This window comes from Janthinobacterium sp. GW821-FHT03C10 (genome assembly GCF_059420865.1).
Window position 1 is genome coordinate 288,358 of the sequence record NZ_JBWKUN010000001.1, and the last position, 230,043, is coordinate 518,400.

Here is a 230,043-nt window from a genome sequence, read left to right on the forward strand (position 1 = left end):
GGGCACGGCCGGCCAGCGGGCCAGCAGCGTGTAGTCGCTGCGGTACAGGGAAAAGGCCGTGTGTTCGCCGATGCTGGTGCTCTGGAAGAATTTGCTGAAGAAGTCGCATGACAGGCCGACCAGCACCACGCCCAGGAAGCGGCCGTCCGGCCCGCTGATGCGCCGGCTGATATAGAAGGTCCAGGCGCCGTTGCCCTTGTTTTGCACGGGTGCGCTGACATGCATGCCGCCGTCCGGGTGGCGCCGGTGATACTCGAAGTAGTCGCGCTCGCCGAGGCGGATGGACGGCGCGGGAAAGGCGCGGCTGAAGGCCAGCACGCTGGCGTCGCTGCCGACGATGGACACCACGTCCACTTGCGGCACGCCGCCGATCTTGTGCCGCAGCGTCTGGTGCATGGCCGGGGTGCCGACGGCGGCGGCCAGCGCTGGCGCGTCCGCGGGGGCACCGATCTCGTTGCTGACGCCGTCGAGCACCAGACGGGCGGCCGTGATGCTCTGCGCCGTGTTTTCCGCCAGCAGCAGCGACAGGTTGGACAGGTCCTGTTTCCAGTCATCGACGGCTTCGCGGTACAGCAGCACGCCGGAGACGGCGATGCGCAGCGCCAGCAGGCCCACCAGCACCAGGCCGACGACGGCCGTCGTCGTGCGCGGCCGGTAGCGGTGCACCAGGCGCAGGGCGGCCTGGCGCGCGTTCATGCCTGCGCGCCCGTGTATTCAAGCATGCTGCGGCGAACCTCCTGCTCCACCGCGCCGAGCAGCGCCGCCGTCTCATCGAGCCAGTCCGCTGCCGCCACGCCCTGGTGGCGCACCAGCCGCTCGAGTTCCGCCAGGCGCGCCACCAGGGCGCCGGCGCCCAGCAGGGCCACGGTGCCGCGCAAGGTATGGCAGCTATGCACGATGGCTTGCGCCGCACCGCCGCGCACGGCCTGCTCGACGCGCGCAAACATGGCCGGCGACGTGTCGAGGTAGGTCTGGGACAGGGCGCGGAACATGTCCAGGTCCTGGCCGGTGGCCTGGAACAGCACGGCGGGATCGATGTGGCGATAGGCTGGCATGGCGGCTCCGTGGCGAGGGGAAAGCGGTGGCGCGAAGGTGACGCGCTAGGCGGCCAGGCTGTTGCGCCGCGCATGGCCGGCGCAGCAGGCGCGCAGATAGCCGCGCAGCTCGTCGTAATTGACGGGCTTGGCAAAGAATACGACGCCGGGCGGCACGCCGCCCCGTTCTTCCAGTTCCTCCGGCGTCAGGCTCGACAGCATGGCGATGTGCATGTCCGCCAGCAGCGGGTCGGCCAGGATGGTGCGGATCACTTCGTAGCCGTCGAGGCCTTCCATGACGATGTCGGCCAGCAGGATGTCGGGCTGGTCGCGGGCGATTTCCATCAGCGCCTGGTAGCCGTTCTCGCAAAAGCGCAAGTCCGCCTGCAAGCCCCATGAGCCGATCTGCTTTTCATACAGCGCGCGCTCGATCGGATTGTCTTCGATCACGAGGATGGAGGGCGGGCGCCCCGATGGGGCGGGGCGGCTGGCGCGTGCCGCGCGCTGGTCCTGGCCCGGCTGGCCGGGATTGCCCTTGTAGGCCTCGACGGCCGCGAGGGGAATGCGCCGGTGGCCGCCCTTGGTCTTCCAGGCTTCGATCACGCCCGCCTCGACCAGTTGCTGCACCGATGTCACCGAGATGCCGAGGATTTCGGCGGCCTTTTGGGTAGTGCAAACGTCTGCAGTGTGCATGATGGGCTTTATGGTCGCATATGAAGTTGAAGGGGATGATACGCAATCGCGCTCAAAAAATCAATTTCAACGAATTAGATGAATTCACTAAAATCCTGGCGTGCGCGCGCGGCAGGGGACAAGATGGGCCTGCGGTTCCAGGATCTCGCGCCACTCGCTCCACTCGGCGTTGCTGTGGCGCAGCAGGGTTTCCATGCGCTCCCCGTCCAGGCCCAGCACCCGCGCGGCGGCCAGGGCCGGCCCGCGCGGTCCCGCGCCGTTGCGCAGTATCAGGTCGGCGAAGCCGCTGGCCAGCTTCAGCAGCCAGGCCAGGTCCGTCATGCGCCCGGCCCGCCCGAAGCCGGGCGGCGCGGCATGGCAGCGCACGGCGTCGCACAGGATGTCCGGCATGCCCCAGCCCCGCATGAGGATGGCCGACAGCGCCAGCTGGTGGTGGCCGAAGCGCTGCGACTCCGTGCACAGCAGCCGGGCCGTGGCGCCATTGCCGTGCTGCTCCAGCAATTCTTCATATTCCCGCGGCTGCAAGGTGGCCAGGGCCAGCTGGCCGCAGTTGGCCAGCAAGCCGCAGCTGTACAGTTCATCGGCCGGCGCCAGCTGCAGCGCGTCGCCGGCCACGCGGGCCGCGCACGCCATGGCCAATGAGTGCGACCAGAAGCGCTGCGCGTCGAAGTGCGCGCACGTGGCCGCGGGCAGGGCGGGGGCAGCGAACGCCTGGCGCAGGGCGGGCAAGCCGATGGCCGCCAGCATCGTGGCGTTGACGGCCGCATGCATGCGCTCGCCCGGCGGCACGCCCGCATTCGCCAGGCCGATGACCTTGCCCGTCAGGGCGGGATCGCAGCCCAGTTGTTCCGCCAGCTCGTCGAGCGGCAGCTGCCGCTGGCACAAGGTAGCCAGCCACTGGCTGCGCCAGGCGGGCGAAGGCAGGATGGTGCCGCCGAGCAGGCGCGCCAGGTCGATGTGCGCGCTCATGGCCGGCTCCCGACGCTGCCGCGCGCATCTGCCTGCGCCGCGCCCGCCGTTTGCAGGGCCGTGACCGCCTGCGACAGCGCATCGAGCGCCATCAGCAGTTCCGCATGCAGGCGGCGCAGCGCGCCCGTATCGTTGGAAAAGCCCGCATGCACGGCCTGGCGCGCCAGCGCCTGCAAGGGGAGCAGGCCCATGGACTGGCTGCCGTCGAGGATTTCCTGCGCCAGCACGCGCGCCGGGGCGGCCCGCTCGCAGCGCAACGCATGGGCGATGCCTGCCAGGCGGTCGCGCGTCTCGGCCACGAACAGCGCCAGAATTTCGCCCTGCAGGCGCCGGTCGCAGCCGAACATGGCGTCCAGGCGGGCCGCGTCGAACGGCGGCGTTTCCTGCGCCTTGGCTGGCGGCGGTGCGCTGTCAGCCGCTTTGGCTGGCGGTGCCGTTTTGCGCATCTGCAGCAGCGCATGCAGATCGGCCGGCGCCGCGCGGCCGGCCCGGCGCCAGCGGGTGCGGCGCCAGAGCAGGGCGGCCAGCAGCAAGGCCAGGCCGGCAAGGGCCAGCGCCGGGCGCATCAGCGACAGGTCTTCGCAGCGAAGGAAGGGGTGGATGGCGAGGAAGGTGTTCATGACAGTGCTCCAATGCTATCTAGGCAAGTGATCCTGCGTAATGGCGGACCTAAAAGACGTCCCAGTCGCCCGCATCGGCGGCGGCCGGCGCCGTGGCTCTGGCCTGGCCTGCGGGCCGCGTGGCGACCAGCTTGAGCGCCGCCTTGTGCTGTGCGGGCCGCCGGGTGGCAGGCGCTTGCGGTGCCGCGCCGGCCTGGCCTGGCGCCAGCCTGAAGGCGCCTACCACCCCAGCCAGCCTGGCCGCCTGCTCCTGCAGCGACTGCGATGCCGCCGCCGCTTCTTCGACCAGGGCCGCATTCTGCTGCGTGACTTCATCCATCTGCGTGACGGCGCGGTTGATTTCCTCGATGCCCGTGCTTTGCTCCGCGCTGGCGGCCGAGATTTCGCTGACGATGTCGGTCACGCCGCGTACGGTGTCGACCACTTCCGTCATGGCGGCGCCGGCCTGCTGCACCAGCTTGCCGCCTTGTTCGACCTGTTCCACGGAGTCGCCGATGAGTACCTTGATTTCCCTGGCGGCGGCCGCCGAACGGTGGGCCAGGTTGCGCACTTCCGTGGCCACGACGGCGAAGCCGCGCCCCTGTTCCCCGGCGCGCGCCGCTTCCACGGCCGCATTCAGGGCCAGGATATTCGTCTGGAAGGCGATGCCGTCGATGACGCCGATGATGTCGGCGATCTTGTTGGACGAGCCGTCGATCGCTTCCATGGTGCGTATCACGTCGTCCATCACCTGGCCGCCACGCTGTGCCTTGTCCGAGGCGCTGACGGCCATTTGCTTGGCCTGGCGGGCATTGTCCGAGTTTTGCCGCACGGTGGCCGTCAGTTCTTCCATGGCCGAGGCGGTTTCTTCCAGCGAGCCGGCCTGCTGTTCCGTGCGCGCCGACAAGTCCAGGTTGCCGGCCGCGATTTCGGCCGAGGCCGTGCCGATGCTGTCCGTGCCCGCACGCACTTCGGCCACGATGCGCACCAGGCTTGCGCTCATGTCCGCCATGGCCAGCATCAGCTGGCCCACCTCGTCGTTCGACGTGGCGTTCACTTGCACGCTGAGGTCACCGCCCGCGATGCTGCGGGCCACGCCGATGGCGCCGGCCAGCGAGGCGGCGATGCGCCGCGCCAGCAGCAGACCCATGCCGGCCACCAGCGCCGTCACGGCCAGGGCCAGGCCGATGGAAATCCAGCGCGCGCTGGCCGCGGCGGCGGCGCCGTCGGCGGCACCCCTGGCGGCCAGGTTTTCGTTGTAGCGGTGGTGGGCGGCCAGGGCGTCGACCAGTTCCTTGATGATGGGCTGGTTTTCCATCAGCAAGTCGCGTGCCGCGTCCAGTTCGCCCGCCTTCGACAGCGCCAGCACCTTGTCGCGCACCGTGTCGTAGCGCGCCAGCACGGCACGCTCCGCGGCCAGCAGCGCGCGGTCCTGCTCATCGGTGATATCGTCTTTTTCATACTGGTCGAGCGCCTTGCCGACCGCCGCGCGCGCTTCCCTGATGCCCGCTTCGAGCTTGTCGCGCCCGGCCGCATCCTTGCTGGCCATGTGCTGCCAGACGGCCGTGCGCATCTGCGCGAACGGCACGAAAGCCTGGTTCAGGGTCAGCAGGCTGGGCACCGTGTTGACGGTGGCATAGCTGGCCGCCGCGTACACGCGGTCCATCTGGTAGATGCCAAAGCCCGCCAGGGCGGCCAGTCCCACGACGACGGAAAGGATCAAGGCGTACAGCCGTTTAGCGATGGTCATGATGGGCGCCGCTCCAATGAAGTGAAATTCAAGAAAATGATTATTTTCGGTGTTTTTTCATTCTACGATAAAAATCTGTTTTATTCGAGGAATTTGTTGTTGATTTATTTTATTCAATGATTTTCATCAAAATCGTACTGTTGTGCCTGTCTGGACCGCCAGCCCGTGTATAAAAAGCCACACGCCGCGCGGCGCGCGTTCTCGCGTGTGGCACGCTTTGCTGATTGGTGAAAAAATGGGATTTGCTTGATCGCCATCAAATACGGTGCGCAGGCGCGTGCCGCCGACTGACTCTTGTAAAGGAGCATCATGACTGCCTCTGCCCGGCCTGGACCCTTGTTAGTATTCACCGCAGTCATCTTCATCCTGCTTGGACTGGCGCTCGTTGGCGGCGGCGCCTGGCTCGTCAGCCTTGGCGGTTCCTGGTATTACGTGGTGGCCGGCATCGGCATGCTCGTCGCGGGCGCGCTCGTGTGGAAGGGGCGGCGCAGCGCCCAGCTTTTCCTGGCCCTGCTGCTGTTCGCCACCCTGATCTGGTCCGTCATCGAAGTGAAGTTCGACTGGTGGCAATTGCTGCCGCGCCTCGATATCTGGTTCGCCGCCGCCGTCTGGCTGCTGCTGCCGTTCGTCGACCGCCGCCTCGACCCGCCATTGACGGCCGGCGCAAAACCGCGCGACGCGGGCAAGAGCGCCCTGACGGCGGCCGTGGTGCTGACTGCCGCCGTGGGCGTGTTCTCGCTGTTCCAGGATTACTACACCCTGCACGGCGAAGTGCCGGCCGAGAACATGGCTGCCGTGCCGCAAGGCGATTTCGCGCCGGGCGTGGCGCCCAACGACTGGGCCGCGTATGGCCGCTCCGGCTATGGCGACCGCTATGCGCCGGCCGCGCAGATCACGCCGGCCAACGCCGCGCAGCTGAAACAGGCGTGGGTCTACCACACGGGCGACTTCAAGGGGCCGAACGATCCGGGCGAGATCGCCAACGAAGTCACGCCCCTGAAGGTGAACGGCATGCTGTATATCTGCACGCCGCACAATATCGTCATCGCGCTCGATCCGGACACGGGCAAGGAGCTCTGGCGCCACGATCCGAAGATCAACCGCGACGCGTCGAGCTACCAGCACATGATCTGCCGCGGCGTGGCGTATTGGGACGTCAATGCGGGCCGCGCCAAAGGCGACCCTGCGCCCGAGGCGGCCGGCATGGAGTGCCCGCGCCGCATCTTCGCGCCCACCATGGATGCGACCTTGATCGCCGTCAATGCCGATACGGGCGAAGCGTGCAAGAGCTTTGGCGAAAATGGCGTCATCGGCCTGTACCATGGAATGGGCATGAAGAAACGGGGCTTTCTGATGCCGACGTCGCCGCCGGCCGTGGCGCAAAACGTGGTGGTGATGGCCGCCAGCGTGACCGACAATTTTTCCACGGAAGAGCCGTCCGGCGTGATCCGCGGCTACGACCCCGTCACCGGCAAGCTGATGTGGAACTGGGATGCCTCGAATCCCGACGACACGGCGCCGATCGCCGATGGCAAGACCTATACAAACAACTCGCCCAACTCCTGGGGCGTGTCCAGCGTGGATGAAAAGCTGGGCATGGTGTACGTGCCGATGGGCAATGAGACGCCCGATACCTGGGGCGGCAACCGCAATCCGAACGGCGAGAAATACAATAGCGCCATCGTCGCGCTGGACCTGGCCACCGGCAAGGTGCGCTGGGTCTACCAGACCGTGCACCACGATATCTGGGACATGGATATCGGCGGCCAGCCCACCCTGGTCGACATCGACACGCCGAAAGGCAAGGTCCCGTCCGTGGTGGCGACCACCAAGCGGGGCGACATCTACGTGATCGACCGGCGCGACGGCAGCCTGGTCGTGCCGGCGCCGGAAAAACCCGTGCCGACGGCCAACGCCGCCCCCGGCGACCGTTTGTCGCCCACGCAGCCGTTCTCGGCCCTGACGTTCCTGCCCGAGAAGCACATCAGCGAGACGGATATGTGGGGCACGACGCCGTTCGACCAGCTCGCGTGCCGCATCATCTTCCGCCAGCACCGCTATGAAGGGCCGTTCACGCCGCAGACGGTGGCCGAAGGCAAGATCAAGGGCGCCATCATTTCGCCCGGCCCGCTGGGCATCTTCGAATGGGGCGGGGCGGCCGTCGATCCCGTGCGCCAGTTGCTGCTGGTGAATCCCGACTACATGGGCTTTTTGGAGCGCCTGGTGCCGCGCGCGCAAGCCAATGCGAAGGGCGGCACGGGTTCGGAGATGGGCTTGCAGCCGCAGACGGGTGTGCCGTTTGCCGTGGAAATCAAGCCCTTCCTGTCGCCGCTGGGCTTCCCGTGCCAGGCGCCGCCGTGGGGTTATATCGCCGCTGTCGACTTGCGCACCATGAAAAAAGTGTGGATGCACAAGAACGGCACCACGCGCGACAGCGCGCCCGTGCCCATCGCCTTGCCGCTGGGCGTGCCCAGCCTGGGCGGCATCAGCACGACGGGTGGCGGCGTGGCTTTCCTCAGCAGCACGCTCGACTACTACATCCGCGGCTACGACGTGCGCAACGGCAAGACCGTATGGAAAGCCCGCCTGCCGGCCGGCGGCCAGGCCACGCCGATGAGCTATGTCTCCGACAAGACGGGCAAGCAGTATGTCGTCGTCATGGCCGGCGGCCATGGCTCCTTGGGCACGAAGATGGGCGACAGCCTGGTGGCGTTTGCCTTGCCGGACGAGGCGGTGAAGGAGGCGGGGAAAGCGAAGTAAGAGGATAAGTAAGTGAAGCGCATCGGCGGCATGGACTGGTCATGCCGCCGATGCGCCGCCATTGAGTCGCCCGGCGTTACCGCAAGCGGCGATTCAAGACGATGAGTTCGGCATTATCCGCCGTACCGTCCGCCAGCGGGTAGAGCACGACCGCGTAGGCGTGATCCGTGGTCTTGTTGATGCTGGAAATGATCAATTTGTCACCGGGTATCGACAGAACCTCGTTGGTCAGCAAGTTCCGGTAGCCTTGCACGCCTTTGCTATAGAATATTTCCAGTAATTTATCATTTTGCGTGGTCAGCCAGCCGTTTCCAAACTCGGTATTGAAACGCGTGACAAAAGTGTCGTCAGCGATGTCGACCGGCTGCCATGTATTGAACAGAGGATCGGCAAAGTCCGCCAATTCGATGATGTCGCTTGCCCCAGCCGCATCTATTTTTTCGATAATGATTTTATCTTTATCTTGCGCCAGCAGATAGGAATCCCTGTCGAAGGAGGCGCTTAATGTCTGCAAAACAAGGATATCGTTCGCGTCGATCTCCCGCGAGCGCGTGACGTTGCCTTTTTCATCGATCTCCCGGTGCAGCAGGATGCTGCCGTCATTCGCCAGCAAGTGAATCGCCTGCTTGGAAATGGCAATGCGGTTATTCGCGGGCAAGGGGACCTTGCTATTGTGTTTTTTCTTCAGTTTCCCGTTGATAAACTCGATGGCCAGGATTTTGTCCGGTTTCTTATCGTCAAAATCCACATCGTGAAATATCGAATGTGAGTCCGTCGTTCCAATGAAGTCTCCTGTACATGGACGGTTACCCTTTGGTAATTCCACATCTTCACGATGAAAGATCGGAATGCTGATTTCCAGTTCTTTATCAGGATGATAGGGAATGACGGAGACATAGTTTTCCTGATCCGGACTCAGGAACAGTGTCGGCAAGATGCCGTCATCCTCGACGTAGTTTTCAATACTGCCATCCATCCCGACAGTCGTATATATCAGCTTGTACGTGCCATTTTTTTCGTAGACGTAATTAGCCAGCAGCGTCTTTTCAGCAAATGACATGCTGTCTTTTGCGGATATTGCCGTCTCGGCAAGCAACGTTGTCATTGTGCCCCAGTCGCCCTGCGTGACAGACGATGTATAGGGCGTTACCTTGTCGAGGTTTTTCATGCGTCAGATGATCTCCGTATGTTCCGTATCTTATTGTGCCGCCAAACCCAGCTTCAAGCCCACCAGCTTGCCCGGCGCCGCCTCCGTTTTTTCCGGCGCGCCCGCGCTGACCCTGGCCGCCGGCGTGCCGTCCTGCTGCAGGGCCGCCAGAATCGCCGCGCTGCGCTGGGCGCCCAGCTTGCTCAAGGCGTCGGCAGGCAGGGCCTGCTTGGCTTCCAGCTGCTCGCGCAAGCCGGTATAGAAGGCGCCCGTGTCGGCCACTTGCGGCTCGCCCTCGATCAGCTTGCCCAGGCGTTGGAAGACGGGAATCTTGGCCGTTGCCGGCGCGGAGGCGCTGGCGGATGCCGCCGCTGGGGCAGGTGCGGCCGACTCCGCCGCCTTCTTCTGCTTGTCCAGCTCGGCCTTGCCGAAACGTTCGCCGTACAGGTCGCGCAGGGCGCCCCGTACCTTGCGTTCGCCCAGGTTCAACGGCCCCGGTTCTTCGCCCGCTTCCAGCTTGATGCCGGCCTTGGCGGCGACGGCGCGGCGCACGGCCTGGGCGCGCAGGGCGTCCCCGTCCGTGTCGCTGTACTGGCCAGGCACGGCCAGCTTCAGCTGTTCGCGCTTGGCGAGGATGTGCGCCACCTGCTTGAGTTTTTCCCGCTCGGGCGGCAGCAGCACGGCGCTGCCCGCGTCGAAGTCGATGGATTCGAGCTTGTCGGCGCTGATGCCCAGCAAGTTGCCCAGCGCGCGGAACGGCGCCGTGACGATCTTGGTCAGCACATTGCCCACGGCTTTCCAGATCAGGGCGCCATAGCTGAATTGCGGGTCGTTCATGTCGCCCGACACGGGCAGGCCCAGGTCGATGCGCCCGTCGCTATCCTTGAGGATGGCCAGCGCCAGTTCCAGCGGCAGCTTCAGGGCGTCAGGACTGTCGATGCGCTCGCCCAGGGTCAGCTTGTCGAGCACGATCTGGTTGGTGCCGTCGAGCTGGCGGTTGCGCACCTTGTACTGCAAGTCCAGCGAAATCTTGCCTTCGGCCACCTTGTATCCGGCGAATTTCATCGTGTACGGCGAGGCGGAGACCATGTCGACGTTCTTGAACACGACGTTCAAGTCCGTGTTGTCGGTCGGGGCGAAGGGATTTAATTGTCCGCGCACGCGGGCCAGGCCGAATTCGTCGATGCGGCCATCGAGTTCGATCTGGCTGCGCGCATCGCGCTTGGTCGACAAGCCCGTGACGACGCCGTTGAGCTCATAGATCTTGGCGGCGAACTGGGGCCGCAGGCTGAGGTCGGCAAAGTCCAGCTTGGCGTTCTGCAGGCGCACGCGGCGCACGCGCACGGGGAAGCCGGCGTCGGCGGGCGCGCTGGCGGTTGCCGGCGCCGGCGCAGTGGCCGGCTCGGGCGCTTTCACCAGCAGGCGCTGGGCGTTCAGGCTGCGGTCGTTTTCGATGATCAGCTGGGCGTTTGGCTCGACCACGCGCAGCTCGGGGATGTCGACAAAATCGGGGCCCACGCTGGCCGTCAGCTTGTCGGCGCGCACGCTCTTCCACGAGGCGAAGCGCTTGCCATCCGTTTCATTGAGCACGAGGCCGGCGATATCCACGCCGCCCTCATAGCGCACTTTCGGCGCCTTCGGCGCGCCGCCGCCCGTCGTCAGGCGGCCGCTGCCGGAGAGGGTGCCGCCCGCCAGCTTCAGTTTCAGATGCTGCGCCAGCAGCGGTTGCACGGGCGCCAGGGTCAGCTGTTTCAGGTTCAGCTGCGCATCGACGGCGCCCGTGCCCGGCACGAACTTGCCGTTGGCCGTGAGCAAGCCGCCTTCGCGCAGGCCCACGCCCAGCTCAAACGGCAGCGCCTGCTTCATGTCGTTGCTGACATTCTGCAACGACAGCCGCGCATCCTGCAGCGTGCCCTTGATGCCCGTGCCCGCATCGTCGAAACGGGCGCCGAATTTGCTCAGTTCCACCTTGTCCACCGTGGTGGACCAGGGCGCGGATGGCGCGTCCTTGCCTGCGTCGGCTTTGCCGGAGGCAAACACGGGCAGTTTTTGCGCAATCGCAAACTCTCCCTGGCGGTTGCGCGCCAGGTCGATCTGCGCGCCGCTGGCCGTCACGGCGCCCAGGTGCACGCTATGCGCCGCCAGGTCGATCTTGCCATCCGTAAAGCCCAATTGTGCCAGCTTGAACGGCGTGTGCGCGCCGCGCTGCATGGCCAGATCGGCCAGGCTGAAATTGGCGCCGTCGATGACGGTGGCCATGCCCGCTGGCCCCTGCTGCATGCCCAGTTGCAGCTGGGCTTGCAACTGTCTGGCGCTCAATTGCAGGGCAGGCGAGACGGTTTCATCGATGGCGGAGACGTCCACATTGGCCAGCGCCAGCTGTTTTAAATCCACCTTCCACTTGCCAGGTTTGGCTGGCGCGGCGGTGGCCGATGCTGCGGGTGCGGGATTGCCCGGCAGCATCAGGTTCGCCACGTCGATCTCGCCCTTGCTGTCGCGCCGCACGGCCACCTTGCCGCCGTACAGATTGACTTTATCCACCGTGAGGTTCTGCCGCGCCAGGTCGGCGTTCACGCCGGCGATGCCCAGGGTGGACAGCGAGATAAACGGTTCTCCTTTGCCATCGCGGACCAGGGCCAGGTCGCGCAAGGCCAGGCCCGCGCCCTTGACGGTCGCTTCCAGCGTGCCGTCGGCATACGAAAAGGCGTAGGGCAGGCGCGCCGACAGCTTGCCGCTGGCCACCGTCGCGCGCGTGTACGCCTTCAAATACGCGGCCAGGCCGGGCAGGGAAGCGTCGTTCAAAACCAGTTCGCCGTCGCCGCGAATCGGGCTGAGGGAGGCCGTGCCGCGCCAGTGCAGCTTGCCGCCGCGCGCCGCATCGGCGCTCAGGCTGTAGCTGCCGTTGGCGTCGGGCAGGGTCGAGATATTGTCGAGCGTAAAGTTGATTGGCGTGAAGTTATCCGCATAGCCCGCCTTCTGGTCTTGCCAGTCCACTTTACCTTGTTCCAGCGCAAAGTGGCCGATGACGAGGCGCGGCATGCCGCCGTCGCTCTTTTCCGGGTGGTTCCGTTGCCAGGTGGCCAGCACTTCGGCCAGGTTGAACTTGCCGTCCGGCGTGATGGTCAGCTGCGCCTGCGGCGCCGTGATGCGGATTTCCGCCAGGCTCCAGGCGCGGCGCACGATGGATTTCCATTCCAGCTGCACGGCCAGGGTGCCGATGGACAGCAGCGGCGCACCGCTCTGGCCATCCGCGCTGGCCGCTTCCTTGAAAGCGATCTGGTCCGCTTCCAGGCGCAGGGTAAACGGATTGAAGCGTACGGAGCTTATGCTGGCCTGGCGCGCCAGTTCTTTCTCGGCAAATTTGGGCAGCTGGTTTTTGATAACGTAGGGCACCAGCCAGAAGCCGGCCGCGCTGTAGGCGGCCAGGGCGCAGCCGGTGCCGACGGCCCAGCGCTGCCAGCGTTTCCAGCGAAATGTTTTCGTCTGCACGCTTTTGTTGTCGATTGTATTCACGAACTTACCTTTTGATCTTGTTGGGCGGCACATCCTGCACGCCGTGACTGTCAGTATGCCTCTTTGCGAGCTCGTCTGCAAAATCCAAACGTGTTCAAGTGATAACAGACGCCGGGGTGGCCTTGTTTCTTCTGTAAAACTCACACAAATCCAGCCTTACTTGATAATGATTCTCATTATCGGTATCATGCCCGCTAACCGTAAGTTTCCATTTGTACATATTGAAAGCCTGAACTCATGCCTGTCGTCTCTCCCCGCACCCGCTTACTTCCAGTCGCCGCAGCCTTGTCGCTGGCCTTCGCTTCCCCTGCGGTCATTGCCACTGGGCAAGACGATTTGACGGCTGGCGATGAGAAAGTCATGCAGGCCGTGCAAGTGACGGGCGCCCGCGCGCAAGGCCTGGTGCCCGTAAGCACGGAGGCGGGCAGCTTTCGCGGCGCCAGCATCATGGACGTGCCGTCGACCGTCAATGTGATCACGCGCGAATTGCTGGAGCAGCAAGCCGTGTCCGGCCTGTACGATGCCGTGCGCAATACGGCCGGCGTGACGCGCCAGCAAAATGGCGGCGAGACCTGGGATCAATTGGTGATACGCGGCATCGCCGTGGAAAACCGCACGAATTACCGTCTCAACGGTTCCATGCCCATCATGAACTTCTCGCAAGTGCCCATGGAAAACAAGGAGCGCGTGGAAGTACTGAAGGGCGCTTCGGCCCTGTACTACGGTTTTACCTCGCCGGCCGGCGTCGTCAATTTCGTCACCAAGCGGGCAGGCGGCAAGCCCGTCACCAGCATGGGCCTGAGCCTCGATGACCGGGGCAGTGCCGTGGCGAATGTCGACGTGGGCCGCCGTTTCGGCGCGCAGCAGGAATTCGGCGTGCGCATCAACGCGGCCGGTGGCACCCTGGGTTCCTACCTCGATAACGTCGGCAATGGCAACCACCGCTTCCTGTCCGCCGCGCTGGACTGGCGGGTGACGAACAGGCTGCTGCTGAAGGCGGACCTGGAATACGACCGCCGCAAGGTGACGGAGCAGGCGGGCGTGGCCTTGCCCACCGCCGTGAAAGGCGTGATCAGCCTGCCGCGCGCCGTCGACCCGCGCCAGCTGATCGGCCCCGACTGGTCGAATTTCGAGGCGCAGACGAAGAACGCGCAATTGCGCGCCGACTACGCCATTGCCGATGGCTGGGCCTTGACGGTGGAAGCGGGGCGCTCGGAAACGGCGCGCGACCGCCGCCTGGCCATCTTCCGTCTGAACAACGCGGCGGCGCTGGCCACGGGCGCGGGCCGCATCACGGGCAATATCCAGCACAGCGTGACGGCGTCGGACTTGCTGCGCGCGGAACTGGCCGGCAATTTCAATACGGGTTTGATTGCCCACGAACTGACCCTGGGCGCCTCGCGCACGGAGAAATCCCAAGATGCTATTTACCAGAGCAACTACACGATCGCTTCGCAAAACCTGTACCAGCCCGTGCCCGTGACGAATGTCGTGTTCGGTCCCCAGCCGACGGCGCCAACGACGGCCGCGCTGGAGACGCGCGACACGGGCTTGTACGCGCTCGACCGCATGGTCTTCAGCCCGCAATGGCAAAGCGTCGTCGGCGTGCGCCGCAGCAGCTATCAGAGCGACCAGGGCGCCAGCCACTACGACGTCAGCAAGACGACGCCGATGGCCTCATTGATCTACAAGGCCACGCCCGAACTGTCGTTGTACGCGTCCACGGCGCGGGGCCTGGAAGAGGGCGAGACGGGCCCGACGGGCACCGTCAACCAGGGCGTCAAGATGGCGCCCGGCGTGAGCAAGCAGAAAGAGCTCGGTGCGCGCTGGCTGACGCCGGGCGGCACCTTGCTGTCGGCCGCGCTGTTCGACATCACGCGCCCCGGCTACTACACGAATACCGGCAATGTCTTTACGTCGGACGGTGAACAGCGCTACCGCGGCCTGGAAATCTCGACGCAAGGCAAGCTGACGCGCCAGCTGTCGTGGCAGACGTCGGCCCAGTTGCTCGACCCCAGGTTCGCCAACATCAACGCCGACTACAACGGCAAGGCGCCGGAAAACGCGTCGAAGCGCACGGCCAGCGCCTTCCTCGCTTACACGTTTGACGCCGTGCCTGGCTTGTCCGTCAACGGCGGCGCGTATTACTACAGCGCCCGTCCCGTCAACGACCTGAACCAGGCGTTCCTCGGCGGCGTGAGCCTGTTCAGCGCGGGTGCCCGCTATGCGAGCCGCGTGATGGACAAGGCCGTCGTGTGGCAGTTGAACGTGGAAAATGCGGCCGACAAGCGCTACTGGGCCGGCGCGGGCACGCGGTTGGCATCGGGCGCGCCGCGCGCCATCAAGCTGTCGATGAAGGTGGATTTATAGGAAGGTTTGACTTGCGCCCTGTGCGCAGGGGCCTTGCGCTGATACAATGTTGCCATGTTCATCAGCAAAGGCAAGGCCGGCATCGTCCTGTGGATCGCGTGTATCGCCATCTTCCTGGCCACGCTCGCCCCTACGGTATCGCGCGCGCTGACGGTCGCCAGCGGGATGGCCGTGCCCAGCCTGGAAATCTGCTCGGTGGCGGGCGGCATGCAAGCCATGCCCGTCCGCTACGATGCGCAGGAACCTTCTACGCCTGAAAAATCGGGCATGCGCATGGGCGACTGCCCCTGCTGCAGCATGCATGCGGACACCTTGTCGATTCCGCCCACCTCCCTCGTGCTCGCTTCTGGCGAGCTCCTCACGGGCTTGCTGCCCGAGCTGTTCTACCAGTCCGCCACGCCATTGTTCGCCTGGACGCCCGTCCAGCCCCGCGGGCCGCCCGCCGCTTTCTGATCTGTCCCTTTCCCTGAACTGCCTTGCGCCGCGCGGCTATGTGCTGCGCTTGCGGCCGTTCGTCTTACCATACAGCATCTGAAAGCAGCACCATGAAACATTTACCGTTATTGATTTCCCTCGCCATCGCCATGCCCGCCGTGGCGCAAACCCACAATGAAGTAGGCACCACCGTCTTGCCCGAGATGAAAGTCATCGTCACGGCCATAGGCGACGGCTACCGTCCCGCGTCCGACACGGCGCTGATGCTCTCCAGCACGCCTGGCTACAGCGTGGCGGCCGGGGGCGGCGTGTCCGGCTTGCCAGTGGTTAATGGCTTTGCCGATGACCGCCTCAAGATCCGCATCGACGGCATGGAACTGACGTCCGCCTGTGCCAATCATATGAATGCGCCGCTGTCCTACATTGATCCGCAACAAGTGCAGCGCATCCGCCTGATCGCGGGCGTGACCCCCGTCAGCGCGGGCGGCGACAGCATAGGCGGCACCATCGAGGTGCAGTCGATGGCGCCCGTGTTCGCCCAGCCCGGCGCGGCGTTGCTGACGCAAGGCAGTTTTGCCGTGTCGGGCCGCAGCGTCAACAACAGCGTGGCGACCAGCGTGAACGCCTCTGCCGCCAGCGACGTGCTCAGCATCGGCTACAGCGGCGCCTATACGCGCGGCCACAGCTATGAAGATGGCCACGGCAATAAAGTGCTGGCCAGCATGTTTGAAAGCATCAACCAGGCCATCGTGCTGGCGGCCAAGCGCGATGGCCAGCAGCTGACCCTGCGCGCCGGCGTGCAGCACATCCCGTACCAGGGTTTCCCCAGCCAGTATATGGACATGACGGACAACCACGGCCAGTTTGCCAACCTCGCCTACCAGGGCACGTTTGCCTGGGGCGTGTTCGATGCGCGCGCCTACTGGCAGCAGACGGACCACGAAATGGGCTTTTTCTCGCCCGAACGCAAGGGTTCGATGCCGATGATTACGCATGGACGCAACACCGGTTATGCCTTGATGGCCAGTCTGCCGACGGCTGCGGGCGAGTTGCGCCTGGGCCAGGAGTGGCACGGCTTCCGCCTCGACGACTACTGGCCGGCCGTGCCCGGTTCCATGATGATGGGGCCGCGTACCTATTTGAACATCAATGACGGCAAGCGCGACCGTACCGTGCTGTTTGGCGAACTGGAAACGCGCCACGCTGCGCGCTGGACGAGCGTGCTGGGCGTGCGCGGCGAATCCGTGCGCATGGACACGGGCGACGTGCAATCGTACGGCACCAACATGATGAACATGCCGGACCTGATGGCCGCCAAAGCCTTCAATGCGCGCAGCCGCAGCCGGCGCGACACGAATATCGATGCCTCTGCGCAAGCCACCTTTACGCCCGATGCGGCCAGCAGCTATGCATTCGCGCTGGCGCGCAAGGTGCGCTCGCCCAACCTGTACGAGCGCTACTCGTGGGGGCGCGGCTCGATGGCCATGACCATGACCAACTGGTTTGGCGACGGCAACGGCTATGTGGGCGATATCGACCTGAAACCCGAGACGGCTTACACGGCGGCGTTGACGGCCGACTGGCATGGCGGCGGCGAAGAGGGCTGGTTCCTGCGCGTCAATCCCTATTACAGCAAGGTCGACAACTACATCGACGTCGACGTGCTGGCGTCTTTCCACCCGTACATGAAAATGGGCGCGAACGGCAACCTGCTGCGCTTTGCCAACCATGACGCCAAATTGTACGGCGCGAATCTGGCCTGGCAGCTGCCGCTGGCCAGCAGCACCCGCTGGGGCCGCTTCATGGCGACGGGCAATGCGGCTTACACGCGAGGCAAGCGCAGCGATGGCGGCGACCTGTACCGCATGATGCCGTTCAACGCCTTGCTGGCCGTCGAGCACAAGCTGGGCGCCTGGAGCAGCCGCATCGAAACGAAGATCGTGGCCCGCAAGGACAAGGTCGATGCCCGGCGCTTCGAACCGGAAACGGGCGGCTACGCGCTCGTCAACCTGCGCAGCAGCGTGGCATTGAACAAGATGGCCAGCCTGAGCGCTGGCGTGAGCAATCTGTTCAACCGCGCGTATGCGGACCCGCTCGGTGGCGTGTACCTGTCGGGACTGAAGGCAAACGGCGGGGCGCTGCAAGCCTTGCCGGCCGAGGGTCGGTCGATTGATCTGGGGCTGCAGCTGAAGTTCTAAGCCTGGCAATCAGCGTGCGCCTTCCTGCTGCCGATGCGGGAAGAAGGCGCACGCTGGCATCGCCGCATCGGCGAGCGCCATGTGGGCGTGACAATGTGCGCATGTTTCTCGACGGTAATTTGTTATGCTCTCTGGCGCCTGCTTCTGGCGTTGGCGCACATCGGTGCGATAGCGGAGGCTGAAGGCTTTATCTGCTCAAATGAAGCTGACTGAATAAAAGGTGTCCATGATCGCATTTAAAGATTTTCGTTCGACCACTGCGGGCAGTCCTCTTTCCGATGGCATGGACCGGTCGCTGGTCTTGGCCAATGAATGGCTGCTGAAAACGGGCGTGCGTCCGGTCAACATCGAAACCATCACGGAAACGAGGGGCTGGACGGCGATCAGCCAGGTTGAGCGAGGGATACGGGTGTGGTATGAAGTAGCGGCTCTTCCCTTGAACCCCTGATCTGCTCAGCCACGCCATCCCCAGCTCATCCCGCACAGAACCATCAATTTCCGCCGCCGTTCTTTTTGCGCCGCGATCCCGTCAGCACGCGCAGCGCGGTAGCGATCGGCACCTTGTTCTTGGCCAGGTAGGCGGCGGCCGTGGCGGTATCGAGCATTTCCTGGAAAATAATGCCGACCTCGACCTTTTGGGCCGTCAAATCGTCCTGCCTGGCGCAGTCGAGGGTATCCATATTCGTAGCAGTGGCTTTGTCATTCTTGGAGCGCATTTTTGCCTCGGTAGAAAAGAGAAAAAATGTCTCCTTTTATTTGCCTTTAAGATAACTTATTTTTGTGCTTTTGTGGAAATTTTTCTTTAATCGATAGTGCATTCAGGAATTAAATTTAGCTATGGGCCAAGGTCAGTGCCTGGAGATGAATGCGGGATACATGACTTGCCGTCATCCATTGCCTGAGCATCCATCGTTTGCCAGCGGCGTCCGGATGCGGTCTAATCATGGCTTGTTCCTACACGAGCTTGCCATGCTGCCCACTCCCGCCATCGCCGCGCTGCGCGAAAAATTTCCCCTAATTGCAGATTTGATGGCCTTGCAGCCCTTGAGCTGGTTCAATCCCCGCATCGCGCCGGTGGCCGAGGCCTTGAACGACGTGGGCTTGACGGCCGATGACGTGGCCGATGCCAGCGCGCGCCTGGCGCGTTTTGCGCCATATCTGGCCAAGGCGTTCCCGGAAACGCAGGCCAGCGGCGGCGTCATCGAGTCGCCCGTCGTGCCGCTGCCCGCCATGCAGGCGGCGTTGGGTCTGGCCTCAGGCATGACGGGCGGTCAGCTGTGGCTCAAGCAGGACAGCCATTTGCCCATTTCCGGCTCGATCAAGGCGCGCGGCGGCATCTATGAGGTGCTGAAACATGCGGAAACGCTGGCGCTGGACGCCGGTTTGCTGAAGGAGGGCGACGATTACAGCCTGCTGGCCAGCGACGCCGTGCGCGCCTTCTTCGGCCAATATGCGATCGCCGTCGGCTCCACGGGCAATCTGGGATTGTCGATCGGCATCATGAGCGCGCGCCTGGGCTTTCGCGCCACCGTGCACATGTCGGCCGACGCGCGCCAATGGAAGAAGGATAAATTGCGCAGCCATGGCGTCATCGTCGTCGAGTACGCGACCGATTACAGCGTGGCCGTGGAAGCGGGGCGCAGGCAGGCGCAAAGCGACCCGACTTGCCATTTCGTCGACGATGAAAACTCGCACGACCTGTTCCTCGGCTACGCGGTGGCGGGCCAGCGCCTGCAAGCCCAGTTCGCCGCGGCCGGCGTCGCGGTGGACGAGGAGCACCCGCTGTTCGTCTACCTGCCGTGCGGCGTGGGCGGCGGTCCCGGCGGCGTGGCCTTCGGCTTGAAGCTGGCCTTTGGCGATTTTGTTCACTGCGTCTTCGTCGAGCCGACCCATTCGCCGTGCATGCTGCTGGGCGTGCACACGGGCTTGCACGAGGGAATCAGCGTGCAGGAAATCGGCATCGACAACCTCACGGCCGCCGATGGCCTGGCCGTGGGACGCCCGTCCGGCTTCGTCGGGCGCGCCATGCAGCGGCTGATCGACGGCTACGCCACCGTCACGGATGAAGAACTGTACCGCTTGCTGGCGACGCTGGAGCAAACGCAAGGCTTGCGCCTGGAACCGTCCGCCGTGGCCGGTTTCGCGGGCATCAATCCCGTGCTGGCCGCGCCGCAATACCAGGCGCAGCTGGAAACGGCCACGCACCTCGTGTGGGGCACGGGCGGCAGCATGGTGCCGCAGGAGGAAATGGCGGCCTACGTGGCGCGGGGCAGGGCGCTGCTGGCAGCCGGAGCCGCGTGATGCCGGCCGGCGCGCCGAGCAGGGCCACGCTGACGGCCAGCCAGTTCGCCAACCTGCACACCTTTCTCGTGGCGGCGCGCCATGCCAGCTTTGCGCTGGCCGCGCAGGAACTGGCGCTCACGCCCAGCGCCGTCAGTCACCGCATCGCGCGGCTGGAAAGCAGCCTGGGCTTGCGGTTGTTCCAGCGCCTGACGCGGCAAGTCAGGCTGACGGCCGACGGCGAGCGCATCTTCGCCGCCCTGCAAATCGGCTGGGATGGCTTGCAGGCGGCGCTGGCCGGCGGCGATGCGCTGGCGGGCAGCATCACCGTGCATGCGCGCCCGTCCATCGCCCAGTGCTGGCTGGTGCCGCGCCTGGCAGGTTTCGCTGCGCAATATCCGGACGTGTCGATCGACTTGCGCGTGGGCAATGAAAGCGTGGACTTTCGCGCCGGCCAGGTCGACCTGGCCTTGCATTATGGCGACGGCCACTTTCCCGGCCTGGCCTCGCGCAAGCTGATGGATGAATGGCTGGCGCCCGTGTGCAGCCCGCAATATGCGCGCGAACACGGCTTGTTTGAGGCGCCGCGACAGCTGGCCAGCGCGACGCTGCTGCACGATACCCTGGCCTGGCCCGCCTGCGCGCCCGATGCCGAGTGGCGGCTGTGGCTGGACGGGCAGGCGCCCGAGGTGAACTTGCCCGCGCGCAACCTGCGTTTCGACCGCGCCGACCTGTGCGCGCAGGCGGCCATCCACCACGCGGGCTTGGCCATGGGCCGGCGCCAGCTGGTGCAGCCGTGGCTGGCCAGCGGCCAGCTGGTCTTGCCGTTCGGCGCTTTCAACTTGCCCAGCCCGCAGGCGTATTACCTCGTGCATGCCGCTCGGCCGCTGCCGGCGAGGGTGCAGGCCTTGTTCGACTGGCTGCTGGGGCAGGCAATTTGATACACTGCGCCCCTCATTGAAACGCGCACGAAAGAATGCCCATGCAGCCATCCCCATCGACCCCCACCGCGCCGCCGCAATTGCGCGAGTTACGCAGCACTGCGCTGGCCTGCCTGCTGGAACCGGACCCGGCGACCAAGGTAGCGATGGTGGCGGCCATGGCCGCAGCGCAACTTTCTCTCGATGCGCAGGCGCCGCTGGCCCCATCCGGTGCCGTGCCGGGCCGTCCCGAGCGTCCGGAGCTGGTGCCGCCGCGCCTGGTGGGGCGACGCTCGATGATCACGCCGGAGGGGCGCGCCATGCTGGTGCACGCGCTGGCGCATATCGAGTTCAACGCGATGAATCTGGCGCTCGACGCCCTGTGGCGCTTCCCGGATTTGCCCTTTGACTACTATACGGACTGGCTGCGCGTGGCGAAGGAGGAAGCGACGCACTTTGCCATGCTGCAGGCGCACCTGCAGGTGCTGGGCCACACGTACGGCGACTTCCCCGGCCACGACAGCCTGTGGGAAATGGTCGACAAGACGCGCGGCGACGTGCTGGCGCGCATGGCGCTGGTGCCGCGCACCCTGGAAGCGCGGGGCCTGGACGCCATTCCGCCGCTGCGCGCCAAGCTGGCGCAGGCGGGCGACATGGCGGCGGCCGCCATCCTCGACATCATCCTGCGCGATGAAGTGGGGCACGTGGAAATCGGCAACCGCTGGTACGGTTATCTGTGCGAGCAGCGGGGCCTGGAATTGCGCGCCACCTACGCCGAGCTGGCGCTGCGCTACGAAGCGCCCACCCTGCGCGGCCCGTTCAACCTCGAAGCGCGGCGCCGGGCGGGGTTTTCGGAGCTGGAATTGTCCGATCTGCCCGCCTGAATCCGTCGCGGCGTCATGGATGGGCCGTGATGCTGATGTGCCAGTGGCTCAGGTGTCCCGTTTCGATGTGCACCTTTGCCGGCTTGGTCCAGGCGCCCGCGCCGGGGATATGGTCGGCCGGCGCGGCGGAAAAGCGCCCGTCGACGAGGGCCAGCTTGATGAAGCCGGGGCCGATGTAGATGATGCGCGTGCTGGCCGGCGCCGCTTCCTGGGCCAGCATGGCCCGGTTCGCCGCGATCCATGCCTGCAGGGCCGCCAGTTTCGGCTTTTGCGCGGGGTTGGCCGCCACTTCCGCTTTCGCGTCGTTGATCAGCTGGTGAATGGCGGCGCCATCGTTCTGGCCGCCCAGCGCGTCCGTGTAGCCGCCCGCGCCGTCCGCGTAGCGCAAGTCGATCTGCTGGCCGTCGCTGTGGCCGCTGTGACCGAGGATGGAACGGCCCGTTGCCGTTTGCGTCACGTGCTGGCCGCTGATGTCGTCGAAGCGGTAAGCCTTGCCCGCCAGCCAGGCGATGGCCAGGCGCGTGGCCCAGGAATCGCCGCCGGCATCGCGCGTGCCGTAGCGCCGCGCCGCCAGCGCCGCCTCGTTGTCGGCCAGGTACAGGGGGATGTAGGCCGTGTCGCCCTTGAACTCCACTTGGCCCCCTTCGGCCGGGTCGGAGCTGGCGTCGGCATTGTCGATGCGGCCCTTCAGGCGCAGCGTGACGACGGCCTTCTTGTCGAGCTTGGCGCCGGCAAAGGCGGGCAGCACCAGGCCGGGAAATTTTACGCTGCCGGCGGTCTTGGTATTGGTCTGGGACAATAAATTCTCCGTGCTGAAGGCGGGATCGCCGCCGCCGGACGCAATGCCGATGTTCACTTCCGTAATCGTCGCCGCCGCCGGCGTGTAATGCAATTCCAGCGGCAAGGTGTGGGTGGCCGTGGCGTTGCCTTGCGAGATGGACACATACGGTCCTGCCAGATTGCCCGTCAGCTTGATCGGCTGCAGCACGGGGTGGGCGTCCTTGTTGGGCGAAAGGAATTTTGCCAGCGTCACCTTCAAGCCCTTGCATGCGAGGCTCAGCTCCACCGTCGTCACGGTGGGCAGGGCGCTGTCGCCGATATTCGTGGCGCTGACGTTGCCGCCCAGGCTCAACGCCCCATCCTTGGTTTGCTTGCTGACGTCGATGCACTCGGTCCTGACGATGGTGCCTTGCGTGAAGTGGGTCTGGTTGACGGCGCCCGCGGCGGACAGGTTGACCCCGGGCAACCCCGTCACGGCGTAGGACCAGGTATCGTTGTACTGGCTTTGCGCCGTCGTGTAGACGGGATACTCGGCCGTGCTGACGGTGATTTTCACGCCCACGTTTTTCGTGCCCTTGGGCACCGTGAAGGCGACGGGCGAGGTGATGGTCTGGTTTTGCGCGGCCGCCGTGGCCGTGAACGTCTTGCTGCCCTCGTCATCCTGCGGCGTGACGTCGTCCGTGGCACGGGGGCTGGCGATCACCGCGCGCGCGGGCGGCGCGGCGCCATCCTGCGTGACCGTGCCCGCCACATAGCTCTGCGCCGCGCTGCGCCGGGCCAGGCCGGTTCCGTACGGATACACGATGTCGACATTGACGGTGCTGCTGTTGTCAAACACGACGGCGCTGACGCTGACCACGTTCGGGTGGGCGAGGTCGTTCAAGGTCAGCTGGCAGGTATCGGGCAGCACGCCATCGAAGCGGAAGGCGCCCGTGGCGTCGACCACGGCCACCTGGCGCTGATGGTTGTTATAGCCGGCCAATAGCATCTTCTTGCCGGCCAGTCCCGTGGCATTGCCGCCCGCGGGCGTGCGCAGCTGTCCCTGCAGCACGATGCCGGACTTGATGACGATCAAGGCATAGCTGGCCGTGAACTCGCCGTCCTGCGAGACGAAATTGAGGTTCAGGTCGTAGCTGCCGTTGGGCAATGCTGCCAGCAGCTGCTGCATGGCCGTGGCGCCGATGCTGAAGCTGCCGCTGGCCGCATCGAACGTCCAGTAGTTCTTGAGGCTGATGGCCACACCGTTCGGGGTGGACAGCAGGCCGTCGCTGTCGTCCTGCAGGGCCATGGGGGCCGCGCCCACGAGGCGGAACCCCATGGCGCCCGCCTGCAGGCGGTTGTTCGGCCCCAGTCCCGTGATGGCCAGCACGGGCGCCGTGGCGGGCAGGCTGCCATCGTCTTCCGGTTCCACGTAGGTTTCCACGGCCGTCGGCAGTTCCGTCCGGATCAGCACGTCCAGGGTGGTGACCTTGCCGCCCTTGCTGAGGAAAAGTTGCGCGTGCTGGTCCACGCCCGTGTCGCCCGGCGTGGAAAAGCGCAGAGTGCCGTCCTGCAGCAGCACGTCCGTGACGGCGCCGCTGGCCTTGACGCTGTCGGCGCCGTCGGGAAAGCCCAGCCCGGACAGAGACAGCACGACCACCTGCGCGGGCCGCACGGGATCGAGGGCGATGCCGGTGCTGGTGCTGAAAGTCCAGGCCAGGCCGGCGCTCTGGAAGGCGATGCTGCGCTCGATGCGCAGGGTGATGGTGTCAGCGGGCGTGACGGTGGCGCCCGCGCCGATGCTGCCGGCCAGCACCTCGCCATCGATGATGGTGCTGCCTTGGGGCGCGCTGGCCAGCACGGCTTGCACATTGCCGGCCGCCTCGCTGCCATTGTTGCGGATGTGCACGCGGTAAGTGTAGTCCCAGGCCGTGCGGCTGATGCGCTGCTCGGCCACTTTATCGAGCAAGATGACTTCCAGGTCGCCGGCGGCCTGGGCGGTGCTGCTGCTTGCCGCGGCGGCCAGCATGATTTTCGGCGCGGGCGGCTGCGTGGGATCGTTGGGGCCGCCGCAGGCGCACAGGCTCAGGGCCAGCAAGGGAGCCAGCGCGGCGGCGGCCAGCTGGCGCCGCCGCAGGCACGCCAGGGCCAGCACGCCGGCCAGCAGCAGCCATGGCGTGGACGGCAGGGCGATGGCGGCCGGCTGCGTGATGCCCGCGTCGAGTTCGATGAAGGAGACGGGGTCGAGGATGCTAAACGGCTGGGCGCCGGGGCTGCCCGCGCCCAGGTAATCGAAGGTGACGGAAAAACCCGTGGCCGTGGCGCCGGGGACGATGCCGCCCGCCAGCGCCAGCGCGTCGAAGTAGCCGCTGGCGGGAATGGCGGGATCGGGCTGCACCAGCAGCACGTCCCAGCCGGGCGCCGTGGAGACGTTCTGCAGGTTGGCGTAGGCGCCCACGCTGAAGAACAAGGTGAATTCCTCGATGGGCACGGCCAGGGTGGTATTGCTGACCGTATAGTCGTAGCGCCACTGCGTGCCGCCCAGCGACGTCGCCGTGTAGCCGATGCTGGTGGCGTGCGCGGCCGACATGGCGCACAGCAGCAGCGCCAGCAGCACTTGTTTGATAAAGCTCATGATCGTCCCCCGTTGACTGGCGCCAAGCGTGCCCAGGCAAGAGGTCAAGCAGGAAGCGTTCCCATGTAAAATATACCGTAAAAACAAGGGCTTGGCTGAGGCGGGCGGGAGCGGGTGTCAAATATTCCGACACCGGACTTTATGGATGAGTCTGTCAGCGCTGTCCTACCCATCTTGTCGAAACCGTCTGATTGTATGCCTTGCGGAAACACGCGATGATCGTGTCCATGCTGCAACAGCCAACCAGTCCGACGGAGTATGCGATGCAAAAGCCAGGCCAGTCCCTTCACGTGAACAAGCCATTCCTGCTGATCTGCCTGTTCACCTTTTCGACCCTGGCAGCCACCTGGATGACTACGGGCGAGGCGCCGGCCAGCGATGCCGCGCCCGCGTCCGTGGCGCGGGAAGCGGGACACGGTGCCTTGCCCGTGTGCGGCAGCGATGCCCTCACGCTGTCGGCCCAGTGCCAGCCCCAGCCCGCGCGCCAGGCTTGACCTCAGCTTGCAGGCGCTGCTGCAGCAAGGCCAGCACGGCCGCTTCCTCCGGCGCCAGTGCCGGAAGCTCTTCCCGTAACTGCTGCCGCGCCCGCGCGCGCATGCCTTCCAATAAACTGCCATCCAGATACGATTCCAGCACGGCAGGGTGCACATAGCACTTGCGGCAGATCGTCGGCGTATTGCCCAGCTTTTTTGCCACGGACTCGATCGCCTGCACGATGTTTTTCTTCGCTTGCGCATCGGAATCGACCTGCTCGAACGCCTGCAGGGCCAGCGCGGCCAGCAGGGTGCCGGACCAGGTGCGGAAATCCTTGGCCGTGTAGTCTTCGCCCGTCACCTCGCGCAGGTAATCGTTGACGTCGCCTGAATCGACGCCGTGGCGCGCGCCTTCGTCATCGATGTATTGAAACAGTTCCTGGCCCGGCAACTCGCGCATGCGCGCAAGCACCCTGGCCAGCTTGCGGTCGCTCAGGCGGATATCGTGGCGCACGCCGCTCTTGCCCTTGAAGTGGAAGGCCACGGCACTGCCGTCGACCTGCACGTGGCGCGTGCGCAGGGTGGTCAGGCCGAACGATTTGTTCGCGCGCGCATATTCCTCGTTGCCGATGCGCATCATCGTCAATTCCAGCAGGTGCACGATGGTGGCCAGCACTTTTTCACGCGGCAAGCCCGGCAGCTGCATGCCGCGCGCGACGGCGGCGCGGATGGCGGGCAGGGCGCGGCCAAAGCTGAGCATGCGCTCATATTTCACCTCGTCGCGCACCTGGCGCCAGCGCGCATGGTAGCGGTATTGCTTGCGGCCCCGCGCATCGCGGCCCGTCGCCTGCAAATGGCCATTCGCATGCGGGCAGATCCACACGTCCGTCCAGGCGGGCGGGATGGCCAGCGCCTTGATGCGCGTCAAGGCGGCGCTATCGCGCACGATCTGGCCGTCCGCATCGCGGTAGCGGAACTTGCCGGGCTTGCCCGATCGGGCGATGCCGTTCTGATGGTCGCCCGTGTAGCGCAGGCCGGCGGCGCGGGCCGTGGTGGTGGCGGATATTTCCATGACGATAGCTTACCTTGCACGCCGCCCACCCGGCGCGCCGTTATGCTAAGGTGCGCATTCGTAACGCCGTGCGCGGCAGACAGGAGCAGCAGATGTTTGGCAGAAAAAAGAATCTGGAAGAAGACCACACCCCCCAGGCCGACAAGCAGTATGAAAAGAAATACACGGATGACAGCTTCTGGGACAAGGTCGTCAAGTTCGCCAAGACGGCGGGACGCGAAGTCATCGAAAAAGCCCTGTGGCTGTATTACGCGGCGCAGCAGCCGAACACCCCGCTGTGGGCCAAGACGGCCATCTATGGCGCGCTCGGCTATTTCATTTCGCCCATCGATGCGATTCCCGACATCACGCCCGTGGTCGGCTATGCGGACGACCTGGCCGTGCTGGCCGCGGCCGTCGCCACCGTCGCCACCTACATCACGGCCGAGGTCAAGGAACGGGCCGCCGAGAAACTGCGCGGCTGGTTCGGCGCCTAGCTTTTCTTGACAGCTGGCGCGTCGCTGCCGCCATGGGCGAGCAGGCGCAGCACGATTTCTTTCTGGAATGAACGAAACTCCTTGTCGGCGCTGACGTTGGCGAAGGCCAGCACGGCCGTCTTGCGGGCCCGGTCGACGCAGACGACGGACGCGGCGCCGGGGTCGCCGCCGCTGTGCGTGGCCAGGGCCTTGCCGTCGACGTCGCGCAAGAGCCAGACCAGGGCCTGGCGCATGGACGAATCGGCGGGCACGACGGGAGCCGCTTGCGGGGCGAAAAACAGTTGCAGCGTCGCGTCCTGCAGGTAGCGGTGGCCATCGACCCGGCCGCCATTGCTGAAAATGGCCAGGAAACGGGCGAAGTCCTGCGCCGAGCTGCGCAGCAGGCCGGCCGGCCAGTCCGGATAGCCGACGGGCGGCAGCGCTTGCAGGCCCGGCTCCTTGTGCGCGTACGGCTGGGCGACGACGGCGCGCCGCGGCAAGCCGGCCAGGTTCCAGGCCGTGCTATCCATGCCCAGCGGTTCGAACAGGTGCTCGCGCGTGTAGGCGTCGAGGCCATCGGGGTTCAACCGGCCCACCAGATAGCCGAGCAGGGCGATGCCCACATTGCTGTAGCGCCATTCCGTGCCGGGCCGGGCGGCAAACGACACATCCGCGTCATACCAGGCGCCGCCGCGCGACAGATAGCCCTTGACGAAGTCGCGCAGGGGCAATCGGGGGTCGCCCTGTACGGCAAACGCCGCCGTCTTGTCGTACACGGCATCGGAAATACCCGAGGTGTGACTGAGCAAATGGCGGAAGGTGATGGGCACGTCGGGGAACTTCGGATGCATGAGCGGGAAGTCCAGGTAGGCCGCCACCTTGTCGTCGAGCTGGAAGGCGCCCTGTTCCAGCAGCATCATGACGGCCGTGGCCGTGACGAGCTTGCTGACGGAGGCGACATGGAACACCGTGCCGGCATCGGCCTTCTTGCCGGCCTGGATGTCGGCCCAGCCATAGCCGCGCGCGAAGATGGTGCGATCGCCGCGCACCACGGCCACGCTCATGCCCGGCGTTTCCGTGCGGGCCAGGCCATCGCGCATGAAGCCGTCAAACTCCGTTTCCCACGCCAGCCTGGCCGGATCGGTGGCGCAACCTGTCTGCAGCAGGGCCAGTGAGACGCCCAGTCCCAGCACGCTTCTTCGTTTCATCGATTCTCTCTTTTGCCATTTTTAATTATCTTAACAATATTTAAGCCCGCCATAGGGGCGATTGACAAAACATTGCTCTGTAGCAATGACAAAAGGGGATCGCCGGTGCTCATTTACACCAGTTATTTGCGCCAGTAGCGCTCCAGCAGAGGCTTGACCGTCAGGCCGTGCGCGACGATGGAGACGATGACGACGACGAGGGTGATGTCGGCCAGTTCGCGCGCCAGGCCTTGCGGCAAGCCATGCGCGATGGCATAGCTGAGGTAGTACAGCGAGCCGATGCCGCGCACGCCGAACCAGGCGGCCAGTCCGCGCAGGCGCATGCCGGTGCCCGAGGCCAGCAAACCGAGCATCACGCTGGCCGGGCGCGCCACCAGCAGCAGGAACAGCGCCACGCTCCACGCCCGCCAACTCCAGGCGGCAGCCGTGACGGCACCGCCCAGCAACAGCACCAGGGTCAGTTCGGACAGGCGTTCCAGGTGTTCCTTGAAGACGAGGGCTTCGCCGCTGACGGTCAGCGTCACCTCGCTGTCGTGCGGCTTGGCGGCGGACACGGCGTGGGTTTCCTCGGCCTGCAGCAAGCCTTGCCGGTCTTTCGGCGCGCCGGCCAGCCGCAGTTCCGTCTGGCGCAAGGCCACGCCGGCAAAGAAGACGGCCAGGAAGCCCCACGCGTGCAGCCAGGTGGAGACGCCGTAGACGAGGGCGATCAGGCCCAGGGCCGCCAGGTCGTCCAGCATCGCGTGTTTCGGCTCCTTGGCGCGCACTTGCCAGCCCAGCCAGGCCAGCAGCGCGCCGCCGGCCGCGCCCAGGGCGATGGCGCCCGCGCTGGCCCAGCATAAATCGCGCCACAGCCAGGTGGCGCCATGCGGTCCCAGCTCATGCAGGCCCAGCAAGCCCAGGCCCAGCATGACGAAAGGAAAGCCGCTGCCATCGTTCATGCCCGCCTCGCTGGTCAGCATGAAGCGCAATTGCTCGCTGTCGCCCGCATGGCGCAGCTGCACGTCGGTGGCCAGCACGGGGTCGGTGGGCGCGAGGATGGCGCCCAGCAGGATGCCCGCGCCCAATGGCAGGTCCAGCAGCAGGCAGGCAAAGGCCGCCACCAGCGCCACGGAAATGGCCATCGACAGCCACGCCAGGCGCAGCGAAGGCAGCCAGCGCGCCAGGCTGAAGGGCACGGGCATCTTGACGCCGGCGGAAAACAGGGAGATGAGGACGGCGATTTCCGTCAGGGTTTCCAGCAGGGGTGCCTGCTGCACCAGGTCGAACGCGAACAGGCCGAGGAACATGGGGCCCAGCAGCAGGCCCACGCCCAGGTAAGCGATGGCCGAGGTCAATGGCAGGCGCGCGATGCCGTCGGCGCCCAGGCCACGCGCCAGCATCAGGCAACCGATCAGGATGAACCAGGCGGTGGTGCTCATGCTCCTATTTTAGCGGCGCGCGGGCCGGGGCAGCGCGCCGCAGGTTTTGTTACGCCTTGTACAACTGTACCGTATCGTTCTGCGCCTGCATGGCGTGCAGCTCGATCGGGTCGAGCGTGGAGCGCAGGCGGGGCAGGCTGTGCGGATAATTGGTCGTGATAAAGGCGAGCATCTGCTCGCGCACGAGGCAGCGCAATTCAAACGCCGTGCCCGAATCCACCGCGCTGATCAGGAAACGCACGCGCACGGCCCGCTCGTTCGAATCCGTCGCCTGCACCGTGCAGACCCGGCCATCCCATTGCTTGGCGGATGCGCAGATGCGCGTCAGTTCCGCCCGCAGCGGCTCGATCGGGATGCTGAAATCGAGCCACAGGAACACCGTGCCCAGGATGTCCGAGGAGGTATGCGTCCAGTTCTCGAACGGATTTTCGATGAACCATTGCAACGGCACGATCAGCCGGCGCTCGTCCCACACGCGCACGACCACGTAGGTGCCCTTGATTTCCTCGACCGTGCCCCATTCGCCGTTGACGATCAGCACATCGTCGATGCGGATGGGTTGAGAGAACGCAATTTGCAGCCCTGCAATGAAATTGCCGAGCACGGGCCGGGCGGCGATACCGGCTACCAGGCCCGCCACGCCGGCCGAGGCCAGCAGGCTGGCGCCGATCTGCCGCGCGCCGGGCAAGGTCAGCAGCACGAAGGACACGCCCAGGAGGACGACGATGGCATGCGCGCTGCGCGTGAGCACGCGTGCTTGCGTGATCCGGCGGCGCGCGCGCAGGTTGTCGGCCGCGTCGACGGGATTGATCTGGGAAATCGTGATGCTGAGCGACTCGATGCATTGCATGGCCAGCCAGGTCAGCGCGATGATCAGCGCCACGCTGGCCAGGTGCGACATGGCGACGAGGCCCGGCGTGTCGTCGGGCGCGCTGGCCAGCACCATGCGCAGGCCGAAGACGATCAGGCACAGTTGGCTGGCGCGGAACGCTACGCGCGCGACGTTGCTGGCCAGCGCGTGGCCATGGGCCAGTCTTTTCAGCAAGCCGATGCCGGCCCGGTGCACGCCGATGGCGACGAGGGTGACGAGCAGGGCGGAAACGAGCACGGTCAGCGCCGAGCGCAGCGGGCCTCCCATCAGCGAGTGAAACGTGCTGAGATCCATAGGCGAAAACTCCTTATTGATAAGTGGAATGGATGTCGGAAGCGGGTATTTTACGGGCAGATGACGTCGCGGGGGCGTGCGTTGCCGTACGGATAAGACTTGCATCAAGATGGATACTGGAAGAAATTGCTGCGCTGCGCCATGCCACGTTGACGTTTCAATACGGAAAGCAAGCGGGCGTCGCCGCATTGGAAACATAGTCATACTTGCCATGCTTTTTGTTTTTGCAAAGGAAACCGATGATAGTACGATCACTCCGAATGTCCTTGCGCTTCATCCTGCCGCTTGCCCTCGTGCTGGGACTGTTTGCCTATATCGTGGTACCCCTGCTCGATAACATTACCCTGCGCTGGTATGTGCGCGACCTCGACAGCCGGGCCGAATTGCTCGCTGGAACTCTCCGCCCCTCGCTCACCGAATACCTGCCCGCGCAAGATGCCGACCGCGTCAAGGAACTGTTCCAGGGCGCCACGCGCGACGAACGCCTGATCGCCATCGGCTTTTGCGACAACGCGGGCCACTTGCTGTACCAGTCCGCGCAATACCCAACCTCCATCGGCTGCTGGAGCACGCCTTCGACGGGCGGCCTGTACAAATCCCTGGCGCAACTGCCGCAAGGGCAAGTCCACCTCAGCGAAACCCCCGTCATGCAGGACGCCTCCCAGCTGGGCCGTTTGGTGCTGGTGCAGGACATGAGCTTTGTCGAACGCCGCAATACCGATACCAAGCGTTTCATCTTTGCCTTCCTGGCCGTGCTGGCCGTGCTGATTTCCCTGATGACCGTGTTCGTCGCCCACCTGAGCTGGCGCGGCTGGCTGACGGCCGTGAAGGATATTTTACGGGGCGAGTTGCTGCCGAAAAGCAATGGCGCAGTGGCCGCCGCCACGGCGCCCGCCGCCGCGCCCGCGCCGCCGCCGGAAATGCAGCCGCTGATCGGCGACTTGCGCGAATTGCTGCAGGAATACCATCTGGAACGCCAGGGCGATAACGGCTGGTCGTCCGACTGGACGCCGGACAAGCTGCGCGCGCTGCTGGAAGCGGATTTGCAGGGCGACCAGGTGCTGGTCGTGTCGAACCGCGAACCGTATATCCACACGAAAGCCGATGACGGCAGCGGTGATATCCGCGTGCAGCGCCCGGCCAGCGGCCTGGTGACGGCCGTGGAAGCCGTGATGCGGGCGTGCTCCGGCACATGGATCGCGCATGGCGCCGGTTCCGCCGACCGCGAGACGGTCGATAAGCTCGACCATGTGCCCGTGCCGCCCGACAATCCCAGCTATACCTTGCGCCGCGTGTGGCTGACGGAAGAGGAAGAGCAGGGCTATTATTATGGTTTTGCCAATGAGGGCATGTGGCCGCTGTGCCATATCGCCCACGTGCGCCCCGTGTTCCGCTCGTCCGACTGGGAGCAGTACGTCAAAGTCAACCGCCGCTTCGCCGATGCCGTGATCGCCGAGGCGAAGACGGACAATCCCGTCGTGCTGGTGCAGGACTATCACTTCGCCTTGCTGCCGCGCATGGTGCGCGAAGCCTTGCCGAAGGCGACGATTATTACTTTCTGGCATATCCCCTGGCCCAACTCGGAATCGTTCGGCATTTGCCCATGGCGCGAGGAAATCCTCGACGGCTTGCTGGGCAGCACGATCCTGGGCTTCCACACGCCATTCCACCGCAAGAATTTCCTCGAAACGGTGGACCGCTACCTGGAAACCCGCATCGAGCCGGAAGCATCGACGATTTCCTACGGCGGCGAGATGACGCAGGTCGAGGATTACCCGATCTCGATCGCCTGGCCGGAAGACGACCCGGCGCAGCCCGACGTGGCCGCGTGCCGCGCGCAAATCCGCAGCGAGCTGGGCGTGGCACAAGACCACTTGCTGGGCATCGGCGTGGACCGTCTCGATTACACGAAAGGCATCGTCGAGCGCTTCCAGGCCGTCGAGCGCATGCTGGAGCAGCAGCCCGGCATGGTCGGCAATTTTACGTTCGTGCAGATCGCCGCCCCCAGCCGCGCTTCGCTCGATGAATATCAAAGCTTCGACGCCAGGGTGCGCAAGATGGTCGAGCGCATCAACCGCCGCTTCGGCAGCGGCGATTACGTGCCCATCCTGCTGAAAGCGGAGCACCATGGCCAGGACGATCTGCAGCGCTATTTCCGCGCCTCGGAAGTGTGCATGGTGACGAGCTTGCATGACGGCATGAATCTGGTGGCCAAGGAATTCATCGCCGCGCGCGATGACGAGCTGGGCGTATTGGTACTGTCGCAATTCACGGGCGCGGCGCGGGAACTGCATGAAGCGCTGATCATCAATCCTTATCACATCGAGCAGGGCGCCGACGCCCTGTACCGCGCCCTCGTGATGCCGCCCGTGGAGCAGCGCGAGCGCATGAAGAGCATGCGGGCACGAGTCAAACATTTCAACGTCTACCGCTGGGCCGGGCGCATGCTGCTGGACGCGGCCCGCCTGCGCCAGCGCGACAAGGTCATGACCAAGATCGACGCCCACAGCCGCATCAAGCGGCGCAAGGGGATGTGATGGCCGATATCCCTGACGATAGCGCAGCCCTGTTGCAGCTGCTGAGTGCGCCCGGAACAGCCGTCTTCCTTGACTTCGACGGCACCCTGGTCGACCTTGCGCCCACGCCCGACGGCGTGCGCGTAGCGCCCGGCGTCATCGAAGCGCTGGCGCTGCTGGCCGAGCGTCATGGCGGCGCGCTGGCCCTCATTTCCGGCCGTCCCGTGGCGCAGATCGACGCGATGCTGGCGCCCCTGGTCTTGCCTGTTGCCGGCGTGCATGGCGTGGAGCGGCGCGGCGCCGATGGCGCGTTGCACATGGCGGCCACGCCCGACGTGTCGCCCGTGCTGGCGCGCGCGCAGGCGCTGGCCTCCGTCCACCCCGGCTTGCTGGTGGAGCAGAAGCGGGGCGCCGTGGCCCTGCATTACCGGCTGGCGCCACACCTCGAGCAATTGTGCCTGCAGGAAATGACAGCCGCCGTGCAAGCGTGCCCGGGGGTATTGCTGTTGCATGGCAAAATGGTTCTGGAAGCGAAGCCGGCCGCCACCGACAAGGGCGGCGCCATCGCCGCCTTCATGCAGGAAAGCCCCTTCGCCGGCCGCCGGCCCGTGTTTGCGGGCGACGACACCACCGACGAGGCAGGCTTTGCCTTTGTACAACAAGCAGGCGGGCAGGGCGTCAAAGTGGGCAGCGGCCCCAGCGCCGCCACTTTGCGCCTGACCAGCCCCGGCGCCTTGCGCGCCGCCTTGCTGGCCGCTGCCGTATCCCCGACATCGAAGGAGTAGCCCATGACGACATCCCATGACACCCGCGCCAGCCAACCGCCCGCGCCAGCATCGCTGAACTGCGGCGTGGTGGGCAATTGCGCCTTCAACGCCCTGATCGACCAGGCAGGGCAGGTCGTCTGGTCCTGCCTGCCCCGTTTCGATGGCGATCCCGTCTTTAACCGCTTGCTGGACGACACGGAAAACGGCAGCGTGTGGGCCATCGACATCGAGAACTTCGCCCGCAGCGAGCAGTTCTATGAGCCGAACACGGCCGTACTGCGCACGCGTTTGTACGACACGCAGGGGCGCGGCGTGGAAATCACGGATTTCGCCCCCCGTTTCCTCAGCCGCGACCGCATGTTCCGCCCGCTGATGCTGATCCGCCGCGTCCGGCCGCTCGACCACGCCGTGCGCATCCGCGTGCGCCTGCGCCCCCGCTACGACTGGGGCAGGCTGGCGCCGCAGATCACGCAGGGCAGCCACCACATCCGCTACGTGGGGCCGGAACAGACCTTGCGCCTGAACACCGATGTGTCGCTCAACTATGTACTGAGCGAAACGTATTTCGTGCTGGGCGGCACGGCCAACTTCCTGCTGGGCCCCGATGAAACCCTGGCCGGCGGCATTGACGAGACGGCGCGCATCTTCGAAAAGGAAACGATCAACTATTGGCGCACCTACACGCGCCGCCTGGCCGTGCCGCTGGAATGGCAGGACGTGGTCATCCGCGCCGCCATCACCTTGAAACTGTCTTTATATGAAGACACGGGCGCCATCATCGCCGCCATGACCACCAGCATTCCGGAAGCGCCGGGCAGCAGCCGCAACTGGGATTACCGCTATTGCTGGCTGCGCGACGCCTTCTTCGTCGTGCGGGCATTGAACAGCCTGTCCGAGGTGGGCACGATGGAAGAGTATTTGCGCTGGCTGACGAATATCGTCGCCCGCTCGAAAGGCGGCCACATCCAGCCCCTGTACGGCATCGGCCTGGAAGAGCAGCTGCCCGAATCGATACTCGAGCACTTGCCCGGCTACCGGGGCAATGGCCCCGTGCGCGTGGGCAACCAGGCGCAGGAACACTTCCAGCACGACGTCTACGGCAATATCGTGCTGGGCGCGGCGCAGGCCTTCCTTGACCACCGCCTGTTCCACCGGGCGGGAAAAGCCGAGTTTGCCGCGCTGGAAGCCGTGGGCGACCAGGCATTCCGGCTGCATGCGGAGCCGGACGCGGGCATGTGGGAGCTGCGCACGCGCGCCAGGGTCCACACTTCGTCCATGCTGATGAGCTGGGCCGCCTGCGACCGCCTGGCGAAAGTCGCGCATAAACTGGGCTTGCCGGACCGCGCCGACCACTGGAACAGCCGCGCCGTGCTGATCCGAGAAAGATTACTGCGCGAAGCGTGGAGCGAGGAGCGCCAGGCGTTTGCGGAAAGCCTGGGCGGGCGCGACCTCGACGCTTCCGTCCTGCTGATGGCGGAAGTCAATTTCATCGATCCCATGGACCCCCGTTTCATCGCCACCGTCGACGCGCTGGAAGCATCGCTGTGCGACGGCCCCTACATGCGCCGCTACGAGGCGCCCGATGACTTCGGCAAACCCGAGACTGCCTTCAACATCTGCACCTTCTGGCGCATCGACGCCCTGGCGCGCATCGGCAGGAAGGACGAGGCGCGCAAGATCTTCGAAACCATGCTGCTGGCGCGCAACCACCTGGGCCTGTTGTCGGAAGACACGCACCCGGTGACGGGAGAGATGTGGGGGAACTTTCCGCAGACGTATTCGATGGTGGGCTTGATTAACTGTGCCGTGCGGTTGTCGGCGCCTTGGGATAGTGCTATTTAAGTGCGGGCCTGGATCGCGGGCCTGAGAGTTGTCCATGGCTGCGTTGCTTGGGCTTGCCGTACATACGTACTGTCTGCGCCCGCGCGCCTTGCCCTGGGCATTTTTCAGGCCCGCTGGGCCCGAGGTGCCCGGGTTGGAGACCCGGGCCTTGGTTTGTTTTGCCATTGTTTAGATGTTAAGTCAGAGTTTTGGGTAAAGCTGGCTCCCTGCGCCCATACAACCTGCACTCCGCCGCCAGCGCCAGCAAATTGGGATCGCGCTCGCGGCTGCTCTGCATCAGCAGGGTGATTTGCTGGTGCGAGCCGTAGCGGGCGTCGAGGGGCAGCAGTTCGATGCGCGAGCTGAAGGCGCGCACGCGGCCGGGCAGCAGGCTGTAGCCGATGCCGCCGCTGACCAGGTTGATCAGCGAGAAGATGTCGCCCACCCGCATGGCCGTGTCGGGCACGAATCCCGCCAGCTCAAACGCGTGGTTGAAGCTTTGCGAGGTGACGAAACCTTCGTTGAGGGTGACGAATTTGTCGTCGCGCAACTGTTGCAAGTCCACCGATGCCGCCCCCGCATAGGGCGAGGCGAGCGGCGCGGCCAGGTAGATGTCGTCCTGGAACAGGGGCACGGCCACCAGGCCCGCATGCTGTTCGTCTTCCTGCACGCCGATGATGATGGCGTCCAGGCGGCCGTCTGCCAGGCTTTGCAGCAGGTCGCGGTTCGAACCGAGGGTCAGGTCGATGTCCAGACCCGGCCGGCGCAGTTTCAAGGCGATCACCAGCTGTGGGATGCAGTGCAGGGTCAGTGAATACAGCGAACCGATTTTCAGGCGCACGGGGTTGATGCCCGACATTTCGCGCACCTTGCGCACGCCTTCCTCGCATTCGGTCAGCGCCCGGCGCGCCGATTCGGCAAAGGTGTAGGCCGTATGCAGCGGGATCAGGCTGCGCCCCTCGCGCTTGAACAGGGGGCAGCGCAAGCCGTCTTCCAGCGAGTGCAGGGCACGGTGCACGCTGACGGTGCTCTGGCCCAGCGCATCGGCCACCCGCGCCAGGTTGTTCAATTCCATGAAGCTGAGAAACACTTCCAGCTTTTTCAGGGTAATTTCTTCGTTGATGGCCATGATTAGCCTCTTTCAAGGGAGTTCATTAACTTCAGGGTAATGAACATGCTAGCAGATTGATTGTCGCGCTGGCGCTTTCGTTCTATCGTCTGGACTCGATAGCTCATTCCGGAGGCATGATGTCAACCGCCACAGCAGCGCCAGCGCAGCGGCAAAAACAATGGGACACGCGGCGCACCGAGAAACGCCGCCGCCTCGATGCCGTGCGCCAGTACGCGAGCGGCCCCGTGCTGCAACAGGGCGATATGGTCGCCGTGCTCGAAGCGCTGCTCGCGCCGGGCGACCGCGTCGTTCTTGAAGGCAATAACCAGAAGCAGGCCGATTTCCTCGCCCGCATGCTGGCCCAGGTCAACCCCGACAAGATCCACCATCTGCACCTGATCATGCCCAGCGTCAGCCTGCCCGAACATCTGGACTTGTTCGAGCGCGGTATCGCCCGCAAGCTGGATTTTTCGTTCGCCGGCACGCAAAGCCTGCGCATCGCCCAGTTCCTGCAGGATGGCTTGCTGGAAGTGGGCGCCATCCACACGTATATCGAACTGTATGCGCGCCTGTTCGTCGACCTCACGCCCAACGTCGTCATGGTGGCCGGCTACATGGCCGACCGCCAGGGCAATCTGTACACGGGCCCCAGCACCGAGGACACGCCGACGCTGGTCGAATCGGCCGCCTTCCGCGACGGCATCGTCATCGCCCAGGTCAACCAGATCGTCGACGACGTCAGCGACTTGCCCCGCGTCGACGTGCCCGGCTCGTGGATCGATTTCGTGGTGCAGTCCGACAAGCCCTTCTTCATCGAGCCTTTGTTTACCCGCGATCCGCGCGTGATCAAGCCCGTGCACGTGCTGATGGCCATGATGGCGATCCGCGGCGTGTATGAAAAACACCAGGTGCAGTCGCTGAACCACGGCATCGGCTTCAATACGGCCGCCATCGAGCTGATTCTGCCCACGTATGGCGAGCAGCTGGGCTTGAAGGGCAAGATTTGCCGCAACTGGGTGCTCAACCCGCATCCGACCCTGATACCCGCCATCGAGACGGGCTGGGTCGAGAGCGTGCACTGCTTCGGCGCGGAGCTGGGCATGGAAGGCTATGCGGCCGCGCGGCCCGACGTGTTCTTCACGGGCCGCGACGGCTCGATGCGCTCGAACCGCGCCCTGTGCCAGCTGGCGGGCCAGTACGCGGTCGACCTGTTCATCGGCGCGACTTTGCAGATGGATGGCCTGGGCAATTCCTCGACCGTCACCAACGGCCGCCTGGCCGGCTTCGGCGGCGCGCCCAATATGGGCCACGACCCGCATGGGCGGCGCCATCCGACGCCGGCCTGGCTGGACCTGATCGAGACGGACGACCCGCTGGCGCGGGGCAAGAAGCTGGTGGTGCAGATGGTCGAGACGTTCCAGGACGGCGGCCAGCCGACCATCGTCGAATCGCTCGACGCCGTGGCCGTGGGCCAGGCCAGCGGCATGCCGCTGGCGCCCGTGATGATCTATGGCGACGACGTCACCCACGTGCTGACGGAAGAGGGTATCGCCTACCTGTACAAGGCCCGTTCGCTTGAGGAGCGCAAGGCCATGCTGGCGGCCGTGGCCGGCGTGACGCCCATCGGCCTGCGCCACGACCCGAAGACGACGGCAAAGCTGCGCGCCGACGGCCTGATCGCGCTGCCCGAGGATATCGGCGTGCAGCGCGGCGCGGCGAACCGCTCGTTGCTGGCGGCGAAAAGCATCGCCGACCTGGTCGAGTGGTCGGACGGCCTGTATCAACCCCCCGCCAAATTCAGGAGCTGGTAATGAGCGCAATGATGACGACAATGATGATGACGCCGGTGCCGGTGCGGGAACACTCGGCCGCGTTGGCGCGGCAGGTGCTGCAGGCGCTGCTCGACGAAGTGACCCTGACGCCGAAACCGGGCCTGGTCGATTTGCGCAGCCGCGGCGCCCACTCGGACTTGAACTGGGCCCTGATGTGCCACTCGGCCTGCGTGCTGGAGCCCGTGTTTGCCGCCATGGCCCAAGCGGTTTGGGAAAGCGACGATGACGATGACCTGCGCCAGCGCATCGGCGCCCTCGGCCGCGATGGCGAGGCGCTGATGCTGGCGGCCACGGGCGGCGTGAACACGCACCGGGGCGCCATCTGGGCCCTGGGCCTCCTGGTGACGGCGGCGGCGCAGCTGGGCGCGCGCGGAGCGTCGCTGGCCTCGCTGGCGCCGCACGCCGTGGCGGCGCGGGCCGGCGCGCTGGCCCGTTTGCCTGACCGTGGCGCGCCTGGCTCCACCGGCAACAAGGGCGAGCTGGCGTGCCGCCAGTATCACGTCGATGGCGCGCGCGGCCAGGCCCGCGCCGGCTTCCCCCTCGTGACGGGCGCGGGACTGGCGCAGCTGCACGCGTCGCGGGCGCGCGGCGACAACGAAACGACGGCGCGCCTGAATGCCTTGCTGGCGATTGTCAGCCAGCTGGACGACACCTGCGTGCTGTCGCGCGGCGGCGAGGCGGCCTTGCTGGACCTGCAGGCGGGGGCGGCGCGGGTGCTGGCGGCCGGCGGCGCGGCCACGGCAGATGGCGCCAAGGCGCTGCTGGCGCTGGAAGCGGTGGCGCTGGCGCGCGGCGTGTCGCCGGGCGGCGCGGCGGACCTGCTGGCGGCGACCCTGTTCCTGGACAGATTACAAGAAGGAGAAGCGCATGGAAACGCGTGACTACACATTCCCCGCCGGGCAGCCGGCATCGGGGCGCGCCCTGGCCGGCGTCGTCGGTTCGGGCGACCTGGAAGTGCTGCTGCAGCCGGGCGGCGATGGCGTGACCCGCATCGTCGTCAACACCTCCGTCGACGGCAAGGGCGCCGTGTGGGATGCGCTCTTGCTGCGCGTGTTCGGCGGCGAGCCGCTGCCGGCGGCTAGCATCGTCATCAACGATTGCGGCGCCACGCCGGGCGTGGTGCGCATGCGCATCGAGCAAGCCTACGAAGAATTGCAAGCGGGGAGGGCGGCATGAGCACATTGACGGAACTGCTGGAGCGCGACAGCTTCATCGAACGGGGGGCGCGCAGCCGCGCGCGCGCCTTGCTGGATGCGGGCAGCATGCGCGAACTGCTCGACCCGTTCTGCGGCATCGCGTCGCCCTGGCTGCCGCAGCAGGGCGTGACGGCCCAGGCGGATGACGGCGTGGTGGTGGCCAAGGGCTTGTTCGACGGCCAGCCGGCCGTGGTGCTGGCCATCGAAGGCGCCTATCAGGGCGGCAGCATGGGCGAGGTGGGCGGCGCGAAGATCGCCGGCGCGCTGGAACTGGCGGCGCGCGACAACCGCCAGGGCGTGCCGACGCGCGCCGTGATCGTGTTCGAGACGGGCGGCGTGCGCCTGCAGGAAGCCAACCTGGGCCTGGCGGCGATTGCCGACATCCACGCCGCCATCGTCGACCTGCGCCGCTACCAGCCCGTCATCGGCATCACGGCCGGCACGGTGGGCTGCTACGGCGGCATGTCGATCGCTGCGGGCTTGTGCAGCTATTTAGTAGTGACGCGTGAAGCGCGACTGGGTCTCAATGGCCCCGCCGTGATCGAGCAGGAGGCGGGCGTGGACGAATTCGACTCGCGCAACAAGCCATTTATATGGAGCCTGACGGGCGGCGAACAGCGTTTTAAGAGCGGCCTGGCCGACGCCTATGTGGAAGACGATACGGCGCAGATGCGCGCCACGGTGGCCGAATTGTTCGCACGCGGCGTGCCGGCCCGGCACCGCAGCGACCAGGCGGAAAGCTACCTGGCGCGCCTGGCCGATGTCGACGCGGCCGTGCAAGCCACGCCGGAAGCCGTACGTTTGATCTACAGCAAAGGAGCCGCAGCATGAACGCCATCACCGATACGAGCCGCGGCGCCGTCTGGCTGGCGGCCCTGACGCACAACGCCGCGCCGCTGGACGGCTATCCGCCTTCCGTGCGCGTGGTCGACGCGCCGCTGGCCGGCGCACCGGCGCGCTATCTGGCCGTGCTGCCCGACCCGGACAACCGTTTTACGCGCGCCCGCACGGGTGAAATCGGCCTGGTCGAGGCGTGGCAGCTGGCGCGCGCCGTGCAGCAGGTGGTTGTTGAAGACCGCGACCTGGCCGTCAAGCGGCCGTTTGTTGCCGTCATCGACGTGGCCAGCCAGGCGTATGGCCGGCGCGAAGAAGCGTACGGCATCCACCAGGCGCTGGCCGGAGCGGCGGGGGCTTACGCCGAGGCGCGCCTGGCCGGCCATCCCGTCATCGGCCTGATCGTCGGCAAGGCCATGTCGGGCGCGTTCCTGGCGCACGGCTATCAGGCCAACCGCCTGATCGCGCTCGACGATCCGCAAGTGATGGTGCATGCGATGGGCAAGGCCTCGGCCGCGCGCATCACCTTGCGCACGGTGGCAGCGCTCGAAGCGCTGGCCGCGACGATTCCACCGATGGCTTATGACGTCAAGAATTACGCGACCCTGGGCCTGCTGTGGCAAACCTTGCAGCTGGCACAGCCGGACGCGCCGTCGGAGCTTGATCTGGCGCAGGTGCAGGGCAGCCTGCAGGCGGCGCTGGCCGACATCCGCGCCGATCCGGAAAGGGATCTTTCCAGCCGCCTGGGCGCGCCGCATCGCCAGGCGTCGGCAAAAGTCAGGGAGGTGCTGGGGCAGCAGTGGTAAGTGAAATAACAGAGAAGACACCAAGTCATTCCTATTCCAATAACGGAGACAATCATGATCATTTACGGAACCGCACTGCTGGCCCTGTGCCATTTGCTCGGCATCTTCCTGGGCGACCTGCTCGGGCAGCTGATGGGCGTCAAGACCAACGTGGGTGGGGTGGGCATCGCCATGCTGCTGCTGATCTGCGCCCGGCTCTACATGCAGCGCCGATCCTGGCTGCCGCAGATGACGGAGCGGGGCGTCGAGTACTGGGGCGCCATGTATATTCCCGTGGTGGTGGCCATGGCGGCGCAGCAGGACGTGGTTGCGGCGCTGCGCGGCGGGCCGGTGGCCGTGCTGGCCGCCATCGCTTCCGTGCTCGTCTGCGGCGCCGTGATCTCGCTGATGAACCGGATGGAAACCGCGCGCATGGAAAACCCGGCCGCGGTCGCCGCTACCGATTCGGACCAGATTCTCGTCAAGGAGCACCGTCATGCTTGAAATCTTTGAAAAAGCCGCCATCCACAATGGCCTGGTGACGGCATTCGCCTTTGTCGGCCTGATCATGCTCGTATCGATGGCGCTGTCGAAATACCTGACCTTCGGCCGCGTGCACGGCTCGGCCATCGCCATCGTGATCGGCCTGGGGCTCGCTTACTGGGGCGGCGTGCATAGCGGCGGCCACAAGGGCCTGGCCGATTTGTCGCTGTTCGGCGGCATCGGCCTGATGGGCGGCGCCATGCTGCGCGACTTCGCCATCGTCGCCACCGCCTTCGAGGTGCAGGCGACCGAGGCGCGCAAGGCGGGCCTGATCGGCCTCGTGGCGCTGCTGCTGGGCGTGGTGCTGCCGTTTCTCGTCGGCGCCGGCGTCGCTTACGCGTTTGGCTATTCGGACGCCGTCAGCATGACCACCATCGGCGCCGGCGCCGTCACCTACATCGTCGGCCCCGTCACGGGCGCGGCCATCGGCGCCAGCTCGGACGTCATGGCCCTGAGTATCGCGGCAGGCCTCATCAAGGCCATCCTCGTGATGGTGGGCACACCCGTCGCGGCGCGCTCCCTGCGCCTGAAGACGCCCCGTTCGGCGATGGTCTTCGGCGGCCTGGCCGGCACCGTCAGCGGCGTATCGGCGGGCCTGGCCGCCACCGACCGCAAACTGGTGCCGTATGGCGCGCTGGTGGCCACGTTCCACACGGGCCTGGGCTGTCTGCTGGGCCCTTCGCTGCTGTTCTTTGCCGTCAAGGCGGTGGTGGCCTGATGGAAGCCTGGCGCGCGCATGATTTGCTGTGGGTGTCCGGCTTGCCGGACGGCGCATCCATGCCTGCCTGGGCCGATACCGGGTGGCTGGCCGCCGCGCCGCTGGTGGTGCGGCGCGCCAGCTGCGGGCCCGGGCGCATTCCCGTGGGTGTGCGCGGCCTGCTGCGCAGCGAGCGGCAGGCGTGCGAAGTGGAAGCGGCCGCCGTCGTGCGCCGCGTGACGCCGGAAATGCTGGCCTGCGCGCCAGTGCCTGATTTCTCCTGCACCGCGCTGGACGCATTGCGGCAGGTCGCGCCCCTGCTCGACGCCACGGGCTGGGCCTGGGGGCCGACGGGCGGCGTGGGTTTCGCGCTGGCCAGCGGCTTGCCCGTGCTGCGGGCCGACAGCGACCTCGATCTTGTGCTGCGCCTTGCCGCGCCGCCGGACGCCGCCCAGGCCGAGGCCCTGCGCGCCATCGCGGAGACTGTCACGGCATGCCGGCTGGACCTGCAGATCGACACGGGCCATGGCGGCTTTGCGTATGCCGAGTGGGCGGCGGGGCGGGGCCGGGTCCTGCTGAAGACGGATCGCGGTCCCGTGCTGACGGCCACGCCATGGGGGCTTGCATGAGCGTGTTGTTTACCTTTCCCGGCCAGGGCGCCCAGACTCCGGGCATGCTGCACGCGCTGCCCGGCGACGCGGCGGTGGCGGATACCCTGGCCGAAGCGGCTGAAGTGCTGGGCTGCGATCCCTTGACGCTGGACACGGCTTGCGCGCTGGCGTCGACGCGGGCCGTGCAACTGTGTCTGCTGATCGCGGGCGTGGGCATGGCGCGCTCCTTGCGCGCGCGCGGGGCGCTGCCCGACATGGTGGCCGGCTTTTCCATCGGCGAGTATGCGGCGGCCGTCGTCGCCGGCGCGCTCGATTACGGCGATGCCGTGCGCCTGGTGGCGCGGCGCGGACAGTTGATGGAGCAGGCGTATCCCACCGGTTACGGCATGGCTGCCATCATCGGGCTTGATCCGGCGCAGCTGGAACCCTTGCTGGCCCGGGTGCATGGCACCGCCACGCCCGTGTATATCGCCAACCTGAATGCGCCGCGCCAGATCGCCATCGCCGGCAGCGAACCCGCCCTGCAAGCCGTGATGGCGCTGGCCATGGCGCATGGCGCCGGTAAGGCCAAGCGCCTGGCCGTCAGCGTGCCGTCGCATTGTCCGCTGCTGGAAGGCGCCGCCGCCGACATGGCCGCCGCCTTCGAGGGCGTGTTTGTCCGCCGCCCGTCGCTCGTCTACCTCAGCAGCAGTGCGGCGCGCGCGCTGTTCGACCCGGCCCGCATCCGCGACAGCCTGGCCGCCAACATGGCCCAGCGCGTGCAATGGGCCGCTACCGCGCGCCTGGCGTGGGAGCGGGGCGCGCGGCTGGCGCTGGAAATGCCGCCGGGCAGCGTCCTGACGCGCCTGACGGCGCCCGACTTCACGGATGGCGTGGCCGTCTGCTGCGACGGCAACCGGGGCGACAGCCTGCTGGCGCTGGTGGCCAGGGAGCGGGGCGGCACCTTGCCTTACAACGCCTAACACAACCGTAGCGAGCGGATGTGAGTTGTGGTGGAGAAGCGCAACTGTACGAAGGTACAGTGAGCATCGCAGACCGCAAATCGCGACGCGCAGTAGGTTTTGATAGGTGTTCTTAAAGCCTGGCGCTCAGGCCAACTTGGAAGCCACGGCCCGGCAAGGGCGCGATGTATTTCAGCGGGGAATTGTGCGGCCTGGCATCCGCGTCGAGCAGGTTGCTGCCGCTGATGAACACCTCGACGCTGGCAAACGGCGAATCCGGCACCTGCAGTGCGCGGCTTACCTGGAAGTTCACCATGGTGTAGCCGTCGAGCGGCACTTCCTCGCTGACGCTCTTGCCCAGGTACTTCTGCTTGTCGTAGCGGGTGCCTGACAACCGCGTCTTCCAACCCTGGTTTTCCCACTGCAGATTGGCGCCGTAGCGGTTGGTGGGCATGTTGGGCAGGTAGGCGCCGTCATTGTGCGCGCGCAGCTTGTCGGGATTGTCCGCCTTGTTCTTGACCAGGTCGGCAAATGCGGAGAGGTTCAGCTTGCCGTAGGCGCCGAGTTGAACGGTCTGTGAGGCATCGACCTCGAATCCCTTGACCGTCGTATCCGTCTGCTTCCAGTACTTCAGGGGCAGGCGATTCGCCATCTGGGCCCCCGAGTGACCAAGGTAGAGATAGTTCTCGTACTTCATGACGTAGCCCGTCGCGGACAGCTGGAAGCCGCGATTGGCGAACAGGGCGGTCAGTTCGGTATTGCGTGCGCGCTCGGCCTTCAATTTCTGGTTGCCTTCTTCCTGGGTCATGATCGAATAGTGGCGGTTGCTCGCATACAACTCATTGACGTCGGGCGCTCTTTCCGACGCCGAGTAGCGCAGCTTTGCACCGAACAGCTGGCCAAGCTTGCTTGAAGCGCCCAGGCTATAGCTGTTCAGGCTGAACGACTTGTCCTCGAGTGTGGAGTTGCTTGCATTCCGCGACGTCTTGAATCCGCTCTTGCGGATGTCGTGCTCCACGTTTTCATGGCGAAAGCCGGCATCGAAGGTGGCCCAGTCGAATTCCAGGTTTTGCTTGACGAACAGGGCGCGGCTGAGCGTGCTCGCATCGGGCAGGTAAAGCTGCGGCCCGGCACCGCTTATATCCCTGGCTTTGTGGCTCAGGCCAAGCAAGCCGCTCAAGGGGCCCGCGCGCCGCTGCGCCAGCAGGAGCTCGGCTTGATTCGTGTCAAACCGGTAGTCATTCGCCTTGGCCGCACCGAGGCGTTCTCCCGACGTATTGTTCAAGCGGGACACGCGCAGTTGTGCGCTTTCAATGTAAGCGACGGGGTCGCGCAGATGGGCTTCCAGCGCATATTTATCCTGCTTGATGATCACGCCGACGGGCAGCCCCTCGTCATAGTTCGCGCCGAACGACTTGTTTTCCATGGAAAAGCCCGGCACGCCATATTCGCTTTCCTTGGAATCGAGGCTGACGGCCACGTAGCCGCGATCGAAAAAGTAGGTGCTGCCGACGCCAAAGTGGGCATTGCTGGCGTGGCTGTTGCCCAGGGTGCCGTGGTAATCGGGGGTGACGTCCTTGTTGATCTTTTTCTGGGTCATCGATGGCGTGCCCGGCACGTAGGCGGGATTGGCCGGGTTGACGTAGGTCTTGCGCTGCCAGACGGAGGTCGGCTGATTGGTATAGAAGGAAAAATCGCCGTCCGCCCAGTCCGGATTTTCCTTCATGAACTGGTCGATAAACGGCTGCGACGCCTTGTTGTAGACCTGCTGGATCCGCGCTTCTTTCTGGCAACTGTCGGCTAAGAACGTATTCACGCCGCCTTTCACAGGGAACAGCTGGCTGTTGCACACGCCTGCCTTGCTGTTGCCGGGAATATCGTAATGCCCGATCTTCTGGAATGACAGCTGCAGATTCGTCGAAAAGCGCTGCCCGTCGTTGAAGTTCGCGCGCAAGCCTTGCGCGTTCGCATCGTTGAAGCCCTTGCGCAGCACCAGTTCCACATCCTTCCGCGTGCTCTCCATCTTGCGGGAAACGAGGCCCGAATCGACGTCGACGCTGCCGCCGATCGCATTGCCGCCAAAACGCACGCTATCGGACGATTTGTTGACGGTGACGCTGCGCGCAAACAGGGGATCGAACGGGATGTTGATGTCGCCGCTGAGCGCATTCATGCCGAGGATGGACTGGCCGTCTTCCAGGATCTGCACGCGGCTGCCGCTCAGGCTGCGGATCACCGGTGCGCCCGCATTCGGCCCGAAGGCGCTGCTTTGCACGCCCGAGACATGCTCGAGCATGCCTCCCAGCGTCCTGTTCTGGGCTTGCGTATTCTCGACCAGAACGACGCTGTCGACGCTTGCCGGCTTGTCTGCCCGGACCTTGATGGTTTGCAGGGTGACGTCGTCTGCCGCATAGGCGAGCGGGGCGGTGGACAGCATGGCAGCTGCGAATACGTGATGGCGCATAGGACTCTCTAAAAAGACGGAATGGGGGCTGGCGCGGGATGCAGGCGCAGCGCGATGGTATAGATGCAATCGAGTTGCAATAATAGCTGGCGCCCCATTCTATTGCAAGTAAATTGCATTTGAGGGTTTGGGATGGCTGGCGCACGGCAAGCGCGCAGCGCGGACAGCCGGCATGTGCCGGCGACTGTGGTGCAAAGTGAGGAGGTGCGAGGGTGTTACGCGTTGCGCGTTGCACATGGCGCATGATCGTGCCGGTGGCAATGCGTGCGGCGCAGGCTGAGTCAGTCCGCCTGCGCCCTTATGAAGTGGCTACTTGAAGTGAGTGTCAGCGGCTTTTCGCCTGCAGCCGGCGCGCGCGGCGCTTTCTTTCCCAGATGACGATGCCAGTCACCGACAGCATGGCGACCATCAGCCCCATGCAGGACATCAGTATGCGTCCCGGCAAGCCAAGGATGCGGCCCGAGTGCAGGGGGAATTGCAGTTGCACGAAGACGTCGGCGGCCGTGCCTTCCCACGGTTTGTGCTGGCCGATGATGCTGCCGTCCATGCCGTCGACGTACAGGTTCGACAAGCCCATGCCGGCCGCGCCGAACTCGTCGGCCGGGTCGAAGAACGAGACGTTGTAGAACGAATAATTGCCGCCGTAATAAATGCCTCCGATGGGCGCCGTGATGCCGCGCTGCACGGCCTGCTTTTTCGCAATGTCCACCGCCTGCTCGAAGCCGATGACGGGCGTGATGTAGCTGCCGTACGGCGCCGGCGTCTGCGTTTCGTATGGTCCCGGCGTGGTGGTCGACACGAGCGACATGACGGGGTAAAACACTTCGCGGTACAGGTTCAGCGAGAACGACGTGAACGCGACGACGATAATGATGCCCCACACCCACAGGCCGCCCGCGCGGTGCAGATCGAAATTGAGCTTGTAGCCGCCGGCCGCCCAGCGCACCACCCACGACGGTTTCCAGCGTTGCCACCAGCTGGAGACGTCGCGGTGGCGCGGCGCCTCGTCCGGCGCGCGCTGGCGCAAACGGCGCGGCGTGGTCAGATATAACGCCACCATGCTGTCGAGCAGCCAGATGAGTGCCACGCTCCCCATCAGCCAGTAGCCCCAGCGGTCCGTGCCCCAGAAGGCGGGCACGTGCAGGCTGTAGTGCAGATGGCGCAAGAACGGCATCAGGCTGCGGCGCGACAGGGAAATGGCCGTCGAATCGCGCGTGCCCGTGATCTGCGCCGTGACGGGGTCGATGTAGACGGTGTTGTAGCTGAGCACGAACGGTTTACCTGTGGCCGGATCGGTCAGCGGGCGCACCATGAAGGCGGCCGCATGGCCTTCTTCCAGGCCCAGGGTCATGTAATTGACTTCCACGCGCGGGTCGGCGGTCGCCACCTTGCGCGCCAGCGCGAATGGCGCCTGCAGGGGGCCGCGGCCCGGGGTGTCCATGATGTCGGCATTGAGCCATTCATCGAGTTCATGGTCCCACGAGGTGACGGCGCCCGTGAGTCCCGCAACGATGAGGAAGAGGGCGATGGTGAGACCGGCCCAGCGGTGTATGACAGTCCAGAAAGCGCGCATGCGGTACAAACCTTCAACATGAAACCGGCTTGTTGCCGCCAGCGGGCGCCAGAGCGGCGCACAGGAAAACGCCAGGCACACGCCTGGTAGTTTGATAATGGGAATCGTTCTCATTATCCAATGGGGCGCGGCGTTTGTCCAGCGCCAATGGTGTTGGTCAGGACTAAATTGCGCATGCTAAGATGCTAGCAATAAATTAATTTACATTCCACATGGAAATGTCCAAGGCTGAAGCGGCATGCGTATAGAAGAACGGAACAATGTCCGCGTAAGCGAACGCAGCGGTGCGCCGCAGGCGGGCGTGGCAGCCACCATGGTATTCATGCACGGTTTTGGCTGCGACCAGACCATGTGGCGCTACCTGGAGCCGCTGTTCCGTCCCCGCTACCGCACGGTGCTGTTCGACCTGGTCGGCAGCGGCGCTTCGGACCTGGGCGCCTATGATTTCGATCGCTATGCGCGGCTCGACGCGCATGGCGCCGATCTGCGCCAGATCATCCATGCCGTCGGCGGCGGCCCCGTCATTTGCGTGGGCCATTCCGTCAGCGCCATGAGCGCCTTGCTGGCCAGCATCGCCGAGCCGGAGCTGTTCGCCGCGCAAGTCATGCTGGCGCCGTCGCCGTGCTATGTCGACGATGCGGCGGCCGGCTATCGGGGCGGCTTCAGCCGTGCCGATATCGATGACTTGCTCGATGCCATGGACAGCAATTACCTGGGCTGGTCCGCCGGCATGGCGCCGGCCATCATGGGCGCGCCCGGCCAGCCGGCGCTGGGCGAGGACCTGACAAGCAGCTTTTGCCGCACCGATCCGGCCATCACCCGGCATTTCGCGCAAGCGACGTTTTTGTCCGATCATCGCGCCATCTTGCCGCACAACCGCACGCCGGCCCTGATCGTGCAATGCAGCGACGACTTCATCGCGCCGCCGCCCGTGGGCGAGTACTTGCGGGAAATGCTGCCGCACAGCAGCCTGCACGTGGTCGAGAACGTGGGCCATTGCCCGCACATGAGCGTGCCCGATGCCAGCTACCGCGCCATCCGCCACTTTCTCGACGGCCTGCACCTGTAATGCGGGACACGATGCCTTCCTTGCCTGATACCAGTACCTTGTTCCAGCACGCGGCCTGCGGCTTGCTGCTGTGCACGGCCGACGGCACCATCGTGCAGGCGAACGCCACCTTTTGCGGCTGGCTCGGTTATGGCGCCGGGGAATTGCTCGGGAAAAAGAAACTGCAGGATTTGCTGACCATCGGCGGGCGCGTGTTCCACCAGACGCACTGGCTGCCACTGATGCAGGTGCAGGGCAGCGTGTCGGAAATCCTGCTCGACATGCGCCAGCGCCACGGGCAATCCATCCCCATGCTGTTCAACGCCGTGCGGCGCGTGCACGAGGGCGTGCGTTATGACGAGATCGCCGTCTTTGTCGCCAGCGACCGCCGCAAATACGAGCAGCAGCTGCAGTTGGCGCGCAAGGAAGCAGGCGAGCTCAACGAACAACTGGCGGCCGCCGACCGGCGCAAGGACGAGTTCCTGGCGACCCTGGCGCACGAGTTGCGCAATCCGCTGGCGCCGATCCGCAACGTGCTGGAAGTGTTGCGCCTGGCGCAGCTGGACGACCCGCAGCTGCGCTGGGCCCGCGACGTGCTGGGACGGCAAGTGGGGCACATGACGCACCTGGTCGACGATCTGATGGAAGTGTCGCGCATCACGCGGGGGCGCCTGGAATTGCGCCGCGCCAGCGTGGAGCTGGCGCCCGTGGTGGAAGCGGCCCTGCACAGCGTGGCGGAGCTGGCGGCGCAGTCGGGCCACAGCGTGCACGTGGAGCAATGGCCGCAGCCGATCTGGCTTGACGCCGATGCCACGCGCCTGGGGCAGATGATCGCCAACCTGCTGACCAACGCCGTCAAGTACACGCCCGCCAACGGCGCCATCTGGCTGGCCGTCGCCTGCACGGAAAACGAAGTGCACGTTACCGTGCGCGATTCGGGCATCGGTATCGCGCCCGAACACCTGGACACCGTGTTCGACCTGTTTTCGCAGCTGGAGCCGGCCCTGTCGCGCGCCCAGGGTGGCCTGGGCATCGGCCTGTCTCTCGTGCGTGGCCTGGCCGAATTGCATGGCGGCAGCATCAGCGCGCGCAGCGACGGCGTGGGGCAGGGCAGCACGTTCGAGCTGCGCCTGCCGCTGCCCGCCGTGCCCCTGCAAGCGCCGCCCGAGCCCAACCGCCGCCTGCTGGCCGGCACGCGCGAGGGCAAGGTGCTGGTCATCGACGACAGCGCCGACGCGGCCGAAAGCCTGGCGCTGGCGCTCGACATCCTCGGTTATGAAGTGCGCACGGCCTACGATGGCGCGGCTGGCATGGCGGCGGCGCAAACTTTTATGCCGCGCGTGATCCTGCTCGACATCGGCTTGCCGCACATGAACGGCTACGACGTGGCGCGGCTGCTGCGCAGCGAACCCTGCGGCCAGCATGCCATCCTCGTGGCCGTCACGGGCTGGGGCCAGGACAGGGACCGCCAACTGGCCTCCGATGCGGGCTTTGACTTGCACCTGACCAAGCCCGTGGATTTTTATGAGCTCGATGCGGTGCTGCAAAAGATGCTGCAGGCGCAGTGAGGAGGGCATTCGCAAATGAAAGACATGGAACAACTGACAGAACTGGAAATCGCCGTTTTCCAGCTGCGCATGGGTTACGCCCCGGCGGACCGTTGCGTGGAATGGGCCGTGGAACGCCTGCGCCTGGACCAGGAAGGCGATGACCTGGAAGTCGTGCTGCTGGCCAGCGCCCGTGGCCCTGATGAGGTGCTGGCGCTGGCCGACGTGATCATCGAGCGTTACCGGGGCGCGCAGCGGCTCAGTGACCAGTTTCTGGCCGGTAAATATATCGTCGAACTGCGCGCCGCCTACCTGGCGGGCCGGGAAAGCGTGTCGTCGCTCGATGCCATCCTGACCCGCCTGTACCCGGCGCTCGGTTATCCCGACTGGCTGGTCATGCTGAGCCGCAATTGCGAGTATGCGACGGACGTGTCCGACTTTGAGCAGCCGTTCGAGCGGGAGTTCGATTACGTTGCGGGCTTGTGGTCCGAGGCCGGTAGTGCTGCCGAGTTTGAGCAGCGATATTCCCGCGAGACGTCGAATGGGCACGATGTAGGCTGATGCTTGAAGATAATATGAAAAAAGTCGATCTCTTTGTGTGTTCCCCGTCGGACATGCGCGCATGCGCCAGCTGGACGGAGGCGGTTGAGGCCTTCCCCGTCACCGGTATTACCTTGCCGGGGGCGCTCGATTTCGCGTCCCTGGCGCAGTTGCTGACCCGCTCGGCGGCGCCTGCGCTCCGGCCTGCGCCGATGCAGGGGCGGGAACTTTACGTGTTTACGGACGCCATAGGGCAGGCGATCGGGGGCATGGCGGCCGACGACTTGTCGGATATCGCCGTGGCGTGGGCAAAGACGGCTCCTTGGGTGGGTGCGGATATCAATCCCTTCGACCTGGCGGGATTTCTCATGGAGCTGCAGTCGGCCTGGCATCAATCCGTCACACCGGGCAAGGCGCTGTTTGCGTGGATCGACGCGTAATGTCGGCATACTCATGGCGGGTGATCGCTATCGTATAATTTGCGCAATTCTTTTTGCTGGGAATGATGTGCAAAACAAGACAATAGGTTTACTTGGCGGCATCGGCTGGGCTTCCACCCTGGAATACTACCGCCTGCTCAATGAAATGCTGGTGGCGTGCATCGGTCCCGCGCATAGCGCGCGCATCATGCTGGTCAGCATCGACCAAGCCGATTTCGTCGCGCATGCGGCGCAAGCCGATTCCCACGCCATCGAACAATTTCTGGTCAAGGAGGGGCAACGCCTGCAAGGCATGGGGGCGGATTTCTTCCTGCTGTGCGCAAACGGCGCCCACCGTTTCGCCCCGGCCGTCGTGCCACGCATCGGCTTGCCTTTTATCAGCATCGTCGAGGAAACGGCGAAGCGGGTACAGCAGTCGGGCCTGCGCAAGGTCGGCTTGCTGGGCGTCAAGCAAACGATGGCGGGCCGCTTTTATCACGATGCGCTGGAGCAGCAGGGCATCGCGACGGTGACGCCCGACGCGGCCGACCAGGAAATCCTGCACGACATTATCTATACGGAGCTGGTGCAGAATGTCTTTACCGATGCCAGCCGGAACATTTTCCTGGAGATCATCGGGAAACTGCGGCGGCAAGGCGCGCAGGGCGTGATCCTGGGTTGCACGGAGATTCCATTGCTGGTCAAGCCCGGCGATGTCGACTTGCCGCTATTTAATACCACGGCGATTCACTGTGAGGCGGCGGTGGCGTTTGCCGTTGAGGAGTAGGATGCCTGGCAACGTTCTCTGCGCCTTATGCATGGTAATCCTGCACGCTCGCGGACTACCGCCATCTTCAAGGTCGCTACTATTCTCAGGTGTTATAGTCAGCTTCTGTCCGTGGCGAACTTGAGAATTTGACGCTCATCGTCCGCAGCCACGACCTGTACATTCTCAGCCAGCAAGTCTTGCCTAATCTCTTGGAATGCATGATAAGGCTTGGTGTTGGCTGCCGGTTGAGTCACCGGGAACAGTACTTTTGGTGGTAGTGCATTACGTTTGCGTAAGCGCCGTACTTTGTCGACCCATTGACCGCCATGCGTGAGGATCTTGGTGCTATCGCCTTGGGCAAGATAAAGCGGCTTGATCACTCGCTCAGCTTTGCCTTCAACCATGTCGACAAAGGGGAAGTTTACGGCGAAATCGTCCGTGCCAACCTTTTCGCGTTGATATCGTGCGCCGACTTGCGCGTTGAAGAGGAGTTTGCGAACATTGTTTTCCAATAAACGCTCTTGATATTCTTTGGTGACAAAGTTGCGTTCGACATAATGATCAAATAGCTGCAGAAGTTTGGCCTTGGGATCCTCCGCCAGGACGACGCGCTGATCGGCAAACTGCAGCATCGCTTCTCGTGGGCGAACTACTTCAGCAAATAGATTTCGTGCGAGCACTACATCGGGCTGCGTCTTTCTGCCATCCAATGCCAAGCGCCGAAGCTCGAGAGCGAAGCGATCCATCTCTTCTTTGAAAAGCTGGCGGCCATCCAGGTAGATTTGACGGTCAAGCTGATGAAAGAACTGCGTGATACGGCCATACCGCTTCAGTATGCGGAAGCCAAAGAAACGCGCCTCGGGAGCGATCAGCGCAATACCGACGTTGGCGAACTCTCCGGTTTCGACAAACGGGCGAAACCGCAAAAGAGCATATTGGCAGGCGAACTTTTTCATGGGGTATTCCAAAAATCTTCTCGGCGGCACCGTTGCAGGCATGCTTCGATTTCATCCCACGTCACGTCTGCTGGGACGCCCTCATCAACATACCACCAAGAGTCGGGTATGTTAGCACGGATATCCGCCAATTTTGGCAAAATTGCCTCTAACTTGCTTATGTAGTGTTCGCGTTGAAAATGGTCGCTAAAAATGCCATTCCACTTGCTCGAAAACACATGCGTTTTCAGGAAGTTGACTGGGTCGAAGTACCGGTCAAAGGCTTGGTTATGGTCGATCACCACCAATTCTGAACTCTGCATGTCCCAAAGCAAGTTAGGATTGCCGCCACGTGCGGTTAAATGACGATCTTCGTTATGCAACCACCAGTCGAAAACCAACACATCGCTTGCCAGTTGATCTGGCACAAGGTCTCGTGTGATCGCCGTCAGCTCTTGTGGATGTGGAAGCTCTTTCGATGCAAAGACTATCCCGCTACCGAGTTGGCTGATATCTGGAAATGCATTTGCCTCGATGAGTTCCTCAGCCACTTCTGCCAATGCATATTCTGCGATCGGAAGGCCAAATGCCGTCGCCAGCTGCGCCGAAACCCATTCGCAAATCTGGCTACGTCGGCCAGCCCCTTTGCCTTTGATAAAGTAAATCGCTCCATCGTCGCCTCGGCAAATAAATGGCTCGGTTATGCCTTGCTGCGCCCGTCCGAGAACCTCGTCAATGAAGATGGTCGCTGTATTCACAGATGCCAGCTTTCAGATTTGTAGCTGGCGATGACTGCTTCGTTCATGGCTGCACGCTTCATCATGTAAAGAAATCGGATGCGCAGGAGTTGCGAGATCCGATCTATATTCATGATATAGGAAATGATAACTATACAGAGAAAATTATCCTACCTATGCACAAGCATCAAGCCGGCTGCACACCGCCCACATTGCGGCTGCGGTTTTCCACCAGCACGGAAATGCCGAGCACGACGATGCCGCCGCAGGCCAGCATGGCGCCCACCCAGCCTGTCGAGCGCAAGCCCATGCCCATGGCGATGGCGATGCCGCCGGCCCAGGCGCCCAGGGCGTTGGCGATGTTGAAGGCGGAATGGTTGAGGGCGGCGGCTACGGTTTGCGCGTCGCCGGCCACGTCCATCAGGCGCGTCTGCACGGCCGGGGCGACGGCGATGCCGGCGCCGATGGCGAACAGGTTGATCGCCGTCAACCAGACATTGCTGCTGGTATAAGTAAACGCGGCCAGGGCAGCCACGTTCCACAGCAGCACGCCGAAGATCGTCCACAGGCGCGAGCGGTCGGCCAGCCAGCCGCCGATCAAATTACCCACCGTCATGCCCACGCCGATGATGGCCAGCAGGATCGAGATGACCAGGGGCGAGACTTTCGTGATTTCCAGCAGGGTTGGCGTAATAAACGTGTAGACGGCGAACATGCCGCCGAAGCCGATCGCCACCATCAACAGGGTCAGCCACACTTGCAGGCGGCGGAACACGCCCAGTTCGCGGCGCGGGCTGGAATCGCCGGCGGCGACCATCGGCACGAAGATGCGCACCATCAGCATGGTCAATAAACCCAGCGCGGCGACCAGCAAAAAGGCCGAGCGCCAGCCCAGGGTCTGGCCGATGTACGTGGCCAGGGGCACGCCGAAGATATTTGCCACCGTCAAGCCCATCAGCACGCGGGCGACGGCCTGGCCGCGCCGGTCCGGTTCGGCCAGGGCTGCCGCCACCAGCGCTGCCACGCCGAAATACGCGCCATGCGGGATGCCGGCCACGAAGCGGGCGACGACCAGCAAGCCGTAGTTGGGGGCGATGGCGCTGAGCAAGTTGCCGCCAGCGAACATCAGCATCAGGCAGATCAGCATCAGCCGGCGCGGCATGCGCGCCAGGAAGATCGTGATCAGGGGCGCGCCGATGACCACGCCCAGCGCGTAGGCGCTGATCATATGGCTCATCTGCGGCAGGGTCGTGCCCAGGTCGTCGGCCACCACGGGCAGGATGCTCATGGAGGCGAATTCGCCCGTGCCGATGGCGAGGCCGCCGATGGCCAGGGCCAGGTCGGCATAGCCAGCGCCAAAAGGCGCGGTGACGCGCGGAATCAATGGGTCTACGGAGGCGTGCATATTCTTGTTGGTTGGGTAAGGATGTGACAGGGTGGAGAGGCGCGCTGTGGCCCGGCCGGAAGTGGCAATGCGCCACCAGAGTCGACGGCTGGCCGGTATTTTCGGGCTATAACAACTGCCCAAGGACAACATTGTAAAAGATTCGGGCCAGCTCTGCTGGGCGATGGCTAAAATCTGCTGCACTGCACACAACAGCGATGGCTCTTGTTGTTAACGATAACACGGAATGCGCGCGTTTCCGCCACAGGGCAGGCGAAGAAAACCCGGCTGTGGCAGAAATGGTCTTCCTGGCGCCTTACTTCGCCAAGGATTGCTGCAGCGCTTCCAGGCCCGCCACATAGATGCCGTGGAACAAGTCGGTCACTTCCTGCTCGCTCACGCCCACGGGCGTGAAGCGGCCGGACCAGGTGACCCTTGCCCCAGCGCCGTCTGCCAGAGGTTCAACTTGCAGGGTGGACAGGTAATCCGTGGCGGGAAACGGCGCCTGCAGAATCGAATAGCTGTAGCTGCGCGCCGTGTTGTCATACGCTTCCAGCTGCTCGACGATGACCTCGCCTGCCGGGGTGGCCAGGTGGCGGATGCGGCCCCCGTCGCTCAAGGTGCTGCTGGGAATGTAGGGTAGCCAGTCGGGCAGCGAGTCGAAGCCGCCGATCAGTTGCCAGACCTTTTCCGGCGTGGCGGCGATGTCGATCGAGGTGGTGGTGTGTGCCATGGTAAGTTCCTTGTCTATATTAGTTGGCGCCAGCTGGCAGCGGAGCGTTGGCCGCCACCAGCTGTTCGGCGCGCATGTCGTGCCAGAAGGCGGCGGGGATGACGCTGTGCAAGGCTGCTAGGTCTTCGGCCAGGCGCTCGGGACGGCTGGCGCCGGGGATCACGGCGGCCACGGCCTGGTTCGCCAATGAAAACTGCAGGGCGGCCGCCTTCACGCTGACGCCATGGCGCGCGGCGATGGCCTTGATCTTTTCCACTTTGGCGATAATGGCGGGCGAAGCTTTCTGGTATTCGAAGTGCGCGCCGCCGGCCAGGATGCCCGAGCTGTAGGGGCCGCCGACGACGATGTCGACGTTCTGGCTTGCCGCGGCCGGCATCAGCCGCTGCAGCGCCCGTTCATGGTCGAGCAGGGTGTAGCGCCCGGCCAGCAGGAAGGCATCGGGCTGCGCTTCGCTTAAATCCAGGGTCAGTTCCAGCGGTTCCACCTTGTTCACGCCCACGCCCCAGGCCTTGATGACGCCTTCTTCGCGCAAGCGGGTCAGCACGCGGAAGGCGCCCGTGCGGGCAATCTCGAATTGCGCCAGCCAGTTGTCGCCATGGAAGTCTTGCGCGATGTCGTGGACCCAGACGATGTCGAGGCGGTCCGTATCCAGGCGCTTGAGGCTGTCTTCGATCGAGCGCAGGGTGGCGTCGGCCGAATAGTCGTCGACGATCTTGTTCTTGCGGCCGAATTCGAACAAGCCGCCTTTTTCGCCCAGTGCGCGGGCAGCCGGGTCTTCCAGCTCGTCGAGGATGAGGCGCCCGACCTTGGTGCTCAATATGTAATCGTCGCGGCGGCGCTGTTTCAGGGCCGCGCCCAGGCGCAGCTCGGCCAGGCCGGCGCCGTAGAACGGGGCCGTGTCGAAATAGCGGATGCCCGATTCCCAGGCCGCGTCGACGGTGGCCAGCGCTTCTGCTTCGGGAATGTTGCGGAACATATTGCCCAGCGGCGCCGTGCCGAAACCCAGTTTGCCTGTCAGTAAGTGTTTGATCGTCATGGTGTTTTTCCTTCAATGAGTGAGTGAATGGAGACAGAGTAGCTGGACAAGTTAAGCCTGTCCAAGACATAATTTGATCAACTTGAGTCCTGAAAGGTCTGATATGCTGGACATGCGCCAATTGCAATACTTCATCGCCGTCGCCGAGGAAGAACACGTGGGACGGGCCGCCGAGCGCCTGCATATTTCCCAGTCGCCGCTGAGCCGGCAGATCGCCCAGCTCGAAGACAAGCTGGGCCTGACCCTGTTCGAGCGCAGCGCGCAGCGCATCCGCCTGACGCGCGACGGCCATACCTTCCTGGCCGAAGCGCGCGCTTTTATTACCCACGGGAACCGGCTGGAAGCGCTGGCAAAACGCCTGGGGCGCGGCGACGAGGGCGGCCTGTGCATCGGCTACATCGAGAACGCCATGCATGCGGGCGTCTTGCCCGACGGCTTGCGCACCTTGCGCGCCACGCGGCCGCAAGTGCACGTTGCCCTGTATAACCTGCATTCGGCCGAGCAGATCGAGGGCTTGCGCCAGCGCAGCCTTGATATTGCGCTGCTGTGCGAACCGCCGCTGCCGAACGACCCCGACCTCGATTGCGCGCAAGTGCTGAGCGACCCCATGCTGCTGGCCTTGCCGCAGGCGCACCCGCTGGCAGCCAAGGCCGAGCTGACCCCGGCCGACCTGGCGGGCCAGGAGTGGATTGCCGTGCTGCACAAGGAAAGCGCGTTGAAACACGATAATTTCATCGCCGCCTGTGCGCGCGCCGGTTTTACGCCCGATATCCGCATGGAAGCGACGGAACCGCTGACGGCGCTGGGCCTGGTGGCGGCCGGCCTGGGCATGGCCATGATCCAGCACAGCCTGCGCCAGCACGCGCCGGCCGGCGTCGTCGTGCGCGAGTTGCCGTGGTTCAGCTATCGCACGCCCTTGTGGCTGGCCTGGCACAAGGTGAATCTGCGCCCGCTGGTGGGAATTTTCCGCGCAACCTTGCTGGAGCAGGCGGGCGCGCTGGCCTGACGGGACGCCCGCCTGACTGGCCTGGCATCAGACGCTGCCGGGCCGCGGAGCGCGTGGCGTAGCCTTGGCGATGACGGGGACATCCGTCAGCCTCGCTTTCAGGCGCGCAAACTGCGGCCAGCAGGGGATGGCCAGCTTCTGGACTTGCTGCGCTTGCCGCTCGGCTGGCAGCTTGCTCCAGGAATCGACATGCAGGTGTCCGTTTTTGATATCGATGCTGTAACGGGCCGTGTACAGCGCTGGCGTATCCTGCACTTCGAACTGCCAATGGTCTTCGTTCCTCTTCTTCGTCACGCTACGGTGATGGATGCTGGCGAACAGCGTGCCATCCTTGCATGGGGACAGCGATCGAATGCCGATCAGCGGCGGGTAGGTCCTGGTCTTGCGTTGCCTGTCCCACCACTTGTTGTCCTCATGGGTATCCCTGTCGCCGATCAGCGTATCGGGCGAGTGCGTCATCCATCGTGGCTTGTCGATCAGCCCGCGCAGGCAGCTGATCACCGAGGCGTGCGTGGCGCACGCCATGCCCCATGGCCCGAAAACCCAGAGAAAGTACGGGTCGACATCGATGCCGCCATAGCTGCCCCACGGAGACGGCACGTAGCGCAGTGTGTTTAGATAATCGACATAGATGTCGCCGGACGTGGCGAGCGCGCCATACAGGATGGCATGCTCTTCGCCCTTGCCTTGCAGCAGCTCTGGCGGCATGGCGTCCCCGTGCGGATCGCCAGGCAAGGTGGCGGGCGGGTGGTGAAGCGCGCGCACATTGACGATACCGGATTTGGTGGTCGCTTTCCAGCCGATTTCCTTCAAGGTGTCGTTGGCACCGATCGCAAACAGTTTGACGGCGCCACTGTTGCCATCATTGCGTGCGGCATATACGAACGAGGTATCGCGCTCCCTGGGGGAGGGGATGGCCCAGACGTCATGGAATTTATCCGGGGAAATCATTGCGCGGCCAGAAATGTCGACGGCGGCAGGGTCTACCCAGCCGTGCTCCATGTCTCCGTTGTCGGACAATACCCAGTGCTGGCAAAAAAAGATGCGATAGCGGGCCTGCAGCGAGCCTGCGAATGTTCCGGGAATGCTCATGGCGAAGCGGTGGCCGCGGTCGTAGGGCCCCATTTGCAACAGGGTCCAGTCAGCGGGTTCCATGACCTTGCCTCCCGTGGCAGCGTAGAGGTCGGACTTGTTCCTGTTTCTATTGTTATAGTTGTTGTTCAGGTTACTGTTTTCACTGGCGCCGAGGTAGACGAACAGTCCCCGCGTGCGTGCCACCGGCTCGACGGCCTGCATGAACCGCAGGATCAGATCGTTACCGTCGTCCCACAGCTTCGGTATCGCCTCGACGGTGGCACTGAGCATCATCAAACGATCATAGATCGCGTCGAACTGGTGCTGGAACTTCGTGTAGTCCGGGTTCTTGCTCGAGGCGTCGTCCAGCCGCCGATTCACCACGGCAAGGTTTGCCATGGATGCCAGGGCCATGTTGGCGAGCAGGGAGTCGGCGTAGGTACGGCAGAAAACGCCCAGGATTTCCGGCCATTGGGGCAGTTCCTGGGTTTTTGGGTCCTTCAGCCATTCCGCGGTCGCCCACTTCCTGTATAGCAGGGAAATCTTGTCGTGCGCCTTGTTGATGGAAACGAGGCAGGTATCGAGACCTTTGTGGAACGTCCTGAGGTCCTCTTCCGTCTTCATGGGAAGTTGCAACAGGAGCGGCAGGTCTGCTCGCATGCGATACACGGTGCGCGTATATTCGTCGACGACATTGGCATGCTCTTGCGCATTGCGCAGTTTTTCGTCCGCGTTCAGCCCCTTGATCGCCTCGATGATCTGGTCCTTGAGGGAAGGCTGCTCTTCCCCGAAATACGTGAGGAGCTGGCCGACGAGGCCAAACAGCGCCGCAAACGCCACGCCATACGGACCGGCGGCGACGGAGAAGCCGGCGAGTATCTGCATGCCGGAAGCGCAGATAGTCATCAGCGCGGCACTGCCGTTGATATGGTCGCCGGCCTTGAAGGCGGCAGACGCGGACAGCATGGCATCGACCATGTCGGGCAGGTTCTTGTCGATGGCATCGAGGATGTCCTTGGCATCCTTCCTGGCCTTGCCGCCTGATTTCTCGTCGTGCAAGGTGCGCAGCGCATCCTCATACGTCGTCTGTATCTCGCGGGTTGCCGTCGCAATGATCTGGATCTGCTTTTTTTCCTTGGTCGATTGCGCATGCAGGTTCATCAGCGCAAGCTGTCTCTTGATTTGGTCGGGATCGGCAGTCAAGTTGTCATCCTTCCATTGCGGCGCAAGCGCTTGTTGGGAAAAGAAAAATATTGCATCCAGACTAACATGAGCGGCTGGGCGCAGAGGCAACATTTGATGACGGCAAGCCAGCGCAGCGGCATGCGGCGGCCGGCACCCTGGCGCCACTGGACGAAGGAATGGGAGGGCATTGCCGCGTTGACGGGCAATATTGTCATGCAGTAAATTAAAATGGCTATGCTTTCGCTAGTCAGCCGGCGCCGCCTATATTTTCCTGCTGCGCTTTAGGTGCAGGGGCAGCAGCCACCACATGCAGACGATCAGCGTGCCCATCAGCACGCTGGCGACGATGCCGGCCACGTGGCCGAAGACTTCCGACATCACCAGATTGGTGCCCAGAATAAACGCCAGCGCCAGGGAAAAGGCGCCGCACATCATGATGCGGTCGGCCACGCGCTTGAAGCGTTCGCGGTCTTGCAGGGGACGCATCACGCGGTGCTGGATGGCCGGCGCGCTGAGCAGCACCAGGCTGGTCATGGACAGGAAAAACGTCAGCAGGAAGACGATCTTTTCCGCCTGCACGATCTTCGCGAAGCCGCCGTTGAAGGGCAGGATGATGAGGAAGGCCGTCAGCATCTGCGCGCCCGGCAAGAGGATGCGCAATTCGCTGAGCAGGTCGGACAGGTCGCCTTCGTCGCCCGGCTGGTCATCCTCGTGCTGCTGTCGCGCGTGTGGCATGGCGTGGTCCTCGTGGTGGTGGTGGTGGTGGTGGTGGTGCCAGTCTACGCGCAGGCACCCGCGCCGACTGTGGGCGCGCGCACCTTCAGAAGCATTGCGCGATGCCTTGGCGCAGGCGCCACAGGGGCGTCGAGACGATGGCCGTGGCGCTGTGCGAGGCGTCGTGGCCGCAATGGCCGCAGCTGTGGCGGCGGTGCGGCGCCAGCGCGAAGCTGCCCAGGTCCAGGTGCGGATGGCCGCAGCGGGCGCAGTCGCTGCAGCCGAGCGGGGTGCCCGCCTGCAAGGCGGCGGCGAACGCCTGCGCGGCGGGCGGCGTGATATTCAGCTGCGCGACGTCGGCAGGGAACAAGCCGGGCAGGGCGCGGCAATCGATGGCCAGCGCGGCCGCGTCGCGCGCCAGCAGGGCGCCGCCGTCATCGGCCCGGGCGCGCAGTTGCAGCAAGCCATCGGGGCCCAGGCGCAAGGTGGTGGCGTGAAAGCGGCCGGGGTCGAACAGTTCCGGATACAGCACATAGCCCATGGGGCTGGCGTGCTGGCGGCAACGCTTCTGCCGCGTCGCCTGCCGCTCGGCCAGGTCCGCCTGCGTGCCCCAGTAGCACTGGTGCGTGCGGCACCAGTGGCGCGCCGCGCCATTGCGAAACTTTCCGGCTGGCAGCAGATCGCACGCGATGATGGCGTCTTCGCCCGCGCCGGCGCGAAAGTGGCCGGTGATGTGCTGCGTGGTGACGGCAAGGTGGCCCGTGCTCGCTTGCAGGGGCCAGCAGATGCCGGGCAGGGTCAGCGGCGTGGGCAAGGGCGCCTCCGCGCGGCTAGCGGCTTGCGAGCCGCTAGCGGGCCGGCATGAAAAAGCCCGCCGACTGGGGCGGGCTGTGCTGACGGGAATGCCTGCGGCATGGCCCGGTTTATTCTTCCGTATCGGCCAGGGTGACGATGGCGCGCGCCCACTTCGAGTATTTCAGGTTCGCCAGATCGCGCACGGTCTTGATATTGAACGCTTGCTTGAGCAGTTCCGCATCCTTCTCGCTCACGCCTTGCAGCGCATCGACGGGCGCATCGGCGATTTCCTTGAACGTCTTTTTTTCGTAGGCCTTGTCTACCGCTTTATTGATGTTCATGTGTTGATACTCCTCAGTAAGTAGGAAAATTAATTCTACACGTTTTTGTAAATCGTCAATTTACGCTTGCATGTTGTGCCGAACTAAATATGATGGAGGTGGGTGAGGCTGCGGCCGAGCCTGTTTTTGTTCCGCCTGTTAAATTGCAAATATAGCATTTGAATTATATATAGTATAATTGTTATGTGTGTCGGCGATTATGCGCCGGCCTTACCGGACGCCGCTGTACGCGGCACCAATCGACAGCGTTCAGGAGAATACGATGAGTTTGCTAGACCAACTTGCAGGACAGGCGATGAGCGCTTTGGGCAACAAGGGTGCTGACGGGGAAGCCCCATCGGGATTGATGGCCAGCGTGATGGAGCTGGTCAACCAGCATGGCGGCTTGCCCGGCCTGCTGCAGAAATTCCAGGAAAGCGGCCTGGGCGACCAGGTGGCCAGCTGGATCGGCACCGGCGCCAATGCGCCCGTCTCCGGCGACCAGATCAAGGATGCGCTGGGCGCCGACACGATCACGCAGATCGCGGAAAAAGCGGGCGTCGCCCCGGACGCGGCCTCGGGCGGCCTGGCCGCCTTGCTGCCCCAGCTGATCGACAAGCTGACGCCGAACGGTCAAGTACCTGAAGGCAATGACCTCGTCAGCCAAGGCTTGAATATGCTCAAGGGCAAGATCTTCGGTTGATATTTATTGCCGCAGAACTCAAAAACCTCGCAGCGATGCGAGGTTTTTTGTTTTCAGGCGGCGGCCATCATGCCGAAACGCTGAGGTTCGCTGGTCAGCCTGGCCGTACTCCCCTCCACCAGATACGAGCAATAGCGGCGCCGCTCGGCGATGCCGCCGCGCCGTTCCATCAGCTCGCTCAGCATGGCGACGGCATCGGTGGCCATCTTTTGCACGGGCTGGCGCAGGGTGGTGATGTCGTAGCTGAGCCAGCCCGACGCTTCCAGCGCGTCGAAGCCGGCCACGGACATCTGCAGCGGCACCTGGATGCCCATCTGGTGGCGCGCCGTGTCCAGGCAGCCGATGGCCATGATGTCGTTGCCGCAAATGACGGCGTCCGGCACGCGGCCCAGGCGGTCGATGACCTTGCGCAAGCCGCGTCCGCCGCTGGCGTAATCGTAGTTGCCGCTGACGACGATGGGCGCGGGCAAGCCCAGCGTGAACAGCCGGTCCAGCACGCCGGCCTTGCGTTCCTGCGCCACGGCCGAGTCGCCGGGACCGTCGATGACGGCGAACTGGCGGTGGCCGGCCTCGGCCAGGCGCGAGACGAGCAGGCGCGCCGCTTCCCCCTGGTCGCACAGCACGGCATGCACGGCGTGCTCGCGGGGGCTGCGGTTGAACAGCACCAGCGGCACGTCGCGCCGGGCGAATTCGGCCATCTGCGCGTCCGACAGGAAGGCGGCCACGACGGCGCCATCGACCTGGTATTGCCATACATCGCTCAAGACCCTGCCGACGTCCGCTTCGCGCTCCAGCGTAAACAACAGTAGACGCTTGCCCTGGCGGGCGATTTGCTGGCTCAGGTCGGACAATACTTGCGGATAGTACAGATTGGCCAGGTTGGAAATGATGACGGCCACCAGGTTCGAGCGCCGCGTGATCAGGCTGCGCGCGGCCGCGTTGGGGATGTAGTCGAGGGTGATGGCCGCCTGCATGACCTTGGCGTGGGTGGCGGGCGAGACGCTGGCGCCCGGCTTGAAGCAGCGCGACACGGCCGATTGCGACACGCCGGCCAGCAGGGCCACGTCATACGAAGTCACGCGCCGTCCGGTGCCGGGTATGGCGCGGGCGGCGGTGCTGGGTGTCCGGGCTACAGTATTCTTTTTTCGCATATTGGTTTGGCAAGCAACCTGTCTCAAAGTATTCCTGCAGGCCCGGCCGCTTGTGGCGGCCTGGGCGGGCAGAATGAGCATAGCGAAAATATTTCCATGTGGCAAGACTGTTTTATTGTCTATGTTGCAAAAAATTTGATTGAATGGCAAGTGGTATGCTTGTCCTTCAATCGGGACTGTCGCAGGGGCCGCTGCCATACGGGCTGAGGCGTCCCGGCGGGTCCACGCGGCGGGCGCTGAAATCGCTGGCCAGGGCGGGCAATGGCAGATCCGCCGTCGTGCTCGCTTCCGTGCCGCTGACGCTGCCGCGCACGGTCAGGGCGACGTCCACCCAGGAAGCAAAGTTGCGCGGATAGCTGATGGTGACGGTGGCCATGCCCAGCGCGTCGCTCAGGCCGCTGGCGCTGACGGTCAGGGGGATGCCCGGGTCGAGCACGCCATTGCCGTTGCGGTCGTAGGCGGCGTCAAAAATGCCATTGCGCAAAACGTCCTCGTTGGCGCAGCTGTAGTGGGGCAGGGCCAGGCGCCAGACGCCCGTGTCGGGGAATTCGGGCTTGTCCGCTTGCCACGTATACAATCCCTTGGCATAGCGGCTGGGCCAGGCGGCGGCCGTGATGGCGACGCCGGGCACGGCATTGCCGGCGCTGTCCGAGACGAACACGGCAAAGTCCTTCTGCAGCACGCTGGCCGAATATTCGCGTAGCAGGCTACCCGTGCCCAGCTTGATCGACAGCGCTTGCCGCGCCACCGTCAGGCGCACGAGTGCCGTGGCCGCCGCTTGCGGGGCGCCTTCGATGCGGGCCTGGATCAGCACGCCGTCGCGGCCGCTGTCGGCCGGTCCCGCCACGTATTCGGCGCGCGCCAGGCCGTCGCTGCCCGTCAGCACCCGGCCCGCCTGCCGCAGGTAGCCGCCGCTGGGGTCGCTCAAGATGGTAAACACGACGGGCGCATTCTTGACCAGGTTGCTCGCCGGGCCATCGCGCACCACGGCGCTGATTGTGCTCATACTGGTGCTGGCGTTGTCGGCCGTGGCCGCCGAAGTGCTCGTATTCGCGCGCAGCACGGCCGGCTCCGCCTGCACGGCCAGCTTGCTGGCAGGGCTCAATGGCGCGACGAATTCCAGCCGCGTCTGCGCCGAGGGCCCACCGGCCACGGCGGCCGTGATGGTGGCCACGCCCGCGTTGGCCGACTGCACATAGCTGCGCGGCAAGTTGCCATTGCTAAAAGTCAAGCTGGCAGGCAGGGTCTGGCTGCAGGCGTTGTCCGCGAACAGGCCGCCGCGCGTGGTCGACAGGCTGGCGCTGCCCGATTGCGCCACGCCCGCCTTGTCGTAGCGCGCGTCGATGGGCTGGCATGTGAGGGTGGCCACTTCCGGCAGCACGTCCGCGCCATTGGCGTCCTGGCCCACGGCCGGACTCAGGCGCAGGTCGCTGCCGGCCACGGCATACGCTTGCGTGGCAGCGGCGCCCAGCGCGTTGACGGACACGGCATCCTTGCCCAGGCTGCCTGCCGTCAGGCGCAGCACCAGCTGGCCTTGCGCATTGCTGAGCGCCGCGCCGCCGTCCTTGACACGCACGCCGTTGCCGGCGCCCGTGCTGTAGGCGATGGCGGCGCCGGCCACGGGTTTGCGCGCCGAGTCGCGCACGGTGACGGTAAGGTCGGCACCCTGGCCCAGCATCAAGGCGGACGGTCCCAGCAATTCCACGCTGCTGCCCGTGACGGCCACCGTGCCCTTGCCGCTGCGCGTGCCCACATGCGCCGTCACGGTGATGCTGCGGTTGCTGTTGGCGCCGCCCGTGCCCAGCAGGGCGCGCGCCTGGCCGTTCTTGTCCGTGACGGCGTCGACGCTGCCGAGGATGCCGGAATCGGCCGCAAAGGAAATCTTGGCGTTTGGCAAGGCCAGGTTGGCGCCATCCTTGACGAGGGCCGTGACGGCCACTTCGCTGCCGGCCAGGCCCGCGGAGGCCAGTTCCGTGCTGGAAAACACCAGGTTGACGGCGCTGGCCAGGCTGGCCGGCTCAGGCGGCGTGACGGGCGGAATCACAGGGGGCGTCACGGGCGGGGTGACAGGCGGGGTGACGGGCGGCGTGATCGGCGGCGGCAGGCTGCCGCCGCAGCCTGCCGTGCTGTGCAGCGAGCAGCCGCCGGATGCCTGCGTATCGGTGCCGCCCCCGCCGCCGCAGCCGGCCAGGCAAACGAGGAATGCGGCCAGGCTGGCGGCGGGCAGGTGGCGCAGGGGGGCGAGGAACATGATGATCTCCGGGAACTTGCCGAGTTGCTCGGCATCAATTTCTCAAGAGTAGCTTTTGCGCGCGGCGGGTACTTGATGCAAAGCAAGCTTGTTGTCTTGGCCCAGCCGGAAGTATTTTTCTGGTGCAATGGCGTGCGTTCTGATAACATAACGCCCCTTTATTCAGGGAAGGGTCGACATGGCCAATGCTTGCGGCGTCGATTTCGGCACGTCAAATTCCACGGTAGGCTGGGCACGTCCCGGGCAGAGCACCATGCTCGGCCTGGAAGATGGCAAGACGACCTTACCGTCCGTCGTCTTCTTCAATGCGGAAGACGAGGAAGTCAGTTTTGGCCGCGCGGCGCTGGCCGGCTATCTGGCCGGTTACGAGGGCCGTCTGATGCGCTCGCTGAAAAGCTTGCTGGGTACCAGCCTCATCGATGGCCAGACGGAAGTGGGCGGCCGTGCCTTGCCGTTCCGCATGTTGCTGGCGCAATTCATTGGCGAAGTGAAGCGCCGCGCCGAGCAGTCCGCCGGCCGCGAATTCTCGTCCGCCGTGTTCGGCCGTCCCGTCTTCTTTATCGACGACAATGCGCAGGCCGACCAGCTGGCGCAGGATACCCTGGCCGAAGTGGCCCGCTCCGTCGGCTTCAAGGACGTCGCCTTCCAGTTCGAACCGATCGCCGCCGCCTTCGACTACGAGTCGCAGATAGCCAAGGAAGAGCTGGTACTGATCGCCGACATCGGCGGCGGTACCTCCGACTTTTCGCTGGTGCGCCTGTCGCCGGAGCGGGCGAAAAAGGCCGAGCGCCGCGACGACATCCTCGCCACGGGCGGCGTGCACATCGGCGGCACGGATTTCGATAAATACCTGAGCCTGTCTTCCGTCATGCCCTTGCTTGGCTACGGCAGCCGCCTGCACAACAATAGCGAAGTGCCGTCCAGCTATTATTTCAACCTGGCGACCTGGCACACGATCAACCTGGCCTACACGAAGAAGATCTGGGTGCAGCTGGCCGACGTGTGCCGCGATGCGCGCGAGCAAGACAAGATGGGGCGCTTGCAAAAGCTGATCGACGAGCGGGCCGGCCACTGGCTGGCCATGAAGGTGGAAGAGGGCAAGATCGCCCTGTCCGACGCGGCCGAGGTACAGCTGGAGCTGGACCGTTTGTCGCCCGCGCAAAGCCTGTTGCTCAAACGCACGCAATTCGACGACGCCATCGGTCACCTGTGCGGTTCCGTGGAAGAAACCGTGCTGCGGCTGCTGCGCGACGCGGGCGTGGCGCCGGAAGCCGTCGACACCGTATTCTTCACGGGCGGCTCTTCCGGCGTGCGCTTGCTGCGCGAAAAGATCGCCGCCCTGGTGCCGGCCGCGCGCAAGGTCGAAGGCGATTTGTTCGGCAGTATTGGTGCGGGACTCGCGCTGGACGCCGTGCGCAAGTTCGGCTAAGCTGGCCCACCGCAGCATTGCAGAAAGAGCCTTACCCCATGAATGTGTTTGACAAACCGATCGTCATGATCGACTTCGAGACGACCGGCTTGTCTCCCGACATGGGCGACCGCATCACGGAAGTGGCGGCCTTGCGCATCGAGGGCGGGCAGATCACGGACCGCTATGTGACCCTGATCAACTGCAATGCCCGCATTCCCGCGTTCATCACGGGCTTGACGGGCATCACGCAGGCCATGGTGGACAAGGCGCCGCCCGTGGCCGAGGTGGTGCCGCAATTGCTGGACTTCATCGGCAGCGATGCCTTGTCGGCGCACAATGCCAGCTTCGATGAGAAATTCCTGCGCGCGGAAAGCGCCAGGCTGAACCTGACGCCGGCGCACCAGTCGCTTGTATGTTCCTTGAAACTGTCGCGCCGCGTGTTTCCCGGCATGGCCAGCTACAAGCTGGGCTTGCTGTCGAGCCAGCTGGGCATCGCCTTCAAGAGTGCCGCCCACAGGGCCGAGTCCGATGCGGAAGTGGCGGCGCAAGTGCTGATCCATATCGGCCGCCACCTGCGCAGCAGCTATGGCATCGCCGATGTCGACGCCGACCTGTTGGTGTCGCTGAACAAGCTGGCCGCCGCCAAGGTGCCGCAATTCCTGCAAAAGCATCCATCGCGCCGCTGACCGGCGTATCGCATCCAAGCGGGCTCATCAAAACGATATAATTTTGTTATTTCATTTGAGCCTGCTCAAGTCATTTCCCCGCATCGAATTTAAAATTTAAGCAACACACGATTTCGCCGCCCTGGGCCGCCGTTTTGCGCGTGCTGCCGGCAAGCGCAATGTGGATGGGGGCGCACATGGACAAGCACCATACTGCCAGAGATAGCCACGAAGCGTATATCTGGTTCCGCACGGCTGCCGAGCAGGGCAATGCCTATGCCCAGTTCAACCTGGGATTGATGTACAAGAAGGGCGAGGGCGTGGCGCAGGACGATGCGCGCGCCTTTGTCTGGCTACGCCTGGCCGCACTGCAGGGGCTGGCTTTCGCGCAGAACCACCTGGGCGCCCTGTATTACCACGGCCGCGGCGTGGCGCAGAGCGACGAAGACGCCGTGCTGTGGTTCCGCCGCGCGGCCGCCCAGGGCGATGCCTCGGCCCAGCAAAACCTGGGGCAGATGTACCGCAAGGGGCGCGGCGTGCTGCAGAGCGACGAACTGGCCCTGGCGTGGTTTTACCGCGCCTCCGAACAGGGGGTGGCGAGCGCGCAATCCTTGCTGGGAGAAGCCTATGCGCAAGGGATGGGCGCGAAGAAGAACGATGCGCTGGCCCTGGCCTGGTTCCGCAAGGCCGCCTTGCAGGGCGATGCGCAGGCGCAGCTGAACCTGGGCCTCGTCTACAAGCGGGGCCAGGGCGTGGCGCAAAGCGATACGCAGGCACTGGCCTGGTTCCGCCAGGCTGCCGCCCAAGGCCTGGCCGTGGCGCAGCGTCAGCTTGGCGTGGCGTATGCGGAAGGCCTGGGCGTGGCGCCCGACCAGCTGCGCGCCTACGCCTGGCTGCAGCGGGCGGCCGAGCAGGATGACGCCGACGCCCAGTTCAACCTGGGCCTGATGCTGGCGCGCGGCCAGGGCGTGGACCGGGACGAGGCGCGCGCCGTCGCCTGGTACCGGCGCGCCGCGACCCAAGGCCATTGCATGGCGCAATACAATCTGGGCGGCATGTTTGCGGGCGGGCGCGGCGTCGCCCGCGACTTGCGCCAGGCGCTGGACTGGTATGCGAAGGCGGCGGCCCAGGGCGCGTCGAATGCGCAGTTCAACCTGGGCGTGATGTATGCGAATGGCCAGGGCGTGGAGCGCGACGAGGTGTGCGCCGTGCGCTGGTACCGCACGGCGGCCGAGCAGGGCGATGCCAGCGCGCAAAACAACCTGGGCGTCATGTATGCGAACGGCCATGGCGTGCCGCAAGACGATGGCCAGGCCGTGCAATGGTATGCGCGCGCGGCCGGCCAGGGCCATGCGCTGGCGCAGTACAATCTGGGCGGCATGTACAACAGCGGGCGCGGCGTGGAGAAGGATCCCGTCTGCGGCTACATGTGGCTGGCGCTGGCGGCCGAGGGCGGCGACAGCGGAGCGGCCAGGGCACGGGAAGCGGCGGCCGCCAGGCTGGAGCCGGCACAACTGGAAGAGGCGCAGCGGCGCATGCGGCAATGGCACCAGGTGCGCTCGCCGCCGCTGCCGCCCGACTGAAGCGCCAGCCCCGTGCGCGCAGGGATGCGCACTGCATGCGATAATTGCCGAAGAGCATGCCGCGAAAGCGGCGCGGTTTTCGGCACAGTGAAAGGTGGAACATGGTAAGGCAGGCAGGCGAGGATGCATCCGAGCAAAAAGTCATCGACGACATCGCCACGCACGGCTGGCATGGCGTGCATATCAGCGCTGACGAAGAAGGTCCCGGCTATGCCTTCACGATAGGCGCCGGCCACAGCTTTGGCCAGCCGGAATTTCTCATCATGGGCTTGCCGCGCTCCATGGCTCACCAGATACTCGACGTGGCGCTCGATGCCGTGCGCAGCAGCGCCATCACGGATTTCACGGCCACCACGGACGTCTTGCTGGAAGGCCATCCGTGCGCCTTCGTGCGCGTGCCCGTCGAGCAATACCGCAACTATGTCGGCTATGCGCGCTGGTATTACCAGGGCGATGATTTTACCTTGTACCAGATCGTCTGGCCGTCGCGCGATGGCCACTTCCCGTGGCAGGCGCAAGCGAGCGCGCAGTACGTGGAGAGCCAGCCCCTGCTGGGACCGGCGCCGCCGGCCGCATGACGGCAGGCATCTCCGTTCGCATTGTGACCGGCACGGCGACCTTGTGCGTGTTCGACCCGGCCCTCCTGCGCCACAAGCTCGACGATGACTGCGACTGGTGGAGCCTCCCCAGCGCGGAACTGGCGGCCGTGAATGCGGGCCAGGCGGCGTTTTTCAACGTGGGCGACGACGGCGCGTATGACATCGCCTTGCACGCCGAACTTGCCGAGCCGCATGCGAGCGTGCATCTGGCCGTGGCCTCGGGCCGCGTCTTCATCGGCGCCGGGGAAGACGTCACGGGCGGCGGCCTGGAACCGGACACGGCATACGGCGGCCTGTTCGTGGACGTGCGGGCGGGCAGCTACCGCGTGCAGGCGCGCCGCGATGGCGCGCACGTCAGCCTGGCATTCGTGCCCGATGCGCGCAGCAACAATGCGTTTTCCGACCTCGTGCGTATTTGATGCGCCGTTGAACCCTGGCTACCCATCCATACGGGCCACGGCCGCGCCTTGCCGCCGGTCCAGGAACAGGCTGTTGCCGTGGATTTTCTTCGCCTGTTTCTTCGCTTCCGCCGCCTGCGTGGCGATCTGGTGGTGCGTGTAGTACTGGTGCGCCTCGACCTTGATCACGCCCAAGGATAGGCTGATCAAGGAATAAAACACTTTCTTGCCTTGCCGGTCTTCGCTGATGTAGCCGCCCCGTTCGCAGTCGCTGCTGCTGTAGTAGGCGAGGATGGCGGCCGCGAAGTCGTCCAGCATGGCCTGGCAGCGCGTTTCCCAGTCTTCGCTCTGGAACAAAATCATGAAATCGTCGCCGCCGATGTGGCCGATGAAGTCGCGGTTCGGGTCGCAATGGCCGCTGAGGATTTCTCCCGTCAGCTGGATCACGTCGTCGCCCTTGCGGTAGCCGTACACATCGTTGAAGGGCTTGAAGTGGTCGAGGTCGCAATAGCAGACCCAGAAGCGGGCAGCGCTGTGCAACAGGCGGTCGATATGCTCGTTGATGGGCACGTTGCCGGGCAGTTGCGTGAGGGGGTTGGCGTAACGGGCCGCATTGATCTGCATCTGCGTGATTTCGCGCATCAGGTCGTGGCCCGTGCCCATGCCCAGGTAGCGGCCGTGTTCGGTAATGATGAAGCCGTTGAACAGGTGGTGGGCATCGGACTGCACCATGGTGTAGCTGAGTTCCTGCAAGCTTGTCTCGTGGTCGGCGATCAGGGGCGTGGCATCCATGAACAGGCTGCACGATTTCTTGCCGTACAGTTCGCGCTGGTAGGGGCGGGCGAAGTGGTCGATCATTTCGAAGCGGCTGATCAGGCCCAGCGGCACGCCGTCGTCGACGACGGGGATGATCATCAGCTTCGGTTCCTTCAGGAAGATGTCGTACACCTCGTTGTTGTTGAGTTGCGGCGACACGGCCGCCACGCGGTGCAGCAGCTTGCGGATGGTGGCGCCGTTCTTTTCCAGGCTGCTGCGCTGCGGATACACGGCCACGCCGTTGCGTCCCAGCGCCTGCACCACTTCGGCCGGCAGGGCGCGCGCCGGCACCATGTTGGGCCGGCCCAGGTGATAACCCTGGCCGAACGCCACGCCCAGGTCGCGCAAGACCAGCAATTCCGTCTGCGCCTCGATGCCTTCGGCGATCACCAAAGTGCCCGATTTCTCCGCGATTTCCTGGATCGAGCGCACGAACTGCAGTTTCACGGGGTCGTTATTGATGCCCTGGATGAAATGCATGTCGATCTTCACGTATTCAGGCCGCAGTTCCGACCACAGGCGCAGGCTGGAAAAGCCTTCGCCCAGGTCGTCGATGGCGATCTGGAAACCCATGTTGCGGTAATGCAGTACCGCTTCGCGCATCAGCTCGTAGTCATAGGTGGGCTGGTTTTCCGTCAGCTCGATGATGACCCGGTCCGGATTGATGCCGATGTGCTCGATGTATTCCAGGGTTTCGCCATGGCGCGCATTGCGCAGCAACAAACACTCGGGGCTGACGTTGAGAAACAGTTTTCCTGGCAGCTGCAGTTCGGCAAAGCGTTCGAGCACCACTTGCCGGCACAGGTGTTCCACTTCCAGGGTCAGGTCATGCGCGCGCGCCACCTTGAACAGATTCATCGGCGCGTGCAGGGGGCTGTCGGACGGCCCCCGTATCAAGCCCTCGTAGCCGATGATGTCGCCGCTGTGCATGTGGATGATGGGCTGGAACAGCGCGCTGAGCTTGCGGCCCGCCAGAATCTCGTGCAAGGCATCCGTCCCTTCGATGGTCATGCTGGCCGATGGCGGCTTCAGGTAAGCCACGTTCGATGGCGTCGCGGGGGCAGGCGCGGCGGTGGCGGAAGGGAGGGCGAGAGTGTACATAGGCGGATGTGGCGGCACGGCCTCTGGACGGGCCATGAACATGTTGCTGATAGTAAAGAAGATTTATGACAGCTTGATGAAACGACTTTTCTTTTGATAAAGTTTCTTGTATGAACGTCAGTTTGCCGATTCCGCCAAAAGCGAGATTTATCATGGCAATCCATCTAAATTTGCCAAACAAAAGATGGTAAATCCATCGGATAACTGTGCTTTAAAAGTGGCAATCCACGCTATGATTTCTCTTGGCGAAAGTCAACATGGGCAGCCGTGGCATGTGTGCGCGGCCTGCTTTCCTCGACATCCAACAATGAGACAAACAACCCATGCAATTACGTAGTGCAACCCTCATATGCAGCTTGCTGGCCGCTTTCGGTGGCAATGCCCTGGCACAATCCTGTCCTGCCGGCGATGGCGCCCCCGTGACGTATCCGGTCAGCAAAAAAGTCGATCAGCAAGACAGCTATTTCGGCACCACCATCGCCGATCCGTACCGCTGGCTGGAAGACGCCAACAGCGCGGAAACGGGCGAATGGGTGGCGGCGCAAAACAAGCTGACGCAATCGTACCTGGGCACGATCCCCGAGCGCACCGCGATCAAGCAGCGCCTGACCAAGCTGTGGAATTATGAGCGTTTCTCTACGCCAACGAAACAGGGTGGCCGCTACTTCTACAGCCGCAACGACGGCTTGCAAAACCAGGCCGTGCTGTACACGGTGAAAAAGCTGTCCGACGAGCCACGTCTGCTGCTGGACCCGAACACCCTGTCGACGGACGGCACGGTGGCGCTGGCCGGCACCTCGATCAGCCCGAACGGCAGATACCTGGCCTACGCCACGTCCGCCTCCGGTTCCGACTGGAACGAGTGGAAAGTGCGCGACATCGAATCGGGCAAGGATTTGACGGACCACATCAAGTGGGCCAAGTTCTCGGGCGCCTCGTGGACCAAGGACAACACCGGTTTCTTCTACAGCCGCTATGACGCGCCGAACGAAGCCACCAAGCTGGCCGATATCAATTACTTCCAGAAATTGTACTTCCACAAGATCGGCACGCCGCAAAGCGACGACGTGCTCGTCTTCGACCGTCCCGACCAGAAGGAATGGGCGTTCGGCGGCAGCACCGTCAGCGACGATGGCAATTACCTGATCATCACGGCCACGCAGGGCACGGAACGCAAGAACCGCGTCTTCTACAAGGACTTGCGCCAGAAGAACGCCAAGGTGGTGGGCTTGCTGGAGGAGTTCGACGCTTCCTACTCGTTCATCGACAATGACGGTCCCGTGTTCTTCTTCAATACGGACAACAAGGCGCCAAAATCGCGCGTGATCGCCATCGACACGCGCAAACCTGCGCCTGCCGACTGGAAAGAGATCGTGCCGCAAGCAGCGGAAACCCTGGTCGCCGTCAACCTGATCAACAACCAGCTGGTGCTTAACTACCTGAAAGATGCGCAAACGCAAATCAAGATCGTCGATCTGAAAGGCAAGCTGGTGCGTGAAGTGGCCTTGCCGGGCATCGGTTCGGCCGGTGGTTTCGCGGGCAAGCGTGGCGACACGGAAACGTTCTACTCGTTCGCCAGTTTCACGACGCCGGCGACCATCTACCGCTACGACATGAAATCGGGCAAAAGCACGGTGTACCGCCAGCCGAAGGTCGATTTCGACCCGAACGCCTTTGAAACGCGCCAGCAATTCTTCACCAGCCGCGACGGCACCAAGGTGCCGATGTTCATCGTCTCGAAAAAAGGCATGAAGCTGGATGGTTCGAACCCGACCTATCTGTACGGCTATGGCGGCTTCAATATTTCGCTCACGCCAAACTTCTCCGTGGCAAATCTCGCCTGGGTGGAAATGGGCGGCGTCTTCGTGATGGCCAACCTGCGCGGCGGCGGCGAATACGGCGAAGCCTGGCACCAGGCTGGTACCAAGCTGAACAAGCAAAACGTCTTCGACGATTTCATTGGCGCGGCGCAATGGCTGGTGGACAACAAGGTTACCTCGCCATCGAAGCTGGCGATCGGCGGCGGCAGCAATGGCGGCTTGCTGGTCGGCGCGGCCATGACGCAGCGTCCGGACCTGTTCGCCGCGGCGATTCCGCAGGTGGGCGTGCTCGACATGTTGCGTTTCCACAAGTTCACCGTGGGCTGGGGCTGGGTGCCTGACTATGGTTCGTCGGACGACGCAGAGCAATTCAAGGCGCTGGTGAAATACTCGCCGCTGCACAACCTGAAGGCGGGCGGCTGCTATCCGGCCACGATGATCACGACGGCCGACCACGACGACCGCGTCGTGCCGGCCCACAGCTTCAAGTTCGCCGCCGCCGCGCAGGCAGCGCAAGGCGGTCCGGCGCCCGTGCTGATCCGCATCGAAAGCAAGGCTGGCCATGGCGCCGGCAAGCCGACGACCAAGCAGATCGAAGAAGTGGCGGACCGCTGGGGCTTCCTCAGCCGTTCGCTGAAGATGACGCCGGTGACGGCGCCTGAGCCGGCCAAGGTGGCGGCGCAGTAATCAGGTAGTAAGGCGGTAGGTCGGATTAGCGCGCAGCGCGTAATCCGACACCGCCAGCGCCAACAATGTGTCGGATTACGCGGCGTGCCGCCGCTAATCCGACCTACGCTGGCCTGCTTCCGCAATCCTCGCCAGCACCCCCTCCCCAAACACCGTCTGAAACGGCAAATCCTTGCGCTGCGCATAGCCGATATAGCAATCGCACTTGAAGCGGGGGCAGGAGCGTTCCTGCAGCATGTCTTCCAGTTCATCCACGTACAGATTCCCCAGCCGCTCGGGCACGAAGTGGCAGCGCGCCAGCTCGCCGTCGCCGTCGACGGATAGCGACGTCTCGCCCGCCAGGCACGGTTTGCCGCGCGAGGGCGGCGGGCGGCGGTTGTGCGCGAACCACGGGTCGATGGCGTCCAGTTCGGCCAGGTCTTGTTCGCTGTAATAGCCGGGGCCACGCCGGTCGTAGGCGTTCAGCCACAGATAGACGTGGGCGGGCAGGGCCGCGCGCAGGCCGCGGATGGCCTCCAGGTGCTCGTTCATGGCGACGACGCCGACGGAATAGCGCACGCCCATGGCATCGAGCCGCGCGCAGCGGGCGAGAAAGCGGGACAAGGTCGTCTGGTCCGGGTGATAGGTGCACCACAGGCCGACCTTTTCCAGCCCGACCATGTTCTCCAGCCAGTCCAGGGGGCCGGACAGATTCGTCTGCAGCGCCACCTGGCGCACGTGCGGCAGGCTGGCCAGGGTTTGCATCGCGTTCCGGTAGTGGCGCCGCACCAGCGCTTCGCCCCAGGGCGTAAACAGCACGCTGATGTTCCGGTCTTGCGCCGCCACCCAGCTGCTAAAGCGCGCCACTTCGCGCGCATCGCGGGCCAGTGTGGCGCGGCTGTCGCGCTTCTTGGCGAACGGGCAGTAGCCGCAGGCGTAGTTGCAGCTCGATAGCGTGCCCCGGTACAGCAGGGACAGCGTTGGTGCTTGCGCTGTCAGCACGCCTGGCCGCCTTCGGCCATCAGCGCGCGCACCGTATCGGATGCCAGCCAGGGGCCGATGGTGTCGGCGTAGCTGTAGCCCCGGTCATTCAGGCGCAGCAGCGGACCGTCTTCCTCCACCAACTCCAGCGCGTGCAGCTCGGCCAGCTGCGGCAGGTCAATCTCGCAGCGGGAGCCGAAGCGCGCCGCGTAGGCGTCGCGGTCCAGGCCCGGTTCCGTCAGCAGCGACTGGATCACGTAGCGCCGGCGCTGTTCTTCGTCATCGAGCTGGTAACCGTGTTCGGCCTGCGCGAAGCGCGCCTCGTCGAGCGCCAGGTAGTTGTCGATGATGTTGATGGTATCAAGCCGCGCCACCGCGTATTGGCTCGAATAATGCAGGCGCGATGTGTAGGAGCGGGCGCCCGCGCCCAGGCCCACCATGCCGTCGTTCTGGCAGCAGTACGAAGGGCCGTCTTGTTCCGGTGCGTGGGGCGCGCGGAACATGCGCATCGACACCTGCTCGTATCCCTGGGCGCGCAAATGGTCGCGCGCGGCCGCATACAGGGCCAGGCGGCTGTCGCCGTCGCGCGCCAGCATGATGGGGTTGAGCGACTGCGCGCCCTGGCGCCGCGCCACTTTTCCAAGACCCGTCTGCTCGCGCACGTACAGCGGATACAGGTAGATTTCCTCGGGCAGGAAGGCCAGCGCGCTGTCGATGGACGCGAGCAGGCTGGCGACGGTTTGCCCCGCGATGCCGTAGATCAGGTCCAGGTTCAAGGTGGGAAAGCCGGCGTCGCGTATCAGGCCGATGGCGTGCTGCACGGTGGCGTTCTGCTGCGGGCGGGCCAGCGCGCGCATTTCGCCGGCGGCAAAGCTCTGGATGCCCAGGCTGACGCGGTCGATGCCATGCGCGCGGCAGACCGCCAGGCGTTCCGCCGTGATGGTTTCGGGCGAGGCTTCGATGCCGGCCGGCGTGTGCTGCAGGTCGATGCCGAGGATGTCGCGCGCGCCGCACAGCAGGGTATCGAGCTGCACGGGCGACAGGTAGGTGGGCGTGCCGCCGCCCAGCGCGAAGCGGGCGAAGCGCCGTTCGCCCAGTGCGCCGTTGAGTGCGCGCATCTGCACCAGCACTTGCCGCACGTAGCGCTCGACCATGTCGGCGCCGGGACGGGCCATGGCGAACAGGTTGCAAAAGCCGCAGCGCATCTCGCAAAACGGGATGTGGATGTAAGCGAAGAGGGCGGAGCGGTCCTGCCGCGCCCACAGGGGCGCGAGGGGCGCCGCCTGCGGCAAGGCGCGGTAGGCCGCCTTGTGCGGGTAGGAATACGAATACGCCTGGTAGGGCGTGTGGCGCATGCGCTGCGCCAGGGTGCCCGGTTGTTCGGATGGATTCACGGTGGGGACTCCTTGGGAGGTATATCGGTATCGGGGGCGATGAAAAAGTGCGCATACGGCACGTTCCACACGCTGTCGTGGGCGACCCTGTGGCCGCGGTAGCCGTCTTCGCCGTAGGCGCTGCCGTGGTCCGAGCAGACGATGGCGAACGTGGGCGCGCGCGCGGCGCAGGCGGCAAACAAGGGCGCCAGCGCGCCGTCCACATAGCGCAGGGCGGCCGCGTGGCTGTCGAGGTTGTCGGCGCGGCAGCCGGGCAGGTAGGCGCGGTTCGGCGTATGCAGGGCGGCCACGTTGATGAATAAAAAGGTGCGCTGTGCACCGTCCGCCAGGCGGTCGATGGCCAGCGCCACCTGTTTTTCGGTCGAATGGCGGCCGGCCACGCCCATGCCCGCACTCCAGTGGCTTTCCTGGAACAGCGAAGGCAGCACGGAGCCCAGCGCCGTCTGTTTGTTAAAGAATCCCACGCCGCCGATGCAGATGGTGCGGTAGCCGCGCGCGGCCAGCGCGGCGGGCAGGTCGGCTTCTTCGAAGGCAAACGTGTGCGGCGACGTCGTTTCGCTGCCGGCGAAGGCGGAAGCGAACAGGCGCGGATGGCGGCCCGGCGCGGCCGGCGTGGGCAAGAAGCCCGCGAAGAAGGCCTGGTGCGCCGCATACGTGAACGTGGCGGGCGAGTGGCGCCGTTCCCAGCCGCCGGGCGGCAAGAAGCGCCCCAGCACGGGCAATTCGCCCGCCTCGTACAGGGCTTGCGCCACGTCAAAGCGCAGCGTGTCGAGCGTGAGGAAGACGATATCGTGACTGCCGACGACGGCGTGCATGTCGGGGATGATCGGTGTTTCTTTAAGCATGGGCCAGTTGCGCCGTGTAAGTATCGATGCCTTGCCACAGCAAGCCTGGCAGCAGGTCGCCGAAGGCGTTCGCCTCCAGCACGTGGGCCTGGCCGTGGCGCACGACGAGGTCGTAGCCCGTCACGTGGCTGGCGGGGAAGGCGCGCGCGGCCAGGGCGGCGGTTTGCTCCAGCGCGGTCAGGTCGGCTGCGTCCAGCAGGCCGGACGCGTCGCCGCGCCGGTTGTCGAGGTGCAGATTCGTCATCATCTGCGGTCCGATGCGCGCCACGCGGTGCGCGGGCTGGCCCGCCACGGTCACCACGCGCAGGTCGTAATGGCTGTCGCCGCAGCGCGGCTTGTTCAGCCACCTTTCCGCATACAGCTCCTGCGCGGCCAGCGCGTCGACGAGGGCGGCGATGTCGGCGGTCGTCTCGTAGCGCGCCATGCGTTTGACGTTGAACAAACGCGTCCGGCCATCCGCCCGCGACAAGGTGGCCGAGGTGGTGGCTTGCTGGCGCCCGGCCTTGTTCCGGCGATAGGCGATGACGCCGGATGCGGACGAGCCGTAGCGCGGTTTCAGGTAGACGCGGTCCAGGTCATGCTGGTGCAGCAGCGCCTGCAGATGCTCGTAGCCGTGCACGGGGCCGAGCAGGCTGGGAATGGCGATGCCGTGTGCGGCCAGGTGGCGCTGGCAGGCCAGCTTGTCCGTCATGCGGCTGATTTCGGCCGGTGCATTGAGCACGCGCGTTTGCGGCAAATCAGCCAGTTGCGCCGCCACGGACGCCATGGCCGCCGTAAAGCCGGCAAACCATGCATCCATGGCCAGCAGCTCGCCGTGTTCGGGCGCAGCGACCGGCGGACGCTCCAGCAGCCTGCAGCCCGCCTGCAGCAACAGCAAATGGGCGGCGGCATCGTCGCCGGGCGGCTCGATTTTGAGTATGCCTGGCTGGCGCAATGCATCATGCAGCAGCGCAGGCTGCGCCAGCCAGTCGCGCCATTCCAGCACCTGCGCGGGCGGCAGGCGCAGTTGGGCGCGCGCCGCCTGCATCAGGCGCACGCGCTTGCTGCCCTGTGTCGCCAGCAGGGTGAGTTGCGTGTGCAAAGGGCGAAGCTCCGCTTATTCGCCGACAGCCACGTAGCGGTAGCTTTCGCCGTCGTCCTCGTCCGCTTCCTGCGGGTCGTCCAGTACCACCTCGAAGGGCAGCGCCTTCAGCTTGGCCTGGTTTTCTTCCGAGATGTAGTGGTGCGACAGGTCCAGGCGCTTCAACTTGCCCAGCTGCGTGTGATTGAGCACGGCCACGGCGCCCAGGTCGCCGATGGTGCCCAGCGACAGGTCCAGCGTATCGAGTTGCGCCGCCAGCGGTTCCTCGGCCAGCCAGACGGCCAGGTCGTCGGCGATTTCCGCGTCGCGCAAGCCCAGATATTTCAGGGTGGGCACGGTCAGCTGCGCCAGCACCTTGCGGTACAGGTCCACGTCGCCCGAAAAACCATAGTCGTCCGTGCCCAGCCACAGTTCCAGGTGTTCCAGCTGCGGCATGCTCGATTGCGCCAGCGCCTCGGCGATCTTTTGATCGAGGCCGCCCGCTTCGATGGTGAAGCGGCGCAGGTGCTGGTGCGCGAACGGTTCGATGACGAGTTCATTGCCGCCGCGGATGCGCAGTTCTTCCAGCAGCGGGAAGGCGTCCAGCAGGGGCTTGTAGCTGCCTTGCACGATCCACGAGATTTCGCATTCCTCGTACGTCATGTCGCCGATGAACAGGGCGCGCAGCTTCGGCAACTGCGGCGCGTGGGCGATCAGCGCGGCCATCACCTCGTCGGCGCCCGATTCGTACGGGTCGCCCCACATGCCGATGATCAGCGCTTCGAGCGCGCCCTTGTCGGCCTTGCCGAGAAAGCCGGCGATCAGCTCGTCCATCTTGCGCTTGTCGTCGTATTCGAGCGACAGGCGGTAGACGATGCCGGGCGAGGCGTCGAACGGCAGGTCGGGGTCGTACTGGACGACTTTCTTGTCGTGGAAGGTGGTGGTGCTGTCGGAAATGGTCATCGCTGTGGCTCCGTGTGGGCGGTGGAGGCCTGGATGCCGCGCGCAGTGTGGCGGAGGGGCGAGCCGGGATGTGCCGCGACGCTCTGCGAAGACATCCAGGCCTGGAAATCTTGTCTATACTAAAATCTTAGCATAGCCATATGGACATATTGCGCACTGCTGGCGGCGCCTACCTGTGGATGACCACCAGCAAAGCCTTGCCCTCGGTCTTGCCCAGGTTGCGTATCGTATGCGGCTGGTCGGCCGGATACCGTGCCGTGCCACCATTCTTGACCTTTTTCTTCGCCGCGCCCACTTCCAGTTCCAGGTTGCCGTGGATCACCGTCAAATGCTCGGTGGTGCCCGGGTCGTGCGGCTGCGAGGCCAGTTCGCCACCGGGCGCCAGGGTCACTTCATACCATTCGTATTTGCCGGCCAGCTCCATCGGTCCCAGGATGCGCAGCACGTAGCCCGCGTGGTCGCCGGGCAGGGTGGGGGTTTCATGGGCATCCGTGATGCGGATGGTTTCCACGGCTTTTTCCGCGCTCGACAGCAATTCGCCGATCTGCACGCCCAGGGCGTTGGCCAGGCGCCACGTAATGGCGATGGTGGGATTGGCTTTTTCGCGCTCGATCTGCGACAGCATGGACTTCGAGACGCCCGCGATGCGCGACAAATCCTCGAGTGTCAGGCCGCGCGCCAGGCGCAGCCGTTGCAGGGTGGCACCCACTTCAGGGGGAGAATTGGTCGAAACGCTGGTTTTCATCGGCAGGTGGCTTGCAAAGTTCAAAAGGCTTGGGTAATATCCACTATATTGAATTTCAGTTCGAAATAGTGGATTTTGAAGGGAATCACGGAAACGTGTAGACTTCAAACAGCGCTTCACGGTACAGCATTGCGCGCGCACCGGTCAAGCGACGGCTTTTCCCCTATGGCGGCCAATACAACACGCATACAACAGGGACACACAAGGATCATCATGAGCGAGCAAGCGAAGAACACCTTTTTCAGCGGTCTGCAACAGAACCTCGATCAACTGCGCCAGCAAGGCTTGTACAAGCCGGAGCGCGTGATCGCCTCGCGCCAGGGCGCTGAAGTGGTGTGCGACGACGGCCGTACCCTGATCAATATGTGTGCGAACAACTACCTGGGCCTGTCCGGCGACCTGCAGACGCAGGAAGCATCTATTGCCGCTACGCAAAAATACGGCTACGGCCTGTCGTCCGTGCGCTTCATCTGCGGCACGCAAACCGTACATAAAGAATTGGAACAGGCGATTTCCGCCTTCCTGGGCACCGAAGACACGATTTTGTACGCGGCGGCCTTCGACGCCAACGGCGGCGTGTTCGAGCCCCTGTTCGATGAAAACGACGCCATCATCTCGGACGCGCTGAACCACGCCTCCATCATCGACGGCATCCGCCTGTGCAAGGCCGGCCGCTACCGCTACGCCCACAACGACATGGCCGACCTGGAAGTACAACTGCAAGCGGCGATTGCCGCCGGCAAGCGCCACAAGGTCATCGTCACGGACGGCGTGTTCTCGATGGACGGCACGATCGCGCAACTGGACAAGATCTGCGACCTGGCCGACAAGTATGGCGCGCTGGTGATGATCGATGAATGTCACGCTTCCGGCTTCATGGGCGCGACGGGCCGCGGCACGCACGAGCACCACAATGTGATGGGCCGCATCGACATCATCACGGGCACCCTGGGCAAGGCCCTGGGCGGCGCCATGGGCGGTTTTACCTCGGCGCGCAAGGAAGTCATCGACACCCTGCGCCAGAAATCGCGTCCCTACCTTTTCTCGAACACCCTGGCGCCATCGATCGCCGGCGCTTCGCTGTCGGTGCTGGAGCGCCTGGCCAAGTCGACGGAACTGCGCGACCGCCTGCATGACAACACGGCGTTCTTCCGCAGCGAGATCGAACGCATCGGCTTTACCATCAAGCCGGGCACGCATCCCGTGGTTCCCGTGATGCTGTTCGACGCGCCCGTGGCGCAGAAATTCGCCGCCCGCCTGTATGAACTGGGCGTGCTGGTGACGGGCTTCTTCTACCCGGTCGTGCCGATGGGCCAGGCCCGTGTCCGCGTGCAGCTGTCCGCCGCGCACACCCGCGCACAGCTGGTGCAAGTGCTGGCCGCCTTCGAGCAGGCCGGCAAGGAACTCGGTCTGCTGACCAGCACTACCACGACCAACTAACAAGAATTCAGGAAAATAGCATGGAACGCATCTTAGTCATTGGCGCAAACGGCCAAATCGGTAGTGAACTGGTGGGCGCGCTGGCGCAGCAGCACGGCGCGGACAACGTCATCGCCAGCGACATCGGCACGAATAATCTGTACCAGGCCAAGCGCTACGCGCAGTTGAATGTGCTGGACAAGGACGGCCTGGCGAAGATCATCGCCGACGAGAACATCACCCAGGTGTACCAGCTGGCGGCCATGCTGTCGGCCACGGGCGAAGCGGCCCCGTTGAAGGCGTGGAGCCTGAACATGGATGGCTTGCTGAATATCCTGGAACTGGCGCGCGAGCGCGGCGAGGCGGGCAAACCGCTGCGCATCTTCTGGCCATCGTCGATCGCCGCCTTCGGCCCGAACACGCCGCAAGTGAACACCCCGCAAATGACGGTGATGGACCCGACCTCGATGTACGGTATCAGCAAGCTGGCCGGCGAGCGCCTGTGCGAATACTACTTCAACAAGTATGGCGTGGACGTGCGCAGCATCCGCTACCCTGGCATCATCAGCTACAAGTCGCCTCCGGGCGGCGGCACCACCGATTACGCCATCGCCATCTTCCATGCGGCCTTGCGCGGCGAGCGCTATGACTGCTTCCTCGATGCGAACACCACGCTGCCGATGATCTACATGCCCGACGCCATCCGCGCCACCATCGAACTGATGGACGCGCCGGCGGCATCGATCAAGATCCGTTCGTCCTACAATGTGGCCGGCGTGTCGTTCAACCCCGAGCAGCTGGCGAAAGCCATCGTGCGCATGGTCCCCGATTTCAAGATCAGCTACAAGCCGGACAGCCGCCAGGCCATCGCCGACAGCTGGCCGCAAAGCCTGGACGACAGCAAGGCCAGCGCGGACTGGGGCTGGAAGGCGCAGATCGGCGTCGAGCAGATGGTCACGGACATGCTGGCCAATGTCGATGCGGGGCAGGCGGCCAAGGCGGCTTGAATTCCCACGACCACTATATAAATAACTAAAACACAAGCAAAGAGACACTACATGGATATGAGCGTATTTGACCTGTTCAAGATCGGCATCGGGCCGTCGAGTTCCCACACCGTGGGGCCGATGGTGGCGGCGCGGCGTTTTCTGGTCGAATACGGTCCGCTGGATCAGGTAGTGGGCGTCGAGGCGGCCCTGTATGGCTCGCTGGCGCTGACGGGCGTGGGCCATGCCACCGACAAGGCCGTCATTCTGGGCTTGATAGGCGAAACGCCGCAGGACGTGGCGCCCGATGCCGTCGACAGCAAGCTGGCCGCCATCGAGGCGGCCGGCGAGATCGCGCTGCTGGGCACGCACGTGGTGCCGTTCACGGCCGCCACGGGCTTGATCTGGCACAAGAGCGAATCCTTGCCCGAGCACCCGAACGGCATGCGTTTTACGCTGAAGCTGCTTGATGGCAGCCGGGTCGACAAGGTGTATTACTCGATCGGCGGCGGTTTTATACGCGAGGCAGGCGAAGCCCAGGCCGAAGCGGCCGTGGAGTCGGCCGCTGCTGCCCGCGTCGTCTTCCCCTTCGATACCATGGAGCAGTTGCTGGCGCATGGCGCAGAAAGCGGCCTGTCGATCCCTGAAATGCTGCGCGCGAACGAGTGCGTCAAGCGCAGCGACGAGGAATTGAACGCGGGACTGGACCGCATCTGGCACGTCATGCGCGATTGCATCGCGCACGGCCTGGAAACGACGGGCAACCTGCCGGGCGGCTTGAACGTCAAGCGCCGCGCCGCCAAACTGTGGCGATTGGCGCAGGAAGCGAAGGCGTCGGACAACCGCGCCAACGACTTGCCGCACGACGCCGTGCACCTGGTCAGCCTGTACGCGATGGCCGTCAACGAGGAAAACGCGGCCGGCGGGCGCGTCGTGACGGCGCCGACCAATGGCGCCGCCGGCATCATCCCGGCCGTGCTGCGCTACTACGCGCAGGATTGCCGCCCCAGCGATCCGGTCGGCGGCGTGCGCCGCTTCATGCTGACGGCCGCGGCTATCGGCATGCTGTGCAAACGCAATGCCTCGATCTCGGGCGCGGAAGTGGGCTGCCAGGGCGAAGTGGGCGTGGCCTGCGCCATGGCGGCGGCCGGCCTGGTGGCGGCCCTGGGCGGCACGAACGAGCAGATCGAAAACGCGGCCGAAATCGGCATCGAGCACCACCTGGGCATGACCTGCGACCCTATCGGCGGCCTGGTGCAGATCCCCTGCATCGAGCGCAACGGCATGGGCGCCGTGAAGGCGATCACGGCCGCCTCGCTGGCGTTGAAGGGCGACGGCACGCACTTCGTCAGCCTCGACGAAGTCATCGAAACCATGCGCCAGACGGGCGCGGACATGCAGGACAAGTACAAGGAAACGTCCTTGGGGGGCCTGGCCGTCCACGTGATTACCGTCAACCACGCCGCTTGCTGATGCGCCGGTGGCGGCGTCGGATTACGCGCGCAGCGCTAATCCGACCTACGCCATGACGCAAGCAACGCAGGTCGGCGCAGGCCGGCGCAGGTCGGCTTAGCCCGCAGGGCGTAAGCCGACATCACCAAATAAGTAAGCCGACATCACCAAAGCAGCAAACCACCACCTCACTCCTCCTCAAACAACTGCTCCAGCCTGCGCGGGTAGTGATTCAGAAAATCACGCGTGACGGCATAGTGTTCCGTGTCTTCATACGCCACCTCATGGATGCCGCCGCCCGTAAACATCAGGATTTTCGCGTTCGGATAGGCGAGCAGAATCGGCGAGTGGGTGGCGATGATCAGCTGCGAGTCGTCCTGCACCAGCTGGTGGATCACCGATAAAGCCGCCATCTGGCGGCTGGGCGACAGGGCCGCCTCGGGTTCGTCCAGCAGATACAGTCCCTTGCCCCGCAGCTTGTTGATCAGGGTCGCCATGAACGCTTCGCCGTGCGATTGCGCGTGCAGCGACTTGCCGCCGTAGCTGCCCAGGTATTCGGGCATCTCGTCCATGTAGGTGGCGACGTTGAAAAAGCTTTCGGCGCGCAGGAAATAGCTGTCCTCGGGTTTTTTATAGCTCTTGCTCAGGCGCAAGTGCGCATGCAAGCCCGATTCCTCGTCCGAGGGCAGGGCGATGCGCACGTTGCGCGTGCCGCCATCCTTGCCGAAACCCAGTCCCACGGCCAGCGCTTCGAGCATGGTCGACTTGCCGCTGCCATTTTCGCCCACGAAGAACGTCACGTCGCGGTGAAAGTCCATGTGCACAAAGTCGCGGATGGCGGGGATGGTGAATGGATAGTGATCGAGGTCGACGACGGCGTCGGGGCGCAGCGTGGCGCTTTGCAGATACGGTTTTTTACTCAGCGACATGACCGCTTCCATGAATGACCCGCAGGCGGGCCGACAAGTATGAGTGTGGCGCAAATCAGGCGCACGCGCCAGTACGCGGCCCCATCTTTATGCGGGACGTTGACCGCATCACCAAAAATTTCCAAAATACAATGATTTCACCTCTGCCCGGCGCTGTTGTTTGACAACAGGGGCGCGACGCGGGACGGCTGCGTGCGCATGCGATTCGCCTTGGGGAGCGGCTGGCACTATAATATCCGCTGCCATTCATGATCAACCGCACTCAGCTCAACTGGACTCTTCAAATCTATGCATTACGTGTCTACCCGCGCTGACAAAGCGCCATCGAATCTGCAGCAATTTTCCGACATCCTCCTGGGCGGCCTGGCCCCCGATGGCGGACTGTATCTCCCTGAACACTACCCGCAAGTCACTGGTGCCGAGCTCAATGCCTGGCGCACATTGTCGTATGCCGACCTGGCCTACGAAATCCTGAAGAAGTTCGCCACCGATATCCCGGCCGCGGACCTGAAGGCACTGACGGCGAAAACCTATACCAAGGCAGTCTACAAGAACGCCCGCGCCGGCGAAAACGCGGCCGACATCACGCCGCTGCGCGTGCTGGAAGAAAACGTCGTCAAGGGCGGATCGACCACCCTGATGCTGCAGGCGCTGTCGAACGGCCCGACCCTGGCCTTCAAGGACATGGCCATGCAGCTGCTGGGCAACCTGTTCGAATACACGCTCACCAAGCACGACGCCGAACTCAATATCTTCGGCGCCACCTCGGGCGACACGGGCAGCGCGGCCGAATATGCGATGCGCGGCAAGAAGGGTATCCGTGTCTTCATGTTGTCGCCGCACAAGAAAATGAGCGCCTTCCAGACGGCGCAGATGTTCAGCCTGCAAGACCCGAACATCTACAACATCGCCGTCGAAGGCGTGTTCGACGACTGCCAGGATATGGTCAAGGCCGTGTCGAACGACTTGCTGTTCAAGGCGAAACAGAAGATCGGCACCGTCAATTCCATCAACTGGGCGCGCGTCGTGGCGCAGGTTGTGTACTACTTCCGCGGCTATCTGGCGGCCACCACCAGCAACGAGCAAAAAGTGTCGTTCACGGTGCCGTCTGGCAACTTCGGTAATATCTGCGCCGGCCATATCGCCCGCATGATGGGGCTGCCGATCTCGAAACTGGTGGCCGCGACGAATGAAAACGACGTGCTCGACGAATTCTTCCGCACGGGCGTCTACCGCGTGCGCAAGTCGGCCGAAACGTACCACACGAGCAGCCCGTCGATGGATATCTCGAAAGCGTCGAACTTCGAGCGCTTCGTCTACGACCTCGTGGGCCGCGACAGCGAGCGCGTGCGCGCCCTGTTCACGAAAGTGGAAACGCATGGCGGCTTCGACTTGTCCGGCAAGCCTGGCAGCGATGGCGACGAGTTCAAGCTGGTGGCCAAATACGGCTTCAAGTCGGGCAAGTCCACGCACCAGGACCGCCTCGACACCATCCGCGACGTGGCCGACGACTACGGCATCACCATCGACACGCACACGGCCGACGGCATCAAGGTGGCGCGCGAGCACCTGGAGCCGAACGTGCCGATGATCGTGCTGGAAACGGCGCTGGCGGCCAAGTTCAACGAAACCATCCTCGAAGCGCTGGGCGTGGACGCGGAACGGCCGGCCGGCTTCGAAAACATCGAGGACTTGCCGCAAAAGTTCGTCGTGATGGATGCCGACGTGGAAAAAATGAAGGCGTATATCGCCGCCAATACGGGTTTGTGATGAACGATCCGACCGCACAACGCAAAGCCATGCTGTCGGTGGCCGAGGCGCAGGCCTTCATGCTGGGCGCGGCGCGCCCGGTGGCCGAAGTGGAGCTGGTCGACACCATGCGCGCCAACGGCCGCGTGCTGGCGGCCGCGCAAACGTCGGCCCTGAACGTGCCCGAGCGCGACAACACGCAGATGGATGGCTACGCCGTACGCGCCAGCGACTGCGCCAGCGGCGCGGCCAGCCTGCCCGTGTCGCAGCGCATCGCGGCCGGCCACGTGGGCCAGCCCCTGCAGCCGGGGACGGCGGCGCGCATCTTCACGGGCGCCTTGCTCCCGGACGGCGCCGATTGCGTCGTGATGCAGGAGCAGTGCACGGTGCTTGACGGCGTGGTGACGGTCAATCACGTGCCGCACGCGGGCGAATGGGTGCGCCGCCAGGGCGAGGATATCCGCGCCGGCGGCGAAATCCTCGGCCCGGGCCGGCGCCTGCGCAGCCAGGAAATGGGCCTGGCCGCCTCGGTGGGCCTGGCGCAAGTGCCGGTGCTGCGCAAGCTGCGCGTGGCCGTCTTCTTCACGGGCGACGAGCTGGCCATGCCGGGCGAACCTTTGGTGCCGGGCGCCGTCTACAACTCGAACCGTTTTACCTTGCGGGGCCTGCTGGAAAACCTGGGCTGCGAGATCACGGACCTGGGCATCGTGCCCGACAGCCTGGAAGCGACCAAGGCCGTGCTGCGGCAGGCGGCGCAGGGCAATGATTTGATCATCACCTCGGGCGGCGTGTCCGTGGGCGAGGAAGACCACATCAAGCCGGCCGTGGAAGCGGAAGGGCGGCTGAACATGTGGCAGATCGCCGTTAAGCCGGGCAAGCCGCTGGCGTTTGGCGAGGTGCGGGACGCCTTCTTTGTCGGCTTGCCCGGCAATCCCGTCTCCAGCTTCGTCACGTTTTTGCTGTTCGTGCGCCCGTTCATTTTGCGCCTGCAAGGCGTGGCGGGCAGCCTGGCGCCGCGCAGCTACAAGCTGCCGGCCGCGTTCGAGCGGCTGAAGGCGGACAAGCGTAACGAGTTCCTGCGCGCCAGGGTCAATGAGGACGGCGAACTGGAACTGTTCGCCAACCAGAGTTCGGGCGTGCTGACGTCCACCGTGTGGGGCGACGGCTTGATCGATTGCCCGCCGGGGCTGTCGATCGCGCGCGGCGACATGCTGCGCTTCATCCCGTTTAACGAATTGCTGTACTAAGGAAGTATCGATGAAGATCAATCTGCGATTTTTCGCCAGCGTGCGCGAGCTGGTGGGCACGGGCCAGGAAGTACTGGAAGTAGCCGGGCCGCTGACGGTGGGCGAGGTGAGAACCCTGCTGATCGGCCGCGGCGGCAACTGGGAATACGCGCTGGCGCAGGGCCGCGCGCTGCGCATGGCGCATAACCAGGTGATGTGCGATGCCGATACCGTGATCGCTGAAGGCGACGAGGTGGCGTTCTTCCCGCCCGTGACAGGCGGCTGAGCATGTCCGCGCAAGAAAATGGCCGCTGAAGCGGCCATTTTCTTATCGCGACTTGGCTTTTGGCTTGTCCCCGCTGCACGCGGCGCAGGCGACGGCCTTCCGATAACGCCAGTATTTCGAGCCGATGAAGATGGCCGACGCCACCAGCGACCAGGCCAGCGCGCTGAGGATGTCGGTCTGGCTGGTGCTGCCCTTGCTGTATTCGACCACCGCGAGGATGATGAATAAGATCGAGCTGGCCAGCAAATAGCGGGAAATCCAGAATCCTGCGCCCATGTGTTTCTCCTCTTGTCGTCGCGTTGTCTCGTGAAGTCGAAGTGCCGATCGCTGCGGCATGTCCGCGCAGTATGCATCATTTTTCGGCATTCTTGCCATCCGCTGGGCTGATCTCGACTAAAATGCCGGGGTTTTCACCGTCTTCCAGCATGCCATGACCCATTCCAGCCTTCCTCCCTTCCACATCGCCGTCATCGGCGGCGGCCCCGCCGGCCTGATGGCCGCCCAGGCGGCCGTCGAGCAGGGCGCCAGGGTGGAGCTGTTCGACGCCATGCCTTCCGTGGGGCGCAAATTCCTGCTGGCAGGGCGCGGCGGCATGAATATCACGCACGCGGAAGACTACCAGTCCTTCGTCTCGCGCTACGGCCGGCCGGCGCACCGCGTGAAACCGGCGCTGGACCAGTTCGGCCCGCAAAAGGTGCGCGACTGGGTACACGGCCTGGGCGTCGACACCTTTGTCGGCTCGTCGAACCGCGTCTTCCCGACGGACATGAAGGCGGCGCCTTTGCTGCGCGCCTGGCTGCACCGCCTGCGCGAAGCGGGCGTGCAGTTTCACATGCGCCACCGCTGGACGGGCTGGCGCGAAGGCCAGCTGGCCTTCGCCACGCCGGACGGCGAGCGCCTGCGCGCCTTCGACGCCGTGATCCTGGCGCTGGGCGGCGGCAGCTGGGCGCGGCTCGGGTCGGACGGCGCCTGGGTGCCCCTGCTGCAAGGGCAGGGTGTGGCCGTGGCGCCTTTGGCGCCGGCCAATTGCGGCTTCGACGTGGACTGGAGCGAGCATTTCAGCAGCCGCCATGCGGGCGAACCGCTGGCGACGGTGGCCATCTCGGCACGCGACCTGGATGACTGCATGATCAAGCGCCAGGGGCAGTTCGTCATCACGGCGGGCGGGGTCGAGGGCAGCCTGATCTATGCCTTATCGGCCGCGCTGCGCGAGCAGATCGCGCGCGACGGCCACACCACCATCTGGCTCGACCTGGCGCCCGACCACACGCATGAACGCGTGTTCGAGGAAGTGACGCGCCCGCGCGGTTCCCGCTCCATGTCCAGCCACCTGAACAGCCGTCTGGGCATCAAGGGCGTGAAATCTGGCTTGCTGCGCGAATGCCTGAGCGCGGCCGACTTTGCCGACGAAGCCAGACTGGCGGCCGCCATCAAGCTGCTGCCCGTCACCTTGCAGCGTCCGCGCCCCATCGATGAAGCCATCAGCAGCGCCGGCGGCGTGGATTTCGACGGCATCGACGGCAGCATGCTGCGCGCCATGCCGGGCGTGTTCGTGGCGGGGGAAATGCTGGACTGGGAAGCGCCGACGGGCGGCTACCTGCTGACGGCCTGCCTGGCGCAAGGCAAGGCGGCCGGCGAGCAGGCGGTCAGTTGGCTGGAAGGGAATTTTTGAAATTACAACAGCATTTGATCGTTAGCGCCACGACGCTGTTCACAATCGTAGCGAGCGGCCCCGAGTTGTGGCTGAGAAGCGCAGCTGTACTCTGGTGCGGGGCCGCCGAGGCAGCGAGCATCGCCAGCCGCAAATCGCGCCGCGCAGTAGATTGTGAACTGCGTCATCATTAATGCCAGATGATGTCGCCTGACCCGCTTTTCTGGGTCTCGCGCTGGCGCGGGTTGCCGTGCACGTGGATATCGCCGCTGCCGCGCAGGGTCAGGTTGGCGGCGTCGCGCACGAAGACGGTGCTCTGGCCCGAGCCTTGCAGGCTGACGCTGGCCTTGTCGGCGGCCAGGTGCTCGGCATCGATGTCGCCTGAGCCGCTCAGGTCGGCGCGCAGGAATTTCGTGTTGCCGCTGGCGGCGATGCGCCCGGACCCCACCATTTCCAGCACCACGCTGTCGCTGTTGCCGGCATTGATGTCGAGGTCGCCGCTGCCGTTGACGGTCGCCTGCACCTGCTTGTAGCGTCCCGTGAAGCTGACGTCGCCTGAGCCCGTCAACTCCAGGATAAAACTGTCGCCGGAAAATCCCGTGATCTTGCTGTCGCCATTGCCATGCACTTCCACGCGCACGAGGGCTGGCAGCACCAACTCCACCTGCAGCGGCTGGCGGTGGTGGAACAGCATGCCTTTCGGGCCGATATGCAGGGTCGTGCCATCGGACGTCGTGTCGACGTTCGACAGCAGCCGCTGCTCGCCGCTCACCTTCAGCGATGGCGTGGCGCCGCGGCGCAGCACGAGGTCGATGGGGCCGGCCAGGTCGATGCTGGTGATATTGGCGGCAATCGGGCGCATTTCGCTGCGCACGGCGCGGCCGGCAGCGCTGCTGGGATTGCTGATTCCCTTGGCGCGCAGGGCCGCATACGACATGGCGATCAGGACCAGGGCCAGCAGGAACATGGACAGGCCGACTTTGAATAAGCGTTTCATGGCAGCCTTTCTAGTGACCTTTGAGGAGGGAAACATTCATGGCGATGTAGCGCTTGATGCCGATCAGGGTATAACGTGTGACCACCAGACTGAGCAGGAAGATGGCGATGCCGCCAAGCAGCATGCCCATGCCGAAGACGGTTTGCGTGGTGCGCGCATCGCGGTCCATGTCGGTGGAGATGCGGATGCCGCCGCCGGCGAGCGCTTCGGCCCGCTCCATCACGCGCGACGACGCGCCCGGCGTCTCGGGTTCGGTTTTGACGGGGCCGGGCAGGTGGTCGACTTCGATGCCCGTGTCGCCGATGGTGATGCGCGTTTCGCGCCGCTCGTCCCCTTCGCCGCCGTCATCATCATGGATGAAGACGTGGCGCAGGGGGCCCTCGAGCACCAGTTCGTTGGCGCCGGACAAACCGCTGGCCGTGATGGCGATGCCGGCCAGGTAAAAGCTCAGGCCGACGGCATACAGGGTGGCCAGCAGGGCCGCGTACACGGCGGCGGGCACGACCATGAACAGGTTGAAGATGGCCAGGCCCACCAGCGAGACGAGCAGGCGCAGCAGGTTGACGGGGGTTTTCTTCTGTTCGAATGCCTGGCGGTGGGTGCTGCTGCGCAAGGTGAGGGCGATTTTTTTCGGATCGCCCAGTTCGTCGGCGATCTCGTGCTCGCTGCGTCCCGCCGCCGCCCCTTCGATGAAGGTCTGTTCGTAATAGTCCATGGTCTTGGCCACCAGGTCCGGCGGCAAGCCTGCCAGCGCGCGCCGCAGCGCCTCGAGATAATCTTGCTTGTTCATCATATTCTTCCTGTCCGTCCGCTGCGCCGCTTCATCCCACTGCCGGCAGCAGCATGCTTGCCTGGCTCAGCATGAGTGGTGCTTGCGGCGCCTGCGGTCCGTGAACGACGATCAGGGTGGCGAGCAGCACACAAGCGAGCAGCGCCACGGCTTTCAAGCTGTTTTTCAAGTGCAAGGTGGTGTGCATGGTATTCCCCGTGGCATGGCCGTTGTCGATGATCGGACTGTACCCAAGCGCAGGCGGACGCACCAGCGCGGTGCGACAGAATGCAATTTCGCGGGGGCGAGCGACACCAGGGAAGGATGCACCGTCAAGTCTGTTTTGCCGCCTTGTCCGTGTTCGCCATCCTGGCCGCCGCCACGCCGCTGCGCACGGCCGCCTCGATGGTGGCCGGATAGTCTTGCGTCCGGTCGTCATTGGCCGTGTAGTCGCCGGCCAGCAGCAGGCCCGGCATGCCGCTGGCATTGCCGGGGCGCCGCAGATCCGGGGTGCTGGCAAAAGTGGCGCGCTTTTCCGTGATCAGCTGTGTCCAGGCGGGCTGCGCCAGCTCCGGGCGCTGCAGAACCTGCGCCAGCTGCGCGGCGATCGCCTGCGCCAGCGGCCCATGGCCTTGCTCGGCGGCATCGCCCGATGCGCTGATGACGACGGCCAGCAAGCCCGCCTGCTTGCTGTCGAGCTGGCCCCGGTCGAAGACGAACTGGCCCCAGTGCTGTTGCTCTGGTGCATCGACGAGGGCGTAGAACGGCAAGTCCAGGCGCACGCTGGCGTCGTACTGCAGGTAGCAGGTGCTGATGGCTTCCGGCGTGAAGGCTTGCATGCGGTCAATGGCATCGGCCAGGCGCGCGTCCTGCAAGCCTTGCAGCAGGCTGGCGGCCTGCACGGACGAGGTGGCCACGATGACGCCGTCGTAGGTGTCGGTCTCATCGAGCTGCCAGCGGCCATCGGGCAAGGCGTGCAAGGCGGCCACCTTGGCGCCCGTGCGCACCGCGCCGCCATGCTGTTCCACATAGCGGGCGGCCGCGTCGGGCAGCAGGGCGGAGAGGTCCGCCTTCGGGATCAGCATGTCGGAGGCGCGGCGGCGGCTTGCCCCCAGGCTGTCGCGCAGCACGTTGATGAAGACGCGGGCCGAGGCCCGCTCGGGCGGCGTATTCAAGGCCGCCAGGCACAGCGGGTGCCACATCAGCCGGTTCAAGGTGTCCGTCTGGTCGAAGCGCTGCAGCAATTCGCTGACCGTGCAATCGTGGTACAGCTCCCAGCCCATCCAGCGCATGGCCGTGGAAAAACGCATCAGCGACAGCTTGTCGGCGCCTTGTAAGCCTTTGGCGCGCAGTAATGCCCATGCCAGGTGCAGCGGCGCGGGCAGGCGCGGCGCGAGAAAATCCATGCCTTTAGCGCCGGGCGGATAGCGCATCTGCAGGGGTAGCGACAGGATCAGCTCGGCGGGGTCTTGTCCCGCGAGCTTGATCAGGCGCAAGGTTTCCGTATAGGCGCCCAGCAGGATGTGCTGGCCGTTGTCGAGTACGCCGCCTTCGCGTTCGACCCGGCGCGCGCGCCCGCCCAGGGTGCGCGCCGCCTCGTAGACGGTGACGGCATGGCCGGCGCGCGCCAGTTCCATGGCCGCCGCGCAGCCGGCCCAACCGGCGCCGATGACGGCGTAGCGTTGCTTCACGCTACGCTCAGCCACGAACCCAGGTCTTCCAGGCCAGCCACAGTTTGCGGATCGGCGTGAGCGAGATGCGCTGTTTCAGCACGTGATAGCCGTCGCGCTCGACTTCATTGAGCAGGGTGCGGTAGATGGCGGCCATGATCAGGCCCGGGCGCTGGGCGCGGCGATCCTCCGCCGGCAGCAGGGCGAAGGCCTCGTCATAGGCTTGCTGTGCGCGCGCCGCCTGGAAGCGCATGAGGTTTTCGAAGTTCTCGCTATGGCGCGCGTTCAGCAAATCGGCCGCCGTCACGTTAAATTGCTGCAACTCGCTGATCGGCAGGTAGATGCGCCCCTTGCGCGCATCCTCGCCCACGTCGCGGATGATGTTGGTCAGCTGGAAGGCATGGCCCAGCTTTTCCGCATACAGCAGCGTTTCCGGGCGGGTCGCGCCAAAGATGCTGGCCGACAAGATACCGACCACGCTGGCCACGTGCCAGCAATAGCGGCTCATGGCCTGGTAATCGAGGTAGCGGGTCTGGTTCAAGTCCATTTCCATGCCGTCGATGATGGCCTGCATATGCTTTTCTTCCAGTTTATACACGGCCAGGTGCGGCTGCAGCGCGCGCATCACGGGATGCGTGGGGTTGCCCTCGTACATGGCCTTGACTTCCTTGCGCCACCACACCAGCTTGGTGCGTGCCACGGCTTCGTCCGTGCATTCATCGACCGTGTCGTCGACTTCGCGGCAGAAGGCGTACAGGGCCGTGATGGCCTTGCGGCGCTCGGCCGGCAGGAACAGGAAGCTGTAGTAGAAGCTGGAGCCGCTCTGGGCGGCCTTTTGTTGGCAGTATTCGTCGGGAGACATAGTCAAAAGAGCAAGGGTTGCAGATCGAAGCCGCTATTCTATCGTCTTACAGAGTAGGCGACGGGGGAAAAGCCGTTTTTACTTGTGTCTCTTGATGCAAGCTTTTGCGCGACATGCGCAGGGCGCGCCAGAAAATGATCAGCCAGTCGCGTTTCTCCAGCTTGGGGCGGCGCCGGAACACGTCGTAATTGACGGCTTCGATGGCTTCGAGGATGCGCAAGCCACCTTGCACCACCAGCCGCAGTTCCCAGCCGATGCGCCCGCGCAAGCGCAGGGCCAGCGGCGCCCCCGACAGCATCAGGGCGCGCGTGCGGGCCACTTCGAAGCGCATCAGGGCGCTCCACTTGCCGTGCGCCTCGGGCCGCTCGAAGGCGGCGGCGGAGACGGCAAAGCGGCTCAGGTCTTCCATCGGCAGGTAGATGCGCTCTTTTTGCTGGTCGATGGCGACGTCTTGCAGGAAATTAATTAGTTGCAAAGCTGAACATATCGCATCGGAATCGCGTACATTCTGTTCATCGGCCGCACCGTACAGGTGCAGCATCAACAGCCCCACAGGGTTGGCGGAGCGGGCGCAGTAATCGAGCACATCGTCATAGCTGGCGTAGCGCGTCGTTTCCACGTCCTGCTTGAAAGCGGATAATAAATCGTGGAATGGCTTCAGCGGCAGCTGGAATTTGGCGATGACGGCGGCCAGGCGTTCGAACATGGCGGCGTTCTCGCCAGCATGGCCTTCTTCGCGGGCGATGCGCCCCAGCGCCTCTTCGTAGGCGTGTAGAAAGGCCAGGCGTTCGGCCGGCGTGGCGTCGCCTTCATCGGCCAGGTCGTCGGCGCTGCGGGCGAAGGCATAGATGGCTTCGACGGCGGGCACCAGGCGGCGCGGCAGTAAAAATGATGCAACAGGAAAATTTTCGTAATGGTCTACAGGCATTGAACACGCTTCTTTAGTCTTGCAGTTTTTTAATCTCGAGATTAATGACGCAAAAGTCACTAAAAACTTTTACGCACGATTATAATTAATAACCAGAAAGTCATTAGCGAGAAGTCGTTCCCCGCCATGGCCAAGCTGATATTGTCACAAATTTAAGGATATCGCGTGCGAAAAAGTTTGGCTTGGCCCAAAGGGCAAGCAAAAAGTTTCTCCGCATAAAAATATTACAGCCCGCATAGTAAAGGAAAATACCTTGTTTGCCCTGAAAACCCTGCGCCGCGAGACCGGCGCATCCGCTCTTCCCGCCCTGCGGCTGATCGCCGCCGCCGCCCTGGCGCTGACCCTGGCGGCTTGTTCCAAGCCTGTCGCCAAAGTGGAAGACGTGCGTCCCGTGCGCGCGATGGTGTTGTCTAGCAGTAATGTCGACGTCAGTGCCGAGCTGGCGGGCGAGGTCGTGCCCCGCGTCGTCTCGCAGCTGGGTTTCCGCGTGGGCGGCAAGATCGTCGCGCGCAAGGTCGACGTGGGCGCCACCGTCAAGAAGGGGCAAGTGCTGATGCAGCTCGATCCGGTCGATTTGCAGCTGTCGCAGGCGCAGGCCAAGGCGTCGCTGGTCAGCGCGGAAACGAGCCGCGACCTGGCGCGCGCGGAATTGAAGCGCTACCAGGACTTGCGCGAGAAAAATTTCGTCAGCCAGGCCGTGCTCGATGGCAAGGATGCCGCGTACAAGGCGGCGCAGGCGAACGTGGAAGCGGCGCAAGCCCTGTACCGGGGCCAGGCGAACCAGTCCGGCTATGCCAGCTTGCTGGCCGACGTCGACGGCGTCGTTACGCGCATCGAGGCCGAAGTGGGGCAGGTGGTGGCGCCTGGCGCACCCGTGGTGCAGGTGGCCAGGAGCGGCGAGAAGGAAGTCGTGATCGGCATTCCCGAAGACAAGGTGGAAACCTTGCGCGGCGTCAAGGATGTGGTGGTGCGCCTGTGGGCCGATCCGAAGCAGGCGCTGCCTGGCAAGATACGCGAAGTGTCGCCCGTGGCCGATGCCGCCACGCGCACCTATCTCGCCAAGGTCAGCATCCCGGACGCGCCGCAAGTGCGCCTGGGCATGACGGCCGTGGTGCAGTTCGCCTCGCAAACGGCCACGCCGCAGATCAAGGTGCCGCTGACGGCCCTGTTCAATGAAAAGTCGCAAAGCTCCGTGTGGGTGGTGGAAAACGGCGCCGTGAAGCTCGTGCCGGTGACGGTGGGCGGCGTGGCGGGCAATGAATTGCTGCTGACCTCGGGCGTGAAAGCGGGGCAGACGGTGGTCACGGCCGGCGTCAACCTGCTCAAGCCTGGCCAGAAAGTGACCATCCTCGGCGCCGAACTGGCCGGCAAGCCTGATGCCGCCGCTGCCGTCGTCAGCGTGGGGGCCGCCAAATGAAGGGCGGCTTCAATCTGTCGCGCTGGGCCCTCGAACACATCCCGCTGACGCGCTACCTGATGGCCGTGCTGCTGATCGGCGGCATGCTCAGCTACGCCAGCCTGGGCCAGGATGAAGATCCCCCGTTCACCTTCCGCGCCATGGTGCTGCAAGCCTACTGGCCCGGCGCCACGGCCTTGCAGATGGCCGAGCAGGTGACGGACAAGCTGGAAAAGAAGCTGCAGGAAACACCCTACATCAATGAAATCACCAGCTACTCGAAGCCGGGCGAAACCTTGATCCTGCTGGAGCTGCGCGAATCGGCGCCGCCCAAGGAAACGGCCGCCGCCTGGTACCAGGTGCGCAAGAAGATCGGCGACATCAAGGGCACCTTGCCGTCCGGCGTCGTGGGTCCGTTCTTCAACGACGAGTTCGGCGACACGTATGGCTCCATCTTCGCCCTGTCCGGCGACGGTTTTACCTACGCGGAAATGAAGGATTACGCGGACAAGGTGCGCCAGGAATTACTTTCCGTGGGACAGGTATCGAAAGTGGAATTGTTTGGCGTGCAAGATGAAAAGATCAATATCATCTTTTCGCACAAGAAATTTGCCCAGCTGGGCATCCCTTTCGATGTCATCGTGCAGCAATTGTCCGAGCAAAACAGCATCAACGCCACGGGCGTGCTGGTGACGCCGACGGATAATTTGCAAGTGCGCGTGACGGGTGCCATGGTCACCGTCAAGGACCTGGAAAACCTGGAACTGCGCGCCAACGGCACCACCTTCCGCCTCGGCGACTTTGCTGCCGTGAAACGCGAATTCGTGGATCCGCCGAAGGACAAGATGCGCTTCAACGGCAAGGAAGTGATCGGCCTGGGCGTCTCGATGGAAAAGGGCGGCAACATCATCGACATGGGCAAGGCCCTGCAGGCAACCGTCACGCGCATGAAGAGCGAATTGCCGGTCGGCATAGAATTGCAGCGCGTGTCGAACCAGCCGGAAGCCGTGTCCGCCTCGGTGGGCGAATTCGTGCATACCCTGATCGAAGCCATTTTGATCGTGCTGGCCGTCAGCTTTGTCGCGCTGGGCTTGCACACGAAGCCGCTGCGCATCGACGTGCGTCCGGGCCTGGTGGTGGCGCTGACCATCCCGCTGGTGCTGGCCGTCACCTTCCTGTTCATGCGCCTGCTCGACATCGACTTGCACAAGATTTCGCTGGGCGCCCTGATCATCGCGCTGGGCTTGCTGGTCGACGACGCCATCATCGCCGTCGAGATGATGGTGCGCAAGATGGAAGAGGGCATGTCCCGCTTCGACGCGGCCACGTTTGCCTACATGTCGACGGCCATGCCCATGCTGACGGGCACCCTGATCACGGTGGCGGGCTTTTTGCCCATCGGCCTGGCCAAGTCGGCCGCCGGCGAATACACGTTCTCCCTGTTCTCCGTGAATGCGCTGGCCCTGATCATCTCGTGGGTGGTGGCCGTCGTCTTCACGCCCTACATCGGCTACGTCCTGTTGAAGGTCAAGCCGCACGCGCATAACGACCATGAATTGTTCGATACGCCGAACTTCCGCCGCTTCCGCCGCGCCGTCACCTGGTGCGTGGAATGGCGCAAGACGACGATCGCCGCCACCCTGGCCATCTTTGCGCTCGGTATCTACGGCTTTAACTTTATCGAAAAGCAATTCTTCCCCGATTCCAGCCGCCCCGAACTGATGGTGGAACTGTGGTCGCCCGAAGGCACGACGTTTGCTGCAAACGAGAAACAGGTGAAGAAATTCGAGGCTTTTGTTGGCAAACTCGACGGCGTGGAAAGCGTGACCAGCTATGTGGGAACCGGTAGTCCCCGTTTCTACCTGCCGCTCGATCAGATATTCCCGCAGACCAATGTGTCGCAAGTGGTGGTCTTGCCGAAAAGCCTGGCCGACCGCGAACGCTTGCGCCAGCACATCGTCGACGTCTTCAAGAAGGATTTTCCGGAAGTGCGGGGCCGTGTCAAACTGCTGCCGAACGGGCCGCCCGTGCCGTATCCCGTGCAATTTCGCGTCACGGGGCCGGAAGTGGCGGGCGTGCGGACCATCGCCGACCAGGTCAAGGACATCATGCGCGCCAATCCGAATACCCTGGGCGTCAATGACAACTGGAACGAATCGGTGAAAGTGCTGCGCCTGGACCTGGACCAGGACAAGATGCGCGCGCTGGGCGTCACCTCGAAAACGGTGATGCAGGCTGCCAATACGATACTGTCGGGCACCGTCATCGGCCAGTTCCGCGAAGACAACAAATTGATCGATATCCAGGTGCGCCAGCCGCTGGAAGAGCGGGCGACGATTTCCGTGCTGAATGACACGAATATCCCGACGGCAACGGGCAAGTCCGTGCCCATTTCGCAGCTGGCCCGTGCGCATTTCGTGTGGGAACCGGGCGTCGTCTGGCGCGACAAGCGCGAATGGGCCATCACCGTGCAGTCGGACGTGGTCGATGGCATCCAGGGCGCCACCGTGTCGACGCAGCTGGCGCCGCAACTGGACGCCTTGCGCGCCAAGTTGCCGGACGGCTACCGCATCACGGTGAAAGGCGTGGCGGCCGACAGCGGCGAAGCGGAAGCGTCGATCGCGGCGAACTTGCCGCTGGCCATCTTCATCATCTTCACCTTGCTGATGCTGCAGCTGCACAGTTTCTCGCGTTCCCTGCTGGTGTTCCTGACGGGGCCGCTGGGCGTGGCGGGCGCCGCTTTCGCCTTGCTGCTGCTGCACCGCCCGCTGGGCTTCGTGGCCAACCTGGGTGTCATCGCACTGTTCGGCATGATCATCCGCAACTCGGTGATCCTCGTCGACCAGATCGAGCAAGACATCAGCGATGGCTCCGCCCCATGGGATGCCATCATCGACTCGGCCGTACGCCGCTGCCGCCCCATCGTGCTGACGGCGGCCGCCGCCGCGCTGGCCATGATCCCGCTGTCGCGTTCGGTCTTCTGGGGCCCGATGGCGGTCGCCATCATGGGCGGCCTGATCCTGGCAACGGCCTTGACCCTGCTGTTCCTGCCGGCCCTGTATGCGGCCTGGTTCCGGGTCAGGAAGCCGGAGGCGGCGACCGCAAAAGAGGGCTAGAAATCGGCATCAAGGTGCCCGCATAAAAAAGGCGGCATTCCTCTGGGAAATCCAGTAGAATGCCGCCTTTGCTTTACCGAGGGCTTGCTCTATAAGTCCGCGGTAGCCAGATCGCTCCCGAGTTGTTAAAATCAGAGGGGCAAGTAGTACAGAGTAGTACAGAGTAGTACAAAATGCGGATGTGGTGGAATTGGTAGACACGCTGGTCTTAGAAGCCAGTGCTTCGGCTTGGGAGTTCGAGTCTCCCCATCCGCACCAATCCGGGTTGTTCCAGCCCGGAAGTGCAGCACCATCAAAATTTTCCCTGAACCAATATCCCTCAGCCCAGTGCGCCGAGTGCGCCCAGTTGCCGGCTCGACTGTTGCACCATCTGCGCAATCAGTGCCTGCGCCTGCGGGTAGCCAGTTTTTTCCATCAGCGTTTCATCCTGTGCCAGCGGCCAGAGCGCCTGCAGGACGCGTTGCCGCGCCTGCGGCCAGTGTTGTTCCTGCTCATGTGTTGATGGCGGCAACTCCCTGTCCAGCATGTGCAGCGCCTGCCGCGTCATCGCCACCTCTTGCTCCGCCTGCAATCCCAGCGTATCGCTGCGGGGCGGCGGCTGTTGCGCGAGATAGGTGTCGAGCTTGCGGCTCTGGCGCTCGTACAGGTCGAGCAGCAGGTGCAAGGTGGCGCCGCTGGGCCGCCGTTGCGTGTCGAGCGCGTCGAGCACGTCCAGCAGCCAGTGCGTCATCTGCCGCCCGGCCAGTCCCAGCTCCGGCCAGGTGGTGCTGTGCAATTGTTCGCCCAGGTAGCGGGCGCGGTCGATGGCGCGCCGACTGCCGCTCATGTGCTGGCCGATGGGGCCGTATTGGGGCGCCAGCGCCGCTTCCTGCCGTTCCGCCAGCAAACAGAGCAGCGCCAGATGCACGTACACGTGGAAGGCGGCCAGGGTGCGGTGGGCATCCCAGTAGTGATTGCCGTCATCATCGGGCGCATTCCACAGCGAGCAGACCTTGGCGCCGTCATCGCGCGCATAGTCTGGCGCCAGCAGGCTGTGGCCGTGGCGGAAGTCGTACAGTTTCTGGTGCAGCGACTCGTGCAGCAAGTGCTCGGCCAGCCACCACGGGTTGCCGATCAGTTCCTGGTTCAGGAACACGCTGCCATTGACGCGAAATTGCGAGCTGGACGCCTTGCCGCGCCAGGTGCCCAGCTTGGGAAACAGGGCGATCAATTGCACGTGAGACAGCGCGCTGGCCGTCAGCCGCGGCAGCAGGGTTTCCAGCAGGCGCAGCCCGCGGCGCAGCAGGGCTCTTTCCTGCGGCGTGGGCGTGGCCAGCGGTGCGCCGTAGTTATCGTCCATCACGGCAAGAAAGGCGCGCGCATACGGCGTATCTTCCTGCCAGGCATGCCAGATGTAGGTGTCCGTTTCGGTGGTTTCATCGCCGATGGATGGCCGCTCCTGCCGCTCCTGCGCTTCGTGCAGGCGCGCCATGGGCGGCAGATGGGCCACCAGCGGCCCGCCGGGCAGGCCCGCGCGCAAGTGCTCGCTGGCCGCCTGGAACAGGGCTGCGCATTGCGGCAGGGGCAAGCCGTACTCGTCGCCGAGGTGCAGCTGGCGCATGGCGTGCTGGACGGCGCAGCGCAGCACCGTGTCGCCCAGCAGCTGGCGCCGGCGCGCGGGCGCCGCCGCATCGAGTCCGCTGGCCAGCCGTTCTGCCTCGGGCAGGGTGCTGCCCAGCTTGTGCAGCCGCCGCCGGTAGGCGACGGCCAGCTGGTCGCGGATGTAGCCGCTATCGCCAAAGGCACGGTGGGTCGTCAGCGCCGTTTCCACGGCGCCCAGCACGTCGGCGCCGGGCGGCGCGGCGCGCAAGGTCTGCGCGGGCTGCATGGGCGGGCGCCGGGTCAGGCGACGGTGGGGTGGTCGTGGTCGTGGTGGCCGTCTCCCTTCATGCGCAACTCCATTTCATCGACTTCCGTCTGGATTTTTTGCAGGTCGTCATCCGTTACGCCGTCAAGCAGGCGGCTGAGGACCATTTGCAGCTTGGCTTTGGCGTTGCTGGAACCGCCGGGTGCGCTATCGCTCATGATGTTTTCTCCCTAAAATTCACTTGGAGAGGGGCGAAGCGGCTTAGGTTTGCCTGAAAAATGGCCAAATTGAGGTAAATCAAAGGTTTTTTGGCCGAAATCTTCGCCAGGAGCGCATTTCTTTGTTTCGGACGGGGCGACAGTTCGCATATACTAATGAACGAAGCAGGCTGGAAAGCCTGTCTCTGGCGAAATAAAGAATGCCGGGGCAAGAGTAAAGACAGGGCCATCCAGGCTGTAGCGATTCGTTCGCCGCCGCCGGTATCCTCTGTGGCCGGGCTGCAAAGCCAGCCACTTTCCCGAAGTCCTTTGTTATAATGCCACGCTTTACCGAATGATGGCCGGCCCTGCATTTACTTAGAAGCAAGGCTGGACGCTCGGAGCCCTGTCGCAGTACTGGAAGCGGCGGATTGTTTGGTGCCTGGTGCGGGTTTTTCCTCAGCCGGGTAGACCAGGTCCATCGTCCTGCTTGCAGTGCTTTTACAGATGAATATGCGAGCGAGTGAAGCTGGACCCATGTCTTGCCGTCAGTGATGGCGCAAGGGGTCGGGTCTTCTTTTCTCGCACCAACAGTGTTTATTTTTTGGACGATTTTTTACATGGCAACTGCAGTCGAAACCTTGGGCAAACTCGAACGTCGTATCACGATCTCCTTCCCGCTGACGGACGTCCGCACGGAAGTTGAGAAGCGCCTGAAAGTGCAAGCCCGTACGGCTAAGGCACCGGGCTTCCGTCCGGGCAAAGTGCCGTTGAAAATGGTCGCAGCACAATACGGCTACCAAATTGAATCCGAAGTGCTGAATGACAAAGTCGGCCGCGCGTTCAACGACGCCGCCAACGAAAACAATCTGCGCGTGGCCGGTTTCCCGAACATCGTGCCGAAAGAAGAAGCAGCCGAAGGCCAGCTGGCTTTCGACGCCACGTTCGAAGTGTATCCGGAAGTCGCCATCGGCGACCTGACGGCCGTTGAAATCGAAACCGTGCAAGCCGACGTGTCGGAAGCCGAAATCGACAAGACCATCGACATCCTGCGCAAGCAGCGCGTGCACTTCCACACCAAGGGCGAAGCTGGCGAACACGGCGACGGCGGTGAGGCTATCGCTGCCAACGGCGACCGCGTGACCGTCGACTTCGTCGGCTCGATCGACGGCGTTGAATTCCCAGGCGGCAAAGCTGAAGGCTACGCTTTCGTGCTGGGCGAAGGCCGCATGCTGCCGGAATTCGAAGCAGCGACCCTGGGCCTGAAAGTGGGCGAGTCCAAGACTTTCCCATTGTCGTTCCCTGAGGACTACCACGGTAAAGACGTGGCCGGCAAAACCGCTTCGTTCACCATCACCCTGCAAAAGCTGGAATGGGCGCACCTGCCGGAAGTCGATGCCGAATTCGCCAAATCGCTGGGCGTTGCCGATGGCGACCTGGCCAAAATGCGCGAAGACATCAAAGTCAACCTGCAGCGTGAAGTCGCTGGCCGCGTAAAAGCACGCAACAAGGAAGCCGTCATGGACGCGCTGATCAAAGTTGCTGAGCTGGAAGTGCCAAAAACCCTGATCGCTCAGGATTCCGAGCGCCTGGCTGAAATGACCCGCCAGGACATGGCGCAGCGCGGCATGAACGTCAAGGACGTGCCTTTCCCAGCAGAACTGTTCGCGGAAAAAGCCGAGCGTCGCGTACGCCTGGGCCTGATCCTGTCGCAACTGGTGGGCGACAACAACCTGCAGGCAACGCCTGAGCAAGTCAAGGCGCAGATCGAAGATTTCGCACAAAGCTACGAAGATCCACGCGAAGTGCTGAAGTACTACTACAGCGACCGTCGTCGTCTGGGTGAGATCGAAGCCCTTGTATTGGAAGAAAACGTCGTCACTTACGTGTTGGGCCTGTCGAAAGTCACGACGAAAGCAGTTGCTTTCGACGAACTGATGGGAAGCAACGCACAAGCGTAAACCAGTTGGTATCCGGATGCTTGCTCTTGCCGCAAGGTAAGGGCGGTATCCCCTAACTGCTTCACAAGGAAATGAAATGACAGGTATGAACCGTAATCCGGCGCTGGACACAGAGATGCTCGGCCTGGTGCCGATGGTGGTGGAACAAAGCGGTCGCGGCGAGCGCTCGTATGATATTTACTCGCGCCTGCTGAAGGAACGCTTGATTTTCATGGTCGGCCCGGTCAATGACCAGATGGCCAACCTGGTTGTCGCCCAGCTGCTGTTCCTGGAAAGCGAAAATCCGGAAAAGGAAATCTCGCTCTACATCAACTCGCCAGGTGGTTCGGTCTCGGCCGGCATGGCCATCTACGATACCATGCAGTTCATCAAGCCGGACGTCTCGACCCTGTGTACCGGGATGGCCGCCTCGATGGGTGCCTTCCTGCTGGCCGCCGGCGCCAAGGGCAAGCGTTTCTCGCTGCCGAACTCGCGCATCATGATTCACCAGCCGTCCGGTGGTTCGCAAGGCATGGCGTCGGACATCGAGATCCAGGCGAAGGAAATCCTTTACCTGCGTACCCGCTTGAACGGCATCATGGCCGAGCGCACGGGCCAGTCGATCGAACAGATCGCCAAGGACACCGACCGCGACCGTTTCATGTCCGCCGACGAGGCCGTTGAGTATGGTTTGATCGACAAAGTGTTGACCAGCCGCGCTTGATGAGCCCCTACCGGTATTGCTAAGCAAGTAAGTAAACGCCCGGGCGATCAAACGTTCGGGCGTTTCGCTTTTATTTCGGGTAGCATGGAGCTTGTGCACGTTGTTGACTTGCGCCATGGGTAGCTGCCTTTCCGGCAACTACCGCACTCCGGCTTGCGATTTTGCAATATTGTTAATGCAGTTCCAACCAAAATGCCTTATGTCAGACAAAAAATCCTCTAGCGGCGAAAAATTACTGTATTGCTCGTTCTGCGGCAAAAGCCAGCACGAGGTGAAGAAGCTCATCGCCGGCCCGTCCGTGTTCATTTGCGACGAGTGCATCGACCTGTGCAACGACATCATCCGTGATGAAACGTCGAGCATCGAGACGGTGACCGGCACCAAATCCGACCTGCCGACGCCGCAAGAAATTGCCGCCTTGCTCGATCAGTACGTGATCGGCCAGCAGACTGCCAAGCGCATCCTGTCGGTGGCGGTATACAACCATTACAAGCGCCTCAAGCACCTGGGCAAGAAAGACGACATCGAACTGGCCAAGAGCAACATCTTGCTGGTCGGTCCTACCGGCTCGGGCAAGACCCTGCTGGCACAGACCCTGGCGCGCATGCTCAACGTGCCGTTCGTGATCGCCGACGCCACCACCCTGACCGAAGCCGGTTACGTGGGCGAGGACGTGGAAAACATCATCCAGAAGCTGCTGCAAAGCTGCAACTATGACGTCGAGAAAGCCCAGCGCGGCATCGTCTACATCGATGAAATCGACAAGATTTCGCGCAAGTCCGACAATCCGTCCATCACGCGCGACGTGTCGGGCGAGGGCGTGCAGCAAGCCTTGCTCAAGCTCATCGAAGGCACGATGGCTTCCGTGCCGCCACAAGGCGGCCGCAAGCATCCGAACCAGGATTTCGTGCAGATCGACACGACCAACATCATGTTCATCTGCGGCGGCGCCTTCGACGGTCTGTCGAAAGTGATCGCCAACCGTTCCGAAAAGAGCGGCATCGGCTTCTCGGCCACCGTGCGCAGCAAGTCGCAAAGCTCGGCCAGCGAACTGATGTTGCAAGCGGAACCGGAAGATCTGGTCAAGTTCGGCCTGATCCCGGAACTGGTCGGCCGTCTGCCCGTCATCGCCACCCTGGCGGAATTGACGGAAGAGGCGCTGATCCAGATCCTCGTCGAGCCGAAGAATGCGCTGATCAAGCAGTATTCGAAGCTGCTCGAGATGGAAGGTGCGGAACTGGAGATCCGTCCGGCCGCCCTGCATGCGATCGCCAGGAAAGCGCTGGCGCGCAAGACCGGTGCCCGTGGCCTGCGTTCCATCCTGGAACATGCTTTGCTGGACGTCATGTACGAACTGCCGAGCGAACAAAATGTGGTGAAGGTCGTCATCGACGAAAATACCATCACCAGCGGCGCCAAACCTTTGTTGATTTATCAAGAGACTGCCAAGGCCTCCGGAGAAAATTGATTACTGCCGAGACAAATGCATAAAAAGGGTTTTGATTCCTTAATGCATGGCAGTACAATTTAAATCAATGAGTGCAGGCTTCAATCGGAAAGCCACTCGCGGCGCTTAGCTGCGCGTGGCTTTTTTACTGTGAAAACTGCATTTGTTACCGTCATGCGGGTGTGTTTTGCGAAATAGACAGAAAAATGTTTGTTTCACAGAATTATTTATTCTCGCCGGTCTTGTGTTTTGGCAGCGAGCGCCAACATCGTAAACACGCTTTCTATAAGGTACGCCATGACAACTTCCAAATTAACTGAGCAAACTCAACTGCCGTTATTGCCGTTGCGGGATGTCGTCGTTTTCCCGCATATGGTGATACCGCTGTTCGTTGGCCGTCCAAAGTCGATCAAGGCGCTGGAAGCTGCGATGGAGCAGGGCAAGAGCATCATGCTTGCCGCTCAAAAAGCAGCCGCGAAGGACGAGCCGTCTCCTTCGGATATCTATGAAATTGGCTGCGTTGCCAATATTCTGCAAATGCTGAAGCTGCCCGATGGCACCGTCAAGGTGCTGGTCGAAGGCGCGCAGCGTGCCCGTATCAACCACATCAGCGATGCGCCGACGCACTTCATCGCCGACCTGACGCCGCTCGAGTCCGAGCCGGGCGACGAGTCGGAAGTCGAAGCCATGCGCCGCGCGATCGTGCAGCAGTTCGACCAGTACGTCAAACTGAACAAAAAGATCCCGCCGGAAATCCTGGCATCCTTGTCGGGCATCGACGATGCCGGCCGCCTGGCCGACACGGTGGCCGCGCATCTGCCCCTGAAGCTGGAGCAAAAACAAGTCATCCTGGAAATTTTCAGCGTGGCCAAGCGCCTCGAGCACCTGCTGGGCCAGCTCGAAGGCGAACTCGACATCCTGCAGGTGGAAAAGCGCATCCGCGGCCGCGTCAAGCGCCAGATGGAAAAGTCGCAGCGCGAGTACTACCTGAACGAGCAAGTCAAGGCGATCCAGAAAGAACTGGGCGAGGGCGAGGATGGCGCCGACCTCGACGAGCTGGAGAAAAAAGTCGCTTCGGCCAAGATGCCGAAGGAAGCGCTCGACAAGGCCACCAACGAACTGAAGAAGCTCAAGCTGATGTCGCCGATGTCGGCAGAAGCCACCGTCGTGCGCAACTATATCGACACCCTCGTCAACTTGCCTTGGAAAAAGAAATCCAAGGTCAATAACGACCTGTCGAATGCGGAAAAAGTGCTCGAAGGCGACCACTACGGCCTCGACAAGGTCAAGGAACGCATCCTGGAATACCTCGCGGTGCAACAGCGCGTCGACAAGCTCAAAGCGCCTATCCTGTGCTTCGTCGGCCCTCCGGGCGTGGGCAAGACCTCGCTGGGGCAGTCCATCGCCCGCGCGACGAACCGCAAGTTCGTGCGCATGGCCCTGGGCGGCGTGCGCGACGAAGCCGAGATCCGCGGGCACCGCCGCACCTACATCGGCTCGATGCCGGGCAAGATATTGCAATCGCTGTCGAAAGTCGGCGTGCGCAATCCTTTGTTCCTGCTCGACGAAGTCGACAAGATGGGCGCCGATTTCCGTGGCGATCCATCGTCGGCCCTGCTGGAAGTGTTAGACCCGGAACAGAACCACACGTTCTCCGACCATTACATCGAAGTCGATTTCGACCTCTCCGACGTGATGTTCGTGGCCACGTCGAACTCGTACAACATTCCGCCAGCCTTGCTCGACCGCATGGAAGTGATCCGTCTGTCCGGTTACACGGAAGATGAAAAGACCAGCATCGCGCAGCGCTACCTGCTGCCGAAGCAGATCAAGAACAATGGCTTGAAGGAAGAAGAAATCTCGGTGGCCGAGTCGGCCCTGCGCGACATCATCCGCTACTACACGCGGGAAGCCGGTGTGCGTTCGCTCGAGCGTGAAGTGTCGAAGATCTGCCGCAAGGTGGTCAAGATGCTGCTGCTGAAGAAATCCGACAAGAAAGTCATCGTCAACTCGAAGAACCTGGACAAGTTCCTCGGCGTGCGCCGCTACGATTTCGGTGTCGCAGAGAAAGAAAACCAGGTGGGCCAGGTGGTCGGTCTGGCATGGACGGAAGTGGGCGGCGATCTGCTGACCATCGAAGCCGTGTCGATGCCGGGCAAGGGCGGCATCATCCGCACGGGTACCCTGGGCGACGTCATGAAAGAGTCGATCGAGGCAGCCCGCACGGTGGTGCGCAGCCGGGCACAGCGCCTGGGCATCAAGGCGGACGTGTTCGAGAAGAGCGACATCCATATCCACGTGCCGGAAGGCGCGACACCGAAGGACGGTCCTTCGGCTGGCGCGGCCATGACGGTGGCGATGGTGTCGGTCTTCACGGGCATTCCCGTGCGCGCCGACGTGGCGATGACGGGCGAGATCACCTTGCGCGGCGAAGTGCTGCCGATCGGCGGCCTGAAGGAAAAGCTGCTGGCGGCCCATCGCGGCGGCATCAAGACGGTCCTGATTCCCGAGCAGAATGTGAAAGACCTGGCCGACATTCCGGACAACGTCAAGAACAAACTGGAGATCGTGCCCGTGCGCTGGATCGACAAAGTGCTGGAAATCGCCCTCGAACGCATGCCTGAAGCGTTGGCGGACGTCGCTGCGGTGGAGGCTGTCACGGCCGCCGCGGCCAAGCCTGACGCGGCCGGCGAGGTAGTAAAACACTAACGTTTTACCCCTGTTTTCCCCAAACAAGCGCTTTTAGAGCGCTTGTTTTATATTGAAACGTGAATTGCGCCCCCAAAGCGCTTGACACATATACAGTGTGGCTTGTTTAATACGCCTGCACATTTTTTTCGCCGGACAGCTGTGGTGCCAAAAGTGCCGCAACGATACGGTAAACGTTTTATACCTTTGTAATTGGGGATGCTAGTGAACAAGACTGAATTGATCGACCACATTGCTGAAAAAGCTGACATTTCCAAAGCCGCCGCTGCGCGCGCACTCGACGCTGTTATCGGCGGCGTGACGGAAACTTTGAAAAACAACGACAGCGTGACGCTGGTTGGTTTTGGCACTTTCTCGGTCAGCGAACGCGCTGAGCGTACCGGCCGCAATCCGCGTACCAAAGAAGCGATCACGATCGAAGCAGCAAAAGTTCCAAAATTTAAAGCTGGTAAAGCTTTGAAGGATGCTGTAAACTAACGGACTTCGGTGAGGTGACAATCACCGGAAACATTTGGCGGCGCCTTCGGGTGCCGCGATTTCAAGGTTGAAGTTCTGCGAATCGCAACCTTGAATACAAATGCAAGCAGTACTGTGTATTTTTCGGAGTGGTAGTTCAGTTGGTTAGAATGCCGGCCTGTCACGTCGGAGGTCGCGGGTTCGAGTCCCGTCCGCTCCGCCAAAAAAATACGCTCTCAAGGAGTGGTAGTTCAGTTGGTTAGAATACCGGCCTGTCACGTCGGGGGTCGCGGGTTCGAGTCCCGTCCGCTCCGCCAGAATATAGAAGCCCGCGCTGCTGAATAAGTAGCGCGGGTTTTTCTTTTTCAGCGCCAGATTATCCCGGCGCGTCTGCTTTTAAAATCCCGTCCCGCCGTTTTGAATAAAAAAAGCCTGCGTTTAAATCCGCTTTAAGCTGCGCCCGGTTAAATGCACGGGGCCGGCGCCTTGCCGTCCATGCGGCGCCGGGGCAGGGCGCGCGCCCTGATTTACTCTTGCTATAGCGCTATGGGCATTGTAGAATCAGGAGATAATGGCTTGGGCGTCAGAATCCTGCTTTAGTTCCAGCGCCAAGTTGTTGAATCTAAAGGGGAAGTGGACATCTGTCCCGTCCATTCCGCCGAAGAAATCAAGGCGAACGCATGTTCGCCTTTTTTTATAGTGATCCACTCATCCCGAATTGGCTGACCATGTTTGAATTTATTCGTACCCATCGACGCTTGATGCAGTTTCTCTTGATGCTGGTCATCGTCCCGTCTTTTGCACTGGTCGGTATCAGCGGCTACCAAAGCTTCGGCGACGGCGCGAACACCATCGCCAAGGTCGGCGACCAGGTCGTTACGCAGCAGCAATATGAAGAAGCGCAACGCCAGCAGATCGACCGCTACCGCCAGATGATGGGCGAGCAGTTCGACCAGAAAATGTTCGATACGCCGGAAGCGCGCCAGAGCATCCTCGACAACCTGATCGCCGAGCGTGCCGTGGCCGCCGAAGTGGGCCGTAGCCACCTGGTCATCAGCGATGCCGTGCTGCAAAAGGAAGTGCTGGAAATTCCAGGCTTGACCTTGCCGGACGGTAAATTCGATCTGGAACGCTACAAGGCCATGCTGGCCGCCCAAGGCATGACGCCGCAGATGTACGATGCGCGCCGCCGCAGCGACCTGGCCCTGCAGCAACTGGCCGGCGCCGTGCAAGGCACCGCCTTCGCGCCGAACACCGTCTCCAAGCGCCTGTCCGACATCACCTCGGAAGAGCGCGAAGTGCAGGAACTGCTGTTGCCGATCGCCCAGTACGTGCCGGAAGTCAAAGTGACGGACGCCATGATCAAGGCTTTCTATGACAAGAACAGCAAGTTCTTCGAAATCCCGGAACAAGCCAAGGTCGAATACGTCGTGCTCGACGACAGCGCCGCCGGCGAGCAAGTCGACGTCAGCGACGCCGACGTGACCGCCTACTACGCGAAGAACCAGAAAGCCTACACGACGGAAGAAGCGCGCCAGGCCAGCCACATCCTGGTCGCCGTCAAGAAAGACGCATCGGCCGCCGACAAGGCAGCCGCCAAGGCCAAGGCCGAAGCCATCCTGGCTGAGGTGCGCAAAACGCCTGCCAGCTTTGCCGCCGTAGCCAAGGCCAAGTCGGAAGATCCGGCATCCGCGGAACAGGGCGGCGACCTGGGCGTGATCGGCAAGGATGGCTTGCCGGCACCGCTGCTGAGCGCCGTCAGCAAACTCAAGCAAGGCGAAATCAGCGACGTCGTCGCATCCGATTTCGGCTACCACATCCTGACCGTCACCTCGCTCAAGCCGCAGCACGTACGTGCGCTCGATGAAGTACGGGGCGAAATCACGGCCGACCTGCGCAAGCAATTCGCTGCCAAGAAATACTCGGAAATGGCGGAAACGTTCACCAACACGGTCTACGAGCAATCGGACAGTCTGAAGCCGGTGGCCGACAAGCTGAAGCTGAAAGTGGAAACCGTCGCCAACCTGTCGCGCACACCGTCGCCGGCACTGGGCAAGGCGCCGTTCAACAACGCCAAGTTCCTGACCGCCATCTTCTCGAACGACTCGCTGAAAGACAAGCGCAACACGGAAGCCGTCACCGTCGCACCGAACGTGCTGATCGCCGGCCGCGTGGTGGAATTCAAGCCAGCCTCGAAGCGTCCGCTGGCCGAAGTCGAAGCGATGATCCGTCAACGCGTGACCATGGAAGAAGCGGAAAAGCTGGCCAAGAAAGCGGGCGAGACCAAGCTGGCCGCCTTGAAGGCTTCGGGCGACGCTACCGGTTTCGGCGCAGCGCAATGGGTGTCGCGCAGCAAGCTGGACGGTATCAACCGCGCCGCCATCGCGCAAGTCATGAAGGCGGATACGAGCAAGCTGCCAGCCTACGTGGGCGTGGACTTGCCAGCCCTGGGCTACGGCATCTACCGCATCGCCAAGGTGCAGCAGCCGGCCCAAGTGGACGCGGCGCGGCGCCAGCAAGAGAAAGACCAGATCAGCGGCATCCTGGCACAACAGGAAATGTTCGATTACGTCGAATACCTGAAAGCCAAGGCCAAGGTGAAGATCGTCAAGCCGGTCACCGCCCCAGTCGCCGCCGCGCCGGAAGCGCCGTAAGATTTAGTTTCCACGCATAAAAATAGCCGCTTTCGAGCGGCTATTTTTTTGTCTGCAGAATGTGTGGCCTTGACGCAGGTTTACTTGGCTTTCAGCAACGGCGCCAGTTGCGGCCAGATATTTTTCAGGATGGTCGGATGCGCCTTGGCATTCGGGTGCATGCGGTCGGCTTGAAACAGCTGCGGCTGGTCGGCGATGCCTTCGAACATGAAGGGCACCAGCGGCGCCTGCCATTCCTTGGCCAGCTTGCCGTACACGCCATAAAACTGCTCGCCATAGGCGCGGCCATAGTTGGGCGGCATGCGCATGCCCACCAGCACGACCTGCGCCCCCGTCTTTTTCACGGCGTCGCCCATGGCGCGCAGATTCGCTTCGGCGGCCGCCACGGGCAAGCCGCGCAAGCCGTCGTTGGCGCCCAGTTCGATCAGTACGACGTCGGGCTGGTGCTTGGCCAGCAGGGCGGGCAGGCGCGCGCGGCCGCCGCTGGTGGTCTCGCCGCTGATGCTGGCGTTGACGATGCGCGTATCGTTCTTTTGCGCTTGCAGCCGCTGTTCCAGCAGCGCCACCCAGCCAGTACCGCGTGCCAGCCCATACTCGGCCGAGAGGCTATCGCCGAGCACCAGCAGCGTTTTTGGTGCAGAATAGGCGTTCGTCATGCTCGATACCAGCAGCAGGGCTGCCGCAGGAAGCAGGGACAGCGTGCGCCGCCGCAGGCGGTTGTTGCCCTTGGCACTTATTTGTTCACGAAATTTTTTAAGATAGATCAGCATGCCCGAATTCCCTAAAGCGACTTCCACCAGTTTTCTCCCGTCCGACGCGGCGGCCCGGCGGCCCGCCGCACTCAACAGTCAAAACAGCCAAAATGCCCGGCCGGCCATCGAAGTGGTCCAGCTGGCCAAGCGCGTACCCGATGCCGATGGTGAGCTGACCATCCTGCATCAGGTCGATTTTACCGTGCAAACGGCGGAGACGCTGGCCATCGTCGGCGCCTCCGGTTCCGGCAAGTCCACGTTGCTCGGCTTGCTGGCGGGTCTGGACACGCCCAGCGACGGCAAGGTGGTGCTTGACGGCACCGATATCTTCGCGCTGGACGAAGACGGCCGCGCCGGTTTTCGCAAGGAAAAGCTCGGTTTCGTGTTCCAGTCGTTCCAGCTGCTGGCCCACCTGACGGCGCTGGAAAACGTCATGCTGCCGCTGGAATTGCGGGGCGACCCCGATGCGAAGGAAAAGGCGCAAGCCATGCTGGGCCGCGTCAACCTGGGCAGCCGCTTGAAACACTATCCGAAATACCTGTCCGGCGGCGAGCAGCAGCGCGTGGCGCTGGCGCGCGCGTTTGTGACGGAGCCGCCGCTGCTGTTCGCCGACGAGCCGACGGGCAGCCTGGACGCCGCCACGGGCGAGGCCGTGATCCAGCTGATGTTCGAGCTGAACCGCGAACGGGGTTCGACCCTGGTGCTGGTCACGCACGACAGCTCGATCGCGGCCCGTTGCGGGCGCACGATTACCATTGCGGCGGGCAGGCTGGTGTGATTGCTGGTGGTGATTGTCGGATTACGCGCTGCGCGCTAATCCGACCTACCCGACCTCCGGGCCGTAGGTTGGATTAGCGCAGCGTAATCCAACACCACCGCACCGCCTACCTATGCCGACAAGGCATTGATCAAGCTGCGTATTGCCGGTATCAATTCCCCCGCCGTCAAGCCGATGGGGCCGCTGCCAGCCGCCACCAGCGCATCGGCCGCCGCGCCGTGCAGCCAGACGGCGCCGAGCGCCGCTTCCCATTCCGGCCAGCCCTGCGCCAGCAGGCTGCCGCACAGGCCGGACAACACGTCGCCCGTGCCGGCCGTGGCCAGGGCGGGGCCGCCCGTGTTGTTGACGACCACCTGGCCATCGGGCGCGGCGATCACCGTGCCGGAACCTTTCAATACGACGATCACGCCCAGCTGCGTGGCCAGCTGGCGCGCCGCGCCCAGGCGGTCGGCCTGCACTTCGGCCACCGTCAGGTCGAGCAGGCGCGCCGCTTCCAGCGGATGCGGCGTCAATATCGTCGCCCCCGCGCCCGTGCGCACGGCCAGCGCCGATTGCAGCTCCGGCTCGGCCGCCATCAGGTTCAGCGCGTCGGCGTCCAGCAGCAGCGGGCTGTCGCTGTCAATGGCGCGCTGCAGCAGCTCCACCGTATCGGCGTCGTCACCCAGCCCCGGCCCCGCCACCAGCGCGGCAAAGTGCAGGCCCGAGAAATCCACGTCCTGCGCGCGGCGGCACATCAGTTCCGGCTGGCCGCTGTCGAAGGCGGGCGGTGCATCGGGAAAGGCGACATACACGCGTCCCGCGCCCGCATGCAGGGCCGTGCGCGCCGCCAGGATGGGCGCGCCCGCCATGCCTTGCGCGCCCCCGATGACGGCCACGCTGCCATAGCTGCCCTTGTGCGTATTCTGCCGGCGCGGCTGCAACTGGCGCGCGAACAGGTGCAGGCCGCCCAGCTGGGCCCTGGCGGGCGGCAGCAAGGCAGGGTCGATGGCCAGCGCCGCCACTTCCACTTCGCCCGCGTAATCGCGGCCGTTCGCCGTGTGCAGGCCCGGCTTGTCGCCGATGAAGGTGAGCGTGTGCGTGGCGCGGATGGCGACGCCGTCGATGGCGCCCGTGTCCGCGTGCAGGCCGCTGGGCACGTCGAGCGCCAGCACGGGGCATTCGAGCTTGTTGACCAGTTGCGCCATGTCGCGGCATTCGCCGTCCAGGGGACGCGACGCGCCGATGCCGAACAGGCCATCGATGACCAGGTGCCACGGCGCGGCGCCCACGGCGGCCGATGCCGTGCTGGTCGCCGCTTCCATGCAGCGCGCGGCGCTGTTGCGGGCGCGGCTCAGGGCCTGCTCGCGTTCGGGCGACGTGGCCGCTGCTTCGGGCGCCAGCCATATCAGCACCTCGGTGCCACTGGCGGCCAGGTGCGCGGCCGCTTCCAGCGCATCGCCGCCGTTGTCGCCGGGACCGGCCAGCACGAGCACGCGCCGGTGGCCCGCCTCGTCGCCATCCTCCTGCGCGTGCAGCAGCTTCAGGGCGGCGCTGGCGGCGGCCTGGCCCGCGCGCTGCATCAGCAGCCCTTGCGGCAGGTCGCGCATGGCGGCTTGTTCGATGGCGCGCAGTTCGGTGATGGAGTACAGCGCAAGGGTGCTACCGGCAAAGTCGATCGGGGTCATGGGGTGTTCCGTTAGTCAGCATGCCTTCAACATAAGGCCGAAGCGGGCGAAAGGCAAGGCGCGCACGCCTGAAACGCGCCCCTGTTTGGCGGCTACAATAGCCATCTCACATAAGCGCGGGAGCAAGGCGATGGACTGGCAATTCTGGATCGACCGGGGCGGCACCTTTACGGACATCGTGGCGCGCCGTCCTGACGGCAGCCTGGCCACGCACAAGCTGCTGTCGGAGAACCCGGGCCAGTACCGCGACGCGGCGCTGGCCGGCATGCGCCGGCTGATGGGCCTTGCGCCCGGCGCGCCGCTGCCCGCCGAGAAGGTGGGCGCCATCAAGATGGGCACGACGGTGGCGACCAATGCGCTGCTCGAACGCAAGGGCGAGCCTACCGTGCTGGCCATCACGCGCGGTTTTCGCGACGCCTTGCGCATCGCCTACCAGAACCGTCCGCAACTGTTCGCGCGCCAGATCATCCTGCCGGAACTGCTGTACGGCGACGTGATCGAGATCGATGAACGTGTGGGCGCGCATGGCGAGGTGGTCGCGCCGCTCGACGAGGCGGCCGCACGCGCCGCGCTGGAACACGCGCATGCGCGCGGCGTGCGCGCCATCGCCATCGTGCTGATGCATGGCTACCGCTACCACGCGCACGAGGCGCGGGTGGCGCAGCTGGCGCGCGAGGCCGGTTTTACGCAGGTGTCCGTGTCGCACGAGGTCAGCCCCATGATGAAGCTGGTGGCGCGTGGCGACACCACGGTGGTCGACGCCTATCTGTCGCCGATTCTGCGCCGCTACGTCGACCAGCTGGCGATGGAGCTGCCCGGCGTGCACCTGCAATTCATGCAGTCGAACGGCGGCTTGACCGATGCGCGCGCCTTCCAGGGCAAGGACAGCATCTTGTCCGGCCCCGCCGGCGGCATCGTCGGCATGGTGCGGGCCAGCGCGCTGGCCGGTTTCGACAAGGTCATCGGCTTCGACATGGGCGGCACGTCCACCGACGTGTCGCATTATGCGGGCGAGTTCGAGCGCGTGTTCGAGACGCAGATCGCCGGCGTGCGCATGCGCGCGCCCATGATGAGCATCCACACGGTGGCGGCGGGCGGCGGTTCCATCCTGCATTTCGACGGCGCCCGCTACAAGGTGGGGCCGGACAGCGCGGGCGCCAACCCCGGCCCCGCCAGCTACCGGCGCGGCGGCCCGCTGGCCGTCACCGACTGCAACGTCATGCTGGGTAAACTGCAGCCCGCCTTCTTCCCCCGCGTCTTCGGCCCCGACGCCGATGAAGCGCTGGATGCGGCCACGGTGCGCGCCCAGTTCGAAGCGCTGGCGCGCACGGTGAATTCGACCCCGGAGCAGGTGGCCGAAGGCTATATCGCCATCGCCGTGGGCAATATGGCCAACGCCATCAAGCAGATTTCCGTGCAGCGCGGCCATGACGTCACCGAGTATACGCTCACCAGCTTTGGCGGCGCGGGCGGCCAGCATGCCTGCCTGGTGGCCGATGCGCTGGGCATGCGCACGGTCTTCATCCACAGCCTGGCGGGCGTGATGTCGGCCTACGGCATGGGCCTGGCCGACCAGAGCGCGATGCGGGAAAAGGCCATCGAGGCGGCATTGGGCAAGGACTTGGCAAGCGATTTCGCGGCCCTGGGCGGTCTGGCGCGGGGCGATTTGCTGCGCCAGGGCGTGGAAGGGGAGCGCATCGCGCTCGTGCATCGCGTGCACCTGCGCTACGAAGGCACGGATTCGGCCCTCGTCGTGCTGTTCGATACGGCCGCCGGCATGCAGGCGCAATTCGAAGCGGCCTACAAAAAGCGCTTTTCCTTTTTGATGCCGGCGCGCGCCCTGATCGTCGAAGCCATTTCCGTGGAAGCCATCGGCGCGTCCGATGCGCCGGAACCGGCCGCGCCCGGGTATGCGCCCCGTGAAGGCGCTCTGGCGCCCGTGCAGACGGTGGCCATGTACTGCGCCGGCGTCTGGCGCGACAGCGGCCTGTATGGGGCGGACAGCCTGCGTCCCGGCGATACTATCGACGGCCCGGCCATCGTCAGTGACGCCAATGCGACCACCGTCATCGAACCTGGCTGGCGCGCCGAGGTGACGGCGCACGGCCATTTGATCCTGCGCAGAGTCGTCGCCGTGCCGGAGCGTGTCGCCATCGGGACCAATGCCGACCCCGTGATGCTGGAAATTTTCAATAATCTGTTCATGTCGATCGCCGAGCAGATGGGTCTGCGCCTGCAGAATACGGCCCATTCCGTCAACATCAAGGAGCGGCTCGATTTCAGCTGCGCCATTTTCGACGCCCAAGGCCAGCTGATCGCCAACGCGCCGCACATGCCCGTGCACCTCGGTTCCATGGGCGAGAGCATCCGTACCGTCATGACGCGCAATGCGGGTTCCATGCGGCCCGGCGACGTCTTCATGCTGAACGACCCCTACCACGGCGGCACGCATCTGCCCGACGTGACGGTCATTTCCCCCGTGTTTGACGAAGCGGGCGACGCCATCCTGTTCTATGTCGGCTCGCGCGGCCACCATGCGGACATCGGCGGCACGACACCGGGCTCCATGCCGCCCGACTCCACGCGCATTGAGGAAGAGGGCGTGTTGATCGACAATTTCAAGCTGGTCGACGGCGCCACGGGGGCGATGCGCGAAGCGGAAACCCTGGCCCTGCTGGCGGGGGCCAGCTGGCCGGCGCGCAACCCGCAGCAGAATGTGGCCGACCTGCGCGCCCAGGTGGCGGCGAATCAGAAAGGGGCTGAGGAACTGCATAACATGGTCGCGCATTTCGGTTTGCCTGTCGTGCAAGCCTACATGGGCCACGTGCAGGACAACGCCGAGGAAGCCGTGCGCAGGGTCATCACCACCTTGAAGGATGGCAGCTACGCGCTGGACCTGGACAACGGCGCGCGCGTCCAGGTGGCGATCAAGGTGGACGTGGCGCAGCGCAGCGCCGTCATCGACTTTACGGGAACGTCCGCCCAGCTGCCGAACAATTTCAATGCGCCGTCCGCCGTCTGCATGGCGGCCGTGCTGTACGTGTTCCGCACCCTGGTCGACGACGAGATACCGCTGAACGCGGGCTGTCTGAAACCTTTGACCGTGATCATCCCGCCCGGCTCCATGCTCAACCCACAGTATCCGGCCTCCGTCGTCTCGGGCAACGTGGAAACCTCGACCTGCATCACGAATGCCCTGTACGGCGCGCTGGGCGCGATGGCCGCCTCGCAGGGCACGATGAACAATTTCACGTTCGGCAGCGAGAAATATCAGTATTACGAGACGATATCGGGCGGCTCGGGCGCCGGTCCCGGTTTCGATGGCACGGACGTGGTGCAGACGAACATGACCAATTCGCGCCTGACGGACCCGGAAATCCTCGAGTGGCGCTTCCCCGTGCGCCTGGACAGCTACAGCATCCGTGCCGGTTCGGGCGGGGCGGGGCGCTGGCAGGGCGGCAATGGCGGCGTGCGCCGGGTGCGCTTTTTGGAAGCGATGACGGCGGCCATCCTGTCGAACAACCGCATCGTCCCGCCGTTCGGCATGGACGGCGGCGAGGCGGGCGCCTTGGGGCGCAACTACGTCGAGCGCGCGGACGGCACGGTGGAGCAGCTGGCGCATATCGGCAAGACCGCCATGCGGCCTGGCGACGTGTTCGTCATCGAGACGCCGGGCGGCGGCGGTTACGGCAAGACGGAATAGGCCAGGTCAGCACTGGCGCCGCTCAGCTGCGCGCGCACCTGGCCCACATCGCGCATGGGTGCGCGGCCGAACTGGCGGCTGTATTCGCGGCTGAACTGCGACTCGCTGGCGTAGCCGACGCGATAGCCGGCCGTGCCGGCGTCGATCTGTTCGACCAGCATGAGGCGCCGCGCTTCCTGCAGGCGCAGCAGCTTCTGGTACTGCATCGGCGTCATGGCGGTGATGGCCTTGAAGTGGTGGTGCAGCGAGGACATGCTCATGTTCGCCATGCCGGCCAGGTGCTCGATGCGCAGCGGCTGCGCGTAATGGTGCCGGATCCAGTCGATGGCTTGCGCCACCTGGTGCGACTGGCTGCTGGCCAGCGCCATGTGGCGCAGGCGCGCGCCCACGGGGCCATTGAGCAGGCGGTAGGTCAGCTCGCGGCGGATCAGGGGCGCCAGCGCGGCGATGTCCTCCGGTTTGTCGAGCAGGCGCACGAGGCGCAGCATGGCGTCGAGCAGTTCGGCCGACACGTCGCTGACGGAAATGCCGCGCGTGGCGGGCAGGATTTTCTGCTGCGCCGCGCCGGCTGCGCCGCTGGCGCTTTCGCTGTCGAGCAGCGCCGCCACGTCGGCGATGTCGATGCCCAGCACCACGCACAGGTGCGGCTGGTCGATGCTCGCTTCCACCACGCGCACCTGCACGGGCAGGTCGACGGACGTCAGCAGATACTGCATGCGGCTGTAGTGGAAGGTTTCGCTTCCCAATGTGACGTCCTTCGCGCCCTGCGCGATGATGGCCACGCTGGGGCGCGCCGCATGGAACAGCGATTCCGTGACGGACGACTGGCGATGAAACGTCAGATTGCCGATGGCCGTCGTGAAGTCGCCCGTGCGCGGCGCGTGGCGGATGATCAGGGCGGCGATTTCATCTTGCGGTGTGAGTGATGTGGACAGGGTGGACATGTGGGCCAGTATGCGTCAGATGGGGAAGGGCAGGGGCTGATCTTACGCAGATTTGGAGGATCGTGCAAAGGTCTTGCAGGATCGCGGTAACGGAAACCAGGCATCTCGGGCACACTTGTGCAATCGCATGCATGGCACGCGTTCCCCTCGCCACACACCTATAGATACAGGAGTTTTCATGACCACCATCGCCAAAGGCTACGCCGCATTCGGCCCGACTTCCGCACTGCAACCGTTCACGTTCGAGCGCCGCGCCCCGCGCGAAGACGACGTGGCCATCTCGATCAAATATTGCGGCGTGTGCCATTCCGACATCCATCAGGCGCGCGACGAGTGGGGCGGTTCCGCCTTCCCCATGGTGCCCGGCCATGAAATCGCCGGCGTCGTCACGGCCGTCGGCGCCAATGTGAGCAAGTTCAAGGTGGGCGACCACGTGGGCGTGGGCTGCTTCGTCGATTCCTGCACCACCTGCAAGACGCGCAACGTGGACCTGGAACAGTACATGCCAGGCCTGATCCAGACCTACAACGGCCTGGAAGCGGACGGCAAGACGGCCACGCAGGGCGGCTACTCGGACAGCATCGTCGTCAAGGAGGGCTATGTGCTGTCGATTCCCGACAACCTGCCGCTGGACGCCGCCGCGCCGCTGCTGTGCGCCGGCATCACCCTGTATTCGCCGCTGAACCACTGGAAGGCCGGCCCCGGCAAGCAGGTCGCCATCCTGGGCATGGGCGGCCTGGGCCATATGGGCGTCAAGATCGCCCACGCCATGGGCGCCGAAGTGACGGTGCTGAGCCAGACCCTGTCCAAGCGTGAAGACGGCCTGCGCCTGGGCGCCAAGCATTACTACGCCACCAACGACGCGGAAACGTTCAGCAAGCTGGCCGGCTCCTTCGATCTGATTATCTGCACGGTGGGCGCATCCATCGATTGGAACCAGTACATCAACCTGCTGAAAGTCGATGGCAACATGGTCATCGTCGGCATCCCCGACGGCGCCGTGCCGCCCGTGAACGCTTTCGGCCTGGTGGGCGCGCGCCGCAGCCTGTCCGGCTCCATGATCGGCTCGATCAAGGAAACCCAGGAAATGCTGGATTTCTGCGGCAAGCACAATATCGTGTCGGACATCGAGATCATCCGCATCCAGGATATCAATGAGGCGTTCGAGCGCGTGGTCAAGAGCGATGTGCGCTACCGCTTCGTGATCGACATGGCGTCTTTGTAACGACCGGCCCGCCCGTGTTTGTTGGATTACGCGCTTTGCGCTAATCCAACCTACGCACTGAGTAATTTGACAAGTCCGGTAGGTCGGATTAGCTCGTAGAGCGTAATCCGACAACCCCGCCAGCTGCCCATCCCCGCCAAAAAATCAAGCACCCATGTCACTTTCTTTACTTGCGTCAAAAATCGGCATAAAATGAAACCGTACAGTACAGTTTCGTTACGTAGATTTAAAAAACCAGCCATCCCCGGCGTGTTGGCCTGGGCAGGGGAGGCGTCATGGATAAAAAATGGACACTTCAGTAAATAAAGGCGCGCCGGCGATCCCGGCGGTCTTCAGGGGCAAGCGGCTTGCCCTGACGTTTTTCGGCATCTTCCTCGGATTTTCCGGCCTGGCCCTGGCGGCGGGCGGCATCGAACTCATTACCCTGGGCGGTTCCTGGTATTACCTGCCGGCCGGCCTCGGCTTGCTCCTCGCCGGCGTGCTGTATCTGCGCCGCAAACCGCTGGCCAGTGCCGTCATCGCCGCGCTGCTCGTCGCGACACTGATCTGGGCCGTGTGGGAAATCGGCTTTGCCTTCTGGCCCATGGTGCCGCGCCTGGCGCCGTTCCTCGTCATCGGCCTGGTGGCCGCCTTGCTGCATCCGTGGCTGGCAGGGCGTGTTCACGGTGGCCAGTCGCGCGGCTTCGCCGCCCTGTTCGCCGTCGTGCTGGCGGCCGGTTTCGCCTCGATGTTCAAGCCGCATGGCGTGACGGAGGCGGCCGCGCTGCCGCAGCAGGATGCCGTGACGGCCGTCAACGACGGCAGCGCCAACTGGGCGCATTACGGCTATGGACCGTCGGGCACGCGCTTCGCGCCGTACACGCAGATCGGCAAGCAGAACGTCGACCAGCTGCAAGTGGCGTGGACCTACCGCACGGGTGAGCTGGCCGAAGGGGCATCCGAATCGCAGAACACGCCGCTGCAGATCGGCGACACCATCTACACGTGCACGCCGACGAGCAAGGTCATCGCACTCGACGCGGACACGGGCAAGGAGCGCTGGACCTTCGATCCGAAGCCGGCCAATACCAAGACGTGGAACCGCTGCCGTGGCGTGGGCTACTACGAGCCGGCTAAGGTGACAAAACCCTTTCATTTCGACGGCATGCAGGCGGCCGGCGCGCCGGTGGCGGGCGCGTGCGCGAAGCGCATCGTGCAAGTGACCATGGATGCGCGCCTGATCGAAATCGACGCGCAGACGGGCAAGCAGTGCGAGGGTTTTGGCGACAAGGGCTCCGTCGACCTCACCGTCGGCCTGGGCAAGGTCAAGATGAACGTGCCGTACTACGCCTACACGTCCGCGCCCACGGTGGCGCGCAACCTGATCATCCTGGGCGGCTGGGTCTTCGATGGCCGCTCCACCGATGAACCCTCGGGCGTCGTGCGCGCCTACAGCGCCGACACGGGGGAACTGGTATGGGCCTGGGACCTCGGTAATCCGGCCATCACCAAGCTGCCGCCGGAAGGGCAGACGTACACGCGCAGCACGCCGAACATGTGGTCGGCGCCCGCGTTCGATGATGAACTGGGCCTGGTCTACCTGCCGACGGGGAACGAGCAGCCCGACTTCTGGGGCGGCAAGCGCCCGCCGCTGACGGAAAAATACGCATCGGCCATCGTCGCCCTCGACATGGCCACGGGGCGCGAGCGCTGGACGTATCAAACCGTCCACCACGACATCTGGGACTATGACGTGGCCGCGCAGCCGGCCCTGTACGACGTCCCGGACGGCAAGGGCGGCAAGATCCCCGCGCTGGTGCAGCTGACCAAGCGGGGCCAGATCTTCATGCTGGACCGCCGCACGGGCAAACCGATTGCCGAAGTCATCGAAAAAGCCGTGCCGCAAGAGCATGCGGCCGGCGACTGGGTGTCGAAGACGCAGCCATATTCGACCGGCATGCCGGCCCTCGGCGCGGAAACGCTGACGGAACGCGACATGTGGGGCGCCACCTTCTTCGACCAGCTGGCTTGCCGCATCAGCTTCCGCAAGCTCAATTACCAGGGCGAGTTCACGGCGCCCAGCACAAAAGAGACGCTGATCTATCCGGGCTACTACGGCGGCTTCAACTGGGGCGGCGCGGCCGTCGATGAAAGCAATGGCTATATGTTCGTCAACGATATCCGCATGCCGCAGGTGGTCAGGCTGGTGCCGCGCGAGACGGTGGACGTGGCCAAGCTGACGTCGGGGCACGGCGTAGGCAGTACCTATCCGATGGACGGCACGCCCTTCGTCATCGACCACAAGGCCTTCAATTCGCCGCTGGGCATACCGTGCCAAAGCCCGCCCTGGGGCGTGTTCGCCGCCATCGACCTGAAAACGCGCACGAAAGTGTGGGAGCGCCCGGCCGGCACGGTGCGCGATGCCGTCATCCACGGCGTGCGCGCAAGCCTGCCCATCCCGCTGGGCATGCCCACCCTGGGCGGCGGCGTCAGTACGGCGTCCGGCCTGGTGTTTTATGCGGGCACGCAGGATTACTATTTGCGCGCCATGGATATCGCCACGGGCCATGAAGTGTGGAAGGCGCGCATGCCCGTCGGTTCGCAAGGCACGCCGATGACGTATGTGTCGCCCACGTCGGGCCGCCAGTACGTCGTGGTGGTCGCGGGCGGCGCCCGCCAGAGCCCGGACCGGGGGGATTACGTGATAGCATACGCGCTTCCCAAGACACAGTAAGAGTTTGCTTCATGCCCCAGTTGCGCACCGTTCCCGCTTCCCCGAGTACCCGAAGTGAGGAGCGGCGGCGCAAGTTGCTGGTGGCGGCGGCGGACCTCTTCCTCGCCTCCGGCTACGACGGCGTCAGCATGGACGCCATCGTGGCCGAGGCGGGCGGCTCGAAGGCCACCGCCTACCGCTACTTCGGCAGCAAGCAGGAACTGCTGGTGGCCGTGGTGGAGTACCTGTGCGCCGATTTCATCATCGCGCTGCGCCAGCTCGATACGTCGCAAGCGGGCCTGGAGCAGGGCTTGCAGCTGATTCTCGATGAACTGGTGGCCGTCGTCACCAGTCCCCGCCACGTGGATTTCTACCGCCTCGTCGTCACGGGCGCGGCCGCCGTGCCGGCCGTGGGCCAGACCTGGTACGAACACGGTCCGCAAGTGTGGCACGCCCTGATTTTGCGTTTATTGGAACAGCAGCGGGCCCAGGGCCGCATCGCGCCCGACACCTCGTTTTCCAATGTGCCGCAGATCCTGTTCGACGCCGTCTTTTCGCACCTGACCACGCGCACCGTGATGCTGGGGCAGGGCGGCGATGCCGCCACGTTCCGGCCCCTGATCGCGGAACTGATCGAGCTGGTGGTGGCGCGCGTGGCGCGCGTGGCGTGTAGGTCGGATTAGGCCCGGCAGGGCCGTAATCCGACGCTGCGAGGACCGCAATATTGTCGGATTACGCTGCGCCTTGGCGGCCCCGCTAATCCGACCTACGCCACTGCCTCGAAGCTTGCCCGGCGGCTCAGGCTTCCGGCGCCGTCCAGACCAGATTCCACAGGTGGCCATCGATATCCTCGAAGCCCTGGTCATACATGAAGCCATGGTCTTCAGGCGGATGCGGCGTGCGGCCGCCGGCGGCAACGGCCTTGGCGATCAGGCTGTCCACCTCTTCCCGGCTGTCGCAACTGAGGCAGATGACGACTTCATTGGCTTCCTTGGCATTCGCGACCGGCTTGCCGATCAGGGACTGGAAGAAGGGTTCGGTCGTCAGCATGGCCTGGATGGTGCCGTCGACGATGTTCATGAATGCCGCGTTCTCTCCGCTGAAGCGGGCATCGAAGGTAAAGCCGAGAGCGGAAAAGAAGGCCCTGGATTTGTCCAGGTCCTTCACGGGCAGGTTGAGGATGATCTGTTTTTTCATGGCGTCTCCCTGGTCAGGTTGATGTGCGTAGACTGTAAATCATCTGACAGCGGCTATCAGCGCAAGTTTGCTCCACTATGCCTGACACGACATGCCGCGTTGTTCTCGCGCGCGGAACTGTTGGCCGACTGAGCCAGGCTGGATGTCAGAAGCTGTCTGCCTCCCACGACTTCGGCTCGCCTACCGTGACCGGCATGACATCGCTGACGTCAATGGTGTAGCGGACGATACGCATGACATGGCGGCTGCTTGCGGGATCAAAGAAGGCCAGTCTTACGTCCCAGCAATCGGAATCCGGGCGGGATAAGGGGCTTTTCTCGACGGCGATGTTGGCCAACTGTCGGGAGCCGCTGCCACTGTCGGCAATCAGGTGTTGTGCGAGGGCCGTGGCCATCTGCGCGGCGGCGGTGGTGGCGGCGAAATTCATGGCCCGCTCGGACGGCGACAGGCCCAGGTTGCGGAAGTGGTAGCCCATCCGGTGCAGGAACTCGCGCAGGCCGATGCGCATTTTATGCACCTGTTCCGGCGGATGGTTGGCGCCCGCCGCATTGACTGCGTCCTCTATCACCTTGTTGACGTCCCAGCAATATAGCCCGCGCGCCAGCGCCGACACGACAGGCACCACCTGGCCCGAATACAGCCGCACCGTTTTCCCCGTCAAATAGCCGGGGAGCGAGACACGCTCGATGTAAGCGGCGTCGCCTTCCTCCTTCAGCTGGCCTTCCAGCGCAGCGGCCAGCTGCGCATAAATGTCTTGCGCGAACGGCTCGCCTGGTTCAATCGCGTACAGCGGCGTCTGCTCGATATTCAAGGTCCAGATCAGCATGCGCGTTTCGACTTCGCGTTTTGCGAGGAAATTGAGCAATTGGCCGGGATTGAACGGGCTTTGATCGGGCCCCATCTGCTGGACAAGGGCATCCATGCGGGCCTGGGTGCCGAAATCATAGCCGATCCTGCCAAGCGCATAGATCAGCGACGTGCCGGATGGCGGCAAACCGCGCGCGGCCGATGCGCCGATGCCTGGCGTTCCTTGTTCATCATGCATACATGTTCTCCATCAATAATGAAGCTACGGCCTGTTGCATACGCAGCCGCCCGGCCTGGGATGGCGGCAATCCGACGCCGGATCGGGTGCGCATGGCAAAGGCGCGCATGCCAGGCGCCTCGCTCGCTTCTTTCACAATCCATGCCTACTCGCAGTCTGTCAACAGCTGGTGCACATCCATCGGCACGGTGACTGTCGCCGCGCACGCCACGGCTTGCAGAGTTGTCCGGCGGCGGGCGGCAAGTTGCTGTCGCGGCGCAGCTTGCGCCTGCGTGGTCAATCGATGCCGGCGCAGTCCCGTCGCCCTCGAAATGAGCGCTATGTCGTCGAAGCTCGAGCCGGATGCAAGGGCCTGGCTTGGTTCCAGAGCAGTCTGAGCGAGGTTGTCGTTCAGGTCGCAATACCATACTTGTGCTGCGTGGCCGCATACTGCTGCTTGAGCGACTCCAGCTGCGGATGCCTGGGGTCGATCTTGCGGATCACCTGCATCTGGTGCTGCGCCTGTTCGGCCAGCGGGGCTTCCCAGCCCAGCATGTTGAGCTGACGCAAGATGGCCTCGACGGAGGCGAACAGCACGGGCAGGTTGCCCGGCGTCTTGCGCAGGGCCTGGCGCAGCACGAAGACGGCGCCCTTGAGTTCCCCGCTTTCCGCCTTGCTGGCTGCCTCGTGCATCAGTTCCTGCACCTGGTTGCTGATCTGCTGGCCCATGCCTTGCGCCAGGTCATGGCGTCCCGCCTTTTCAAACACGTCCACGGCCGCTTCCATCGTCACGTCGCTGTCCGCTTCGTTGACGAGTTTCATCATGACGTCGGACGCGGCCTGTTCCAGGTTGTTCTTCAGGCAGCTTTGCACGAGGCTCACCTTGAGCTGGGTCGACAGGCCGCGCGCGTCGTCCAGGGCGGCGGCGGCCAGCTGCAGTTCGCTGGCGGCGGCGACGTCGTTACCCGAGAGTTCATGCAGCATGGCGGCCGAGATGGCGCGGCACGCTTCCACGTTGGCGCCGCCGCGCAGCGAGCGCTCCATGTCGCGCAGCACGCCGCTGGCCTGCGGCGCGTCGCCCTTTTTCACCAGCGTCTTGACCAGGTTGACGTGGTCTTCCGGGTCGCGGAATTCGGAGTACTTGGCCTTCGTCACCACCTGCTTGTAGGCCCGTTCGGCCGCGCCGATGTCGCCCGTGTCGAAGGCGATGCCGCCAAGGTGGCGCAAGCGGCGCACCATGTGCGGCGAAATGGCCACGGCATCCTCGAGGATTTTCTTGGCCTGCAACTGCTGGCCCATGGCTACATGGTTTTGCGCCAGCAAGTCGTAGGCGGCCATGAAACGGGGATAGGTTTCCACCAGCTCCAGCAGCGCGTCCTGCGCCTCCTCGTGGCGCTGCTGTTCGAACAGGGTGCGCGCCAGGCCCAGGTGGGCCCAGGCCATGGGCCGCGTGGCCAGCATGTCGGTGTAGATCTGCTCCGCTTCCTTCCATTCGCCCAGGGTGATATGCAGCTCGGCGCGCAGGCGGGCAAAATCGGCCGCCAGGCGCGGGTGCTGCAGTTCGGCCGCGCGGCAGCTTTTCACGGCTTCGCGCAAGTCGCCCTTGTCGATCAGCTGGTACGTGGGCAGGAAGACGGCGCGGCGCTCGATGGCGCGCGCGATGCGGCCGCTCAGCACGTCGACGGTGAACGGTTTTAATATGTAGTCGGACGGGGTCAGCTCGGCGGCGCTGATCACCTTGCTGTGGATGGCTTCCGAGGTCAGCATGATGAAGATCGTCCACAGGCCGATCAGCTTGTGGTGGCGCAAGTCTTCCAGCAATTGCTGGCCATCCTGGCCGTCCGTGCCGCTGCCAAGATCGTATTCGCACAAGATGATGTCGAACGGTTTCTTCGTCAGCAAGCGGATGGCCGTGCCGGCATTGACGGCATATTCCACCTTGGTGATGGCCGCCTGGTTCAGCATATTGTGCAGATTGCCCCGCATGCTGGGGTTCGGGTCGACGATCAGGACAGATAAGTCGCTAGTTTCTGGCATGGTTCAGCTCTCGTTCATCTGTTCGGTCATTTGCGGGAACTCTTCTTATATGTAGCTGCCTGGCAGTATTGTTTTTTATCAGCATACTGCAAAGCCGGGCGACACTGCCAGCAAAATGCATGCAATCGGGTGCGGTGCGCGAGGGCAGGGACGCCTGGCGCCGTCCGGCGTTGTATTTCATGACACGCGAGCCCCTTGCTGCGGTGTGGGCGCCTGTTTTTCCGGCCATTCCTTGACTACCGTGATAGTATTCTAAAATGCAACACCTGTTGCATGCCGCGCCACGTCGCGGCAAGGCATGCGCAAGGCTTTAACGGGCGCTTTATCTCTCTCTGGTGTTGATGCCCGTCATGCGCGTTCCTGATCTGACCACCTTGCGGCGCATCGCCGTTCCCCTTGCATTCGGCGGCAACAGCGAACAGCAGCATACCTATTTTGCAGAATTGCACCGGGTCGGCCTGGTCACGCAAGTGCTGGGCATCATCGCCTTCAGCCTGGCCTGGCTGCTGATGCCGCCCGCCTACCATCCGAACCTGGCGCACGCCGTGCTGGCCTTGCTGGGCATGTTGACGAGTCTGGCCGTGCGCTACCGCTGCACCACCTTGCCCGTGCTGACCATGACGGGAGCCTGCGCCGTGCTGGCGCTGACCTTCGGCTTGCGCACCATGGCCGATGCCGTCCAGCACGCCAGCTTCTGGGTCTTGCCCGTGGGCGTCTTCATGACCCTGGCCATCGCTTCCATCTTTAATGGCGGCCTCAGCTACCTGGCCGTGGTGGCGGGCGTGTGGTGGAACGTGGGCCACGGCCTGTATCCGGTGAACGCGGGCTTGCCCGACCAGCCCTGGGTGCCATTGATGATCGCCGTCAGCGTGCTGTTCGGGCTGGCGCTGAATGTCAGCTTCAGTTTATTGCGCTTGCGTAACTATCACGCCAGAGTGGAATTGACGCGGCTGGCCTTCCAGGACAGCCTAACGGGCTTGAACAACCGCCGCATGTTCACGCAGCGCGCCCAGCAGATGCATGGCGCAAACCACGGCGGCATGCTGCATTTCCTGATGATCGACATCGACAATTTCAAGATCATCAACGACCAGCAGGGGCACGATGCGGGCGATGCGGTGCTGGTGCGCACGGCCGCCATCATCGCGGACAAGGCGCAAGGCCATCTGTGCGGGCGCCTGGGCGGCGAGGAATTCGGCATCGTCTATGCGGGCAGCCGCGAAGACGCGCGCGCCTTTGCCGGCAGCCTGGTCAACGCCGTCAGCCAGGCTTTCCTGGCCGCGCAGTTCGTGTCGATCAGCGTGGGCGTGGCGGAAATGGACCGGGGCAGGGAGCTGGGCCACAGCTACCGGCTGGCCGACGAGGCGCTGTACCTGGCCAAGCGGCAAGGCAAGAACCGCTATGTGATCGCCTGATGGTCGGTCGCCCGCGATGGTTGTTGCAAGTTGGCAAAAACTGCCGGTTTCAGGGGCAAAATGGCCCGAAAGCCATAAGTTCCGGTAATAAAGCAGGGGTAAAACGGGTATAATGCGCGCAAAGGAAATTTGCCGTACGAAAGATATTGTCATACCTACCTTTAACCCGCAGCCACGCTGCATCAACCACCTTCCAATCATGTTGATACTGCCGGGTTCCAATGCCCTGTCCCATTTCCGTAGCCACCGTCTGTTAAGCCAACTGCAAGCCGTTTCGCCTGCGATCGTTGCCGTGCAAGCACGCTATGTCCATTTCATCGATGCCGGCGCGCCTCTCAGCAACGACGACAGCACGCGCCTTGGCGCCTTGCTGACGTACGGCGAGCCGGCCCACGCTGACAATACGGAAGGCGCTGCCGAAGAATTCTTCGTCATCCCCCGTTTCGGCACGATTTCGCCGTGGGCCTCGAAAGCCACCGACATCGCGCACAACTGCGGCATGGCGCACATCAAGCGCGTCGAACGCGGCGTCGCTTTCCGCATCAACCTGAAATCGGGCATCCTGGGCAGCGCCATCGGCGCCGGAAAATTGTCGGACGAGCAGGTACAGGCCGTGGCCGACCTGCTGCACGACCGCATGACGGAATCCGTGCTGCGCAGCGCAGACGATGCCAAGGACTTGTTCCGCACCCTGGAAGCGCGTCCGCTCGAATCGATCGACTTGCTGGGGCAGGGCAAGCGCGCGCTGGAAACGGCGAACACGGAACTGGGCCTGGCGATGTCGGAAGACGAAATCGACTACCTGGACGCCGCCTTCACCAAGGCCGGCCGCAACCCGACGGACGTGGAACTGATGATGTTCGCGCAGGCGAACAGCGAGCATTGCCGCCACAAGATCTTCAACGCCGACTGGACCATCGACGGCGTGGCGCAGCCAAAATCGCTGTTCGGCATGATCAAGAACACGCATGAACTGCAGCCGAAGGGCACCGTCGTCGCCTACAGCGACAACTCGTCCATCATGGAAGGCGCCACCGTGTCGCGCTTCTACCCGCGCGGTGCGAACCACGAATACGCGGCTTCCACGGAATTGACGCACACGCTGATGAAGGTGGAAACGCATAACCACCCGACGGCCATCTCCCCATTCCCTGGCGCCTCCACGGGCGCGGGCGGCGAGATCCGCGACGAAGGCGCGACGGGCCGCGGCGCCAAGCCGAAGGCTGGCCTGACGGGTTTCACCGTGTCGAACCTGTCCTTGCCGGACGCCGTGCGCAGCTGGGAAACGGCCGCTTCCGTGACGGCGCCGCTGGCGGGCCGTACGGATGCGGAGCAATACGGCAAACCGGAACGCATCGCTTCGCCCCTGCAGATCATGATCGAAGGCCCGTTGGGCGGTGCCGCGTTCTCGAACGAATTCGGCCGTCCTGTACTGGGCGGTTACTTCCGCACCTATGAGCAGAACGTCGGTGCGGATAAAGATTCCGTGTTCGGCTACCACAAGCCCATCATGATCGCGGGCGGCATCGGCAATATCTCGGCGCAGCACACGCACAAGAACGACATCCCCGTCGGCAGCCTGCTGGTGCAGCTGGGTGGCCCGGGCATGCGCATCGGCATGGGCGGCAGCGCCGCCTCGTCGATGACCACCGGCAGCAACACGGCCGACCTGGACTTCGATTCCGTCCAGCGCGGCAATCCCGAAATGGAGCGCCGCGCCCAGGAAGTCATCAACGCCTGCTGGCAAATGGGCGCCGACAATCCGATCATCTCGATCCACGACGTGGGTGCGGGCGGCTTGTCGAACGCGTTCCCGGAAATCACCAACGACGCCAAGCGCGGCGCGATTTTCGACCTGCGCAAGATCCCGCTGGAAGAATCGGGCATGGCGCCGAAGGAAATCTGGAGCAATGAGTCGCAGGAACGCTACGTCCTGGCCATCGCGCCGGAAAGCCTGCCATTATTTAAAGCCATGTGCGAACGCGAACGCTGCCTGTTCGCCGCCGTGGGCGTGGCCACCGAAGAGCGTCAACTCAAATTGATCGACCCGGAACTGGGCAACGAGCCGGTCGACATGCCGATGGATGTCTTGCTGGGCAAGCCGCCGAAGATGCGACGCGACGTGGTCCACGTGGCCAACGATTTCCCGGCCATCGACCTGACGGGCATGGACTTGGTTGACGTAGCGCAAAAAGTGCTGCTGTTGCCGACCGTGGCCGACAAATCCTTCCTGATCACCATCGGCGACCGCAGCGTGGGCGGCATGACCGTGCGCGACCAGATGGTGGGACCATGGCAAGTGCCGGTGGCCGACTGCGCCGTCACCACCATGAGCTTTGAAGGTTATCTGGGCGAAGCGATGGCCATGGGCGAACGCACGCCGCTGGCCGTCATCGACGCGGCAGCTTCCGGCCGCATGGCCGTGGGCGAAGCCGTCACCAACATCGCTGCCGCAGCAATCAGCGATATCAGCGACATCAAGCTGTCCGCCAACTGGATGGCCGCCTGCGGCCAGCCTGGCCAGGACGCAGCCCTGTACGACACGGTGAAAGCCGTCGGCATGGACCTGTGCCCGGCGCTGGGCATCAGCATCCCCGTCGGCAAGGATTCGCTGTCGATGCGCACGACGTGGAAAGACGACAGCACGGGCGCGTCGAAATCCGTCACGTCGCCGGTGTCGCTGATCGTTTCCTCGTTCGCGCCAGTGACGGACGTGCGCAAGTCGCTCACGCCGCAGCTGAAGACGGACCAGGGCGACACGTCCCTGATCCTGATCGACCTGGGTCGCGGCAAGAACCGTTTGGGCGCCTCCGCGCTGGCACAAGTCATGGGCCAATTGGGCAATGCCACGCCGGACGTGGACAGCGCGGAAGACCTGAAAGGCTTCTTCGCCGCCATCCAAAAGCTCAACAGCGACGACAAGCTGCTGGCCTACCATGACCGTTCGGACGGCGGCCTGTACGCCACCCTGACGGAAATGGCCTTCGCCGGCCACACGGGCATGTCCGTCAACCTGGACATGCTGACCATGGAAGGCGAGCACTCGAGCGACTGGGGCGACGCCAAGAACTGGACGGGCCAGGTAGCGGAACGCCGCAACGAACTGACCCTGCGCGCCCTGTTCAGCGAAGAGCTGGGCGCCGTCATCCAGGTGCGCGCGGAAGAAAAATCGCTCGTCATGGACGTGCTGCGCACCTTCAACCTGGGCGCCTGCAGCCATATCATCGGCAAATTGAACGACCGCGACGTGATCGAATTCACGCGCGACGCCAAGCTGATTTACACCCAGCCGCGCGCGGACCTGCACCGCCTGTGGAGCGAAACGAGCTGGCGCATCGCCCGCCTGCGCGACAATCCGGCCTGCGCGGACGCCGAATACGACCGCCTGCTGGACGTGCAAGACCCGGGCATGAAGGCTATCGTCACGTTTGACCAGAACGAGAACATCGCCGCGCCATTCATCGCCACCGGCGTGCGTCCGCGTGTCGCCATCCTGCGCGAGCAGGGCGTCAACTCGCACATCGAGACGGCCTACGTGATGCATCAGGCAGGCTTTACGGCCGTCGACGTGCACATGAGCGACCTGATTGCGGGCCGCGTGAAACTGGACGATTTCCAGGGCGTCATCGCCGTGGGCGGCTTCTCGTACGGCGACGTGCTGGGAGCGGGCGAAGGCTGGGCGAAAACGATTCTGTTCAACGCCAGCCTGGCGGAACAGTTCGCGCGCTTCTTCAACCGCACGGACAGCTTCGGCCTGGGCATCTGCAACGGCTGCCAGATGATGAGCAACCTGAAATCGATCATCCCCGGCGCCCACGCCTGGCCGAAATTCACGCGCAACAAGTCGGAGAAATTCGAAGGCCGCTTTGCCATGGTCGAAGTGATGGATTCCCCATCGATCTTCTTCAACGGCATGGCCGGCACCCAGGCCGGCATCGCCATCGCCCACGGCGAAGGCTACGCCGACTTCTCGCAAACGGGCGACATCACCCAGGTCACCAAAGCCATGCGCTTCGTCGACAACAAGGGCGCCGCCACCGAAGCGTACCCGTACAACCCGAACGGCTCGCCGGAAGGCATCACCTCCGTTACCACGCCAGACGGCCGCTTCACCGTGCTGATGCCGCACGCGGAGCGCGTGTTCCGGTCAGTCCAACAGTCGTATCACCCTGAAGCATGGGGCGAGGATTCGCCGTGGATGCGCATGTTCAGGAATGCACGGAAGTTTGTGGGGTAATTAGTTTGCTTTCAGCGCGGCGTCTTGGTTCAAGATGCTGCTGCTGGGGTAGGGATGAGAAAACCGCTGTCGGGAGACAGCGGTTTTTTTATTTTTAGATTAAACCTAAAATTTTTCTATGTCTCGGCATTGGCGGTGAGCCAATTGTCGAATGCATCTTTTGCTACGCTAGTAAGTATATTGCTAAATTTATCCTTATCTCCTAAATATAAACAATGTCTAATTAGAGTGTAAGGATTTAGCTTGTCATCTTTATTATTTTTTTCGAAGTAACTCTGGTATCGTTTCGCTTTCCCAATATTTTCACGTAAAAGAAAATTCAACTTACCTCTTGTTATGCAATTGTCTGCCTCAATGATTTCTTGAGTAAAGCCATCTACTTTGTGTGCTTCAAATTCATAGTCCTTGAAAAAATGGTGGGCTATTTTTTGAAAGCTGAATGCATTAAGTAGCCTCGATTGGTTTAGTTCATTATTAGATTCTCGGCCTGTTTCAACTTGACCATCTTTGGCAATATCGTCAATTGTTTCCTCTTTTCTTATTTCCTCAATGGTGGATTCTCGTATTTCTCGAAATTCTCGATCGGCGAGTTCAAATAATGCTGCTAAAGTATTGATTCTTCTTTTTAATCTATTTGGGATAGATTTTTTGTACTTTATTTTATGATCTAAAACACTCCATGAATCCTGAATTATTGTTCTTATTTGAACTTCGAATTTGTATAATTTGTATATTTCATATTCTGGCAATTCAATTCTTTTTTCGTTAAGTTTTAAATCTAAGTGCAGGCCCTTATACCCAAATGATGCCTCTGTATTTTCCAACTGGGTAATTTTATTTGTGATATCTATTACATCAAAATGAGTTGACAGGCAGGAGTTTATTTTCTCTACATCATCCTCATAAAGACATATTATTCTCAATCCAATCAAATCTGTTATTTTTTCCTGAATTGAGTAAGGTGTGTTCTGCGTTTCAAGTTCTGATCTGTACTTTAGGTTGAATTTTTTTATGCATTCTTCTTTTTCCTTTACTCTTCCCTCAATTTTCGATATTGAATCGTTGCCCGATGAACTCAATAATGCGGTGATTAGTGTAATGAATGAATTTTTTGCATTTTCCAGAAGTTTTATGTTTAATTCGTAATACTCTCTAAATAATTTTTTTTCTGTGTCAAAATCTAATGAAGCCATACCATCCCTCTTTTTTGTGATTTTTTTAAATTAAGATTTGTACCTCATAACCCCTTCGCCACCCCCACAACCATCGCCGACGGCACCAGCAAAAACTGCGCGATCAGCGTTCCCTCCAGCCGACTCCCCACCAGCCACACCACCGCACGTCTAAACTGCAATTCTTCGATCTTGCCTTCGATGACGTCATCCGTCATGCCCGACATGTGCGGGACGATGAAGACGGCCATCATGATGGTGGCGCCGTCGTTGATGATCGATGACAGGGTGCTGGAGGTGACGCGCACGCCTGCGTATAACGCCGCGAAGACGCCCACCGTCCACAGGGCCGTGGCGATGATGATGGAGACGGAAACGCCGGATTTCTGGCGCAGACCCGTGACGTTGGCAGGCTGGCGGAGGTCTTGAGGTAGGACAAGCCGCCCTTGAAGACGGCGTGCAGCAGCAGTTTCGGCACCGACCTGTGTACCTGGAAGTGCTCGACGGCGCGGCAGAAGGCGCGCTGGAATGAATTTAAGGGGTGCGACAACAGCATTGGAATGCTGAACAGGGCCAGCCACCGCGTGCGGATGCCGGCGATGCGCACGGAATAGGCGAAGGTGCCGATCATGTGGATGATGAACGTCAGCGCGCAAATCAGCAGCAGTTGCTTGTCCATCACAACCTTGCAGTATGGAAAATGTAATTCCATCCTGCCATGAAATTATTTATTTTTCAACTGCAAATAAGGCAATTTTCAAGTTAATTCGTTTTCGTCGTGTTTTGTGTGTTTGTATGCTGACGGCAGTTTTTCACCCCAAGGCAGAAACTGGGGTCAGACCCTACAGGGGTAATGTCCCCCAATGGGGGGCATTACGATCACGAAGTGACTGACCCCGGCTTTTTGCCTGTGGGTGAGGTCAATACCACCGGCACGCTTAAGCTTATCTCTTGCTTGTATTTCAAGCTTGCACCCTCAACTATCCCTGGTGGCGGCAAGACTTGCCGCTCGATATGAATCAACCACCCCGGAGGTACACCATGAGTTTCGATTCCTTTCTGTCCAAACTGAAGTCCAAGGCAAGTGAACTGAAAACGGAAGCCCTGAAGTACAAGAACAAGGATTTCCTGAACGCCGCGATGGCGGGCTCGGCCCTGATCTCCATGGCCGACGGCAGCGTCAGCGCGGAAGAGAAGCAGAAGATGGTGAAGTTTATTGAAAGTAATGACGCGCTGTCCGTGTTTACCACCACGGACGTGATCAAGGCTTTCCAGGACTATGTCGGCCAGCTGGAATTCGACAAAGATATCGGCGAAGCCAAGGCGTATCAGGCGCTGGGCAAGATGAAGTCGAATGTGGAGGCGTCGCGCCTGCTGGTGCGCATGATCATCGCCGTCGCTTCGTCGGATGGCAATTTCGACGCCAACGAGCAGCGCGTGGCCAGCAAGATCGCGCGCGAGCTGGGCTTGACTCCGGCGGAGTTCGAGTTGCAGTAAAGCCGGGCCAGGCGGCCCAGGCTGGCTGGCTTAACTCTTGTCCCACCACGGCGGCGTGCCCGACGACCAGGGGCACGCCATGTCCACTTCGCTGATCCTGTAGCGGATCTCGATCACCTGGCCGGGGCTGAAGGGGCCGCGTTTCCAGTCGCCGGAATCAAAGACGTAGCCTTTGCCCTTGATGCAAAGACTGGTCGGATTGTTGCCGATGGGGCCGGTCGAGTGCAGGGTGACGCGCACTTCGCCGTTGGCGTCCAGCGGGGCGTCGCCGCCCGTGAACAGTGCATCCGAGCCGATGTCGCAGACAGTGGTGCTGCCTATCTTGCTGCAGTGCTTGATATACGTTTGCTGGCGCGCATTGGCCAGGTAATCGTCATGCCGCATCGGCTTGCCGTCGTCATAGGTGAAGCGCAGGACGACTTGCGTGGGCTCGCTGGCCGGATGGCGCGTGGTGCTGGTGCAGGCGGCGCTGACCAGGGCCAGCAGGGGCCAGGCCAGCAGGCGCAGGCCGCGCCGCAGCACGGTGGATATCGGGTTACTGCGAGGTGTCTGCATTGCGCTCCATCGGCCGTTGCCATTCATTTAAGGAATTTGGCGGCGATGATAGCACGCGAGGGCCGCGCGCACCTCCCTGGAACTGCCCGCAACTACGCTGCGCCTCAACGCGATGCCAGCCCGATGTGTTGCACGTGGGACGGCACGACGCCGCCGCCCGACAGGTTTTGCGACGGCACCACCATCACCAGTTCGCCATCCACGCTGCCGTCATCGTTGTGGTCGATGCGCACCTTCAACTGGCGGTCCAGCGCGACGAAGGCGTTGCCGTCGGTGGCGACGATGCGGTGCTCTTCCTGCTTGCCGATACGCGCATACTTGACGGCGCCGGCGAGGCGCAGTTCCAGCGTGTCGCCATTCGACAGATCATAGGTGCCGACGAATTTCTTGAAATCCTGGCGCATCATGTAGCGCGGGTGTTCGGGCACGTCGATGCGCAGCGCGTTGCCGGGCACGGTGACGGTGTGCTCCGGCGGCAGGGATTGCGCGGTGGCTGCCGTGCTGGCGGCGGCGAGGCACAGGAGTGTGCCCAAGGTGACGGTTTTCATGTCGTTGTCCTTGTTGCTTGATGGCTACTAGCGCGCGGCACCTGCCGCCCGTCCTGATTCAATTCCTGCAGCACTTGCTTGCACAGCTCGCCGTACCCCACGCCCGTGCCCCGTTTGTGTGCGGCCAGGTCGTAGCGTGCGCTGATGTCGTCCCACGCCACGCTGCCGGGCAAGGGACGCAAGTTGTCGTCGAGGTCCATCTCGAAATGAATGAAGTGGCCGTCGGTGCTCAGCAGCTTGCCGTACACGGGGGGCCTGCCGGGGCAGGCCAGCCGCAGGTCGAGCATGAGGGCCGCATCGAGCGCCACGCCATGGCTGGCCGCGCACTGGCGCAAGGCGTCGGGCAGGGGGCGGGCGCGCCACCAAGCCGCCGTCTGGCGGATGGTGGCCAGGGTCAGCGCGTTTTGCTGTTGTACAGAATATTGCTTGCTCATGGCTGTCACCCATGCGGAAGGCGGCTTGGCGCCCGCCTGCCGCCTCAACGCGATGCCAGGCCCATGCTTTGCACGTGTGCCGGCACGATGTCGCCGCTGACCAGTTTTTCTGCCGGCACCACCATCAGCACTTCGCCGCCCACGCTGCCATCGTCGCGCAAGTCGATGCGCATGGCCAGTTGCCGGTCCAGCGCCACGAAGCTGTTGCTGCCGCTGGCGATGATGCGATGTTCTTCCTGGTCATCGATGCGCGCATACATCATGGCGCCGATGCTGCCTATATTGCGCAGGTGGAGCACCTGGCCGTTCGACAACTCATAGCCGCCGCGGAACGGAGAAAATTCTTGCGCGCTCATGAAGTGCCTGTGGGCTGGCAGTTCGATCGTCTGCAGGCGCCCGCCTGGAATGACGACGGTCTGGCTGTCGGGAAGCGTTTGTGCATTTGCCAGCAGGGCGCAGACGCCCAGGGTGCCGGCCAGGATCCATGTTTTCATTTTTTTACCCATCCTTGAACTTTGGTGCCGTCCGCTGCCGGCGCGGCGATATTATTGGTACCAGGGAAATCGAACCGGCTGGTCCGCACGCGCTGTGGTGACCTTGGCAAGGTGCGGGCGACCAGTCTTGCCAGTGTAGGCAGGCAAGATGCCCCGCACATCATCCGATCGGATGACACGGCCTCATGCATCCAACACGGTCAGGTGCGCCGTTGCGCCGTGGATCAGGGCGATCAGCTCGCCCTGGCGCCGCGTATCGGTCTTCAGATAGGTGTGGTGCAGATGCGTCTTGACGGTATTGACGCTGATGCCGCCGCGCGCAGCGATTTCCTCGATGGTGGCCCCTTGCGCCAGCGCCTTGCCCACCAGCGCTTCGGCTTGCGTCAAGTCGAACAGCTGCCGCAAGGCAGTGACAGACGTGCTCGCTTGGGTGGGATCGCGCGCGATCAGCAGCGCGCATGGGGGCTGGCAATCGGCAAGCGGTGTTACTGTCAGGGCCAGGGGACCTTGCTGTTTGCGCGCCAGGCGCAGCGACTGGCATTGCGCTGCGCCGCCGGTGCTGGCGATGACCATGCGCACGGCGCGCACCAAGTCGGGCGGCGCGGCGTGTGCCAGTTGCGCCGCATGCAAGGCGTGGCCGGCGGGCGTGGCGAAACGCAGTCCGAGGTTGGCGTCGAGCACCAGCACGATGGCGCCCATGGCGTCGAGCGCCGCCAGCGCGCAGTGGCTGGCCAGTTGCGCTTCGCGCAGGCGCTGCTGCAGGCAAAGGGCGCGTTGCAGATGCGGCAAGAGTTCCTGCCATTGCTGGCCGCTCAGGTCGGCGCTGTCGAGCTGCGGCCAGTCGCCCGCGCCGCAGGCCGAGTCGTACATGGCGGCGATCAGTTTGCCCACATCCGCCGTTGCTATACCTGTGTCCATGCTTGCCCCCAATCCTGACTACATCAGTGTGCCGCAGGCGCGCAGGTGCGGAACTGGGTAAGGGCGGTGTTGCGCAGCGATTCGTCCCACCTTTGTGAGGAAGGTCTGTTCGCTGTCTTCTGTCCTGGGCAACTATCAAGATAGTACAAAGACAGCGGTGCCGCAATGGTTCGCGCCTGTCCTTCTGGATCTGGATAGTGTTCTGCAGGAAACTTGCGCGGGTAAATCGCGGCCATGATGTAAGATTCGCACTATGTCCGATTTCACATTTACCGATTGCCCATGAGTTCAATAATGATTCCCGACGTCGCCCTGGTCGACAACACCGAACAACGCACGCCGCTGGTGCTCGTGCTGGACTGCTCCGGCAGCATGGATGGCCAACCTGTTTCCTTGCTGAACGAAGGCCTGGCCCTGCTGGAGCAGGAATTGAAATCCGACGTGATCGCCGCCAAGCGCGTGCGCATCCTCGTGATTCAATACGGCGCCCACGATGAAGCGGTGGTCGCCAGCACCTGGTGCGATGCCATGGATTTCACGGCGCCCCGTTTGGAAGCGAACGGCACCACGCCGACCGGTGCTGCCGTCGAGCTGGCCCTGGCCGAGATCGAGCAGGAAAAGCAGCGCTTCCGCGCGGCGGGCGTGGCGTACACGCGGCCGTGGCTGTTTTTGATGTCGGACGGCGAGCCGACCGATCCCTGGCAGCGCGGCGCCGAGCAGGCCCGCGCGGCCGAGCAGGCGAACAAGGTGGCGATCTTCCCCATCGCCGTGGGCGACAATGCGAATACCGCTACCCTGGGGCAGTTTTCCAGCCGGGGCGAGCGGGGCGTGAAGCAGCTGAAGGGCTTGCAGTTCCGCGAACTGTTCCTGTGGCTGAGCGCCAGCATGCAGGTGGTGTCGCAATCGCGTCCCGGCGCGCAGGCGCAGCTGGCTTCGACGGACGGCTGGTCCGTCGTGAATACGTGAAAGCCCGCTGATCCATGGCAATAGCAAAGCAGCAGTGGCGCGTGTTTGGCGCCTCCGTCACGGGCAAGGCGCATCTGGATAAGGAGATCGCTTGCCAGGATGCGCACGCGCACGCCGTCGTGAACGACGTTTTGGTGGCCATCGTCTGCGATGGCGCCGGTTCGGCCCGCCTCAGCGAGCAGGGCGCGCAGTTTGTCGCGGCGCACACCGTGCAGGCGCTGGCCGGACGGCTGGAGCAGGGCGCCACCGTGCAGGATCTGCATGACGGCGCGCTGGCGGCGACCCTGGCGCAGATCCGCGCCGCGCTCGACGACATCGCCCGCGCCGCCAACGCCACCGTCGACGACTATGCCAGCACGGTGGTGGGCGCGGTCATGGGGCAGGAGGCCGGCTTCTTCTTCCACCTGGGCGACGGCCTGGGCGTGGCGCAACTGATGGACGGCGGCGAACTGATCTCGCTGCCCGCCAACGGCGAATACGCCAACGAAACCTATTTCATCAGTGGCGAGCGCTGGCGCGAACAGCTGCGCCTGCTGGCGATTCCGCAAGCCGTGCGCGGCGTCGTGCTGATGTCGGACGGCTGCATGCCCTTTGCCATGAGCAAGAACAATGCAGCGCTGTACGCGCCGTTCATGGATGCCGTGCAAGGCTATCTGCGCACGGTCGAGAGTATCGAGCTGGGTAATGCGGCGCTGGCATCCACCCTGGCCGACCCGCGCACGCACCAGATCACGGGCGACGACAAGACCCTGCTGCTGGCCTTGCGCGCATGAGCCGGAAGCAGGGAGTCACGCCCGGTCTGAGTCCGGGCGGCAAGATATGGCTGGATAAGGTCCGCAGCCTGGTACTGGGCAAACTCGTCAAGAGCGGCGGCGCGGGCAGCGTGTACCTGTTGCCCGGCGCGTCCGCGCAGGTCGCCAAGCTGTACCACCCGCACCTGGACCGGGCGGCCAACCGGCGCAAGCTCGAAGCGATGCTGGAACTGTCGCCCGAGCTGCCCGATCAAGTGGAAAACGGCAAGCGCTACGTGCAGATCGCGTGGCCCCAAGCGGCCGTGTTCGACGGCCAGGGCGGCTTTGCCGGTTTCGTCATGCCCCTGCTGGACATGGCGCAGACGGCCGAGCTGGAACAGATCATGCAGGAGCGGCAAGCGCGCGCGGCGGGCCTGCCCACGGGACTCGGTCCCAAGCTGACCCTGGCCGCCAACCTGGCCGCCGTCCTCGATGCGCTGCACCAGCAGCAGCATTACGTGGTCGACTTAAAACCCGTGAACCTGCGTTTTTACCGCGATTCGTTGTACATCGCCATGCTCGATTGCGACGGTTTCAGCATCCAGGGCCATGCGGAGCGTTTTCCTGCCGAGCAATTCACGGCCGACTACCTGGCGCCGGAATTCCAGCGCAAGGGCATGCCTGCGGGCACGGAAATGGCACAGGACCGTTTCGCCCTGGCCGTCGTCATCTTCCAGTTGCTCAACTTCGGCATCCACCCGTACAGCGGGCGGCCCGGCAATGCGCAAGTGGCGACCGATATTCCCGGGCGCATCCGCGACGGCTGCTATGCGTATGGCGTCAAACGCCACAAACAGCTGGCGCCGAACGCCACCAGCGGCCATGCCTTGATGCCGCCGGAACTGCGCGCCATGTTCGACCGCGCGTTTTCCCCATCCTCCACGGCGCAGCGGCCATCGGCGGCCGACTGGGCGCAGTTGCTGCGCGGCTATGCGCAGCGCAGCGGCGGCAAGTTGACAGTGTGCGCCGTGAATCCCGAACACCAGCATTTTGCGGGTCAGGGTTGCGCGGCCTGCGCGCGCGACAAGGTCATCGGGGCGGCCGCGCAGGCTTCGGCTCACGCTTTGGCGCAGGCAAGGCAGGCGCCGCCGCCGCGGCGTCCGCGTACCTTGCCTGGCAACGCCGCGCCGGCGCCGGCCGCGCAAGGGCAGTCCGCCGTGTCGGACACGGGCTGGGTGGTCATCATCATCCTGATTGTGTTCTTCGTGATCGGCTTTGCGATCTGGACCGCCGTACCGGACGATGCGGAAAAGAAGACCGGGCAGCAAGCCACGACGGTGCCCGTAGCCGGGCTGGAACAGCTGGACTGGCATGCGCGCACGGCCGGTGCATTGCAGTCGTCGGACGTGCGGCGTGCCGTGCGCAACTTGTCGCAAGCCATGGGCAAGGGCGACGATGCCGCCGTCGTGCGGGGCTTGCAACTGCTGTACCGCAGCGAGCGGGAAAAATCGTCGGGCTACAGCGGTGACCTGGCCCGCGCGCGTCTGCGCACCTCGATGATGGAAAGCATGGGCTGGCTGCCCGGCTACCAGTCCAGCTTGTCCGATACCTACCTCGACTTGCTGCAAGCCGATCCGCGCGACCACCTGGCCGCGGCGGCGCTGGCCCGCACGCACCTGAGCCTGAATGAGCCGCAAGCGGCGCGCCAGTACTTCGAGCAAGCCGTGTGGGCCCGTCCGACCGATGGCGTGGCCTGGCTCGGCATCGCCGCTACGGCACTGCTGCGCGGCGGCGGGGGCGAGCAGGATGCCGCCAACCTGGTGGCGCTGGCGCAAGTGACGGCGCAGCGCCATACGGCGCAGAATGCCATGCCGGCCGAAGAAGGCGAAGCGGCCGACAACGGCGTCGAGCGCACGGCCAGCCGCATGGAGCGCGCGGCCAATATGCTGCGCCTGGTGCAGCCGGGCGCCTATCCTAAACGCTGGGACAAGGCGCTGGCAGACGGTGCCTTGCTGGCAAAGAGGCTGGCAGCCTTGCCGGCGCCGCCAGACCAGGGCGCCAGCGTGCAGCGCGACACGATGGCCACCGTCGCCTACCGCGTGTTGAGTGAGGCGCAGGCCAGCGGCGAAAGCCGTCTGACCCTGTCCATCGCTGCCGATGGCAGCCTGACCGCCGCGCGGGCCGAGCAATACATGGAGCCCATGCTCAACAAGGTCATCCTGGATAGCCTGAAGAGCTGGACTTTCAACCCGTCCGTGAAAAATGGACAATTCCAGGACGCCAAGGTGGACGTGCTGGTGCGTTACCGCAATGGCAGTGTCAGCTTCGTGCCGGCGGGCGCGCCCGCCGCGGTGGAAAATTAAAGGAATAGCATGAAAATCAAGACCCTATGCGCGCTGCTTGGCGCTTGCTTGCTGACCCCGGGCATGGCGCAGGCGGACATCGTGCAGCGCCAGGTGCTGGCAAGCATGGCCGGCGAACCCGATAGCGAAGGCGGCGATGTGTTCACTATCGCGGGCACGACGGCCTGCGGCGGCAGGCAGATCCGCATGGATGCCCGCTCGGTCAATCTGGACGAGGCGCCGTACGACGCGCTGAAAGCCGAACTGGCCCGCCACATCCGCAGCAAGACGCCCATGCTCGTCACCCTGAAAAAATGCCCCGAGGATGCAAGCGTGCCCATCGTGCGCCAGATCGCCGCCTGCACGCCAGTGGCCTGCGCCGATGGCCGGGCGCGGCTGTATCTGCACGAACATTTCTACCCCATCGAGCAGGAAAAAGCGTTCAACGTGCTGCTGTTGCCCTTGCCGAAAGGCAAGCTGCCAGGCACGTGGAAGGTCGATATTTATAGCCTCGCCGGCCACAAGCTGCGCCTGTCCGGCCAGGTCAACCGGGCCGATTATGCCTCCGGCGAGCTGGTGGGCGGCTATGTCACGTATTACCCGAATGGCAAGATCGAAAAACAGGTGGCGCAGGATGGACAGGGCCGGCAGCACGGCATCGGCAGCAAGTATTATCCGGACGGCACCCTGGAGCTGCGCGGCAACTGGCGCCACGGCTTGCCTGAAGGTGAACACCAGTTGTATCACGCCACGGGCAAGCTGCGCGAGACGAGCAGCTACCGCGATGGCAAGCAGCTGGACGGCCCCAAGCAGATCTCGGCTGAAAATGGCAAGCCGAGCACGAGTTATGTACTGCGTGGCGGCAAGATGGAAGGCGAGATGCTCACGTATTTCCCGGATGGAAAAGTGTCCAGCCGCTCCGCAATGAAGGAGGGGAAATACAATGGTTTGACGACAAACTATTACCCTGATGGCGCCGTGCGCGGCACCATGACCTTGCGCAATGACTTGCCCACGGGCGAGGCGCTGGAATTCTATCCGGAGGGTAAGGTGCAAAGCCGCCAGCAGTATGCCGACGATGGCGGCTTGCTGAGCCTGCAGCGCTACAGCCCGCAAGGCGTGCTGGTGCTGGAGCGGCGGTGGGATGCGCAATTGCGCGAGCAGGGCACGTCGCGCTCGTGGTACGAAAGCGGCAAGCCCGAGCAAGCGATCGAGTATGTGAACGACAGGCGCGACGGCTGGAGCCGCAGCTGGCGCGAGGATGGCACGTTAAAAAGCGAATGCCGCTATGTGGCTGGCAAGGCCCAGGGTGCATGCGGCGAGGCGCCGCCGGCGCCGGAACTGCAGCGCAAGGAGCAGGCATGGCGCGCCTTGTGAAGCATGTGCTGCTTGCAACGCTGCTGTGGCCGGCGCTGGTCCACGCCGAGATCGAGCAGCGGCAAGTGGTCAGCGCGATCCAGGCCGAGTCCGGCAAGGGCGGCGGCGACGTGCTGACGCTGGCCGGCGACAGCGGTTGCGGCGGGCGCCAGGTGCGCATGGATGCCGTGTCCGTGCACCTGGACGCCGCGCAATACGCGGCCATGAAGCAGCAGCTGGCGCCGTTGATACGCGAGGCGACGCCCTTGCTGATGCGCATCAGATCGTGTCCGGCAGCCGGCGCAGCGCTCGCCATGCCCGAAGTCAGCAAGCTGGGCGGCTGCGAGCCGCAAGCCTGTGCGGACGGCAAGGCGCGCCTGTACCTGAACCACAATCTGACGCGCGGCGAAGTCAAGGAGCATGCGCGCTACGCCCTGGTCGTGCCGCTGCCGGCAGGCAAGACGCCGGGCACCTGGCAAGTCGAGATCTATCATGTGCGCGAAGGCGAACCGAAGCGGCTGATCGGCCAGGTCGACGACCCCGATTACCTGCGCGGCAAGCTGCTGGGCAACTACAGCATGTATTACCCGCATGGTCAGCTGGAAATGCAGGTGGAGCAGGACGGGCGCGGCGTGCAGGAGGGCACGCAGACCCGCTATTACCCGGACGGCCAGGTTTCCATGCGTAGTACGTGGCGCAACGGCGTGCAGGAGGGGGAGGAGCAGACCTATCACCAGAGTGGCAAGCTGATCGAGTCGCGCACCTACCGCAACGGCGCCCGCGCCGATGGTGTGGTGGAAACGTTCGATGAAAACGGCAAGCTGCGTACGCGCATGACGCAGGTCAAGGGCGAGACGGACGGCGAGCTGCTGCTGTTCTATCCGGACGGCGCCGTGGATAGCCGCAGCCAGTATGTGAATGGCATCATGACGGGCCCGAGCATCGGCTATTTCCCGGATGGCAAGGTACAGCGTACGACCAACTACGTGGACGGCAAGCCTGTCGGCGACAGCGTCGAATATTACCCGGACGGTAAAATCGCCAGCAAGCGCACGCACAGCGGTCATTACGTGCTGCGCAGCGAGCAGCGCTTCAGCCGGGCCGGCGTATTGCTCGTGCACAAACAGTGGAACGCGGGCGGGCGCGAGGAGGGCGCATTGCGTTCCTGGTACGCCGACGGCAAGCCGAGGCAACTGATCGAATATGCCGATGGCGAACGCGACGGCTGGACCCGCCACTGGCGGGAAGATGGCAGCGTGGAAAGCGAATGCCGCTATGTGGCCGATGTGGCGCAGGGGGCATGTACGGGGGCGTCCGCCAGCATGTCGTACACCGAGGATGGCATCGATCCTCTGATGCCGGAACCGTGACAGGGACAAGTGATGCGTGGCCAGCCTTCTTGCGAGGCATGGACAGGTAGTGGAAATGACGCCCCAAAGCAGTCGGTCGTCGCGTCAAGAATCGATCTGTTCAATTACTAGATCCGTACACGCAGCCAGCTGAGCCTTAATAAGGGCACTCAAATCAACGTTCACGCCCACATCTTTAACATGTACAAGCGAACCGATTATCAGTTGAAAACAATCGTCGGGGACATCCCTCGTATCGAATTCTGGAGGGGGCGGCGCCAACAAAGCAAGTTCGAGTCCGAGTGCAAAGGCAAGGTACGCCGGATATTCCTCGTATTTTCCGCCTTGATCAGGGCAAAACCTGATTCCGAGTGCCTCACCCAACACGGCAACGGTCGCTTCGAATGATAGCGTAGGGCGAATGTTCAAGCATCCGCTGAAATTCGTTCCCTTTTGATATAGGTCCATAAGTTCATAAGGAAAAATTTGAGGTTCTATGCGGCAACGGGCAAAGGCTTCGAACCTAAGCATAGCGGACGCGCGGCGTCTCACCTTACAAGCGCCCGTCGTTAGAACCATGGATCGAAGTACTCGGAAGCAGAAGCCTTGGCTCCCTCATTGGCGCACCAAACCGTAACACGGCGCCTGACGTTGACAGCACCAAAACCAGGCCGCCCTTGATTGTTATTTGATCAAATGGATTGGATTGATCCGAAACAAACGTCCACACAGGTTCATGATTTTGCAGCGATTCCAAAACGACTACGCCGATTGAGCCATGTTCCGCAGCCTCTCCGCACTTAACTATGTACTGTCCGCCATACAGCGCTTCTTGCGCCAGAATCGCGACATTGAGCCAACCGCCAAGTTCCTGTTTTTCACGTACTCTGACCATTCTGGTTTCGTGCACTTCGTAGATATCACCATTGCTGCACATGAGGCCATTGTGGCTTCGCACCTCCTGGTTATTCCACTTTGTTGCCATCACTGTCATTGATTCCATATGTAGCAATGGGCGACTGCATGCCCTGAATTAAACAACCTTTATTCTATCGAGCGGCTGCTCTGACGCAAAATCGACTTGCGTTCAGAATCGTTGAAGACGATTGTGTTCTTGCCCGTAAATCCTATTCAACGTCCGCCCCTGGCCGCTTGAAGCCACCTCAAATTCCATACCTGTTCCGAGCAGCGGCCTCAAGCTCAGCCTGCGGCAAGCCTGCTTGCCGCCAAAATTCAAAAAAATACTCCAAGGTTTCGGCAGAGGCGCCACTATCCATGGGATGCAAGACGCATATGGCCGTTCTGATTTTCAAAACGTCCGGCTCGTCCGATTGGTCACGCCCGTCGATTGCTCGCCAGAGGCGTACACGCTCGGCGATGACTTCCTCAACCGTCGCCGCACCGGTGATGTATCGACTCGCCGCAGCTGTCGCTGACCTGGCAACCTCAGGCAATTGTGCAGTCACTCTGCCAATAGCCTCGATCATGAATCGTTGAGCTGAAGATTGTTCTGCAGGGTCATCCAGGTCCACCGCGGATGCAATGGCATCAAATAGTCTCTTGTTCAACATTTGCCCTACGTTTCGGTGATTGCGCGATGCCTGCAGCGGGGGCCGCCTGTGGCAAATGGCGCTCCCCCAAGACACAGACCAGGGTCGTACCCTCAGGGTACGACCCCGGACCTTGCATGGGTTCCATGATGGAAGGGCCTGGTGGCTTACCTGTGCGGCGGCGTCAGCACGCTGGCGATGGCTTTCGGCAACGTTTCCGGATAATCGCGGCTGAAGTGCAGGCCGCGGCTTTCGCGGCGCGACAGGGCGCTGTTGACGATCATCGAGGCCACGTCGACGAGGTTGCGCAATTCCAATAAATCGTGCGTGATGCGGAAGTTGCGGTAGTACTCGTCGATTTCTTCCTTCAGCAGGGCGATGCGGTGCTGGGCCCGTTCCAAACGCTTGGTGGTGCGCACGATGCCCACGTAATTCCACATGAAGCGGCGCAGCTCGTCCCAGTTGTGGGAAATCACCACTTCCTCGTCCGCATCCGTGACGCGGCTTTCATCCCAGTCGGGCAGGTAGGGCGTGCCCAGCTTTTCCTTGCTTTCGATATCCTGCGCGCAGGCGCGGCCGATGACTATGCATTCCAGCAAGGAATTGCTGGCCAGGCGGTTCGCGCCATGCAGACCCGTGCAGGCCGTCTCACCGACCGCATACAGGCCGGGCAGGTCGGCGCGGCCGGACAAGTCCGTCACGACGCCGCCGCACGTGTAGTGGGCGGCCGGCACGATGGGAATCGGCTGCTTGGTGATGTCGATGCCCAGTTCCAGGCAGCGCGCGTAGATGGTGGGGAAGTGTTCGATGAGGAATTCGGCCGGCTTGTGGCTGATATCCAGGTGCACGTAGTCGAGGCCGCGTTTCTTGATCTCGAAGTCGATGGCGCGCGCCACCACGTCGCGCGGCGCCAGTTCGGCCCGCTCGTCGTGGGCCAGCATGAAGCGCGTGCCTGCTGCCGCGCCCGCTTCGGGCGGCAGTTTCAGCAAGCCGCCTTCGCCACGGATGGCCTCGGTGATCAGGAAGGACTTGGCGTACGGGTGGTACAAACACGTGGGGTGGAACTGGATGAATTCCATGTTCGACACGCGGCAGCCCGCGCGCCACGCCATGGCAATGCCGTCGCCGCTGGCCGTGTCCGGGTTGGTGGTATATAGATACACCTTGCCGGCGCCGCCCGTGGCCAGCACGGTATGCTCGGCGGCAAAGGTGTGCACCTTGCCCGTTTGCTCATCCTGCACGTACAGGCCGTGGCAATGGGGCTGGGCGTTGCGCTGGGCCGGCTTCATGCCCAGCTTGTCGGAGGTGATCAGGTCGATGGCGCAATGGTGTTCGAACAGACTGATGTTCGGGTGGGCGCGTACCTTTTCTTCCAGGGTCACTTGCACGGCGTGCCCCGTGGCGTCGGCCGCGTGGATGATGCGGCGCTGGCTGTGGCCGCCTTCGCGGGTCAAATGAAAACCCAGTTCGGCCGAGGCGTCGCGCGTAAACGGCACGCCTTGCTCGATCAGCCATTCGATGGCTTCGCGGCCGTGCTCGACGATGTAGCGCGTGGCGCTTTCGTCGCACAGGCCGCCGCCGGCGATCAGGGTGTCTTCGATGTGCTGCTGGTGGCTGTCGCCTGAGTCCAGCACGGCCGCGATCCCGCCTTGCGCCCAGTTGCTGGCGCCATCGAGCAGCGCGCGTTTGGAAATGATCGCGACGGTGCGCGTCTCAGCTAAATGCAGTGCAACCGATAAACCCGCCAGGCCACTGCCGACAATCGCTACATCAAATTTCATGACATTTATCTCTTTTAGGGGAAGCATACTATATGCCATTTCCCCCCATTCGGTAATGTGTTGAGATAAATTCTGCCAGCGAAAGATAGCTGGGGCCGTAGCTTGTGGCGCATCAATGTCTTCTTGGAACAGTTCGCCATCATGGCAAGACAGCAGCAGGCCGCCCTGTGCGCGGCGTGATGCTTTTTGCCGCAGGAGGAACCGTGATCCGCATCTTCAGCCATTATGTCTCGAAAACAGCGTTTATCTTGCTGTTGCTGGAAATCCTGATCCTGCTGCTGTCGGCCACCCTGACGTCCTTGCTGTGGCTGGCGGACGGCAGCCGCGTGCTGCGCGTGGGCGAGATCTACCTGTCCTCCGCGATCTTTGCGCTGGTCATCGTCCTGAGCATGAGCGCGCTGGGCATGTACCAGCACCGCTCGCGCGAGGACATCCGCAACACCTTGTTGCGCATCCTGCCGTCGTTCGCGCTGGGTTTTGCCGTGCTCAGCGTCCTGATACGCTTTATTCCCGTGCTGCAATTCGGGCGCGGCAGCGCGATGATCTTCGGCCTGGGCGCCATCGGCGTGCTGCTGGCGCGCCTGGTGGTGTTCAAATCCTCGCAATCGGCGCTGATGGAAGGCCGGCTGATCCTGGTGGGCGGCGGGGCGCTGGCGCGCGAATGCATGGACTTGGCGGCCAGCAAGATCGGTTTCCACCAGTTTACCGTCGTCGGCTGCATTGATGTGGCGGGGGAGCAATGCTGCGTGCCGGCCTCGGCCTTGCTGCCGGCAGGCCCCTCGCTGCTGGCCATGGCCCAGCGCCATGCCGCGCACGAGATCGTCGTGTCCGTCAGCGACCGGCGCAATGGCGCGTTTCCTGCCAAGCAGCTACTGGAATGCGCATTGGGCGGCGTGAAGGTGATCGACGCGGCCACGTTTTTCGAGCGCGAAGCGTGCCAGATCCGCATCGATTCATTGCAACCCAGCTACCTGATCTATGGCGGCGGCTTCGACCAGAGTTTCTTCCGCGCCGCCTCGAAGCGGCTGTTCGACCTGGCCGCCAGCGCGGTCATCTGTCTGGCCGCGCTGCCCGTGATGCTGGCGACGGCCCTGTGCATCCGCCTGGAAGACGGCGGCCCCGTGTTTTACCAGCAAGAGCGGGTGGGGCGCGACGGCCTGCCTTTCAAGGTGCTGAAATTTCGCAGCATGCGCTGCGACGCCGAGCGCGACGGCAAGCCCATCTGGGCGCTGGACAACGATGCGCGCATCACGCGCGTGGGCAAGCTGATCCGCAAGCTGCGCATCGACGAATTGCCGCAGATGCTCAATGTGTTTCGCGGCGAGATGAGTTTCGTGGGCCCCCGTCCCGAGCGCGCGTATTTTGTCGAGCAGCTGAAGGAGCAGGTGCCGTACTACAACATTCGTCACAATATCAAGCCCGGCATCACGGGCCTGGCGCAGGTGCGCTATCAATATGGCGCCTCCGTCGACGACGCCGTCAAGAAGCTGCAATACGATCTGTATTATGTAAAGAATAACAGCCTGTTCCTTGACTTGCTGATCTTGCTCGACACGGTGCAGGTGGTGCTGTTTGGCAAGGGCAGCCGATGATGCGGGAGCAGTCGGACTGGCTGGCGGCCACCGACGCGGCGGCCCTCAGCCATGGGCTGGCGTCGCTGGCCTTCTTCGCGTTGGCGCTGCTACTGATCAGCAACTGGCGCGCGCGGCAGAACGTGCGCGCCTTGCTGGCCGCTTGCCTGGCGACGGGCGGCTGGGCCACGGGCACGGTGGTGCTGGTGCTGCTGGGGCAGCGTGCCTCGCCGGCCGGCGAGGCGCTCGAGTTGCTGCGCACCCTGGCCTGGCTGGTGTTCTTGCTGCTGCTGATCGAACCGTCGCGGCCCCGCTTGCGCCTGGTGCTGGCCGGCATCGTTCTCACGGCGCTGGCGCCCGGGTTGTCCGCGCTGGCCTCGTCGTGGCTGGCGCTGCCCTTGCCGGCGCGCATCATCGCCAGCGTCAGCCGTTTGCTGCTGGCCGTGCTGGGCATGTTGCTGGTGGAACAATGGTACCGCAACACGCCGTCCTTGAAACGCTGGGGCATCAAGTTTGCGTGCCTGGGCGTGGGTGGCCTGTTTGCCTACGATTTTTATCTGTACAGCGACGCCTTGCTGTTTCGCACGGTCAACGACGACATCTGGGCCGCGCGCGGCATCGTCGACGCCCTGTGCGCGCCGCTGCTGGCCGTCTCGGCCGCGCGCAATCCGGGCTGGGCGCTGGGCCTGTCCGTCTCGCGCCAGATGCTGTACCGCTCGGCCGCCTTGCTGGGGTCGTCCATCTATCTGCTGGCGATGGCGGCCAGCGCCTACTATTTGCGCTATTTCGGCGGCACCTGGGGTTCCCTGATGCAGATGGCTTACCTGGGCGGCGCGGCCCTGCTGCTGGCCGGCGTGCTGTTTTCCGGCAGCCTGCGCGCCAAGCTCAAGGTCACGATCAATAAACACTTTTATAACGCCATCTTCGACTACCGCGAGGAATGGCTGCGGTTTACGCGGGCGCTGTCCGAAAATGGCCCGGCCCTGGGCGAGCGCACGATCCAAGCCATGGCGCAACTGGTGGAAAGCCGCGCCGGCGCGCTGTGGATACGGCGCGAGCAGGGGCAGTTTGCCCCGGCCGCCAGCTGGAACTGGCCGCCCGGCACGTGGAGCGAGCCGGCGTCCGGTCCCCTGTGCCAGTTCCTGGAAGCACGGCAATGGGTGATCGACGTGCCCGATTGCCAGCACAACCCGCGCCAGTACGGCGGCTTGCGCTTGCCGCCCGCGCTGCTGGCGCTGCCTGACGTGTGGCTGCTGGTGCCGCTGATGCTGCATGGCCAGCTGTTCGCCTTTGTCGCGCTGGCGCGGCCCCGCACGCGTATCGGCTTGAACTGGGAAATCCTCGACGTGCTGAAAATTGCCGGCAGCCAGGCCGCCAGCTACCTTGCGCACCGCGAATCGCTCGATACCCTGACGGTGGCGCGCCAGTTCGACTCGTTCAACCGCATGTCCACGTTCATCGTGCACGACCTGAAAAACCTGGTGTTTCAATTATCCCTTTTACTCAGCAATGCGGAAAAGCACCGCGCCAATCCCGCCTTCCAGGAAGACATGCTGGGCACCCTTGACCATTCCGTGCAGAAAATGAAAACCCTGCTGCAGAAGCTGGCGCGCGGCGAGGCGCCGGAAGCGCCGGCGCCGCTGCTGCTCGATGGCTTGCTGCGCCAGGCCGTGGCCGCCAAGGCCAGCCTGGCGCCCGCGCCCCGGCTGGAAATCGTCGATGGCGAGCTGACGGTGCTGGCCAACCGCGCGCGGCTGGAAAGGGTGCTGGGCCACCTGATCCAGAACGCCATCGAGGCGACGGCCAGCGATGGCAAGGTGGCCGTGCGGCTGCGGCGGGTACAGCAGATGGCCGTGGTCGAGCTCGACGATACGGGGCAGGGCATGAGCGAACAGTTCATCCGCGAGCGCCTGTTCAAACCGTTCGACACGACCAAGACGGCGGGCATGGGCATCGGCGTGTTCGAAAGCCGCGAATACCTGCGCGAGGTGGGCGGCAGCCTGGAAGTGCGCAGCGAACCGCAGGTGGGCACGACGTTCCGCGTGATCCTGCCGCTGCATGCGGCATAGCAAAGGAGTGCCATGGGCAAACAAAAACTGCTGGTCATCGAAGACGATCCCGGCTTGCAAAAGCAGCTGCACTGGAGTTTCGATGGTTACGAGGTCTTGCTGGCGGGCGAGCGCGAGGCGGCGCTGGCGCTGGTGCGGCGCCACCAGCCGGCCGTCGTGACGATGGACCTGGGCTTACCGCCCGATCCGGACGGCGCCACGGAAGGCCTGGCCACCCTGCAGCAAATCCTCGCGCTGGCGCCGGAGACGAAAGTCATCATCCTCTCGGGCAACCAGGAGCGCGCGCATGCCTTGAAGGCCATCGCACTGGGCGCCTACGATTTCCACCAGAAGCCGTTCGATGCCGACATGCTGGGCCTGGTCATCGCCCGCGCGTTCTATTTGCACGCGATGCAGCAGGAAAACCGCCGCATGCTGCAGACGCAGGCCGACTCGCCGCTGGCGGGCATCGTCAGCCGCGACCCCGGCATGCTGAAACTGTGCCGCAGCGTGGAAAAGGTGGCGCCCTCGTCGGCCAGCGTGATGCTGCTGGGCGACTCGGGCAGCGGCAAGGAACTGATTGCGCGGGGCTTGCATGCGCTGTCGAGCCGCCATGCGCAACGCTTCGTCGCCATCAATTGCGCGGCCATCCCGGAAAACCTGCTGGAAAGCGAGTTGTTCGGCTACGAGCGGGGCGCGTTTACGGGCGCGGCGCGGCAAACCCTGGGCAAGATCGAACTGGCCCACGGCGGCACCTTCTTTCTCGATGAAATCGGCGACATGCCGATGGCGCTGCAGGCGAAACTGCTGCGCTTCCTGCAGGAGCGAATCATCGAAAGGGTGGGCGGACGGGCCGAGATCGCCGTCGACGTGCGCATCGTCTGCGCCACGCACCAGGATGTAAAGGTGCTGGCGGAGCAGGGACGTTTCCGCGAAGACTTGTTTTACCGGCTCAGCGAAATCGTCCTGCGCATTCCGCCCCTGCGCGAGCGGGCCGGCGATGCCGCCTTGCTGGCCCATCATTTCAAGAACAAGTTCTGCGCCAGCGAAGGGCGCGGCAGCCTGCACTTCAGCGCGGGCGCGCTGCAGCTGATCGAAAGCTATGGCTGGCCCGGCAATGTGCGCGAAGTGGAAAACTGCATCAAGCGGGCCGTCATCATGAGCGACGGCCCGCAGATCGCCGCCGACGACCTGGGCTTGCCCGCCAGCGCCCAGGCGGCGCCCCAGGATGAACCGCTGAACCTGCGCCAGGCCCGCGAAGGGGCCGAATACAAGGTGATGGTGCGGGCGCTGGCGCGGGCCGACGGCAATATCGCCAAGGCGGCCGAACTGCTGGGCGTGAGCCGGCCCACGCTGTACGACCTGATGGGCCATCACGGCATCAAGTAGCGTGCGCATACTGATGTGTATCAAATATCAAGATTGTGTAAGGCGACGCACATACGCTGGCGCCGCCGTGGCGCATCCTAGCCTCATCAACAACGAGGAGGCGTCATGAATGCGATCAGTTTATTAATGCAGGACCATAAGGCCGTCAAAGCCCTGTTTGCCCAATATGAAGGCTTGAGCGACCGCTCATTTGCCACCAAGAAAAAGCTGGCCGACCAGATCTGCCTGGAACTGACCGTGCACACGCAGCTGGAAGAGGAAATCTTCTATCCGGCCGTGCGCCGCCCCATCCACGACGGCGATCTGATGGATGAAGCCCTCGTCGAGCACGCGAGCGCCAAGGAACTGATCGCGCAAATTGCCGCGATGGACCCCGCCGACGACCTGTACGACGCCAAGGTCAAGGTCCTGTCCGAGCAGATCGAACACCACGTCAAGGAAGAAGAGGGCGACATGTTTCCCAAGGTGCGCCATACGGCCGTCGACCTCGATGCGCTGGGCCGGGAAATGGCTGCGCGCAAGGAACAGCTGACGGGCGTCGCCGCCTGAACGGCATAAAAAATCAACAACCAAGGGAGTATTTCATGCAAGCTACACAACTGTCCGTATCGGACCTGAACAACCCGGGCGTGTCCTGGGGCGCCGTGCTGGCGGGCGCCGCGGCGGCGGCGGCCCTGTCCTTCATTTTGCTGATCCTCGGCGTGGGCCTGGGCCTGTCGTCCGTGTCGCCGTGGTCGTTCAATGCCACGGCCATCGGCGTGTCGACCATCGTCTGGCTGGCCTTCATGCAACTGGCCGCCTCCGGCATCGGCGGCTACATGGCGGGCCGTCTGCGCGTGAAATGGAGTGCCATCCACACGGATGAAGTGCATTTCCGCGATACGGCGCACGGCTTGCTGGCCTGGGCCGTGGCCACCCTGATCACCGTGGCCGTGCTGGCCGGCGGCACGCGCGCCGTCCTGAGCGGCGCCATCGACGCGGGCAGCGGCGTGGCGGCGGCAGTGGCCCCGGCTGCGGCAGTTGCAGGCAATGCGGCAGGCGCCAAGGCGGGCGAGGGCGGCAGCGCCGATCCCCTCGATTATTTCTCGGACATGCTGTTGCGCGCCGCACCCGCTTCTGCTGCCGCCACCGGCATGCCCGCGATGGCGAACCCGGGCGTGACGGGCGCCGACCAGCGCATGGAAATCGGCAAGATCTTCGCCACCAGCCTGTCCAAGGGCAGCCTGGCCGCCGATGACCGTGCCTACCTGGGCCAGGTCGTGGCCAGCCGCACGGGCTTGACGCAGGCTGAAGCGGAAGCACGCGTCGATGCCGTCTACGGCCGCGCCGTGAAAGCCGCCGCCGATACGAAGGCTGCCGCCCAGCAAGCGGCGGAAACGGCCCGCAAGGCCGGCGCCCACACGGCCCTGTGGATGTTCGTCGCCTTGCTGCTGGGCGCTTTCGTGGCCAGCCTGGCGGCAACGTTCGGCGGCCGCCAGCGCGACCATGAGCGCGTGCTGCGCCACGTCACCATCTGAACCCCTACCTATCATATAAATCAAGGAGTCTGCCATGCGTTCCATCCTCTTGCTGCTGTTGGGCATTCCATTGCCCATCGTCATACTGATTGCCCTGTTCGTCCGCTGACAAGGCCCAGACCAGGCCGACATGAGAAAAACCGGCGCCCGCTGCAAGGTGGGCGCCGGTTTTTGCGTGAAAGCGGCCGCATGTGTAAGATGGCGCCATCTTTCCACCGAGACTATCCATGAACGTGAGCACCATCCGTCCCTTGCTGAAAACCGCAGCCATTGCCGCCTTTGCCTGCACGATGCTGGCCGCGTGTTCCACCCTGATCGGCCCGCGCGACGTGAATGTGTCGCTCAGCAAGATGCAGCAAGGCCTGGAGCGCCGCTTTCCCATCGATAAACGGGTGCTGTCCGTGCTGGACGTCAAGCTGACCCATCCGCAACTGTCCCTGCAGCCCGAGCGCGAACGGGTGGCCTTGAGCGTGGACGCCAGCGTGATGCCGCCGTTCATCCGCCAGACCTGGCGCGGCAGCCTGGCCATGTCGGGCCGGCTCGTGCTCGACGCCCAGCGCAACGCCGTGTACCTGAGCGAAGCGAGCGTGGACAAGGTGAGCATCGACGGCATGGACGAGTCGCAGCAGCGCCAGTTCGCCAAGGTCGCCAGCCTGGTGGCCGACCAGCTCATGCATGAAACGCCGATCTACACGTTCAAGCCCGACGAACTGCGTTACGCGGGCGTGCAATTCGTGCCCACGCAGCTCAGGACCACGGGCAATGGCTTGACGGTGACGTTCGAGCCGGTGAAGTAGCGGTGAAGTAGCGGTGAAGTAGCTCAGGCCTGGAATGCGGGCGTGGTGAGCCGCGTGGCCGTGTTATTGCGCGGCGTCGCCTCTTCATGGAACAGGTCTGCCAGGTAGTCGCACAGCGCGTCGGCGCTGATATCGTCGGGGACGATGAAATCGGCGGGCCTGCGCTTGCCTTCCGCGCCGAGATAGTATGCGCGCCACGCACCGGGATTGCCGCGGATGGCGATCAGGGTGCCGAAAACATTGAATTTGAATTCCTGCATCAAACTCCTCCAGTCCGAGAGACAGACGAATAGATAGGCCGTATTGCGGCATAGTAACATTTGCCCATCGGAACACTAGACTTATTTAATGGACATTGTTTCCCCGCCAGCAGGCCGACTATAATCCTGCCTCCCATGCCTGGACACAGCATGTTCCCCAACATGAAGTTAAAACAATTAAAGGAATCTTCGTGAAACGTTCACTCATCAGCGCCGCCTGCTGCGCCTTGTTCGCCTTCTCCTCGCCGTCGTTGTACGCCCAAGCCACCAATGCTGCCGCGCCCGTCTCCGGCATCGACCTGAAAACCCTGGACCCCGCAGTCAGCCCCAAGGATGATTTCTACGGCTACGTCAATGGCGTGTGGACCCGCAATACGGAAATCCCGGCCGACAAATCCGTCTGGGGCACGTATATCGAATTGCGCGAAATCGCGCAAGGCCAGCTGCGCGGCCTGATCGACGCCACCGTCAAGAACCCCGGCAAGCCCGGCAGCGAGGCGCACAAGATCGCCGACCTGTACACGAGTTTCATGAACGACAAGGCGCGCGATGCGGCCGGCTTCAAGCCATTGAAGGCCGAGCTGGCCCGCGTTGCCGCCATCAAGGACAAGAAGGACTTGCCGGCGCTGTTTGCTTATTTGCAAGGCAATGGCATCCAGACGCCGTTTTCCGCCTATGTGGCGCCCGATGCGCAAGATCCCGAGCGCTACACGGTCAACATCAGCCAGTCCGGCCTGGGCTTGCCCGACCGCGATTACTACCTGAAGCAAGACGATGCCAAGCTGCAAGCCGTGCGCGCCAAATACCTCAAGCATATCGAGACCATGCTGGCCATGAGCGGCGACAAGGCCGCGGCCGAACACGCGGCGCAGATCCTCGACATCGAAACGCGCCTGGCGGCCGTGCAGTGGACGCGCGTGCAGATGCGCGACCCCGTCAAATCGTACAACCGCGTCGATTTCGACAAGTTCACGGCGCTGGCGCCCGCCTTCGACTGGAACGCCTACTTTGCCGCCGCCGGCCTGGCGAAAAAGGAAAGCTCGGCCGTGGTGCGCCAGCCCAGCTTCATGACAGGCTTCTCCGAGACCGTGGCCGCCGTGCCGCTGGCATCGTGGAAGAGCTACCTGAACTGGCGCATCATCGAAAGCTATGCTTCCTACCTGGACAGCGCCACCGTCAAGGAGCGTTTCGCCTTCGACGGCACGGTGCTGCGCGGCGTGCCGCAAAGCGAACCGCAGTGGCAGCTGGCGCTCCGCTTCACGGATAACGCCATCAGCGACGCCGTCGGCAAGCGCTACGTGGACATGTATCTGCCGCCGGAAACCCGGCCCCGCGTGATGGCCATGTTCGACAATTTCGTCGCCTCGTTCAAGGATGGCATCGAGCAGCTGGACTGGATGGGCCCGGAAACCAAGAAGGAAGCGCAGCTCAAGCTGGCCGCCCTGAAACCGAAGATCGCGTACCCGGATACCTGGCGCGACTACAGCAGCATGCAGACGCAGCCGAACGACCTGATCGCCAACGTGCGCGCCTCGCGCGTATGGAGCCGCCAGCAAAACCTGGCCAAGCTGGGCAAGCCCGTCGACCGCGACGAATGGTCGATGACGCCGCAAACCGTCAACGCCAGCTACAGCCCGGCGCTGAACGCCATCACGATCCCGGCCGCCATTTTGCAGCCGCCATTCTTCAACGTGAAAGCGGAAGACGCCGTCAATTACGGCTTGCTGGGCATCACTTTCGGCCATGAGATCAGCCATGCCTTCGACGATTCCGGCAGCCAATATGACGCCAAGGGCCGCCTGCGCAACTGGTGGACGGCGCAGGACCGCGCGGCCTTCAAGGCGCTGGCCGCCGGGCTCGTCAAGCAATACGGCGCCTACAGCCCCGTGCCTGGCTACCACATCAATGGCGAACTGACCCTGGGCGAGAACATCGGCGACAATTCCGGCCTGTCGATCACCTACAAGGCTTACCAGCGCTCGCTGGGCGGCAAGCCTTCGCCCGTCATCGACGGCTTGACTGGCGAACAGCGCCTGTACATCGGCTTTGCGCAAAAATGGCGCGCGAAACTGCGTCCGGAAGCGGCGATCGCCCAGATCAAGAGCGACCCCCATTCGCCGGGCGAATTCCGCGCCAAGGGCACGGTCAAGAACCAGCCCGGCTTCTATGAAGCGTTCGGCATCAAGCCGGGCGACCCGATGTACCTGCCGCCCGAGCAGCGCGTGATCATGTGGTAAATCATGTGGTAAAGCCGTAGGGCAGTCGGGCAACCGCGCCGGGGACTATTCCTTGGCGTGGTTGAGCGTGTACCGGGGCAGCTCCACCGTCAGGTCTTCCTGGGCCAGGCGCGCCTGGCACGACAGGCGCGAGTGGGGCTGCAAGCCCCAGGCCTGGTCGAGCATGTCTTCTTCATTGTCGCCCAGCTCGTTGAGCGAATCGAAACCCTGCACCACGACCACGTGGCAGGTGGAACAGGCGCCCACCTGGCCGCAGGCATGTTCGATGTCTATCTTGTGAAGCAGCAAGGCGTCGCAAATGCTCATGTTTCCCGGCGCGTCGAAGACGGCGCCTTTCGGGGCCAGCTCGGGATGGGGCAGGACGGTGATTTTTGGCATGCGGGATTCTCCTCGGTTATCCTTCAATGCCGTCACTGTGGACCTTCCCGCCTTGGCAAGGTCAAGCCCCTGCGCGATCCTGTGCGACGATGCACGCGTCGAGATGGTCGAGCAATTGCAAGAACACGCGTTTATCCGCAAAGTGATTCATCGTGGCGCTCGTCAAGACATCGCTGGCCACCGCCGTCACGGCGGCCCTGGCCTGCGCGCAGGCGGCATGCAGCTGCGCGCGATCGAGTTCCAGCAAGGCCGTATCGATGGCTGCGCGCGTAAAATCGTAGGCATCCATACCGCAGCAGCCGGCGACACAATGGGTTTCCAGCAGGCAGATCATCTGCCACAGTTCCCCCAGCAAGGGATCGATGTCGATCGCTTGGTCATAGCGGCCGTCAAGATCGATGAATTCGATCCAGGCATCGTCGCCGATCTGGATGTCGTACTGGCGGTCGCGTTCGGTCATTTTTCAACATTCTCCGGGTCGGTGGCATCGCATTATAAAAAAAACCGCCCGAAGGCGGTTTTCCAATGCGGTGCAAGCAAGACGCTTAAATAAAATAGATCAGCGCGATGATGCCAATCACGAGCGCCACGCGGGTGACCTGGTAGGCCGTCTTGTTCCACGCCTTGAAGCGGCGGCGGTACTGGCCCATGGTCCAGGAAATCTGGAACAATTTACTCACGCCGCCCACCTGATCGCCCAGTTCGTTGGGCGAGGCGGCGGCCGTCATCAGGGTGCGGCCCAGCCAGCGGTTCAAGCCTTGCGCCCAGCGGTAGCGCATCGGGCGCTCGATGTCGCAGAACAGGATGATGCGGTCGCTGTCGGCATCGTTGCGGGCCCAGTGGATATACGTTTCATCGAACATCACGGCCTGGCCGTCGCGCCAGCTGTGGCGCTCGCCATCGACGTCGATGAAGCAGCGGTCGTCGTTCGGCGTCTGCAAGCCCAGGTGGTAGCGCAGCGAGCCGGCGAACGGGTCGCGGTGCGGGTTGAGCTTGCCGCCTTGCGGCAGTTCCGCGAACATGGCGGCCTTGATCGAGGGAATCGATTGCAGCAGCGCATAGGTTTGCGGGCACATCTGCTGTGCCGACGGGTGGTTCGCGTCATACCATTTCAGGTAGAAACGCTTCCAGCCATACTTGAAGAAGGAATTGAAGCCCACGTCATTGTTCTTCTCGGCCGCCTTGATCTTTTTCATTTCCTGCATGCGCAGCGCTTCATCGCGGATGATTTGCCAGTTCTGCTGCAGCGGTGCCAGTTCCGGGAATTGATCGACGGACAGATAGGGCGTGGCCGGCACCTTGGAAAAGGTGTGCATGAACAGGTTCAGCGGCGCCATGAACGAGGAGTGATCGAAGATCTGGCGGCGAAACGGCAGGCGCACCTTGCCCCGAAAATGAATATGTAAAACAGAAAACACAAAAATGCCCAGCAAGGCCCACTTCATACACAACCTCGTTTTGAAAGAATGGGGCAATTATAACCAGTTAATGCCCCGGCTACCCCGTGCCACGGTGAAGGAAAGATGAAGCGGCGCGCGCTGGCGCTCTGTCCTACAATGGCTTTATTTCATCACTGAAGGGGTAACAATGGAAATCTGGCACGCACCGCTCGACCTGGCCGCCCTCAACGCCGCCAGCGAGGGCACGGCCATGCGCCACCTGGGCATCGAATTCTCGGCCTTCGGCCCCGACTGGATCGAGGCGACCATGCCCGTCGACCACCGCACCATGCAGCCTTTCAAGCTGCTGCATGGCGGCGCGTCCGTCCTGCTGGCCGAAACCCTGGGCAGCATGGCCGCGAATGCCTGCCTGGACAGCCGCCGCCACGTGAGCGTGGGCCAGGAAATCAACGCCAACCACGTACGCGGCGTGCGCGGCGGCCACGTGACGGGGCGCGCCACGCCCATCCACCGTGGCCGCACCAGCCAGGTCTGGGAAATCCGCATCACGGATGATGACGGCAAGCTGTGCTGCATTTCGCGCATCACCATGGCCGTCATCGACGCCCCGGGCGCGGGCTGACACGGCGCTCCTTGACTTGCATCAAGGCACTAAAAGCGAGCGCGTGGAATCATCCATAACGCTGTTCGCTTATAATTCAGTGTGCTGTTGTATGGCGCGGGGTTTCTCCCCGCGCAGCGACATTGCCCGAAATTAGAAGCTGACTGCCCAAAAAACGCCAGTTAGAGACCCATCCCGCGCCATGCGGGAAAGGCAACACGACGGCGAGCAGATCGCTGGCTCTAGCGGAGCCGGCAACAATCAACTTTATACAGGGCAATAACAACAATGATGTCATTCAATCGTTTGACGATAGGCGCGCGCCTGAGCGCAGGCTTCGGGCTGCTGGTGCTGCTGATGCTGGTGCTGGCCGCCTTCGCGCTGCTGCGCATCGGCGCCATCTCCGGCGCCATGGACGCGCAAGAAAAAGTCCAGCTGGAAAAACTCGAACCGCTGTACGTGGCGCGCGAAGCGCTCGACCAGACGGGCCTGGCCGCCCGCAACGCGTATATCTTCCATGACCAGGCCGCCGCCGAAAAAGAACTGGCCATCCTCGACAGCCAGAAGGCGCTGTACCTGGAAGCGCTGGCGAAGCTGGCGCCGCGGTTCGCCGGCGATGCGCAGTTCGAGAAGGTCAGCACGGGCTTGAAAGCCATGGCGCAGGAACTGCAGCGTCCGCGCCAGTTCCGCGCCACGGGACAGATGGAGCAGTACGGCACCTTCCTCGTCGAGGAATGCAGCCCCCTGCGGCGCCAGATCGTCGCCGACATCGATACGGTGCTGAAAAGCGTGCAGCGCGAATCGGAGCAGGCCAGCGTGGCCGCGCGCGCCATCTACGGCCAGTCGCTGCGCTGGATCGGCGTGCTGGCCGCGCTCAGCGTGCTCATTTGCATTGCGGTCGCCACCGTCATCACGCGGGGCCTGCTGCGCCAGCTGGGCGGCGAACCCGCGTATGCGGCCACGATCGCCGGGCGCATCGCGCTGGGCGAGCTGGCCATCGACGTGCATACGCGCCACGGCGATGACAGCAGTTTGTTGTTCGCCATCAAGACCATGCGCGACAACCTGGCCGCCATCGTCGGCAAGGTAAGGCACGGCACGGAAAGCATCGCCACGGCCTCGACCGAGATCGCCTCGGGCAACCGCGACCTGTCGCAGCGCACGGAGCAGCAGGCCGGTTCGCTGGAGGAAGTGGCGTCATCAATGGAAGAACTGATTTCCACCGTGCGCCAGAATGCGGACAACGCCCAGCAGGCGAACCGCCTGGCGCGCGAGGCGTCGAAGGTGTCGGAGCAGGGCGGCAAGGCCGTGGCCGAAGTGGTGCATACCATGAGCCTGATCAATGCCTCGTCGAACAAGATCGTCGACATCATCGGCGTGATCGACAGCATCGCCTTCCAGACGAACATCCTGGCCTTGAACGCGGCCGTGGAAGCGGCGCGCGCGGGCGAGCAGGGGCGCGGTTTTGCCGTGGTGGCGACGGAAGTGCGCAACCTGGCGCAGCGCTCGAGCGCTGCCGCGCGCGAAATCAAGGCCCTGATCGACGATTCCGTCAGCAAGGTGGGCACGGGCACGGTGCTCGTCGAGCAGGCCGGTGCCACCATGCATGAGGTGGTGGCCGGCATCGGCAGGGTGACGGGCATCATGGCCGAGATCAGCCACGCCACGCAGGAGCAGGGCGCCGGCATCGAGCAGGTCAACCGCGCCATCGTCGACATGGACCGCGTGACCCAGCAAAACGCGGCCCTGGTCGAGCAGGCCGCCGCCGCCGCGCACGAACTGCAGCAGCAGGCGGCGCAGCTGGAACAGGAAGTGGGCATCTTCAAGCTGGCCCCGCCGCCGAACGGCCGCCTGCGCCTGGCGGCCTGACGCCGATGGCGCGGCGGCGCGGCGCGCCGGCAGCCATGCGCCAATAGTCGTATTCCGCGCTACAATGAGCGCTGGATCACCGCCAGGACTACTCATGCAAGTGCGCAGCAGCCATGATCTATCCAGCCCGGACGACGACAAGCCGGCGCCGCCCGTGCTGCAGCTGGCCCTTGCCGGTCTCGGCTGGGGCTTGCTCACCTGCATGCTGTGCTTTGCCATCCTGTTCCTCACCAAGTGGCTGCTGCCGCCCGAATACTGGGGCGCGCACACGGGCCTGTCCAAGTTCAAGCGGGAAATGTCGCTGCCGCTGCTGGTGTTCTGGGTCGTCATCTATTCTCCCATCCTGGAAACATTCCTCGGGCAATTGCTGCCGCTGGAAATCCTCAGGCGCCTGGGTGCCAGCCGCCAGCTGAGCATCTTTATCGGCGCCATCCTGTGGGCCATCGTGCATTTCATCAGCGGCGGCTTGCTGCACGCCATCGTCGCGCTCGGTTCAGGCGCCATGTTCAGCTTTGTCTACCTGCGCTACCGCGCGCCCACTGTGGCCGTGGCCTACGCGACAACGACCTTTGCCCGTGCCTGCAACAACATCGCCATCCTTGTTGCCGTGTTCTACGGCCTCGACGCCTAGACGCCTTTCTTTCTTCCTGAGCAAATACGGCAGCAGCGCGGCCAGCGCAACGGCCAGCAGCGCCAGGCCGTGCAGCAACTGGCGGAAGGCGGCGTCGTAGCTGGCGCGCAGCAGTATTTCGTGGCCGCCCAGCAGCTGTGTTGCCTGTTGCATATCGCCAAGCGCGGCGCGGCTGGCGGCGGCCAGCAGGGGCAGACCGGCGGGCAGTTGCCGCGCCAGCGCCGCCGCGATCAGGCCGGCCAGCATGGCGCCCGCCATAGCCAGCGCCACGCCGTCGGCGCTGATGCGCACGGTATTGAAGATGCCCGTCGCCATGCCGGCCCGCTCTGTTTCCACCACGCTCAAGGCCATGCCATCCATCAAGCCCCACGGCAAGCCGATGCCCGCGCCGACCAGCAGCAGGGGGCCGGCCAGGGCGGCGCCGCTGCCATGGCCCAGCACCTGCGCCAGCCAGGCCAGGCCAGCCGCGGCCAGCAGCAATCCCGCCGCGCACAGCATGCCGGCACTGATCCAGCGCGACAGCAGCGCCGCCAGCACGGGCACGAGCAGCAATGGCGCGGCCAGGGCCACCATCAAACGGCCCGCCGCCAGCGCGGACATGCCGTCGATGCCGATGAAACGCCCCGGCAGCATGACGATCAGCACGATGAACAGGAAGGCGGGCGAGGCGGCCAGCACTTGCACGGCGACAAAGCGGCGCTGGCGGAACAGGGTCAAGTCCAGCATGGGCTGCGCCGTCCTGCGTTCGATCCTGATAAAAATGAAAAACAGCAGCACGGACGCGGCGACGGACAGCAGCACGGCCCCGCTGCGCCAGCCGTGTTCGGGCGCCAGCAGCATGCCCAGGGTCAGCAGGCCCAGCGCGGCGCTGAAGCTGATGGCGCCGGGCCAGTCCACGCGGCCCTTGCCGCGCGCCGCATCGGCCGGCACGCTGCCCCCCACCAGCAGCAGCATGCCGATGGCGCCCAGCGCGGCCGTGGCGTAAAAGATGGCGGGCCAGCGGGCCAGCGCCAGCATGGCGCCGGCCGCCAGCGGACCGAAGGCCAGGCCCAGGCCGAAGGTCGTGCCCAGCACGCTCATTACGCGGCTGCGCGCCGCGCCGTGGAACAGGGGCGCCAGCGACGACATGGCGGCGGCGAACGCGGCCGCGCCGCCCAGACCCTGCACGAAGCGCAGTGCGGCGATCCATGCCACCGAGGGCGCACCGGCGATGGCAATGGTGGCCGCGCAAAACAGGGCCAGCCCCGCCAGCCAGACGCGGCGCCGTCCCAGCACGTCCGTCAGGCTGCCCGCCACCATCATGGCGCTGCCGTAGCTGAGGATGTATGCGTTGACGACCCAGTTCAGGGCGGCGGCGCTGCCGTGCAGTTCGGCGCCGAGGGCGGGCAAGGCCACGGCCGGACCCGTGAAGCATAGGGGAATGAGCAAGCCCGTCAGGCAGGCGGCCAGCACTTGCAGCGGGAGAGAAAGGCGGGAAGAAAAGGGCATCGGTGTCGGATATGAAAGAAAGAGGGACGAGTATGGCGCGCCCGCCATTGAAGAAAAATGGGCTAAACTGACGAACATATCGGACAAGAATATCTTCAATGGAAAATCGTATGGATAGCCTGGGAGGCATCGCCATGTTCGTGCAGGTGGCCGACAGCGGCAGTTTTTCGGCCACGGGCCGGCTGCTGGGCCTGTCATCGTCGGCCGTGGGCAAGAGCGTGGCGCGCATGGAAGCGCGGCTCGGCGCGCGGCTGTTCCAGCGCAGCACGCGGCACCTGGCGCTGACGGCCGAAGGAGAAAAATTCCTGCAGCGCTGCAAGCGCATCCTGGCCGAGGTGGCAGCGGCCGAGCGCGAGCTGGGCGAATCGGGCGGCGCGCCGAGCGGCCGCCTGCGCATCAGCCTGCCACGCTACAGCGGCCTGTTCGAACCGGCCATCGCCGCCTTCATGCAGGCGTATCCCGCCATCGAACTCGATCTCGATTTCTCCGACGCCATGGTCAACATCGTCAGCGACGGCTTTGACGCGGCCGTGCGCACGGGCGAACTGGCCGATTCGGGCTTGATGCGGCGCAAACTGTGCACGTTCCGCCGCCTGCTGGTGGCCTCGCCCGCCTACCTGGCGCGCCATGGCCGGCCCGCCGACGGTGCCGAACTGCTGCGGCACCAGCGCCTGCACTACCGTTTTCCCGCCACGGGCCGCCTGGAACAGTGGCCGCTGATGGATGAGGCTGCCCAACCGGCGCCGGGCATGGTCTGCAACAGCGTGGAAATGCGTGTCTTCCTGGCCGTGCAGGGGCAGGGCATCGCCTACCTGCCGGCCTTTGCCGTGCAGCGCGAGTTGGCGGCGGGGCAGCTGGTCTCGCTGCTGGACGCGCATACGCAGGCGCGCACGGCGTTCTGGCTGCTGTGGCCGGCCAGCCAGCACCTGCCGCCGCGCCTGCGCGTGTTCATCGATTTCTTGGTGGAACAGTTACAGGAGCGTACTTTTGGAGGCTGGCCTTGAGCGATGACAACGCCGCCCTGCGGCGCCACGTGGCCGGCGCCATCGTGCGCCACGCCCACCCGTTCGGCATCGCGCCGCTGCCGCCGCAGGAAGCACTGACGGCGGCCCTGCGCGACGACTGGGTGCGGCCCCTGTACATGGGTCTGCACCAGCCCCAGGCGAGCGCATGCGTGGCGCGGCTGGCGCAGGTCGACGCCGCTCTCATCGCCCGCCTGCTGGGGCAATTCGACTGGCGCAGCCGCACGGCGGGCGCCTACCTGGCCGCATTGACCGGGCAGGGCGCCTTCACGGACCAGCTGGGCGGCCTGCTGCTGGCCAGCGAGGTCTGCTACGCGGGCAGCGCCTATTGCCTGGCGCTGGCCGTTTTCGACACGCCCGCCAGCCGCGACTACCTGCACCGCTATCTTGAGCATTACCTGCGCCAGCCGCAGCTGTACTTTGATCAGGAACAAGCCATGGCTGCCATCGCCTGGCTCGATGGCCAGCACGGCCGGAATGAGGCGGCGCGCCACGCGCCAGCCTGGGCCGGTTTCGCCGCCAGCCGGCCGGGTCTGGCGCTGGACGATGCACGCGCGCTGTTTACCGGCCGCATGGCCACCCTGCGCGCCTTGCAGGCCGGGGCGCCCGGCAAATAAGCGCCAGCCGCACCGGACGCGCCTGCGCGCGCCTTTCTTCTTTCTCTTCCTTCTCCCGCCGTTGCGCTTCCTGCCACCAGTGTGACATTTGCATGACAAATAACAGTGTGTCGTCCGCTTGCGCGTCAGTAGGGGGTGCATGCGAGGCGGCGCTCAAGCGCGCGCCGTCCATGCGCCGAAAGAGCCGGACCGTTGAAGGTGCACGCTGAACTGCAAGTGGATGCGGCCGGGACTTTTGCCTTGCATGTCAGCTTGCGCCGACATATTCACCCTTGGTTTTGAAGTTTAACGACAGGAAACTGCAACATGACTGAAAAAATTGCATCTGACACCAACGTCTCCGCCGTCGAGGCTTACCTGAACAGCTCTGCGCTGGCGGCCCCGCAGCGTTTCGTGGGCACGGCGAACGCCGATGTGCTCAGCGGCACCACGGGCGCCGACGTGCTCGAGGGACTGGCGGGCGACGATACGTATTACGTCAACCACAGCGGCGACGTGATCGTCGAGCTGGCCAACGGCGGCAGCGACAAGGTGTACACCAGCGTGAATTACACCTTGCCCGACAATGTGGAGAGCGTGTACCTGACTGCCGCCGGGCTGAGCGTGACGGGCAGCGCCAACACGAATAACGTCTTTTTCGTCGATGTGGCCGGCGGCAACAGGATCGATGGCGGCGGCACGGGCAACGCGGTCAACTACGCCGCTTCCGCCACGGGCGTGACGGCCACCCTGTCCGGGGCGAACGGCCCGGTGAGCGCGCCTCCCGGCAGCGACGTGCTGCTCAATATCGCCAACATCGTCGGCAGCAAGCTCGACGATGTCTTGACCGGCAACGAGCTCAAAAACGCCCTCGTGGGCGGTTTTGGCAACGATGTCCTACGCGGCGGCAAGGGCGACGACACGCTGGCGGGCATGCAGGGCAACGACACGTATATCTTCGCGCGCGGCGACGGCGCCGACGTGATCGTTGAAGGGGAAGAGGCGGGCAGCCATAACGTGGTCTCCTTCCTGGCCGGCGTCAACGCCGATCAGCTGTGGTTCCGCCAGGTGGGCACGGCGCTGGAAGTAAGCACCATCGGCACCGGCGACAAGATCACCGTCAACGCCTGGTTTGCCAGTGCGGCGCCGCGCATTCAGGAGTTCCGCACGGCCGAAGGCCGCGTGCTGCTGGGCAGCGACGTGCACAAGCTGGTGCAGGCGATGGCAGGGCTGGCGATGCCGCCGGCCGGCCAGCTGACCCTGCCAGCGGCGACCGCCGCCGCTCTGGCGCCGGCGCTGGCGCAGAACTGGCGCACGGAAGGACCGAACCAGCCCAGCAATGGCACTTTCACCGGCACGGCGAACCCGGACATCATCAAGGGCACGGCGGGCGCCGACGTGATGACGGGCCTGGCCGGCGACGACATTTATTATGTCAACCACAGCGGCGACGTGGTGGTTGAACAGGCTGGCGGCGGACGCGATACCGTCTATGTCAGCGCCAACTACACGGTGGCCGAGCATATCGAAGAGGTGCACATCAGCGCGGCCGGCCTGACCGTGTCCGGCAGCAACAGCGACCAGCGCTTCCATGTCGACGTCAGCGGCAGCAACGTGCTGCTGGGCGCCGGGCTGGATAATGTTGCCAGCTATGCCGGTTCCCAGACGGGCGCGGTGGCTACCCTCTACTCCATCCATGGCACGCCCACGGCGCTGCCTGGCAGCGACGTGCTGGTCAATTTCAGTAGCGTGGAAGGCAGCGCCTATGACGACGTGCTGTCCGGCAACGAGCGGGCAAATGCCCTGTCCGGCGGCCTCGGCAACGACACCTTGCAAGGCGGCAAGGGCGACGACCTGCTGACCGGCGGCCTGGGCGACGATATCTATGTCTTCGCCCGTGGCGACGGCAACGACCTCATTGTCGAAACGGCTGCAGAAGCCAATTATGATGCCATCGCCTTTCTGGCCGGCATCAACATCGACCAGCTGTGGTTCCGCCAGGTGGGCACGGACCTGGAAGTGAGCACCATCGGCACCACGGACAAGATCACCATCCGCGGCTGGAATGCGGCCACGCCGAACATCGAGGAATTCCGCACGGCTGCCGGCCACATCCTGCGCGGTGCGGACGTGCAATTGCTGGTGCAGGCGATGGCGAACCTGGCGCCGCCGCCGCTGGGCCAGCTGACCTTGCCGGCAGGCACCGCCGCCGCCCTGGCGCCCGTGCTGGCACAGGCCTGGCACTTCAACGGTCCCACGCAGCCGACGGGACAAACCTTTGTCGGCACGGCGAATGCCGACGTCATCAACGGCACGGCGGGCGCCGACCTGATGGAAGGGCTGGGCGGCAACGATACCTATTACGTCAATCACAGCGGCGACTTCATCGTGGAGCGGGGCAACGGCGGCACCGACACCGTGTACACCAGCGTCAGCTACACGGTGGCCGACAACGTCGAGTACGTGCGCCTCAGCGGCCCCGGCCTGGCAGTGACGGGCAGCGCCTACACCAACAACGTGTTTTTCGTCGATACCCCTGGCGGCAACGTGCTCGATGGCGCCGGCGCAGGCAACACGCTCAATTATCTCAATGCCGGCACGGGCGCGACGGTGGCCTTCGCGCCCGTCGGCGCTGCCTTGGCGGCGCGTCCGGGCGTGGACGTGGTGGCCAACTTCAATGCGGTCATCGGCAGCAAGTTCGATGACGTGCTGACGGGCAATGAGCTCAAGAATATCTTTGTGGGCGGTCTCGGCAACGATACCTTGCAAGGCGGCAAGGGCGACGACATCCTGTCCGGCGCGCTGGGCAACGACACCTATGTCTTCGCCCGCGGCGACGGCGTTGACGTGATCAACGAGGCGGACGAGGCGGGCAGCCGCGACGTGGTGGCCTTCCTGGCCGGCGTCAGCGCCGAGCAGCTGTGGTTCCGCCAGGTGGGCACGGCCCTGGAAGTGAGCACCATCGGCACGGGCGACAAGGTCACGGTCACGGGCTGGTACGAGAGCACCTTGCGGCGCATCGAGGAATTCCGCACGGCCGATGGCCGCGTCTTGCTGGGTGGCAATGTGCAAAACCTCGTGCAGGCGATGGCGGGCCTGACGCCGCCGCCGGCCGGCCAGCTGACCTTGCCTGCATCCACGGCTGCCATCCTGGCGCCTGCGCTGGCGCAGAACTGGCGTGCTGCGCAGCAATTCGGCGTGGCCAGCCAGGGCGGATCCGCTGCCTGGCAAGCGGATCCGGCGCAGCTGGTGCAGGCCATGGCCGGTTTTGCCGTGCCGGCCGCCGCATCGGCGCCCTGGTCCGGCCACGGCAACCCGTCGACGCAGATCCAGCTGGCGGCAGCGCATTGATCGCTTACGTTGATCGCTTGAGCACGTAGTTCCACCCCCGCGCAGCCGGGCCGGCCTTGCACGTGCCGGCCTAGCTGCGCCATTGATTTCCGACATGATCCGATGACCGCACTTCCATATCGCCACGCTACCTCGTCCACCGAACCCGCGCCCGACACGGGCCTGCTGTCGCTGCTGCTGATGGCCAGCCTGCACGGCATCGCCGCCGATGGCGCCCAGCTCAAGCACGCTTTCGGCCAGGCCGTGTTTACGCGCCAAACCGTCCTGCTGGCCGCGAAAGGGCTGGGCCTGACGGCCAAGCTGGTGTGCCAGGCGCCGCAACGGCTGGCGCAAGCGCCGCTGCCCGCCATCGCCATCGGTCACGACGGGCGTTTCTTTATCCTCGGCAAGGTCGACAGCAGCGACGGCGCCGTGAGCAAGGTGCTGATCCAGCATCCGGGCCAGCCGCCGCAGATCCTCGGCCGCGACGCTTTCCTCGCCGCCTGGTCGGGCGAACTGATCTTTTTTACCAGCAAGGCCAGCTATGCGGGCGAGACGGCCCGCTTCGACTTCAGCTGGTTCATCCCCGCCATCGTCAAATACCGCAGGCTGCTGGGCGAAGTGCTGCTCATTTCCTTCGTGCTGCAATTGATCGGCCTGGCCACGCCCCTGTTTTTCCAGGTGGTGATGGACAAGGTGCTGGTCAACCACGCCATGCAGACCTTGAACGTGGTGGCCATCGGCCTGGTCTGCGCCATCGTCTTCGAGGCGGCGCTGGGCCTCATCCGCACCTATGTTTTCGCGCGCACCAGCAGCAAGATCGACGTGGAACTGGGCGCGCGCCTGTTCCGCCACTTGCTGGCCTTGCCGATCGCGTATTTCCAGGCGCGCCGCGTGGGCGATTCCGTGGCGCGCATCCATGAACTGGAAAACATCCGCTCTTTTCTTACCGGCAACGCCATGACCCTGGTGCTCGACCTGCTGTTTTCCTTCATCTTCATCGCCGCGATGCTGTGGTACAGCGCCGCGCTCAGCGTCGTCGTGCTCGCGTCGATCCCCGTCTATGCGGCCCTGTCAATGCTGCTCACGCCCGTGCTGCGGGGGCGCTTGAACGAGAAATTCAACCGCAGCGCGGAAAACCAGTCTTTTCTGGTTGAAACCATCAGCGGCGTCGATACCGTCAAGGCCATGGCCGTGGAACCGCGCTGGCAGCAGCAGTGGGAAAGGCAGCTGGCCGGCTATGTGTCGGCCGGCCTGTCCGCGAACAACATCGGCATGCTGGCCAGCGGCGGCGTCACCCTGGTGAGCAAGCTGGTGACGGCGGCCATCATGTGGTGGGGCGCCACCCTCGTCATTGACGGCAGGATGACGGTGGGCGAGCTGGTGGCCTTCAATATGCTGGCGGGGCAGGTGGCCTCGCCCATCCTGCGCCTGGCGCAGCTGTGGAACGATTTCCAGCAAGTGGGCATTTCCATGAGCCGGCTCGGCGACATCCTCAACGCCCGCACGGAAGCGGGCAGCCAAAACGCGGGCAGCCAGAAGGCGCGCCTGCCGCGCATCGCCGGCGCCATCGACTTCCAGCAGGTGGGTTTCCGCTACCGGCCGGACGCGGCCGAGGTGCTGCGCGAGGTGTCGATCGCCATCGCGCCCGGCGAGGTGATCGGCATCGTCGGGCGTTCCGGCTCCGGCAAGAGCACCCTGACGCGGCTGGCGCAGCGCCTGTACATCCCCGAGCGGGGCAAGGTGCTGATCGACGGGCAGGACATCGCCGTCATCGACACGGCGTCGCTGCGGCGCCAGATCGGCGTGGTGCTGCAGGAAAACATCCTGTTCAACCGCTCCGTGCGCGACAACATCGCCCTCAGCGACCCGGCGCTGCCCATCGAGGCGGTCATTGCCGTGGCGAAACTGGCAGGCGCCCACGATTTTATCTGCGAGCTGCCGGAAGGCTACGACACCATGGTGGGCGAGCACGGCACGGGCTTGTCGGGCGGCCAGCGCCAGCGCATCGCCATCGCCCGCGCCCTGATCGGCGACCCGCGCATCCTGATTTTTGACGAGGCGACGAGCGCGCTCGACTACGAGTCGGAAAAGATTATCCAGGATAATATGCGCGGCATTTGCGCGGGGCGCACGGTACTCATCATCGCCCACCGCCTGTCGGCCGTGCGCGAAGCGCACCGCATCGTCGTCATGGAGCGGGGGCAGGTGGCGGAACTGGGCAGCCACGACGTGCTGCTGAAACGGCCGGGCGGCATCTACGCCCATTTGTACAGCCTGCAGCAGGGCGGCGCCGGGAGCGCAACAGGGGACGCAACATGAGCGCCGGCCACCGTCTCGCCGCGTATGGCGAGTTATTGAAACGTTATGCCCAGGTGTTGCGGCATAGCTGGCAAAGCCGCGCCACCCTGGGCGGCCCCGTGCTCAGCGAAGACGAGGCGGGCTTCCTGCCGGCCGCGCTGGCGCTGCAGGAACGGCCCGTGTCGCCGTCGCTGCGCCTCACCGCCAGGGTGCTGATGCTGCTGGTCGGCTGCGTGGTGCTGTGGGCCGTCTTCGGCAAGGTCGACATCATCGTGCATGCGGCGGGCAAGATCATTCCATCCGGTAACACCAAGACCATCGCTTCCGTCGACGTGGCCGCCGTGCGCGCCCTGCACGTGCGCGAGGGGCAGGCCGTGCAGGCGGGCCAGCTGCTGGTGGAACTCGACAGCCGGGGGCCGGACGCCGAGCGCGACAAGGCGGCCGGCGACGCCGTGGCGGCTGCGCTGCAGATGGCCCGCGCGCGCGCGCTGATCGCCGCCGTCGATACGCACGCGCCGCCGAAGCTGGCGGCGCCGGAGCAGGCATCCGCGCTGGAGCGCGCCGCCGCGCAGGCGCACGTGGATGGCCAGTACGCGAGTTTTCGCGCCCGGCTGGCGCATCTCGACGGCGAAATCGCCCGCTACGCGCAGGCGCTGCCATTGGCGGCGCAGCGGGCCGGCGATTACCGGGCGCTGCTGGCCACGCGCGACGTGGCCGAACACGCGTGGCTGGACAAGGAGCAGGCGCGCATCGACCTGGCCGGCCAACTGGCGTCGGCCCGCAGCGAACGGGCGGCCCTGGTGGCGCAGACGCGGAAAGACGCCTACGACGCGCTGGCGGAAGGGGCGAGGGTGGCGGCGGCCAGCGGCCAGGATGCGCGCCGCGCTGGCGCCCGCGGCAGCCTGCTGCGCCTGACGGCGCCCGTCGACGGCACGGTGCAGCAGCTCAAGCTGCATACGGTGGGCGGCGTGGTGCCGGCCGCGCAGGCGCTGATGCAGATCGTGCCGCGCCAGGGCAGGCTGGAAATCGACGCCATGCTGGAAAACCGCGACGTGGGCTTTGTGCAGGCAGGGCAGGCGGTCGCCGTCAAGATCGACGCTTTCGACTACACCAAGTATGGCACCGTGCCCGCCGTCGTCAGCAGCGTCTCGCGCGATGCCATCGAGGATGAAAAAAAGGGGCCTGTCTACGCCGTCAGGATCACCTTGCGCCAGCCGGCCATCGTCATCGACGGCAGATTGGTGCCGCTGTCGGCCGGCATGGCCGTGCGCGCGGAAATCCGCACGGGCACGCGCAGGGTGGTCGAATATGTGCTCTCGCCGCTGGTGCGGCACCAGAAGGAGGCGCTGCATGAACGCTAGGCACGCCGCCATTTTCTTCGCCGCCGGTTTGTTCCTGGCCGCCGCGCCAGTCCGGGCGCAGATGCTGGACGCCGCGCCATGTCCGTCCACGTACGAGGGCCATGTGCCGTTGACCTTGCCGGCGGCCGTCGACCTGGCCCTGTGCCGCAACGCGCAGGTGCACGGCGCCTGGGCCGGCATCCGGCTGCAGGCGGCCGGCGTGGGCGAGGCCAGGGCTGCCTACCTGCCCACCCTGAATGGGGGCTTGAGCCGGGTGCACGACCGCACCGCCTATCCGGGCGCGGACACGCCGTCCGGCAGCCTGAACAGCAATACGGGTTCGCTGAGCCTGTCCTGGCGCCTGTTCGACTTCGGCGGGCGCGCGGCGGGCCAGCGTTCCGCGCAAGCCATGCTGGACGCGGCCCTGGCCAACCGCGACGCCGTGCTGCAACAGACCCTGGCGGCGACGGTCAGCGCGTATTTCGAGGCGCAGACGGCGCGCGCCAGCGTGCGCATGCGGCAGGAATACCAGGCGCTGGCCAATGAAACGGTGCAGGCCACGCAGCGCCGCGCCCAGCGGGGTCTCGGCTCGCACAGCGACACCCTGCAGGCGGCCAGCGCCCTGGCCAAGGCGGCCCTGGGCGCCAGCCGCGCCGACGGCGAGTTCCACAAGGCGCGCGCGGTGCTCATTTACACCCTGGGCTTGCCGGCCGATGCGGGCGTGACCCTGGACGAGGACGCGGACGGCGCGGCGGCGGGCCTGCGCGAGGGCTTGCAGGATGAGCTGCACGCCTGGCTGGCAAGGGCCAGGGAGCGCCACCCGGCCATCCTGGCGGCGCAGGCGCAGCTGGCGGCGGCGCGCGATCGGGTGGACATTGCCCGCTCGGAGGGCCGCCCCAGCATCGACCTGACGGCCAATCTCTACCAGAACGGCCGTCCGAACCAGGGCTTGTCGCCGGCCTCCACGCGCGAAACCCTGGTAGGCATCTCGCTCAACATCCCCCTGTTCGACGGTTTTGCGCGCCACTACAAGGTGCGCGGCGCGCAGGCGCAGGCCGGGCAAAGGGAAGCCGAGGCTGAGGAAGTGCGGCAGCAGACCCTGATGGAACTGGTGAAAGCGCATGCGGATGCCAGCACGGCGCTGGCCAACCTGGCCGCCTCGCAAGCGTGGCTGGATGCGGCGCAGGACGCGCTGGCCAGCGTGCGGCGCAAGTTCGGCCTGGGCGCGGCCGATATCCTGGAAATGCTGAACACGCAGTCGGCGCTGCTCGAGGCGCGGCAGGAGCGCATCCGTTGCCAGGCGGAATGGCGCTCGGCCCGCCTGCGGCTGCTGGCCAGCGCCGGCATCCTGGGACGCGACGACGTCGCGCAAGGCGGCGGCAAATTGCGCGCCCCGGCGGCGCAATTGTGACTATATTAGAGGGGCTAATCCATACACCGGCCAAGGGAGACATCATGCACAGCGTACAAAAGATTACCCCATGTTTATGGTTCAACGGCAACGCCGAGGCGGCGGCCCGGTTTTATACGGAAATATTTCCCAATTCCAAGATCGGCCAGATCCTGCGCTACGGCGAGGAGGGCAAGGAAATCCACGGCCAGGAGCCGGGCAGCGTGCTGACGGTGGCCTTCGAGCTCGATGGCCAGACGTTTACGGGCTTGAACGGCGGCCCCCTGTTCCAGTTTTCCGAAGCGATCTCGTTCCAGGTCAATTGCGAAACCCAGGACGAGGTTGACCACTACTGGAATCTGCTGTCCCGGGGCGGGCCGCCGGAAGCGCAGCAATGCAGCTGGCTCAAGGACCAGTTCGGGGTATCGTGGCAAATCGTGCCCACCATCATGGTCAAGCTGCTGGGCGATCCCGACCCCGTCAAGGCCCAGCGCGTGATGAAGGCCATGATGGGCATGAAGAAGATCGACATCGACGAGATCAAGCGCGCGTACGCGGGCTAGCCTGCCACGCGGGGCAGGGGGCGCACGCCAGCGGCGCGCCCTGTCCAAGATGGCCGGCATTTGCTATAGTTCCGGCCATCTTTCCATTGCCAGATTGACCCTGCCCATGACTATCAGCACCAGCAACACCATCGCGCCCCGCACCTTCGGCACGCCATTGTCTTCCACCGCCATCAAGGTCATGCTGCTGGGTTCCGGCGAACTGGGCAAGGAAGTGATCATCGCGCTGCAGCGCCTGGGCGTGGAAGTGATCGCCGTCGACCGCTATCCGAACGCGCCGGGCCACCCCGTGGCGCACCGCTCGCACGTGATCGACATGAGCGACGGCGTGGCGCTGGCCGCCCTGATCGACCTGGAAAAGCCGGACCTGATCGTGCCGGAAATCGAAGCCATCGCCACCGAGACCCTGGCGGCGCTGGAAGCGGCGGGCCAGATCACGTGCATCCCGAATGCGCGCGCGGCCGTGCTGACGATGAACCGCGAAGGCATCCGCACCCTGGCCGCCGAAACGCTCGGCGTGGCGACTTCTCCCTACCGCTTCGCCAGCAGCCTGCAGGAGTTGCAGGCCGCTTGCCAGGAGATCGGCTTCCCGTGCGTGGTGAAACCCGTGATGTCCTCGTCGGGCAAGGGTCAGTCCAAACTGGATGGCGCCGCTGACGTGGAGGCGGCGTGGGCGTATGCGGCCAGCGGCAGCCGCGTCGATACGGGCCGCGTCATCGTCGAGGGTTTCATCGACTTCGACTACGAAATCACCCTGCTGACAGTGCGCGCCGTGGGCGCCTCGGGACAGATCGAGACGCAGTTCTGCGAACCGATCGGCCACTTGCAGGTGCACGGCGACTACGTGGAATCGTGGCAGCCGGCGCGCATGGCGCCGCTGGCTCTCGAGCGTTCGCGCGAGATCGCCCGCAAGGTGACGGACAACCTGGGCGGCCTGGGCCTATTCGGCGTGGAGCTGTTCGTCAAGGACGACATGGTGTGGTTCTCGGAAGTGAGCCCCCGTCCGCACGACACGGGCATGGTCACCATGGCCAGCCAGGTGCAGAGCGAATTCGAGCTGCACGCGAAAGCCATCCTGGGTCTACCCGTCAACGTGGCGCTGCGCTCGCCCGGCGCCTCGGCCGTCATCTACGGCCAGCTGGAAGCGAAAGGCATCGCCTTCGAAGGCGTGGCCGACGCCTTGAGCGTGCCGGGCGCCGACCTGCGCCTGTTCGGCAAGCCGGAATCGTTCGCCCGCCGCCGCATGGGCGTGGCGCTGGCAACGGCCGGCGATATCGACACGGCGCGCGAACGGGCCGTGCTGGCCGCGTCGAAAGTCAAGCCGGTGGCGCGCTGATGGCCCTGGCGGCGCACGCCAGCCTGCCGCTGGCCGACGCCGGCGGCGACGACATCAAGCGCAAGCTGCGCGGCCACATCGCGCGGCGCAACCTGGCCGGCGCCGCCAACGACTGCAAGTGGAACGAGCTGCTGGCCTTCATGCGCGGGCGCACCGACTGGGCGCCGTCGTACCGCTATGGTTCCGTCAGCGGCTACGTGTCGCGCTGGGACACGGAATGGGATTACCATCCGCCGTTTCCGTTCATGGGCGTGGAATGGTTCGACATCAGCCTGTACTCGGAAGAACACGTGGCCATGCTGCTGCCGAAGAAAATCATCGACCATGGCGTGTGGATCGTGCCGGAGCTCCAACGCATCGGTTTCGATTTCGAGGTGCGCGACCGGGTCGCGCGCATCTGGGGCTATCTGCCCCGTTCCTATCACGATTTTCCTCCCGCCGACTAATTCAAGGAGTATTCTCATGCCTGAAAACGTTATCCCGCAAGTACCGCAACCGGACGACGCCGTCGTCGGCAAGGAGGCGGGCGCGCAGATGCTGGCAACGGCCTGCGCCGCGCGCGACGCCTTTTATGCCACCCTGGGCAGCGTAGATGCCGACGTGCTGGCGCCGCTGGTCAACCCCGCCTTCATGGGCGGTCCGCGCTGGCCATCGCTGCGCCAGGCCTGGCGCGTGATCCGCCGTGCCGATTCCATCCTCATCGCCAGCGACGGCTTGAGCGATCCGTTCGAGGATGACGACGACGTGTTCGTGCCGCGCGGCCACCTGCTGGAAGTGTGTATCGAGGCGCCGCTGTCCGCCTTCGACGGCGATCCCGTGCAGGCATCGTGGCTGTTCGACGTGATCTACCAGGTCAGCCAGAACGTGGCCGACCACGGTTCCATCGATTTGCTGGTGCAGCGCCACGGCAGCGTGTCGATGGTGCTGGACGTGCGGGATGCGCCGGCAGGCCTCGAAGACGAGGACGAACAGGTGGGCGTGCTGCTGGCCCAGGGAGCGGCCACGCTTCCTCCGGCGTTCGCCACGCCGTATGGCGAAGTGCTGCTGCTCACCGTCACCGTGCTGCAGCCGGCCGAACTGGCGCACATCGGCGGTGCCGAAGACAAGGCGCAAGCGCGGCGCGACCTGGCCGCCGCGCTGGCCGCCTCGCCGACGGGTCACCTGAGCGTGGCCAGCCGGCCAGCCCTCATTCCCCGCTAGGATCTTCGGCCGGCGGCACGGCCGGTTCTTCTGCTTTCGGTGCTTCCTTCGCCTCAACGGCGGCCGGCGCGGGCGGCGGTTCCTTCCACTTGCCCGCCGCCTTCAGCTTGTTCTTCAGGCCCGGCAGGGGAAAGCCCAGCGCATACGCTTTTTGCGCGTGCGCGCTGGCCTTCTCGTATTCCTTCTTTTTCACGTACATCAGGCCCAGGTTGTACTGGATGGTAGCCTGCTCGGGCGCCAGGCGGCTGGCCGCGTCCAGCTGTTCCAGCGCCGCCCCATCCTGGCCCGTGGCCAGCAGGTAGCTGCCATACACCATGCGCGCCGTCACGTCGTGCGGCGCGAAGGCGATGGCGCGCTCGAAAAAGCAGCTGATCGTGTAGCGGGCGCCGGGCGGCTGCGCGCTTTTCAGGCGCAAACCCAGTTTCGCCATCGAGGCCAGCGCCCGGTGGTGGTTCGGGAAGTGCTCCAGGGTGTAGCTGATGTCGCCGCCCACGCTGGTCGTCATGCCTTGCGTGAGCGTTTCCACTGCGCGCGAAAAATGGAATTGCTCGACGACGGACAGGCCCTCGCGGTCTTCCGCGCTCGTATAGTCGCCGCCCGTGGTGCCCTTGACGTAGGGCGGGCATGCGGCCGCCGTCATGCCGCAGCAGGCGGCCAGGGTGCAGGCGAGTATCGGATGCTTCATGCTGTTCTCCTGTGGCTGACCTGGTCCAGCACCTCGGCCAGGGCGTTGCTGCGGGCTTGCCGCGATTCCAGGGCGATGGCCGTGGGGCTGGCCAGCGGCGCGCGGCCCTGGTGCGCCAGTTCCAGGAAGCGCAGCAGCGCGCGCGCGCAATCGCCGCTCGAGGCCAGCTGGCCGATGGTGTCGATGCCGCAGTGGCGCAGCTTGGCCGCGCTGTCGCCCGCCACGTCCGTCAGCGCGAGGATGGGCCGGCGGCAGCGCAGGTATTCATACAGCTTGGCGGGAATCTGCCCGTTGCAGTTGGCCGCCTGCAGCAGCAGCAGGCCGTCGGCGGCCAGCATTTCCCGCAGCGCCGCGCCGTGCGGCTGCAACGGTTCCAGGCTGACCAGGTCCCCGATGCCGTACTTCGCCAGCAGGCCCGCCAGCCACGCATCGTGGCCCGTGGCGCGCAGCACCAGCTGGAAATTGCGCGCATGCAGCACGCCGTCGCGGCGCAGCCGGGCCAGCGCCTCGAACAGCGCTTGCGGGTCGCGCTCGGACGGGTAGATCACGCCGCTGTGCAGCAGCAGAAAGCGGCCGCCGTGTCCCGTGCGCGCAGGGCTGTCCGGGTAGCCGTCTTCATCGTAGCCATTTTCGATCAGGTGGAAACGCTCGCGACCCACCTGCGCCAGGCGCCGCCGGTGCGCGTCGATGGCGCCCGGCGTGGTGCAGACGATGGCCGCGCCGCGCGCCGCGATGCGCTGTTCGATCCACGCATGCATGCGGTGCAGGCGCGGCTCGGACGGATACGGCGCCAGCGGGTCGCTGTCGTCCAGCATGGGGTCGCGCTGGTCGGCGATCCACGGCAGGCCGCTGAGTTTTTGCAGGGTCAGCGCGATCAGGTGCGCCGTGGCGATCGGATACGTGGACCAGATGGCGTCCGGGCGGTACTCGCGGATCATGCGCAGGCCGGCCGGCACGGCGCTCAGCCACCAGGAACTCCAGCGGTCGGGCAAGGCCAGGCAGCGCGGATAGCGTCCGGCGATGGACAAATGGCGCGCCGCGTCCAGCGCCAGGGTGCGCCGCACGGTGGCGCGCTCCCCGATCTGCGCCAGCTGCGACGTTCCTTTTTGCGCATACGCGACAGGGCTGGGACTGAGCACCAGCGGCTGCCAGCCGCAGGCGGGCAAATGACGGGCGAAGCCCAGGGTGCGCAAAATGCCGCTGCCGCCGGCCAGCGGCGGAAAATGGTAGGCGACCATCAGCACCCGTTTTGGTCGGGCCGCGTTCAGTCGGGCCGCGTTCGGACTGGCGTCTAGCATGACTGCAGCCAGCGTGCGCACAGCTCTTCCACTGCGCCGCGCCAGGCGGCGCTGGCGAACGTATGGTTGGCGCCCTCGACCCGCGCCTGCGTCCATTGCGCGCGGGCGGCCACGCCGCGCCAGGCCGGGTCGCCAGCGAGCAGCGCTTGCCACTCGCGCGCGCCGAGGTCGTCGCCGCTGAGGATCAAGAGCACCTTGCCCTGGAATTGCGCCAGCGACCGCAGCAAGGCCGGCGCGGGCGCATCGTCGTCTGGCGTTGCCTGCTCCTGCGTGGCGGCCGCCACCTGCCGCAGCGACGCCAGGCTGGCGCCCAGCTGCAGTCCGCCGCCAGCCAGCTTGCGCCAGAACGCGCCTTGCAGCAGGCGCGGCAAATAATAATGGCGCAAGGTGGCGCGCGCCAGGCCGGCGCTGCTGCGCACCCACGGGTTGAGCAGCACCAGGGCATGGACGCGCGCATCGCACGGCGCATGGCAGGCGGCCGCCGTGGCGCCGTCGCACAAGCCCCACAGCGCCACTTCGCGCAAGGATGGCACAGCGTCGAAGAATTGCGCCAGCGCGCCGGCGATGTCGGGACCGGCGGCGCGGTAGTCGCGCGGGCGACCTTCGCTGTCGCCCATGCCGCGCAGGTCGAAACGCAGCACGGGCCAGCCTTGCGCGGCCAGGGCGCGGGCCAGCAGGACGAACTGGCGGTGGCTGCCGATCCGGTACTGCGGCCCTCCCGTGACGATCAACACGCCGCGCGGGCCGGGCGCGGCGGGCAGGCTGAGGATGCCGACCATATGCGCCTGCGCCTCGCCGTCTTCCGCCGCGCTGCGAAAGCGCAGGGCCAGTTCGCGCACGGCGTGCGCCGCGAGGTGCTGCTGACTGCTGTCGCGTTTCATGGCGGCGTCCTTTCCTCGTCGAGCCAGTCGCGGCACAGCGCCCGCGTGGCGTGCAGCAGTTGCGGACACGCCAGCAGCTCGCCGCTGTGCCAGAACGGGCCGTCGCCGAAGCTGGCCACGTGCACGGCGGCGCCGTGTTCGCGCCATTCGCGCGCCAGTGGCGGCAAGGGTGCGGCTGCCTGTTCCGCTCCCCGGTAATCGAGCCAGTAGACGGGAACGGACGGCAGCAGGGCGGCAGCGCTGATGCCATCGATGGCGTGCGCCAGTTCCGGCGCCAGCAGGTAGCCGGCCACTTCCACGGACTCGCCTTGCGCCAGTGCGGCGCGGGCATCGCCCGGCGCCTCCCGCGTGCCGCCGGCCAGCATGCCCGCCGCCAGGCGCAGGCGCAGGAAGCGGTCGATGACGCGCCGTCCATCGGGTTCCGGTTGCCACAGCAGCAGACGCGCCAGCGGCAGCGGCGCGCGGCTGGCGAAATCGAGGGCCAGCAGGGCGCCCAGGCGCAAGCCCCAGACGGTCAACGGGCCGTCGACGCGCTGCGCCAGCCACGCGCAAGCCAGGTGCAGGTCGTTGTGCCAGATGTCCCAGCGCGCGTCGCCGAAGTCGCCGCTGCTGTCGCCGCAGCCGTACAGGTCGATCTGCAGCACGCTGTAGCCGGCGGCGGCAAAGGCGCGCGCCTGCGCCGCGGCCACGTGGCGGCTTTTATTGAGTTCCTCGGCAAATGGATGCACGTAGACGATGCCGCCGCGCGCGCCGCGGCCCGGCGGCGGCAGGTGCAGCAGGCAGTAGCGCTGGCCGCCGCTGGCCGGCAGGAAGAAGGGCAGCAGCGGCAGGGCGTCGATGGCGGCGCTGTTCATGGCCGCAGCTTTGTGGACACGAAATCGTGCAGGGTGCCGACGGTGGCGAAGTGGCGCGCGTGGATGTCGTCGTCGGCGACGATGATGCCGAAATGCTCTTCCAGCGCGGCGATCACGCCGATCACGGCCATCGAATCGAGTTCCGGCACGCTGCCCAGCAGCGGCGTGCGGGCTTCCAGCGCGCGCCCGTTCAAGCCCAAGGTGGTGTCGAGGATGCGTTTTACTGCTTCAAGATGCGGCATGTCAGCTCCAGGGAAGGGTAGTGCGGCAGGGACGACGTATCGAAGGCCAGGCAGGGAATGTCGTCCGGGCGGCGCGACAGGTGCAGATACGGCGGCAGGCTGGCGGCCATCCATTGCCAGCGTCCGCAGCGGAGAAAGGTGGCCGTGCCCAGCGCGTGCGTGCCCAGGCGCGCGTGGGCGCCCAGCGAGGCGCGGTTGAAGCGCGAGATGCGGCTGCACGACCAGCGCACGCCCTGCGCGTGCAGCACGGCGTTGGCTTCTTCCCACAGGCGGGCGAAGACCAGTCCGCCGCGCTGGCCGGGATGCACCCACACGTCCAGGTCCCATGACGACTGGTTTGAGGCCAGCGCATAGCGGGCGCGCACCTCGTCTTCCTGGCAGCCGTGGCGCAGCAGCCAGATCCAGCCGGCCATGCCGTCATTGCCCGCGCGGGCCACCAGGCATTGCGCGCCTTGCCGGTAGCGTTCGGCCAGCACGCCCGGGCGGCGTTCGGGGCCGGGCGGCAAGTCCGCCTCCGCCAGACAGGGCATCACCGTGATCGACTGGCCGCGCCCCCTGCACAGCGAGCCGGGCGCCACGGCCTGCGCGACGAACTGGTAACGGTGCAGCGCGCAGCGCCCGCCCGGCACGCGTTCCAGCAGCCGCGCCACGGCCAGCCAGGCGCTGTCGCGCCAGCCCAGCTGGCGCAGGCTGTCGGCAAGCCCTTGCAAGCGGGAAAAATAGAGGAAATGGGCGAGGCTGGCCATGGCGGTCAAGGAGGGGGCGGCTATGCAGCCAACGCTGTCCATTAGAACGCAGCGGCCAGTGGCCGATGTTGTGCGGCCTCAAGCATTACGCCTGATGGGCCGCCGTCCGGCGGGAGAGGTGCTTACTTGATAAAAATCAACACTGCCGCGCCCGTTTGTCTGAATCATAGGGGAAGGCATGGCAATCATGACAACCCGGGATGAAACGATGGCGACACTGATACACGATCTGATCTTCGACACGGCGCAGCGGGCGCCCCACGCGCCGGCCCTGTCGTGGCAGGGCGAGGAAACAAGCTATGCCGCGCTGGCGCAATCCGTGCGCGAGACGGCCTGCGCCTTGCTGACCCTGGGCTTGCAGCGCGGCGCGCGCGTGGCCGTGTACCTGGAAAAACGCCCGGAAAACGTCAGCGCCATGTTTGGCGCGGCGGCGGCCGGCGGCGTGTTCGTGCCCGTCAATCCCTTGCTCAAGCCGGACCAGGTGGCGTACATCCTGGCCGACTGCAACGTGACCATCCTCGTCACGTCGCGCGAACGCCTGGCGCAGCTGGCACCCGCGCTGGCCGCCTGCCCGGACTTGCAAACGGTGCTGCTGACGGGCGAAGGGGAGACGGAAACGCGCCTGGGCAAGGTCCGCCTGCTGCCGTGGACCGCAGGGCCCGCCAATGTGCCCGTTGCCGGTGCGCCCGCGCCCAGGCCGCATGCGGCGATCGACATGGACATGGCCGCCATTTTATATACCTCGGGCAGCACGGGGCGCCCGAAAGGCGTGGTGCTGTCGCACCGCAACATGCTGGCCGGCGCGCTCAGCGTCTCGGGCTATCTGCGCAACACGCCGCAGGACCGGATTCTGTGCGTGCTGCCGCTCAGCTTTGACTACGGCCTGAGCCAGCTGACGACGGCGTTTGCCAGCGGCGCCTGCGCCGTGCTGATGAATTATCTGCTGCTGCGCGATATCGTCGAAGCCGTCGAGCAGGAAGCCATCACGGGCCTGGCCGGCGTGCCGCCCCTGTGGGTGCAGCTGTCGCAGCTGAGCTGGCCCCTGTCCATGCCCTTGCGCTACATCACCAATTCTGGCGGCGTGATGCAGCGCTCCACGCTCGACCGGTTGCGCCAGGCGCTGCCGCGCACGCAGGTCTACCTGATGTATGGCTTGACGGAAGCGTTCCGCTCGACCTATCTGGCGCCGGAACAGCTGGAGTTGCGCCCCGGTTCCATCGGACAGGCGATCCCGAACGCGGAAGTGCTGGTGCTGCGTCCGGACGGCAGCGTCTGCGACGCCGACGAGCCGGGCGAGCTCGTGCACCGCGGCGCGCTGGTGGCGCTCGGCTACTGGAACGATGCGGCGCGCACGGCCGAGCGCTTCAAGCCGCTGCCGCCGCAGGCGAGCGGCCTGGTGCTGCCGGAACTGGCCGTCTGGTCGGGCGACACCGTGCGCCGCGATGCGGACGGCTATCTGTATTTCGTGGGCCGCAGCGACGACATGATCAAGACCTCGGGCTACCGGGTCAGTCCGGCCGAGATCGAGGAAGTCGCGTATGCGAGCGGGCTGGTGGGCGAGGCCGCCGCGCTGGGCTTGCCCCATGCCGTGCTGGGCCAGGCCATCGCCTTGCTCGTCACGCCCGCGCCCGGTGTCGAATTGCTGCGCGACAGCGTGCTGGCCGCCTGCCGCGCGCGCCTGCCCAGCTATATGGTGCCGCTGTGGGTGGAAATCCGCGACGGCGTGTTGCCGCGCAATCCGAACGGCAAGATCGACCGGCGCTTGCTGGCCAGGGAACTGGCGCAGGCGTATGCGGTCCAAACAGGAGATGCGGCATGAAGGACTTGATCCGATCGAACAGTACGGAATTACCGTTGCACGCGGCCCTGGGCCAGCAGTTCGCGGTGGAAAACGACATGCTGCAGGTCGGCGGCATGTCCTTGCGTCGGCTGGCCCAGCGGGTGGGCAGCACGCCGTTCTATGCCTATGAACGGGCGCACATCACGCGCCGCGTGGCGGAGTTGCGCGCCGCCTTGCCCGCCGGCGTGCATGTGCATTACGCGATGAAGGCCAACCCCATGCCGGCCGTGGTGCAGTGGCTGGCGGGCCTGGTCGACGGCATCGACGTGGCCTCGGGCGGCGAACTGGCCACGGCGCTCGATACGCCCATGCCGGCCGAACGCATCAGTTTTGCGGGGCCGGGAAAGAGCGAGGGCGAACTGGCGCGGGCCGTGGCAGCGGGCGTGCTGATCAACGTGGAATCGGGCGCCCAGCTGGAAAGGACGGCGCTGGCCAGCGAACGGCTGGGCATGACGGCCCGGGTGGCCGTGCGGGTGAATCCCGACTTCGCCTTGCGCCGCACGGGCATGCGCATGGGCGGCGGCGCGCAGCCGTTTGGCGTCGACGCGGCCCTGGTGCCCGCGCTGCTGGGCCGCATCGGCCAGCTGGGCCTGGATTTCCACGGCTTTCACCTGTATGCGGGTTCGCAAAGCCTGTCGGCGCCAGCCCTGGCCGAAGCGCAGGCCCTCAGCGTGCAGCTGGCGCTGCAACTGGCCGACAGCGCGCCGTCGCCCTTGCGCATCCTGAATATCGGCGGCGGCTTCGGCGTGCCGTATTTTCCCGGCGACCAGACCCTGGATCTGGCGCCCGTGGCTGCGGGCTTGCAGCGGCAGCTCGATCTGCTGGCCCAGGCGGCGCCGGGCGTGCGCCTGAACCTGGAGCTGGGCCGCTATCTGGTGGCGGAGGCAGGCCTGTACGTGTGCAAGGTGCTCGAACGCAAGGTGTCGCATGGACAGGTAATTTTAGTGACGGACGGCGGCTTGCACCATCACTTGGCGGCCTCCGGTAATTTTGGCCAGCTGATCCGCAAGAATTACCCGGTCGCCATCGGCAACCGGCTGCATGGCGGGCCGCGCGAAGTGGCGTCCGTCGTGGGACCGCTGTGCACGCCGCTGGACTTGCTGGCCGACCAGATGGAGATGGCGCGCGCCGAGGAAGGCGACCTGGTGGTGGTGTTCCAGTCGGGCGCGTATGGCTTGACGGCCAGCCCGACGGCGTTTCTCGGCCATCCGCTGCCGGCCGAGGTGCTCGTATGAGCGGCCTGTGCGGCTGGCTGGGGGCGGGCGGGGCTGCTCGCCTGGCCGCCGCCGATGCCGATGCCGATGGCGCCGGATCCACCGCGCTGGCCGGCATGGCCGCGCCCCTGTCGCGCTTCGACGACGCGCCCCTGGCCGCCAGCGTGAGCGAAGTGGGCGGCGTGGCCGTGGCCGCCATCGACGGCAGCCGCCACGTGTACCAGCAGGATGGCTTGCAGGTGGCCATCTGGGGCCGGCCCATGCTCGACGGTTCGGCCGACGACGTGGCGTGCCGCCTCGGGTCCCTGTGGCTGAGCCGGGGCGTGGCCGCCTGCGCCAGCCTGTCCGGGCCGTTCAGTTTGGCCATCCTCGACTCTTTTTCCGGCTCGGCCCTGCTGGCCGTGGACCGCGCCGGCATGCATCCGCTCAGCTATGCGAGCAATGCGCAAGGCCTGTTCTTTGCCTCCTCGCATGACGCCTTGCTGGCCCATCCGTCCGTGCGGGGCGCGCTCGATCCGCAGGCGCTGTATCACTACCTGTACTTTCACATGGTACCCGGCCCGGCCACGGCCTATCTTGGCCAGCAGCGCCTGCTGCCCGGCGAATACCTGCATGTACGGGGCGGCAAGCAATGCAAGGGCAGCTATTGGCAGCTGGCCTTCCACGAGCCGGCAGCGCGCACGCGGGCCACCTTCGCCGGCAACAAGCAGGAATTCCTGCGCCTGCTGCGCCAGGCCGTGGAAAGCAGCCTGGGCACGGATGGGGCGGACACGGGCGCGTTTCTCAGCGGCGGCACGGACAGCTCCACCCTGGCCGCCATCATGGGGCAGGTGACGGGCCGGCCCGCGCGCACGTATTCCATCGGTTTCGACGCGCCCGGCTACGATGAAATGGCGTATGCGCGCCTGGCCGCCAGCCACGCGGGCAGCATCCACCACGAGCGCTACGTGACGCCTGGCGACGTACTGGCCGCGATTCCCGCCATGGCGGCCATCTTCGACCAGCCCTTCGGCAATGCCTCGGCCATTCCCGCATACTATTGCGCGCAGATGGCGCGCGAGGATGGCATCACGCGCCTGCTGGGCGGCGACGGCGGCGACGAATTATTTGGCGGCAACGAGCGCTATGCGCACCAGGCCTTGCTGTCGCAGTACGAGCGCTTGCCCGTCATGCTGCGCCAGGCCATCATCGAGCCGCTGCTGTTCCGCGAACGCACGGGCAAGCCGTGGCGGCTGGGCGACAAGGCGCGCCGCTACATCGAACAGGCCAGCCTGCCGCTGCCCGCCAGGCTCGACGGCTACAACCTGCTGCTGCGCCATGGCCACCGCACGGTGCTGGAAGCGGGCTTCATCGACACCATCGACCCCGGCATGGCGCCCGGCTGCGTGAATGGCGCGTACTGGGAGCGGCAAGGCCAGGGCTTGAGCCAGATCAATGAGCTGCTGGCGCTGGACATGCGCTTCACCCTGGCCGACAACGACCTGTTCAAGGTGCGCAAGGCGTGCGAGCTGGCCGGCGTGGAAGCGGCGTTTCCCTTCCTGCACGACGCGATGGTGGCGTTCGCGTCGCGCCTGGCGCCGCGCGACAAGCTCGACGGCAGGCAGCTGCGGCCCTTCTTCAAGCGGGCGCTGGCGGAAATCCTGCCGCCGGCCATCGTGCGCAAGAAAAAGCACGGCTTCGGCCTGCCTTTCGGCCAGTGGCTGCACAGCCATGCGCCGCTGCGCGAGTTTGCGTTTGACAACCTGACGCAGCTGCGCGGACGCGGCATCGTGCGGCCCGCCTTCATCGACGATTTACAGGGGCGCCTGCTGGCGGAACACCCGGCCTATCACGGCACCATGGTGTGGCTGCTGCTGATGCTGGAACAGTGGCTCAGCCAGCACCCGGCGGCGCTGGGCGCGCTTGCCGGCGGTTTTGCCGCAAACGCCACAGAAACGCCAGCCGTCCTCGATCCCACGGCGTAAAGCGGGGCAGCTGCAGCAGGTCGAGACCCGCGCCGGGGCGCGCCACGCCCCAGTCCGTGGCCACGGCCGCCTGGAAACCCAGGCTGCGCACCATCGCCACGTGCGGCGTGCCATAGTCGCGCCCGGCCTTGCCGTTCGGATACGCAAACAGGGTGACGGGCGCCTGGATCATACTTTCCAGCTGGCGCTTGCCGTCGGCGATGTCGCGCCGCGCGGCATGGTCCGGCAGGGTGGACAGGATCGGATGGCTGGCCGTGTGCGCGCCCAGGCCCATGCCGGCCCCATGCAGCTGGCGCAGCTGCGCCGTGCTCAGCATGGCTGGCGGCCCGGCTGTGGCGCCCGCCTGGCGGCGGATCTGCAGGGCCAGCTGCTGGCGTTGGGCAAATGGCAGGTATTTGAGCTGGCCCAGCAAGATGGCGATGGCGGCCTGCCGCTGCGCCAGGCTGGCGACGGGCAGGCAGTCCAGGCCGAGTTCCCGCAAGTCCAGCTGGGGAGCGGTCGCCTGGCGCACGGCCTCGATCACCGTGTCGTTCCACATCTGCCCGCCATCGAGGTAGTCCGTGGCGATAAAAAACGTGGCGGGCAAGCCGTGGCGCTGCAGCAGGGGCAGGGCCACCTGCGCATTGTCCGCATAGCCGTCGTCGAAGGTGATGCAGGCGGCGCGCGGCGCCAAGTTGCCATCTTGCAGCCGCTGCACGGCCTCGTCCAGGGGCAGCAACGCATAAAAACGTTTCAGCAGGCGCAGCTGGCGCTCGAACAAGCGCGCGTCCACCTCGCCGGGAAACAGCGGGTCGGGCCGCGCCAGCACGCGGTGGTAGATCAGGATGGACAGGCTGGCCGTCATGGCTGCTCCGCGATGGCGGCCCGGGCCTTGGCCCTGGCCTGGCGCGATGTCGGCGCCGGCGCCTGCCGCTCGACGATGATGCGCGTGGCGATCAGGGCGGCCATCAGGTAGTACGGCATGTCGAAGTACAGCAGGCTGAGGAAGGCGCCGCCCACGGCAAAGCCGATCAGGCTGGCCTGGCTCATGGTGGCCAGGCCATGCGCCCAGCGCAGTTCCGGCTGGCCCCGCGTGCGGCGGATGATGGCGGCCGCCGTGCGCCAGGTGGCGATGCCCAGCGCCAGGTAGATGAACAGGCCGACAAAGCCATGTTCGCCCAGGGCCTGGAAATAGATGCTGTGCGCCGCATGCACGTCCGAGGGAATGGGCGCATAGCGGGCAAAGATGGAGGCATCGGACACGTCGAAGCCGCCGCCCAGGAAACGGTCGCGCGCCAGGTTCCAGGCCATGCGCCAGGCATTCAGGCGGCCCATGGCGGACACATCGTCCTGGTAGGTATTGATGGTGTCCATGCGGTCGGCCCAGCGCTCGGGCATGAAGGCCAGCAGCAGCGGCGCGACCGCGCCGAGCAGCGCGCCCAGCACCAGCTTGCGGTCGCTTTTCAGCCACATGAACAAGCCCATGGCGGCAATGGCCAGCAAGCCGCCGCGCGAATACGAGCCCAGCGCGGCCAGGGCCGACAGCAGCATGGCCGCCGTCAAGCCATGGCGCACCCAGCGTCGATGTTTCTCCGTGTTTTGCTGCAGGTAATACATGAGGGGGATGGTGATGATCAGGGCCAGGGCCAGGGCATTGTTATCCCCAATAAACGTTTCTTCCGGCCCCCAGACGCGCTCCGTGCCGCCGCTGCGGATGGTGAAGATGCCGCCTTTCACGCCGTAATAGCCGATCGAGCCCACCAGCACCCAGATCAGGCGCACGATGTCGCGCCGCGTGCGTATCACCATCATGATGACAAAGCTCATCAGCATGATCTTCATGACCTTGTTCCACTGCACCCACGACGAGGCCGGCAGCAGGGCGAACGGCGCCGTGACGTTCATCCATGCGACGAACAGCAGCAGCAGCACGCTGACGGGCGTGAGCGGCAGGCTTTTCGGCTCGCGCGTCATCGCAAGGCTGACCAGGGTAGCGATGGCGATGATGAAGGCGAACGGCATGTGGGTGGCAAAGCCCCAGCCCTGCGTGTGCGGGTTCATCACGCTGACCCAGACCCACATCAGGCCGCCGATGGCCGGCGACTTCAGGATGAAGGGCAGCGAACCCAGGATGATGATGGTGATCAAGATGTCGCGCATGAAGGGGGACGCTCCTGGTTTGCTCCGGCTTTGCCTGCCCTTGACACCGGTCAACGGGCTGGCGGGCAGGCTCAGTACACTGGATCAACACTGCTTGAGTACATAGTTTTGTCATGGTAAGACCAAGGAGGCATGTCCTTGTTGACCGTTCTCATGGCGACCTACAATGGCGCCGGCACCTTGCCCCAGGTATTGCGCGCCTACATGGGCTTGCGACCGCCCGCAGGCGGCTGGCGTCTCGTCATCGCCGACAATGGCAGCACGGACGCCACTGCCTGGGTGATCGCCGCCTTTCGCGGACGCTTGCCCTTGAGCTATATCTACGTGGCGCGGCGCGGCCGCAGTCCCGCCCTGAACGACGCCGTCGAGCACGCCTTGCGCCAGGGCGGCGATGGCAGCGAGCTGTTCGTCTTTGGCGACGACGACGCCATGCCCGCGCCCGACTGGTTGTGCCGCTTGCAGGACTGCGCGCGCGCCCACCCCTGCTATGCCCTGTTCGGCGGCGCCATCGTGCCCGCCTGGCGGGAACGGCCGGCGGACTGGCTGCTGCGCCTGACGCCCGTGGGTTTAACTTGGGGCATCACCAGCCCCGACCTGCGCGACGCCCCCATCTATCCTGGCCTGGTGTGGGGCGCCAACATGGCGATCCGCCGCCGCATCTTCGAGGCGGGCGCCCGCTATGACGAAAGCATCGGCCCGCAGGGAGCCAACTACGCCATGGGCAGCGAAACCCGGCTCAACCTGGAGATGCATGCGGCCGGCAACCCTTCCTGGTTCTGTCCGCAGGCGAGGGTGGCGCACATCATCCGCGTCCCGCAAGTGCGGCGCTCCTGGATATTGCGCCGCGCCATGCTGTTCGGCCGGGGCCAGTGCCGGCTGGCGACCCTGGCGCCCAGCGTGGAATTGCTGGGCGTGCCACGCTGGATGCTGGGCAGATACGTGCGCGATACCCTCGGCGCCGCGCGGGCCTGGCTGCGGCGCGACCACGCCGACCTGTTCCTGCGCCAGTGGGAACGGGCCTGGCTGCGCGGTTTCTTTCATGAAGCGTGGCGCGGACGTCGTAAACGTCTGCCGCGCGTCGTCATCAGCAGTTACTCGGGCGAACTGGGCGGCATGGAGCTGCGCATGGCGCAAGAGGCGAAATTGCTGGGCGCGAGCGGCTATGACAGCGTGCTGGCCCTGCGGCGCTTTCCCGGTTTTACTGCCTGGGTGCAAGGCTTGCGCGCGCAGCATCTGCAGGTGCGCGTGTATGAACCGCCCTTGTTCCTCGAACACTGGGCCTGGCGCCGCTGGAACTGGCTGCGCGCCAGGGTCACGGGCGCCTGGCGGCTGCGGCGGCTGCGGCCCGACCTGGTCCACGTGGCATTTTGCTGGACGGCATATGGCGCATCCATTCTGTGGCTGGCCCGGCAATGCCGGCTGCCGGCCGTGATCAGCGTGCACAACGCGTTTCCTTTGGAAACCTTCAGCGCCTGGCAGCGGCCCCGGCTGCAGGAAGCGTTCCGCAGCGTCAAGGGCGTGTATGCCGTGTCGCCGTCGGCCCTGCGGCATTTCCTCGACCTGTACCGCGACATGCTGGCGCCGCAGACGCGGCTGGCCGTCATTCCCAACGGCGTCGATACGGACACGTTTATCGTCTCGCCCGAACGCCGGGTGCTGGCACGCAAACAGCTGGGGCTGCCGCAGGAAGCGCTCGTGCTCGGCTCGGTGGCGCGGCTGTCCGCGCAAAAGCGCCCGCAAGCGCTGCTGGCCCTGTTCGCCAGGCTGGCGCCGCAGTTTCCCCACTTATATTTAGTGCTGGTCGGGACGGGACCGCTGGAAGCCATGCTGCGGCTGCAGGCGCAGCAGACGGGCTTGCAGCACAGAGTCGTGTTTGCCGGCTTCCAGCAGCGCGTCGAGCTGCTGATGCCGGCCTTCGACCTGCATGTGCTGCTGAGTAAGAATGAAGGCTTCGGCATCGCCACCATCGAAGCGATGGCCTGCGGCGTGCCGGCCGTGGGCACGGACGTGCCGGGCACGCACGATATCCTGCACGATAGCGCAGGCGGGCTGCTGCTGCCGCTCGACGACGAGCGCGCCGCCTGCGCTGCCGTGGCGCAGCTGCTGCTGGATGCGCCCCGGCGCGCCCGCATGGGACGGCTGGCGCGCGAGGAAACCGTGCAACGCTATTCGATGCCGCGCCTGGAACGCCAGCTGCGCGCATTTTACGCCGGCCTGGTGTAGGCGCGGGCGGTCCGCATGAGCGCCACCCGCCATTCGTTCTTCTTTTCGTTTGCCGAAAAATACACGGTGCTGCTGCTGGGCATCGTCGCCACCATGGTGCTGTCGCGCCTGCTGACGCCGGCCGAGGTGGGCGTGTATTCGCTGGGCGCCGTGCTGGTGGCGCTGGCGCAAGTGGTGCGCGATTTTGGCGTGGGGCAATACCTGATCCAGGAAAAGCAGCTCGATGCCGTGAAACTGCGGGCCGCGCTGGCCACCAGCCTGCTCGTCGCCTGGCTGCTGGCGGGCCTGGTGCTGCTGGCCAGCGCGCCGCTCGCGCATTTCTATGGCGAACCGCGGCTGACGCTCGTGCTGCGGCTGCTGGCCATCAATTTCCTGTTGATCCCGTTCAGCGCCTTGACCTTGCCCATGCTGCGCCGGCAGCTGCGCTTTCGCGCCATCTACGCCATCAACGCGGCCAATAGCGTGGTCAACCTGCTGGTGGCCGTGCTGCTGGCGCTGCAGGGCTACAGTTACATGAGCATGGTGTGGGCGGCGCTGGCCGGTTCCTGTGCCTCGCTGCTGGTGAGCCTGCTGGTGCGGCCGCGCGAATTGCCGTGGCTGCCGGGACGGCGGGGCATGGGGGCCATCGCCAGCTTTGGCGCGTATGCGACGGGTGGCGGCCTCGTCGACGAGGCGGGCGTGGCGGCGCCGGACCTCATCATCGGCAAGCTGATCGGCATTGAAAGCCTGGCCCTGTTCGGCAAGGCGCAAAGCGTGCTCAATATCTTCAACCAGGCCATCACCAGCGCCATTTCGCCCGTCGTGTTTCCCCTGTTCGCGGCGCGCGCGCGCGAAGGTGAGGGGCAGGGCGGGGCGGAACCCGTGTATCTGCGCACGATCAGCTACATGACGGCGCTGGCCTGGCCGTTCTTTCTCTTCCTCGCCTGCATGGCTTTGCCCCTGGTCAAGGTGTTGTACGGCACGCAATGGCTAGCCTGTGTGCCCTTGATCCGCATCATGTGCCTGTCCTCGGCCGTGTATAGCATGTTCAGCATGGCCCGCTACCTGTTCGTGGCGACGGGCCAGCTGCATGCGCAGGTGCGGCTCGATGCCTGGGCGGGCGCAAGCAAAGTGGCGCTGCTGCTGGCCGCGGCGCCGTTCGGCCTGGTGGCGGTGGCCTGGGCCGTGGTGCTCAGCAACGTGCTGCGCAGCTGGATGAGCTACGGCTGCCTGCGGCGCTTGAGCGCACTCGACTGGCGCATCCTGGCGCGCGCTTTGCGCAAGAGTTTGCTGTTGTGCGGCGTCAGCGCCGCCGCGCCCATCGCTTCGCTGCTGTGGCTGCCTGCCGACACGCCGGCGCTGCTGGCGTTGACGGGCACGGCGCTGGCCACCTTGCTGTGCTGGCTGGCCGGTCTGTTTCTGGTGAAGCATGAACTGGCCGGCGAATTTTTGTTGTTGCAACGCAAGCTGGCCGGCCGCTGGCTGGCCGTCAAATCACCGCACTGAGCCGTTGTCAGCGGCGCGGGCCCATGAAAGGAAGACCATGCGTGTCGGTATCTTGTCCTACCCGATGCTGTTCCAGCGCGACGGCGGCTTGCAGATCCAGGTACGCGAAACCATCGCCGCGCTGAACCGGCTGCCCCAGCTGCCGGCGCGCCCGCTGGAAGTGCAGCTGGTCGACGCCAACCACCAGCGGCTGGCCGATTTCGACGTGCTGCACGTGTTTTCAGCGAGCAATGGCACCTACCGCATCATGGAAATGGCCAGCGAGCAAGGCGTGCCCGTGGTGCTGTCGCCGCTGATGGCGCCCAGCTGGAACCGCGCCAGCGCCTGGCGCGCGCGGCTGGCAGACCGCCTGGCGGGGCGATTGACGGAGTGGATGGTGCAAACGAGCTATGCGCAAACGCGGCGCGCCCTGCAGCTGGCCGACGTGGTGATCGCCCTGGGCGAAGCCGAGCGCGACGCCATCGTGCAAGGTTTCGGCATGGAGAGCGACGCCATCCGCGTCTTGCCGAACGGGATCAACCCGCATTTTTTCACGGCCAATGGCGATTTGTTCCTGCGCGAAACGGGTATCGCCGGGCCGTTCGCGCTGATGGTGGGCAGCATTTCGCCGTATAAAAACCAGCTGGGGCTGGCCCAGGCGCTGATAGGCGCCGGCTTGCCGCTGGTGCTGATCGGCGCCGCGCCGCGCGAACAGCAGGCATATCTGCAGCATTTGCTGGACTTGCCGCACGTCAGCTGGCTGGGCGCGCTCGACCACGCCGACCCGCTGCTGGCCAGCGCCTACCATGCGGCGGCCGTGGCGGCCTTGCCCAGCCAGGGCGAGGTATTTCCCTTGAGCGTGCTCGAAGCGCTGGCGGCCGGCACGCCCGTCGTCATGACGGCGCAAAGCGCGCTGGACTTGCCCGATTCCGCGTTTGCGCTGCGCAAGGTGCGCTGGGACGACGGCGCCGCGCAGCGCCAGGCCATCCTCGAACTGCTGGCGCTGCCGCCCGAACGCGCGCGCGTGCAGGCGCTGGTGGAACGCTTTACGTGGGAGCGGGTGGCGGCGCAGATCGTCGATTGTTACTACCAGGCGCAGTCCTTGCCAGCCAGGAGGCAGCATGCTGTTTAACTCCTTCGCCTTCCTGTTCGCCTATCTGCCCGTCGTGCTGGCCGGCTATTTTTTGCTGGACCGCTGGGCGTACGCCGGCGGCCCGTCCACCAGCTGGCGCCGCCTGGCGCCCGCGACTTGGCTGGCGCTGGCCTCGCTGTTCTTCTATGCCTGGTGGGACGTGCGCTACCTGCCGCTGCTGCTGGCCTCGATCTGCGTCAATTACGGCGCGGGGCGGCTGATCGGCGCGCGCGCGGGCGCGGCCCGCAAGCGCGTGCTGGTGGCGGCGCTGGCACTGAACCTGGGGCTGCTCGCCTACTATAAATATGCGAATTTCTTCATCGGCAGCGTGAATGCCGTCGCCGTGGCCGCCGGCGCCGACGCCGCCAGCCTGCCATGGCACGGCCTCGACATCATCCTGCCGATCGGCATCTCGTTCTTTACCTTCACGCAGATCGCCTTCCTCGTCGATTGCTACCGGGGCGAGGTGCGCGAATACCGCTTCATCCATTACGTGCTGTTCGTCAGTTACTTTCCCCACCTGATCGCCGGCCCCGTGCTGCACCACCGCGACATGATGCCGCAGTTCGCCGACCCGGCCAATGCCCACCCGCGCGCCGCCAATTTCGCCATCGGCCTGTCGATTTTCACGATCGGCCTGGCCAAGAAGGTGCTGATCGCCGACAACCTGTCGCCGCTGGCCATTCCCGTCTTCGCGGCCGGCGCCGAACCGACCCTGATCGAGGCGTGGATCGGCGTGCTGGCCTACACCTTCCAGCTGTATTTCGATTTTTCCGGCTATTCCGACATGGCCATCGGCCTGTCGCGCCTGTTCGGCGTGAAATTGCCGCTGAACTTCAATTCGCCGTACAAGGCGGCCAATATCGCCGACTTCTGGCGCCGCTGGCACATGACCTTGTCGCGTTTCCTGCGCGACTATCTTTACATACCCTTGGGCGGCAGCCGGCGAGGCGAAGCCATGCGCTACCGCAACCTGATGCTGACCATGCTGCTGGGCGGCTTGTGGCATGGCGCCGGCTGGACCTTCGTCATCTGGGGCGGCTTGCACGGCCTGTACCTGGTGCTGCAGCAGGCGTGGCAGCGTGCGTTCGGCGCGGTCCGGGCGCGCTGGTGGCCCGCTTGGTGGTCCACTTCGCTGACCTTTTTCGCCGTCATGCTGGCCTGGGTCTTCTTCCGCGCGCCCGACGTGGCCACGGCCTGGGACATCTCCGGCGCGCTGCTGGGGGCGAATGGCGTGAGCCTGCCGCGCGGCCTGGCCAGCCACGGCGCCAGCCTGGCGCAGTGGGGCCTGCATCCGGCCTTTGGCGGCATCCGCTGGATCGAACTGGAGGGCTACGGCTTGCCCGTGCTGCTGGGCGCCATGCTGCTGGCCTTCAAGGCGCCGAATACGCAAGAAATATTCTTTCTCTACGAGCCTGCCATTGAAAGAATATTTCAGCCCGCCGGGCGCTGGGCCTTCAGCTGGCGGCCCACGCGCCGCTGGAGCGTAGGCCTGGCAGCGCTGTTCGTCGCCTGCATCTTCGGCATGAACCGGGTCACCGAATTTCTCTACTTCCAGTTCTGAGCATGGATACCGCCGCCCGCCGCTACCTCGTCTGCTTCATCGCCTGCGTCGGCCTGGCGCTCGGCGCCGTCTCGTTGCTGAACTACCAGGTCGACCCCTACCTGCTGCACCAGTGGGACAGCCCCTTGCTGCAGCGCCCGCGCCAGCTCAATGAAAAGCTCGGTGCCTGGGCCAAGACCTACGCCGTGGCGCGCTACCGGCCGGCCATCATCTACATCGGCAATTCGCGCACGGAAATGGGCTTGCCGACAAGCGTGCGCGCCTTGTTCGACGGCAAGCGCGTGTTCAACAGCGCGGTGTCCGGCGCCTCGATCGGCGACGCCATCCGCCTGGCCGAGCATGCTGCCAGGGTCAGCCGTGTCGAAACCATGGTGTGGGGTGTCGACGCGCCCACTTTTTCCCTGGAGATGGGGGCGGCGCGCGTGGAAGACAGCCTGACGGGCGCCGGGCACGGCTTTTTCGTCCGGCGCGCCCTGGTCAACCTGAAGCGCGGCCTGACGGTGGACATGACGCAGGACAGCGTGCGCATCCTCACCGGCAATGCCGGCGATACCTGCCGCTCCAATCTGGCCGTGTACGGGCAGCGCGACGAGACGTGCACCCGCAAGGGCATCGCGCACTGGCTCGGCACGAAGGACGCCATTCCCGTGCGGCTGCAGGAATTCGGCGATGGCCTGGGGCCGACGCCGCCCTCGACATTGGCGCTCGACGCCAGCATCGGCAAGCTGTGCCGCGCTGGCCTGCGCCTGCGCCTGTACATCAACCCCACGCACGCGCTGACCTTGTACGCGCTGCACTGGCGCGGCAAGTGGGATGCCATGCAGGCCTGGCAGCGGGGACTGGTGAATATCGCCGAACGCCACCGCCAGCAGGGCTGCGACGTGCGCCTGGTTGATTTTTCCGGCTTTAACAGCATCACGACGGAAGCGACCCCGCTCGTCAGCGGCAAGCCCGACATGCATTATTACTGGGAAGTGTCGCATTACCGGGACAATGTGGGCCGCCTGATCCTGGCGCGCCTGTTCGGCGGCGGCCCGCCGGCGCCCGCCGATTTCGGCGTGGAGCTGACGCCGGCCAACGTCGACGCGCACCAGGCGGCCATGCGCGCCGCGCGCGACCGCTATCGCGTGGAACACGCGCGCGAGGCGGCCTATACGCAGCAGGTGCTGGACGGGCCGCTGATCCGGCGTTGATGCAAGGCCCCGCATACGTCATTTCTCCACTTCCAATGCTGACCATGGATACCACCGCCCGCCGCTACCTCGCCATCTTCTTTGCCTGCGCGCTGGCCGCGCTGGCCCTGATCTCCGCCGTGAATTACCGCGTCGATCCGTACTTGCTGCACCAGTGGGACAGCCCGCTGCTGCAGCGATTGCGGCCGACGACGGAAAAACTCAGCGTGTGGGGCAAGACGTATGCCGTGGCGCGCTACCGGCCCGCCGTCGTCTACATCGGCAATTCGCGCACGGAAATGGGTTTGCCGGTGAACAGCATGCGTACTTTGTTCGATGGCAAGAGCGTCTTCAACAGCGCCGTCTCGGGCGCCTCGATCGGCGAAGCCATCCACCTGGCCGAGCATGCGGCCAGGGTCAGCCATGTCGATACGATGGTGTGGGGCATCGACGCGCCCTCGTTTTCCCTGGAACTGGGTTCGGCCGGCGTGGAGCCGGGCTTGACGGAGGGCGGCCCCGCGTTTTTTGCGCGGCGCGCCTTGCTCAACATCAAGCGCGGCCTGACGGTGGACATGACGCGCGATACCTGGCGCATCCTCAGCGGCAGCTATGACGGCGTCTGCCTGTCCAGCCTGGCGTTGCACGGCCAGCGCGACGAGTCCTGCCTTACCAGCCGCAACCGTACTTGGACGGGCACGGCGCGCGCGTTCACGCCGCGGTTGCAGGAATTCGGCGACGGCCTGGGTCCGACCGTACCCGCGCTGCAGGCTTTCGATGCCAGCGTCGGCAAGCTGTGCCAGGGCGGCACGCGCTTGCGCCTGTACATCAATCCCACGCATGCGCTCACGCTCGACGCCCTGTACTGGCGCGGCAAGTGGGCCGCCATGGAACAGTGGCAGCGCGATCTGGCGCAGATGGCGGGGCGCTACCGCCAGCAGGGCTGCGATGTGCGCCTGTACGATTTTTCCGGCTTCAACAGCGTTACCAGCGAGCCGATCCCGCAGGTGACGGGCATGCGCGAAATGCGCTATTACTGGGAAGCGTCGCACTACCGCGACAATGTGGGCCATCTCATCCTGGCGCGCCTGTTCGGCGGCGAGTTGCCGCCGCCGGCGGACTTTGGCGTCGAGCTGACGCCGGCAAGCATCGCGGCCCACCAGGCGGCCACGCGGGCCGCGCGCGCGCGCTACCACGTCCAGCACCCCGAAGAAACGGCCTACCTGCGCCACGTGCTGACCTTGCCCCGCGAACCCAAATAGGCGACCAAGCTGCCAGGCGGACGCCGTGGGGCAGGGCGCTTGCGCTATGATGATGTTTTGCCATTCAGCAAGTTCCAGGACGCCCCATGAAAATCGCCTTCTTCGCCAGCCAGCCCTACGACCGCCGTTTCTTCGATGAAGCCTTGCCATCCCAGCCCGACCCTGCCGGCATCGAACTGGTCTACCACAGCGCCTTGCTGAGCCAGGAAACCGTGGTGCTGGCGCAAGGCGCCGAGGCCGTCTGCGTCTTCGTCAACGACGTGCTCGACGCGCCCGTGTTGCAAGCCTTGCACGGCTACGGCGTGCGCGCCATCCTGCTGCGCTGCGCCGGCTACAACAACCTCGACCTGGAAGCGGCGAAACGCCTGGGTCTGTTCGTCGCCCGCGTGCCCGCCTACTCGCCGGAAGCCGTGGCCGAATACACCTTGGCCCTGGTGCAGACGCTGAACCGCCACACTCACCGCGCCTACGCCCGCGTGCGCGAAGGCAATTTCTCGCTCGACGGCTTGCTGGGCGCCACCTTGCACGGCAAGACCGTGGGCATCGTCGGCACGGGCAAGATCGGCCTGGCCACGGCGCGCATCTTCAAGGGTTTCGGCTGCACGGTGCTGGGCCACGACCCGTATCCGGCGCCCGCGTTCGGGGAGCTGGGCACGATGGTGGAACTGCCGCGCCTGCTGGCCGAGTCCGACATCGTCTCCCTGCATTGCCCCCTGATGGACAGCACGCGCCACATGATCAGCGCAGCGACTCTGCCGCTGATGAAGCAGGGCGCCATGCTGGTGAACACCTCGCGCGGCGGCCTGATCGACACGGGCGCCGTCATCGAGGCGCTGAAATCGCGCCAGCTGGGCTCATTGGCCATCGACGTGTACGAACAGGAAAGTAATCTGTTCTTCCAGGACCGCTCGTCCGACATCATCGACGACGACGTCTTCCAGCGCCTGATGACCTTCCCCAACGTGCTGGTGACGGGCCACCAGGGCTTCTTCACCATCGAGGCGTTGCGCGAAATCGCCGCCATCACCTACCACAACCTGCAATGCTTCCGCCAGGGCAAGGCGTGCGAGAACAGCGTACTAGCTGCTTGAAGCCGGTTTCTTGGGCTTGGGCGGCGGCTTGGGTTTCGGCTGCGGCAAGGCATCGGCCGTGCGCCGTGCCAGCTGGGACAACCAGTCGCGCTCGTCCCACAGCCCGCCATCGATGAGGAAATACGGCTTGGCTTGCGGATAGGGCGGCGCTTCCTGCAGCGGACCCTGCGCGCCGATCCAGGCGCGGCCCGCGTCCGTCGGCTTGATGAAGAGCATGTCGTCGGCGACGATGGCGAACATCTTGCCGTCGCAATACAGCCCATACTCGCCAAACATTTTCTTTGCGCTGATGCCGCCCGCGCCCGCCATCTGGTCGAGCAAAAAATCCACCGTGCCTTGCTGTGATGCCATGTCGTCCTCCGTATGAAGGAATAGTGTAGCGCACTGGCCAGGACTGGGCGGTGCGGCTACACTACGGCCATTGATTTTTTTACATGACGTACTCTCCATGACACCCCAGCATATTATTCACCACAGCATCACCATCACCACACTGGCGGCAGGCCAGGACGTCGCTGCCCACTGCGCGGCCGGCCAGACGGCTATCCGCGAGCAGGCTGACGGCTGGTGGCTGTATTTTGTCGACGAGGACGGCAACATCGACGGCTACGACAGCCCGTTCGCCAGCCATGCCGAGGCGCTGTGGGCGGCCAAGGCAGCGGCCGAGTTCAGCGCGCAATGAGGGCCAGTCCCTGGGCTTTCCTGGGCTTGCCGCAAGCGCCCGTGCCGGAAGCGGAAAGCGCGGAATACGGCGCCTGCCGCGCCGAGCTGCGCGGCAAGCGCCTGGTCTTGCGCGTGGCGAAAACGACGCCGACGAAAACCGGCCAGTTTGTCACCGTCTGGAAGCGCCCCCATCCCGACGCCGAGATCGCCCCGCTGGACGAAGCGGACCCCGTCGATGCCGTCATCATCGCCGTCACTGACGGTGCGCAGCACGGCTTCTTCATTTTGCCGCGCAGCGTGCTGGCCGAACGGGGCGTGATGTCCCGCGCCGGCCAGGGCGGCAAGCGCGCGCTGCGCGTGTATCCGCCCTGGTGCGCGCCGGAAGCGCCGCAGGCGCAGCGCACGCAGCGGTGGCAGGGGGAGTGGTTTGTGGCGGCGGGGGATCAGGTGCGGCTGGGGTGGCTGCTGGAGCCGGCTCTCTAAATGTCAGTTTTCAGGCAAATCAATCCCGGCGGCAGCCAGTTTGCAACTATTGGATAGTTTCCGCGTGGAATTTATCTGTATAGTCTTGCAACGTTATGGCAGCCAGCACTGTCATTTTTTTGAATCATCTGGGAGAAAAAGATGGGTAGCCTCAGTATCTGGCATTGGCTGATTGTTTTGGTAATTATGTTCACCGCTATTTTTCCCGCTTGGAAGATCGTCTCCAAGGCTGGGTTTTCTGGCTGGTGGAGTTTGTTGTCATTCATTCCAGTCGTCGGTTTTTTTGCCCTGTGGGCATTTGCACTGATCGAATGGCCTGCTAAGGTACGCAACGAGAAGTAATGTGATTATTTGTCAGGCCTGCGCTATGGCCCCGTGCATATGAGAAATCGATCTCGACGGAGTGCCATGTCTATGGTGTGCGGCAATTTTGGCGCCGCACGTATATGATGAAACAGACCTGTTGCGCAGTAAGCAGGGTTTTGCGTTTTTATTGGACGGCTGGCGATCTCACGCAGCAATGATATTAAACAATCGCATGGCATCCGGCATTTCCTGTGCCGCTATAAGCTGGACAGGTCTACCAACGGCCGTGAGATAAGACCTGGCGCGATCAAATACCACGACCGCCTTTTCGTTGGTGAAATGACGCGACATATACAGGAAGCCATCGACCTGGAGCGGATTGCGATACACGGCCAGCGCCCATTGTTGCGGCAGCGTGTAACTTGAGGTGCCGGTCAGGCCAGCATGTCCGCCCATCTGCTTGAGAAAATGGCCGGTCAGGTCAAACAGTCGAAAACTACCAATGAATTGATGTACCCACCGGCGATCAATCTCGGATTTGGCGATAGGAAATGCCCCCTTCACAGGCACTGCATCGTGCAACAGGGACTCGGCAAGAGCAACATCAAAACTCGGCCCCAGATAGCAAGTGCTGTATTCGGGATGGCCTTTCTTGCAGCCAGGTGCATCAAACCGGTTCCCTCCGCTGGAGCCAAAATAGGGTTCGCCAGTCGCATGTCCCGAGATACGGTACAGGCTGGGGACCGGCAACCCGACGACGGGAAGCGTCGCGCTCGTTGCCAGCACCTTCGGAGGTGGTTTCAGCCTGGTCGCGGCCACATCATGCCTCCCTGAACGCTGTCGCTGCGGCGATGACGTCGGCAAATTTTCCTTTCCGTAAAGCATTGAGCGGACTGCTGCCGTTGAGCGACATCCGCGCAGTGGTGAAGAATTGCCACTTGCTGGACCCAGCCAGCTGGCCCAATTCCTTGTTCACTTTGCTGAGCTGGCGACGGTTCAAGGTGGGATCGGCGAAGAAGGCAGGGTACAGCTTCTTGCCGGAGACACTATCCATGGAAAACATTCGCTGTTCCGTCACGGCCTTGCTGATCGCCTGCCGCGTCACGCCCATTTGCTCGGCCAGTGTTCTTGAATCGACCAATTCGCCTTTCTTTTCCAGGCTCGCATATCTTTGCATTTCCTGGCGGGAAAACTGATCGAGGAATGCCTGGTTTTCTGGCGGAATCGTGCTGATACCGGCTTGCATTGTATGTGTGCGCTGGAATCGCTGGATCAATTCCTGGAGATCTGCACTAGAAACCACAGGCACTCCCGGCAGCTGTCGCGGTACATACGCCGCATCCTTTTCACGCGCATGATGCGCTAGCTGTTTGGGGCGTCGTATCTTGACCAATACGTAGCCCTCGCCAAGGTCGATGCCTTTTGCGCCGATCTTTCGGAGCGAATCACCCAGGGCCTTGCTTGCGTCAGGCACTGTCATTCGATGCGCGCTCTTCGCTTTTGCCGGTTTTGAGACTTCCAACTTTGCCATGACACCCTCCAGTTACCATACCAGATTCTACTCCATAAGCTGATATTGACAACCAAAGCAACCTTATTCGGCGGCGTTTCGGCGTTAAGCCACCTCGCTCACCACATAGCGGTACTTGCCCGACGCCTCCGCCGCGATCTTGTCGACTTCCTCGATGATGACCTCCACCTGCGCGCCCAGCCTGGCCCGGAAGCCGGTGACGATGGCGCTGCGCGTGGCGTCGTCCAGGCGCGGCAGGCAGACCAGCAGCACGCGCGTGCGCAGCAGGCTTTCCTGGATGATCTTGAAGCTGCGCACCTGCGGCAGTTCGCGCACGATGTAGACGAGGGCCAGGCCGTGCATGACGGTGCCGTCGACGGCCGTGAGGAAATCCGTGCTGCGCCCTTCGATTTTCTGCAGCAGGGGCAGGCCGCGGCCGCAGGTGCAGGGTTCGGTGCCCAGCGCGCCCACGTCGCCCGTGGCGTAGCGGATGAAGGGGTAGTCCTGCGTGGCCAGGTGGGTGACGACGATGTCGCCCGTGGCCCCGGCGGGCAGCGGCTGGCCCTGGCCATCAAGGATTTCCACGATGATGTCTTCGGCCGTGATGTGCATGCCGCCGTCCGGGCATTCGTGGGCGATGAAGCCCGCGTCGCGCCCGCCGTAGCCGTTGGCCACGGGGCAGGCGAAGGCGGCGGCGATCTGCGCGCGTTGCTCGTCGTACAGGCGTTCTGCCGTGACGAACGCCACTTTCACGCCCAGGCCGTCGAGTGGCAGGTCGCGCGCGCTGGCGTGGCTGGCGATGCGGCACAGGGCGGACGGATAGCCGAACAGCATGCGCGGACGCCAGCGGCGCAGCTGCCTGACATAATCGTCGAGGCGCGCGGGCGACATGGCAAACGCGGGCAGCAGGGTGGTGCGCAGCAGTGCGTCGCGCAGGCGGCGCACGCGGTCCTGCGCGTGCAGTTCGATGGGCGAGCCCCACAGCACGGCTTCGCGGTCGCCGATGTCGACGCCCCACCAGCGCGTGGCGCGCCACTTGGCGGCGATGTCGTGGCTGATGCGGCGCCGACCCAGGAAGAACTGCAGCGGCTCACCGCTGGAGCCGCCCGTGGCGAACGGCCGCAAGCCCACGGCGCGGGCGGACTTGAAGCTGTCGCGCGCGCTGGCAATATCGCGTTTGCGCAGCAGCGGCAGGCGCGACAGGTCGGAAAGCTGGCGCAGCTGTTCCGGGTCGAAACCGCTGCGGGCGAACAGGGCGCGGTAGTAGGGCACGTGCGCGCCCGCGTGGCGCAGCAGCGCGCGCAGGCGCGCCAGCTGCCATTCTTGCAGCTGCTGCGCGCTCCACCACTGCGAGCGTTCCAGCCGGCGCAGCAGGCGCACGCTGTGGTGGCTCTTGAACCGTTCATGCAGGGAAAACAGCCAGTGGGCGACGAGGCGCGTGTAGGCGCCGGGACGCGGCGCGGCGCGGATGCGGCGGTAATGGGCGGCCAGCCTGGGCGCGATGCCGGGCCAGCCGAAGGCGGCCGCATGCGCCAGGCCCGCGTTTGCCAGCGCCTGCGCGCGCGGCGGATCGCGCAGCAGCGCCAGGATGGCCTGCGCCATGGCAGCCGGGTCTGCGGGCGGCACCAGCAGGGCCGTCACGCCGTCCTGCAGCAGGGCGGGGATGCCGCCCACATTGGTGCTGACGACGGGCACGCCGCAGGCCAGCGCCTCGAGCACGGAATTGGGCATGTTGTCGGCCAGGCTGGGGTTGAGGACGATGTCGCTGGCCTGGTACAGGGCCGGCATGGCGGCGTTGTCGACGGGGCCGGCGAAGCGCACGGCATCCTTCACGCCGAGCGACCTGGCCAGGCGCGCCAGCGCCGCGCGCTGCGGCCCGCCGCCGGCCAGCACCAGGCGCGCCGCGGGAAAAGCCTCGCGCACGATGGCGAAGGCGCGCACGGCGCTGGCATTGTCGTACAGGCTTTCCAGGTGGCGCGCCACCAGGATGCACGGGCCGGCATCGCCTGGCGCACGCGGCGCGGCCGGCGCGAAGCGCTGCAAGTCCACCACGTTCGGCACGATGTGGGCCGTATGGCCGTACTGCTCGAAGACGCCGGCCAGGTAGGCCGACGGCACGACGATGGCGCTGGCGCGGCGCAGGCTGAACGCCACCAGGCGCGGCGAGCGGGCGAAAAAGGCGGCCGCTTCGCCGCCCCGGTAGTTGAGCAGGGCGGGCTTGCCTTTTAGGCTGGCGATCCACAGGGCCGGTGCGGCCTGCAGGTGCCAGGACCAGCCGGAATTGGCCATGATGTGGAACAGGTCGACCGTATTGGCGGCGCGCCACAGGCGCCACAGGTGCACGGGCAGGCGCAGCGCCGCGCGCAGGTAGCGGATGCGCGCCAGCCAGGGCGGCAGCACGGGGCCGTTGACGGCCAGCAGCTGCACTTGCGCGCCGTCCTCGCGCAACAGCCGCGCCAGTTGTGCCGTCTGATTCGCCATGCCGCCGGCCGGCGGCGGCAGCGGGCCGACCAGCGCGATGCGCAGGCCCGTGAAGATCATGGCGTCGCTCCCGGCGCCATGCGTGCCGCCGCCACGCGCGCATACACGGGCGCATAGCGGCCCACGCTGGCGCCCCAGCTGCGCTCCGTCTCGACGAAGGCGCGCGCCTGGCGCCGCAGCGGCGGCCAGCTGGCCGGCGCCAGCAGCAGGTTCAATACCGTTTGCGCCAGCGCCCCGGCGTCGCCGGCGCGAAACAGCATGCCTGTCGCGCCATGCTCGACCAGTTCGCGGTGGCCGCCCACGTCGGACGCCACCACGAGACGCCCCTGCGCCATCGCCTCGAGCGGTTTCAAGGGCGTCACCAGCTCCGTCAGGCGCATCGGCAGGCGCGGATACACGCAGATGTCGACCAGCTGATAATAGCTGGCCACCTGCGCATGCGGCACCCTGCCCGCGAAGACCACGGCGTACTCTATGCCCAGCTGCGCCGTCAGCGCGCGCAGCGCCGCGTCCTGCGGTCCGCCGCCGGCCAGCAGCAGCCGCAATGCGGGCTGCGCCGCCAGCATGCGCGGCATGGCGCGTAGCAGCAGGGCCAGTCCCTCGTAGGCATAGAACGAGCCGATGAAGCCGATGACCAGGTGGCCATGCAGGCCCAGCGTGCGGGCCAATGCCGGATTATGGGAGGCATGGAAGGCGCCCGCATCGACGGCGTTCGGGATCACCGTGATCTTATGCGCGGGCACGCCGCGCGCGCACAGTTCGCGCCGCAAGCCCTCGCAGATCGTGGTGACGGCGTCTGCGCGGCGCAGCGCATAGGTTTCCAGCGCCCGCGTGAGCCGGTAGCGCAAGCCGCCGGGCCGGCTGCTGCCATGGTCGGCGGCCGCGTCTTCCCAGAAGGCGCGCACTTCATATACGACGGGGATGCCCAGCGCGCGGCCCGCGTTGAGGGCGGCGACGGCGTTCAGGGCGGGCGAATGCGCATGAAGGATGTCGGGCTTGAGCCGTTGCGCCAGCTTGCGCAGGCGCACGGCCAGGCCGACGATGACGGCCACCTGGCGCAGCACGGGCAGGCGCGCCCACCAGCGCGCATCGGGCGCCGTGCGGTAGAAATGCCAGCCGTCGACCAGCTGCTGCGCGCCGTCGGCCGGACCCTGCTTGGCACTCGTGAGCTGCATGGTGTGCCAGCCCAGCGCGCGCTGCTGCCGCAGGATGGCCAGGGTGCGGAACGTGTAGCCGCTGTGCAGGGGCAGCGAGTGGTCGAGGATGTGCAGGATGCGCATGGTTTAACCTGGGACGGATGTTGTGGTCAGTCCCTGCGGGAGCGGAATACGGCCCATTGGGCCATATTCCCCCAACGGGTCTGACCCCGTTGCAATCTGGCGCAAAAAGGCCTCGAACATCAGCAGCGCCCACAGGGGCGCGCTGTAGTCGCGCCGCCCGCTCGCGTGCTGCTCGAGCAGCACGCGCACGTAATCCATGTCGAACAGGCCGCACTGCGCCAGCGTGGGACCGAGCAGCCGCTGCTGCAGGCGCTGGCGCAGCGGGCCGCGCAGCCAGTCGGCCAGCGGGATGGAAAAGCCCATCTTCTGGCGGTACAGCAGGGTGTCGGGCAGCAGCGGGCGCAGGGCTTTTTTCAGCAGATACTTGCCGACACCGCGGTGCAGCTTGAATTGCGGCGGCAGGCCGGACATCCACGCCACCAGTTCATGGTCGAGCAGGGGCGAGCGCACTTCCAGCGCATGCGCCATGCTGGCCCGGTCGACTTTCGTGAGGATGTCGCCGGGCAGGTAGGTTTTCAGGTCCAGATACTGCACCTGCGACAACGGATCCTGCGCGGGACTGGCCAGCGCGTGGCGGCGCAGCACTTCCACGGCGCGGTAGCTGTGCAGGCTGCGTCGCAGCTCGGGGCTGAACAGGCGCGCGCGCATGGCGTCGCCCAGCAGGCTGACGCCGTGAAAATACGCGTCCGTCGTATCGCGCGCCAGGCCCTCGAACGTGGTCTTGGCGCGCAGGAAGCGCGGCGCCCAGTCGGCCTTCGGGTACAGCCGCCCCAGGGTGCCGAACAGCGACTGGCGCAGGCCGGCCGGCAGCAGCGGGTCCATCGCCTTGCGTACTTTTTCCTCGCGCGTGTGCAGGCGGTAGCGCCGGTAGCCTGCCAGGCTTTCATCGCCGCCGTCGCCTGACAGGGCCACCGTCACCCGCTGGCGCGCCAGCTGGCACACCCGATACGTGGGCATGGCCGAACTGTCGGCGAACGGTTCGTCGTACAGCTTGGCCAGCAGGTCGATCAGCTCGAAGTCGTCCTGCTCGACCTGGCGCGCGTGGTGCGCCGTGCCGTAGCGGCGCGCCACCAGGTCGGCGTAGCGCGCCTCGTTGTACGCCGGGTCGCCGAACGAGATGGAGCAGGTGTTGACGGGCGTGGCGCTGGCCCCCGCCATCAGCGCCACGACGGCGCTCGAATCGACGCCGCCGGACAGGAATGCCCCCAGCGGCACTTCGGCCACCATGCGGATGCGCACCGCTTCGCGCAGGCGCGCCAGCAATTCGTCGGCCGCCTGCGCCTCGCTGGCGGGGGGATTCGGCGTGAACGGAATGTCCCAGTATGCTTGCGGCGCGGGCAGCGGCTGGCCGGCGCGGATGGAGAGGGTATGCCCGGGCGGCAGCTTGCGCGCGTGCCGGAAGATGCTGCGCGGCTCGGGCACGTAGCCGTAGGCGAAATACTCTTCCACGGCCAGCGGGTCGAGTTCACGCGGCATGGCCGGATGCGCGAGCAGGGCTTTGAGTTCGGAGCCGAACAGCAGGGTGCCGTCCTGCGCCTCGCCGTAGTACAGGGGTTTGACGCCCAGGCGGTCGCGCGCCAGGAACAGCACATGGCGCCGGCGGTCCCACAGGGCGAAGGCGAACATGCCGCGCAGGCGCTGCACGCATTGTTCGCCCCATTGCTCCCAGGCGTGGACGATGACTTCCGTGTCGCTGCTGGTGCGGAAGGGGTGGCCGAACTGGCGCAATTCCGCCATCAGGCCGCGATAGTTATAGATTTCGCCATTGAAGACGATGGCGATGCTGCGGTCGGCGTTGAACAGCGGCTGCTGGCCGCTGGCCAGATCGATCACGGACAGGCGCCGGTGCGCCAGGCCCAGTCCCGGCTCGCGGTGCAATCCGCCTTCGTCCGGCCCCCGGTGGCGCAGGCTGTGGTTCATGCGCGCCAGCAGCAGCACGTCGATGTCGCGCTGGCCCTGCAAATCAAAGATGCCGCTGATGCCGCACATGGGAGGCCTTTCAGGGAGTGGTGGACAGGGGAGAGGGCTGGCGCGCGCCCGTCAGGCGGTCGTACACGGCCAGATAGGCGCCGGCCATGGCGGGCAGGCTGTGCTCGGCCAGCACCTGGCGCCGCCCGCGCGCGCCATGGCGCGGACCGAGTTCCGGCATGCTGTAGTAGTCGAGCATGGCGTCGGCCAGCATCTCGGGCGAACCGGGCGGCACCAGGGTGCCGCTCCAGCCCGACTGCACCAGTTCCGCGTTGCCGCCCACCTGCGTGGCGACGACGGGCAGCCCCGTCGCCATCGCTTCGAGGATGGTGTTCGAGCTGCCTTCGGCCAGGGACGGCAGCACGAACAGGTCCATGGCGCGCAGCAGCTGCGCCACGTCGTCGCGCGCGCCGGGCAGCCAGGCCAGATGGGCCGCGCCGGCCTGCCGCAGCAGCTCCAGGCAAGCCTGGCGGCACGGCCCGTCGCCGACGATGATCAGGCGCAGGCGCGCGCGGGCGCCCGGCTGGGCCAGCAGCAGCAGGAAGGCCCGCACCAGCGAGGCGGGATCCTTGACGGGGGCCATGCGGCCCACGCTGCCGATGACGAAGGCGCCGTTGCACAGGAAACCGGGCGGGCCCACGGCGGCGGGCGGCCCCAGGCGCGGATGGAATTGCACGCTGTCGACGCCATTGCCGATGTGCGACACCTGCGTGGGCGCCGCGCCGATGGCGTCCACCAGCCAGTGGCCCAGGTCGGCGCTGACGGCGATGAAGTGCTGCACCAGCGGCAGCATGCATTTGCGCAGCAGCCGGTATTTGCGGCGGGGGCCGTGCAGGTCGCTCATGTCGCGCCCGTGCTCGCCATGCACGCGCAGGCGCACGCCGGCCAGACAGGCCAGCAGCTGCGCCTCGAGGCAACCCAGGTTGCGCGTATGCACGAGCGCCGGGCGCAGCTGTTTCAGCACGCGGTACAGGCGCAGGTAGTGGCGCCAGTCCTTGCCTTCGCGCTTGTCCAGGCTGATCACGTCGACGCCAGGGGTGGTCAGGCGCTGGCGAAACGCGGTGGCGTTCTTCAGGCAGACGATGGCGTGCCGGTAGCGCCCGGGCGGCAAATGGTTGATCAGGTTGACCAGGCCGTTTTCCAGCCCGCCCACGTCGAGCTGGTGGATCACGTGCACGATCAGGGGGGCGCCGCCGGGCCCTGCGGCAGCCTGGCGCGTGCCGCCGGTATCGAAGTCAAGGGCCATGCGGCAGCTCCTGCAGGCGTTGTTCGATGACGGGCAGCGCCGCTTGCAGGAAGGCTTGCAGGCGCGCGTGCGGCGGCGGCGCCAGCTCGTCGTAGGCGGCAAAGACGAGGATGTCGGCGCCATCCTGGCGCCTGCCCAGCAGCTTGGCTTGCGCCAGCAGCAGTTTCACCAGCACGGGCCGGGCCGTGACGATGCCGCCCTGGCGGTAGAGGCGCCACACGAGCAGGCGCTCGCCGCCGTGCGCCAGCACGCTTTCGCGCACGGTCATGGGGCCGCCGGCCAGGGTGACGGGCCGCACGCGCTGCGCCAGTGCCATCCAGCGGGGGCCGTAGGGCAGGGCCTGGTGCGTCAGCAGTTCGGCATCGCGCGCCTGGCGCGCATACCAGTGCAGCTGCAAGCCCACCGGCGCGCCGTCGCCATCCCGGCGCGCATACGTGGCGGCAAAGCGCGCGGGCGCGCCCGCATACGGCGCCTGCCAGAGGGGCGCCGCGGCGTGCAGACGCCGCCAGGCGGGCGGATCGGGCAAGGCCAGCACGGCGGGGGAGCCGGGCGCCGCCATGCCATCCTGGCGCTGGCTGGCGAAGGCCAGCGCCGGCCACAGCGCCGCCAGCAGCAGGCAGGCGATGCTGGCGCGCACGGCGGCGCGCGGGCTGGCCGCAACGCCACCAGCGACAGGCCGGGGCGGCAGGACGGGTGGCAACGTGGGTGGCAAGATCGGCGCCGGCGGCAGTTCGCGCCAGCGCGCGGCCAGCCAGAACAGCAGCAGCGCCACCACGCCGAAGAACAGCCAGCCATAGATCAGGTGGTCGACGCCCACGGCCAGGCGCATATTGCTCAGGTGGCCCAGCATCACGATCAGGTAGGCGCGCACGCCATTGGCCAGGATGGGCACGAGCAGGGCGGCGGCCATGACGGCCAGGCGCCGCCGCGCGCTGTGGAAGTTGACGTGGGCGAACAGGGCGCCCAGGGCCAGCGCGGCGATCAGGTAACGCAAGCCGCTGCACGCCTCCACCACCGACCAGTTGCCGGAGGGCAAAGAAAAATTGCTGCCGTCGCGAAACACGGGCACTCCCGTCCATTGCAGCGCCATGACGGTGAATGCGGCCGTGAAGTCGATCAGCGGGTCGAGGAAGACTTCGCCAAACGGCACGGCCAGGAACAGATACGCGAGCGGAAAGGCCAGCAGGCGCACGGCCGGCCAGCCGAGGATGGCCAGCACGCAGGCGGGCAGCATGGCCGTGGCCGCATATTGTTCCACCACGGGCACGTTGGCGGCGTCGGCCAGCAGCCAGGCCAGACCCAGCGCGCCCAGCAGCAGCAAGCCCTGCCGCGACGGCTGGGGCGCCAGCGCGGCCAGGCTGGCCCGCTGGCGCCAGGCCAGCCAGCAGCTGATGGGCACGATCAAGAAGCCGTGCGCGAACGTTTGCGAGCGGGACCACAGTTCCACCATCGACCAGAAGGTGGCGTGGTACAGCAGCACGACGGCGGCAAGGGCCAGCAGCAGGGCCGCCAGGGCGGCCTGGCGCCGGCCCCGCGGCAGGACGGCCGCGTCCGGCAAACGCGTGGCGCTGTCGAGCTGCAAGCTCATGTGGACGGCTCCCGCGCCGGCAACACAGGCGCGGCGGCGCCGGTTGTCGCCGCATCGGCCCCGGCCTCGGCAGGCAGTCCCAGCATGGCGCCCAGGCCCCGCAGATTGCGTTCCCAGTCGTAATCCTGCAAGACCAGCTGGCGCGCCGCCGCGCCGATGGCCGCGCCGCTGCCTTCGGTCGCGTCGCCCTGGGCATGGCGCAGCACGCGCGCCGCATGGTGGATGAATTCGGCGTCGTCGCGCGCCAGCAGCAGTTCCAGGCCCGGCTGGGCGGCGATGCCTTCCAGCGCCTGCGGCGTGGCCAGCACGATCTTGCCCATCGCCATCGCTTCCAGCACCTTGTTCTGCACGCCGCGGGCGATGCGCAGCGGTGCCACGGCCAGGGCCGCGCCGGCCAGGTAGGGGCGGATGTCGGGCACCTTGCCCGTCACCACCACGCCAGGAATCTTGGCCAGCGCCGTCACGGAGGGCACGGGCGCGCTGCCGACGATATAGAACTGCAGCTGGGGAAACTGGCGCCGCAGGGCGGGCCAGACGTGGCGCACGAACCATTGCACGGCGTCAATGTTCGGCCAGTAATCCATGGCGCCCGTAAATACCAGCGCCTGCACGCCGGGCGGATAGATTGCTGGCTGGGCCGGCATGGGCGTGAAATACGCCGTGTCGACGCCGTTGTTGACATGGCCCGTCTTGCGCCGCGCCATCGGGGCGCACTGGCGGAACAGGGCCGCTTCGGCCGGCGAGACGAAGCTGGCGGCCGTGAACTGCTGGGCGATATGGCGCTCGTACTGCAGCAGCAGATGCGCTTCGCGCCGGTACAGCTGCGACATGGGCCAGGGCTTGCTGTCGCCGTACTGGCGCCACTTGTCGGAATCGACGTCGACGAAATCGATGACCCGGTGCAAGGCGCGGCCCGCGCTGCCGTCGATGTATTGCGCCATGGGGCCGGAAAAGGCCAGCGCGTGGCGCACCTTGCCGGTCGAGATCACGCCTTCGACCCATTGCAGCAGCCGCGCATCGCGGTAGTACTGCACGCTCATGGCTTGCCGCGACAGCAGCGCCTGCATGGCGCGCCAGCGGGCCGTAGTGCGCCGCAAGCCGATGAAGCGCGTGCTGGCGCACAGGGCGGCCACGGTTTTCGCGTGCTGCCAGTCGTCGTCATCGTCGATGAAGCAGCCCAGGTGCACGCGGAAATGCCGGCTCAGGTATTGCAGCATGTGCCACGAACGTATCTTGTCGCCCTTGTTGGGCGGATACGGCAGACGGTGGGCGAGGAACAGGAGTTCGCGCATGGTGTGTCCCCTTGCTTAGCCCAGTTGCCGCACGATGTGCGGCCCCAGCAGGTTGGCCAGCGGCAGCGGCAGGCGGCGCCAGGCGCGGATGAACAGTGCGTATTTCGGATTCAGGGGATTGACTTCCGGCAAGGCCCTGGCGCGCACGAGCTGGCAGGCATACGGCAGCGGCTGCGCACTAAAACCCCAGTTCTTCTTGAAGTCGAAGGCGCCCGTGCCCAGCTTGCTGCGGCCGAAATCGAACAGGCGGTAGCCGCGTGCGCAGGCGCGGCGCATCGCTTCCCAGTACATGAAGTCGTTGGCGCCCGTGCTGCGCGCCAGCGGCGTGCCGCCACCGTAATACGGCAATACTTCATCGCGGAAATAGAACAGCAGCACGCTGGCCTGCGCCTGTTGGCCGTGGTACACGGTGAGGATGTCGCAGGCGTCGCCGAAGACCGTGCGCAGCAGGGAAAAATGGTGCTGCGCGAAGACGGGCGTGCCCAGCCGGTGCACGCTGGCCGCATAGATCGGGTAGAAATGGCGCAGGTCGTAGTCGATGGCGCTGTGCAGGCCGCCCGCCATGGCCTTGCGCACGACGGCGCGCTGCTTGCGGGGTATGGCCAGCAGATTCTGCTCGGCATCTGGGCTTAACGGCCGGCGGAAGGTCGCGTACAGGGGTTTGTGCAGCCAGGAAGTCTCCATGTTTTCCGGCGCTTCGCGCCAGCGGTATTCCAGGTGGCCCACGCCGAGGCGCCGCGCCAGCGCCAGCGCGGCGCTGTCGAGCGCCTGGCGCACGGCCGCGCCGCCGCCGGCGATGCCGCCGTAGACGCAGAACGGCAGCGAGACGAGCGATGCGCCGAACAGGCGGCTGCGCAGATGGGCCAGCGGCAGCACGCCGGCGATGCGCCCGTCCTGTTCCGCGTACAGGAAATAGCTGTCGTGCTTGAAACCTTGCTCCATGATGGTTTGCCAGCCCGCCCGGTGAAAGAAGGTCGCTTGCTGGCAAGTATCGACAAAGGCATCCCAGCGTGCATGCTCGTGCGCCTGCAGGGAGCGCACGGCGATGGCGGCGCTGGACGGCGCGTAGTCGGGAGGAAGGCTGGCCTCGTGCATCATGTGCTTTCCAGAAAAATACGGTCCATGCGGTCCCAGGCGAAGTCGCGCGTCAGTCGCCCCAGCCGCGCTTCCATGCGCCCCAGGTTCAGGTAGTGGCGAAAGCGCGTCCTGGCGCTGAGACCAAGTGGACGCGGCTGGCCGGGATCGAGTTCCCAGGGATGAAAATAGAATATGCCAGCTTGCCCGTCGCGCGAATTGATGCGTCGCAAAAGCCAGCGCGACAGTGCATACGGCATCAATCTGAAATAGCCGCCGCCGCCGGCCGGCAGGTTGCGTCCGCGCAGGCGCACGGTGCTGACGGGCAGTTCCAGCACGCCGTGCGGCCCGCGCGGGCGCCAGGCGAAGCGGGGCGCGTCGGGCATGCCGTAATGGTCGTGGCGGATCGGGTAGATGCTGGAACTGTAGCGGTAGCCCGCTTCCTGCAGCACGTCGAAGGCCCACAGATTGGCCGCGCCGATGGAAAAGCTGGGCGCCCGGTAGCCGCGCACGGCCAGCCCCGTCAATTGTTCGAGGATGGCCTTGCTGCGGCGCACGTCGTCGGCGAACTGCGCGGCCGGCTGCTCGTTGGCGCGCAGGTGGGCATAGCCGTGGCTGGCCACCTCGTGCCCGGCGGCGGCCACGCGGCGCAGCATGGCCGGATAGCGTTCGGCGATCCAGCCCAGCGTAAAAAAGGTGGCGTGGATGCGCCGGCTCTCCAGCAGCAGCAGGATGCGCTCGATATTCGCCTCGACCCGGCATTCCAGGCGGGGCCAGTCGGCGCGGGCGATGTGCGGCGCGAAGGCGGATACCTGGAAATAGTCTTCCACGTCGATGGTGAGCGCATTCTTCAGCGCCGGCGGCAGCGCCGGCGCCGTCATGGCGTGCCCCGGCGCGCCGCCAGCCAGGGCGCGACGATGGCGGCGATGCGCGTGGCCGCGTGGCCATCCCACAGGGGCGGTATGCGGCCCCGCTTGCCGCCCGTGTCGAGGATGGCGCGCGCCAGCGCCAGAATGGCGGCCGGCTCCGTGCCGGCCAGCGTGTTCGTGCCGTCGCTCACGGTGACGGGCCGCTCCGTGTTGGCGCGCAGGGTCAGGCAGGGCACGCCCAGGGCCGTGCTTTCTTCCTGGATGCCGCCCGAATCCGTCAGCACCAGGTGCGCCTCTTGCATCAGGCCCAGCATTTCCAGGTAGCCCAGCGGCGGCAGGCGGATGATGGCATGCCGCGCCAGCACGGGTTCCAGGCCCGCCAGGCGCAGGCCGGCCAGGGTACGGGGATGGATGGGGAACAGCAGCGGCAGCTGTCGCGACAGCTGCCCCAGCGCCTGCAGCAGCGCGGCGAGCTGCGCCGGGTCATCCACGTTCGACGGCCGGTGCAGGGTCAGCAGGCCATACGCGGGCGGGCAGGCGTGGCCGTGCGCGCGCAGGGTGGCGGCCGGCTTGACGGCGCGCGGCAGCTGCCGCCGCAGGCTGTCGATCATGACGTTGCCCGTGAAATGGATGCGTTCGGGAGCGATGCCTTCGCGCAACAGGTTGGCGCGCGCGCCTGCCTCGCTGGTGAGCAGCAGGCTCGATAATTGATCCGTCAGCACGCGGTTGATTTCCTCGGGCATGCGCCGGTCGCCGCTGCGCAGGCCCGCCTCGACGTGGATCACGGGGATGTCCCGCTTGGCCGCCACCAGCGCGCAAGCGAGGGTGGAATTGACGTCGCCCACCACCAGCACGGCATCGGGCGCCAGCGGCGGATGGGCGTCGAGCACGGCGTCGAAGCGGCGCATGATCTCGGCCGTCTGCTGCGCGTGGTTGCCCGAGCCGACGTCGAGGGCGATGTCGGGCGGGCGCAGGTCCAGGTCCGTAAACAACTGCCCATTCATGGCCGTGTCGTAATGCTGACCCGTATGCAGCAAGGTCACGCGCACGGCGGGTGCCTGGCGGGCCAGGGCGGCCAGGATGGGCGCCATCTTCATCAGGTTGGGGCGCGCGGCCACCACGCACAGCAGGTGCGCCGGCGCGGCGGACGCAAGAGAGGGGTCGGACATTGCGGCCTCCTTAGAATTGCATGATGAGCGTGGCGCTGACGCCGTTCTCGCGGTAATCGCCGCCCCGGTTGCTGGCGTGGCGCGTGTGGCGCAGCTCGATGCTGGCCGTCATGTCCGGCTGCAGGATGCGGTTGTAGCCGGCCGTCATGGTGATGTTGTTGTCGCGCCGGGGTACGCTCAGCGAGCGCACGCTGGCGTAGCCGCCATTGAGATTCACGCTGGTGCGCGCACTGGCTTGCCAGCTCCAGCCCAGGTTGCCGCCGATCTGGCGCGTGCGGTCTTCGCTGCCGAATTCCACGCCGGGCAGCAAGCCGCTGTCGATGCCGCTGGCCGTCTGCGCCGTGCGGTCGACAACCGTGATGCCGGCGATCATCGTGCTTTTCGCCGTGGCGCGCGCCATCGTCAGCTTCAGCTGTTTTTGCAGGAAATAGCGGTGGCTGAAGTAATTGATGGCGCCCCGTTCCGGCCCCAGGCTGTTGGCGTAGCGCAGGAAGGCATCGATGCGCAGGCGCCGGTCGCGCGTGTTGGGAAAGATGCCGCGCCATAACTGATCGAGCAACTGGGCCGCGTCGCGGTTTCCCAGGCGAGAAAATTGCGTCGGCATGGTGGTGATGTTTTCGCTGTAGCTCAGTTGCCAGTTGGTATGGCGCTGCAGGAAGTTGGCATCCAGGCTGTAGGTGGTGCCAAAGAAGCGCTTGCCCGTGCTGAAGGCCACGCTGGTGCGCGGCGATGGCGTCCACACGCCGCCCAGCGACCAGAAGCGCCCCTCGGGCGCCTTGCCGCTGGTAGAGATATAGCCTTCCTTTTCCAGGCCGCCGCTGGCCGTGGCCGCCCATTTGCTGCTGAACGGATAGCGCAGGCCCACGCTGCTGCGCTGCATGCGCACGGGCGCCAGCTTGCTGTCCTGCGTGCGGCGCACGTCGTGGCTGGCGTTCCAGGTCCAGCCGCCGGCGCGCGGCTCGCCGCTGAGCAGCAATTCCATTTCATCGCTGTGCACGGACAACAAGTCGCCGCCGCTGTCGACCGTGTTGCGCGTGTAGCGCAGCTCGGCCGTGGCCAGGCCGCGGAAGCGGTGGCGCAAATACGGGCTGATGCCGGTGGTGCGCACGGTGCTGGCATTGTCCGTGTCGGGCAGGTCGTCGATCAATTGGGGGCCGAACGGCGAGATGTTGCGCCGGTTCACGCTGGCATCGGCATCGATGAAGAACCAGTCCTTCACCAGCTCGGCGTCGGCCGAGGCGTGCAGCTGGTGGTTGTCGGTATCGGCACGCTGTCCCGACAGGTATTTGTGCCAGCTGTAGTCGAGGTGCACGCGCAGGCGGGGGCCCGTGCCGATGAGGGCGATGGCGGGCGCGATTTCCGTGATGAAGTCCGATTGCGCCTGGCCGGGCGGCGCGCGCAAGGCATTGTCCGTATAGCTTTCGCGCAGGCGCAGCGACGGTTTCACCAGCCAGTCGACGGCGCCGGCCGGCGCGGGCAGCAGCAGGGACAGGAACGGCAGCAGCGGCAGCGGAACCCGGCGGCTAATCGTAATGGCCATAGCCGTAGTAGTCGTTGCCGGGGAATGATCTGGTCTTGTTGTAGATTAAATGGATGTGCTCGCACGAGTCGATCTGGCGCAGCGCTTCCTTGACGGCGTGCTGGGTCGTCGTTTCCGCCTCGACCACCATCACCACTTGCCCCATCTGTCCCACCAGCGCGTGCGCCTCGCTGGTGATCAAGAGGGGCGGCGAGTCGAAGACGACGACGCGGTCGGCGTAGCGGCTGGCGATCTCGGCCAGCAAGCGGCTCATGGCCCGGCTGGCCAGCAGTTCCGTCGCGTGCTTGTTGCTGCGCCCGGCGGGCAGGATGCTCAGGTTGGCCACGTTGGTTTTCAGGATCACGTCCGCCATCGCCAGCTGCGGGTCGAGCAGCACGTCCATCAGCCCCGGCTCGGGCGGCAGGCCCAGCACTTTCAGCACGGACGGGCGCGCCACGTCGGCATCGACCAGCAGCACCGTGATATCCATTTCCATGGCGATGCTCATGGCCAGGTTGACGGCGCAATACGTCTTGCCTTCGCCGGGCATGGCGCTGGTGACGACGATCAGGTTGCCGTGGCGGATGGCCTCGGCGCCGCTGGCGCGTGCCTGGCGCAGCAGCGGGCGCTTGATGATGCGGAAATCCTCGGCCACCGAACTGCGCCCGCCATCGTGCGTGAGCATGCCCTGCTCGGCCAGCCGGGCCAGGTTCAGGGGCCGGTACTGGGGCGAGCGGGCCGCCTGCGCGCCATCCGCGCCAGCGGCCACCTCCGGACCATCCGCACCATAGGGCACGCCGGCCTCGGCCACGCCCAGGATCGTGGGTTCCTGCTTGCCGCTGTCCTTGCTGCTCATCGTCGCTCCCCTGGTGGCTCTAGAATTTCAGCAGCGCGGCCGTCATGACCCCGCCGTACAGCACGAACAGGCTGCCCAGGCAGGCGCCGAAGCCATAGCGGGCGCGGCGGCGGCGTACCTGCTGCAGCGGCGTCCAGTTCATCGATACCGTGCCCAGCACGTTCAAGCCCGTCGCGTCGCGCAGTTCGGACGGACTGAGGAAGGTGGGGCGCACCTGGCTGATCAGCAGGGCCGCGGCGACGCCGGCCACCAGGGCCGCGCCCAGCGCCGCGCTGAACAGCAGCGGGCGGTTCGGGCCGACGGGCGCATATTGCACCGTGGGCGGGTCGATGATCTTGAAGGCCATCATCTCGGTGGTGGAACTGAGTTCGCCCGACAGCTTGGCCGCTTCGCGCCGGCCGATCAGCTTTTCATAGTTTTCCTTGTTGATGATGTAGTCGCGGTTGAGCTGCGCCAGCTGCGATTCCACCTCGGGCACGGCATTGCTCTGCGCCAGCAGCCGTTCATTGCGCGCGCTGTATTCCTGCACGCGGGCGCGGATGGCGGCCACCTTGGCGTCCGCGTCCGTCAGCGCCACCTTCAGCTGCTGCAGCATGGGGCTGTAGTTCTTGCCCGGGTCGCCGGACGCCGTTTTCAGCTTGCTTTCCTCGATCTTGCGCTCTTCCAGCTGGGCCACCAGGCGCTTCGAGGCGATGATGTCGGGATGCAATTCCGTAAATTGCATGCGCAGGTTGTCGAGGTTCTTGTTGAGCGAGGCGATGCGCTCGTCGAGTTCGGGATTCGTGATGGACGACGCGTTCGGCTCCATGTCGAGCACGGGCTCGTCGCCCTCGATCTGGCTCTGGATGGCCTTGCGCGCCTGTTCCGCCTCGACCAGCTCCAGCTTGGCATTGTTCAGGCTATCGGACGACATCAGCAGCTGGCTGCCGTAGTCGATGCCCTGGCGCGGCAGCAGCAGGTTGTTGCGGATCTTGAATTCCTTCACCAGGTTTTCCGCCGCGCTCAGCTTGTCCTCGTAATTCTTGATCTGCTCGTCGATGAATTGCACCGCCTTCTGCGAATCGCCCTTTTTGCCCTGGAAACTGCCTTCGACAAAGATGGTCAGCAGGCTTTGCACCACGTCGCGCACCAGCTTCGGGTCGCGCCCGCTGTAGCTGATGGTGTAGATGTCGTAGGCGTTGGTGCCGGTGATCTTGATGCGGCTCATCAGGTCATCGAGCTGGGCCTCGTGCTCGCGCACGGTCTTCGAATCGAGGTCGAGGTCGACCATGCGCATGACGCGCTCCACGTTGGGCCGGCTGAGCAGGGTGCGGCTCATGATGGCCACCTGCTGTTCCGTGTTCGGCACGCTGGTCATGCCGGCCATCAGCGGCTTGAGGATGGTTTGCGTATCGACAAACACGCGCGCCGACGTCTGGAAGTCGTCGGGCAGGCTGATCACCTTGATGAAGCCGACGATGGCCACCAGCCACGCCACCAGCACCGCATGCCAGCGGTATTTCCAGATGCCTTTCAGGCTGGAAAGCAGTTGCTGTATCAATTGCTCCATGTCGCTTCCTTCAGGTAACGGTGCTGCACGGCAGACGGGCGGGCGACGGCGTCTTGCAAGAAATGCTTGTCTGTTGAGTAAGCAAAGTATAGGGCGCCTGTCGAGCAAGATTTCCCAAGATGATTGCTTCTTGATACGCCTCAAGGTTCACTTGCCGGCTTTTAATAATCATAGGAAGTTCGCGGCCCAGGCTGGTTCTGCGGGGCCGGCCATGGACGCGCCATCGACTCGAAGAGGCTCCGCATGAATCCGTTTCGCCGTGCATTTGTCTGCAACACGCTGCTCCTGGCCGGTGCCGCCGGCCTGCTGGGAGGCTGCCGCACCCGCTATCCGCTGGCGCCCGCCGACGACAGCACACCCATGCACGATTACCTGATCGGGCCGGGCGATTCCGTCAACATCATCGTCTGGCGCAATCCGGAAGTGTCGCTGACGGTGGCCGTGCGGCCGGACGGCAAGATCACCACGCCGCTGGTGGAGGACCTGGAGGCCAGCGGCAAGACGTCGACCCAGCTGGCGCGCGACATCGAGCAAGCCTTGAGCAAGTTCATCCAGCAGCCCGTGGTGACGGTCATCGTCACCAACTTCTCGGGGCCGTATGGCGAGCAGATCCGCGTGATCGGCGAGGCGGCCAAGCCGCAGGCGCTGCCGTACCGGCTCGGCATGTCGCTGATGGACGTGCTCATCGCCGTGGGCGGCATCACCGATTTCGCGGCCGGCAACAAGGCCAGCATCATCCGCGTGCGCGAGGGCAGCCAGCAGCAGCTGCGCGTGCGGCTCGACGATTTATTGAAGGAGGGCGATATTTCCGCGAATGTCATGATGCGGCCGGGCGACGTTTTATTGATCCCGGAAAGCTTTTTTTAACAGCGGGCTCGGCAATATCAAAACAGCACTTATATTTGTCATTTTGTACTTTTCAGCAAATTTCATCGTGTTATTTTGCTATCTAAAGACAGATTTCTTCTGTTTTTTTAGCTAAAGGTGGGAACTTCTCCCGTTTTTGTCTTGTCACAAGGCATTGGCTTCAGTCCGTCTCGACGGCTGCCGATGAACGTGAGGACAAGATGAGCTTTGAAGATGAACCCATTATTTCCTTCGACACGCCCGGTACTTTCAGCGACCTGGTGGTGGGCGAGGGGCAGATCGACCCGGCCATGGAGCATGAGCTCGACCTGCAGCGCTTTCATATCCGCATGGCCAATTCGCGTGGCCGGCGTGAAGCGGCCAGCTTGCTGATCCGCAAGATGTACGGCTGGCGCGGCTATGCCGTCGATCCCGGCATCGCGCACGCCTTGAACAAGATCACCTTGTTCGCGGAAACGGCGGGCACCACCGTCGGCACCATGACCCTGTGCCTCGACAATGACGAGACGGGCTTGCCGGCCGATGAAAACTTCCGCGACAAGCTCGACGTCCTGCGCGAGCAGGGCCGGCGCCTGTGCGAGCCGTCGCGCCTGGCCATCGACAAGGGTGTGAGCAAGCGCGTGTTTGCGGCGCTGATTCATATTTCTTATATCTATGCCCACAATATTCACGGCTTTACGGATTACGTGATCGAAGTCAATCCGCGCCACGTGGTGTTTTACAAGCGCATGCTGGGCTTCCAGGACTTCGGCGGCGAGCGCGAGTGCACGCGCGTGGGGGCGCCGGCCGTGCTGCTACGGCTGGACCTCGACTACATGGGGGCCCAGATACGCAAATACGGTGGCCTGATGGAACAGCATGGGGGTGAACGGTCGTTTTACCCCTTTTTTTTTCCGACATGGGATGAGCCCGGCATTACCGACCGGCTGAGGCAAGGGCGCAACTGAGGTTTATTTGCTTTTCAGTAAGATCGCCTGCATGTAGCCGCCCGGAATCGCGTAGGTGATGCCGCTCGGCGCGCTGATGGCGGCCTCCTTGAGGCCCTTGACATACACCATGTTGACGATGCCGTAGACGAGACCGGTCTCGGGATCGAACAGCGGGCTGCCGCTGCTGCCCGGATACGCCGTCGCGTCCAGCTGGAACACGGTGTAGGGCGCCTTTTGCAGCTGCGCCAGGCGCCGGACGTCGAGGCGCTGCGCGTTTTCGCTGGGCATGACCACCGGCGTCAGCGATGACACGGTGGCGCGGTGCGTCACGTGGTGCAAACCGAGCAAGGTCCCGAGCGGAAAACCCGTGAAAGCCAGGGCCTGGCCCTCGCGCACCGTGGCCGCGTCGCCCAGCGCCAGGGCGGGCAGCGGCGCGCCCGCCAGGCGCAGCAAGGCCAGGTCGTGTTCCGTGTCCAGCGCCTGGACTTTGGCGGGGCGAAATTGCGCCACCTCGCCCTGGCCCGTGAGTATGCCGATGACTTCGTTCGGATTCGCGTCGAGCAGTTTCTGGATCACATGCGCGCACGTCAGCACGCTCAAGCCGTCGCCGGCCACGAAACCCGTGCCGATGAAATTCATCGGCGGCGTGCGCGTCTTTTGCAGGCTGCCCACGCCGACGATCGACGGCTTGACGCGCGCGATGGTCTGCGCCAGCGATGCGTCGGCGCGGCACGGCGCGCAGGCCAGGAGCCAGGCCAGGCAGGTGAGCAGGGCGAAGGGGAATGTCAACGGCAGGGCTTTCATGGCGGCGCGCTTTCAAGGGCAGGAGGTGGCGGGGAGTGGGCGGGCCTCAGCAGCGCGCACAGCAGCATCAGATAGCACAGCAGGGCGATGCGCGGCACGTCGAGCAGGCTGTCGAACAGGCCGACGACGAGAAAACCCAGCAGGGCGGCGGCGCAGGCCAGCGCGCCTGGATCGCCCCCCCTGGCCTGGCGCAGCAGGCGCGTGCCGGCAACGGACAGCAGGGCCAGCATGGCCAGTGCGCCGCACCAGCCCGTTTCCACCAGCACGTGCAGCGCCATGCTCTTGATATGCCACGGCAAGTGATGGTGGTCGCTGCTGAAAAACCAGTAATTATTCGCCTGCGTAAAGCGCCCGTTGGCGAGCAATTCCTCGCCGCCGGGCGCGCGCAAGCTCAGATTGTCGACTTCGAGAACGGACGAGTCAGCCGTGCCGCTGGCCGCCAGTTCCAGCTGCACGGGCGGGCGCAGCAGCCAGGCGCCCGCGCCCAGCCAGGCGCTGTCGAACGGCACGTTGTAGTGCTGCCAGACCGCCGCCGGACTGCCGGTCGGATGAGGACGCAGGCGCAGGGGGACGGACACGCAACCTTGCGCGTACAGCAATTGCCGCTGGCACAGGCGCACCTGCAGCACGGGCATGGGGCCGCTTCGGCGCACGTCCAGCGCCAGGGTGTAGCGCGTGGCGGGTTGCACGCGCACGCGCTGCAACAGCCGCAGCAGTTCGCCATAGCCGGCGCTGTAGCCGGGACTGGCCAGGCGCACATAGCGATTCCCCCCTTCTTCGGCATATGTGATGGTGGCCGGCACTTCGCGCTGGGGATTGTGCCAGTAATAAGTGGCGGGAAAGCTGCCCATGCCCATGCCGAACAGGCGCTCGCCCCAGCCGGCAGGCTGCATGGCCAGCGCTTGCCGCCAATGGCGCAAGCGGCCCTGCATGTCGAAGGCCGTGGTGGCAAAACGCTCGGTGGCGTAATAGCTGGCCGAGACGGGGATGGCCAGCAGCAGCAGGATGCCGGCCGCGCCCGCGATGCTCAGGCTGGCCCGGTCCAGCCGCCACAGGGGCGGGCGCAGGCGTCCGTTGCCCAGCATCAGCATGGCCAGCAGCACGACCAGGCCGGCCGGCAGCAGCGCGCCAGCACCGGCCCAGTGCCAGCCTATCCAGGCGAGATTACATGCGAGCATGGTCCACGCCATCATCGCCACGCCCAGCCTGGCTGGCCCCTTGGCGGCGCCAGCGCCGGGCCACAGCATGGCCGCCAGCAGCACGGCCGCCAGCAGGAACAGGAAATACGGGCCTTTCAGCCAGCCGGCCGTGTGCTGATCAAGCGGCTCCGGCCACCAGGCGGCCAGCAAACCCTGCAGGCACAGCGCGCACAGCAGGCTGGCCGGCGCTAAACGCCACGGCAAGGGCCGCGCGGCCAGCACGAAGCTGGCCGCGAGCAGGACCACGGCGGCGAGCAAGCCCCGGTAGCCGGCCAGGCTGAACATGTACACGAGCAGGCCGGTGCCCAGACCGGCCAGCAGCAGCCTGAGCAACACACCGCGCACGGGCGGGCGGCCGGGCGGGCGCCGCGCCGCGCCGGGCGGCGTGCGCAGGGTTTGCCAGAATCCCAGCAGCATGGCCGCCGCCAGCGCCGCATACAAGCCCCGTGAAAAGGTGGTGAACGCCGCGTGCAGGGCCAGGGCCAGCAGCAGCATGGCCAGCGCCGTCTGCCAGCGGCTGCGGGTGCGCGCCAGCCACAGCGCGGCAAACGGCAGGCTCAGGGCCAGGTAGCCATCGAGCGCGGCGCCGCCCGTGTGCATGGCGGAAAACGGCGCCGTGATGCGGTAGTCGCTCGACAGGTTCGACAGGCCGGGAAACACGGCCCGTTCCCACAGCGCGAACAGCGACACCATCGCCAGCCCGGCCAGCATGCCCGGCAGCGCGTAGCGGCGCAGGGCGGAAGGATCCCCGTCGCGCAGCAGCAGCGGCAGCAGCAGCATGCTCCAGGCCCAGGCCTTGCCCAGCCGCAGGCTGTTGTAGGGGCTCAAATAATTATCCCAGGCATTCAGGTCGAGCGGCGCCAGCGGCAGCACGCCGCGCAGCACGGCCGCCAGCCAGGCCAGGCTGCACAGCAGCAGACAGGCGCGGGCGGCGGGCGAGAGCGTGGCCGCGGCGCGCTGGACGGGGCCGCCCAGGCGCCAGTAGCCGCACGCCACCGTCAGCAACAGCAGCACGTCGATTTCCTCGAGGAAGAACCAGCCCGTCCACGGCGCCAGGTCGAGCACGGGCAGCAGAGCGGGCACGCAGAACAGCCAGCAGGCGGGGCGCCAGCACAGCAGCAGGAAATAGGCGGGCAGCAGGATGGCAAACAGCAGGCCGGGCCAGCCGTGGCCCAGCGGATAGTGGCGCAAGGCCAGCGCGCAGGCCGCGCCCGCCAGCAGGGCCAGCGGCCGCGCCGCCAGCCCGGGCATGGCAGCGTGCATGGCCATGGCTTACAGCTGGGTCAGCAAGGCCTGCGCTGCTGCCCGCTGCGGAAAGTCCTTGTTGGCGGCCAGCAATTGTTCCAGTTGCTTGCGGGCGCCGCCCTTGTCGCCCGCTTTCGCCAGGGCCGCGCCCAGGTGGTACAGCACTTCGGGGGATGTCGGCGCCAGCCCCGCCGCCTTGCGCAGCAGGGCCGTGGCGCGCGGGACGTCGCCCCGTTCCAGTACGATCCAGCCCAGGGTGTCGAGCACGGCGGGATTGTCGGGCGCCAGCTTGAGCGCCTGCTCGGCCGTGGCTTGCGCGCGCGGATCTTTTTCCTGCTGATACGCCCAGGCCAGGTCGTTCAGCGCCACGACATTGTCCGTGTCCTTGGCCACCACATACTGGAAGTGCTCGATGGCGGCGCGGTATTGTTTCGCCGCCAGCCGTGTGCCGGCCAGGTAGGTGCGCGTCGGCACGTCTTCCGGATGCTCCTTGAGCCAGGCCGCCATGCGCGCCTCGGCGTCGCGCTCCTGGCCCGACGCCTGCAAGGCGCGGTACAGCTGCACCTGCAAGGGCCCGATGGGGCTGATGTCGAACGCGTGCTGGTACAGCTTGACGGCTTGCTGCGGCAGCTTCTGTTCCATCAGCACGTCGCCCTCGAGCTTGTAGCCGGCCGCCAGCTTCGGCTGCTGTTCCTGCACTTGCCGCGCCACGGCCAGCGCCTCGCGCTGGCGATTCAGGTTCAGCAGCAGAGCCACTTCCACCACGCGCGCTTCGAGCAGGGACGGGTCAAGCGCCTGCGCCCGCTTGACGGCTTGCAGCGCATTATGGTGGTCGCCCAGCGCCAGGTGCAGGCTGGCGATGCGCATCTGCAGGGGCGCGGACGTGGTTTGCAGGCTGGCCAGCTTGTTGTAGCTGTCGAGCGCGGCCGGCGCCTGGCCGGCGCTGTATTCGACCTGGGCGCGCAGGGCCAGCGCATCGGCGTCGCCCGGATGGCCCGTCTGCAAGGTGCGCGCCAGTTCCAGCGCCTTGTCGGGCGCGCCCGTCTTCAGGTAGAAGTTACTCAGCAGCAGGGCCGGCGCGACGGCGTCGGGATTGTCGCGGTGGGCCCGTTCGAGCCAGCGCCGCGCCTCGTCCGCCTTGCCCTGCGATGCGGCCAGCTTGGCCAGCGCCGCGCACAGGTCGGCATTTTTCGGCGCCTTCGCCAGCGCCCGCTCGAAGCGCTGCTTCGCCTGCTCCGGCTTTTTCTCCGCCAGGTCGATCTGCGCCAGGTTGTTCAGGGCGGGCAGATAGACAGGGTCCATGCCCAGGGCTTGCTCGAAACTGGCGCGCGCGGCGGGCAAGTCGCGCAAGGCCAGGTAGACGCCGCCTTTCAGGTTCAGCAGCAAGGGATTCGTGCCTTTCTGCTGCTGTTCCATCATCTTGACCGTGGCCAGGGCCTTGTCGTTCTGCTTGTTGCGCAGCAAGGTCATCACCAGCATGGTGCCCGCCTGCGGCGTGCTCTTGTCGAGCATGCTGGCGCGTTCCAGTTCATTGATGGCGCGGCTGTTCTCTCCCATGCCCAGGCGGCTGATGCCCAGCGCCGCATGCAGCCTGGCCGTGTCCGGCGCCAGGGTGCTGGCTTGTTCGAAATACGCCGTCGCCTTGTCGTAGCGGCGCGCGCGCAAGTGGGCTTCGCCGGCCAGCGACAGCAATTCCACGTCGTCGGGGAAGGCGGCCAGCATCGGTTGCAGCAAGTCGATGGCCGCGTCGGTCTTGTTGCGCATCAATTCAATCGAGGCCATCATCTTGACTGCATACAGGTGTTTCGGATACACCGCCAGGAAGCGCCGCAGATAGCTTTCCGCCTGTTGCGGCGAACCGAGCGCCAATTGCACGGCGCCGGCCAGCAGGATGGACGGCATGTGGTCGGGCGCCGCCTTGAGTACCAGCTGCAAGCCTTGCAAGGCCGCCTTGTGCTTGCCCTGGCGAAAATCGAGCAGCGCCTGCGCCTGCAGCAGCCCCAGGCTGTTGGGCGCCGATTTGCGCGCCGTGGCCAGCTGGGCCGCCGCTTCCGGGTAGCGGTTTTCCACGATGTCGAGGTTGGCCAGGTCGATGTGCGCCTGGGTATTGTCCGGTTTGATCTTGAGGATCTGCATGTAGGCGAGGCGCGCCGCGCCGTTCTTGCCTTGCAGGCGCAGCAGGTCGCCCTGCAGGCGCAAGGCGTCGAGGTTGGCGGGCGCGTTTTTCAGGGCTTGCGCCAGCAGCAGCTCGGCCGCCGTCACCTGCTGCTGCAGCGCCGCCAGGCGCGCCAGGCCCAGCAATGCTTCGACCTGGTCCGGATGGGCTTCCAGCAGGCGCGAGAACAGGGCGCGCGCCTCGTCCTGGCGGCCCAGTGCCAGCAGGGCGTCGCCGCGCAGGGCCAGCACGCTGGCCGGCTGCGCCGCATCGTCGGCGATCTCGGCCAGCACCTTGTCGAACTGGCCCAGCATCAGCCAGGTCTTGCCCAGCAATGGCATCACTTGCTGCGCCGACAGGCCCAACGATTTTGCCTTGCGCAATTCTTTCTCGGCCGACAGGGCTTCGCCCGTGTCGATATAGATGCTACCCAGCAGCAAGCGCGCGGCCGCATTGTCCGGCTCCTTTTGCAGCAGGTTCTTCAACTGGATGATGGCGGCCCGCGCCTCGCCTTTCTGCCGGTACTGCTGCGCGTCGGCCAGCAGGCTTTCGCTGCTCTGCGTGCCGTGGCAGCCCGTCAGCAAGGGCAGCAGCAGGGTGCAGCACAGCGCGGCGGCCGGCAGGCCTGGGAAAGGGCGGGGCAGGGAACGGGCCATGGAAGTCTCCGGTAGCGGCATGCATGAACGATGGGCATGGCCTAGCTTAAAAAGATGGCCGCCGGTCTCCTTGATTGCGCTCAACAAGCCGCCGATTGTCCGCGCGCGTGCCGGCCCCCGCTCCGCGTTTCTTGTTCCCGCTCAAGAATGGCCGAACCGGCAACCGTAGAATTTCCCGGACGGCGATGCTCAGGCCGCAACCCTTCGGAGCACAGGCTATGGACAGCAAGGTGAATAACAAGGCGGGCGTGGTGGCGGTGGTGGGGCTCGGCTATGTGGGCTTGCAGCTGGCCGTGGCGTTCGGCATGCGCCAGCGCACGGTCGGCTTTGACTTGTCGGCCCGCAAGGTGGAAAGCTACCGGCGCCATATCGATCCGACGGGCGAAGTGAGCACGGAACAGCTGCTGGCGGCGCAATGGCTGAGCGTGGGCTGCGACCCGGCCGAGCTGCAACTGGCCGATTTCATCGTCGTGGCCGTGCCCACGCCCGTCGACAGCGCGCACAATCCCGATTTTTCGGCCCTGGCCGGCGCCAGCGCGGCCGTCGGGCGCCACATGCGGCGCGGCGCCGTCGTCATCTACGAATCGACCGTGTATCCGGGCGCCACCGAGGAAATCTGCATCCCCATCCTCGAGCAGCATTCGGGCCTGCGCTGGAAGGAAGACTTTCACGTGGGCTTTTCGCCCGAGCGCATCAATCCCGGCGACAAGG

193 protein-coding genes and 3 tRNA genes (2 of these 196 cut by a window edge) are annotated in these 230,043 nt (G+C 64.8%); 102 read left to right on the plus strand and 94 right to left on the minus strand.

Annotated features, from left to right (window positions below; translation table 11 throughout):
• From AC07VH_RS01035 to AC07VH_RS01065, 7 genes are all read right to left on the minus strand, one after another.
• Positions 1–696 carry the 5' end (the start) of a hybrid sensor histidine kinase/response regulator gene (locus AC07VH_RS01035; RefSeq protein ID WP_494786461.1) on the minus strand. 1,518 nt of this gene lie to the left of the window's left edge, so only the first 696 of its 2,214 coding nucleotides appear in the window; it begins with the start codon at positions 694–696; its stop codon lies beyond the left edge, outside the window.
• Complete coding sequence (locus tag AC07VH_RS01040; RefSeq protein WP_475414864.1) at positions 693–1,055, minus strand: Hpt domain-containing protein; 363 nt, start codon at positions 1,053–1,055, stop codon at positions 693–695. The genes AC07VH_RS01035 and AC07VH_RS01040 overlap by 4 nt, the downstream gene beginning before the upstream one ends.
• 45 nt (positions 1,056–1,100) lie before the next feature.
• The gene (locus AC07VH_RS01045) at positions 1,101–1,727 is read right to left on the minus strand and encodes a response regulator (protein ID WP_494786462.1); all 627 of its coding nucleotides are present in this window, start codon (positions 1,725–1,727) and stop codon (positions 1,101–1,103) included.
• An 87-nt stretch (positions 1,728–1,814) separates the two neighbouring features.
• On the minus strand, positions 1,815–2,696 hold the full coding sequence (locus AC07VH_RS01050; protein ID WP_494786463.1) for an HDOD domain-containing protein: 882 nt from the start codon (positions 2,694–2,696) through the stop codon (positions 1,815–1,817).
• Positions 2,693–3,316, minus strand: coding sequence for a hypothetical protein (locus tag AC07VH_RS01055; protein WP_475414867.1), 624 nt, complete (start codon positions 3,314–3,316; stop codon positions 2,693–2,695). The genes AC07VH_RS01050 and AC07VH_RS01055 overlap by 4 nt, the downstream gene beginning before the upstream one ends.
• A 49-nt stretch (positions 3,317–3,365) precedes the next feature.
• On the minus strand, positions 3,366–5,045 hold the full coding sequence (locus tag AC07VH_RS01060) for a methyl-accepting chemotaxis protein (RefSeq protein WP_494786464.1): 1,680 nt from the start codon (positions 5,043–5,045) through the stop codon (positions 3,366–3,368).
• 113 nt (positions 5,046–5,158) lie between these two features.
• Positions 5,159–5,356 (minus strand): hypothetical protein, encoded by a 198-nt coding sequence (locus tag AC07VH_RS01065; protein ID WP_494786465.1) that lies wholly within the window; start codon positions 5,354–5,356, stop codon positions 5,159–5,161.
• Between AC07VH_RS01065 and AC07VH_RS01070 the strand changes: the two genes are divergently transcribed.
• Positions 5,355–7,805 (plus strand): membrane-bound PQQ-dependent dehydrogenase, glucose/quinate/shikimate family, encoded by a 2,451-nt coding sequence (locus AC07VH_RS01070; protein ID WP_494786466.1) that lies wholly within the window; start codon positions 5,355–5,357, stop codon positions 7,803–7,805. The two genes, AC07VH_RS01065 and AC07VH_RS01070, sit on opposite strands and share 2 nt — an antisense overlap.
• A gap of 76 nt (positions 7,806–7,881) precedes the next feature.
• On the opposite strand, the gene AC07VH_RS01075 is transcribed toward AC07VH_RS01070, so the two are convergent.
• Both AC07VH_RS01075 and AC07VH_RS01080 read right to left on the minus strand, forming a co-directional pair.
• Entirely contained in the window at positions 7,882–8,973 is a 1,092-nt protein-coding gene (locus AC07VH_RS01075) for a hypothetical protein (protein WP_494786467.1), read from the minus strand.
• 30 nt (positions 8,974–9,003) lie between these two features.
• Positions 9,004–12,465, minus strand: a complete 3,462-nt coding sequence (locus AC07VH_RS01080) for a DUF748 domain-containing protein (RefSeq protein WP_494786468.1) — start codon at positions 12,463–12,465, stop codon at positions 9,004–9,006.
• Positions 12,466–12,702: 237 nt separating this feature from the next.
• Here AC07VH_RS01080 and AC07VH_RS01085 point away from each other — a divergent pair, with 237 nt between their 5' ends.
• The 4 genes from AC07VH_RS01085 to AC07VH_RS01100 all read left to right on the plus strand — a co-directional run bounded on the left by AC07VH_RS01085 (position 12,703) and on the right by AC07VH_RS01100 (position 17,916).
• Entirely contained in the window at positions 12,703–14,835 is a 2,133-nt protein-coding gene (locus AC07VH_RS01085) for a TonB-dependent siderophore receptor (RefSeq protein ID WP_494786469.1), read from the plus strand.
• Between the two features lie 54 nt (positions 14,836–14,889).
• Positions 14,890–15,288, plus strand: a complete 399-nt coding sequence (locus AC07VH_RS01090) for a DUF2946 domain-containing protein (RefSeq protein ID WP_494786470.1) — start codon at positions 14,890–14,892, stop codon at positions 15,286–15,288.
• 92 nt (positions 15,289–15,380) lie between these two features.
• Positions 15,381–17,468, plus strand: coding sequence for a TonB-dependent receptor (locus AC07VH_RS01095; RefSeq protein ID WP_494786471.1), 2,088 nt, complete (start codon positions 15,381–15,383; stop codon positions 17,466–17,468).
• A gap of 226 nt (positions 17,469–17,694) precedes the next feature.
• Positions 17,695–17,916, plus strand: a complete 222-nt coding sequence (locus AC07VH_RS01100) for a hypothetical protein (RefSeq protein WP_494786472.1) — start codon at positions 17,695–17,697, stop codon at positions 17,914–17,916.
• A 43-nt stretch (positions 17,917–17,959) separates the two neighbouring features.
• On the opposite strand, the gene AC07VH_RS01105 is transcribed toward AC07VH_RS01100, so the two are convergent.
• Complete coding sequence (locus AC07VH_RS01105) at positions 17,960–18,148, minus strand: hypothetical protein (RefSeq protein WP_494786473.1); 189 nt, start codon at positions 18,146–18,148, stop codon at positions 17,960–17,962.
• Between the two features lie 289 nt (positions 18,149–18,437).
• Here AC07VH_RS01105 and dsdA point away from each other — a divergent pair, with 289 nt between their 5' ends.
• From dsdA to AC07VH_RS01120, 3 genes are read left to right on the plus strand one after another with little or no spacing between them, the layout of a single operon-like run.
• Positions 18,438–19,769 (plus strand): D-serine ammonia-lyase, encoded by a 1,332-nt coding sequence (dsdA, locus tag AC07VH_RS01110; RefSeq protein ID WP_494786474.1) that lies wholly within the window; start codon positions 18,438–18,440, stop codon positions 19,767–19,769.
• Positions 19,769–20,689: a DNA-binding transcriptional regulator DsdC gene (gene dsdC, locus AC07VH_RS01115; protein ID WP_494787099.1), complete on the plus strand. Its 921-nt coding sequence runs from the start codon at positions 19,769–19,771 to the stop codon at positions 20,687–20,689. The genes dsdA and dsdC overlap by 1 nt, the downstream gene beginning before the upstream one ends.
• 41 nt (positions 20,690–20,730) lie before the next feature.
• Positions 20,731–21,552, plus strand: a complete 822-nt coding sequence (locus AC07VH_RS01120) for a ferritin-like domain-containing protein (protein WP_494786475.1) — start codon at positions 20,731–20,733, stop codon at positions 21,550–21,552.
• 13 nt (positions 21,553–21,565) lie between these two features.
• On the opposite strand, the gene AC07VH_RS01125 is transcribed toward AC07VH_RS01120, so the two are convergent.
• Positions 21,566–24,946 (minus strand): hypothetical protein, encoded by a 3,381-nt coding sequence (locus AC07VH_RS01125; RefSeq protein ID WP_494786476.1) that lies wholly within the window; start codon positions 24,944–24,946, stop codon positions 21,566–21,568.
• A 227-nt stretch (positions 24,947–25,173) separates the two neighbouring features.
• On the opposite strand from AC07VH_RS01125, the gene AC07VH_RS01130 reads away from it, so the two are divergent.
• Positions 25,174–25,440, plus strand: a complete 267-nt coding sequence (locus AC07VH_RS01130; RefSeq protein ID WP_494786477.1) for a hypothetical protein — start codon at positions 25,174–25,176, stop codon at positions 25,438–25,440.
• Here the strand turns inward: AC07VH_RS01130 and AC07VH_RS01135 are convergent.
• Positions 25,394–26,491: a DNA topoisomerase IB gene (locus tag AC07VH_RS01135; protein WP_494786478.1), complete on the minus strand. Its 1,098-nt coding sequence runs from the start codon at positions 26,489–26,491 to the stop codon at positions 25,394–25,396. The two genes, AC07VH_RS01130 and AC07VH_RS01135, sit on opposite strands and share 47 nt — an antisense overlap.
• A gap of 92 nt (positions 26,492–26,583) precedes the next feature.
• Between AC07VH_RS01135 and AC07VH_RS01140 the strand changes: the two genes are divergently transcribed.
• Positions 26,584–26,967: a YkvA family protein gene (locus tag AC07VH_RS01140; RefSeq protein ID WP_494786479.1), complete on the plus strand. Its 384-nt coding sequence runs from the start codon at positions 26,584–26,586 to the stop codon at positions 26,965–26,967.
• Here AC07VH_RS01140 and AC07VH_RS01145 read toward each other — a convergent pair.
• From AC07VH_RS01145 to AC07VH_RS01155, 3 genes are all read right to left on the minus strand, one after another.
• Positions 26,964–28,154 carry a serine hydrolase domain-containing protein gene (locus AC07VH_RS01145; RefSeq protein ID WP_475416328.1) on the minus strand — a complete coding sequence of 397 codons (1,191 nt, stop codon included), beginning with the start codon at positions 28,152–28,154 and terminating at the stop codon, positions 26,964–26,966. The genes AC07VH_RS01140 and AC07VH_RS01145 overlap by 4 nt on opposite strands.
• Before the next feature lie 122 nt (positions 28,155–28,276).
• Positions 28,277–29,572: a cation:proton antiporter gene (locus tag AC07VH_RS01150; RefSeq protein ID WP_494786480.1), complete on the minus strand. Its 1,296-nt coding sequence runs from the start codon at positions 29,570–29,572 to the stop codon at positions 28,277–28,279.
• A gap of 49 nt (positions 29,573–29,621) precedes the next feature.
• Entirely contained in the window at positions 29,622–30,737 is a 1,116-nt protein-coding gene (locus tag AC07VH_RS01155) for a mechanosensitive ion channel family protein (RefSeq protein WP_070218622.1), read from the minus strand.
• A 260-nt stretch (positions 30,738–30,997) separates the two neighbouring features.
• On the opposite strand from AC07VH_RS01155, the gene AC07VH_RS01160 reads away from it, so the two are divergent.
• Genes AC07VH_RS01160 through AC07VH_RS01170 form a run of 3 tightly spaced genes read left to right on the plus strand, consistent with a single transcriptional unit; the run spans position 30,998 to position 35,862 of the window.
• Positions 30,998–33,274 carry an alpha,alpha-trehalose-phosphate synthase (UDP-forming) gene (locus tag AC07VH_RS01160; protein WP_494786481.1) on the plus strand — a complete coding sequence of 759 codons (2,277 nt, stop codon included), beginning with the start codon at positions 30,998–31,000 and terminating at the stop codon, positions 33,272–33,274.
• Positions 33,274–34,038 carry a trehalose-phosphatase gene (otsB, locus tag AC07VH_RS01165; protein ID WP_494786482.1) on the plus strand — a complete coding sequence of 255 codons (765 nt, stop codon included), beginning with the start codon at positions 33,274–33,276 and terminating at the stop codon, positions 34,036–34,038. The genes AC07VH_RS01160 and otsB overlap by 1 nt, the downstream gene beginning before the upstream one ends.
• Before the next feature lie 3 nt (positions 34,039–34,041).
• On the plus strand, positions 34,042–35,862 hold the full coding sequence (locus AC07VH_RS01170) for a glycoside hydrolase family 15 protein (protein ID WP_494786483.1): 1,821 nt from the start codon (positions 34,042–34,044) through the stop codon (positions 35,860–35,862).
• Between the two features lie 175 nt (positions 35,863–36,037).
• Here the strand turns inward: AC07VH_RS01170 and AC07VH_RS01175 are convergent, their stop codons facing one another.
• On the minus strand, positions 36,038–36,970 hold the full coding sequence (locus tag AC07VH_RS01175; protein WP_494786484.1) for a LysR family transcriptional regulator: 933 nt from the start codon (positions 36,968–36,970) through the stop codon (positions 36,038–36,040).
• A 116-nt stretch (positions 36,971–37,086) separates the two neighbouring features.
• Here AC07VH_RS01175 and mdcA point away from each other — a divergent pair, with 116 nt between their 5' ends.
• From mdcA to mdcH, 9 genes are read left to right on the plus strand one after another with little or no spacing between them, the layout of a single operon-like run.
• Positions 37,087–38,763 carry a malonate decarboxylase subunit alpha gene (gene mdcA / locus AC07VH_RS01180; RefSeq protein ID WP_494786485.1) on the plus strand — a complete coding sequence of 559 codons (1,677 nt, stop codon included), beginning with the start codon at positions 37,087–37,089 and terminating at the stop codon, positions 38,761–38,763.
• Positions 38,763–39,665, plus strand: coding sequence for a triphosphoribosyl-dephospho-CoA synthase (locus AC07VH_RS01185; protein WP_494786486.1), 903 nt, complete (start codon positions 38,763–38,765; stop codon positions 39,663–39,665). The genes mdcA and AC07VH_RS01185 overlap by 1 nt, the downstream gene beginning before the upstream one ends.
• Positions 39,652–39,960, plus strand: coding sequence for a malonate decarboxylase subunit delta (locus AC07VH_RS01190; protein WP_475416793.1), 309 nt, complete (start codon positions 39,652–39,654; stop codon positions 39,958–39,960). Before AC07VH_RS01185 ends, AC07VH_RS01190 begins: the two co-directional genes overlap by 14 nt.
• Positions 39,957–40,811 (plus strand): biotin-independent malonate decarboxylase subunit beta, encoded by an 855-nt coding sequence (locus tag AC07VH_RS01195; RefSeq protein WP_494786487.1) that lies wholly within the window; start codon positions 39,957–39,959, stop codon positions 40,809–40,811. Before AC07VH_RS01190 ends, AC07VH_RS01195 begins: the two co-directional genes overlap by 4 nt.
• Positions 40,808–41,620: a biotin-independent malonate decarboxylase subunit gamma gene (mdcE, locus tag AC07VH_RS01200; protein WP_494786488.1), complete on the plus strand. Its 813-nt coding sequence runs from the start codon at positions 40,808–40,810 to the stop codon at positions 41,618–41,620. Before AC07VH_RS01195 ends, mdcE begins: the two co-directional genes overlap by 4 nt.
• 54 nt (positions 41,621–41,674) lie before the next feature.
• Entirely contained in the window at positions 41,675–42,103 is a 429-nt protein-coding gene (madL, locus tag AC07VH_RS01205; RefSeq protein ID WP_494786489.1) for a malonate transporter subunit MadL, read from the plus strand.
• A complete protein-coding gene (gene madM, locus AC07VH_RS01210) occupies positions 42,096–42,860 on the plus strand; it encodes a malonate transporter subunit MadM (RefSeq protein WP_494786490.1) in 765 nt (254 codons plus the stop codon). Before madL ends, madM begins: the two co-directional genes overlap by 8 nt.
• Positions 42,860–43,468: a malonate decarboxylase holo-ACP synthase gene (locus AC07VH_RS01215; protein WP_494786491.1), complete on the plus strand. Its 609-nt coding sequence runs from the start codon at positions 42,860–42,862 to the stop codon at positions 43,466–43,468. Before madM ends, AC07VH_RS01215 begins: the two co-directional genes overlap by 1 nt.
• Positions 43,465–44,412 (plus strand): malonate decarboxylase subunit epsilon, encoded by a 948-nt coding sequence (gene mdcH / locus AC07VH_RS01220; protein WP_494786492.1) that lies wholly within the window; start codon positions 43,465–43,467, stop codon positions 44,410–44,412. Before AC07VH_RS01215 ends, mdcH begins: the two co-directional genes overlap by 4 nt.
• 112 nt (positions 44,413–44,524) lie before the next feature.
• Here the strand turns inward: mdcH and AC07VH_RS01225 are convergent, their stop codons facing one another.
• Both AC07VH_RS01225 and AC07VH_RS01230 read right to left on the minus strand, forming a co-directional pair.
• A complete protein-coding gene (locus AC07VH_RS01225) occupies positions 44,525–46,828 on the minus strand; it encodes a TonB-dependent receptor (protein WP_494786493.1) in 2,304 nt (767 codons plus the stop codon).
• A gap of 352 nt (positions 46,829–47,180) precedes the next feature.
• Positions 47,181–48,428 carry a PepSY-associated TM helix domain-containing protein gene (locus AC07VH_RS01230; protein ID WP_494786494.1) on the minus strand — a complete coding sequence of 416 codons (1,248 nt, stop codon included), beginning with the start codon at positions 48,426–48,428 and terminating at the stop codon, positions 47,181–47,183.
• A 238-nt stretch (positions 48,429–48,666) separates the two neighbouring features.
• Between AC07VH_RS01230 and AC07VH_RS01235 the strand changes: the two genes are divergently transcribed.
• From AC07VH_RS01235 to AC07VH_RS01255, 5 genes are all read left to right on the plus strand, one after another.
• Positions 48,667–49,497 carry an alpha/beta fold hydrolase gene (locus AC07VH_RS01235; protein ID WP_494786495.1) on the plus strand — a complete coding sequence of 277 codons (831 nt, stop codon included), beginning with the start codon at positions 48,667–48,669 and terminating at the stop codon, positions 49,495–49,497.
• Between the two features lie 11 nt (positions 49,498–49,508).
• Entirely contained in the window at positions 49,509–51,044 is a 1,536-nt protein-coding gene (locus AC07VH_RS01240) for a hybrid sensor histidine kinase/response regulator (protein ID WP_494786496.1), read from the plus strand.
• A gap of 24 nt (positions 51,045–51,068) precedes the next feature.
• Positions 51,069–51,584 carry a hypothetical protein gene (locus tag AC07VH_RS01245; protein ID WP_494786497.1) on the plus strand — a complete coding sequence of 172 codons (516 nt, stop codon included), beginning with the start codon at positions 51,069–51,071 and terminating at the stop codon, positions 51,582–51,584.
• Positions 51,585–51,598: 14 nt separating this feature from the next.
• The gene (locus AC07VH_RS01250) at positions 51,599–52,003 is read left to right on the plus strand and encodes a hypothetical protein (RefSeq protein ID WP_475416805.1); all 405 of its coding nucleotides are present in this window, start codon (positions 51,599–51,601) and stop codon (positions 52,001–52,003) included.
• 67 nt (positions 52,004–52,070) lie between these two features.
• A complete protein-coding gene (locus AC07VH_RS01255; protein ID WP_475416806.1) occupies positions 52,071–52,769 on the plus strand; it encodes an aspartate/glutamate racemase family protein in 699 nt (232 codons plus the stop codon).
• 98 nt (positions 52,770–52,867) lie between these two features.
• On the opposite strand, the gene AC07VH_RS01260 is transcribed toward AC07VH_RS01255, so the two are convergent.
• The 5 genes from AC07VH_RS01260 to AC07VH_RS01280 form a co-directional block, all read right to left on the minus strand.
• Entirely contained in the window at positions 52,868–53,707 is an 840-nt protein-coding gene (locus tag AC07VH_RS01260; protein ID WP_494786498.1) for a DUF3037 domain-containing protein, read from the minus strand.
• Positions 53,704–54,444: a HipA family kinase gene (locus AC07VH_RS01265; RefSeq protein ID WP_494786499.1), complete on the minus strand. Its 741-nt coding sequence runs from the start codon at positions 54,442–54,444 to the stop codon at positions 53,704–53,706. The genes AC07VH_RS01260 and AC07VH_RS01265 overlap by 4 nt, the downstream gene beginning before the upstream one ends.
• Positions 54,445–54,610: 166 nt before the next feature.
• Positions 54,611–55,828 (minus strand): MFS transporter, encoded by a 1,218-nt coding sequence (locus AC07VH_RS01270; RefSeq protein WP_083287090.1) that lies wholly within the window; start codon positions 55,826–55,828, stop codon positions 54,611–54,613.
• A 295-nt stretch (positions 55,829–56,123) separates the two neighbouring features.
• Positions 56,124–56,540, minus strand: a complete 417-nt coding sequence (locus tag AC07VH_RS01275; RefSeq protein ID WP_494786500.1) for an SRPBCC family protein — start codon at positions 56,538–56,540, stop codon at positions 56,124–56,126.
• A gap of 19 nt (positions 56,541–56,559) precedes the next feature.
• The gene (locus AC07VH_RS01280) at positions 56,560–57,576 is read right to left on the minus strand and encodes an aldo/keto reductase (protein ID WP_494786501.1); all 1,017 of its coding nucleotides are present in this window, start codon (positions 57,574–57,576) and stop codon (positions 56,560–56,562) included.
• 103 nt (positions 57,577–57,679) lie between these two features.
• Here AC07VH_RS01280 and AC07VH_RS01285 point away from each other — a divergent pair, with 103 nt between their 5' ends.
• Entirely contained in the window at positions 57,680–58,582 is a 903-nt protein-coding gene (locus tag AC07VH_RS01285) for a LysR family transcriptional regulator (RefSeq protein WP_489627531.1), read from the plus strand.
• 27 nt (positions 58,583–58,609) lie between these two features.
• On the opposite strand, the gene AC07VH_RS01290 is transcribed toward AC07VH_RS01285, so the two are convergent.
• The gene (locus AC07VH_RS01290) at positions 58,610–60,817 is read right to left on the minus strand and encodes a hypothetical protein (protein ID WP_494786502.1); all 2,208 of its coding nucleotides are present in this window, start codon (positions 60,815–60,817) and stop codon (positions 58,610–58,612) included.
• On the opposite strand from AC07VH_RS01290, the gene AC07VH_RS01295 reads away from it, so the two are divergent.
• A complete protein-coding gene (locus AC07VH_RS01295; protein ID WP_494786503.1) occupies positions 60,806–61,063 on the plus strand; it encodes a hypothetical protein in 258 nt (85 codons plus the stop codon). The two genes, AC07VH_RS01290 and AC07VH_RS01295, sit on opposite strands and share 12 nt — an antisense overlap.
• Positions 61,064–61,102: 39 nt before the next feature.
• On the opposite strand, the gene AC07VH_RS01300 is transcribed toward AC07VH_RS01295, so the two are convergent.
• The 3 genes from AC07VH_RS01300 to AC07VH_RS01310 form a co-directional block, all read right to left on the minus strand.
• On the minus strand, positions 61,103–61,576 hold the full coding sequence (locus AC07VH_RS01300) for a DUF6328 family protein (protein WP_475414489.1): 474 nt from the start codon (positions 61,574–61,576) through the stop codon (positions 61,103–61,105).
• 85 nt (positions 61,577–61,661) lie between these two features.
• Complete coding sequence (locus AC07VH_RS01305) at positions 61,662–62,369, minus strand: hypothetical protein (protein ID WP_489627529.1); 708 nt, start codon at positions 62,367–62,369, stop codon at positions 61,662–61,664.
• Between the two features lie 109 nt (positions 62,370–62,478).
• A complete protein-coding gene (locus AC07VH_RS01310) occupies positions 62,479–62,691 on the minus strand; it encodes a hypothetical protein (RefSeq protein ID WP_034751103.1) in 213 nt (70 codons plus the stop codon).
• 262 nt (positions 62,692–62,953) lie between these two features.
• On the opposite strand from AC07VH_RS01310, the gene AC07VH_RS01315 reads away from it, so the two are divergent.
• Positions 62,954–63,373 carry a YidB family protein gene (locus AC07VH_RS01315; RefSeq protein WP_475414491.1) on the plus strand — a complete coding sequence of 140 codons (420 nt, stop codon included), beginning with the start codon at positions 62,954–62,956 and terminating at the stop codon, positions 63,371–63,373.
• Positions 63,374–63,426: 53 nt separating this feature from the next.
• On the opposite strand, the gene AC07VH_RS01320 is transcribed toward AC07VH_RS01315, so the two are convergent.
• Positions 63,427–64,452: a LacI family DNA-binding transcriptional regulator gene (locus tag AC07VH_RS01320; protein WP_475414492.1), complete on the minus strand. Its 1,026-nt coding sequence runs from the start codon at positions 64,450–64,452 to the stop codon at positions 63,427–63,429.
• A 238-nt stretch (positions 64,453–64,690) separates the two neighbouring features.
• Positions 64,691–66,775, minus strand: a complete 2,085-nt coding sequence (locus AC07VH_RS01325) for an Ig-like domain-containing protein (protein WP_494786504.1) — start codon at positions 66,773–66,775, stop codon at positions 64,691–64,693.
• A gap of 178 nt (positions 66,776–66,953) precedes the next feature.
• On the opposite strand from AC07VH_RS01325, the gene AC07VH_RS01330 reads away from it, so the two are divergent.
• The 5 genes from AC07VH_RS01330 (at position 66,954) to AC07VH_RS01350 (ending at position 71,452) form a co-directional block, all read left to right on the plus strand.
• Positions 66,954–68,204, plus strand: a complete 1,251-nt coding sequence (locus AC07VH_RS01330) for an Hsp70 family protein (RefSeq protein ID WP_475414494.1) — start codon at positions 66,954–66,956, stop codon at positions 68,202–68,204.
• A gap of 38 nt (positions 68,205–68,242) precedes the next feature.
• On the plus strand, positions 68,243–68,872 hold the full coding sequence (locus AC07VH_RS01335; RefSeq protein ID WP_475414495.1) for a 3'-5' exonuclease: 630 nt from the start codon (positions 68,243–68,245) through the stop codon (positions 68,870–68,872).
• A 176-nt stretch (positions 68,873–69,048) separates the two neighbouring features.
• Positions 69,049–70,434 carry a tetratricopeptide repeat protein gene (locus AC07VH_RS01340; protein ID WP_489627523.1) on the plus strand — a complete coding sequence of 462 codons (1,386 nt, stop codon included), beginning with the start codon at positions 69,049–69,051 and terminating at the stop codon, positions 70,432–70,434.
• Between the two features lie 101 nt (positions 70,435–70,535).
• Entirely contained in the window at positions 70,536–71,012 is a 477-nt protein-coding gene (locus AC07VH_RS01345) for a DUF4262 domain-containing protein (RefSeq protein ID WP_494786505.1), read from the plus strand.
• The gene (locus tag AC07VH_RS01350; protein WP_494786506.1) at positions 71,009–71,452 is read left to right on the plus strand and encodes a DUF6386 family protein; all 444 of its coding nucleotides are present in this window, start codon (positions 71,009–71,011) and stop codon (positions 71,450–71,452) included. The genes AC07VH_RS01345 and AC07VH_RS01350 overlap by 4 nt, the downstream gene beginning before the upstream one ends.
• A gap of 18 nt (positions 71,453–71,470) precedes the next feature.
• Here the strand turns inward: AC07VH_RS01350 and AC07VH_RS01355 are convergent, their stop codons facing one another.
• Entirely contained in the window at positions 71,471–73,258 is a 1,788-nt protein-coding gene (locus AC07VH_RS01355; protein ID WP_494787100.1) for a GGDEF domain-containing protein, read from the minus strand.
• Between the two features lie 413 nt (positions 73,259–73,671).
• Between AC07VH_RS01355 and AC07VH_RS01360 the strand changes: the two genes are divergently transcribed.
• A complete protein-coding gene (locus tag AC07VH_RS01360) occupies positions 73,672–75,855 on the plus strand; it encodes a prolyl oligopeptidase family serine peptidase (RefSeq protein WP_494786507.1) in 2,184 nt (727 codons plus the stop codon).
• Between the two features lie 93 nt (positions 75,856–75,948).
• On the opposite strand, the gene AC07VH_RS01365 is transcribed toward AC07VH_RS01360, so the two are convergent.
• The 6 genes from AC07VH_RS01365 to AC07VH_RS01390 all read right to left on the minus strand — a co-directional run bounded on the left by AC07VH_RS01365 (position 75,949) and on the right by AC07VH_RS01390 (position 81,822).
• On the minus strand, positions 75,949–76,836 hold the full coding sequence (locus tag AC07VH_RS01365; RefSeq protein ID WP_494786508.1) for an STM4011 family radical SAM protein: 888 nt from the start codon (positions 76,834–76,836) through the stop codon (positions 75,949–75,951).
• A complete protein-coding gene (locus tag AC07VH_RS01370; protein WP_494786509.1) occupies positions 76,830–78,209 on the minus strand; it encodes an STM4012 family radical SAM protein in 1,380 nt (459 codons plus the stop codon). The genes AC07VH_RS01365 and AC07VH_RS01370 overlap by 7 nt, the downstream gene beginning before the upstream one ends.
• On the minus strand, positions 78,206–79,054 hold the full coding sequence (locus AC07VH_RS01375) for an STM4013/SEN3800 family hydrolase (RefSeq protein ID WP_494786510.1): 849 nt from the start codon (positions 79,052–79,054) through the stop codon (positions 78,206–78,208). The genes AC07VH_RS01370 and AC07VH_RS01375 overlap by 4 nt, the downstream gene beginning before the upstream one ends.
• The gene (locus tag AC07VH_RS01380; protein WP_494786511.1) at positions 79,047–80,135 is read right to left on the minus strand and encodes an STM4014 family protein; all 1,089 of its coding nucleotides are present in this window, start codon (positions 80,133–80,135) and stop codon (positions 79,047–79,049) included. The genes AC07VH_RS01375 and AC07VH_RS01380 overlap by 8 nt, the downstream gene beginning before the upstream one ends.
• Before the next feature lie 15 nt (positions 80,136–80,150).
• Entirely contained in the window at positions 80,151–81,077 is a 927-nt protein-coding gene (locus AC07VH_RS01385; RefSeq protein WP_494786512.1) for an STM4015 family protein, read from the minus strand.
• Between the two features lie 169 nt (positions 81,078–81,246).
• The gene (locus AC07VH_RS01390; protein WP_070218654.1) at positions 81,247–81,822 is read right to left on the minus strand and encodes a helix-turn-helix domain-containing protein; all 576 of its coding nucleotides are present in this window, start codon (positions 81,820–81,822) and stop codon (positions 81,247–81,249) included.
• Positions 81,823–82,035: 213 nt separating this feature from the next.
• Between AC07VH_RS01390 and kbl the strand changes: the two genes are divergently transcribed.
• The 3 genes from kbl to AC07VH_RS01405 are packed head-to-tail and all read left to right on the plus strand — an operon-like array spanning position 82,036 to position 85,700.
• The gene (kbl, locus tag AC07VH_RS01395; RefSeq protein ID WP_494786513.1) at positions 82,036–83,262 is read left to right on the plus strand and encodes a glycine C-acetyltransferase; all 1,227 of its coding nucleotides are present in this window, start codon (positions 82,036–82,038) and stop codon (positions 83,260–83,262) included.
• A 20-nt stretch (positions 83,263–83,282) separates the two neighbouring features.
• The gene (locus AC07VH_RS01400; RefSeq protein WP_326456187.1) at positions 83,283–84,248 is read left to right on the plus strand and encodes an NAD-dependent epimerase/dehydratase family protein; all 966 of its coding nucleotides are present in this window, start codon (positions 83,283–83,285) and stop codon (positions 84,246–84,248) included.
• A 51-nt stretch (positions 84,249–84,299) separates the two neighbouring features.
• The gene (locus AC07VH_RS01405) at positions 84,300–85,700 is read left to right on the plus strand and encodes an L-serine ammonia-lyase (protein ID WP_494786514.1); all 1,401 of its coding nucleotides are present in this window, start codon (positions 84,300–84,302) and stop codon (positions 85,698–85,700) included.
• Positions 85,701–85,867: 167 nt separating this feature from the next.
• Here the strand turns inward: AC07VH_RS01405 and AC07VH_RS01410 are convergent, their stop codons facing one another.
• Positions 85,868–86,608 carry an AAA family ATPase gene (locus AC07VH_RS01410; RefSeq protein WP_475414508.1) on the minus strand — a complete coding sequence of 247 codons (741 nt, stop codon included), beginning with the start codon at positions 86,606–86,608 and terminating at the stop codon, positions 85,868–85,870.
• Between the two features lie 288 nt (positions 86,609–86,896).
• Here AC07VH_RS01410 and thrC point away from each other — a divergent pair, with 288 nt between their 5' ends.
• The 3 genes from thrC to moaD are packed head-to-tail and all read left to right on the plus strand — an operon-like array spanning position 86,897 to position 89,869.
• Complete coding sequence (gene thrC, locus AC07VH_RS01415; protein WP_494786515.1) at positions 86,897–88,378, plus strand: threonine synthase; 1,482 nt, start codon at positions 86,897–86,899, stop codon at positions 88,376–88,378.
• Entirely contained in the window at positions 88,378–89,604 is a 1,227-nt protein-coding gene (locus AC07VH_RS01420) for a molybdopterin molybdotransferase MoeA (RefSeq protein WP_489627514.1), read from the plus strand. Before thrC ends, AC07VH_RS01420 begins: the two co-directional genes overlap by 1 nt.
• Before the next feature lie 10 nt (positions 89,605–89,614).
• Entirely contained in the window at positions 89,615–89,869 is a 255-nt protein-coding gene (gene moaD / locus AC07VH_RS01425; RefSeq protein WP_489627513.1) for a molybdopterin converting factor subunit 1, read from the plus strand.
• A gap of 42 nt (positions 89,870–89,911) precedes the next feature.
• Here moaD and AC07VH_RS01430 read toward each other — a convergent pair whose 3' ends face one another.
• Complete coding sequence (locus AC07VH_RS01430) at positions 89,912–90,145, minus strand: hypothetical protein (RefSeq protein ID WP_489627512.1); 234 nt, start codon at positions 90,143–90,145, stop codon at positions 89,912–89,914.
• 154 nt (positions 90,146–90,299) lie between these two features.
• Here AC07VH_RS01430 and AC07VH_RS01435 point away from each other — a divergent pair, with 154 nt between their 5' ends.
• The gene (locus AC07VH_RS01435; protein ID WP_494786516.1) at positions 90,300–91,541 is read left to right on the plus strand and encodes a TIGR03862 family flavoprotein; all 1,242 of its coding nucleotides are present in this window, start codon (positions 90,300–90,302) and stop codon (positions 91,539–91,541) included.
• 169 nt (positions 91,542–91,710) lie between these two features.
• Here the strand turns inward: AC07VH_RS01435 and AC07VH_RS01440 are convergent, their stop codons facing one another.
• The 6 genes from AC07VH_RS01440 to hpnC all read right to left on the minus strand — a co-directional run bounded on the left by AC07VH_RS01440 (position 91,711) and on the right by hpnC (position 96,746).
• Positions 91,711–92,517, minus strand: a complete 807-nt coding sequence (locus AC07VH_RS01440; RefSeq protein WP_475414514.1) for a head GIN domain-containing protein — start codon at positions 92,515–92,517, stop codon at positions 91,711–91,713.
• 10 nt (positions 92,518–92,527) lie between these two features.
• Entirely contained in the window at positions 92,528–93,310 is a 783-nt protein-coding gene (locus AC07VH_RS01445; RefSeq protein WP_494786517.1) for a DUF1700 domain-containing protein, read from the minus strand.
• Between the two features lie 28 nt (positions 93,311–93,338).
• Entirely contained in the window at positions 93,339–93,494 is a 156-nt protein-coding gene (locus AC07VH_RS01450) for a hypothetical protein (RefSeq protein ID WP_494786518.1), read from the minus strand.
• A 124-nt stretch (positions 93,495–93,618) separates the two neighbouring features.
• Positions 93,619–94,977 carry a hydroxysqualene dehydroxylase HpnE gene (gene hpnE, locus AC07VH_RS01455; protein WP_494786519.1) on the minus strand — a complete coding sequence of 453 codons (1,359 nt, stop codon included), beginning with the start codon at positions 94,975–94,977 and terminating at the stop codon, positions 93,619–93,621.
• 7 nt (positions 94,978–94,984) lie between these two features.
• The gene (hpnD, locus tag AC07VH_RS01460; protein WP_489627507.1) at positions 94,985–95,818 is read right to left on the minus strand and encodes a presqualene diphosphate synthase HpnD; all 834 of its coding nucleotides are present in this window, start codon (positions 95,816–95,818) and stop codon (positions 94,985–94,987) included.
• Between the two features lie 46 nt (positions 95,819–95,864).
• Complete coding sequence (hpnC, locus tag AC07VH_RS01465) at positions 95,865–96,746, minus strand: squalene synthase HpnC (protein WP_475414518.1); 882 nt, start codon at positions 96,744–96,746, stop codon at positions 95,865–95,867.
• A gap of 253 nt (positions 96,747–96,999) precedes the next feature.
• Here hpnC and AC07VH_RS01470 point away from each other — a divergent pair, with 253 nt between their 5' ends.
• From AC07VH_RS01470 to AC07VH_RS01480, 3 genes are all read left to right on the plus strand, one after another.
• Complete coding sequence (locus AC07VH_RS01470) at positions 97,000–98,163, plus strand: efflux RND transporter periplasmic adaptor subunit (protein ID WP_494786520.1); 1,164 nt, start codon at positions 97,000–97,002, stop codon at positions 98,161–98,163.
• On the plus strand, positions 98,160–101,258 hold the full coding sequence (locus tag AC07VH_RS01475) for an efflux RND transporter permease subunit (RefSeq protein ID WP_494786521.1): 3,099 nt from the start codon (positions 98,160–98,162) through the stop codon (positions 101,256–101,258). Before AC07VH_RS01470 ends, AC07VH_RS01475 begins: the two co-directional genes overlap by 4 nt.
• Before the next feature lie 175 nt (positions 101,259–101,433).
• Positions 101,434–101,516 (plus strand) — tRNA-Leu (locus AC07VH_RS01480).
• 61 nt (positions 101,517–101,577) lie between these two features.
• Here AC07VH_RS01480 and AC07VH_RS01485 read toward each other — a convergent pair.
• Together AC07VH_RS01485 and AC07VH_RS01490 are read right to left on the minus strand one after the other, a co-directional pair.
• Complete coding sequence (locus AC07VH_RS01485; protein WP_494786522.1) at positions 101,578–103,125, minus strand: hypothetical protein; 1,548 nt, start codon at positions 103,123–103,125, stop codon at positions 101,578–101,580.
• A 14-nt stretch (positions 103,126–103,139) separates the two neighbouring features.
• The gene (locus AC07VH_RS01490) at positions 103,140–103,322 is read right to left on the minus strand and encodes a hypothetical protein (protein WP_230538138.1); all 183 of its coding nucleotides are present in this window, start codon (positions 103,320–103,322) and stop codon (positions 103,140–103,142) included.
• A gap of 599 nt (positions 103,323–103,921) precedes the next feature.
• On the opposite strand from AC07VH_RS01490, the gene tig reads away from it, so the two are divergent.
• The 8 genes from tig to AC07VH_RS01530 all read left to right on the plus strand — a co-directional run bounded on the left by tig (position 103,922) and on the right by AC07VH_RS01530 (position 113,231).
• A complete protein-coding gene (tig, locus tag AC07VH_RS01495; RefSeq protein ID WP_046685568.1) occupies positions 103,922–105,262 on the plus strand; it encodes a trigger factor in 1,341 nt (446 codons plus the stop codon).
• A gap of 85 nt (positions 105,263–105,347) precedes the next feature.
• Positions 105,348–105,965: an ATP-dependent Clp endopeptidase proteolytic subunit ClpP gene (gene clpP / locus AC07VH_RS01500; protein ID WP_374106865.1), complete on the plus strand. Its 618-nt coding sequence runs from the start codon at positions 105,348–105,350 to the stop codon at positions 105,963–105,965.
• A gap of 199 nt (positions 105,966–106,164) precedes the next feature.
• On the plus strand, positions 106,165–107,433 hold the full coding sequence (clpX, locus tag AC07VH_RS01505) for an ATP-dependent Clp protease ATP-binding subunit ClpX (RefSeq protein WP_076568804.1): 1,269 nt from the start codon (positions 106,165–106,167) through the stop codon (positions 107,431–107,433).
• Positions 107,434–107,709: 276 nt separating this feature from the next.
• Positions 107,710–110,121, plus strand: a complete 2,412-nt coding sequence (gene lon / locus AC07VH_RS01510) for an endopeptidase La (protein ID WP_034751007.1) — start codon at positions 107,710–107,712, stop codon at positions 110,119–110,121.
• Positions 110,122–110,325: 204 nt separating this feature from the next.
• On the plus strand, positions 110,326–110,598 hold the full coding sequence (locus AC07VH_RS01515) for an HU family DNA-binding protein (RefSeq protein ID WP_010398442.1): 273 nt from the start codon (positions 110,326–110,328) through the stop codon (positions 110,596–110,598).
• A 125-nt stretch (positions 110,599–110,723) separates the two neighbouring features.
• A tRNA-Asp gene (locus AC07VH_RS01520) sits at positions 110,724–110,800 on the plus strand.
• Between the two features lie 17 nt (positions 110,801–110,817).
• Positions 110,818–110,894 (plus strand) — tRNA-Asp (locus AC07VH_RS01525).
• A gap of 411 nt (positions 110,895–111,305) precedes the next feature.
• Positions 111,306–113,231: a SurA N-terminal domain-containing protein gene (locus tag AC07VH_RS01530; RefSeq protein WP_494786523.1), complete on the plus strand. Its 1,926-nt coding sequence runs from the start codon at positions 111,306–111,308 to the stop codon at positions 113,229–113,231.
• Positions 113,232–113,311: 80 nt separating this feature from the next.
• On the opposite strand, the gene AC07VH_RS01535 is transcribed toward AC07VH_RS01530, so the two are convergent.
• Positions 113,312–114,001: an arylesterase gene (locus tag AC07VH_RS01535; protein WP_494786524.1), complete on the minus strand. Its 690-nt coding sequence runs from the start codon at positions 113,999–114,001 to the stop codon at positions 113,312–113,314.
• Between AC07VH_RS01535 and AC07VH_RS01540 the strand changes: the two genes are divergently transcribed.
• Positions 114,000–114,761, plus strand: a complete 762-nt coding sequence (locus AC07VH_RS01540) for an ABC transporter ATP-binding protein (protein WP_494786525.1) — start codon at positions 114,000–114,002, stop codon at positions 114,759–114,761. The two genes, AC07VH_RS01535 and AC07VH_RS01540, sit on opposite strands and share 2 nt — an antisense overlap.
• A gap of 110 nt (positions 114,762–114,871) precedes the next feature.
• Here the strand turns inward: AC07VH_RS01540 and AC07VH_RS01545 are convergent, their stop codons facing one another.
• Positions 114,872–116,425 (minus strand): NAD(P)H-hydrate dehydratase, encoded by a 1,554-nt coding sequence (locus tag AC07VH_RS01545; RefSeq protein WP_494786526.1) that lies wholly within the window; start codon positions 116,423–116,425, stop codon positions 114,872–114,874.
• Positions 116,426–116,555: 130 nt separating this feature from the next.
• Here AC07VH_RS01545 and AC07VH_RS01550 point away from each other — a divergent pair, with 130 nt between their 5' ends.
• Entirely contained in the window at positions 116,556–120,128 is a 3,573-nt protein-coding gene (locus AC07VH_RS01550; RefSeq protein ID WP_494786527.1) for a hydantoinase B/oxoprolinase family protein, read from the plus strand.
• Here AC07VH_RS01550 and AC07VH_RS01555 read toward each other — a convergent pair.
• Positions 120,110–121,072: an AraC family transcriptional regulator gene (locus tag AC07VH_RS01555; protein WP_494786528.1), complete on the minus strand. Its 963-nt coding sequence runs from the start codon at positions 121,070–121,072 to the stop codon at positions 120,110–120,112. The genes AC07VH_RS01550 and AC07VH_RS01555 overlap by 19 nt on opposite strands.
• Before the next feature lie 178 nt (positions 121,073–121,250).
• Here AC07VH_RS01555 and AC07VH_RS01560 point away from each other — a divergent pair, with 178 nt between their 5' ends.
• From AC07VH_RS01560 to AC07VH_RS01570, 3 genes are all read left to right on the plus strand, one after another.
• Positions 121,251–122,297, plus strand: a complete 1,047-nt coding sequence (locus AC07VH_RS01560; protein WP_489627498.1) for an NAD(P)-dependent alcohol dehydrogenase — start codon at positions 121,251–121,253, stop codon at positions 122,295–122,297.
• A gap of 286 nt (positions 122,298–122,583) precedes the next feature.
• Positions 122,584–125,010, plus strand: coding sequence for a membrane-bound PQQ-dependent dehydrogenase, glucose/quinate/shikimate family (locus AC07VH_RS01565; RefSeq protein WP_494786529.1), 2,427 nt, complete (start codon positions 122,584–122,586; stop codon positions 125,008–125,010).
• An 11-nt stretch (positions 125,011–125,021) separates the two neighbouring features.
• Complete coding sequence (locus tag AC07VH_RS01570) at positions 125,022–125,672, plus strand: TetR/AcrR family transcriptional regulator (protein ID WP_494786530.1); 651 nt, start codon at positions 125,022–125,024, stop codon at positions 125,670–125,672.
• 115 nt (positions 125,673–125,787) lie between these two features.
• Here the strand turns inward: AC07VH_RS01570 and AC07VH_RS01575 are convergent, their stop codons facing one another.
• The 3 genes from AC07VH_RS01575 to AC07VH_RS01585 form a co-directional block, all read right to left on the minus strand.
• A complete protein-coding gene (locus AC07VH_RS01575; RefSeq protein WP_494786531.1) occupies positions 125,788–126,186 on the minus strand; it encodes a VOC family protein in 399 nt (132 codons plus the stop codon).
• Between the two features lie 145 nt (positions 126,187–126,331).
• The gene (locus AC07VH_RS01580; RefSeq protein ID WP_494786532.1) at positions 126,332–127,231 is read right to left on the minus strand and encodes a cyanobactin maturation protease PatG family protein; all 900 of its coding nucleotides are present in this window, start codon (positions 127,229–127,231) and stop codon (positions 126,332–126,334) included.
• Positions 127,232–127,621: 390 nt separating this feature from the next.
• Positions 127,622–129,247 carry a response regulator gene (locus AC07VH_RS01585; RefSeq protein ID WP_494786533.1) on the minus strand — a complete coding sequence of 542 codons (1,626 nt, stop codon included), beginning with the start codon at positions 129,245–129,247 and terminating at the stop codon, positions 127,622–127,624.
• 350 nt (positions 129,248–129,597) lie between these two features.
• Here AC07VH_RS01585 and AC07VH_RS01590 point away from each other — a divergent pair, with 350 nt between their 5' ends.
• Together AC07VH_RS01590 and purL are read left to right on the plus strand one after the other, a co-directional pair.
• A complete protein-coding gene (locus AC07VH_RS01590; protein WP_494786534.1) occupies positions 129,598–130,662 on the plus strand; it encodes a GGDEF domain-containing protein in 1,065 nt (354 codons plus the stop codon).
• A gap of 199 nt (positions 130,663–130,861) precedes the next feature.
• Entirely contained in the window at positions 130,862–134,899 is a 4,038-nt protein-coding gene (gene purL, locus AC07VH_RS01595; RefSeq protein WP_494786535.1) for a phosphoribosylformylglycinamidine synthase, read from the plus strand.
• A 116-nt stretch (positions 134,900–135,015) separates the two neighbouring features.
• On the opposite strand, the gene AC07VH_RS01600 is transcribed toward purL, so the two are convergent.
• The 3 genes from AC07VH_RS01600 to AC07VH_RS01610 are packed head-to-tail and all read right to left on the minus strand — an operon-like array spanning position 135,016 to position 136,750.
• Entirely contained in the window at positions 135,016–136,092 is a 1,077-nt protein-coding gene (locus AC07VH_RS01600) for a GTP pyrophosphokinase (RefSeq protein WP_494786536.1), read from the minus strand.
• Between the two features lie 44 nt (positions 136,093–136,136).
• Entirely contained in the window at positions 136,137–136,409 is a 273-nt protein-coding gene (locus tag AC07VH_RS01605) for a lipid II flippase family protein (RefSeq protein ID WP_494786537.1), read from the minus strand.
• Positions 136,322–136,750: a lipid II flippase family protein gene (locus AC07VH_RS01610; protein ID WP_494786538.1), complete on the minus strand. Its 429-nt coding sequence runs from the start codon at positions 136,748–136,750 to the stop codon at positions 136,322–136,324. The genes AC07VH_RS01605 and AC07VH_RS01610 overlap by 88 nt, the downstream gene beginning before the upstream one ends.
• A gap of 362 nt (positions 136,751–137,112) precedes the next feature.
• Between AC07VH_RS01610 and AC07VH_RS01615 the strand changes: the two genes are divergently transcribed.
• Positions 137,113–137,568: a tellurite resistance TerB family protein gene (locus AC07VH_RS01615; protein WP_494786539.1), complete on the plus strand. Its 456-nt coding sequence runs from the start codon at positions 137,113–137,115 to the stop codon at positions 137,566–137,568.
• Positions 137,569–137,598: 30 nt separating this feature from the next.
• Here the strand turns inward: AC07VH_RS01615 and AC07VH_RS01620 are convergent, their stop codons facing one another.
• From AC07VH_RS01620 to AC07VH_RS01640, 5 genes are all read right to left on the minus strand, one after another.
• A complete protein-coding gene (locus AC07VH_RS01620; protein ID WP_494786540.1) occupies positions 137,599–138,123 on the minus strand; it encodes a hypothetical protein in 525 nt (174 codons plus the stop codon).
• Positions 138,124–138,227: 104 nt separating this feature from the next.
• Positions 138,228–138,671, minus strand: coding sequence for a hypothetical protein (locus AC07VH_RS01625; protein WP_494786541.1), 444 nt, complete (start codon positions 138,669–138,671; stop codon positions 138,228–138,230).
• Positions 138,668–139,105 (minus strand): hypothetical protein, encoded by a 438-nt coding sequence (locus AC07VH_RS01630; RefSeq protein WP_494786542.1) that lies wholly within the window; start codon positions 139,103–139,105, stop codon positions 138,668–138,670. Before AC07VH_RS01630 ends, AC07VH_RS01625 begins: the two co-directional genes overlap by 4 nt.
• Positions 139,106–139,149: 44 nt before the next feature.
• Positions 139,150–139,599 (minus strand): hypothetical protein, encoded by a 450-nt coding sequence (locus AC07VH_RS01635; protein WP_489627481.1) that lies wholly within the window; start codon positions 139,597–139,599, stop codon positions 139,150–139,152.
• 183 nt (positions 139,600–139,782) lie between these two features.
• Positions 139,783–140,517: a helix-turn-helix transcriptional regulator gene (locus AC07VH_RS01640; protein WP_494786543.1), complete on the minus strand. Its 735-nt coding sequence runs from the start codon at positions 140,515–140,517 to the stop codon at positions 139,783–139,785.
• A 282-nt stretch (positions 140,518–140,799) separates the two neighbouring features.
• Here AC07VH_RS01640 and AC07VH_RS01645 point away from each other — a divergent pair, with 282 nt between their 5' ends.
• From AC07VH_RS01645 to AC07VH_RS01665, 5 genes are read left to right on the plus strand one after another with little or no spacing between them, the layout of a single operon-like run.
• Positions 140,800–141,483: a vWA domain-containing protein gene (locus AC07VH_RS01645; protein WP_475416784.1), complete on the plus strand. Its 684-nt coding sequence runs from the start codon at positions 140,800–140,802 to the stop codon at positions 141,481–141,483.
• Between the two features lie 14 nt (positions 141,484–141,497).
• A complete protein-coding gene (locus tag AC07VH_RS01650; RefSeq protein ID WP_494786544.1) occupies positions 141,498–142,256 on the plus strand; it encodes a PP2C family serine/threonine-protein phosphatase in 759 nt (252 codons plus the stop codon).
• The gene (locus AC07VH_RS01655) at positions 142,253–144,577 is read left to right on the plus strand and encodes a hypothetical protein (protein WP_494786545.1); all 2,325 of its coding nucleotides are present in this window, start codon (positions 142,253–142,255) and stop codon (positions 144,575–144,577) included. Before AC07VH_RS01650 ends, AC07VH_RS01655 begins: the two co-directional genes overlap by 4 nt.
• Before the next feature lie 9 nt (positions 144,578–144,586).
• Positions 144,587–145,933 (plus strand): toxin-antitoxin system YwqK family antitoxin, encoded by a 1,347-nt coding sequence (locus tag AC07VH_RS01660; protein WP_494786546.1) that lies wholly within the window; start codon positions 144,587–144,589, stop codon positions 145,931–145,933.
• On the plus strand, positions 145,918–147,282 hold the full coding sequence (locus tag AC07VH_RS01665; RefSeq protein WP_494786547.1) for a toxin-antitoxin system YwqK family antitoxin: 1,365 nt from the start codon (positions 145,918–145,920) through the stop codon (positions 147,280–147,282). The genes AC07VH_RS01660 and AC07VH_RS01665 overlap by 16 nt, the downstream gene beginning before the upstream one ends.
• A gap of 532 nt (positions 147,283–147,814) precedes the next feature.
• On the opposite strand, the gene AC07VH_RS01670 is transcribed toward AC07VH_RS01665, so the two are convergent.
• The 3 genes from AC07VH_RS01670 to nadB all read right to left on the minus strand — a co-directional run bounded on the left by AC07VH_RS01670 (position 147,815) and on the right by nadB (position 150,592).
• Positions 147,815–148,255 (minus strand): hypothetical protein, encoded by a 441-nt coding sequence (locus tag AC07VH_RS01670; protein WP_494786548.1) that lies wholly within the window; start codon positions 148,253–148,255, stop codon positions 147,815–147,817.
• A 169-nt stretch (positions 148,256–148,424) separates the two neighbouring features.
• Positions 148,425–148,832, minus strand: coding sequence for a hypothetical protein (locus tag AC07VH_RS01675; RefSeq protein WP_494786549.1), 408 nt, complete (start codon positions 148,830–148,832; stop codon positions 148,425–148,427).
• 146 nt (positions 148,833–148,978) lie between these two features.
• Complete coding sequence (gene nadB / locus AC07VH_RS01680) at positions 148,979–150,592, minus strand: L-aspartate oxidase (RefSeq protein ID WP_230538106.1); 1,614 nt, start codon at positions 150,590–150,592, stop codon at positions 148,979–148,981.
• 203 nt (positions 150,593–150,795) lie between these two features.
• Here nadB and AC07VH_RS01685 point away from each other — a divergent pair, with 203 nt between their 5' ends.
• The 6 genes from AC07VH_RS01685 to AC07VH_RS01710 all read left to right on the plus strand — a co-directional run bounded on the left by AC07VH_RS01685 (position 150,796) and on the right by AC07VH_RS01710 (position 157,914).
• Positions 150,796–152,184, plus strand: coding sequence for a TIGR03013 family XrtA/PEP-CTERM system glycosyltransferase (locus AC07VH_RS01685; RefSeq protein ID WP_475416382.1), 1,389 nt, complete (start codon positions 150,796–150,798; stop codon positions 152,182–152,184).
• Positions 152,181–154,232, plus strand: coding sequence for an XrtA/PEP-CTERM system histidine kinase PrsK (gene prsK / locus AC07VH_RS01690; RefSeq protein WP_475416381.1), 2,052 nt, complete (start codon positions 152,181–152,183; stop codon positions 154,230–154,232). The genes AC07VH_RS01685 and prsK overlap by 4 nt, the downstream gene beginning before the upstream one ends.
• A 12-nt stretch (positions 154,233–154,244) precedes the next feature.
• Entirely contained in the window at positions 154,245–155,600 is a 1,356-nt protein-coding gene (gene prsR, locus AC07VH_RS01695; RefSeq protein ID WP_494786550.1) for a PEP-CTERM-box response regulator transcription factor, read from the plus strand.
• 105 nt (positions 155,601–155,705) lie between these two features.
• The gene (locus AC07VH_RS01700) at positions 155,706–156,149 is read left to right on the plus strand and encodes a hemerythrin domain-containing protein (protein WP_494786551.1); all 444 of its coding nucleotides are present in this window, start codon (positions 155,706–155,708) and stop codon (positions 156,147–156,149) included.
• Positions 156,150–156,184: 35 nt separating this feature from the next.
• A complete protein-coding gene (locus AC07VH_RS01705; RefSeq protein ID WP_494786552.1) occupies positions 156,185–157,117 on the plus strand; it encodes a hypothetical protein in 933 nt (310 codons plus the stop codon).
• A gap of 227 nt (positions 157,118–157,344) precedes the next feature.
• Complete coding sequence (locus AC07VH_RS01710; RefSeq protein ID WP_475416377.1) at positions 157,345–157,914, plus strand: DUF1439 domain-containing protein; 570 nt, start codon at positions 157,345–157,347, stop codon at positions 157,912–157,914.
• 23 nt (positions 157,915–157,937) lie between these two features.
• Here AC07VH_RS01710 and AC07VH_RS01715 read toward each other — a convergent pair whose 3' ends face one another.
• Positions 157,938–158,174, minus strand: a complete 237-nt coding sequence (locus AC07VH_RS01715) for a DUF7661 family protein (RefSeq protein ID WP_494786553.1) — start codon at positions 158,172–158,174, stop codon at positions 157,938–157,940.
• 191 nt (positions 158,175–158,365) lie between these two features.
• Here AC07VH_RS01715 and AC07VH_RS01720 point away from each other — a divergent pair, with 191 nt between their 5' ends.
• Positions 158,366–160,411 (plus strand): M13 family metallopeptidase, encoded by a 2,046-nt coding sequence (locus AC07VH_RS01720; RefSeq protein ID WP_494786554.1) that lies wholly within the window; start codon positions 158,366–158,368, stop codon positions 160,409–160,411.
• Positions 160,412–160,456: 45 nt separating this feature from the next.
• Here AC07VH_RS01720 and fdx read toward each other — a convergent pair whose 3' ends face one another.
• The 3 genes from fdx to lpxO form a co-directional block, all read right to left on the minus strand.
• Positions 160,457–160,789 (minus strand): ISC system 2Fe-2S type ferredoxin, encoded by a 333-nt coding sequence (gene fdx, locus AC07VH_RS01725; protein WP_494786555.1) that lies wholly within the window; start codon positions 160,787–160,789, stop codon positions 160,457–160,459.
• Between the two features lie 61 nt (positions 160,790–160,850).
• Positions 160,851–161,249, minus strand: a complete 399-nt coding sequence (locus AC07VH_RS01730) for a DUF6331 family protein (protein WP_494786556.1) — start codon at positions 161,247–161,249, stop codon at positions 160,851–160,853.
• 85 nt (positions 161,250–161,334) lie between these two features.
• A complete protein-coding gene (gene lpxO, locus AC07VH_RS01735; RefSeq protein WP_070218708.1) occupies positions 161,335–162,234 on the minus strand; it encodes a lipid A hydroxylase LpxO in 900 nt (299 codons plus the stop codon).
• A 142-nt stretch (positions 162,235–162,376) separates the two neighbouring features.
• On the opposite strand from lpxO, the gene AC07VH_RS01740 reads away from it, so the two are divergent.
• Together AC07VH_RS01740 and AC07VH_RS01745 are read left to right on the plus strand one after the other, a co-directional pair.
• Positions 162,377–162,811: a hotdog fold thioesterase gene (locus AC07VH_RS01740; RefSeq protein WP_489627460.1), complete on the plus strand. Its 435-nt coding sequence runs from the start codon at positions 162,377–162,379 to the stop codon at positions 162,809–162,811.
• Positions 162,812–163,078: 267 nt separating this feature from the next.
• The gene (locus tag AC07VH_RS01745) at positions 163,079–164,659 is read left to right on the plus strand and encodes a methyl-accepting chemotaxis protein (RefSeq protein WP_494786557.1); all 1,581 of its coding nucleotides are present in this window, start codon (positions 163,079–163,081) and stop codon (positions 164,657–164,659) included.
• Positions 164,660–165,152: 493 nt separating this feature from the next.
• Here the strand turns inward: AC07VH_RS01745 and AC07VH_RS01750 are convergent, their stop codons facing one another.
• Entirely contained in the window at positions 165,153–166,778 is a 1,626-nt protein-coding gene (locus tag AC07VH_RS01750; protein WP_494786558.1) for an MFS transporter, read from the minus strand.
• Positions 166,779–166,888: 110 nt separating this feature from the next.
• Here AC07VH_RS01750 and AC07VH_RS01755 point away from each other — a divergent pair, with 110 nt between their 5' ends.
• From AC07VH_RS01755 to AC07VH_RS01800, 10 genes are all read left to right on the plus strand, one after another.
• A complete protein-coding gene (locus tag AC07VH_RS01755) occupies positions 166,889–167,782 on the plus strand; it encodes a LysR family transcriptional regulator (protein WP_494786559.1) in 894 nt (297 codons plus the stop codon).
• Positions 167,779–168,417, plus strand: coding sequence for a DUF6000 family protein (locus AC07VH_RS01760; protein ID WP_494786560.1), 639 nt, complete (start codon positions 167,779–167,781; stop codon positions 168,415–168,417). The genes AC07VH_RS01755 and AC07VH_RS01760 overlap by 4 nt, the downstream gene beginning before the upstream one ends.
• 306 nt (positions 168,418–168,723) lie before the next feature.
• Positions 168,724–171,747 carry a calcium-binding protein gene (locus tag AC07VH_RS01765; protein WP_494786561.1) on the plus strand — a complete coding sequence of 1,008 codons (3,024 nt, stop codon included), beginning with the start codon at positions 168,724–168,726 and terminating at the stop codon, positions 171,745–171,747.
• 102 nt (positions 171,748–171,849) lie between these two features.
• On the plus strand, positions 171,850–174,048 hold the full coding sequence (locus AC07VH_RS01770; RefSeq protein ID WP_494786562.1) for a type I secretion system permease/ATPase: 2,199 nt from the start codon (positions 171,850–171,852) through the stop codon (positions 174,046–174,048).
• Complete coding sequence (locus tag AC07VH_RS01775) at positions 174,045–175,388, plus strand: HlyD family type I secretion periplasmic adaptor subunit (RefSeq protein ID WP_494786563.1); 1,344 nt, start codon at positions 174,045–174,047, stop codon at positions 175,386–175,388. Before AC07VH_RS01770 ends, AC07VH_RS01775 begins: the two co-directional genes overlap by 4 nt.
• Positions 175,378–176,778 carry a TolC family protein gene (locus AC07VH_RS01780; RefSeq protein WP_494786564.1) on the plus strand — a complete coding sequence of 467 codons (1,401 nt, stop codon included), beginning with the start codon at positions 175,378–175,380 and terminating at the stop codon, positions 176,776–176,778. Before AC07VH_RS01775 ends, AC07VH_RS01780 begins: the two co-directional genes overlap by 11 nt.
• A 44-nt stretch (positions 176,779–176,822) precedes the next feature.
• A complete protein-coding gene (locus AC07VH_RS01785) occupies positions 176,823–177,320 on the plus strand; it encodes a VOC family protein (protein ID WP_475416361.1) in 498 nt (165 codons plus the stop codon).
• A 106-nt stretch (positions 177,321–177,426) separates the two neighbouring features.
• Complete coding sequence (gene purT, locus AC07VH_RS01790; RefSeq protein WP_494786565.1) at positions 177,427–178,656, plus strand: formate-dependent phosphoribosylglycinamide formyltransferase; 1,230 nt, start codon at positions 177,427–177,429, stop codon at positions 178,654–178,656.
• Positions 178,656–179,102 carry a DUF6678 family protein gene (locus AC07VH_RS01795; RefSeq protein WP_494786566.1) on the plus strand — a complete coding sequence of 149 codons (447 nt, stop codon included), beginning with the start codon at positions 178,656–178,658 and terminating at the stop codon, positions 179,100–179,102. Before purT ends, AC07VH_RS01795 begins: the two co-directional genes overlap by 1 nt.
• A gap of 16 nt (positions 179,103–179,118) precedes the next feature.
• On the plus strand, positions 179,119–179,856 hold the full coding sequence (locus AC07VH_RS01800) for a hypothetical protein (RefSeq protein ID WP_494786567.1): 738 nt from the start codon (positions 179,119–179,121) through the stop codon (positions 179,854–179,856).
• Here the strand turns inward: AC07VH_RS01800 and AC07VH_RS01805 are convergent.
• From AC07VH_RS01805 to AC07VH_RS01830, 6 genes are read right to left on the minus strand one after another with little or no spacing between them, the layout of a single operon-like run.
• Positions 179,843–180,541, minus strand: a complete 699-nt coding sequence (locus AC07VH_RS01805; RefSeq protein ID WP_475416357.1) for an ABC transporter permease — start codon at positions 180,539–180,541, stop codon at positions 179,843–179,845. The two genes, AC07VH_RS01800 and AC07VH_RS01805, sit on opposite strands and share 14 nt — an antisense overlap.
• Positions 180,538–181,839, minus strand: a complete 1,302-nt coding sequence (locus tag AC07VH_RS01810) for a glycosyltransferase (RefSeq protein WP_494786568.1) — start codon at positions 181,837–181,839, stop codon at positions 180,538–180,540. Before AC07VH_RS01810 ends, AC07VH_RS01805 begins: the two co-directional genes overlap by 4 nt.
• Entirely contained in the window at positions 181,833–182,720 is an 888-nt protein-coding gene (locus AC07VH_RS01815; protein WP_494786569.1) for a hydrolase 1, exosortase A system-associated, read from the minus strand. The genes AC07VH_RS01810 and AC07VH_RS01815 overlap by 7 nt, the downstream gene beginning before the upstream one ends.
• Positions 182,717–183,574: a hydrolase 2, exosortase A system-associated gene (locus tag AC07VH_RS01820; RefSeq protein ID WP_494786570.1), complete on the minus strand. Its 858-nt coding sequence runs from the start codon at positions 183,572–183,574 to the stop codon at positions 182,717–182,719. Before AC07VH_RS01820 ends, AC07VH_RS01815 begins: the two co-directional genes overlap by 4 nt.
• Entirely contained in the window at positions 183,571–183,816 is a 246-nt protein-coding gene (locus AC07VH_RS01825; RefSeq protein WP_475416353.1) for an acyl carrier protein, read from the minus strand. The genes AC07VH_RS01820 and AC07VH_RS01825 overlap by 4 nt, the downstream gene beginning before the upstream one ends.
• Entirely contained in the window at positions 183,795–184,562 is a 768-nt protein-coding gene (locus AC07VH_RS01830) for a GNAT family N-acetyltransferase (RefSeq protein ID WP_494786571.1), read from the minus strand. The genes AC07VH_RS01825 and AC07VH_RS01830 overlap by 22 nt, the downstream gene beginning before the upstream one ends.
• Positions 184,563–184,770: 208 nt before the next feature.
• Here AC07VH_RS01830 and AC07VH_RS01835 point away from each other — a divergent pair, with 208 nt between their 5' ends.
• The 3 genes from AC07VH_RS01835 to AC07VH_RS01845 are packed head-to-tail and all read left to right on the plus strand — an operon-like array spanning position 184,771 to position 189,580.
• Positions 184,771–186,381, plus strand: a complete 1,611-nt coding sequence (locus tag AC07VH_RS01835; protein WP_494786572.1) for an acyl-CoA ligase (AMP-forming), exosortase A system-associated — start codon at positions 184,771–184,773, stop codon at positions 186,379–186,381.
• A complete protein-coding gene (locus tag AC07VH_RS01840) occupies positions 186,378–187,637 on the plus strand; it encodes a pyridoxal-dependent decarboxylase, exosortase A system-associated (RefSeq protein ID WP_494786573.1) in 1,260 nt (419 codons plus the stop codon). Before AC07VH_RS01835 ends, AC07VH_RS01840 begins: the two co-directional genes overlap by 4 nt.
• A complete protein-coding gene (locus AC07VH_RS01845) occupies positions 187,634–189,580 on the plus strand; it encodes an asparagine synthetase B family protein (protein WP_494786574.1) in 1,947 nt (648 codons plus the stop codon). Before AC07VH_RS01840 ends, AC07VH_RS01845 begins: the two co-directional genes overlap by 4 nt.
• Here the strand turns inward: AC07VH_RS01845 and AC07VH_RS01850 are convergent.
• Both AC07VH_RS01850 and AC07VH_RS01855 read right to left on the minus strand, forming a co-directional pair.
• Complete coding sequence (locus tag AC07VH_RS01850) at positions 189,489–190,424, minus strand: polysaccharide deacetylase family protein (RefSeq protein ID WP_494786575.1); 936 nt, start codon at positions 190,422–190,424, stop codon at positions 189,489–189,491. The genes AC07VH_RS01845 and AC07VH_RS01850 overlap by 92 nt on opposite strands.
• Positions 190,421–191,719 (minus strand): putative O-glycosylation ligase, exosortase A system-associated, encoded by a 1,299-nt coding sequence (locus AC07VH_RS01855; RefSeq protein WP_494786576.1) that lies wholly within the window; start codon positions 191,717–191,719, stop codon positions 190,421–190,423. Before AC07VH_RS01855 ends, AC07VH_RS01850 begins: the two co-directional genes overlap by 4 nt.
• A 138-nt stretch (positions 191,720–191,857) precedes the next feature.
• On the opposite strand from AC07VH_RS01855, the gene AC07VH_RS01860 reads away from it, so the two are divergent.
• The 7 genes from AC07VH_RS01860 to AC07VH_RS01890 all read left to right on the plus strand — a co-directional run bounded on the left by AC07VH_RS01860 (position 191,858) and on the right by AC07VH_RS01890 (position 201,624).
• Positions 191,858–193,942, plus strand: coding sequence for a glycosyltransferase (locus AC07VH_RS01860; RefSeq protein ID WP_494786577.1), 2,085 nt, complete (start codon positions 191,858–191,860; stop codon positions 193,940–193,942).
• Positions 193,943–193,957: 15 nt separating this feature from the next.
• The gene (locus tag AC07VH_RS01865) at positions 193,958–195,427 is read left to right on the plus strand and encodes a lipopolysaccharide biosynthesis protein (protein WP_494786578.1); all 1,470 of its coding nucleotides are present in this window, start codon (positions 193,958–193,960) and stop codon (positions 195,425–195,427) included.
• Between the two features lie 37 nt (positions 195,428–195,464).
• Positions 195,465–196,538 (plus strand): glycosyltransferase family 4 protein, encoded by a 1,074-nt coding sequence (locus AC07VH_RS01870; protein ID WP_494786579.1) that lies wholly within the window; start codon positions 195,465–195,467, stop codon positions 196,536–196,538.
• Positions 196,528–198,102 (plus strand): MBOAT family O-acyltransferase, encoded by a 1,575-nt coding sequence (locus AC07VH_RS01875; RefSeq protein WP_494786580.1) that lies wholly within the window; start codon positions 196,528–196,530, stop codon positions 198,100–198,102. Before AC07VH_RS01870 ends, AC07VH_RS01875 begins: the two co-directional genes overlap by 11 nt.
• A 2-nt stretch (positions 198,103–198,104) precedes the next feature.
• Entirely contained in the window at positions 198,105–199,295 is a 1,191-nt protein-coding gene (locus AC07VH_RS01880) for a hypothetical protein (RefSeq protein WP_494786581.1), read from the plus strand.
• Between the two features lie 44 nt (positions 199,296–199,339).
• On the plus strand, positions 199,340–200,533 hold the full coding sequence (locus tag AC07VH_RS01885; protein ID WP_494786582.1) for a hypothetical protein: 1,194 nt from the start codon (positions 199,340–199,342) through the stop codon (positions 200,531–200,533).
• A gap of 86 nt (positions 200,534–200,619) precedes the next feature.
• Positions 200,620–201,624 carry a 2-hydroxyacid dehydrogenase gene (locus AC07VH_RS01890; RefSeq protein WP_489627434.1) on the plus strand — a complete coding sequence of 335 codons (1,005 nt, stop codon included), beginning with the start codon at positions 200,620–200,622 and terminating at the stop codon, positions 201,622–201,624.
• Here AC07VH_RS01890 and AC07VH_RS01895 read toward each other — a convergent pair.
• Positions 201,613–201,975 (minus strand): TfoX/Sxy family protein, encoded by a 363-nt coding sequence (locus AC07VH_RS01895; protein ID WP_489627433.1) that lies wholly within the window; start codon positions 201,973–201,975, stop codon positions 201,613–201,615. The genes AC07VH_RS01890 and AC07VH_RS01895 overlap by 12 nt on opposite strands.
• A gap of 97 nt (positions 201,976–202,072) precedes the next feature.
• On the opposite strand from AC07VH_RS01895, the gene AC07VH_RS01900 reads away from it, so the two are divergent.
• From AC07VH_RS01900 to AC07VH_RS01910, 3 genes are all read left to right on the plus strand, one after another.
• Complete coding sequence (locus tag AC07VH_RS01900) at positions 202,073–202,306, plus strand: hypothetical protein (RefSeq protein ID WP_489627432.1); 234 nt, start codon at positions 202,073–202,075, stop codon at positions 202,304–202,306.
• Positions 202,303–202,770 (plus strand): MepB family protein, encoded by a 468-nt coding sequence (locus tag AC07VH_RS01905; protein WP_494786583.1) that lies wholly within the window; start codon positions 202,303–202,305, stop codon positions 202,768–202,770. Before AC07VH_RS01900 ends, AC07VH_RS01905 begins: the two co-directional genes overlap by 4 nt.
• Positions 202,771–202,911: 141 nt before the next feature.
• On the plus strand, positions 202,912–203,112 hold the full coding sequence (locus tag AC07VH_RS01910) for a Sec-independent protein translocase family protein (RefSeq protein WP_230515844.1): 201 nt from the start codon (positions 202,912–202,914) through the stop codon (positions 203,110–203,112).
• Between the two features lie 168 nt (positions 203,113–203,280).
• Here the strand turns inward: AC07VH_RS01910 and AC07VH_RS01915 are convergent, their stop codons facing one another.
• The 14 genes from AC07VH_RS01915 to AC07VH_RS01980 all read right to left on the minus strand — a co-directional run bounded on the left by AC07VH_RS01915 (position 203,281) and on the right by AC07VH_RS01980 (position 221,477).
• A complete protein-coding gene (locus AC07VH_RS01915; RefSeq protein WP_494786584.1) occupies positions 203,281–203,895 on the minus strand; it encodes an RES family NAD+ phosphorylase in 615 nt (204 codons plus the stop codon).
• Position 203,896: 1 nt separating this feature from the next.
• The gene (locus AC07VH_RS01920; protein WP_436541948.1) at positions 203,897–204,607 is read right to left on the minus strand and encodes a hypothetical protein; all 711 of its coding nucleotides are present in this window, start codon (positions 204,605–204,607) and stop codon (positions 203,897–203,899) included.
• 84 nt (positions 204,608–204,691) lie between these two features.
• The gene (locus AC07VH_RS01925; RefSeq protein ID WP_494786585.1) at positions 204,692–207,127 is read right to left on the minus strand and encodes a glycosyltransferase; all 2,436 of its coding nucleotides are present in this window, start codon (positions 207,125–207,127) and stop codon (positions 204,692–204,694) included.
• Positions 207,124–208,347 carry a TIGR04063 family PEP-CTERM/XrtA system glycosyltransferase gene (locus AC07VH_RS01930; protein ID WP_494786586.1) on the minus strand — a complete coding sequence of 408 codons (1,224 nt, stop codon included), beginning with the start codon at positions 208,345–208,347 and terminating at the stop codon, positions 207,124–207,126. Before AC07VH_RS01930 ends, AC07VH_RS01925 begins: the two co-directional genes overlap by 4 nt.
• Positions 208,348–208,350: 3 nt before the next feature.
• The gene (locus AC07VH_RS01935; protein WP_494786587.1) at positions 208,351–210,336 is read right to left on the minus strand and encodes an XrtA/PEP-CTERM system amidotransferase; all 1,986 of its coding nucleotides are present in this window, start codon (positions 210,334–210,336) and stop codon (positions 208,351–208,353) included.
• 10 nt (positions 210,337–210,346) lie between these two features.
• Positions 210,347–211,561, minus strand: coding sequence for a TIGR03088 family PEP-CTERM/XrtA system glycosyltransferase (locus tag AC07VH_RS01940; RefSeq protein ID WP_494786588.1), 1,215 nt, complete (start codon positions 211,559–211,561; stop codon positions 210,347–210,349).
• On the minus strand, positions 211,551–213,149 hold the full coding sequence (gene xrtA, locus AC07VH_RS01945) for an exosortase A (RefSeq protein WP_494786589.1): 1,599 nt from the start codon (positions 213,147–213,149) through the stop codon (positions 211,551–211,553). Before xrtA ends, AC07VH_RS01940 begins: the two co-directional genes overlap by 11 nt.
• Entirely contained in the window at positions 213,146–214,441 is a 1,296-nt protein-coding gene (locus AC07VH_RS01950) for a TIGR03087 family PEP-CTERM/XrtA system glycosyltransferase (protein WP_494786590.1), read from the minus strand. The genes xrtA and AC07VH_RS01950 overlap by 4 nt, the downstream gene beginning before the upstream one ends.
• Positions 214,442–214,456: 15 nt before the next feature.
• The gene (locus tag AC07VH_RS01955) at positions 214,457–215,536 is read right to left on the minus strand and encodes a FemAB family XrtA/PEP-CTERM system-associated protein (RefSeq protein WP_494787101.1); all 1,080 of its coding nucleotides are present in this window, start codon (positions 215,534–215,536) and stop codon (positions 214,457–214,459) included.
• The gene (locus AC07VH_RS01960; protein WP_475416036.1) at positions 215,536–216,396 is read right to left on the minus strand and encodes an XrtA system polysaccharide deacetylase; all 861 of its coding nucleotides are present in this window, start codon (positions 216,394–216,396) and stop codon (positions 215,536–215,538) included. Before AC07VH_RS01960 ends, AC07VH_RS01955 begins: the two co-directional genes overlap by 1 nt.
• Positions 216,393–217,553: a non-hydrolyzing UDP-N-acetylglucosamine 2-epimerase gene (gene wecB, locus AC07VH_RS01965; protein ID WP_489627423.1), complete on the minus strand. Its 1,161-nt coding sequence runs from the start codon at positions 217,551–217,553 to the stop codon at positions 216,393–216,395. Before wecB ends, AC07VH_RS01960 begins: the two co-directional genes overlap by 4 nt.
• 10 nt (positions 217,554–217,563) lie before the next feature.
• Positions 217,564–219,093 carry a TIGR03016 family PEP-CTERM system-associated outer membrane protein gene (locus tag AC07VH_RS01970; protein ID WP_475416034.1) on the minus strand — a complete coding sequence of 510 codons (1,530 nt, stop codon included), beginning with the start codon at positions 219,091–219,093 and terminating at the stop codon, positions 217,564–217,566.
• Complete coding sequence (locus tag AC07VH_RS01975; RefSeq protein ID WP_489627420.1) at positions 219,077–219,928, minus strand: XrtA-associated tyrosine autokinase; 852 nt, start codon at positions 219,926–219,928, stop codon at positions 219,077–219,079. Before AC07VH_RS01975 ends, AC07VH_RS01970 begins: the two co-directional genes overlap by 17 nt.
• Before the next feature lie 19 nt (positions 219,929–219,947).
• A complete protein-coding gene (locus AC07VH_RS01980) occupies positions 219,948–221,477 on the minus strand; it encodes an XrtA system polysaccharide chain length determinant (protein ID WP_489627419.1) in 1,530 nt (509 codons plus the stop codon).
• 243 nt (positions 221,478–221,720) lie between these two features.
• On the opposite strand from AC07VH_RS01980, the gene AC07VH_RS01985 reads away from it, so the two are divergent.
• Both AC07VH_RS01985 and AC07VH_RS01990 read left to right on the plus strand, forming a co-directional pair.
• Positions 221,721–222,344, plus strand: a complete 624-nt coding sequence (locus AC07VH_RS01985; RefSeq protein ID WP_494786591.1) for an XrtA/PEP-CTERM system exopolysaccharide export protein — start codon at positions 221,721–221,723, stop codon at positions 222,342–222,344.
• A gap of 200 nt (positions 222,345–222,544) precedes the next feature.
• Positions 222,545–223,291, plus strand: coding sequence for an N-acyl amino acid synthase FeeM domain-containing protein (locus AC07VH_RS01990; RefSeq protein WP_475416030.1), 747 nt, complete (start codon positions 222,545–222,547; stop codon positions 223,289–223,291).
• A gap of 3 nt (positions 223,292–223,294) precedes the next feature.
• Here AC07VH_RS01990 and AC07VH_RS01995 read toward each other — a convergent pair whose 3' ends face one another.
• The 3 genes from AC07VH_RS01995 to prsT are packed head-to-tail and all read right to left on the minus strand — an operon-like array spanning position 223,295 to position 229,332.
• Positions 223,295–224,077 (minus strand): S1 family peptidase, encoded by a 783-nt coding sequence (locus tag AC07VH_RS01995; RefSeq protein ID WP_475416029.1) that lies wholly within the window; start codon positions 224,075–224,077, stop codon positions 223,295–223,297.
• Entirely contained in the window at positions 224,074–226,545 is a 2,472-nt protein-coding gene (locus tag AC07VH_RS02000) for a hypothetical protein (RefSeq protein WP_494786592.1), read from the minus strand. Before AC07VH_RS02000 ends, AC07VH_RS01995 begins: the two co-directional genes overlap by 4 nt.
• Positions 226,546–226,548: 3 nt before the next feature.
• Complete coding sequence (prsT, locus tag AC07VH_RS02005) at positions 226,549–229,332, minus strand: XrtA/PEP-CTERM system TPR-repeat protein PrsT (protein ID WP_494786593.1); 2,784 nt, start codon at positions 229,330–229,332, stop codon at positions 226,549–226,551.
• 218 nt (positions 229,333–229,550) lie between these two features.
• On the opposite strand from prsT, the gene AC07VH_RS02010 reads away from it, so the two are divergent.
• Positions 229,551–230,043: the beginning of a nucleotide sugar dehydrogenase gene (locus AC07VH_RS02010; protein ID WP_494786594.1), read on the plus strand. The gene runs 812 nt beyond the window's last position; the window shows 493 of its 1,305 coding nt (coding positions 1–493); the start codon lies at positions 229,551–229,553; its stop codon lies beyond the right edge, outside the window.

Bases quoted from the DNA above. Each gene is read 5' to 3' on its own strand.
- AC07VH_RS01310 (WP_034751103.1), bottom strand. From the start codon at position 62,691: ATGAACATCAATAAAGCGGTAGACAAGGCCTACGAAAAAAAGACGTTC.
- AC07VH_RS01560 (WP_489627498.1), top strand. From the start codon at position 121,251: ATGACCACCATCGCCAAAGGCTACGCCGCATTCGGCCCGACTTCCGCA.
- AC07VH_RS01875 (WP_494786580.1), top strand. From the start codon at position 196,528: ATGCTGTTTAACTCCTTCGCCTTCCTGTTCGCCTATCTGCCCGTCGTG.
- AC07VH_RS01865 (WP_494786578.1), top strand. From the start codon at position 193,958: ATGAGCGCCACCCGCCATTCGTTCTTCTTTTCGTTTGCCGAAAAATAC.
- kbl (WP_494786513.1), top strand. From the start codon at position 82,036: ATGAGCGAGCAAGCGAAGAACACCTTTTTCAGCGGTCTGCAACAGAAC.
- AC07VH_RS01555 (WP_494786528.1), bottom strand. From the start codon at position 121,072: ATGTCCACCCTGTCCACATCACTCACACCGCAAGATGAAATCGCCGCC.
- AC07VH_RS01995 (WP_475416029.1), bottom strand. From the start codon at position 224,077: ATGAAAGCCCTGCCGTTGACATTCCCCTTCGCCCTGCTCACCTGCCTG.
- AC07VH_RS01990 (WP_475416030.1), top strand. From the start codon at position 222,545: ATGAGCTTTGAAGATGAACCCATTATTTCCTTCGACACGCCCGGTACT.
- AC07VH_RS01410 (WP_475414508.1), bottom strand. From the start codon at position 86,608: ATGTCGCTGAGTAAAAAACCGTATCTGCAAAGCGCCACGCTGCGCCCC.
- AC07VH_RS01955 (WP_494787101.1), bottom strand. From the start codon at position 215,536: ATGCACGAGGCCAGCCTTCCTCCCGACTACGCGCCGTCCAGCGCCGCC.
- AC07VH_RS01810 (WP_494786568.1), bottom strand. From the start codon at position 181,839: ATGCTAGACGCCAGTCCGAACGCGGCCCGACTGAACGCGGCCCGACCA.
- AC07VH_RS01075 (WP_494786467.1), bottom strand. From the start codon at position 8,973: ATGAAAAACCTCGACAAGGTAACGCCCTATACATCGTCTGTCACGCAG.
- AC07VH_RS01295 (WP_494786503.1), top strand. From the start codon at position 60,806: ATGCAGGTTCATCAGCGCAAGCTGTCTCTTGATTTGGTCGGGATCGGC.
- AC07VH_RS01405 (WP_494786514.1), top strand. From the start codon at position 84,300: ATGGATATGAGCGTATTTGACCTGTTCAAGATCGGCATCGGGCCGTCG.
- AC07VH_RS01840 (WP_494786573.1), top strand. From the start codon at position 186,378: ATGAAGGACTTGATCCGATCGAACAGTACGGAATTACCGTTGCACGCG.
- AC07VH_RS01315 (WP_475414491.1), top strand. From the start codon at position 62,954: ATGAGTTTGCTAGACCAACTTGCAGGACAGGCGATGAGCGCTTTGGGC.
- AC07VH_RS01815 (WP_494786569.1), bottom strand. From the start codon at position 182,720: ATGAAACGCGACAGCAGTCAGCAGCACCTCGCGGCGCACGCCGTGCGC.
- AC07VH_RS01195 (WP_494786487.1), top strand. From the start codon at position 39,957: ATGAGCACATTGACGGAACTGCTGGAGCGCGACAGCTTCATCGAACGG.
- AC07VH_RS02000 (WP_494786592.1), bottom strand. From the start codon at position 226,545: ATGGCCATGCACGCTGCCATGCCCGGGCTGGCGGCGCGGCCGCTGGCC.
- AC07VH_RS01925 (WP_494786585.1), bottom strand. From the start codon at position 207,127: ATGATCTTCACGGGCCTGCGCATCGCGCTGGTCGGCCCGCTGCCGCCG.
- AC07VH_RS01490 (WP_230538138.1), bottom strand. From the start codon at position 103,322: ATGAGCGATAGCGCACCCGGCGGTTCCAGCAACGCCAAAGCCAAGCTG.
- AC07VH_RS01765 (WP_494786561.1), top strand. From the start codon at position 168,724: ATGACTGAAAAAATTGCATCTGACACCAACGTCTCCGCCGTCGAGGCT.
- AC07VH_RS01420 (WP_489627514.1), top strand. From the start codon at position 88,378: ATGAACGATCCGACCGCACAACGCAAAGCCATGCTGTCGGTGGCCGAG.
- AC07VH_RS01185 (WP_494786486.1), top strand. From the start codon at position 38,763: ATGAGCGCAATGATGACGACAATGATGATGACGCCGGTGCCGGTGCGG.
- AC07VH_RS01880 (WP_494786581.1), top strand. From the start codon at position 198,105: ATGGATACCGCCGCCCGCCGCTACCTCGTCTGCTTCATCGCCTGCGTC.
- AC07VH_RS01675 (WP_494786549.1), bottom strand. From the start codon at position 148,832: ATGTTGAACAAGAGACTATTTGATGCCATTGCATCCGCGGTGGACCTG.
- AC07VH_RS01100 (WP_494786472.1), top strand. From the start codon at position 17,695: ATGATCGCATTTAAAGATTTTCGTTCGACCACTGCGGGCAGTCCTCTT.
- lon (WP_034751007.1), top strand. From the start codon at position 107,710: ATGACAACTTCCAAATTAACTGAGCAAACTCAACTGCCGTTATTGCCG.
- madL (WP_494786489.1), top strand. From the start codon at position 41,675: ATGATCATTTACGGAACCGCACTGCTGGCCCTGTGCCATTTGCTCGGC.
- AC07VH_RS01540 (WP_494786525.1), top strand. From the start codon at position 114,000: ATGCCCGAATTCCCTAAAGCGACTTCCACCAGTTTTCTCCCGTCCGAC.
- AC07VH_RS01585 (WP_494786533.1), bottom strand. From the start codon at position 129,247: ATGCCAGAAACTAGCGACTTATCTGTCCTGATCGTCGACCCGAACCCC.
- AC07VH_RS01345 (WP_494786505.1), top strand. From the start codon at position 70,536: ATGGTAAGGCAGGCAGGCGAGGATGCATCCGAGCAAAAAGTCATCGAC.
- AC07VH_RS01670 (WP_494786548.1), bottom strand. From the start codon at position 148,255: ATGACAGTGATGGCAACAAAGTGGAATAACCAGGAGGTGCGAAGCCAC.
- dsdA (WP_494786474.1), top strand. From the start codon at position 18,438: ATGCTGCCCACTCCCGCCATCGCCGCGCTGCGCGAAAAATTTCCCCTA.
- AC07VH_RS01795 (WP_494786566.1), top strand. From the start codon at position 178,656: ATGGCCCTGGCGGCGCACGCCAGCCTGCCGCTGGCCGACGCCGGCGGC.
- AC07VH_RS01300 (WP_475414489.1), bottom strand. From the start codon at position 61,576: ATGCCACACGCGCGACAGCAGCACGAGGATGACCAGCCGGGCGACGAA.
- AC07VH_RS01140 (WP_494786479.1), top strand. From the start codon at position 26,584: ATGTTTGGCAGAAAAAAGAATCTGGAAGAAGACCACACCCCCCAGGCC.
- AC07VH_RS01660 (WP_494786546.1), top strand. From the start codon at position 144,587: ATGAAAATCAAGACCCTATGCGCGCTGCTTGGCGCTTGCTTGCTGACC.
- AC07VH_RS01070 (WP_494786466.1), top strand. From the start codon at position 5,355: ATGACTGCCTCTGCCCGGCCTGGACCCTTGTTAGTATTCACCGCAGTC.
- tig (WP_046685568.1), top strand. From the start codon at position 103,922: ATGGCAACTGCAGTCGAAACCTTGGGCAAACTCGAACGTCGTATCACG.
- AC07VH_RS01890 (WP_489627434.1), top strand. From the start codon at position 200,620: ATGAAAATCGCCTTCTTCGCCAGCCAGCCCTACGACCGCCGTTTCTTC.
- prsR (WP_494786550.1), top strand. From the start codon at position 154,245: ATGGGCAAACAAAAACTGCTGGTCATCGAAGACGATCCCGGCTTGCAA.
- AC07VH_RS01150 (WP_494786480.1), bottom strand. From the start codon at position 29,572: ATGAGCACCACCGCCTGGTTCATCCTGATCGGTTGCCTGATGCTGGCG.
- AC07VH_RS01930 (WP_494786586.1), bottom strand. From the start codon at position 208,347: ATGCGCATCCTGCACATCCTCGACCACTCGCTGCCCCTGCACAGCGGC.
- AC07VH_RS01910 (WP_230515844.1), top strand. From the start codon at position 202,912: ATGGGTAGCCTCAGTATCTGGCATTGGCTGATTGTTTTGGTAATTATG.
- AC07VH_RS01830 (WP_494786571.1), bottom strand. From the start codon at position 184,562: ATGGCCAGCCTCGCCCATTTCCTCTATTTTTCCCGCTTGCAAGGGCTT.
- AC07VH_RS01935 (WP_494786587.1), bottom strand. From the start codon at position 210,336: ATGTGCGGCATCAGCGGCATCTTTGATTTGCAGGGCCAGCGCGACATC.
- AC07VH_RS01970 (WP_475416034.1), bottom strand. From the start codon at position 219,093: ATGGCCATTACGATTAGCCGCCGGGTTCCGCTGCCGCTGCTGCCGTTC.
- AC07VH_RS01275 (WP_494786500.1), bottom strand. From the start codon at position 56,540: ATGGCACACACCACCACCTCGATCGACATCGCCGCCACGCCGGAAAAG.
- AC07VH_RS01700 (WP_494786551.1), top strand. From the start codon at position 155,706: ATGAATGCGATCAGTTTATTAATGCAGGACCATAAGGCCGTCAAAGCC.
- AC07VH_RS01550 (WP_494786527.1), top strand. From the start codon at position 116,556: ATGGACTGGCAATTCTGGATCGACCGGGGCGGCACCTTTACGGACATC.
- prsK (WP_475416381.1), top strand. From the start codon at position 152,181: ATGATGCGGGAGCAGTCGGACTGGCTGGCGGCCACCGACGCGGCGGCC.
- clpX (WP_076568804.1), top strand. From the start codon at position 106,165: ATGTCAGACAAAAAATCCTCTAGCGGCGAAAAATTACTGTATTGCTCG.
- AC07VH_RS01545 (WP_494786526.1), bottom strand. From the start codon at position 116,425: ATGACCCCGATCGACTTTGCCGGTAGCACCCTTGCGCTGTACTCCATC.
- AC07VH_RS01450 (WP_494786518.1), bottom strand. From the start codon at position 93,494: ATGCACACCACCTTGCACTTGAAAAACAGCTTGAAAGCCGTGGCGCTG.
- otsB (WP_494786482.1), top strand. From the start codon at position 33,274: ATGGCCGATATCCCTGACGATAGCGCAGCCCTGTTGCAGCTGCTGAGT.
- AC07VH_RS01820 (WP_494786570.1), bottom strand. From the start codon at position 183,574: ATGAACAGCGCCGCCATCGACGCCCTGCCGCTGCTGCCCTTCTTCCTG.
- purL (WP_494786535.1), top strand. From the start codon at position 130,862: ATGTTGATACTGCCGGGTTCCAATGCCCTGTCCCATTTCCGTAGCCAC.
- AC07VH_RS01960 (WP_475416036.1), bottom strand. From the start codon at position 216,396: ATGACGGCGCCGGCGCTGCCGCCGGCGCTGAAGAATGCGCTCACCATC.
- AC07VH_RS01640 (WP_494786543.1), bottom strand. From the start codon at position 140,517: ATGGACACAGGTATAGCAACGGCGGATGTGGGCAAACTGATCGCCGCC.
- AC07VH_RS01270 (WP_083287090.1), bottom strand. From the start codon at position 55,828: ATGCACGCCTCCGTAGACCCATTGATTCCGCGCGTCACCGCGCCTTTT.
- AC07VH_RS01175 (WP_494786484.1), bottom strand. From the start codon at position 36,970: ATGGCCATCAACGAAGAAATTACCCTGAAAAAGCTGGAAGTGTTTCTC.
- AC07VH_RS01920 (WP_436541948.1), bottom strand. From the start codon at position 204,607: ATGGCAAAGTTGGAAGTCTCAAAACCGGCAAAAGCGAAGAGCGCGCAT.
- AC07VH_RS01085 (WP_494786469.1), top strand. From the start codon at position 12,703: ATGCCTGTCGTCTCTCCCCGCACCCGCTTACTTCCAGTCGCCGCAGCC.
- AC07VH_RS01590 (WP_494786534.1), top strand. From the start codon at position 129,598: ATGCGCGTTCCTGATCTGACCACCTTGCGGCGCATCGCCGTTCCCCTT.
- AC07VH_RS01615 (WP_494786539.1), top strand. From the start codon at position 137,113: ATGAGTTTCGATTCCTTTCTGTCCAAACTGAAGTCCAAGGCAAGTGAA.
- AC07VH_RS01580 (WP_494786532.1), bottom strand. From the start codon at position 127,231: ATGCATGATGAACAAGGAACGCCAGGCATCGGCGCATCGGCCGCGCGC.
- AC07VH_RS01360 (WP_494786507.1), top strand. From the start codon at position 73,672: ATGCAATTACGTAGTGCAACCCTCATATGCAGCTTGCTGGCCGCTTTC.
- AC07VH_RS01625 (WP_494786541.1), bottom strand. From the start codon at position 138,671: ATGAAAACCGTCACCTTGGGCACACTCCTGTGCCTCGCCGCCGCCAGC.
- AC07VH_RS01780 (WP_494786564.1), top strand. From the start codon at position 175,378: ATGAACGCTAGGCACGCCGCCATTTTCTTCGCCGCCGGTTTGTTCCTG.
- AC07VH_RS01095 (WP_494786471.1), top strand. From the start codon at position 15,381: ATGAAACATTTACCGTTATTGATTTCCCTCGCCATCGCCATGCCCGCC.
- AC07VH_RS01825 (WP_475416353.1), bottom strand. From the start codon at position 183,816: ATGCCGCATCTTGAAGCAGTAAAACGCATCCTCGACACCACCTTGGGC.
- AC07VH_RS01570 (WP_494786530.1), top strand. From the start codon at position 125,022: ATGCCCCAGTTGCGCACCGTTCCCGCTTCCCCGAGTACCCGAAGTGAG.
- AC07VH_RS01475 (WP_494786521.1), top strand. From the start codon at position 98,160: ATGAAGGGCGGCTTCAATCTGTCGCGCTGGGCCCTCGAACACATCCCG.
- hpnC (WP_475414518.1), bottom strand. From the start codon at position 96,746: ATGCCTGTAGACCATTACGAAAATTTTCCTGTTGCATCATTTTTACTG.
- AC07VH_RS01280 (WP_494786501.1), bottom strand. From the start codon at position 57,576: ATGACGATCAAACACTTACTGACAGGCAAACTGGGTTTCGGCACGGCG.
- AC07VH_RS01535 (WP_494786524.1), bottom strand. From the start codon at position 114,001: ATGCTGATCTATCTTAAAAAATTTCGTGAACAAATAAGTGCCAAGGGC.
- madM (WP_494786490.1), top strand. From the start codon at position 42,096: ATGCTTGAAATCTTTGAAAAAGCCGCCATCCACAATGGCCTGGTGACG.
- AC07VH_RS01845 (WP_494786574.1), top strand. From the start codon at position 187,634: ATGAGCGGCCTGTGCGGCTGGCTGGGGGCGGGCGGGGCTGCTCGCCTG.
- AC07VH_RS01330 (WP_475414494.1), top strand. From the start codon at position 66,954: ATGGCCAATGCTTGCGGCGTCGATTTCGGCACGTCAAATTCCACGGTA.
- AC07VH_RS01600 (WP_494786536.1), bottom strand. From the start codon at position 136,092: ATGGCTTCATTAGATTTTGACACAGAAAAAAAATTATTTAGAGAGTAT.
- AC07VH_RS01435 (WP_494786516.1), top strand. From the start codon at position 90,300: ATGACCCATTCCAGCCTTCCTCCCTTCCACATCGCCGTCATCGGCGGC.
- AC07VH_RS01800 (WP_494786567.1), top strand. From the start codon at position 179,119: ATGCCTGAAAACGTTATCCCGCAAGTACCGCAACCGGACGACGCCGTC.
- AC07VH_RS01870 (WP_494786579.1), top strand. From the start codon at position 195,465: ATGCGTGTCGGTATCTTGTCCTACCCGATGCTGTTCCAGCGCGACGGC.
- AC07VH_RS01105 (WP_494786473.1), bottom strand. From the start codon at position 18,148: ATGGATACCCTCGACTGCGCCAGGCAGGACGATTTGACGGCCCAAAAG.
- AC07VH_RS01950 (WP_494786590.1), bottom strand. From the start codon at position 214,441: ATGCGCGAACTCCTGTTCCTCGCCCACCGTCTGCCGTATCCGCCCAAC.
- AC07VH_RS01750 (WP_494786558.1), bottom strand. From the start codon at position 166,778: ATGCCCTTTTCTTCCCGCCTTTCTCTCCCGCTGCAAGTGCTGGCCGCC.
- AC07VH_RS01340 (WP_489627523.1), top strand. From the start codon at position 69,049: ATGGACAAGCACCATACTGCCAGAGATAGCCACGAAGCGTATATCTGG.
- AC07VH_RS01245 (WP_494786497.1), top strand. From the start codon at position 51,069: ATGGAACAACTGACAGAACTGGAAATCGCCGTTTTCCAGCTGCGCATG.
- AC07VH_RS01160 (WP_494786481.1), top strand. From the start codon at position 30,998: ATGTCCTTGCGCTTCATCCTGCCGCTTGCCCTCGTGCTGGGACTGTTT.
- moaD (WP_489627513.1), top strand. From the start codon at position 89,615: ATGAAGATCAATCTGCGATTTTTCGCCAGCGTGCGCGAGCTGGTGGGC.
- AC07VH_RS01285 (WP_489627531.1), top strand. From the start codon at position 57,680: ATGCTGGACATGCGCCAATTGCAATACTTCATCGCCGTCGCCGAGGAA.
- AC07VH_RS01485 (WP_494786522.1), bottom strand. From the start codon at position 103,125: ATGCAGCCCGCGCAGACCTTGCGCGCCGCGCCGCCCGGCGCCGACGTG.
- AC07VH_RS01665 (WP_494786547.1), top strand. From the start codon at position 145,918: ATGGCGCGCCTTGTGAAGCATGTGCTGCTTGCAACGCTGCTGTGGCCG.
- nadB (WP_230538106.1), bottom strand. From the start codon at position 150,592: ATGAAATTTGATGTAGCGATTGTCGGCAGTGGCCTGGCGGGTTTATCG.
- wecB (WP_489627423.1), bottom strand. From the start codon at position 217,553: ATGTCCGACCCCTCTCTTGCGTCCGCCGCGCCGGCGCACCTGCTGTGC.
- AC07VH_RS01090 (WP_494786470.1), top strand. From the start codon at position 14,890: ATGTTCATCAGCAAAGGCAAGGCCGGCATCGTCCTGTGGATCGCGTGT.
- AC07VH_RS01855 (WP_494786576.1), bottom strand. From the start codon at position 191,719: ATGCGCGACATCTTGATCACCATCATCATCCTGGGTTCGCTGCCCTTC.
- AC07VH_RS01375 (WP_494786510.1), bottom strand. From the start codon at position 79,054: ATGCTTAAAGAAACACCGATCATCCCCGACATGCACGCCGTCGTCGGC.
- AC07VH_RS01125 (WP_494786476.1), bottom strand. From the start codon at position 24,946: ATGAGCTTTATCAAACAAGTGCTGCTGGCGCTGCTGCTGTGCGCCATG.
- AC07VH_RS01045 (WP_494786462.1), bottom strand. From the start codon at position 1,727: ATGCACACTGCAGACGTTTGCACTACCCAAAAGGCCGCCGAAATCCTC.
- AC07VH_RS01755 (WP_494786559.1), top strand. From the start codon at position 166,889: ATGGATAGCCTGGGAGGCATCGCCATGTTCGTGCAGGTGGCCGACAGC.
- AC07VH_RS01530 (WP_494786523.1), top strand. From the start codon at position 111,306: ATGTTTGAATTTATTCGTACCCATCGACGCTTGATGCAGTTTCTCTTG.
- AC07VH_RS01900 (WP_489627432.1), top strand. From the start codon at position 202,073: ATGACACCCCAGCATATTATTCACCACAGCATCACCATCACCACACTG.
- AC07VH_RS01440 (WP_475414514.1), bottom strand. From the start codon at position 92,517: ATGAAACGCTTATTCAAAGTCGGCCTGTCCATGTTCCTGCTGGCCCTG.
- AC07VH_RS01655 (WP_494786545.1), top strand. From the start codon at position 142,253: ATGAGCCGGAAGCAGGGAGTCACGCCCGGTCTGAGTCCGGGCGGCAAG.
- AC07VH_RS01730 (WP_494786556.1), bottom strand. From the start codon at position 161,249: ATGACCGAACGCGACCGCCAGTACGACATCCAGATCGGCGACGATGCC.
- AC07VH_RS01145 (WP_475416328.1), bottom strand. From the start codon at position 28,154: ATGAAACGAAGAAGCGTGCTGGGACTGGGCGTCTCACTGGCCCTGCTG.
- AC07VH_RS01260 (WP_494786498.1), bottom strand. From the start codon at position 53,707: ATGAAAAAGTTCGCCTGCCAATATGCTCTTTTGCGGTTTCGCCCGTTT.
- purT (WP_494786565.1), top strand. From the start codon at position 177,427: ATGACTATCAGCACCAGCAACACCATCGCGCCCCGCACCTTCGGCACG.
- AC07VH_RS01635 (WP_489627481.1), bottom strand. From the start codon at position 139,599: ATGAAAACATGGATCCTGGCCGGCACCCTGGGCGTCTGCGCCCTGCTG.
- AC07VH_RS01775 (WP_494786563.1), top strand. From the start codon at position 174,045: ATGAGCGCCGGCCACCGTCTCGCCGCGTATGGCGAGTTATTGAAACGT.
- AC07VH_RS01610 (WP_494786538.1), bottom strand. From the start codon at position 136,750: ATGGACAAGCAACTGCTGCTGATTTGCGCGCTGACGTTCATCATCCAC.
- AC07VH_RS01630 (WP_494786542.1), bottom strand. From the start codon at position 139,105: ATGAGCAAGCAATATTCTGTACAACAGCAAAACGCGCTGACCCTGGCC.
- prsT (WP_494786593.1), bottom strand. From the start codon at position 229,332: ATGGCCCGTTCCCTGCCCCGCCCTTTCCCAGGCCTGCCGGCCGCCGCG.
- AC07VH_RS01350 (WP_494786506.1), top strand. From the start codon at position 71,009: ATGACGGCAGGCATCTCCGTTCGCATTGTGACCGGCACGGCGACCTTG.
- AC07VH_RS01120 (WP_494786475.1), top strand. From the start codon at position 20,731: ATGCAGCCATCCCCATCGACCCCCACCGCGCCGCCGCAATTGCGCGAG.
- AC07VH_RS01745 (WP_494786557.1), top strand. From the start codon at position 163,079: ATGATGTCATTCAATCGTTTGACGATAGGCGCGCGCCTGAGCGCAGGC.
- AC07VH_RS01335 (WP_475414495.1), top strand. From the start codon at position 68,243: ATGAATGTGTTTGACAAACCGATCGTCATGATCGACTTCGAGACGACC.
- lpxO (WP_070218708.1), bottom strand. From the start codon at position 162,234: ATGAAGTGGGCCTTGCTGGGCATTTTTGTGTTTTCTGTTTTACATATT.
- AC07VH_RS01805 (WP_475416357.1), bottom strand. From the start codon at position 180,541: ATGAAGCATCCGATACTCGCCTGCACCCTGGCCGCCTGCTGCGGCATG.
- AC07VH_RS01565 (WP_494786529.1), top strand. From the start codon at position 122,584: ATGGACACTTCAGTAAATAAAGGCGCGCCGGCGATCCCGGCGGTCTTC.
- AC07VH_RS01710 (WP_475416377.1), top strand. From the start codon at position 157,345: ATGAACGTGAGCACCATCCGTCCCTTGCTGAAAACCGCAGCCATTGCC.
- AC07VH_RS01785 (WP_475416361.1), top strand. From the start codon at position 176,823: ATGCACAGCGTACAAAAGATTACCCCATGTTTATGGTTCAACGGCAAC.
- hpnD (WP_489627507.1), bottom strand. From the start codon at position 95,818: ATGTCTCCCGACGAATACTGCCAACAAAAGGCCGCCCAGAGCGGCTCC.
- AC07VH_RS01385 (WP_494786512.1), bottom strand. From the start codon at position 81,077: ATGACCATTTCCGACAGCACCACCACCTTCCACGACAAGAAAGTCGTC.
- AC07VH_RS01390 (WP_070218654.1), bottom strand. From the start codon at position 81,822: ATGAAAACCAGCGTTTCGACCAATTCTCCCCCTGAAGTGGGTGCCACC.
- AC07VH_RS01355 (WP_494787100.1), bottom strand. From the start codon at position 73,258: ATGACCATCGAAGGGACGGATGCCTTGCACGAGATTCTGGCGGGCCGC.
- AC07VH_RS01940 (WP_494786588.1), bottom strand. From the start codon at position 211,561: ATGGCCCTTGACTTCGATACCGGCGGCACGCGCCAGGCTGCCGCAGGG.
- AC07VH_RS01060 (WP_494786464.1), bottom strand. From the start codon at position 5,045: ATGACCATCGCTAAACGGCTGTACGCCTTGATCCTTTCCGTCGTCGTG.
- AC07VH_RS01190 (WP_475416793.1), top strand. From the start codon at position 39,652: ATGGAAACGCGTGACTACACATTCCCCGCCGGGCAGCCGGCATCGGGG.
- AC07VH_RS01250 (WP_475416805.1), top strand. From the start codon at position 51,599: ATGAAAAAAGTCGATCTCTTTGTGTGTTCCCCGTCGGACATGCGCGCA.
- AC07VH_RS01850 (WP_494786575.1), bottom strand. From the start codon at position 190,424: ATGACGGCCAGCCTGTCCATCCTGATCTACCACCGCGTGCTGGCGCGG.
- AC07VH_RS01985 (WP_494786591.1), top strand. From the start codon at position 221,721: ATGAATCCGTTTCGCCGTGCATTTGTCTGCAACACGCTGCTCCTGGCC.
- AC07VH_RS01980 (WP_489627419.1), bottom strand. From the start codon at position 221,477: ATGGAGCAATTGATACAGCAACTGCTTTCCAGCCTGAAAGGCATCTGG.
- mdcA (WP_494786485.1), top strand. From the start codon at position 37,087: ATGATGTCAACCGCCACAGCAGCGCCAGCGCAGCGGCAAAAACAATGG.
- AC07VH_RS01430 (WP_489627512.1), bottom strand. From the start codon at position 90,145: ATGGGCGCAGGATTCTGGATTTCCCGCTATTTGCTGGCCAGCTCGATC.
- mdcE (WP_494786488.1), top strand. From the start codon at position 40,808: ATGAACGCCATCACCGATACGAGCCGCGGCGCCGTCTGGCTGGCGGCC.
- AC07VH_RS01770 (WP_494786562.1), top strand. From the start codon at position 171,850: ATGACCGCACTTCCATATCGCCACGCTACCTCGTCCACCGAACCCGCG.
- AC07VH_RS01645 (WP_475416784.1), top strand. From the start codon at position 140,800: ATGAGTTCAATAATGATTCCCGACGTCGCCCTGGTCGACAACACCGAA.
- AC07VH_RS01400 (WP_326456187.1), top strand. From the start codon at position 83,283: ATGGAACGCATCTTAGTCATTGGCGCAAACGGCCAAATCGGTAGTGAA.
- AC07VH_RS01325 (WP_494786504.1), bottom strand. From the start codon at position 66,775: ATGTTCCTCGCCCCCCTGCGCCACCTGCCCGCCGCCAGCCTGGCCGCA.
- AC07VH_RS01650 (WP_494786544.1), top strand. From the start codon at position 141,498: ATGGCAATAGCAAAGCAGCAGTGGCGCGTGTTTGGCGCCTCCGTCACG.
- AC07VH_RS01905 (WP_494786583.1), top strand. From the start codon at position 202,303: ATGAGGGCCAGTCCCTGGGCTTTCCTGGGCTTGCCGCAAGCGCCCGTG.
- AC07VH_RS01040 (WP_475414864.1), bottom strand. From the start codon at position 1,055: ATGCCAGCCTATCGCCACATCGATCCCGCCGTGCTGTTCCAGGCCACC.
- AC07VH_RS01240 (WP_494786496.1), top strand. From the start codon at position 49,509: ATGCCTTCCTTGCCTGATACCAGTACCTTGTTCCAGCACGCGGCCTGC.
- AC07VH_RS01215 (WP_494786491.1), top strand. From the start codon at position 42,860: ATGGAAGCCTGGCGCGCGCATGATTTGCTGTGGGTGTCCGGCTTGCCG.
- AC07VH_RS01835 (WP_494786572.1), top strand. From the start codon at position 184,771: ATGGCGACACTGATACACGATCTGATCTTCGACACGGCGCAGCGGGCG.
- AC07VH_RS01445 (WP_494786517.1), bottom strand. From the start codon at position 93,310: ATGATGAACAAGCAAGATTATCTCGAGGCGCTGCGGCGCGCGCTGGCA.
- AC07VH_RS01170 (WP_494786483.1), top strand. From the start codon at position 34,042: ATGACGACATCCCATGACACCCGCGCCAGCCAACCGCCCGCGCCAGCA.
- AC07VH_RS01235 (WP_494786495.1), top strand. From the start codon at position 48,667: ATGCGTATAGAAGAACGGAACAATGTCCGCGTAAGCGAACGCAGCGGT.
- AC07VH_RS01135 (WP_494786478.1), bottom strand. From the start codon at position 26,491: ATGGAAATATCCGCCACCACCACGGCCCGCGCCGCCGGCCTGCGCTAC.
- AC07VH_RS01620 (WP_494786540.1), bottom strand. From the start codon at position 138,123: ATGCAGACACCTCGCAGTAACCCGATATCCACCGTGCTGCGGCGCGGC.
- AC07VH_RS01740 (WP_489627460.1), top strand. From the start codon at position 162,377: ATGGAAATCTGGCACGCACCGCTCGACCTGGCCGCCCTCAACGCCGCC.
- AC07VH_RS01715 (WP_494786553.1), bottom strand. From the start codon at position 158,174: ATGCAGGAATTCAAATTCAATGTTTTCGGCACCCTGATCGCCATCCGC.
- thrC (WP_494786515.1), top strand. From the start codon at position 86,897: ATGCATTACGTGTCTACCCGCGCTGACAAAGCGCCATCGAATCTGCAG.
- AC07VH_RS01230 (WP_494786494.1), bottom strand. From the start codon at position 48,428: ATGCGCGCTTTCTGGACTGTCATACACCGCTGGGCCGGTCTCACCATC.
- AC07VH_RS01155 (WP_070218622.1), bottom strand. From the start codon at position 30,737: ATGGATCTCAGCACGTTTCACTCGCTGATGGGAGGCCCGCTGCGCTCG.
- AC07VH_RS01225 (WP_494786493.1), bottom strand. From the start codon at position 46,828: ATGCTGTCCACCGCCCCGCTCGCCTATGCGGCAGACGACGTCACCCTG.
- AC07VH_RS01055 (WP_475414867.1), bottom strand. From the start codon at position 3,316: ATGAACACCTTCCTCGCCATCCACCCCTTCCTTCGCTGCGAAGACCTG.
- AC07VH_RS01885 (WP_494786582.1), top strand. From the start codon at position 199,340: ATGGATACCACCGCCCGCCGCTACCTCGCCATCTTCTTTGCCTGCGCG.
- AC07VH_RS01065 (WP_494786465.1), bottom strand. From the start codon at position 5,356: ATGATGCTCCTTTACAAGAGTCAGTCGGCGGCACGCGCCTGCGCACCG.
- AC07VH_RS01895 (WP_489627433.1), bottom strand. From the start codon at position 201,975: ATGGCATCACAGCAAGGCACGGTGGATTTTTTGCTCGACCAGATGGCG.
- fdx (WP_494786555.1), bottom strand. From the start codon at position 160,789: ATGCCAAAAATCACCGTCCTGCCCCATCCCGAGCTGGCCCCGAAAGGC.
- AC07VH_RS01050 (WP_494786463.1), bottom strand. From the start codon at position 2,696: ATGAGCGCGCACATCGACCTGGCGCGCCTGCTCGGCGGCACCATCCTG.
- mdcH (WP_494786492.1), top strand. From the start codon at position 43,465: ATGAGCGTGTTGTTTACCTTTCCCGGCCAGGGCGCCCAGACTCCGGGC.
- AC07VH_RS01575 (WP_494786531.1), bottom strand. From the start codon at position 126,186: ATGAAAAAACAGATCATCCTCAACCTGCCCGTGAAGGACCTGGACAAA.
- AC07VH_RS01705 (WP_494786552.1), top strand. From the start codon at position 156,185: ATGCAAGCTACACAACTGTCCGTATCGGACCTGAACAACCCGGGCGTG.
- clpP (WP_374106865.1), top strand. From the start codon at position 105,348: ATGAACCGTAATCCGGCGCTGGACACAGAGATGCTCGGCCTGGTGCCG.
- AC07VH_RS01130 (WP_494786477.1), top strand. From the start codon at position 25,174: ATGCTGCAACAGCCAACCAGTCCGACGGAGTATGCGATGCAAAAGCCA.
- dsdC (WP_494787099.1), top strand. From the start codon at position 19,769: ATGCCGGCCGGCGCGCCGAGCAGGGCCACGCTGACGGCCAGCCAGTTC.
- AC07VH_RS01975 (WP_489627420.1), bottom strand. From the start codon at position 219,928: ATGAGCAGCAAGGACAGCGGCAAGCAGGAACCCACGATCCTGGGCGTG.
- AC07VH_RS01290 (WP_494786502.1), bottom strand. From the start codon at position 60,817: ATGAACCTGCATGCGCAATCGACCAAGGAAAAAAAGCAGATCCAGATC.
- xrtA (WP_494786589.1), bottom strand. From the start codon at position 213,149: ATGAGCTTGCAGCTCGACAGCGCCACGCGTTTGCCGGACGCGGCCGTC.